Origin of the sequence: Cupriavidus pauculus (genome assembly GCF_022179805.1) — a bacterium.
Taxonomy (GTDB): Bacteria; Pseudomonadota; Gammaproteobacteria; order Burkholderiales; family Burkholderiaceae; genus Cupriavidus; species Cupriavidus pauculus_E.
In genome coordinates, this window is the sequence record NZ_BPUO01000006.1 from 287341 (window position 1) to 489536 (window position 202196).

Annotated in this window: 161 protein-coding genes, 10 tRNA genes, 1 other RNA gene and 1 pseudogene (1 of these 173 running past the window's edge); 61 read left to right on the top strand and 112 right to left on the bottom strand. The window is 64.2% G+C overall.

Features of this window, described 5'->3' with window-relative positions; all coding sequences use genetic code 11:
- From MFF62_RS14415 to ugpB, 10 genes are all read right to left on the bottom strand, one after another.
- A protein-coding gene (locus MFF62_RS14415) for a heavy metal translocating P-type ATPase (RefSeq protein ID WP_238263811.1) crosses the window boundary here: on the bottom strand, positions 1–522 show its start. 2067 nt of this gene lie to the left of the window's left edge; only the first 522 of its 2589 coding nucleotides appear in the window; it begins with the start codon at positions 520–522; the stop codon falls past the left edge of the window.
- Positions 523–672: 150 nt separating this feature from the next.
- The gene (gene zapE, locus MFF62_RS14420) at positions 673–1770 is read right to left on the bottom strand and encodes a cell division protein ZapE (protein ID WP_238263812.1); all 1098 of its coding nucleotides are present in this window, start codon (positions 1768–1770) and stop codon (positions 673–675) included.
- A gap of 99 nt (positions 1771–1869) precedes the next feature.
- Positions 1870–3294, bottom strand: a complete 1425-nt coding sequence (lpdA, locus tag MFF62_RS14425; protein ID WP_238263813.1) for a dihydrolipoyl dehydrogenase — start codon at positions 3292–3294, stop codon at positions 1870–1872.
- A 147-nt stretch (positions 3295–3441) separates the two neighbouring features.
- On the bottom strand, positions 3442–4695 hold the full coding sequence (odhB, locus tag MFF62_RS14430; RefSeq protein WP_238263814.1) for a 2-oxoglutarate dehydrogenase complex dihydrolipoyllysine-residue succinyltransferase: 1254 nt from the start codon (positions 4693–4695) through the stop codon (positions 3442–3444).
- Between the two features lie 93 nt (positions 4696–4788).
- Entirely contained in the window at positions 4789–7641 is a 2853-nt protein-coding gene (locus MFF62_RS14435) for a 2-oxoglutarate dehydrogenase E1 component (RefSeq protein WP_238263815.1), read from the bottom strand.
- A gap of 293 nt (positions 7642–7934) precedes the next feature.
- On the bottom strand, positions 7935–8678 hold the full coding sequence (gene ugpQ, locus MFF62_RS14440; protein WP_238263816.1) for a glycerophosphodiester phosphodiesterase: 744 nt from the start codon (positions 8676–8678) through the stop codon (positions 7935–7937).
- Positions 8675–9790: a sn-glycerol-3-phosphate import ATP-binding protein UgpC gene (locus tag MFF62_RS14445; RefSeq protein WP_238263817.1), complete on the bottom strand. Its 1116-nt coding sequence runs from the start codon at positions 9788–9790 to the stop codon at positions 8675–8677. The genes ugpQ and MFF62_RS14445 overlap by 4 nt, the downstream gene beginning before the upstream one ends.
- Positions 9791–9794: 4 nt before the next feature.
- Positions 9795–10643, bottom strand: a complete 849-nt coding sequence (gene ugpE, locus MFF62_RS14450) for a sn-glycerol-3-phosphate ABC transporter permease UgpE (protein WP_238263818.1) — start codon at positions 10641–10643, stop codon at positions 9795–9797.
- 13 nt (positions 10644–10656) lie between these two features.
- The gene (gene ugpA, locus MFF62_RS14455; protein ID WP_238263819.1) at positions 10657–11538 is read right to left on the bottom strand and encodes a sn-glycerol-3-phosphate ABC transporter permease UgpA; all 882 of its coding nucleotides are present in this window, start codon (positions 11536–11538) and stop codon (positions 10657–10659) included.
- Positions 11539–11632: 94 nt separating this feature from the next.
- Positions 11633–12943, bottom strand: coding sequence for a sn-glycerol-3-phosphate ABC transporter substrate-binding protein UgpB (gene ugpB, locus MFF62_RS14460; protein WP_238263820.1), 1311 nt, complete (start codon positions 12941–12943; stop codon positions 11633–11635).
- Between the two features lie 205 nt (positions 12944–13148).
- Here ugpB and MFF62_RS14465 point away from each other — a divergent pair, with 205 nt between their 5' ends.
- Positions 13149–13952, top strand: coding sequence for an HAD-IIB family hydrolase (locus tag MFF62_RS14465; protein WP_238263821.1), 804 nt, complete (start codon positions 13149–13151; stop codon positions 13950–13952).
- 72 nt (positions 13953–14024) lie between these two features.
- Here the strand turns inward: MFF62_RS14465 and MFF62_RS14470 are convergent, their stop codons facing one another.
- Positions 14025–14252 carry a hypothetical protein gene (locus tag MFF62_RS14470; RefSeq protein ID WP_238263977.1) on the bottom strand — a complete coding sequence of 76 codons (228 nt, stop codon included), beginning with the start codon at positions 14250–14252 and terminating at the stop codon, positions 14025–14027.
- A gap of 72 nt (positions 14253–14324) precedes the next feature.
- Between MFF62_RS14470 and MFF62_RS14475 the strand changes: the two genes are divergently transcribed.
- Positions 14325–14651: a hypothetical protein gene (locus MFF62_RS14475; protein ID WP_238263978.1), complete on the top strand. Its 327-nt coding sequence runs from the start codon at positions 14325–14327 to the stop codon at positions 14649–14651.
- Here the strand turns inward: MFF62_RS14475 and MFF62_RS14480 are convergent.
- The 5 genes and pseudogenes from MFF62_RS14480 to MFF62_RS14500 form a co-directional block, all read right to left on the bottom strand.
- Positions 14627–15075: pseudogene (locus MFF62_RS14480) on the bottom strand (IS3 family transposase); the annotation flags it as partial. The gene MFF62_RS14475 and the pseudogene MFF62_RS14480 sit on opposite strands and share 25 nt — an antisense overlap.
- 116 nt (positions 15076–15191) lie before the next feature.
- The gene (ntrC, locus tag MFF62_RS14485; RefSeq protein WP_238263969.1) at positions 15192–16754 is read right to left on the bottom strand and encodes a nitrogen regulation protein NR(I); all 1563 of its coding nucleotides are present in this window, start codon (positions 16752–16754) and stop codon (positions 15192–15194) included.
- Between the two features lie 87 nt (positions 16755–16841).
- Positions 16842–17996, bottom strand: a complete 1155-nt coding sequence (glnL, locus tag MFF62_RS14490; RefSeq protein WP_238263822.1) for a nitrogen regulation protein NR(II) — start codon at positions 17994–17996, stop codon at positions 16842–16844.
- A 5-nt stretch (positions 17997–18001) separates the two neighbouring features.
- Entirely contained in the window at positions 18002–18517 is a 516-nt protein-coding gene (locus MFF62_RS14495; protein WP_238263970.1) for a DUF4124 domain-containing protein, read from the bottom strand.
- A gap of 193 nt (positions 18518–18710) precedes the next feature.
- A complete protein-coding gene (locus MFF62_RS14500) occupies positions 18711–20126 on the bottom strand; it encodes a 3-hydroxylaminophenol mutase (protein WP_137927179.1) in 1416 nt (471 codons plus the stop codon).
- 510 nt (positions 20127–20636) lie between these two features.
- Between MFF62_RS14500 and MFF62_RS14505 the strand changes: the two genes are divergently transcribed.
- Positions 20637–21101, top strand: a complete 465-nt coding sequence (locus MFF62_RS14505) for a rhodanese-like domain-containing protein (RefSeq protein WP_238263823.1) — start codon at positions 20637–20639, stop codon at positions 21099–21101.
- 116 nt (positions 21102–21217) lie between these two features.
- Here the strand turns inward: MFF62_RS14505 and MFF62_RS14510 are convergent, their stop codons facing one another.
- From MFF62_RS14510 to hrpA, 6 genes are all read right to left on the bottom strand, one after another.
- Complete coding sequence (locus MFF62_RS14510; protein WP_238263824.1) at positions 21218–22018, bottom strand: competence/damage-inducible protein A; 801 nt, start codon at positions 22016–22018, stop codon at positions 21218–21220.
- 22 nt (positions 22019–22040) lie between these two features.
- Positions 22041–22904: an EI24 domain-containing protein gene (locus MFF62_RS14515; RefSeq protein WP_238263825.1), complete on the bottom strand. Its 864-nt coding sequence runs from the start codon at positions 22902–22904 to the stop codon at positions 22041–22043.
- A 69-nt stretch (positions 22905–22973) separates the two neighbouring features.
- The gene (locus MFF62_RS14520) at positions 22974–23969 is read right to left on the bottom strand and encodes a sterol desaturase family protein (protein ID WP_238263826.1); all 996 of its coding nucleotides are present in this window, start codon (positions 23967–23969) and stop codon (positions 22974–22976) included.
- Positions 23969–24817, bottom strand: a complete 849-nt coding sequence (locus tag MFF62_RS14525; RefSeq protein ID WP_404990761.1) for a polysaccharide deacetylase family protein — start codon at positions 24815–24817, stop codon at positions 23969–23971. The genes MFF62_RS14520 and MFF62_RS14525 overlap by 1 nt, the downstream gene beginning before the upstream one ends.
- 23 nt (positions 24818–24840) lie before the next feature.
- Entirely contained in the window at positions 24841–25827 is a 987-nt protein-coding gene (locus tag MFF62_RS14530) for a YVTN family beta-propeller repeat protein (protein WP_404990752.1), read from the bottom strand.
- 152 nt (positions 25828–25979) lie between these two features.
- Positions 25980–30119, bottom strand: a complete 4140-nt coding sequence (gene hrpA / locus MFF62_RS14535) for an ATP-dependent RNA helicase HrpA (RefSeq protein WP_238263829.1) — start codon at positions 30117–30119, stop codon at positions 25980–25982.
- Positions 30120–30143: 24 nt separating this feature from the next.
- Between hrpA and argA the strand changes: the two genes are divergently transcribed.
- From argA to MFF62_RS14600, 13 genes are all read left to right on the top strand, one after another.
- The gene (gene argA / locus MFF62_RS14540; RefSeq protein WP_238263830.1) at positions 30144–31616 is read left to right on the top strand and encodes an amino-acid N-acetyltransferase; all 1473 of its coding nucleotides are present in this window, start codon (positions 30144–30146) and stop codon (positions 31614–31616) included.
- A 102-nt stretch (positions 31617–31718) separates the two neighbouring features.
- Positions 31719–31994, top strand: a complete 276-nt coding sequence (locus MFF62_RS14545; protein WP_238263831.1) for an oxidative damage protection protein — start codon at positions 31719–31721, stop codon at positions 31992–31994.
- A gap of 190 nt (positions 31995–32184) precedes the next feature.
- A complete protein-coding gene (locus MFF62_RS14550) occupies positions 32185–33927 on the top strand; it encodes a hypothetical protein (RefSeq protein ID WP_238263832.1) in 1743 nt (580 codons plus the stop codon).
- Positions 33879–34814 (top strand): hypothetical protein, encoded by a 936-nt coding sequence (locus tag MFF62_RS14555; RefSeq protein ID WP_238263833.1) that lies wholly within the window; start codon positions 33879–33881, stop codon positions 34812–34814. Before MFF62_RS14550 ends, MFF62_RS14555 begins: the two co-directional genes overlap by 49 nt.
- A 202-nt stretch (positions 34815–35016) precedes the next feature.
- Complete coding sequence (locus MFF62_RS14560) at positions 35017–36324, top strand: MFS transporter (RefSeq protein WP_238263834.1); 1308 nt, start codon at positions 35017–35019, stop codon at positions 36322–36324.
- A gap of 36 nt (positions 36325–36360) precedes the next feature.
- Complete coding sequence (locus MFF62_RS14565; protein ID WP_238263835.1) at positions 36361–37746, top strand: NarK family nitrate/nitrite MFS transporter; 1386 nt, start codon at positions 36361–36363, stop codon at positions 37744–37746.
- A 41-nt stretch (positions 37747–37787) separates the two neighbouring features.
- A complete protein-coding gene (locus tag MFF62_RS14570; protein ID WP_238263836.1) occupies positions 37788–41546 on the top strand; it encodes a nitrate reductase subunit alpha in 3759 nt (1252 codons plus the stop codon).
- Positions 41543–43096, top strand: a complete 1554-nt coding sequence (gene narH / locus MFF62_RS14575; protein ID WP_238263971.1) for a nitrate reductase subunit beta — start codon at positions 41543–41545, stop codon at positions 43094–43096. Before MFF62_RS14570 ends, narH begins: the two co-directional genes overlap by 4 nt.
- 17 nt (positions 43097–43113) lie before the next feature.
- Positions 43114–43806, top strand: a complete 693-nt coding sequence (gene narJ / locus MFF62_RS14580; protein WP_238263837.1) for a nitrate reductase molybdenum cofactor assembly chaperone — start codon at positions 43114–43116, stop codon at positions 43804–43806.
- Between the two features lie 34 nt (positions 43807–43840).
- Positions 43841–44524 carry a respiratory nitrate reductase subunit gamma gene (gene narI, locus MFF62_RS14585; protein ID WP_238263838.1) on the top strand — a complete coding sequence of 228 codons (684 nt, stop codon included), beginning with the start codon at positions 43841–43843 and terminating at the stop codon, positions 44522–44524.
- Between the two features lie 9 nt (positions 44525–44533).
- Positions 44534–45265: a carbonic anhydrase gene (locus tag MFF62_RS14590; RefSeq protein WP_238263839.1), complete on the top strand. Its 732-nt coding sequence runs from the start codon at positions 44534–44536 to the stop codon at positions 45263–45265.
- Between the two features lie 18 nt (positions 45266–45283).
- Positions 45284–45661 (top strand): putative zinc-binding protein, encoded by a 378-nt coding sequence (locus MFF62_RS14595; RefSeq protein ID WP_238263840.1) that lies wholly within the window; start codon positions 45284–45286, stop codon positions 45659–45661.
- Entirely contained in the window at positions 45658–46836 is a 1179-nt protein-coding gene (locus MFF62_RS14600) for an NAD(P)H-dependent flavin oxidoreductase (protein WP_238263841.1), read from the top strand. The genes MFF62_RS14595 and MFF62_RS14600 overlap by 4 nt, the downstream gene beginning before the upstream one ends.
- A gap of 5 nt (positions 46837–46841) precedes the next feature.
- On the opposite strand, the gene MFF62_RS14605 is transcribed toward MFF62_RS14600, so the two are convergent.
- Complete coding sequence (locus MFF62_RS14605) at positions 46842–48143, bottom strand: hypothetical protein (protein ID WP_238263842.1); 1302 nt, start codon at positions 48141–48143, stop codon at positions 46842–46844.
- A gap of 196 nt (positions 48144–48339) precedes the next feature.
- Here MFF62_RS14605 and MFF62_RS14610 point away from each other — a divergent pair, with 196 nt between their 5' ends.
- Together MFF62_RS14610 and MFF62_RS14615 are read left to right on the top strand one after the other, a co-directional pair.
- Positions 48340–50391, top strand: coding sequence for a type IV pili methyl-accepting chemotaxis transducer N-terminal domain-containing protein (locus MFF62_RS14610; RefSeq protein ID WP_238263843.1), 2052 nt, complete (start codon positions 48340–48342; stop codon positions 50389–50391).
- Entirely contained in the window at positions 50388–51044 is a 657-nt protein-coding gene (locus MFF62_RS14615) for a response regulator (protein WP_238263844.1), read from the top strand. The genes MFF62_RS14610 and MFF62_RS14615 overlap by 4 nt, the downstream gene beginning before the upstream one ends.
- A 19-nt stretch (positions 51045–51063) precedes the next feature.
- Here MFF62_RS14615 and rpiA read toward each other — a convergent pair whose 3' ends face one another.
- Positions 51064–51750, bottom strand: a complete 687-nt coding sequence (gene rpiA / locus MFF62_RS14620; protein WP_238263845.1) for a ribose-5-phosphate isomerase RpiA — start codon at positions 51748–51750, stop codon at positions 51064–51066.
- Positions 51751–51865: 115 nt separating this feature from the next.
- Positions 51866–53566, bottom strand: a complete 1701-nt coding sequence (gene ltrA / locus MFF62_RS14625) for a group II intron reverse transcriptase/maturase (RefSeq protein WP_238263846.1) — start codon at positions 53564–53566, stop codon at positions 51866–51868.
- Between the two features lie 1250 nt (positions 53567–54816).
- Here ltrA and tal point away from each other — a divergent pair.
- Complete coding sequence (gene tal / locus MFF62_RS14630; RefSeq protein WP_238263847.1) at positions 54817–55773, top strand: transaldolase; 957 nt, start codon at positions 54817–54819, stop codon at positions 55771–55773.
- Positions 55774–55831: 58 nt separating this feature from the next.
- Here tal and MFF62_RS14635 read toward each other — a convergent pair whose 3' ends face one another.
- From MFF62_RS14635 to rnr, 3 genes are read right to left on the bottom strand one after another with little or no spacing between them, the layout of a single operon-like run.
- The gene (locus MFF62_RS14635; protein WP_238263848.1) at positions 55832–56575 is read right to left on the bottom strand and encodes an SIR2 family NAD-dependent protein deacylase; all 744 of its coding nucleotides are present in this window, start codon (positions 56573–56575) and stop codon (positions 55832–55834) included.
- A 2-nt stretch (positions 56576–56577) separates the two neighbouring features.
- On the bottom strand, positions 56578–57315 hold the full coding sequence (rlmB, locus tag MFF62_RS14640; protein ID WP_238263849.1) for a 23S rRNA (guanosine(2251)-2'-O)-methyltransferase RlmB: 738 nt from the start codon (positions 57313–57315) through the stop codon (positions 56578–56580).
- Between the two features lie 45 nt (positions 57316–57360).
- Positions 57361–59973, bottom strand: a complete 2613-nt coding sequence (gene rnr / locus MFF62_RS14645; protein ID WP_238263850.1) for a ribonuclease R — start codon at positions 59971–59973, stop codon at positions 57361–57363.
- 69 nt (positions 59974–60042) lie between these two features.
- Between rnr and MFF62_RS14650 the strand changes: the two genes are divergently transcribed.
- The 3 genes from MFF62_RS14650 (at position 60043) to MFF62_RS14660 (ending at position 61506) form a co-directional block, all read left to right on the top strand.
- Positions 60043–60129: transfer RNA gene (locus MFF62_RS14650), tRNA-Leu, on the top strand.
- Positions 60130–60398: 269 nt separating this feature from the next.
- Positions 60399–60833 (top strand): Rrf2 family transcriptional regulator, encoded by a 435-nt coding sequence (locus MFF62_RS14655; RefSeq protein WP_238263851.1) that lies wholly within the window; start codon positions 60399–60401, stop codon positions 60831–60833.
- A gap of 61 nt (positions 60834–60894) precedes the next feature.
- Positions 60895–61506: an NAD(P)-dependent oxidoreductase gene (locus MFF62_RS14660; RefSeq protein WP_238263852.1), complete on the top strand. Its 612-nt coding sequence runs from the start codon at positions 60895–60897 to the stop codon at positions 61504–61506.
- A gap of 166 nt (positions 61507–61672) precedes the next feature.
- Here MFF62_RS14660 and MFF62_RS14665 read toward each other — a convergent pair whose 3' ends face one another.
- The 16 genes from MFF62_RS14665 to ndk all read right to left on the bottom strand — a co-directional run bounded on the left by MFF62_RS14665 (position 61673) and on the right by ndk (position 79345).
- On the bottom strand, positions 61673–62242 hold the full coding sequence (locus MFF62_RS14665) for a phosphoribosyltransferase (protein ID WP_238263853.1): 570 nt from the start codon (positions 62240–62242) through the stop codon (positions 61673–61675).
- 135 nt (positions 62243–62377) lie between these two features.
- On the bottom strand, positions 62378–63721 hold the full coding sequence (locus MFF62_RS14670) for an adenylosuccinate synthase (protein WP_238263854.1): 1344 nt from the start codon (positions 63719–63721) through the stop codon (positions 62378–62380).
- A 189-nt stretch (positions 63722–63910) separates the two neighbouring features.
- Positions 63911–65062, bottom strand: coding sequence for an ATP phosphoribosyltransferase regulatory subunit (locus tag MFF62_RS14675; RefSeq protein WP_238263855.1), 1152 nt, complete (start codon positions 65060–65062; stop codon positions 63911–63913).
- A 141-nt stretch (positions 65063–65203) separates the two neighbouring features.
- Positions 65204–66106: a protease modulator HflC gene (hflC, locus tag MFF62_RS14680; RefSeq protein ID WP_238263856.1), complete on the bottom strand. Its 903-nt coding sequence runs from the start codon at positions 66104–66106 to the stop codon at positions 65204–65206.
- Between the two features lie 11 nt (positions 66107–66117).
- On the bottom strand, positions 66118–67458 hold the full coding sequence (hflK, locus tag MFF62_RS14685) for an FtsH protease activity modulator HflK (RefSeq protein ID WP_238263857.1): 1341 nt from the start codon (positions 67456–67458) through the stop codon (positions 66118–66120).
- A gap of 105 nt (positions 67459–67563) precedes the next feature.
- The gene (hflX, locus tag MFF62_RS14690; protein ID WP_238263858.1) at positions 67564–68853 is read right to left on the bottom strand and encodes a GTPase HflX; all 1290 of its coding nucleotides are present in this window, start codon (positions 68851–68853) and stop codon (positions 67564–67566) included.
- A gap of 278 nt (positions 68854–69131) precedes the next feature.
- Positions 69132–69371 (bottom strand): RNA chaperone Hfq, encoded by a 240-nt coding sequence (gene hfq, locus MFF62_RS14695; RefSeq protein ID WP_238263859.1) that lies wholly within the window; start codon positions 69369–69371, stop codon positions 69132–69134.
- A gap of 209 nt (positions 69372–69580) precedes the next feature.
- Positions 69581–70924 carry a ribosome biogenesis GTPase Der gene (gene der / locus MFF62_RS14700; protein ID WP_238263860.1) on the bottom strand — a complete coding sequence of 448 codons (1344 nt, stop codon included), beginning with the start codon at positions 70922–70924 and terminating at the stop codon, positions 69581–69583.
- 265 nt (positions 70925–71189) lie between these two features.
- Positions 71190–72341 (bottom strand): outer membrane protein assembly factor BamB, encoded by a 1152-nt coding sequence (bamB, locus tag MFF62_RS14705; RefSeq protein ID WP_238263861.1) that lies wholly within the window; start codon positions 72339–72341, stop codon positions 71190–71192.
- A gap of 40 nt (positions 72342–72381) precedes the next feature.
- A complete protein-coding gene (locus tag MFF62_RS14710; protein WP_238263862.1) occupies positions 72382–73011 on the bottom strand; it encodes a YfgM family protein in 630 nt (209 codons plus the stop codon).
- A gap of 87 nt (positions 73012–73098) precedes the next feature.
- Positions 73099–74457 carry a histidine--tRNA ligase gene (hisS, locus tag MFF62_RS14715; RefSeq protein WP_238263863.1) on the bottom strand — a complete coding sequence of 453 codons (1359 nt, stop codon included), beginning with the start codon at positions 74455–74457 and terminating at the stop codon, positions 73099–73101.
- Between the two features lie 49 nt (positions 74458–74506).
- Positions 74507–75799: a flavodoxin-dependent (E)-4-hydroxy-3-methylbut-2-enyl-diphosphate synthase gene (gene ispG, locus MFF62_RS14720; protein ID WP_238263864.1), complete on the bottom strand. Its 1293-nt coding sequence runs from the start codon at positions 75797–75799 to the stop codon at positions 74507–74509.
- Between the two features lie 45 nt (positions 75800–75844).
- Positions 75845–76948 (bottom strand): RodZ domain-containing protein, encoded by a 1104-nt coding sequence (locus tag MFF62_RS14725; RefSeq protein ID WP_238263865.1) that lies wholly within the window; start codon positions 76946–76948, stop codon positions 75845–75847.
- On the bottom strand, positions 76941–77720 hold the full coding sequence (pilW, locus tag MFF62_RS14730; protein ID WP_238263866.1) for a type IV pilus biogenesis/stability protein PilW: 780 nt from the start codon (positions 77718–77720) through the stop codon (positions 76941–76943). The genes MFF62_RS14725 and pilW overlap by 8 nt, the downstream gene beginning before the upstream one ends.
- Positions 77717–78868 (bottom strand): dual-specificity RNA methyltransferase RlmN, encoded by a 1152-nt coding sequence (gene rlmN, locus MFF62_RS14735; RefSeq protein ID WP_238263867.1) that lies wholly within the window; start codon positions 78866–78868, stop codon positions 77717–77719. The genes pilW and rlmN overlap by 4 nt, the downstream gene beginning before the upstream one ends.
- 51 nt (positions 78869–78919) lie before the next feature.
- Positions 78920–79345, bottom strand: a complete 426-nt coding sequence (ndk, locus tag MFF62_RS14740) for a nucleoside-diphosphate kinase (protein ID WP_238263868.1) — start codon at positions 79343–79345, stop codon at positions 78920–78922.
- A 339-nt stretch (positions 79346–79684) separates the two neighbouring features.
- Here ndk and MFF62_RS14745 point away from each other — a divergent pair, with 339 nt between their 5' ends.
- On the top strand, positions 79685–80389 hold the full coding sequence (locus MFF62_RS14745) for a Bax inhibitor-1/YccA family protein (protein WP_238263972.1): 705 nt from the start codon (positions 79685–79687) through the stop codon (positions 80387–80389).
- Positions 80390–80461: 72 nt separating this feature from the next.
- Here the strand turns inward: MFF62_RS14745 and rlmD are convergent, their stop codons facing one another.
- Entirely contained in the window at positions 80462–81919 is a 1458-nt protein-coding gene (gene rlmD / locus MFF62_RS14750) for a 23S rRNA (uracil(1939)-C(5))-methyltransferase RlmD (RefSeq protein WP_238263869.1), read from the bottom strand.
- A 39-nt stretch (positions 81920–81958) separates the two neighbouring features.
- Between rlmD and MFF62_RS14755 the strand changes: the two genes are divergently transcribed.
- Complete coding sequence (locus tag MFF62_RS14755; protein WP_238263870.1) at positions 81959–82813, top strand: endonuclease/exonuclease/phosphatase family protein; 855 nt, start codon at positions 81959–81961, stop codon at positions 82811–82813.
- Between the two features lie 7 nt (positions 82814–82820).
- Here the strand turns inward: MFF62_RS14755 and MFF62_RS14760 are convergent, their stop codons facing one another.
- The 5 genes from MFF62_RS14760 to surE all read right to left on the bottom strand — a co-directional run bounded on the left by MFF62_RS14760 (position 82821) and on the right by surE (position 87478).
- A complete protein-coding gene (locus tag MFF62_RS14760; protein ID WP_238263871.1) occupies positions 82821–83660 on the bottom strand; it encodes a 3'-5' exonuclease in 840 nt (279 codons plus the stop codon).
- The gene (rpoS, locus tag MFF62_RS14765) at positions 83657–84823 is read right to left on the bottom strand and encodes an RNA polymerase sigma factor RpoS (protein WP_238263872.1); all 1167 of its coding nucleotides are present in this window, start codon (positions 84821–84823) and stop codon (positions 83657–83659) included. Before rpoS ends, MFF62_RS14760 begins: the two co-directional genes overlap by 4 nt.
- 6 nt (positions 84824–84829) lie before the next feature.
- On the bottom strand, positions 84830–85708 hold the full coding sequence (locus tag MFF62_RS14770) for a peptidoglycan DD-metalloendopeptidase family protein (RefSeq protein WP_238263873.1): 879 nt from the start codon (positions 85706–85708) through the stop codon (positions 84830–84832).
- An 8-nt stretch (positions 85709–85716) separates the two neighbouring features.
- Positions 85717–86619: a protein-L-isoaspartate(D-aspartate) O-methyltransferase gene (locus MFF62_RS14775; protein ID WP_238263874.1), complete on the bottom strand. Its 903-nt coding sequence runs from the start codon at positions 86617–86619 to the stop codon at positions 85717–85719.
- A gap of 106 nt (positions 86620–86725) precedes the next feature.
- Entirely contained in the window at positions 86726–87478 is a 753-nt protein-coding gene (gene surE, locus MFF62_RS14780; RefSeq protein WP_238263875.1) for a 5'/3'-nucleotidase SurE, read from the bottom strand.
- Between the two features lie 227 nt (positions 87479–87705).
- Here surE and MFF62_RS14785 point away from each other — a divergent pair, with 227 nt between their 5' ends.
- Positions 87706–88680 (top strand): NADPH:quinone oxidoreductase family protein, encoded by a 975-nt coding sequence (locus MFF62_RS14785; RefSeq protein WP_238263876.1) that lies wholly within the window; start codon positions 87706–87708, stop codon positions 88678–88680.
- Positions 88681–88866: 186 nt separating this feature from the next.
- Here the strand turns inward: MFF62_RS14785 and MFF62_RS14790 are convergent, their stop codons facing one another.
- The 6 genes from MFF62_RS14790 to MFF62_RS14815 all read right to left on the bottom strand — a co-directional run bounded on the left by MFF62_RS14790 (position 88867) and on the right by MFF62_RS14815 (position 95191).
- Complete coding sequence (locus MFF62_RS14790; RefSeq protein ID WP_238263877.1) at positions 88867–89658, bottom strand: ABC transporter permease; 792 nt, start codon at positions 89656–89658, stop codon at positions 88867–88869.
- A gap of 27 nt (positions 89659–89685) precedes the next feature.
- Positions 89686–90498: an ABC transporter ATP-binding protein gene (locus MFF62_RS14795; protein ID WP_238263878.1), complete on the bottom strand. Its 813-nt coding sequence runs from the start codon at positions 90496–90498 to the stop codon at positions 89686–89688.
- 84 nt (positions 90499–90582) lie between these two features.
- Positions 90583–91626 carry an ABC transporter substrate-binding protein gene (locus tag MFF62_RS14800; RefSeq protein WP_238263879.1) on the bottom strand — a complete coding sequence of 348 codons (1044 nt, stop codon included), beginning with the start codon at positions 91624–91626 and terminating at the stop codon, positions 90583–90585.
- Positions 91627–91829: 203 nt separating this feature from the next.
- The gene (locus MFF62_RS14805) at positions 91830–92810 is read right to left on the bottom strand and encodes a Bug family tripartite tricarboxylate transporter substrate binding protein (protein WP_404990754.1); all 981 of its coding nucleotides are present in this window, start codon (positions 92808–92810) and stop codon (positions 91830–91832) included.
- 219 nt (positions 92811–93029) lie between these two features.
- Entirely contained in the window at positions 93030–93998 is a 969-nt protein-coding gene (locus tag MFF62_RS14810; protein ID WP_238263880.1) for a hydroxymethylglutaryl-CoA lyase, read from the bottom strand.
- Positions 93995–95191, bottom strand: coding sequence for a CaiB/BaiF CoA transferase family protein (locus MFF62_RS14815; RefSeq protein ID WP_238263881.1), 1197 nt, complete (start codon positions 95189–95191; stop codon positions 93995–93997). The genes MFF62_RS14810 and MFF62_RS14815 overlap by 4 nt, the downstream gene beginning before the upstream one ends.
- 246 nt (positions 95192–95437) lie before the next feature.
- On the opposite strand from MFF62_RS14815, the gene MFF62_RS14820 reads away from it, so the two are divergent.
- Both MFF62_RS14820 and MFF62_RS14825 read left to right on the top strand, forming a co-directional pair.
- Entirely contained in the window at positions 95438–96196 is a 759-nt protein-coding gene (locus MFF62_RS14820; protein WP_238263882.1) for a substrate-binding periplasmic protein, read from the top strand.
- Between the two features lie 35 nt (positions 96197–96231).
- Positions 96232–97566 carry a GGDEF domain-containing protein gene (locus MFF62_RS14825; protein WP_238263883.1) on the top strand — a complete coding sequence of 445 codons (1335 nt, stop codon included), beginning with the start codon at positions 96232–96234 and terminating at the stop codon, positions 97564–97566.
- 71 nt (positions 97567–97637) lie between these two features.
- Here the strand turns inward: MFF62_RS14825 and MFF62_RS14830 are convergent, their stop codons facing one another.
- From MFF62_RS14830 to MFF62_RS14855, 6 genes are all read right to left on the bottom strand, one after another.
- Positions 97638–98543, bottom strand: coding sequence for a LysR family transcriptional regulator (locus MFF62_RS14830; protein ID WP_238263884.1), 906 nt, complete (start codon positions 98541–98543; stop codon positions 97638–97640).
- 2 nt (positions 98544–98545) lie between these two features.
- A complete protein-coding gene (gene recR, locus MFF62_RS14835; RefSeq protein WP_238263885.1) occupies positions 98546–99160 on the bottom strand; it encodes a recombination mediator RecR in 615 nt (204 codons plus the stop codon).
- Positions 99161–99200: 40 nt separating this feature from the next.
- Positions 99201–99527 carry a YbaB/EbfC family nucleoid-associated protein gene (locus MFF62_RS14840; protein WP_238263886.1) on the bottom strand — a complete coding sequence of 109 codons (327 nt, stop codon included), beginning with the start codon at positions 99525–99527 and terminating at the stop codon, positions 99201–99203.
- 79 nt (positions 99528–99606) lie between these two features.
- Positions 99607–102048 carry a DNA polymerase III subunit gamma/tau gene (locus MFF62_RS14845; protein WP_238263887.1) on the bottom strand — a complete coding sequence of 814 codons (2442 nt, stop codon included), beginning with the start codon at positions 102046–102048 and terminating at the stop codon, positions 99607–99609.
- Positions 102049–102269: 221 nt separating this feature from the next.
- On the bottom strand, positions 102270–103946 hold the full coding sequence (locus MFF62_RS14850; protein ID WP_238263888.1) for an L-lactate permease: 1677 nt from the start codon (positions 103944–103946) through the stop codon (positions 102270–102272).
- Between the two features lie 347 nt (positions 103947–104293).
- On the bottom strand, positions 104294–106786 hold the full coding sequence (locus tag MFF62_RS14855) for an adenosylcobalamin-dependent ribonucleoside-diphosphate reductase (protein ID WP_238263889.1): 2493 nt from the start codon (positions 106784–106786) through the stop codon (positions 104294–104296).
- 180 nt (positions 106787–106966) lie between these two features.
- Between MFF62_RS14855 and ffs the strand changes: the two genes are divergently transcribed.
- Positions 106967–107065: signal recognition particle sRNA small type (ffs, locus tag MFF62_RS14860), an RNA gene on the top strand.
- A gap of 129 nt (positions 107066–107194) precedes the next feature.
- Here ffs and MFF62_RS14865 read toward each other — a convergent pair.
- From MFF62_RS14865 to MFF62_RS14875, 3 genes are all read right to left on the bottom strand, one after another.
- Positions 107195–110773: a UvrD-helicase domain-containing protein gene (locus MFF62_RS14865; protein WP_238263890.1), complete on the bottom strand. Its 3579-nt coding sequence runs from the start codon at positions 110771–110773 to the stop codon at positions 107195–107197.
- Positions 110770–113730: a PD-(D/E)XK nuclease family protein gene (locus MFF62_RS14870; RefSeq protein WP_238263891.1), complete on the bottom strand. Its 2961-nt coding sequence runs from the start codon at positions 113728–113730 to the stop codon at positions 110770–110772. Before MFF62_RS14870 ends, MFF62_RS14865 begins: the two co-directional genes overlap by 4 nt.
- A 69-nt stretch (positions 113731–113799) precedes the next feature.
- On the bottom strand, positions 113800–114102 hold the full coding sequence (locus MFF62_RS14875) for a hypothetical protein (protein ID WP_238263892.1): 303 nt from the start codon (positions 114100–114102) through the stop codon (positions 113800–113802).
- Between the two features lie 463 nt (positions 114103–114565).
- On the opposite strand from MFF62_RS14875, the gene trxA reads away from it, so the two are divergent.
- The 6 genes from trxA to MFF62_RS14905 all read left to right on the top strand — a co-directional run bounded on the left by trxA (position 114566) and on the right by MFF62_RS14905 (position 121070).
- Positions 114566–114892 carry a thioredoxin TrxA gene (gene trxA, locus MFF62_RS14880; RefSeq protein WP_124683940.1) on the top strand — a complete coding sequence of 109 codons (327 nt, stop codon included), beginning with the start codon at positions 114566–114568 and terminating at the stop codon, positions 114890–114892.
- Positions 114893–115074: 182 nt separating this feature from the next.
- Positions 115075–116337 carry a transcription termination factor Rho gene (rho, locus tag MFF62_RS14885; RefSeq protein WP_061959700.1) on the top strand — a complete coding sequence of 421 codons (1263 nt, stop codon included), beginning with the start codon at positions 115075–115077 and terminating at the stop codon, positions 116335–116337.
- Between the two features lie 79 nt (positions 116338–116416).
- Positions 116417–117262 (top strand): M90 family metallopeptidase, encoded by an 846-nt coding sequence (locus MFF62_RS14890; protein ID WP_238263893.1) that lies wholly within the window; start codon positions 116417–116419, stop codon positions 117260–117262.
- 171 nt (positions 117263–117433) lie between these two features.
- Complete coding sequence (locus tag MFF62_RS14895; protein WP_061959698.1) at positions 117434–117691, top strand: type B 50S ribosomal protein L31; 258 nt, start codon at positions 117434–117436, stop codon at positions 117689–117691.
- Between the two features lie 156 nt (positions 117692–117847).
- A complete protein-coding gene (locus MFF62_RS14900) occupies positions 117848–119632 on the top strand; it encodes an ArnT family glycosyltransferase (protein ID WP_238263894.1) in 1785 nt (594 codons plus the stop codon).
- A gap of 85 nt (positions 119633–119717) precedes the next feature.
- Complete coding sequence (locus tag MFF62_RS14905) at positions 119718–121070, top strand: MATE family efflux transporter (protein ID WP_238263895.1); 1353 nt, start codon at positions 119718–119720, stop codon at positions 121068–121070.
- 210 nt (positions 121071–121280) lie between these two features.
- Here MFF62_RS14905 and MFF62_RS14910 read toward each other — a convergent pair.
- The 7 genes from MFF62_RS14910 to gltX all read right to left on the bottom strand — a co-directional run bounded on the left by MFF62_RS14910 (position 121281) and on the right by gltX (position 123758).
- Positions 121281–121357, bottom strand: a tRNA-Asp gene (locus tag MFF62_RS14910).
- A 63-nt stretch (positions 121358–121420) separates the two neighbouring features.
- Positions 121421–121496 (bottom strand) — tRNA-Glu (locus MFF62_RS14915).
- 113 nt (positions 121497–121609) lie between these two features.
- Positions 121610–121685, bottom strand: a tRNA-Ala gene (locus tag MFF62_RS14920).
- A 166-nt stretch (positions 121686–121851) separates the two neighbouring features.
- Positions 121852–121928: transfer RNA gene (locus tag MFF62_RS14925), tRNA-Asp, on the bottom strand.
- A 66-nt stretch (positions 121929–121994) separates the two neighbouring features.
- Positions 121995–122070 (bottom strand) — tRNA-Glu (locus MFF62_RS14930).
- 8 nt (positions 122071–122078) lie between these two features.
- Positions 122079–122154: transfer RNA gene (locus MFF62_RS14935), tRNA-Ala, on the bottom strand.
- 206 nt (positions 122155–122360) lie between these two features.
- Entirely contained in the window at positions 122361–123758 is a 1398-nt protein-coding gene (gene gltX / locus MFF62_RS14940; protein ID WP_238263896.1) for a glutamate--tRNA ligase, read from the bottom strand.
- A 209-nt stretch (positions 123759–123967) separates the two neighbouring features.
- Between gltX and MFF62_RS14945 the strand changes: the two genes are divergently transcribed.
- Positions 123968–124915, top strand: coding sequence for a patatin-like phospholipase family protein (locus MFF62_RS14945; RefSeq protein ID WP_238263897.1), 948 nt, complete (start codon positions 123968–123970; stop codon positions 124913–124915).
- A gap of 184 nt (positions 124916–125099) precedes the next feature.
- Here the strand turns inward: MFF62_RS14945 and MFF62_RS14950 are convergent, their stop codons facing one another.
- The 5 genes from MFF62_RS14950 to MFF62_RS14970 form a co-directional block, all read right to left on the bottom strand.
- On the bottom strand, positions 125100–125774 hold the full coding sequence (locus MFF62_RS14950) for a C40 family peptidase (RefSeq protein ID WP_238263898.1): 675 nt from the start codon (positions 125772–125774) through the stop codon (positions 125100–125102).
- 346 nt (positions 125775–126120) lie between these two features.
- Complete coding sequence (locus MFF62_RS14955) at positions 126121–127710, bottom strand: ABC transporter ATP-binding protein (protein ID WP_238263974.1); 1590 nt, start codon at positions 127708–127710, stop codon at positions 126121–126123.
- Between the two features lie 95 nt (positions 127711–127805).
- Complete coding sequence (locus MFF62_RS14960) at positions 127806–128939, bottom strand: ABC transporter permease (protein ID WP_238263899.1); 1134 nt, start codon at positions 128937–128939, stop codon at positions 127806–127808.
- Positions 128936–129985 (bottom strand): microcin C ABC transporter permease YejB, encoded by a 1050-nt coding sequence (locus MFF62_RS14965; protein WP_238263900.1) that lies wholly within the window; start codon positions 129983–129985, stop codon positions 128936–128938. Before MFF62_RS14965 ends, MFF62_RS14960 begins: the two co-directional genes overlap by 4 nt.
- A gap of 27 nt (positions 129986–130012) precedes the next feature.
- Positions 130013–131899: an extracellular solute-binding protein gene (locus MFF62_RS14970; RefSeq protein WP_238263901.1), complete on the bottom strand. Its 1887-nt coding sequence runs from the start codon at positions 131897–131899 to the stop codon at positions 130013–130015.
- A gap of 214 nt (positions 131900–132113) precedes the next feature.
- Here MFF62_RS14970 and fabI point away from each other — a divergent pair, with 214 nt between their 5' ends.
- Entirely contained in the window at positions 132114–132896 is a 783-nt protein-coding gene (gene fabI / locus MFF62_RS14975) for an enoyl-ACP reductase FabI (protein ID WP_238263902.1), read from the top strand.
- A gap of 61 nt (positions 132897–132957) precedes the next feature.
- Here the strand turns inward: fabI and MFF62_RS14980 are convergent, their stop codons facing one another.
- A complete protein-coding gene (locus MFF62_RS14980) occupies positions 132958–133854 on the bottom strand; it encodes a LysR family transcriptional regulator (protein WP_238263903.1) in 897 nt (298 codons plus the stop codon).
- Positions 133855–133954: 100 nt separating this feature from the next.
- Between MFF62_RS14980 and MFF62_RS14985 the strand changes: the two genes are divergently transcribed.
- Positions 133955–135928, top strand: a complete 1974-nt coding sequence (locus tag MFF62_RS14985; protein ID WP_238263904.1) for an alkyl/aryl-sulfatase — start codon at positions 133955–133957, stop codon at positions 135926–135928.
- Positions 135929–135952: 24 nt separating this feature from the next.
- A complete protein-coding gene (locus MFF62_RS14990) occupies positions 135953–137602 on the top strand; it encodes a GMC family oxidoreductase (RefSeq protein ID WP_238263905.1) in 1650 nt (549 codons plus the stop codon).
- Positions 137603–137614: 12 nt separating this feature from the next.
- On the opposite strand, the gene MFF62_RS14995 is transcribed toward MFF62_RS14990, so the two are convergent.
- Both MFF62_RS14995 and MFF62_RS15000 read right to left on the bottom strand, forming a co-directional pair.
- Positions 137615–138586 (bottom strand): LysR family transcriptional regulator, encoded by a 972-nt coding sequence (locus tag MFF62_RS14995; protein WP_238263906.1) that lies wholly within the window; start codon positions 138584–138586, stop codon positions 137615–137617.
- 162 nt (positions 138587–138748) lie between these two features.
- A complete protein-coding gene (locus MFF62_RS15000) occupies positions 138749–139720 on the bottom strand; it encodes a helix-turn-helix transcriptional regulator (protein ID WP_238263907.1) in 972 nt (323 codons plus the stop codon).
- A 235-nt stretch (positions 139721–139955) separates the two neighbouring features.
- On the opposite strand from MFF62_RS15000, the gene MFF62_RS15005 reads away from it, so the two are divergent.
- Positions 139956–140582, top strand: coding sequence for a hypothetical protein (locus tag MFF62_RS15005; protein ID WP_238263908.1), 627 nt, complete (start codon positions 139956–139958; stop codon positions 140580–140582).
- Positions 140583–140590: 8 nt separating this feature from the next.
- Here the strand turns inward: MFF62_RS15005 and MFF62_RS15010 are convergent.
- The 3 genes from MFF62_RS15010 to MFF62_RS15020 form a co-directional block, all read right to left on the bottom strand.
- Positions 140591–140667, bottom strand: a tRNA-Arg gene (locus MFF62_RS15010).
- Positions 140668–140784: 117 nt separating this feature from the next.
- Entirely contained in the window at positions 140785–141438 is a 654-nt protein-coding gene (locus tag MFF62_RS15015) for a class I SAM-dependent methyltransferase (protein WP_238263909.1), read from the bottom strand.
- A gap of 106 nt (positions 141439–141544) precedes the next feature.
- Positions 141545–142819: a GGDEF domain-containing protein gene (locus tag MFF62_RS15020; protein WP_238263975.1), complete on the bottom strand. Its 1275-nt coding sequence runs from the start codon at positions 142817–142819 to the stop codon at positions 141545–141547.
- Between the two features lie 426 nt (positions 142820–143245).
- Between MFF62_RS15020 and MFF62_RS15025 the strand changes: the two genes are divergently transcribed.
- From MFF62_RS15025 to MFF62_RS15040, 4 genes are all read left to right on the top strand, one after another.
- Positions 143246–143322 (top strand) — tRNA-Pro (locus MFF62_RS15025).
- 615 nt (positions 143323–143937) lie between these two features.
- Positions 143938–144159 carry a translation initiation factor IF-1 gene (gene infA / locus MFF62_RS15030; protein WP_008641674.1) on the top strand — a complete coding sequence of 74 codons (222 nt, stop codon included), beginning with the start codon at positions 143938–143940 and terminating at the stop codon, positions 144157–144159.
- A gap of 185 nt (positions 144160–144344) precedes the next feature.
- Complete coding sequence (locus tag MFF62_RS15035; protein ID WP_238263910.1) at positions 144345–144821, top strand: SixA phosphatase family protein; 477 nt, start codon at positions 144345–144347, stop codon at positions 144819–144821.
- Between the two features lie 235 nt (positions 144822–145056).
- The gene (locus tag MFF62_RS15040; protein ID WP_238263911.1) at positions 145057–145908 is read left to right on the top strand and encodes a GNAT family N-acetyltransferase; all 852 of its coding nucleotides are present in this window, start codon (positions 145057–145059) and stop codon (positions 145906–145908) included.
- 125 nt (positions 145909–146033) lie between these two features.
- Here the strand turns inward: MFF62_RS15040 and ppx are convergent, their stop codons facing one another.
- Positions 146034–147569, bottom strand: coding sequence for an exopolyphosphatase (gene ppx / locus MFF62_RS15045; RefSeq protein ID WP_238263912.1), 1536 nt, complete (start codon positions 147567–147569; stop codon positions 146034–146036).
- A gap of 112 nt (positions 147570–147681) precedes the next feature.
- Between ppx and ppk1 the strand changes: the two genes are divergently transcribed.
- Complete coding sequence (ppk1, locus tag MFF62_RS15050; RefSeq protein WP_283205346.1) at positions 147682–149802, top strand: polyphosphate kinase 1; 2121 nt, start codon at positions 147682–147684, stop codon at positions 149800–149802.
- A gap of 88 nt (positions 149803–149890) precedes the next feature.
- Here ppk1 and phoR read toward each other — a convergent pair whose 3' ends face one another.
- The 11 genes from phoR to MFF62_RS15105 all read right to left on the bottom strand — a co-directional run bounded on the left by phoR (position 149891) and on the right by MFF62_RS15105 (position 162137).
- Positions 149891–151213: a phosphate regulon sensor histidine kinase PhoR gene (gene phoR, locus MFF62_RS15055; RefSeq protein WP_238263914.1), complete on the bottom strand. Its 1323-nt coding sequence runs from the start codon at positions 151211–151213 to the stop codon at positions 149891–149893.
- 135 nt (positions 151214–151348) lie between these two features.
- Entirely contained in the window at positions 151349–152056 is a 708-nt protein-coding gene (gene phoB / locus MFF62_RS15060) for a phosphate regulon transcriptional regulator PhoB (protein ID WP_238263915.1), read from the bottom strand.
- A 38-nt stretch (positions 152057–152094) separates the two neighbouring features.
- Entirely contained in the window at positions 152095–152799 is a 705-nt protein-coding gene (phoU, locus tag MFF62_RS15065; protein ID WP_238263916.1) for a phosphate signaling complex protein PhoU, read from the bottom strand.
- Between the two features lie 56 nt (positions 152800–152855).
- Positions 152856–153644, bottom strand: a complete 789-nt coding sequence (gene pstB, locus MFF62_RS15070) for a phosphate ABC transporter ATP-binding protein PstB (RefSeq protein ID WP_101683007.1) — start codon at positions 153642–153644, stop codon at positions 152856–152858.
- Between the two features lie 54 nt (positions 153645–153698).
- Positions 153699–154601 (bottom strand): phosphate ABC transporter permease PstA, encoded by a 903-nt coding sequence (gene pstA / locus MFF62_RS15075; RefSeq protein ID WP_238263917.1) that lies wholly within the window; start codon positions 154599–154601, stop codon positions 153699–153701.
- Positions 154598–155563, bottom strand: a complete 966-nt coding sequence (gene pstC / locus MFF62_RS15080; protein WP_238263918.1) for a phosphate ABC transporter permease PstC — start codon at positions 155561–155563, stop codon at positions 154598–154600. The genes pstA and pstC overlap by 4 nt, the downstream gene beginning before the upstream one ends.
- A gap of 114 nt (positions 155564–155677) precedes the next feature.
- Positions 155678–156709 (bottom strand): phosphate ABC transporter substrate-binding protein PstS, encoded by a 1032-nt coding sequence (gene pstS / locus MFF62_RS15085; protein ID WP_238263919.1) that lies wholly within the window; start codon positions 156707–156709, stop codon positions 155678–155680.
- A gap of 317 nt (positions 156710–157026) precedes the next feature.
- Positions 157027–158370, bottom strand: a complete 1344-nt coding sequence (gene glmM / locus MFF62_RS15090) for a phosphoglucosamine mutase (protein ID WP_238263920.1) — start codon at positions 158368–158370, stop codon at positions 157027–157029.
- A gap of 4 nt (positions 158371–158374) precedes the next feature.
- Positions 158375–159244, bottom strand: coding sequence for a dihydropteroate synthase (gene folP / locus MFF62_RS15095; protein ID WP_238263921.1), 870 nt, complete (start codon positions 159242–159244; stop codon positions 158375–158377).
- A 117-nt stretch (positions 159245–159361) separates the two neighbouring features.
- Complete coding sequence (gene ftsH / locus MFF62_RS15100) at positions 159362–161266, bottom strand: ATP-dependent zinc metalloprotease FtsH (protein ID WP_238263922.1); 1905 nt, start codon at positions 161264–161266, stop codon at positions 159362–159364.
- 199 nt (positions 161267–161465) lie between these two features.
- Positions 161466–162137: an RlmE family RNA methyltransferase gene (locus MFF62_RS15105; protein ID WP_238263923.1), complete on the bottom strand. Its 672-nt coding sequence runs from the start codon at positions 162135–162137 to the stop codon at positions 161466–161468.
- Positions 162138–162262: 125 nt separating this feature from the next.
- On the opposite strand from MFF62_RS15105, the gene MFF62_RS15110 reads away from it, so the two are divergent.
- Positions 162263–162769, top strand: a complete 507-nt coding sequence (locus tag MFF62_RS15110) for a YhbY family RNA-binding protein (protein WP_238263924.1) — start codon at positions 162263–162265, stop codon at positions 162767–162769.
- A 75-nt stretch (positions 162770–162844) separates the two neighbouring features.
- Here the strand turns inward: MFF62_RS15110 and MFF62_RS15115 are convergent, their stop codons facing one another.
- From MFF62_RS15115 to gloB, 16 genes are all read right to left on the bottom strand, one after another.
- Positions 162845–163348 (bottom strand): DUF4149 domain-containing protein, encoded by a 504-nt coding sequence (locus MFF62_RS15115; protein ID WP_238263925.1) that lies wholly within the window; start codon positions 163346–163348, stop codon positions 162845–162847.
- A gap of 15 nt (positions 163349–163363) precedes the next feature.
- Positions 163364–163840 (bottom strand): transcription elongation factor GreA, encoded by a 477-nt coding sequence (gene greA / locus MFF62_RS15120; RefSeq protein ID WP_238263926.1) that lies wholly within the window; start codon positions 163838–163840, stop codon positions 163364–163366.
- Positions 163841–164065: 225 nt separating this feature from the next.
- Positions 164066–167314 (bottom strand): carbamoyl-phosphate synthase large subunit, encoded by a 3249-nt coding sequence (gene carB, locus MFF62_RS15125; RefSeq protein ID WP_238263927.1) that lies wholly within the window; start codon positions 167312–167314, stop codon positions 164066–164068.
- 67 nt (positions 167315–167381) lie between these two features.
- Positions 167382–168062, bottom strand: coding sequence for a leucine efflux protein LeuE (gene leuE / locus MFF62_RS15130; RefSeq protein ID WP_238263928.1), 681 nt, complete (start codon positions 168060–168062; stop codon positions 167382–167384).
- A gap of 41 nt (positions 168063–168103) precedes the next feature.
- The gene (gene carA, locus MFF62_RS15135) at positions 168104–169252 is read right to left on the bottom strand and encodes a glutamine-hydrolyzing carbamoyl-phosphate synthase small subunit (RefSeq protein WP_238263929.1); all 1149 of its coding nucleotides are present in this window, start codon (positions 169250–169252) and stop codon (positions 168104–168106) included.
- 340 nt (positions 169253–169592) lie between these two features.
- On the bottom strand, positions 169593–170006 hold the full coding sequence (locus MFF62_RS15140; RefSeq protein WP_238263930.1) for a RidA family protein: 414 nt from the start codon (positions 170004–170006) through the stop codon (positions 169593–169595).
- A 60-nt stretch (positions 170007–170066) separates the two neighbouring features.
- On the bottom strand, positions 170067–170492 hold the full coding sequence (locus MFF62_RS15145; RefSeq protein ID WP_238263931.1) for an acyl-CoA thioesterase: 426 nt from the start codon (positions 170490–170492) through the stop codon (positions 170067–170069).
- Positions 170489–172198 carry an AMP-binding protein gene (locus MFF62_RS15150; RefSeq protein ID WP_238263932.1) on the bottom strand — a complete coding sequence of 570 codons (1710 nt, stop codon included), beginning with the start codon at positions 172196–172198 and terminating at the stop codon, positions 170489–170491. The genes MFF62_RS15145 and MFF62_RS15150 overlap by 4 nt, the downstream gene beginning before the upstream one ends.
- A 28-nt stretch (positions 172199–172226) precedes the next feature.
- Positions 172227–173399, bottom strand: a complete 1173-nt coding sequence (locus tag MFF62_RS15155; RefSeq protein ID WP_238263933.1) for an acyl-CoA dehydrogenase family protein — start codon at positions 173397–173399, stop codon at positions 172227–172229.
- Between the two features lie 9 nt (positions 173400–173408).
- Positions 173409–174260 (bottom strand): enoyl-CoA hydratase family protein, encoded by an 852-nt coding sequence (locus MFF62_RS15160; protein WP_238263934.1) that lies wholly within the window; start codon positions 174258–174260, stop codon positions 173409–173411.
- A 283-nt stretch (positions 174261–174543) separates the two neighbouring features.
- The gene (locus MFF62_RS15165; RefSeq protein ID WP_238263935.1) at positions 174544–175338 is read right to left on the bottom strand and encodes an SDR family NAD(P)-dependent oxidoreductase; all 795 of its coding nucleotides are present in this window, start codon (positions 175336–175338) and stop codon (positions 174544–174546) included.
- 2 nt (positions 175339–175340) lie between these two features.
- Positions 175341–177716: a bifunctional salicylyl-CoA 5-hydroxylase/oxidoreductase gene (locus MFF62_RS15170; protein WP_238263936.1), complete on the bottom strand. Its 2376-nt coding sequence runs from the start codon at positions 177714–177716 to the stop codon at positions 175341–175343.
- A 189-nt stretch (positions 177717–177905) separates the two neighbouring features.
- On the bottom strand, positions 177906–179825 hold the full coding sequence (locus tag MFF62_RS15175; RefSeq protein WP_283205347.1) for a propionate--CoA ligase: 1920 nt from the start codon (positions 179823–179825) through the stop codon (positions 177906–177908).
- Positions 179826–179908: 83 nt separating this feature from the next.
- The gene (locus MFF62_RS15180) at positions 179909–180880 is read right to left on the bottom strand and encodes a glycerophosphodiester phosphodiesterase family protein (RefSeq protein ID WP_238263938.1); all 972 of its coding nucleotides are present in this window, start codon (positions 180878–180880) and stop codon (positions 179909–179911) included.
- 151 nt (positions 180881–181031) lie between these two features.
- Positions 181032–182726: a transglycosylase SLT domain-containing protein gene (locus MFF62_RS15185; protein WP_238263939.1), complete on the bottom strand. Its 1695-nt coding sequence runs from the start codon at positions 182724–182726 to the stop codon at positions 181032–181034.
- A gap of 155 nt (positions 182727–182881) precedes the next feature.
- Positions 182882–183682, bottom strand: a complete 801-nt coding sequence (gene gloB, locus MFF62_RS15190) for a hydroxyacylglutathione hydrolase (RefSeq protein WP_238263940.1) — start codon at positions 183680–183682, stop codon at positions 182882–182884.
- Positions 183683–183693: 11 nt separating this feature from the next.
- Here gloB and MFF62_RS15195 point away from each other — a divergent pair, with 11 nt between their 5' ends.
- The 16 genes from MFF62_RS15195 to MFF62_RS15270 all read left to right on the top strand — a co-directional run bounded on the left by MFF62_RS15195 (position 183694) and on the right by MFF62_RS15270 (position 200534).
- Positions 183694–184506: a class I SAM-dependent methyltransferase gene (locus MFF62_RS15195; RefSeq protein ID WP_238263941.1), complete on the top strand. Its 813-nt coding sequence runs from the start codon at positions 183694–183696 to the stop codon at positions 184504–184506.
- 48 nt (positions 184507–184554) lie between these two features.
- Positions 184555–184992 carry a ribonuclease HI gene (rnhA, locus tag MFF62_RS15200; protein WP_238263942.1) on the top strand — a complete coding sequence of 146 codons (438 nt, stop codon included), beginning with the start codon at positions 184555–184557 and terminating at the stop codon, positions 184990–184992.
- A 39-nt stretch (positions 184993–185031) separates the two neighbouring features.
- Positions 185032–185769, top strand: a complete 738-nt coding sequence (gene dnaQ / locus MFF62_RS15205; protein WP_238263943.1) for a DNA polymerase III subunit epsilon — start codon at positions 185032–185034, stop codon at positions 185767–185769.
- A gap of 139 nt (positions 185770–185908) precedes the next feature.
- Positions 185909–185983: transfer RNA gene (locus MFF62_RS15210), tRNA-Val, on the top strand.
- A 169-nt stretch (positions 185984–186152) separates the two neighbouring features.
- Positions 186153–187406 carry a tyrosine-type recombinase/integrase gene (locus MFF62_RS15215; protein WP_238263944.1) on the top strand — a complete coding sequence of 418 codons (1254 nt, stop codon included), beginning with the start codon at positions 186153–186155 and terminating at the stop codon, positions 187404–187406.
- Positions 187406–188128: a hypothetical protein gene (locus MFF62_RS15220; RefSeq protein ID WP_238263945.1), complete on the top strand. Its 723-nt coding sequence runs from the start codon at positions 187406–187408 to the stop codon at positions 188126–188128. The genes MFF62_RS15215 and MFF62_RS15220 overlap by 1 nt, the downstream gene beginning before the upstream one ends.
- 40 nt (positions 188129–188168) lie before the next feature.
- Positions 188169–189143, top strand: coding sequence for a hypothetical protein (locus MFF62_RS15225; RefSeq protein ID WP_238263946.1), 975 nt, complete (start codon positions 188169–188171; stop codon positions 189141–189143).
- Between the two features lie 364 nt (positions 189144–189507).
- Entirely contained in the window at positions 189508–189630 is a 123-nt protein-coding gene (locus tag MFF62_RS15230) for a helix-turn-helix transcriptional regulator (protein WP_238263947.1), read from the top strand.
- Between the two features lie 1013 nt (positions 189631–190643).
- Entirely contained in the window at positions 190644–190817 is a 174-nt protein-coding gene (locus MFF62_RS15235; protein ID WP_238263976.1) for a helix-turn-helix transcriptional regulator, read from the top strand.
- 11 nt (positions 190818–190828) lie between these two features.
- Positions 190829–191563, top strand: a complete 735-nt coding sequence (locus MFF62_RS15240; RefSeq protein WP_238263948.1) for a hypothetical protein — start codon at positions 190829–190831, stop codon at positions 191561–191563.
- Between the two features lie 281 nt (positions 191564–191844).
- Positions 191845–192114, top strand: a complete 270-nt coding sequence (locus MFF62_RS15245) for an Ogr/Delta-like zinc finger protein (protein WP_283205348.1) — start codon at positions 191845–191847, stop codon at positions 192112–192114.
- A 282-nt stretch (positions 192115–192396) separates the two neighbouring features.
- On the top strand, positions 192397–192576 hold the full coding sequence (locus tag MFF62_RS15250) for a hypothetical protein (protein ID WP_238263950.1): 180 nt from the start codon (positions 192397–192399) through the stop codon (positions 192574–192576).
- Entirely contained in the window at positions 192569–192910 is a 342-nt protein-coding gene (locus MFF62_RS15255) for a DUF1484 family protein (RefSeq protein WP_238263951.1), read from the top strand. Before MFF62_RS15250 ends, MFF62_RS15255 begins: the two co-directional genes overlap by 8 nt.
- 8 nt (positions 192911–192918) lie before the next feature.
- Positions 192919–195720 carry a toprim domain-containing protein gene (locus MFF62_RS15260; RefSeq protein WP_238263952.1) on the top strand — a complete coding sequence of 934 codons (2802 nt, stop codon included), beginning with the start codon at positions 192919–192921 and terminating at the stop codon, positions 195718–195720.
- Between the two features lie 873 nt (positions 195721–196593).
- Entirely contained in the window at positions 196594–198735 is a 2142-nt protein-coding gene (locus MFF62_RS15265; protein WP_238263953.1) for an ATP-dependent nuclease, read from the top strand.
- Entirely contained in the window at positions 198732–200534 is a 1803-nt protein-coding gene (locus MFF62_RS15270; RefSeq protein WP_238263954.1) for a UvrD-helicase domain-containing protein, read from the top strand. Before MFF62_RS15265 ends, MFF62_RS15270 begins: the two co-directional genes overlap by 4 nt.
- Positions 200535–200950: 416 nt before the next feature.
- Here MFF62_RS15270 and MFF62_RS15275 read toward each other — a convergent pair whose 3' ends face one another.
- Positions 200951–201877: a hypothetical protein gene (locus MFF62_RS15275; protein WP_238263955.1), complete on the bottom strand. Its 927-nt coding sequence runs from the start codon at positions 201875–201877 to the stop codon at positions 200951–200953.
- Positions 201878–202196 lie beyond the last annotated feature (319 nt).

Here is a 202196-nt window from a genome sequence, read left to right on the forward strand (position 1 = left end):
GCGCACGACCACGCGGCGCGTGGCCACATTGGCCACCACCGACTCCACGCCTTCCAGCCGGGCCAGATGCTGCTCGATCAGCCAGGCACACGCCGCGCAGCGGATATTCTCGGGCGCCAGCGTCACCTCGGCGCGGCGATCGTCCAGCACGCGCACGAACTGGCTGCGCAATTCAGGGGTGTCGTAGGCCGTCCAGACTGGGGCGGCTTCGCGCCGTGCCTCGGCATCGATCGGGCGCGCAAAGCGCGTGACATCGCCATACAGATGACCGAAGCCTGCGGCGTGGAGGGTCTGCGCCAGGGTCTGGCAACCGCCGCAGCAGAATGCGCGCGATTGCCCGTCGATCCGCGCGACGAACGGCGCGGCGCCCTTGAATGGCTGACCGCAATGAAAACAATCGGTGGAAGAATCTGATGGAGACGCCGGCGGCTGCCCGACAGACGGGGCGGCGGATGCAGCGGAGGCGGCGGGTCTGGCTGGTGCCAGGGGCGGCGCTAGGGGGGCGGAAGTCAGAGACGGCATGGCGCGCTTTTTTTACCCAGTGGATACTAGGTAACTCAGGCGCGCGCCGCCTTGACTCAGGTCAAACTTGAAGGAAGGACGTCAGAATCGTCCCGCCAGGTATCCGGCACGCAACAGAAGATTGCCGGATACGACTGACATCCGGGCCAATCAGGTCAGCGAGGTGTCCATCACCCGGCGTTCCGATTCCAGATACTCGCGCGACTGCATCTCGATGATGCGCGACACGGTCCGGTGGAACTCGTTGGCCATTTGCCCTTCGTTATAGAGCTCGTCGGCCGGCACTTCGGCCGAAATCAGCAGCTTGACCTTGTGGTCGTAGAACACGTCGATCAGCCACGTGAAGCGGCGGGCCTCCGACGACATCCGGGGCGTCATCTTCGGGACGTCGGAGAGAATCACCGTATGGAACTGCGAGGCAATCTCAAGGTAGTCGTTCTGCGAGCGCGGGCCGCCACACAGCGTGGCGAAATCGAACCAGACCACCCCGTTGGCCTTGCGCAGCGCCTTGATCTCGCGATGCTCGATATGGAGGATCGGCGATTCGTCAGCGGTGCCCGCAATCCCCACGAACGCGTCGCGCAGTGCGGCGCTGGCCTCGCGGCCCAACGGGGTATGGTAAGCCTGCACCTGCTCCAGGGCGCGCTTGCGGTAGTCGATGCCGGCGTCCACGTTCAGTACGTCGAGCTTGGTCTGCAGCAGCTCGATGGCCGGCAGCACGCGGTCACGGTGCAGGCCGTCCGGATACAGCAGGTCCGGGCGATAGTTCGACGTCATCACGAACTGCACGCCGTTGTCGAACAACTGCTGCAGCAGCCGGTGCAGGATCATGGCATCCGCCACGTCGCTGACGTGGAACTCGTCGAAGCAGATCAGGCGGAAACGGCGCGCGATGCGTTTGGCCAGCTCGTCGAGCGGATCGGGGCGGCCCCGCAGCTCTTCGAGTTCGCGGTGCACCTCGCGCATGAATTCATGGAAATGGAGCCGTGTCTTGCGTACCACGGGCACGCAGGAATAGAAGCTGTCCATCAGGAACGACTTGCCGCGCCCCACCCCACCCCACATGTAGACGCCCTTGGGCACGTCGGGATGCACCAGAAACTTCTTCAGCGCGTTGTTGCGGCGGCTCTTGTACGCCACCCACTCGTCATAGCATTGCTGCAGCCGCGCCACGGCGCGCAGTTGCGCCTCGTCGGACTGATAGCCGCGCTGCTTGAGCTCGTGGTCGTAAAACTCGGTGACGTTCATGTCGGGGGCCTGGCGGAAATACGGGGTGCTGCAAGCGAAAACGGCGCGCCGCGAAAATCACGCGGCGCGCCGGTGTTCACCAAGCGGTGAACTGGGGTATTACATGTTCAGCTGACGCTTGTCGACGGCCAGCGCGGCTTCGCGCATGACTTCCGACATCGACGGGTGCGGGTGGCAAACGCGAGCGACGTCTTCGCTTGCCGCCTTGAACTCCATCGCCACCACGGCTTCGGCGATCAGGTCCGAAGCATTGGCCGCCACGATGTGCACGCCCAGGATCTCGTCGGTCTTGGCATCGGCCAGCATCTTCACGAAGCCGTCCGACGCGCCCATGCCCAGTGCACGGCCGTTGGCCATGAACGGGAACTGGCCCGACTTGTACTCGCGGCCTTCGGCCTTGAGCTGCTGCTCGGTCTTGCCCACCCAGGCGATTTCCGGGAACGTGTAGATGACCCACGGTACCGTGTTGAAATCGATGTGCGGCTTCTGGCCAACGATACGCTCGGCCACGGCCACGCCTTCGTCCTCGGCCTTGTGCGCCAGCATCGGGCCACGCACCACGTCGCCAATTGCCCAGATGCCCGGCACCTTGGTCTGGCAGTGGTCATCCACCTCGATGAAGCCGCGCTGGTCCACGCCCAGGCCAACTGCTTCCAGGCCCAGGTTGTCGGTGTTCGGCACGCGGCCCACCGACACGATCAGGCGATCGACTTCCAGCGTCTGGTCCTTGCCGTCCTTGTCGGTGTAGGCAACGGTGACGTTGTCCTTGCCGGTCTTGACTTCGTTGACCTTCACGCCCAGGTTGAACTTCAGGCCCTGCTTGGTCAGCAGCTTCTGCGCTTCCTTGGCCACGCCATCATCGGCGGCGCCCAGGAATGCGGGCAGCGCTTCCAGCACGGTCACGTCGGCACCCAGACGGCGCCACACCGAACCCAGCTCCAGGCCGATCACGCCGGCGCCGATCACGCCCAGCTTCTTGGGCACCGAGTCGTACTTCAGGGCGCCTTCGTTGTCGCTGATCAGCTTGTTGTCGACGGCGATACCCGGCAGATGGCGAGCCTTCGAACCGGTGGCGATGATGACCTGCTTGGCGGTCAGCGTTTCGCCGTTCACTTCGACCTGGAAGCCTTCGGCTGCCTTGCCGGCGAACTTGCCGTAGCCCTTGAACAGGGTCACCTTGTTCTTGCGGAACAGGAATTCGATACCCTTCGTCATCTTGCCGACGATATCGTCCTTGCGCTTGAGCATCTTGGCCACGTCGACCTTGACGTCGCCCACGGTGATGCCGTGGTCAGCCAGGTGGTGCGAGGCGTTCTCGAATTCTTCCGAGGAAGCCAGCAGTGCCTTGGACGGGATGCAGCCCACGTTCAGGCAGGTACCACCCAGGCGTGCCTCGCCCTTCGGGTCGTCATAGGCGTTGCCTTCCAGGCAGGCCACGTTCAGGCCCAGCTGGGCAGCACGAATGGCGGCGATGTAGCCGCCGGGGCCGGCGCCGATCACCAGCACGTCGAATTGTTTGCTCATGGGAAATTTCTCTTTGGCACGTCATGCCCGCGCACTGGCGGACATCCGGCGGCATCGTGCGTACGATGCGCTCGCCGGGTCCCCGCGCCGGAGCGCGGGGACGACGACAAACGGAAGACGGATTGTCTGTCTGGGGACAGGACCGTATTACAGGTCCAGCAGCAGGCGGGCCGGATCTTCCAGCGCTTCCTTCATGGCCACCAGGCCCAGGACGGCTTCGCGGCCGTCGATGATACGGTGGTCATAGGACATGGCCAGGTAGTTCATCGGACGGATCACGATCTGACCGTCTTCCACCACGGCGCGGTCCTTCGTGGCGTGCACGCCCAGGATGGCCGATTGCGGCGGGTTGATGATCGGGGTCGACAGCATCGAACCGAACGTACCGCCGTTCGAGATCGAGAACGTACCGCCGGTCAGCTCTTCCAGCGACAGCTTGCCGTCGCGGGCCTTGGCGCCGAATTCAGCGATCTTCTTCTCGATGTCGGCCAGGCTCATCTGGTCGGCGTTGCGCAGGATCGGCACCACCAGGCCACGCGGCGAGCCAACGGCGATACCGATGTCGAAGTAGCCGTGGTACAGGATGTCGTTGCCGTCGACCGAAGCGTTGATGATCGGGTACTTCTTCAGCGCGTGCACGGCGGCCTTCACGAAGAACGACATGAAGCCCAGCTTCACGCCATGTTCCTTCTCGAAGCGATCCTTGTACTTGTTACGCAGATCCATGACCGGCTTCATGTTCACTTCGTTGAACGTGGTCAGGATGGCGTTGGTCGATTGCGACTGGATCAGGCGCTCGGCGATACGGGCACGCAGGCGGCTCATCGGCACGCGCTCTTCCGGGCGGTCGCCCAGCGCGGCAAAGTCAACCTGGGCCGACACTTGCTGCAGAGCCGGCTTGGCGGCGGCGGGAGCCGGCGCAGCCTTGGCGGCCGGTGCCGGAGCCGAACCAGCGGCCAGCACGTCGCCCTTGGTGATGCGGCCATCCTTGCCGGTGCCAGCCACTTGCGAGGCCGACAGACCACCTTCGGCCATCAGCTTGGCAGCCGACGGCATGGCCACGGCGCCAGCAGCGGCGGGAGCGGCAGCCGGGGCAGCGGCCGGTGCGGCGGCTGCAGGAGCCGGTGCGGCTGCGGCCGGAGCGGCGGCGCCAGCGGTGGCTTCGGTGTCGATCTTGGCGATGATTTCATCGGCCACTACGGTGTCACCGTCGTTCTTGATGATCTGCGACAGCACGCCAGCCGACGGGGCCGGCACTTCCAGCACAACCTTGTCCGTTTCGATTTCGATCAGGATTTCGTCCTGAGCAACGGCTTCGCCCGGCTTCTTCTTCCAGTTCAGCATGGTCGCTTCGGCGACCGATTCAGACAGTTGCGGAACCTTGACGTCAACAATAGCCATGGTTTGGTAATTCCTCGATGTATGCGTGTTTCGTTTTCAGGCAGGTAGCCCCACGACGCGCATCCCTGTGCGCTGCCGTGGGGTACCAACGAATTACTTGGTCAGAACAAAGCCCTTGAGCTTGGAGAACGCGGCTTCCAGCAGCGCCTTCTGTTGCTCGTTGTGCTTTGCGTAGTAGCCCACCGCCGGCGAAGCCGAGGCGGGGCGACCGGCATAACCGAGCTTCTGGCCTTCCGTCATGTTTTCCATGATGTAGTGCTGCACGAAGAACCAGGCACCCTGGTTCTGCGGTTCGTCCTGGCACCACACGATTTCGGTCGCGCCGGGGTACTTCTTGAGTTCCGCGGCAACAGCCTTGTGCGGGAACGGGTACAGCTGTTCCAGACGGATGATCGCGGTATCGCCCGCCTCGCGTTCCTTGCGCGTGTTGACCAGGTCATAGTAGACCTTGCCCGAGCACATGATCACGCGCTTGACCTTGCTGGCGTTCAGTTCCTCGTGATCGGGGATCACGGTCTCGAAATGGCCCTTGGCCAGATCGGACAGCGGCGACACGGCGTCCTTGTTACGCAGCAGCGACTTCGGCGTCATGATCACCAGCGGCTTGCGGAACAGACGGATCATCTGGCGACGCAGCAGGTGGAAGATCTGTGCCGGCGTGGTCGGCTGAACCACTTGCATGTTGTGGTCGGCGCAAAGCTGCAGGAAACGCTCGATACGGGCCGAGCTGTGTTCCGGACCCTGGCCTTCGTAGCCGTGCGGCAGCATCATCGTCAGGCCCGAGGCGCGGCCCCACTTCACTTCACCCGACGAGATGAACTGGTCGATCACCACCTGGGCGCCGTTGACGAAGTCGCCGAACTGGGCTTCCCAGATCACCAGCGCGTTCGGTTCGGCGGTCGAGTAGCCGTATTCGAAGCCGAGCACGGCTTCTTCGGACAGCACCGAGTCGATCACCATGAACGGCGCCTGGTTGTCAGACACGTTCTGCAGCGGCACGTACGAGCCGGCATCCCAGCGCTCGCGCGCCTGGTCATGCAGCACCGAGTGACGGTGGGTGAAGGTACCGCGGCCAGCATCCTGGCCGGTGATACGCACCGGGTAGCCCGAAGCAACCAGCGAGGCGAAGGCCAGGTGTTCACCCATGCCCCAATCCAGCATCTGCTCGCCACGGCCCATGTTGGCGCGGTCCTTGATGACCTTTTCCACCAGCGGGTGCAGCTTGACGTGCTCGGGGATCGTGGTGATCCGCTCGGCCAGGCGCTTCAGTTCCGTGACGGGAACGGCCGTGTCGGCGGCGTCGGTCCACTTGCGGTTCAGGAACGGCATCCAGTCGACGGCGAACTTGTTCTTGAAGTTCGACAGGACCGGGTCGGCCGTGTGCTTGCCGGCGTCCATGGCTGCACGGTATTCCTTGACCTTCTCGTCGCCGAATTCCGCGCCAACCAGGTTTTGCGCCGCCAGCTTGTCGGCGTACAGCTTGCGCGTACCCGGGTGCTGGCCAATCTTCTTGTACATCAGCGGCTGCGTCACAGCCGGGGTGTCCTGCTCGTTGTGGCCCAGCTTGCGGAAGCAGATGATGTCGACCACGACGTCCTTGTTGAATTCCATGCGGAAGTCAACGGCCAGCTGCATGGCGTACACCACGGCTTCGGGATCGTCGCCGTTCACGTGCAGGACCGGCGCTTCGATCATCTTGACCACGTCGGTGCAATACAGCGTCGAACGGGCGTCGCGCGGGTCCGAGGTGGTGAAGCCGATCTGGTTGTTGATGACGATGTGCATCGTGCCGCCCGTGCCGTAGCCACGGGTCTGCGCGAGGTTCAGCGTTTCCATCACAACGCCCTGGCCGGCAAATGCCGCGTCGCCGTGCACTTGCACCGGCAGCACTTCCTTGTGGCCAGCGTCGCCGCGGCGTTCCTGGCGCGCCTTCGACGAGCCTTCCACCACCGGGTTGACGATTTCCAGGTGCGACGGGTTGAACGCGAGCGACAGGTGAACCGGGCCGCCTTCGGTCGAGACATCGCTCGAGAAGCCCTTGTGGTACTTCACGTCACCGGCCGGCAGGTCGTCAACGTGCTTGCCTTCGAATTCGGCGAACAGGTCAGCCGGCATCTTGCCCAGCGTGTTGACCAGCACGTTCAGACGGCCGCGGTGGGCCATGCCGATCACGATTTCCTGCACGCCCTTGGCGCCGCTGTGCTGGATCAGTTCGTCCATCGCGGCGATGAAGCTTTCGCCGCCTTCCAGCGAGAAGCGCTTCTGGCCAACGTACTTCGTATGGAGGAAGCGCTCCAGGCCTTCGGCCGCGGTCAGGCGGTCGAGGATGTGCTTCTTCTTCTCCAGCGTGAACACGGGCTTGGAACGCGTGGTTTCCAGGCGTTCCTGCCACCAGCGCTTCTGCGCCTGGTCGCTCACGTACATGAACTCGGCGCCGATGGTGCCGCAGTAGGTCTCGCGCAGGTTATTGAGCAGCTCGCGCAGGCTCATCGACTCCTTGCCGAAATACGTGTTGCTGGCATTGAAGACGATGTCGAGATCGGCCTCGGAGAAACCGTAGAACGCCGGATCCAGGTCAGGCAGGGGCGGACGCTCCTGGCGCTTCAGCGGATCGAGGTCAGCCCAGTGCGTGCCAATGTTGCGGTAAGCGGCGATCAGCTGCGTGGCAGCGACGCGCTTGCGGCCCATATCGGAATCGGCCGAGGCAACAATGGTCTTGATGGGGCCCTGCTTGGCGCGCTCGGCAAACGAGGCGACGATCGGTGCGTGGGGGATATCGCGGGCGTTGGAACCATCCACAGCCGGGACATTCTGCATCGCGTCGAAATACGCGCGCCAGTTGTCGGGAACCGAGCTGGGATTCTGGAGATAGGCCTCGTACAGCTCTTCCACATAGGGGGCGTTGCCGCCGAAGAGGTACGAATTGCTTTGATACTGCTGCATCATGGGGCGCTCACTATTCTCCGGGTATGCCGGAGTTAAGCGGGTTCATCAACCTTCCGCGACACGGCCTGACCGGTTAGCGGATTGCAAACAACTCTTGGGGGTCCTGCGGTTACCACCTTGAACGAACGGCACCCGGGGGTGCCGTTTGTCTTCGGTCTCGCCGCCAGACCCAAAAGGGCAAGTTGTGCGGGAAGGACCTAAGTCTTCACTCGCGGAGCATAGCACGTAATCCCTAAAACAGTGGGGACTTTTCGTGATGCAAAATCGAGACAGTTTGTCCAGGATCGATTACGTTATTTTCCCGGGGGAATCAGGTCGACCGCATCGGTGATCAGCCCGTCGAGGCCCCATGCCAGCAGCTCACTTGCCCGGGCCGGATCGTTGACCGTGTAGCACAGCACCTTGAACCCGGCCGCGTGCGCGTCGGCGATAACCTTGGCGTCGAGCTCCCGGTGGTTGGCATCGAGCGCCACGCAGTCCAGGCGCCGGAGCCGGTCCAGCCAGTCTGCCGGCAGCTTGTCCAGCAGCAGCGCGCGCGGCAGGTCCGGCGCGGCCAGCCGGGCGGCTTCGAGCGCCACTTCCGAGAACGACGACAGCAGCGGCGGCACTGCCGCGCCCCTCCAGAGGACAAGTGCATCAAGCGCCACAGCGGCACCGGTACGGTATTCGGCACCCGGCACCGGCTTGATCTCGATGTTGACGTGGAAATCGTTCGCCTGCGTGTAGCGGGCGATGGTCGCCAGGGTGGGAATGGGTTCGCCCGCGAACGCCGGGCCGTGCCAGCTCCCAGCATCCAGGGCCGCCAGTTCGCCCAGCGTCAGCGCATCGACGCGTCCGTGGCCCGACGTCGTGCGGTCCAGCGTGGCGTCGTGCATCAGCACCGACTTGCCGTCGCCGGACAGCTTCACGTCGAACTCGAACATCCGGTAGCCGAACGACGCCCCGTGCCGGAACGCCGCCAGGGTGTTCTCGGGCGCCAGCTTGCCGGCGCCACGGTGCGCGATATGGCGCGGATACCGCCAGTCGGTCGGCTTCATGCCAGCGCCTCGATCCGCTTGCCGTGCTGCATGTCGAAGAAATGCAGGTGTTCGGCCGATGTCGTGATCGGCAGACGGTCGCCGGCGCGCACCGGCATGTGGCTGTCCAGGCGAACCACGATCGGCTGGCCGCCCAGCGTGCCGTACGCGAACGAGTCGGCGCCCAGCGCTTCCACCACGCGCACATCGATCTCTGCAATGGCCTCGTGCGCGGCGCACGGTTCGATATGCTCGGGTCGCAGGCCCATCAGCGCCTGTTCCGGCAGATGCAGCCCCATCGGCAGATGGCCCAGCGTAGCAGTGGCCTGCCCGTCCTTGGCCACCACGCGCATCTGCGCGTCTCCGCCGTTGGCGCCCTGCCCCGCGCCGTTGCGCGTCACCGGCACTAGGTTCATCGGCGGCGAGCCGATGAAGCCGGCCACGAACGTGCTGGCCGGGCGCGAATAGACTTCCAGCGGCGTGCCGATCTGTTCGACGCGTCCGCCGTTGAGCACCATCATGCGGTCTGCCAGCGTCATCGCCTCCACCTGGTCGTGGGTCACGTACAGGCTCGTGGTGTTCAGCCGGCGATGCAGGTCCTTCAGTTCCAGGCGCATCTGCACGCGCAGCTTGGCGTCGAGGTTCGACAGTGGTTCGTCGAACAGGAATACGGCAGGCTCGCGCACGATGGCGCGGCCCATGGCCACGCGCTGGCGCTGGCCTCCGGACAACGCGCGCGGCTTGCGCTCCAGCAGCGGCGCCAGCTCCAGGATGCCGGCCGCGTGCTTCACGCGCTGGTCGATCTCGGCCTTGGACATGCCGCGGATCTTGAGCCCGTACGCCATGTTGTCGTAGACGCTCATGTGCGGATACAGCGCGTAGTTCTGGAACACCATCGCGATGTCGCGCTCGGCCGGCTCCAGGTCGTTGACGACCTTCTCGCCGATGTGCACCTCACCGCCGGTAATGGTTTCCAGCCCCGCCACCATGCGCAGCAGTGTGGACTTGCCGCAGCCGGACGGGCCGACGATCACGATGAACTCGCCGTCGGTGATTTCCATGTCGATGCCGTGCACCACCTGGGTGCCGCCAGCATAGGTCTTCTGTACGTTGCGAAGGGATAGCTTTGCCATGGTCTTATTTTTCCGTTTCCACCAGGCCCTTGACGAACCAGCGTTGCATGAGCACGACCACCACGGCCGGCGGAATCATCGCCAGCATGACCGTGGCCATTACCAGGTTCCAGTCGGTGGCGGCGTCGCCAGACCGGGAGATCATTTGCGTCACGCCCACCACCACGGGCGTCATCGACTTCTGCGTGGTGATCAGCAGCGGCCACAGGTACTGGTTCCAGCCGTAGATGAACTGGATCACGAACAGCGCGGCGATGCTGGTGCGCGACAGCGGCAGCACCACGTCCCAGAAGAACCGCAGCGGGCCGGCCCCGTCGATGCGCGCCGCCTCGGCCAGTTCGTCCGGAATGGTCAGGAAGAACTGCCGGAACAGGAACGTGGCGGTGGCCGACGCGATGATCGGGATGGTCAGGCCGAAGTAGCTGTCCAGCAGGCCCAGGTCCGACACCACCTTGTAGGTGGGCAGAATGCGCACTTCCACCGGCAGCATCAGCGTGATGAAGATCATCCAGAAGAAGAACTTGCGCAGCGGAAAGCGGAAATAGACGATCGCGAAGGCCGATATGATCGAGATCGCGATCTTGCCCAGCGCGATGCCCAGCGCCATGATCAGGCTGTTCTTCATCATGGTGGAAACCGGCGATGCAGCCTCCCCCACGCCGTGGAACAGCACCGTGCGATAGTTCTCGATCAGGTGTCCGCCCGGGATCAGTGTCATCGGCGCGTCCAGGACCTGCTCGGCCGTCAGCGTCGACGCCACGAAGGTCAGATACACCGGAAATGCCACGATTGCGATGCCGACGATCAGCACCAGATGGGTAATGAAGTCCAATACGGGACGACGTTCTACCATTGCCTGTCTCCTCTCAATACTGGACCTTGCGTTCCACGAAGCGGAACTGCACCACGGTCAGCGCGATCACAATCACCATCAGCACCACCGACTGTGCCGCCGAGCCGCCGATATCCATGCCACGGAAGCCGTCATGGAACACCTTGTACACGAGCGTATTGGTCGAATTGAACGGGCCGCCGTGCGTCACCGCGTCGATGATCGCGAAGGTATCGAAGAATGCGTACACCACGTTGATCACCAGCAGGAAGAACGTGGTGGGCGACAGCAGCGGGAATACGATGGACCAGAACCGCTTCCACGGGCCGGCGCCGTCGATGGCGGCGGCTTCGATCAGCGATTTCGGAATGCTCTGCAGGCCGGCCAGGAAGAACAGGAAGTTGTAGCTCACCTGCTTCCACGCCGCGGCCAGCACCACCAGCGCCAGCGCCTGGTTGCCGTTGAGCAGGAAGTTCCAGTCCACGCCCATCTTGCGCAGCGCGTACGACACCACGCCCAGCGTCGGGTTGAACATGAACATCCACAGCACGCCGGCCACGGCGGGCGCCACGGCATACGGCCAGATCAGCAATGTCTTGTAGCCGGTGGCCGCACGGACCACACGATCGGCAAAGTACGCCAGCAGCAACGCCACCGACAAGCCAACCACGGTCACGCCGACAGCGAAGATCGCGGTGACCTGGAACGATTCGATATAGCTGGCATCTTTCCACAGGGCCACGAAGTTATCGAGGCCCACGAAATCAAGGTTGATGCCGAAGGCATCCTGCTGCAGCAACGACTGCCACAACGCCTGCCCGGCGGGCAGGAAGAAAAAGATCAACGTAATGACAATCTGCGGAAACACCAGCAGATATGGCAACCACGGTGACCGGAATACGACGCGCTTTTCCATGGTCGGGATCCCGCTCCATCACTGGACAATTCTGACTAACGCAAACGGGCGACGGTTGTGCCGCCGCCCGCTGCAGTCCTGCAATGCAGGAAACTTATTCCTTCACGGTCTTCTGGAAGCGCTCGAGCTGTTCGTTGCCGCGCGCGATGGCCGCGTCCAGCGCTGCCTTCGGTTCCTTCTTGCCGGCCCACACCGATTCGAGTTCCTCGTCGATGATGGTACGGATCTGCACCAGGTTGCCCAGGCGCACACCGCGCGACTTGTCGGTGGTCTTCACGACCATCTGCTCGACCGACACCTCGGCGCCGGGGTTCTTGTCGTAGTAGCCCGACTTCTTGGTCAGCTCATACGCGGCCATGGTGACCGGCAGGTAGCCGGTGGCCTGGTGCCAGTCCGACTGGATCTCGGGCTGCGACAGGAACGTGAAGAACTTGGCCACGCCCTTGTACTCCTCGGCCTTCTTGCCGCTCATCACCCACAGCGATGCGCCGCCGATGATGGTGTTCTGCGGCGCGCCCTGCACGTCCGGGTAGTACGGCAGTTGCGAAACACCAAACTGGAACTTGGCGTTCTTGCGAACGTTGGCCAGCGACGCCGACGAACCCGTGAACATCGCGCATTCGCCGTTATAGAACTTGGCCTGCGACTCTGCCTTGCGGCCGCCGTAGCTGAAATAGCCCTTCTTGACCATGTCCTGCAGGTTCGTGATGTGCTTCACGTGCAGCGGGCTGTTGAACACCAGGCGCGCATCGGTGCCGCCAAAGCCGTTGTTCTTGCTGGCGAACAGCGTGTTGTGCCAGGCCGAGAAGCTTTCCAGGTGCACCCAGCTCTGCCAGTCGGTGGTGTAGGCGCAGCTCATGCCCGACGCCTTGAGCTTGGCCGAGTACTGCATCACCTCGGGCCACGTCTTCGGCGGCGCCGACAGGCCGGCCTTCTTGAAGGCGTCCTTGTTGTAGTACATGACCGTCGTCGAGCTGTTGAACGGGAACGACAGCATCTCGCCCTTCGACGACGTGTAGTAACCCGCCACGGCCGGGATGTAGGCCTTCTGGTCGAACTTCTCGCCGGCTTCCTTCATCACGACCGATACCGGCTTGATGGCGCCCTTGGCGCTCATCATCGTGGCGGTGCCCACTTCGAACACCTGCAGGATGGCCGGGGCGCCGCCCGCGCGGAAGGCCGCGATGCCGGCGGCCATGGTCTCGTCGTAGTTACCCTTGTTCACCGGCACGATCTTGTATTCGGACTGGCTGGCGTTGAACTTGTTGGCGATCTCGTTGACCTTGTCGTTCAGCGCGCCCGCCATGGCGTGCCACCACTGGATCTCGACGGCCGCATGGGCCGTGCCGGCAAAGGCCAGGCTGGCCGCTGCGGCCAGTTTCAAAGCAAAACGCGGGAAGGACATGGGCAATTCTCCTTAGGCTGTTCGGTCAGACCATTTTTTTGAAAAAGCGACCGACTGTATGCATTTTTTGTGACAGGCATGTTACGCCGCTCTTTTGTCACCGAACAGCGGGCAAACCCGGCCTTGCGCATGAGAATGTTGCAGCATATTGACGACAGGCAATTGGCTCCCCCGGTAGCAAGGCCCGGGACTACAATGCCCCGCCATGACAGTACCGACTTCCTTCTCCGCCCTGCCCGACAGCGCGCTGCGCCGGGTGCGCGGCATCCTGACCGATATCGACGGCACCCTGACCACCGACGGCCAGCTGCCCGCCGCCACCTACATGGCGCTGGATCGCCTGAAACGCGCCGGCTTGCACGTGATTCCCGTGACCGGCCGCTGCATCGCCTGGGCTGAAATCCTTACCCGGCTGTGGCCCGTGGACGCGATCATCGGGGAAAACGGCGCGTTCTACTCACATCTGGTTGACAACAAGCTGGTCACCCGCTTTCTGGACGACGCCGCCACGCGCGAAGCAAATCTGTTCCGCATTCACGCGCTGGGCCAGGAAATCCTGCGTGAAGTGCCCGGCTGCGCGCTGGCCTCGGACCAGGCGTGGCATGCGGCGGACCTGGCGATCGACCATGCCGAGGACGTGGCGCCGCTGCGGCAGGCCGCCGTGGACCGCATCGTGGCACTGATGCGTGGCGCGGGCATGACGGCCACCGTCAGTTCGATCCATGTCAACGGCTGGTTCGGCCATCACGACAAGCTGTCGATGAGCCGGCTTTGTGTAGAGGAATTGCTCGGGGCCGACATCGACGCCCAGCGCGACGAATGGCTGTTCATTGGCGATTCGGCCAATGACGTGGCGATGTTCGGCCACTTCCCACTGTCGGTGGGCGTGGCCAACGTGCGCGACATCCTCGACAAGCTGCCGATGAAGCCGGCGTACATCACCGAGGCCGCGGGCGGAGAAGGTTTCGCCGAGATGGCCGAGCGGCTGCTGGCTATCCGGCAGCCATGAAAAAGCCCGCCTTGCCGCGTTGCTGCGGAAAGGCGGGCTCTCAAGACGGTTGGCACCGGGGTGCCGCCGCGATCAGGCTACCGGCTGGATCGGATCGACGTCCATGTCGGCCGCCGGGGCTTCCGGTTCTGCAGCCGGCGCCAAGGCACGGGCCGCATGCAGGTTGCCTTGCGAGCTGACGCGATAGCCTTCGCCGGCCTTGACGCCGCTTTCGGTATAGACGAACTCGCGCGTCTGCGTGTCGATGTCCAGTTGGGCTTCCGTGCCAGTCTCCGGATCGGTGAACGCGAAGTGCGCCACGCGTCGGTCGTGCCCCGGTGTTCGAGTACGCGACCCTGCGCTTCCAGATCCGATGTCAGTTGCACATCGGCAGTGTTGCTCAACATATCGACCGAGACCCCCGCCAACACCGCGTGGTCCCAGTTTTCGGCATTGCCTGCCTCGACGGTCAACGGTGCGGGCTCGCTCGATTCCAGGGCGACGACCGGTGCCGTTTCCGGTGCCATGTCCGGCGTCAGTTGCCACGCTTCCTCATCATCGCTGATCGCGCTTGCCTCGCCAGAGGCCCAGGCCGCCATCGCACCACGCCCGTCGAACAGCCCGCTGGGGCTACGATCCTCGATCACCATTTGCCCGTCGCCGGTCACCCTCACGCCGTCGGATACCGCCTTGTTCGCCTGCCGGCTGATGCCAATGTAACGGCAAGCCCTGCTAACGCTTAGCCCTTGGACGAGCTCTTGCGCGAGGACTTGCCCGATGGCTTTTTTACCATGCGAACCCCGTGCTCCTTCTGGATCACGTCGATCACCGCTTCGAACAACCGCGCTTTCTCCTGCGCCTCGCGCAACTGGACCTCCAGTTCCTTGATACGCTGCTCCGGCGTGCCCGGTTTGGTCTTGTCTTGATTTTTCATCGTGGCGTACCGGGCGCCCTGTGGCAACGAGCCGCTCCAGTCCTGTAATCCGTGCTTGCGCAACCATACCAGCACTGTGGACCGCCCCTGGATTCCGTACTTGTGTTGCGCCTGCTTGTACGTCAGTTCGCCTTTTTCTACTGCCTCCACCACCGCCAGCTTAAAAGCCAGCGTGTAGTCACGTTGGGTTCGCTTCCGATCCGCCTCCAAGGCACTCTCCTCATCACTGCGAGAAAAGTGTCAACCTTATTCAGGACGAGTCACGCCAAAAACAAAAGCCCGGAAAATCCGGGCTTTTGTTTTCAGACGATCAAACGTTCGGCAGGTCAGTCGAAGCCCAGTTCCTGCAACTTGCGCGTGATGGTGTTGCGACCGATGCCGAGACGCGTGGCGGCTTCCACGCGACGGCCGCGTGTCACGCCCAGCGCGGCTTCGAGAACCGCCTTTTCGAAGCGGCGCGTCAACGCATCCATGACTTCCGGCTGCCCGGCCTCCAGCATCGATTTCGCTTCGCCGGCCAACAGGCTTTCCCAGCTCTGCGTGACGGCCGCTGCTGCATAGGCCGATGCCACGGTCGCCGAAGTTGCCACCATCGGCGGACGCGTGGCGACCATTGTGTCGCCATCGCCGCCGGGCGTGCCCATGCCGTAGTCCGATGACTCCATCGCGTCGTAATCGCCGCTGGTGGCACGCGTCTCGGTCAGCGGGCGTCCCACCGACTGCGATTCGCCGTGCCCCGTGTCGATCATCTCGCGCGGCAGGTCCTTGACCTCGATGGTCTGGGCCGGCGCCATCACGGTCAGCCAGTTGCAGAGGTTCTCGAGCTGGCGCACGTTGCCCGGGAACGGCAGCGTGCTGACGTAGGTCAGCGCATCGTCCGACATGCGCTTGGGTTCCACGCCCAGTTCCTTGGCGCTCTTCTGCAGGAAATGGCGAGCCAGCAGCGTGATGTCCTCGGGCCGCTCGCGCAGCGGCGGCAGTCGCAGCCGGATCACGTTCAGGCGGTGGAACAAGTCCTCGCGGAACAGCCCCTCCTTGACGCGCGTTTCCAGGTTCTGGTGGGTTGCGGCGATGACGCGGACGTTGGCGCGCAACGGGTTATGTCCGCCCACGCGATAGAAGTTGCCATCCGACAGCACGCGCAGCAGGCGCGTCTGCAGGTCAAACGGCATGTCGCCGATTTCGTCGAGGAACAGCGTGCCGCCCTCGGCCTGTTCGAAGCGGCCCCGGCGCATGGTCTGCGCGCCGGTGAACGCGCCGCGCTCGTGGCCGAACAGTTCGGACTCCAGCAGGTCCTTCGGAATTGCCGCCGTATTCAACGCGATGAACGGGCCGTTGGCGCGCGGGCTGTGCTTGTGCAGCGCACGCGCCACCAGCTCCTTACCGGTACCGGACTCGCCGGTAATCATCACGGTCACATTCGATTGCGACAGACGTCCGATTGCGCGGAATACGTCCTGCATGGCGGGTGCCTGGCCCAGGATCTCGGGCGCATCCACCAGGCGGTCGTCCATTTCCTCCTCGCGCAGGCTTTCTTCCAGCGCGCGGCGGATCAGTTCAACGGCCTTGTCGACATCGAACGGCTTGGCCAGGTATTCGAACGCGCCGCCCTGGAAGGCCGCCACGGCGCTGTCCAGGTCCGAGTAGGCGGTCATCACGATGACCGGCAGCCCCGGATGGCGTGCCTTGATGGCCTGCAGCAGGTCCAGCCCCGACCCGCCAGGCATGCGGATATCGGAAATCAGGACTTGCGGCTCGTCCTCTTCCAATGCGGCGAGCACGTCGCGCACGTTGGTAAAACTGCGGGAGAGCAGGCTTTCACGGGCAAGGGCCTTTTCCAGGACCCAGCGGATTGATTGATCGTCGTCGACTATCCAGATCGGCTTCATGTGCGTCGCTTGTCTGCTCGGTGTCATGTGGTCTCCCGTGTGACCCGCCGGTCCGCGTTGGCCGATCGTCAATGCATCGATCGACGGTCAGTGCAGCGGCAGCAGGATACGGAAGTCGGTACAGCCCGGCCGGCTCTCGCATTCGATCAAGCCCTCGTGCTGCTGCACGAAGGTTTGAGCGAGTGTGAGACCGAGACCGCTACCGCCATCCCTCCCCGACACCAGCGGATAGAAGATGCGTTCGCGAATGTCCTCGGGGATGCCCGGGCCGTTATCTATCACATGCAAGTCCAATGCCAGCTTGTACAAACGCTTGGCAATCGTGACCTGGCGGGCCACGCGCGTACGCAGCACGATCTGCGCGTCGCCCTGCGCGATGCGCTCATGCAGCGCCTGCGCGGCGTTGTGGACGATGTTCAGCACCGCCTGGATCAGTTGCTCCATGTCGCCCCGCAGCTCGGGCAGGCTGGCGTCGTAGTCACGCACGATATCCAGCCCGTTCGGGAATTCGGCCAGTACCACCGAGCGCACGCGCTCCAGCACCTCGTGGATATTGAGTTCCGAGACGATATGCGGGTGCCGGTGCGGCTCCAGCAGCCGGTCCACCAGCGTCTGCAGGCGGTCGGATTCCTTGATGATCACCTGCGTGTACTCGCGCAGCGCACGTTCGGGCAGCTCGAACTCCAGCAGCTGCGCCGCCCCCCGGATACCGCCCAGCGGGTTCTTGATCTCGTGCGCCAGATTGCGGATCAGTTCCTTGTTGGCCGAGGTCAGGTCGATCAGGCGTTCCTCGCGGTCGCTGCGCACCTTTTGCTCGTTGAGCAGGATCTCGACCAGCACGGTGCTCGAAAACCCCTCGATGCCGCCCACCACCACGTGCGCATGGATCGGCTCCTGCAGCGGCGGGCGCAGCACCAGGTCCTGCCGGCGCACGTCCACCTGGCGGGCGATGACCGTCTCGATCATCGTGTCCAGCTCTTCGGACGCGCCAAAGAGGTCCGGCAGCGTCAGCTCCACCATGACCTTGCGCGACATGGCAAAGCTGGCCTCGGCGGCGGGATTGGCATAGACCACCTGCAGCCCGGGCTGGCGCACCAGCAATACCGGGTTAGCCACGACATCCAGGCCCGGATGGAATGCCACGTCGCCCAGAGGCAGGATGTCGGCGTCCAGTTCGGGCGTGTCCGGCTTGCGGTCTGCCCCGGTAACCTTGCGCGAAACTCCGCGAATCAGGCGACGCATCGGTTTCAGTCCTTCAAATTCGACAGTTCGCGCCGAAGCGATGCCACATTGGCTTCACTGCGAGCAACGTCATCGCGCAGCCGGGCCGTGCGATCCAGATACTTTTGATAGTTGCGCTCGTTGCCCTGGCGCTCGGGTTCGCCGTTGTTGTACTCGGCGCGCAGGCCGGCCAGCTTGGCTTCCTCGGACTGCAATTCCTGCTCCAGCACCGACCGGCGCTCGCCGTCGCGGTTCTTTTGCGTGGCGCTGTCCACGCGCGGGAACGCCGTCGGCGATGCCGCCACCGGCTTGCCGCCCGAAGATGCCGCCCCGCCCGTGCGCGTGCCCGGCACAGTCACCACGTCGGGCAGGCTCAGCTTCTTGCAGTCCTTGCTGTTGCCGGGATTGCCGTTGCGGTACTCGGGCACGCCGTTGGCGCCCTTGCACATGTACACGTCCGACGATTGCGCGGCGGCGGGCAGGCCCCAAGCCCCCACGACCACCGCCGCCATCGTCACCAGAATGGGGAAACCCACACGCATTTGGTGCGGCAGAGCGCCGGCGGCCATGCGGAAAACCTTGTTCGAAATGGCGTTCATGAACATCGACATGAAGGTTGGGAAAGGAGCCCCATTCTAGCGAGCAACGTCGTCTTAAAACAAAAAGGGACAGCCGAAGCCGCCCCTTCCTGGTGCAACTGTTGCCCGGTCGCAACCTGGCAACACACGAATCGCTTTACAGCGAGTAGTACATGTCGAACTCGATCGGGTGAGTGGTCATGCGGAAACGCGTGACTTCTTCCATCTTCAGTTCGATGTAGGCGTCGAGCATCGAGTTCGAGAACACACCACCGCGCGTCAGGAACTCACGGTCGTTGTCCAGGTACTCCAGCGACTGGTCGAGGCTCGAGCAGACGGTCGGGATCTTTGCGTCTTCTTCCGGCGGCAGGTCGTACAGGTTCTTGTCTGCAGCTTCGCCCGGGTGGATCTTGTTCATCACGCCGTCAAGGCCGGCCATCAGCAGCGCCGAGAAGCCCAGGTACGGGTTCATCAGCGGATCCGGGAAGCGCGTTTCGATACGGCGGCCCTTCGGGTTCGCGACGTACGGAATACGGATCGATGCCGAACGGTTGCGGGCCGAGTAGGCCAGCTTCACCGGCGCTTCGAAGCCCGGCACCAGACGCTTGTACGAGTTCGTGCCCGGGTTGGTGATGGCGTTCAGCGCGCGAGCGTGCTTGATGATGCCGCCGATGTAGTACAGCGCGAATTCCGACAGGCCGGCGTAGCCGTTGCCTGCGAACAGGTTCTGGCCGTCCTTCCACACCGACTGGTGAACGTGCATGCCCGAACCGTTGTCGCCAACGATCGGCTTCGGCATGAACGTGGCGGTCTTGCCGTAGGTGTGCGCAACGTTCTGGATCACGTACTTCTGCAGTTGCGTCCAGTCGGCGCGCTGCACCAGCGTGCTGAAACGCGTGCCGATTTCGTTCTGGCCCTGGCCAGCCACTTCGTGGTGGTGCACTTCAACCGGAATGCCCAGCGATTCCAGAATCAGGCACATTTCCGAACGCATGTCCTGGAACGTGTCGATCGGGGCAACCGGGAAGTAGCCGCCCTTCTTGCCCGGGCGGTGACCGCTGTTGCCGTGCTCGAATTCCTTGGCCGACGACCACGGTGCTTCTTCCGACTGGATCTTCACCGAGCAGCCCTGCATGTCGATGTTCCAGGTCACGCCGTCGAAAATGAAGAACTCGGGTTCCGGACCGAAGAAGGCGGTGTCGCCCAGGCCGGTGCTCTTCAGGTAGGCTTCGGCGCGCTTGGCGATCGAGCGCGGGTCGCGGTCATAGCCCTTGCCGTCCGACGGTTCGATCACGTCGCAGGTCAGGACCAGGGTCGGTTCTTCATAGAACGGGTCGATGTAGGCGGTACCCGAGTCCGGCATCAGCAGCATGTCCGATGCTTCGATACCCTTCCAGCCGGCGATGGACGAACCGTCAAAGGCGTGACCGCTTTCGAACTTGTCTTCGTCGAAGTGCGACGTCGGAACCGATACGTGCTGTTCCTTGCCCTTGGTATCCGTGAAACGGAAGTCGACGAACTTGACGTCGTTTTCCTTCACGAGCTTCATCACATCTGCAACGCTCTGCGCCATGCCTATCTCCTGGAAATTCGAGGCTGTGTCTGAGAAAGCCATTGTTGGGATGCGGCCTCCGGACCTGCCGATCTGGCCACCCCAAAAGGGACGATGGATGTTAGCAGAAAGCATGCCAACGCCAGCCCCACAGGGTGCGCCAATCGCACAGACTCCCGAAAAACGTGCATCTGCCCGTAATACCGCACCGTGACGGGGGATATGGATTGCATGCAATCCGGCGTCCCGCCCTGATGCTACCGCGATGGAATGCCTGCCCCGTCTTGCCCATCGTCCATGAAACACCAATATGGTGCGCGATTCAAGCAAAGGCACCATTCAGGTGCCGACGGAGCGAATTGGCACCAAAACGATGCATCGGGTTCGCAGCCATTTTTCGGGCCGCTCGCAACGGCCGGGCGCTAGAATAGCGCCGAATCCGGCCACTTCCCAGCGAAGATTCAGCTTTGTTGCCCTCGCGTCAGGCACGTGCCGATTTGTCCGCTTATCTCATTGACTCCACCCACCAGAATGACTACCCGAGACACGCTCCTTCAGACCGCCCACGCCCGCCAGCAGCAAGGACAGTTCGCCTACTACGGCGCGCTGAGCCCCGAGGAAGCCTACGCGTTGCTGCAGGCCGATCCGAAGGCGGTGCTGGTCGACGTGCGTACCCAGGCCGAACTCGACTGGGTGGGCGGCGTGGCCCTGCCCGACGAGCAGTTCCTGCACGTGGAATGGTCGACCTACCCGGGTGGCACGCAGAATCCCAATTTCGTGACCGAGCTCAAGGCCCGCGTGCCGCAGGACGCCCCGGTGCTGTTCCTGTGCCGCAGCGCTGCCCGCTCCAAGCACGCGGCGCGCGTGGCCACTGAAGCCGGCTACACGCTGGCGATGGATGTACTGGAAGGATTCGAGGGCGCCCGCGATGACGACCATCACCGCAAGAACGTGGAAGGCTGGTGCTTCCGTGGCTTGCCGTGGCATGGGGCTTGATGGTTGGTTGACTTGAGGGGACTGGGCGCGGATTGAAGCGCTGCCCCTCTCCCCCGGCCCCTCTCCCGCTCGCGGGAGAGGGGAGAAAACCGAGGGCGGGAATATCGTTACTGTCTTTACTGCTCGACGATTTCGAAGCCCATCTGCCGGACACCTTCCAGCAGCATGGCGTAGGCCGGCGGCACCAGGTCGGCGGCACCCTTCACGCCCAGGTCGATATGGCGGCGGCCCAGGCGGTCTCCCCGGCTGACATCGCCCACCGACGGCAGGCTGAACACCCGGATGCCCGGGAACGTGGCTTCCACCTGCTCCATCAGCGGGGTCAGCGTCGACTCCGGCGCCTCGAACACGTAGAACGCGCGTGACTGCTCCGCATCCAGGTGGAACAGATCCGTGTAGTAGTGGTCCAGCACCCACTCCATCATCGGCCACGCCATCACCGGGAAGCCCGGCATGAAATGGTGATCGGCCAGCGAGAACCCCGGAATGCGGTTGTAGCTGTTTGGAATGATGCGCGCGCCCACCGGGAATTCGCCCATCTTGAACCGGTGACGGTTCTCGGGGGTCTCCAGGTCGGCCTTGACCGGGTCGCCGTTGGCGGTCTCCGCGATGCGCAGCGCGATCTGCTCGCGTGCCTCGGGGTGCAGCGCCAGTTCCACGCCCAGCGCGGCCGCAGCGCACTGACGCGTATGGTCGTCCGGCGTGGCACCGATGCCTCCCGTGCAGAACACGATATCCGGACCCGCCAGCGTGCGGCGCAGCGTGGCGGTGATGCGCTCGCGTTCGTCGCCGACGTACTCGGCCCAGTCCAGCGCCAGCCCGCGCGCGCCCAGCAGCTCGATGGCGCGGCGCATGTGTTTGTCTTCGCGCCGTCCGGACAGGATCTCGTCGCCGATGACAATCAAACCGAAACCCATGATGCCCCTCTTTGTTGAAGACTCAGGATGGCCCGATCTGGCGCACATCCGACGGCGCCAGTTCGATCACGTCGACGGGCGGCGCGGCCGCGGCGCGCTCGGCCCGCAGGTCCGCCAGCGCACGCAGGCAGAAGTGGCCGAACCACAGCGCCGAGAAGATGAAGATCAGCACGTATAGCCACAGCGTGCCGGCCAGCACGACCGGAAACAGGAAGATGATGACAGCCGACCAAACCCACAGCAAGGTCGGCGCCGAACCCAGCAGCCCCACCACCACGCCAATCACCAGCAACGGCACGCGATGCCGCTTCATCAGCGTCTTGCGTTCCTCGGCCGTGGCATGCTCGGACAGCGCGTCGTACGTCATCACGCGGTAGGTCAGCCAGCCCCACAGCACCGGCGGAATCAGCGCGAAGAACGGCGGAATCAGCCACAGCGGCAACGTGATCAGCACCAGCAGCAGGAACACCACCGTATTGCCCAGCGCCTGGAACACGCTGCCGGCGATGCTGCCACCGTGGTCCTTGCGCAGGTTCGGGTAGCTGCGTTCCAGGTGCTTGACCACCGCCGGCACCGAGAACAGGCTGATGAAGATCAGCATCGATGCGATCACCAGCGGAATGGCCAGCGTCAGCACGAACAGCGGCGCCACCACGGTGCGCAGCGCCTGCAGGCCCAGCCAGTCGAGCATCGAATAGATCCAGCTCGTGAACACCGACCCTTCCAGCAGCGTGCGGGCGCCGCCCATGATGGGGTCCCAGCCCCACCAGATCAGGCCGCCCCACAGCACGGTGGCCAGGACGAACGGGACGACGGTCAGCATCAGCATGCGCGGGTGCATCTGGCTGGCCACGGCGCGCCCAAACGAGCGAAGGATATCGTTCATGCAGCGATAGATTGCGAAAAGGAGATTCAGGAAACGACTAGAGCCTAGCACAGCCCTGGGGCGCTTCCGTCACCCCAGGCGCAACAGCCGCTTGATGCCCAGCCACTGTTGGGACAGGAAGCCGCCCCCATAGTTGCGGCCCCGACCCGTGGGCGGCGGCATCTGGTCGCGGATGCCAGTGGGATAGTAGACGTCGGTAAAGACGGCCGTGCGGAACAGCATGTCCCACCACGGGAAGATCACCCCGTAGTTGCAGCCGCCCAGCCGCACCGGCTTGCCTTCCTTGCCGCCCTGCTCGTGCCCCAGCCCCACCGCGTGGTGCGTGCGATGAAAGCGCGGCGAGACCAGCAGCCGTTCGCCGATCCGGCCGAAGTGCAGCTTCAGGTTGGCGTGCTGCAGGCTCTGCAGCAATTGCGACAGCGCCACCAGCAGCACGTACTGCGACGGCTCCACGCCCACGGCCAGCGCCACGGCGGCAAAGACCGCGTCGCGCAGCATGTCGTCCAGCAGGTGGTTGCGATTATCGCTCCACAGCGTCATCTGGCGCTGGCTGTGGTGCACGGCATGCAGGCTCCACCACCAGCGGTAGGTGTGCGACAGCCGGTGATACCAGTAGTCGAGCAGGTCGAACAGCAGCAGGTAGACGAAAAAGCTGACCAGCGGCACCGAGGTCACGCCCGGCCACCAGTCCTCGACGTTGATCCGCTGCCAGCCCAGCAAGCGCAGGTGCCCTTCGATGCCGTCCATCAGCGGCGTCAGCATGAAGAACATCGCCAGCCGGAACAGGCCAAGCCGGTGGATCACCGTGTAGAGCATGTCGGTGCGGATGCCGCGCCGGTCGGTCACGGCCTCCACGGGACGCAGCTTTTCCAGCGGCCCCAGGATCAGGATCATCACCGCGATCTGCACCACGCCCGCCAGCAGCCATTCCGTGCCGGTGAACGCGTCTTCAGCGTACCCGCCGAAACCCAGGTTGTAGACGACCGGCAGGATCGCGTCCTGGAAGATCGTGGCTTCGATCTGCCCGACCCACAGGTTGACCCAGTTGGCGAATGCGTCCCACATCACGGCCTCGCACCATGTTGCGCGCCGGTTTGTACCGGCCCGTGCTGGGTGATCCAGCCCTTGTATTGTGGATGGTCGCGCAGCGTGGCGAAACAAAAACCCTTCTGTTCCAGGCCGGCCAGCAGCGGTTCCAGCACGCCCGGCGCCCAGGGGTCCTTGCGCGACCAGATGCCCAGGTGGGCCATCGTGATATCGCCATCGCGCAGGTCGCGCAGCGCGCGGTCCAGCAGCGCCTGGTTCGGGAATTTCTCGGACGACAGCTCATCGCCCAGGAAGCCCGCCGGCGCCCAGCCCACGTGCCGGAAGCCGCATTGCTCGGCCCACGCCAGCGTCTGCGGCGCGGTACGGCCACCCGGCGCGCGCCACAGCGGCACCATCGGCTGGCCCGTCATCTGCTGGAACGCCTCGGCGCTGCGGCGCAGCTCCGTGCAGAACGACGCCTCGTCCATCACCACGTCACGTCCCCCTTGCGCGCCAAACTGCGGGCGCATGGTGACCTTGCCACCCTTCACGGAGCGCAGGTAGACGTGGTCGAAGGTATGCGTGCCGAACGCGTGCCCGTCGGCGGCCAGCGCCTTCCAGTACGGCGACCAGGTGGGGTCCAGCGAGTTGTCCTTGTTGATGGTCGGCTCGCTGGCCAGGAAGAACGTGGCGCGGATGTGGTGGCGGCGCAGCGTGCGGGCGATCAGCTCAGCCTGGCTCATGCTGCCCGTATCGAAGGTCAGATACAGCGTGCCGGCGCGGCAGGCGCCCGGCTTGGGCGGCGCATCGGCGGCCAGCGCCGCGCCGGTTACGGCCGCCAGCGACGCCAGCGACACCACCAACCGGGCCGCGAGGCGCGAAATCATCGGACGCATGTCGTCTCAGGAAATCAGTAGAGCGGTGCGCGGGTCTTGAAGTAGATGCCGTGCGGCGACTTGCCCACGCGAATCGTCTTCACCATCTTGCGGCTGGCCACGTCGATCAGGCCCACCGAACGTGCCCAGCGGAACGTCACCCACAGCGTCTTGCCGTCGGCGGTCAGCTCCATGTCGTCCGGGCCGGGCAGCAGGCCGGTGATATCGCCCACCTTCGACAGCGTCTGCTGGTCGATGATACTGATCGATCCCGACACGCGGTTGGTCAGGAACAGGTGGCGCTTGTCGCCCACGGCGCGGAAGTTGTGCGCGCCCTTGCCGGTCTGGATCTGCTTGACCACGGTGCGCGTGCGCCAGTCGATCACGGCCACGTAATCGGCACCGGTCATGCCCACCAGCAGGTACTTCTGGTCCGGCGTGACCCAGACGCCGGCCGGCGCCGAGCCGGCTTCCATCACCCACATCACGGTCAGCGTGGTGAGGTCGATGGCGGCAATCTGGTTGGAATCCTGCAGCGTGATGAACGCGATCTTGCTGTCGGCCGTGAACGCGATATGGCTCGGTGTCTTGGCCAGCGGGAACTGCTTGGCGATCTTGAGCTGATGGCCGTCCCAGCGGTAGACGTCCACGCGGTCAAGCCGGTTGCCGGTGGCGATAAACCATTTCTGGTCCGGCGAGAAACCCACCTGGTACGGGTCGTCGATGTTCGGAACGCGCTGCTGCACCTTGCCGGTCACCGGGTCCAGGAAGACCAGGTCGTTGCCCACGGCGTTGGCCACGATCAGCGACTTTTCGTCGGGCGTGGCGATCAGGTGGTGCGGCTCCTTGCCGATCGGAAAGGTCTCCAGAACTTTCTGGGTGTCCTTGTCGATCAAAGTGACGCTTGCGTCACCAGAATTAAGGATGGTGACGACTTCCGCCCGAACCGGGACCGAAGCCATTGCCAAAGCCAGGGCGCCGGCCGAAACCACCCCAGCCACTACACGACGCAATGCAAGCATAAGACCGCCATTTCTTTACGAATCGCGCATTCTAACGTTTCGCCTGACGGTTGCGCTGACGAGGAAGGCGGAAACTAAAGCGCAACTTACAATTGGAAACATGTGAGCGGCAGTTTCCTTTCAGTCTGCCTTTCAGCCCGCCCTGCCCGGCGTCAGCGCTGCATCGATTCCCACACTTTCTGCAGCCGCTTGACCGACACCGGTTGTGGCGTACGAAGCTCCTGGGCAAACAACGCCACGCGCAGTTCTTCCAGCATCCAGCGGAACTCGTCCAGCCGGGCATCGGCGGCACCTCGGCCCTGGCTGCGCAACTGCTTTTCCGCGCGCTGCCACTGCTGCACCAGCGGCGACATTTCCAGGATCCGCTGGCTGTCTCGGCCCGGATCGCCCTTGAGCTTGTCCACGCGCAGCGCCATGCCCTTCAGGTAGCGCGGAAAGTGCACCAGCTGGGCGTACGGCGTGTCCGCCACGAACGACTTGGTCATCAGCCGGCCCAACTGCCCTTCCAGGTCCTGGTAGGCCGATCCGAACGGCTTGGCCTGCAGCAGCTTGCGCGGCAGCGGCGCGAATTCCGCCAGCACGGTACCCACCAGCCGTGCGATTTCCTGGGCCAGCAGCGACAACCGTGCCCGCCCCTCGTCCTTGCGCACGTTGAACTCGGCCTCGTTGCGCGGCAGCGGCGCCTGCAGGCACGCCCGCTCCAGCGCCATCAGCACGATCTGGTTGCGCAGTTCCTCCTGCGTGCCCAGAGCCATGAACTGCATGGCCATCTGCTGCAGGTTCGGGATGTTCTTCTCGATGAACTTGACCTGCTCGCGCAACTGCAGCGCGAACAGCCGGCGCAGCCCCGCGTGGTGGATGCGAGCGGCCTCCTGCGGGTCGTCGAACACCTCCACGTCGCAGTGGTCGGCGCGGTCCACCAGCGCCGGGTAGCCAAACAGCGTCTGGTTGCCCTTGCGGATCTCCAGCAGCTCGGGCAGCTCGCCGAACGACCACGACGTCAGGTTCTCGTACTGGCCCGCTTCGGCGGCCGGTACGTCGCGCGCGGCAATGTTCTGGAACGACTGCTGGGCCTGCCCGCCCAGTTCGGCGCGTAGCTGGGCCAGGTTGCGGCCCATGTCCAGCTGGCGCCCGTGCTCGTCGATCACCTTGAAATTCATGGTGTGGTGCGCGGGCAGCGTTTCCAGCTTGAAGTCGGCGCGCCGGATCATGGTGCCGGTCTCGACCCGCACGTCAGCAATCAGCACATCGAGCAGGTCGCCTTCGCCAAACGGCTGGCGCTCGACAAACCCGGCCGCGAAGTCGGGCAGCGGCACGCAGTGGCGGCGCAGCTTCTGCGGCAGCGACTTCAGCAGCAGATGCACCTTTTCCTTGATCATGCCCGGCACCAGCCATTCGGCGCGCTCGGGCCTGACCTGGTTCAGCGCGTACAGCGGCACGGTCAGCGTCACGCCGTCGCGGTGGCTGCCGGGCTCGAAGTGGTACGACAGCCCCATGTCGATGCCGGCAATCGGCAGGATCTTCGGAAACAGGTCGGTCGTGATGCCGGCCGCCTCGTGCCGCATCAGTTCGTCGCGGTTCAGGTACAGCAGCTTGCGGTCCCTGGCCGATTCCGCCTGGTACCACTGCTCGAACGCCACCTGGTTGTGGATGTCGGCCGGCACGATCTGGTCGTAGAACGCAAAGATCAGCACGTCGTCCACCAGCACGTCCTGCCGGCGCGACTTGTGCTCCAGGTTCTCGATCTCGCGCACCAGCCGCTGGTTATGGGCAAAGAACGGCAGCCGGGTGTCGAATTCGCCTTCCACCAGCGCGTTGCGAATGAAGATCTCGCGCGCTTCCTTGGGGTTCATCGGCCCGAAGTTGACGCGCCGATGCTGGTACACGGGCAGCCCGTACAGCGTGCCGCGCTCCAGCGCCACCACATGCCCGGCCTTCTTTTCCCAGTGCGGCTCGCTCCAGCTCACGTTCAGCAGGTGGCGCCCCACCTGTTCCACCCATTCGGGTTCCACACGGGCCAGCGTGCGCGCGTAGAGCCGGCTGGTTTCCACCAGTTCGGCGGCGATGATCCATCGCCCCACCTTGCGGGCGATCAGCGAGCCCGGCCACAGGTGGAACTTGATGCCACGCGCGCCCAGGTACTCGCGCCCCTTGCCGTCGGCATCTTCCAGCTTCAGGCCCACGTTGCCCAGCAGGCCGGTCAGCAGCGCCTTGTGAAGCTGCTCGAAGGTCGGCTCGGTCTCGTTCAGGCGCCAGCCCTGCTCGCTGACCGTGGTGTGAAGCTGCGAATGCACGTCGCGCCATTCGCGCAACCGCACATGGGACAGGAAGTTGGCCCGGCACTGGTCCTGCAACTGGCGGTTGGTCTTCTTGTGCGCGATGGCTTCCTCGAACCACTTCCACAGCTTCACCCAGCCCAGGAACTCGGACTTCTCGTCCATGAACTTGCGATGGGCCTGGTCGGCGGCCTCCTGGGCCTCCTGTGGACGCTCGCGCGGGTCCTGCACCGACAGCGCGCTGGCGATGATCAGCACCTCGCGCAGGCAGTCCTGGTCGCGCGCGGCCAGGATCATGCGGGCCACGCGCGGGTCCAGCGGCAGCTTGGCCAGTTGGCGGCCGGTGCCGGTCAGCTGGTTGTCCTCGTTCAGCGCTCCCAGTTCCTGCAGCAACTGGTAGCCATCGGCCACGGCCCGGCCCAGCGGCGGCTCGATGAACGGGAACGCCTCGATATCGGTCAGGCGCAGCGCCTTCATGCGCAGGATGACCGCGGCCAGCGACGAACGCAGGATTTCCGGGTCAGTAAAGCGCGGGCGGCCCAGGAAATCGCTTTCCTCGAACAGCCGGATGCAGACGCCGTCGGCCACCCGGCCGCAGCGGCCGGCGCGCTGGTTGGCGGCCGCCTGCGAGATCGACTCGATCTGAAGCTGCTCCACCTTGTTGCGGTACGAATAGCGCTTCACGCGCGCCAGGCCGGTATCCACCACGTAGCGGATGCCGGGCACCGTCAGCGACGTCTCCGCCACGTTGGTGGCCAGCACGATGCGCCGGGCGTTCGACGGCCGGAACACGCGCTCCTGCTCCTGCACGGACAGCCGGGCAAACAGCGGCAGGATCTCGGTGTGCGGCGGATGATGCTTGCGCAGCGCCTCGGCGGCCTCGCGGATCTCGCGCTCGCCGGGCAGGAACACCAGCACATCGCCAGGACCCAGGCGGCACAGTTCGTCCACGGCCTCGACGATGCCGTCGTACAGGTCGCGTTCGCGGGCCTTCTCGGGACGCGGCGCGGCGCCCTGCCCCGGGGCCGGCTGGTCCTGCTGGATCGGCCGGTAGCGGATTTCCACCGGATACAGCCGGCCGCTCACCTCGATCACCGGCGCGGGCTTGCCGTCGCGTGCGAAATGCTCGGCAAAGCGCTTGGCGTCGATGGTGGCCGACGTGATGATGACCTTCAGGTCCGGCCGTTTCGGCAGGATCTCGCGCAGGTAGCCGATCAGGAAGTCGATGTTGAGGCTGCGTTCGTGCGCCTCGTCGATGATGATCGTGTCATAGGCGCGCAGCAGCGGATCGTTCTGCGTCTCGGCCAGCAGGATACCGTCGGTCATCAGCTTGACCGAGGCACCAGCCGACATCGCGTCGTTGAACCGCACCTGGTAGCCCACGTGCTCGCCCACCGGGGTGCCCAGTTCCTGCGCGATGCGCTTGGCCGTGGACGTGGCGGCAATCCGGCGCGGCTGCGTATGGCCGATCAGGCCGCCGCCGGGCTTGCCCTCGCGGGCCGGACCGCGCCCGATCGACAGCGCGATCTTGGGCAGCTGCGTGGTCTTGCCCGAGCCGGTCTCGCCGGAGACGATCACCACCTGGTTGGCCAGCAGCGCCTGCGCGATCTCGTCGCGGCGCGCGGAAACCGGCAAGGCTTCGGGGAACGTGATCTCCGGCAGCGGATTGGCCAGCCGCGCGGGCTGCGGCGGACGCGGCGGGCGCTGGCCACCCTCCGGGCGCGGCGGACGCTGGCCGCCTTCAGGCCGGGGCTGGCGCGGGGCGCCTTCTGGGCGGGCCTGGCGCTGCTCGCCCTCCGGACGCGGGGCGCGCGACGGACGGGGCGGACGCGCACCGCCTTCGGGCTGGGCCGGGCGCGGGGCGCCTTCCTGACGCGGCGGACGTGGCGGACGGGCTGGTTTCTGCGGCCGTGCGCCGTCGCCCGCCTGGCGCGGGGCGGCATGCTGGCTGGCCTTGGAACTGGTCGCCTCGGCAGGCTGGGCCGGGGCGGATTTGGCGGGGCGTTGTGCTGACATTGGCCGGGATTATAATCCGCCGCTATGAACGCCAGAACCGACTCCCCGCCGCAGGACCCCGATCCTGCCGCCCTGCCCCCTGCGCCCGACCAGGCGCCTGCCCAGACCCCTGCCGCCATGCCCGCTGCCGCCCCCGCCACGCCGATCCCTTCGTCCGTGGCCGACACCGAATCGGTCGAGAGCGGCGGCCCGGACCAGCAGCAGTTTGTCGACTGGCTGCGTGCCGTCGCCCCGTACATCCACACGTTCCGCGGCAAGACCTTCGTGATCGCCTTCAGCGGCGAGCTGGTCAAGGCCGGCGTGCTGAACGCGCTGGTCAACGACGTGGCGCTGCTGCATGCCATGGGCATGCACGTGGTGCTGGTGTTCGGGTCGCGCCCCCAGGTGGAGGAGCAACTCGGGCTGCGCAATGTGCAGTCGCAGTTTGCCGATGGCATCCGCATCACCGACAACGCCGCGCTGGAATGCGCCAAGGAGGCCGCCGGCGAACTGCGGCTCGATATCGAGGCCGCGTTCAGCCAGGGGCTGCCCAACACGCCGATGGCCGGTGCGCAATTGTCGGTGGTGTCGGGCAACTTCATCACCGCGCGGCCGGTGGGCATCGTGAACGGCGTGGATTACCAACACACGGGGCTGGTGCGCAAGATCGACGACGAATCGATGCGCATGTCGCTGTCGCACGGCAAGATCGTGCTGCTGTCGCCGCTGGGCTTCTCGCCCACGGGGCAGGCGTTCAACCTGTCGATGGAAGACGTGGCCAGCGCCACGGCCAGCGCGTTGAAGGCCGACAAGCTGATCTTCATCACCGAGGTGCCGGGCGTGCCTGACGCCGTTGGCAAGCTGATGAAGGAAATGTCGCTGCGCACCGCCGTCGAGCGGCTGCAGAACAACCATCTGCCGCCCGACGTGGCCGACTACCTGTTCCATCTGGTCAAGGCGCTCAAGGGCGGCGTGCCGCGTGTGCACCTGATTCCGTTCGACATGGACGGCTCGGTGCTGCTGGAACTGTTCCTGCACGACGGCGTGGGCACCATGGTGTCCGACACCGACCTGGAAAGCCTGCGCGAGGCCACGCTCGACGACGTGGGCGGCATCCTGCAGCTGATCGCGCCGCTGGAGGCCGATGGCACGCTGGTGCCGCGTGGCCGTCACCTGATCGAGCGCGATATCGACAAGTTCTCGGTGATCGAGCACGACAACGTGCTGTTCGGCTGCGCCGCGCTGTACGAATTCCCGCGCGACAACATGGGCGAGATGGCCTGCCTGACCGTGTCCGCCGAGGCCCAGGGCACCGGCGACGGCGAGCGCCTGCTCAAGCGCATCGAGCGCCGCGCCCGCGCGCTGGGCCTGGAGCGCCTGTTCGTGCTCACCACGCGCACCGAACACTGGTTCCTGAAGCGCGGTTTCGTGCACGCCACCGTGGATGACCTGCCCGAAGACAAGCGCAAGCTGTACAACTGGCAGCGCAAGTCGATGGTGCTGATGAAGAAGCTGTAACCGCCCGCAAAGACAACAGGCGCCGCAGGGGCATGGGCGGGCAGTGCCGCCCGGCCCGGCCAGCTTGGCTACAATAGCGCCCACACGAAAAAGGAGTCCCTCATGGCCCGCATGGTCCATTGCGTCAAACTGAACAAGGAAGCCGAAGGCCTCGACTTCCCGCCGCTGCCGGGCGACCTCGGCAAGAAGATCTGGCAAAGCGTGTCGAAGGAAGCCTGGGCCGGCTGGCTCAAGCACCAGACCATGCTGATCAACGAGAACCGCCTGAACATGGCCGACGTCCGCGCGCGCCAGTACCTGCTCAAGCAGACCGAGAAGTACTTCTTCGGCGAAGGCGCCGACCAGGCCGTCGGCTACGTGCCGCCGCCGTCCGCCTGACGCCTGCCCGCATCGCCCCCGGCCGCACTCGCCTGGCCGGGGGATACCGTCCCGTCCGCGGCCGGTAATCCATGTCGCGCCCGGTCTGGCCCGCGACAATCCATTCTCAGCTACCCTCCCCGCCCCCTACTCTGCGCTGACGCCGGCGCACCGTGCGCCGCGTTCACGACCAGCGGAGGCAGGGAAAAACATGTCAATCGTCTTTGATATCAATGTGGAAAGCGGGGCATCGCAGTGGTACGGCGTGGTGTCGATCACCAACATCCGTCACAGCAACGGCACCCCAGTCAAGATCAGTTCGTTCCTGGGCCTGAAGTTCCATTCGCCGGCAGCCGTCCAGCCCACCGACTTCAACGTCCAGCTCCAGCGCCGGGTAGCCACCACGGCCGAGACCGAGAACAGCCAGATCGATGCCCAGATCTGGGACGTCGAGGCCAAGATCCATTTCGAGTCGGCCGTTACCTTCGTCGCGCAGGACCGCATCACCATCGGCATCAACGGCGACCTGACCGGTGCCGGCGCCAGCGCCTACCTGTCGTCGTTCGCACTGGCCGCCGACGCGCTGCCCGACACCGATGGCACCGTGCGCGTGCAGACGGCATCCGCGCCCGACCCCGCGCTGTACTCGGTGGCCCAGACCATCACGTTCACGCAGGGCGCCCAGACCCATGTGGATACGGTGTCCCCGGGCACCACCACGCCCCTGAAGCTGCCGGCCGGCACCTATGCGGTGTCGGTGTCGCAGTTGTCGAATCACGCCGGCACGATCGTGGCCAATGCGCAGGTGTATCCCACCACCATCGTCGTCGGCCCCGGCAGCACCAGCGCGGTCATCGTGAGCTACTCGGCCGCGCAGTACTACGCGTCGCTCGACGTGACGCTGGCCGCCATGCCGATGCTGGCCAGCGAGGCGCTCGATGTCAGCGTCACGGCCCGCAACACCGGCGAACTGCTGGCCGCGTTCAGCTCGCCGCCCGGACACACCACGCGGCTGCGCGGCCTGCCGCTGGCCGGCGTGGTGGACGTCAGCATCGCGTCAATAGCGCTGAACAACATGCGCTACACGTTTGCCTCGAAGTCCGTCACGCTGACCACGACGCTCCAGGACGTGCCGTTCACGTTCGCCGACGTGCAATACGCGCCCGTGGACACCTCCGGCTTTGTCCCGCTGCCGATTGCCATCACGTCCGACGTGGCCACCACGCTCGACCTGCGCCTGATCGGCCCGGACATGAGCTATCACCAGACGCTGCACGCCGAGAAAGGTAGCTTCACGCACCGGCTGTACGTGCCGGTGGAGCCGCAGACCTACACGGTGGACGCCCCGGACTTCATCCTCAGCGGCGTGGTCTACAACGTGAACGCACCTGACCAACTGACCGTGGCACCAAGCGGCGCCACCAAGCTGAGCATCGAGATCGCGCAGGGTGCCAACCTGAATGTGCGCGGCTTCCCTGACTTCCTGAGCTTTGGCGGCTGCGCCGACCTGACGCCGGGCAACGCGGCCGACTTCGTGGCGGCGCGCGCGTCGTCGGTGTTCAAGTACGCGGGCTTTGACGGCGCGGGCGATGCCAACACCTACCTGACCTCGGACAACCAGACCACGGCAACCATCCTGCTGGCGCGCGACGTCGAGCAGCAGATTGGCGGCGGCCACCAGGTACTGCCGGTGATGGTGTCGTACACCTGCAACCTGTCGCTGGGCGACACCCCGACCCAGCTTGCCAACAAGCAGGGGCTGGCGCACAGCATCGCCAACCTGATCCTGTCGCTGAACCTGGCCAACCAGCATATCGACGCCCAACACCCGGTGCCGGCCGGCTTCGTGGTCAACCCCGACTTCCTGGGCGCCTGCCAGCAGGGTGGTTTCGCCCCACCTATGCGATGCCGGTACGCGAGCCGCTGCGCATGGCGCTGGACCACTGGGGCGTGACCGCCACCATCCCCGACCATATCGAGGAAAACATTCGCGGGTACGTGGCAGCCGTGAACTGGCTGATCCGCACCGTGGCGCCGACCGGCACGTTCGGCTGGCAGGTCAACCTGTGGGGCGTGGGAGCGTCGGAGTGGATCTACGCCTCGGGCGACGAACCCACGCGCAACGCGCGGGAAACCGCCGCCTACATCCGGGCCATGCGCGTCCACGAAGGTCCCGACGTGCCTGATTTCCTGGCCGTGGACCGCTACGAGGCCGACGACTTCACGATCCGCAGCTATGCCAACGGCTACTGCTACTGGACGCACGAGTGGGAGCGCTTCTACGATTTCTGCGCCGAACTGAGCCGCGACCTGAAATTCCCGATCATGCCGTGGCAGATCCCGGCCAGCCACGCGCCGCTGGCGTCGGACCCGGTCAACGCCAACTTCGACACCCAGAACTGGGGTACCGGCGGCACGTACATCTTTGGCGATCCGGCCATCGGCACGAACTATCACAACATCCACCCGAACATCATCGCGCTGCGCTTTCCCACGGCCTTCCACTGGGCCATGGGCGAGACGGCCGAGGGCATGTTCAAGCGGTCGGAGCCATTCGACGTCAACGTGCCGGCCTACGGCGACTTCCCGTTCCGTGGCATTTTTACGATGCTGCTGGGTGGCGGCGCCACGACCGGCATCATCTCCACCGTGGGCGACGACACATCGTTCGTGCGCGACAAGCTCAACGCCTACATGGATCACCCGCTGTCGTTCGGCGACGACGCGGTCACGGCATGCGAGCCGCAAGCGCTGCGCCGGCCACGCCGCCAGCGTCCGGCCCAGGAACCGTGCGCCGATCAACGCCGCGCCCGGCACGTGCGGAAGTGCCAATGCAAGTAGCCGCAATTTGATGTAGATCATTTCCGCAGGCAAGGCGCCTGGATCCGTTGCCCCACGACGCCCGCCACCCGGGCCTATGCCGATCGAACTAGTTCGGTCGGCATAGGTCAGCCCCACCCGGCTTCTCCCGCCGGCGAATAGTCGGCGCGACGCCACAGGCCTACTCTGGCATCACTCTCCAAAGTGACTCCGGAACCCGGCCATGGCCACTGCAACCCACCCCTCCCACACCCCGGACGCGGTACCTCCCGGGGCCTGGACCACCCTCTGGTCCAGCACGTTCGCCTTCACCATCTGCTTTGCCGTCTGGATGATGTTTGCCGTGCTCGGCATTCCGCTCAAGAACGAGCTTGGCCTCAATGACACCGAATTCGGCCTGCTGGCCGCCACGCCGGTGCTCAGCGGGTCGCTGATCCGCGTGCCGCTGGGCATCTGGACCGACCGCTACGGCGGCCGCGTGGTGTTCTTCGTGCTGATGCTGCTGACGGTCATCCCCATCTGGCTGATTTCCTACGTGCACACGTTCTGGCAACTGCTGGTGCTGGGGCTGTTCGTCGGCCTGGCGGGTGGGTCGTTCTCGGTGGGCACGCCCTACGTGGCACGCTGGTTCCCGAAGTCGCGCCAGGGGTTGGCGATGGGCATCTTCGGCGCCGGCAACTCGGGCGCGGCGCTGACCAAGTTCGTGGCGCCGGTGCTGATCCTGGCCTTCGGCACCTGGGAAATCGTGCCCAAGGTGTATTCGGTGGCGATGCTGGTCACCGCCGTCGTGTTCTGGGTGTTCTCGCGCAGCAATCCGGCGCACCGCGTCGGTTCGGGCACGAGCTTCCGCGCCCAGCTTGCCGTGATGCGCGACCCGCGCGTGTGGCGCTACTCGCAGTACTACTCGGTGGTGTTTGGCGGCTACGTGGCGCTGGCGCTGTGGATGACCAAGTACTACATCGGCGAGTACGGCTTCGACATCAAGATCGCCGCGTTCCTGGCCGCCTGCTTCTCATTGCCCGGCGGCGTGCTGCGCGCCATCGGCGGCTGGATCTCGGACCGCTACGGCGCCCATCGCACCACGTGGTGGGTGATGTGGATCAGCTGGGTGGCTTTCTTCCTGCTCAGCTACCCGAAGACCGACTTCGTGATCCACACCGTCAACGGCCCGCAGAGCTTTCATATCGCACTGACCCCGACGCTGTTCACGATCCTGATGTTCGTGGTGGGCATTGCCTTCGCCATCGGCAAGGCATCGGTCTTCAAGTTCATCTCGAACGATTTCTCGCACAACATCGGCGCGGTGTCCGGCGTGGTGGGCCTGGCCGGCGGCCTGGGCGGCTTTGTGCTGCCGATCATGTTCGGCGCGCTGGCCGACCTGACCGGCATCCGCAGCAGCTGCTTCATGTTGATGTACGGCACCGTCTGCGTGAGCCTGGTCTGGATGCACTACAGCCACCGCGCGGAGCAACGGCGCACACACGCCGCGCCGGAGGCCATCGCCAGACCCGAGGCCGCGCAGCCCGCCTGACGTCGCATTCCCACTGATTTCCATCTCTCGCACATCATGACCAGTACCGTACTGACCCGCTGGGAGCCCGAGAACGCGGCTTTCTGGCGTTCTCACGGCGAACGTATCGCCTACCGCAACCTCTGGATTTCGATTCCCGCGCTGATGCTGGCATTCGTGATCTGGATGCTCTGGAGCGTGGTGGCCGTCAACCTGGACCGCGCCGGCTTCCAGTTCACCAAGAACCAGCTCTTCTGGCTGACCGCCCTGCCGGCACTGTCCGGCGCCACGCTGCGCATCTTCTATTCGTTCCTGGTGCCGGTGTTCGGCGGCCGGCGCTTCACGGCCATTTCCACGGCGTTGCTGCTGATTCCGGCGATCGGCATGGGCGTGGCGCTGCGCGACCCGTCCACGAGCTACCCGACGCTGCTGGTGCTGGCCCTGCTCTGCGGGCTGGGCGGTGCCAACTTCAGCTCGTCGATGGCCAATATCAGCTTCTTCTTCCCGAAGGCCAAGAAGGGCCTGGCCACGGGCCTGAACGCCGGCATCGGCAATCTTGGCGTTTCGGTGGTGCAGTTCGTCACCCCGCTGGTGGTATCGCTGGCCGTGTTCGGCACGCTCGCCGGCGAGTCGCAGACCTACCAGGCCGCCGGCGCCACGCAGAACCTGTGGCTGCAGAACGCCGGATTCGTCTGGGTGCCGTTCATCGTGGTGTCGGCGCTGGCCGCCTGGTTCGGCATGAACGATATCGCCGATGCGCGCGCGTCGTTTGCCGAGCAGGCCGTGATCTTCCAGCGCAAGCACAACTGGCTGATGTGCTTGCTCTACATCGGCACGTTCGGCTCGTTCATCGGATTCTCGGCCGGCCTGGCGCTGCTGACCAAGGGCCAGTTCCCCGGCATCAACCCCACCGCCTACGCGTTCCTGGGGCCGCTGGTGGGCGCCCTGACCCGCCCGGTCGGCGGCTGGATCTCAGACAAGGTCGGCGGTGCGCGCGTCACGCTGTGGACCTTCATCGGCATGATCGCCGCCGTCTGCGCCGTGCTGGCCGCCCTGCCCCATGACGGACAGCCGGGCAACTTCCAGGCATTCCTGGGCGCGTTCATCGTGCTGTTCGCGCTGACCGGCATCGGCAATGGATCGACGTTCCGGATGATCCCCGTGATCTTCCTGACCGAGCGCCAGCGCGCCGCCGCCGGCCGTGGCGATGCCGCGCAGAAGCAGGCGCTGCAGGACGCCGGCAAGGAATCGGCCGCCGTGCTGGGCTTCTCGGGTGCCATCGGTGCCTACGGCGGCTTCTTCATTCCCAAGAGCTTTGGCACGTCGCTGGAGATGACCGGCTCGCCCGACGCCGCGCTCTACTGCTTCATCGCCTTCTATCTCAGTTGTGTACTCGTGACCTGGTGGTACTACGCGCGCCGTAACGCCCCCATGCCGTGCTGACTTTGGCGGCACCCCACAAAAGCAAGCGGAGAACATAAGAAATGTCTCATTTTCTGGATCGACTGAAGTTCCTTTCGCGCGTGAAGTCCACGTATGCGGATGGCCACGGTGCGGTAGTCAACGAAGACCGCCAGTGGGAAAACAGCTACCGCGCCCGCTGGCAGCACGACAAGATCGTGCGCTCCACGCACGGCGTGAACTGCACGGGCTCGTGCTCCTGGAAGGTGTACGTCAAGAACGGCCTGATCACCTGGGAAACCCAGCAGACCGACTACCCGCGCACCCGCCCCGACCTGCCCAACCACGAACCGCGCGGCTGCCCGCGTGGCGCTTCCTATAGCTGGTACGTCTATTCGGCCCAGCGCGTGAAGTACCCGATGATCCGGGGCCGGCTGATGGAGATGTGGCGCGAGGCGCGCCAGACCATGGACCCCATCGCCGCGTGGAAATCGATCAGCGAAGACCCTGAAAAGGCCCAGCGCTACAAGAGCGTGCGCGGCCAGGGCGGCTTCGTGCGCGCCGACTGGAACACCGCCACCGAGATCATTGCCGCCGCCAACGCCTACACGGTCAAGCAATATGGCCCCGACCGCGTGATCGGATTTTCGCCAATTCCGGCCATGTCGATGGTGTCGTACGCGGCTGGCGCGCGCTATCTGAGCCTGATCGGCGGCGCCTGCCTGTCGTTCTATGACTGGTACTGCGACCTGCCGCCCGCCAGCCCGCAGATCTGGGGCGAACAGACCGACGTGCCAGAGTCGGCCGACTGGTACAACAGCACCTACCTGATGGTCTGGGGCTCGAACGTGCCGCAGACGCGTACGCCTGACGCGCACTTCTACACCGAGGTGCGCTACAAGGGCACCAAGACCGTGGCCGTGTCGTCGGACTTCGGCGAAATGGTCAAGTTCGGTGATATCTGGCTGGCACCGAAGCAAGGCACCGATGCCGCGCTGGCCATGGCCATGGGCCACGTGGTGCTCAAGGAATTCCACACCACGGCGCGCTCGTCCTACTTCCGCGACTACATCAAGCAGTACACCGACATGCCGATGCTGGTGCTGCTGCGCGACCAGGACGGCACGCTGGTGCCCGACCACTTCCTGCGCGCCTCGCACCTGGACGGCAACCTGGACCAGGCCAACCATCCGGAATGGAAGACGCTGGTCATCGACCACGCCACTGGCGAGATCGTGGCGCCCAACGGCTCCATCGGCTTCCGCTGGGGCGAGGCCGCGCACGATAACGGCGCCAAGGTTGGCCGCTGGAACCTGGAGATGAAGGACGGCGGCAGCGGACGCGCCATCGATCCGCGCCTGTCGCTGATCGGCGATGAGGCGGAAGTAGCCGAGGTGGGCTTCCCGTACTTCGGCGGCGAACACGACGCGCTGCTCAAGCGCCGCGTGCCGGTGCGCAGCCTGACGCTGGCCGACGGCACCGTGGTACAAGTGGCCACGGTCTACGACCTGCAGATGGCCAACTACGGCGTGGACCAGGGCCTGGGCGGCCCGAACGTGGCCACATCGCTCGACGACGACGTGCCCTACACCCCCGCCTGGCAGGAAAAGCACACATCGGTGCCGCGTCATCTGGTGATCCAGGTGGCTCGCGAGTTTGCTGACAACGCCGACCGTACGCAGGGCAAGAGCATGGTCATCGTGGGCGCGGCGCTGAACCACTGGTACCACAACGACATGATCTACCGCGGCATCATCAACCTGCTGATGATGTGCGGCTGCGTGGGCAAGAGCGGCGGCGGCTGGGCCCATTACGTGGGCCAGGAAAAGCTGCGTCCGCAGTTCGGCTGGGCACCGCTGGCGTTTGCGTCCGACTGGTCGCGCCCGCCGCGCCATATGAACGGCACGTCGTTCTTCTACAGCCACACGAGCCAGTGGCGCCACGAGAAGCTGGGCGTCGACGAGATCCTCTCGCCTACCGCCGACATGCGGCGCTACGACAAGATGTCGCTGCTCGACCTGAATGCCAAGTCCGAGCGCATGGGCTGGCTGCCATCGGCACCGCAACTGGGCCGCAACCCGCTGGACGTGGTGGCCGACGCCCGCGCGGCCGGCAAGGACCCGGTGGCCCACACCGTCGAGCAACTGAAGTCCGGCGCGCTGCAGTTTGCCTGCGATGACCCCGACAACCCGGCCAACTTCCCGCGCAACATGTTCGTCTGGCGCTCGAACATCCTGGGCAGCTCGGGCAAGGGCCACGAGTACTTCCTCAAGTACCTGCTGGGCACGCAGAACGCCGTTTTCGGCGACGAGAACGATGCGATCAAGCCCACCGAGGTGACCGTGCGCCCCGCCGCCGAGGGCAAGCTCGACCTGCTGACCGTGCTGGACTTCCGCATGAGCACCACCTGCCTGTACGGCGACATCGTGCTGCCCACGGCCACCTGGTACGAAAAGGACGACCTGAACACGTCCGACATGCACCCGTTCATCCACCCGCTGTCCGAAGCCGTGCAGCCGCTGTGGGAAAGCAAGACCGACTGGGAAATCTACAAGGTCATCGCGAAGAAGTTCACCGAGCTGGCCGGCCCGTACCTGGGCACCCGTGAAGACCTGGTCTGCACGCCGCTGCTGCACGACACCCCGGGCGAGCTGGGCCAACCGTTCGAGCCGAAGGACTGGAAGCACGGCGAGTGCGACCTGATCCCAGGCAAGACCGCGCCGTCGATGGTCGTGGTGGAGCGCAACTACGCCGACATCTACAAGAAGTTCACGTCGATCGGACCCCTGCTGGACAAGATGGGCAACGGCGGCAAGGGCATCAACTGGGATACGAAGCACGAGGTGCACGAGATCGGTCACCTGAGCAAGACCGTGACCGAGCCGGGCGTCAGCTACGGCCGGCCACGCCTGGAAACGGCCATCGACGCCGCCGAGATGATCCTGACGTTCGCGCCGGAAACCAACGGCCACGTCGCGGTGAAGGCATGGGAGTCGCTCTCGAAGATCACGGGCCGCGACCACACCCACCTGGCCGTGGGCCGCGAGCACGACAAGATCCGCTTCCGCGACGTGCAGGCGCAACCGCGCAAGATCATCTCCGCGCCGACGTGGTCGGGCCTCGAATCGGAGGAAGTCAGCTACAACGCCGGCTACACCAACGTGCACGAGCTGATTCCATGGCGCACGCTGACTGGCCGCCAGCAGTTCTACCAGGACCACCGCTGGATGCTGGACTTTGGCGAAGGTGCGTGCGTCTACAAGCCGGCCATCGACACCAAGACGGTCAGCCCGATGCTGGGCCGCAAGCCCAACGGCAACCCGGAACTGGTGCTGAACTGGATCACGCCGCACCAGAAGTGGGGCATCCACTCCACGTACTCGGACAACCTGCGCATGCTCACGCTGTCGCGCGGCGGCCCGCACGTCTGGATCTCGGAGACCGAAGCCAAGGCCAATGGCATCCGCGACAACGACTGGGTGGAGGTGTTCAACGTCAACGGCACCCTCACGGCCCGGGTAGTGGTATCGCAGCGCGTGCCGCAAGGCATGTGCCTGATGTATCACGCACAGGAAAAAATCGTCAATGTGCCAGGTGCGGAAACCAGCGGCATGCGCGGCGGTATCCACAACTCGGTCACGCGCGCCGTGACCAAGCCCACGCACATGATCGGCGGCTATGCGCAGCTGGCCTACGGCTTCAACTACTACGGCACGGTTGGCAGCAATCGCGACGAATTCGTGATTCTTCGCAAGATGAACAAGGTGGACTGGCTGGAAGGTCCGCGAAAAGAAGAACCCTCCCCGCAAAACAAGGCAAAGACTGAAGGAGCATGGCAATGAAGATCCGCGCGCAAGTGGCCATGGTGCTCAACCTCGACAAATGCATCGGCTGCCATACCTGCTCCGTCACCTGCAAGAACGTCTGGACCAGCCGCGAGGGCGTCGAGTACGCCTGGTTCAACAACGTCGAGACCAAGCCCGGCGTGGGCTTTCCGAAGGAATGGGAAAACCAGGACAAGTGGAATGGCGGCTGGAAGCGCAATGCCGACGGCAGCCTGACCCCGCGCCAGGGCGGCAAGGCCAAGATCCTGTCGAACATGTTCGCCAACCCGAACCTGCCGCAGATCGACGAGTACTACGAGCCGTTCACCTACGACTACGAACATCTGCAAAAGGCCCCACTGGTGGAAACGCCGCCGACGGCGCGTCCGGTTTCGGCCATCACTGGCAAGAAGATGGAGAAGATCGAATGGGGCCCGAACTGGGAAGACGACCTGGGCGGGGAATTCGATTCGCGCAGCCGTGACAAGCTGTTCGACGAGATCCAGAAGGACATGTACTCGACGTTCGAGAACACGTTCATGATGTACCTGCCCCGCCTGTGCGAGCACTGCCTGAACCCGACCTGCGTGGCGTCGTGCCCGTCGGGGTCGGTCTACAAGCGCGAGGAAGACGGCATCGTGCTGGTGGACCAGGACAAGTGCCGCGGCTGGCGCATGTGCATCTCGGGCTGCCCGTACAAGAAGATCTACTTCAACTGGCAAAGCGGCAAGGCCGAGAAGTGCGTGTTCTGCTATCCGCGCATCGAGGCCGGCCAGCCGACCGTGTGCTCGGAAACCTGCGTCGGGCGCATCCGCTACCTCGGCGTCATGCTCTACGACGCCGACCGCATCGACCAGGCCGCCTCGGTGGCCGACGAGCGCGACCTGTACCAGTCGCAACTCGACATCTTCCTGGACCCCAACGATCCGGCCGTGCAGGCCGAGGCGCTGCGCCAGGGCATCGCCCAGAGCTGGATCGATGCCGCGCGCAAGTCGCCGGTCTACAAGATGGCCGTCGAGTGGAAGGTGGCCTTCCCGCTGCATCCGGAATACCGCACGCTGCCGATGGTGTGGTACATCCCGCCGCTCTCGCCGATCCAGTCCGCCGCCGAGGCCGGCTTCATGGGCATGAACGGCGTGATTCCGGACGTCAAGAGCCTGCGCATCCCTGTGAAGTACCTGGCCAACCTGCTCACCGCCGGCGATGTCATGCCCGTGCTGGGCGCGCTGGAACGGATGCTGGCCATGCGCGCGTACAAGCGCGGGCAGTCGGTGGACGGCATCGAGGACCTGGCCGTACTGGAACAGGTGGGGCTGACGCCCGCGCAGGTCGAGGACATGTACCAGACCATGGCCATCGCCAACTACGAGGATCGCTTCGTGGTGCCGTCCTCGCACAAGGAAATGTCCGAGGACAGCTTCGACGAGAAAGGCAGTTGCGGCTTCAGCTTCGGCAACGGCTGCTCGGGCGGCACATCGGACGGCACGCTGTTTGGCCGCAAGAAGCCGCAGAACGAGATCGCCTATGCCGACCTGCCCCGCTCGCGGCGCAAGGCGCTGGCCACCTGACCGCACAGGAGAACGCAATGACTATCCATAGAGTGCTGAGCGCCGTGCTCAGCTATCCGGAACCCCCGCTGCTGGAAGCCCTGGCCGACATCGACTGGACGCTGGCCGAATGGCCGCAGGCGCGCGACATGCTGGCCCCGCTGACCGACATGCTGCGCAGTGAACCGCTGATCCGGCTGCAGGAAAACTACGTGGCCACGTTCGACCGCAATCCGGCCCATTCGCTGCACCTGTTCGAACACGTGCACGGCGAAAGCCGCGACCGCGGCCAGGCCATGGTCGACCTGCTGGACGAATACCGGCGCGACGGCTTCGACATGGTCACCGCCGAGCTGCCGGACTACGTGCCGTTGTTCCTGGAATACCTGGGCGCACTGGTGATGGACGGCAAGGAAGAGCGCGCCGAGCAGCTGCTGGGCGACGCCATCCACGTGCTGACCGCCATCGGCAACCGCCTGGCCCGCAGCGAAAGCCCGTACGCAGCGGCGTTCCAGGTGCTGCGCACGCTGACCGACGTCCAGCCGCTGCCCCAGGAAGACCCGCCGGTGCGCGACATGGACGAGGCGCTGGAACTGTTCGGCCCGGGCGCCGACGGCGTGGAGCCGCTGATCGGCGCCGGTAGCGCCTCCTGCGGCAACGCAGGCGGCGTGGCACCTGTCAGGTTCGTCCCGAAAGCCAAAGAGGCGGCAGCCGCGAACGCGGCGCTGTGAACCCCGCCGTGAACCCAATCAACCAGAAGACATCATGAACCTGGTCCATCAATTCCTGTTCGGGATCTACCCATACATCGCCGCCGCCATCTTCCTGTTCGGCAGCCTGGCGCGGTTCGAGCGCGAGCAGTACACGTGGAAATCGGACAGCTCGCAGGTGCTGTACCGCGGCAACCTGCGCATGGGCAACATCCTGTTCCACGTGGGTATCCTCGGCCTGTTCTTCGGCCACATGGTTGGCCTGTTGACGCCGGTGGCGGTCTGGGACGCGCTGGGCGTGTCGCACAGCTTCAAGCAAGGCGTGGCGATGGCCGCCGGCGGCGTGATGGGCACGATGTGCCTGGCCGGCCTGCTGATCCTGCTGCATCGCCGCCTGACCAACGCCCGCGTGTCGGCGGTGACCCGTACCGGCGACAAGATCCTGCTGCTGTGGCTGCTGGTTACGCTGCTGCTTGGCCTTTCTACTATCTTCGCCTCAGCCAGCCATATGGACGGCCACATGATGGTGCAGCTGATGACCTGGGCCCAGCACATCGTCACGTTGCGCGCCGACGCCGCAAGCTACGTTGCCGACGCCCCGCTGATCTTCAAGGCGCATCTGTTCATGGGCATCTCGCTGTTCGCGATCTTCCCGTTCACGCGCCTCGTGCACGTCTGGAGCGGCTTCGCCTCGGTCACCTACCTGGGACGCGCCTGGCAACTGGTGCGCAGCCGGTAAGGTGGCGCCATGCATGTGATCGAGCGCCTGCTGAAAGGGTTCGAGCGCTTCCAGCAGCACTATTTCGAGGATGCGCCGGCGTTGTTCGATGCACTGCGCGTCGGCCAGCATCCGCAAACCCTGCTGATTGGATGCAGCGACTCCCGCGTGGACCCCGGGCTGCTGCTGGGCAGCGATCCGGGCGATCTCTTCACTGTCAGAAACGTCGCAAACCTTGTGCCGCCGTGCACCGAGATGGAGACCGGAAGGCTACATGGCGTGTCGGCGGCCATCCAATTTGCGGTAGAACAACTCCGCGTGGCCAGAATTATTGTCATGGGTCATAGCGGGTGCGGAGGAATTCGAGCATTGTTGGCGCGGCCCGAGGTCGACGACGACACGGCGCAGGGGCATCCGCCCCGCCAGCCCCGCCAGGATTTCATTGGTCCATGGGTGCGCATCGCCGCCCCCGCGCGGCGTCTGGTGGAGCAGACCATGCCCGGCGCCAGCGCCGAGCAGCGTCAATATGCCTGCGAGCAGGCATCCATCCTGGTGTCGCTGCGCAACCTCGAGTCATTCCCGTTCGTGCGAGAGGCGTGCGAGCGTGGCGAACTGACATTGCATGGCTGGTATTTCGATATCGCCGCTGGCGCGCTCCTGGCTTACTCGGAGCGCGCCGACGGCTTTCTGCCACTGGTTTGCCCGCTCCCCGACGCCGGCGCACGTACGGTACGTGCAACCGCCTCGCCCTTTGATGCCTGAAGCCTGACGCCTGAAGCCATGACACCGCCGCCCCCATCTGCCCTGCCACTCGTCTACGCCTGCTCCGGGTGTTCCAGTGTCGCTCAGCTAGCCAACCAGTTCGCCGTGCGGCTCGACCGCGGCGGCCGGGCGGAAATGTCGTGCATCAGCGGGGTTGGCGGCGGCGTGCCCGCGCTGACGCGCGTGGCACGGTCCGGCCGGCCGATCCTTGCGCTGGACGGCTGTCCGCTGGCATGCGTCAAGGCATGCCTGGCATCGGCGGGCGTCACACCGACGGCCCACCTGGTCCTGAACCGCCTCGGTGCGACCAAGCGCCAGCACGGCGCCTGCACCGACGATGAAGAGGCGGCAACCTGGGCCGTCGTAGAGCAAACACTATCCGGAATGTACTCATGAACAAGCACTGGCTGAAACTCGCCGGACGGCACCTGTTACCGGTCGTCCAGGGCGGCATGGGCGTTGGCATCTCCGCCCACCGCCTGGCCGGCACCGTGGCCGCCAACAATGGCGTTGGCACGATTGCCAGCATCGACCTGCGCCACCACCACCCCGACCTGATGGAACAAGTGCGCGGCAAGCGGGACAAGGAAGCCATCGAGGCCGCCAACCGCGTGGCACTCGATCGCGAGATCGTTGCCGCCCGCCAATTGTCCGGGGGACGCGGCATGATCGCCGTGAACGTCATGAAGGCCATCGGCTCCCATGCCCAGATGGTGCGCCAGGCCTGCGAGAGCGGCGCCGATGCCATCGTCATGGGTGCCGGGCTGCCGCTGGACCTGCCAGAGATGGCGGCCGATCACCCCAAGGTGGCGCTGATCCCGATCCTGTCGGAAACGCGCGGCATCGGGCTGGTGCTGCGCCGCTGGATGAAGAAGGGCCGGCTGCCGGATGCCATCGTGATCGAGCATCCCGCGCACGCCGGCGGACACCTGGGTGCCGCCACCATCGAAGATCTGGGCAACGACCGCTTTTCGTTCGCCCGCGTACTAAGCGAATGCCGCGAGCTGTTCCAGACCCTGGGCCTGGCATGGGAGAGCATCCCGCTGATCCTGGCCGGCGGCATCAATACCCACGAGAAAGTCCGGCACTGGCTGGGCGAAGGCGCATCGGCCGTGCAACTGGGCACCGCATTCGCCGTCACCGAGGAATGCGACGCCCATCCGGCCTTCAAGCAGGTGCTGGCGACGGCCACGCCAGACACCCTGCGCGAGTTCACCAGCGTGGCGGGCTTGCCGGCGCGTGCTGTACTGACGCCCTGGCTGTCGCGCTACCTGTCCAGCGAAAGCCGCCTGCAGCAGCGGGCCAGGCCGCGCGATTGCCTGGAAGGCTTTGATTGCCTGCAGGCCTGCGGGCTACGCGATGGCGTGGCCAAGATCGGCCAGTTCTGTATCGACCTCAAGCTTGCCCAGGCTGTACGCGGTGACGTGGAACGCGGCCTGTTCTTCCGTGGCAAGGGCAAGCTGCCATTCGGCGAGGCGATCCGGCCGGTGGCCGAACTGATGCACTACCTGCTGACCGGCGAGAAGCCGGCCGCACTGACGCCGGCGCTCGCAACGACCGCCAGCGCCTGACGAGGCTAATCCCCGTCGCGCGGTTCACGGGGCGGCAGACCGCCCTGCCGGCGCATGCGGGCCATGCAGCGCAGCGCCGTCAGCAGTTGGAATCCGAGCCACGCATTGGCCGCGGCAAACAGCAGGCCACCAATGCGCGCGCACCACGCGGGCGCCCATGGCAACGCCAGCAGCGCGGCAAAGGCCGCCAGCAACAGCAAACCTTGCTGCCGCTGTCGAGCCGGTGAGATGATGGCCTGCATGACTGGCACCCGCGCGCGTGGCGGCAGCATGCGGCGCAGGTGCAGCCACACCAGGAATGGCACGATCTTTCCCAGCATGGCCGTGACAGGCAGCACGCCACTTCCCACCAGCACCAGTACCCCTATCCACCACGGCAACACTGTCGACCCCGGCAGCCACAGATTGGCGGTGGTCAGGAACGTGGCCATCGTCATGCTGGCCGAGGCCACGGCCCAGAGCGGCCAGTGCGGATCGTGACGACGGCGCGCCCGCAGCACGGCGATCAGCATCGAGCCGCCGAGCAGTCCGGCAAAGGCCAGCCAGGGCAACAAGGCCCACCGCCCGATGTCCCCGTCCGGGGCGATGACAATGACCACACTGAAGATCAGCAGGAGCAGCCAGTGCGCAACGGGCAGGCATCGCTGCAAGCGCCCGGGCAACTGCGGAACCTGCCAGAACATCGGCAGCACCGTCATCGCCACGCCGGTGACCAGCGCGCCAAGCCAGCCCCCGAGACCCCACGCGACGTGCAACGACAGCAGCGTTGGCAGCGGCAATGCCCACCAGCCGCCCAGTACACCCGCCAACGCAATCCCTGCCGCAACAGTCAGCAACAACGGCGCGCCAATCGAGGCCAGCGTACGCGTGGTGGCATCGACACGCACCACGCGCCGGCCAGTCACGAATAACACACCCGCCACGAGCAAGGGAAACAGGCCGATACCGGCCGCCCAGCGAAAAGCCTCACCCTCGCCGCCGATAAAGCCCACGCCGAGCGCGGTCGCCATGGCCGCGCCAGACAGCGCGACGAATGGCGCCAGCCATCGCACTCCGGGCACTGGCACCCGGGCCACCACCGGCATCATCTGGAACAGGGCACCCAGCATCACGGGCAGCAGCATGGCAAGGGCCAGCGCATGGACCGATGCCAGGGCCAGCGGCGCGAAACGATGCGGCAAGCCATCGGCGGGGCCGCAAGCCAATAGCAGCCCGGCAGCGACACCGAGCCACGGCGCCGGCATCAGGCAGCCGAACACCACGGCGGGCCTTGGCGCCTGGGCATAGTCGAGATTTGCCGCTTTCACTTGCGGTTGGCACCTTGGCTGGATGGAAAACGCCACATTGTCCACCTGGACGTGCGGACGGCTCAAGCACAGCGGCGCGGTCACAACGGTAGACCACGGATTGCACAAAGATTGATCTGGCGCAGAAGTCACAAGCCCCAACAGGTCGAAAATCAGCGCCGAGGTTGTGCCCGCCCCCTTGCGCCAACTCGATTCCATGCCAGACCCCACATATCGCCCGACCGCCGAAGCCTTTACCGCAGCTACCCGGCCGCCGCATTCGCTGCCCGACACCGACCACGTCCCCGACACCGTTCGACTGACGCCGCCGCGCTACCGGCTATCCACGCGCATCATCCTGCTGTCCCTGGCGTCGCTGACGGCGGTGCTGGCCATGATCACGGGCACACTCTTTCTTTCCTGGAAGCTCGAAGGCGCCGGGGCCGCCATCAATGACGCCGGCAGCCTGCGGATGCGCGCCAACCGCGTGGCCATCGAGCTTTCGCTGTCGGCATCGGGCAATCCCAGCACGCTTGCCGAACAGATCACGACCCTGGACAACACGCTGGCGCAACTGCGCAAGGGCAACCCGGCCCGGCCGCTGGTCCTGCCTGACGACCCGACCATCCATGCCCAGCTGGACGCAGTGCTGGCCGATTGGTCGCAGCATCTCAAGCCGATGGCCCTGGCTGGCAACGCCGGCGAGTATGTGCGGGCGCTGCCTGGCTTCGTCGATCAGGCCGACCGGCTCGTCCGCCTGATCGAGCGCAACAGCGCGCGCAAGACCGACATGCTGCGCCTGTCCCAGGTTGGCCTGGCGGCGATGGCTTGCGTGGGTACCGTGGCGGTCATCTACCTGCTCTATCTCTGGATCATCCTGCCCGTGCTGCGCCTGCAGGATGGCTTGCGGCGCATGGCCGCCCGCGAGTTCTCGCTGCGCCTGCCCGTGGAAACACGCGACGAATTCGGCACGCTGAATGCCGGCTTCAATCGCATGGCCGCCGAACTGCAGGAGCTCTATCACGACCTGGCCGCCCGCGTGACCCGCAAGACCGCCGAGCTGGCGAACCAGAATCGCGATCTGGAAGCGCTCTACGACATGGCCGCCTTCCTGAACCAGGCTGCCGATGCCGAAAGCCTGGCGCGCGGCTTTCTGGAGCGCGTCATGCAGCAGTTCGGCGCCGACGGCGGATCGGTGCGGATGTTCGACGTCCGCCAGGGCCGGCTCAACAGGTTGGCATCGGTGGGATTGTCGATGGACCTGGCCGACGACGATCACTGTGCCGATATCGGCGCGTGCCACTGCGGACAAGCCACGCAGGCCGGCATCGTGACCGTGGCCGACCTGCGCCGCGCGATCCTGCCGATGGCCGCCCCGGTCATGCCATCATCACCGTCCTCTCCTTCGCCGTGCCGGCGCGAAGGCTTTTTGTCGATGGCCGCCTTCCGGCTCGACACGCTGCGCGGCCCCGTCGGCACCCTGACGCTGCATTTCCGTGCGGCACACGACTTGCCGCCATCGCACCGGCAGTTGCTGGAAACGATGGCCCAGCACCTGGCCACCGCGCTGGAGCACGTGCGCCTGTCGGCCAGCGCCCGCCAGCTTGCCGTGGTGGAGGAACGCAACCTCGTGGCGCAGGGCCTGCACGACAGCATCGCGCAGGGCCTGAACTTCCTGAATCTGCAGGTCCAGCTACTGGAAGATGCCGCGGAGCGCCGTGCGGACGACGAAGTGCAGGAGATCATTCCGCTACTGCGCCACGGCGTGGAAGAAAGCTATCAGGATGTGCGCGAGCTGCTGAACAACTTCCGCTCACGGCTGACCACTGGCGACCTGCGCCCGGCCGTGGAGGAAACCGTGGCGCGCTTCCGGCGCCAATGCCGTACCGAGGCCACGCTGTCGATCGACGACAAGGGCTTGCCGCTACAGCCCGAACATCAGCTGCAGGTGCTGTTCATCCTGCAGGAAGCCCTGTCGAATGTCCGCAAGCACGCCATGGCCGAGCACGTGACGATCTCGATCCGGCACGACCGCGTGTTCCGGCTGGTGGTGCAAGACGACGGCGACGGCTTTGACGCCAGCCGGCTCGACGAGCACGACACCGGCCACATCGGCCTGCACATCATGCGCGAGCGCGCCGCGCGCCTGGGTGCACACCTGGCTATCGAACCACGCGCCGGCCTTGGCGTACGCATCGAACTGACCCTGCCGCGCGGCGAGCGCACGGCCGCATCGCCGACCGCAACGGCCGAGGAACCCGCATCATGACCATCCGCATCCTGTTGATCGACGACCATACGCTGTTCCGGTCAGGCATTCGCGCCCTGCTGCAACGGCAGCCCGATTTCGAGATCGTCGACGAAGCCGCCGACGGCGTGGAGGGCATCAAGCGCGCCAAGCAGCACCGGCCTGACGTGATCCTGCTGGACCTGAACATGCCCGGCCTGTCCGGCCTGGAGGCACTGCAATTACTGGTGGAGGATTTGCCTGACAGCGCCGTGATCGTGCTGACGGTGTCGGAGGAAGCCGAGGAACTGGCCACTGCATTGCGCAGCGGCGCGCGCGGCTACCTGCTCAAGAATATCGAGACCGAAGCACTGACCAGCGCCATCCGGCGCGCGGCGGCCGGCGAGCCGGTGATCTCGGAGGGCATGACCGCGAAGCTGGTGCAGCAGTTTCGTGCGCCCAGTGTGCCGGCCACCGCGGCAACTCGCGGCCAGGACGGCGCGCCGCTGACCACGCGTGAGCGCGACATCGTGCAGGGACTGGTACGGGGGGAAAGCAACAAGGAAATCGCGCGCGAGCTGGGCGTGGCGGAGTGCACCGTGAAGATTCACGTGCAGAACATCCTCAAGAAGCTCCACCTGGCCAGCCGCGTGCAGGTGGCGGTCTACGCCGTCGAGCACGGGCTGGCCGGATAACCGCGCCAGCCCCGTTGGCTTAGTAGTCGGTGCGCTGGACGCCGTTCTCGGTGCCCAGCAGCAGCACATTGGCGCCGCGCAGCGCGAACAGGCCCACCGTCACCACGCCCGGCAACTGGTTGACGCGCTGCTCCAGGCCCTTGGGATCGTCGATCTTCAGGCCGGTCACGTCGAGAATCACGTTGCCGTTGTCGGTCTTGTAGATACCGCCTTCCTTGGTCATGCGCAGGCGCGGCTGGCCGCCCAGCGCGGCGAGCTGGCGAGCCACGGCAGCACGTGCCATGGGAATCACCTCGACCGGCAGCGGGAACGTGCCCATGACCGGCACCAGCTTGCTGCCATCGGCGATACAGACGAAGCGTTCGGCCACGGCAGCCACGATCTTCTCGCGCGTCAGCGCACCGCCGCCACCCTTGATCATCGCGCCCGAGGCATCGATCTCGTCGGCACCGTCGACATAGACCGGAATGGTGTCCACCTCGTTGAGGTCCAGCACCTTGAAGCCGTGCTGCTGCAGGCGGCGCGTGGATGCCTCGGAACTGGACACGGCGCCACTGAACCGCTCCTTGAACGCCGCGACGGCGTCGATGAAGAGATTGGCGGTGGAGCCCGTGCCGACACCAAGAACGGCACCTTCGGGCACTTCCTGCTTCACATAGTCCGCGGCGGCTTGCGCGACCAGCGCCTTGAGTTCATCCTGAGTCATGACAACGGGGTGAATTGCGTTGGGGGAGGGTAGGAGGAGACCATTACTGGTCTCCTCCCCCCTAAGAACCGTACGTGCGAGTTTCCCCGCATACGGCTCAAGCCTTTACTAAATGTCAATCAAACATCGGCTTCACAACAGCTCGACCGTGATGGTGTACTTGGACATGACAATCGGGATGCAACAGCACGCGATTTCCTAGAGCATCCGACCCCTTGTAGGTACGGAGAATAATATGGTGGTCATGCCACCCCGTCTCTTTGGTTATCTTGCACTGACACACCGCACATAAGCCTCGCTGGTCGACATACAACTTGATCCACTGCTTCCGGTACGCCATGTTTTCCAACAGGCGATCCTGCCGCAGTTTCTCGCCGTACATCTCCTGCGCTGGATCGAAGGGATTGAAGTCCCCGCGAATCTTCTTATGCCGCTGAATCGGTGTCCCCGCAAGGGAATACAACTCGATCCATTGGCGATTGCCATCCTTATCTACTGCTGTGGTTCCAAACACCCAGTTCCGTTCACCAACGGATGCAAAATACTTTTTGCGCACCCATTCGGTGTTCTTTCCTCGATGCCGCCGCTTCGCCCACCGCCATAGCGCCCGGAAGATCCGGTGCTCCATTTTGGTGTACGTCACCTTCGCTACCACTGGGCGGTGATACTGCGCCCAGCCCCTTAGCATCGGGTTCAGCAGTCGAATCAAATCCTCCTGCTTCACCGTCTTGTGGGTACTGATGACCTCCTTCACCTTGCGATAGAACGTTTGCACGTTCTTCTTGCTCGGCTTAATAAGCAGCGTTCCCGAGTACTTCCGGAAATTCCACCCAAGAAAGTCAAAGCCGTCAGCGATGTTGACGATCTGCGTTTTCTCCGTGGACAGCGTCAGTCCCCGTACTGCTAAGAACTGTTCCACCCACGGTTTCACTTCGTTCTCTAACACCTCCGGCGTACTGCCGGTGATCACGAAGTCGTCCGCGTACCGCACCACGTTCACCTTCAGCCTCTTCGTGCCGGCGACACCTAGCTTGATCTCTAGAGACTTCGCCAGTTGTCGTTCCAGCCCGTTCAGCGCCACGTTTGCCAGGGTCGGGGAGATGATGCCTCCCTGTGGTGTTCCGGCTTCGGTCGCCTGAAACTGGCCCTGAAATACCACGCCAGCTTTCAACCACTTCCGAAGGATTGCCTTGTCCATCAGGACATTGCGCTCCAGCCAGTCGTGACTGATATGGTCAAAGCAGCCTTTGATGTCAGCTTCCAGCACCCATTGAGCCGAGGCCTTTTGGGATAGGGAGATAAATAACTGCGACATCGCATCCGCCGTGCAACGATTGGCCCGAAACCCGTAGGAGTTCGGATCGCTCGTCCCTTCGGACACCGGTTCCAGCGCCAGCAAATACAGCGCTTGCATGGCGCGGTCCCGCATGGTCGGGATACCCAGCGGGCGTTCCTTTCCATTGGCTTTAGGAATAAAGACCCTCCGTAATGGCATGGGCCGATACCCCCGACGCTTCAACCGCCCAATGGCTTCCCACCGGGTTTCAGGCGAGTCCCACTTCACGCGATCTACACCTGCCGTTCGCGCACCTTGGTTCGCCGTCACTCGTCGTACCGCCGATGCCTTGGCGGAGAACGAGCGGGTCAGTGACCGTTGCAAGGCTTTCACCCTGCGCCAATCTCTGTCCTGTGTTGCCTTCGCAATTCGAATCTGCATTGCTCGAACATTCCGTTCGACGCGGCGCCAATTGATGTCGCCCCATCGCTGCGGAATGCCGGAGGGCGCAGATTCATCCTTGCGGATCAATGATTCCATGCTGCTCTCCTATCTTGAGGACTTCCCCAAACAGCAGAGACAACATGCCCCTTGAGGGGACATATTGCCCCTCAAGGGAAGAAAAATTAAACAAGCGAGTTCAGTCAGCCGTCTTGCGACGAAAGACCAGTTGGAAGTCTGCCCGCTTTCGCGTGGGATGATGTTTCAACCCCTATCCGGACCATTACAGTCCGACGTTCGCTTTCTCCAACCTCCCATACCCGCACAACCAACAGCGTCCCTTACGGTTCGCCTGCCAAAGCCAAACTGCGCTCGGGCGGCTATACGGGCTTACCACGTTCCCCACGCGTTACACGACTGGGTTAGGGTCTGCCTCTTCACCGGTGGTCAGCTGACGACGTGTCCCGAGTTTCCAGCGGGACATCCGACCACGTACCTTTTGGTTAGTGCCTAACAGCAGCTTTGGCACCGCACTACTCACGGCGTTTAACAGCAGTTTACTTACATTACCCATACCAGCCAGCCTAGCTCCTTGACCCCATCGCTGCTTGGGATCTCTGCGGCAGGACCTCACGGACCCAACGCACCCTTACGGGGGCTACATTGTCGGGAGAGCTTCACACCCCACCGTTACCAGTGACGCATGTCTCCCTAGGCTACTACTAGTCGTATAGCAGGTTTGCTATCAGGGCGTCCTCGCGGACGAGCCCGATCCAAACAATAACGCGCGGAGCTTCCGCTCCGGTCCTCGCTTCCTTGCTTCATGGCCCCGTACTGCGGGCACCCGATGGCGGCAGTGCCTAGACTGCATACACCATCCCACAAGATTACGGCGGCCCCACTTCTGGGCCGGCACATTACTATTGCGTTGCGCCAACGATAGGCTGTTGGCACAACGAACCCCTTCCTTGCGAAAGGGGAATGAACGAACAGTCGCCCAAAGGCGAGCGTCCCCGCCTTTTGGGCAATGGCTGGTAGTGAGCCAGCAAAAGCAAGCTACTGGCCGATGTCCTGGCCTGAAAAGCAAACTCCATGAGACGCCCCACGGCTTTACCGGCCGGGTTGGTCTTAGCAAGAAAATGGTTGGGGCTCATCCCCAACAAAGGTCGATGCGACGTGTCGCACGAAAACGCGTAGTGTAGCGGATCACGGGCAATCGCCAAGTATCGTCGGCGATTACCGCCCGGCGTCACGGTATCGGTTGCCGCCTCACGCCACGCCGTTACAATGATCCATCCCCGGCTGCCTCACGCACCGCCTTCTTCCCTCTTCCAGACGGAACACAGATCATGAACGCGCTCGAACAACTGAAGCAGTTCACCACGGTGGTTGCCGATACCGGCGACTTCCAGCTGATGAAGCAGTACACGCCGCAGGACGCGACCACCAATCCGTCGCTGATCCTCAAGGCCGTGCAGAAGCCCGAATACCGGCCGCTGCTGGAACAGGCCACGCGCGACCATCACGGGTCCGCCGGCATGGACGCCGTGATGGATCAGTTGCTGATCGCCTTCGGCTGCGAGATCCTGGCCATCGTGCCGGGCCGCGTGTCGACCGAAGTCGACGCGCGCCTGTCGTTCGACACGCAGGCGACGGTGGACAAGGCCCGTCACCTGATCGGCCTGTACGAACAGCGCGGCGTGGCGCGTGAACGCGTGCTGATCAAGATCGCTTCGACGTGGGAAGGCATCAAGGCCGCCGAGATCCTGCAGCGTGACGGCATTCGCTGCAACATGACGCTGCTGTTCTCGCTGGCCCAGGCCGTAGCCTGTGCGGAAGCCGGTGCGCAACTGATCTCGCCGTTCGTCGGCCGTATTCTCGACTGGTACAAGAAGCAGGCCGGCGACAAGTGGGACGCCGACGCCAACGCCGGCGACAACGATCCCGGCGTGCGCTCGGTGCGCCAGATCTACGACTACTACAAGAAGTTCGGCTATGCCACCGAGGTCATGGGCGCCAGCTTCCGTGGCACCGGACAGGTCCTGTCGCTCGCGGGCTCCGACCTGCTGACCATCAGCCCCGAGCTGCTGGAACAACTGGCGGCCAGCACGGCCACGGTGGAACGCAAGCTGTCGGTGGAGCAGGCGCAGGCCGCCAACATCGCGCGCATCGCCGCCGATGAAGCGGCGTTCCGCTGGCAGTTGAACGAGGATGCAATGGCCACCGAGAAGCTGTCGGAAGGGATTCGCCTGTTCGCGGCGGACGCGGTCAAGCTGGAAAAGCTGGTGGCGGAACTGGCTGGCTGATTGCAGGCAACGCACCCCTCTCCGTCCTGGAGGGGGGAAACCAACCGGTAAGGTAACCTCAGGTCGCGTCCTGCGGCCACAGCATCGGCAGGCATTCTCCTGCCGCGGCTGGCACCATCAGATCCGCTGTTGCGTCGAGCGCCGAAGGCTGCGGATTGACCACGATGACGCGGGCGCCATGCTCCTTGGCCAAGCCCGGCAAGGCCGCCGCCGGATACACCAGCCCCGACGTTCCCACGACCAGGCACAGGTCGCACGATTGCGCCGCGTGATCGGCACGAAATCGCGCCACGCGGGGCAAATCCTCGCCGAACCACACCACGCCGGGACGCATCATCGCGCCGCACAGCGAGCAATGCGGAGGCTCGCCGGGCACCGCGGGCGCGGTGTCGCAACGGCCGCAGCCGTCGAGCCATTTGTTGGCAAACAGATTGCCGTGCAGTTCCACCACGTGTTCACTGCCGGCCTGCTGATGCAGGCCGTCAATGTTCTGGGTGACCAGCGTCAGCGATTTCTGTCTGGCCAGTGCCGTCAGCGCGTAGTGCGCGGGATTCGGCTTCGCGGCCGCCACCAGTTCGCGCCGATGCTCGTACCACTGCCACACCAGCGTCGGGTGGCGGCGGTACGCTTCCTCGGTTGCCAGTTCCTCCGGATCGAAACGCGCCCAGAGGCCGGTCAACGCATCGCGGAACGTCGGCACGCCAGACTCCGCCGAGATCCCCGCGCCAGTCAGCACGAAGATGTTCTGTGCGGCGTCGATCCAGTTGCGTGCCTGTTCCAGCGCGGCGGCGTCCACGACCATGGTTACTTCCGGCGCTGTCGCACCGCCTCGTACAGGCACACGCCGCTGGCCACGGAAACATTGAGGCTTTCCACGCCACCAGCCATCGGCAGCGCTACCAGTTCGTCGCAGGTTTCGCGCGTCAGGCGGCGCATGCCCTCGCCTTCCGCGCCCATCACGATTGCGGTCGGGCCCTTCAGGTCGATGTCGTAGAGCGATTTTTCGGTGCCGTCGGCGGTACCCACCACCCAGATGCCGCGTTCCTGCAGTTCGCGCAGCGTGCGGGCCAGGTTGGTCACGGTGATGTAGGGCACGGTTTCGGCCGCACCGCTGGCAACCTTCGCCACGGTCGTGTTCAGGCCGACGCTGCGGTCCTTCGGCGCGATCACGGCGTGGGCGCCGGCACCATCGGCCACGCGCAGGCAGGCGCCGAGGTTATGCGGGTCGGTGACACCGTCCAGCACCAGCAGCAGCGGCGTGCCTTCGATGCCGTCGAGCAGTTCGTCGAGGTTCAGCGCAAGCGACACGTCTTCGGCACGCGCCACCACGCCCTGGTGACGGTCGGTGCCGGCCATGCCGCGCAGGCGGTCGGCATCCACGGGATGCAGCGTCACGCCATGACTTTCCGCCAGGCGGACGAAGTCAATCATGCGCCGATCCTTGCGGTTCGCTTCGATGTAGATATCGGACACGCTCTGCGCGTTCTGGCGCAGGCGTGCATTGACGGCGTGAAAGCCGATCAGGAGTTTGTGTTTGGCCATGGCGCGCATTGTACCCGCCATGGCCTCACGACAACGCCGATTTGCTTACCGCTTGCGCGCCGTCCGGCTCGATTTGCCGGCCGGCTTGGCAGCGGGCTTCTTGGCCGTCTTCAGATGCGACGGCTTCGGCTTGGCCGCGCGCTTGGCCGGCTTGCCGGCCGGCGGCGTTTTACGCGACGGATGCGCCGCATGCCCCACATTCGCCTGGCGCGGCTTGACCGGCGTGATCACGGCTTCAAACACCGGTTGCTCTTCGATCACACGATCAAGCGTTTCGTCGAACGACTCCTCGGGCTTCGACGTACCGCCAAGCAGTGCGGCAAGCTGCCGCCCCTTCTTGCGCGCCGGCACCGCGTGGGCGGCCGGAACACGCGGTTGCTCGGGGGCGCCAGCGCGACCGCGCAGCGTCTTGGCGGACGGCTCCTGCACCAGGCGGAAGTCGATCTTGCGCGCATCGAGGTCGACGCGCGACACCTGCACGCGCACGCGATCGGTCAGCCGGTAGCGAATGCCCGTACGCTCGCCACGCAGTTCGTTGCGTGCCTCGTCGTACTGGAAGTAGTCGCTGCCCAGTTCGGTCACGTGGACCAGACCTTCGACATAGAGCTCGTCGAGCTGGACAAAGATGCCGAACGACGTGACCGCGCTGATCGTGCCCGCGAAATCGCTGCCGAGCTTGTCGCGCATGAAGTAGCACTTTAGCCAGGCTTCGACATCGCGCGATGCCTCGTCGGCCCGGCGCTCGTTGGCCGAGCAGTGCAGGCCAAGCTCGTCCCAGATGCCTTCGTCGCGCTTGGCGCGTGCAGCGGCGTTCTGGGCACGCTTCTCGGCATCGGCGGCCTGCATGCGGCGCGCCTTCGGCGAGATCTGCGTGTTGAGTTCCGTCCCCGTGATAAAGGCTGGCCGGTACTTGGTGTGCGCCAGGATCGCCTTGATCGAACGGTGCACCAGCAAGTCGGGGTAGCGGCGAATCGGGCTCGTGAAGTGCGCGTAAGCCTCGTACGCCAGACCGAAGTGGCCGATGTTGTCGGGGCTGTAGACGGCCTGCTGCATCGAGCGCAGCAGCATCGTCTGCAGCATCGGCGCATCGGGACGCGACTTGATCTTGTCCATCACCTCGGCGTAGTCCGACGCCTGGGGCTTGTCCCCGCCGCCCAGCGACAGGCCGGACGTGCGCAAGAACTCGCGCAGGTTCTTCAGCTTTTCCTCGCTCGGACCCGCGTGGATGCGGTACAGCGCCGGATGCTTGAAGCGCTCCAGGAAGTCGGCCGCGCAGACGTTGGCCGTCAGCATGCACTCTTCGATCAGCCGGTGCGCGTCGTTGCGGGTGCGCGGCAGGATCTGCTCGATCTTGCCCTGCGCATTGCAGACGATGTAGGTCTCGGTGGTGTCGAAGTCGATCGCACCGCGAGCGCGGCGTGCCTTGAGCAGGACCTGAAACAGCTCGTACAGGTTCTGCAGGTGCGGCACCAGATCGGCGCGCTTGTGCGCCTCCGGACCCTTGGTGTTCGACAGGACGGCCCAGACCTCGTTATAGGTCAGGCGCGCCTTCGAGTGCATCACGGCCGGATAGAACTGGTAGCCCTTGAGCTCGCCCTTGGCGGTGATCACGGCGTCGCAGACCATGCACAGGCGATCGACCTGCGGGTTCAGCGAGCACAGGCCGTTCGACAGCTTTTCCGGCAGCATCGGAATCACGCGGCGCGGGAAATAGACCGACGTGGCACGGTCCAGCGCATCGCCGTCCAGCGGCGTACCGGGCCGCACGTAGTGCGACACGTCGGCAATGGCCACGATCAGGCGCCAGCCCTTGGCACGGCCGATCTTGACCGGCTCGCAGTACACGGCATCGTCGAAGTCGCGCGCGTCTTCGCCATCGATCGTCACCAGCGAGATGTCGCGCAGGTCGATCCGGTGATCGAGGTCGGCCTCGCGAACTTCGTCGGGCAGCGCCTGTGCTTCCTTGGCGGCTGCCGCCGAGAACTCGTGTGGCACGCCGTACTTGCGCACGGCGATCTCGATTTCCATGCCGGGGTCGTCGATGTCGCCCAGCACTTCCACCACGCGGCCCACCGGCTGCACGTAGCGATCCGGCCATTCCACGAGTTCGACGCTGACCACCTGGCCCACGCGTGCCTTGCCCTGCGACTTTGGCGGAATCAGGATGTCCTGGCCAATGCGCTTGTCTTCGGGCGCCACCACCAGCACGCCGTTCTCGGACAGCAGGCGGCCGATGACGTAGCGGTTGGCGCGCTCCACGATCTCGACGATCTGCCCTTCCGGACGGCCGCGACGGTCGTAGCCCACCACGCGCACCTGGGCGCGGTCGTTATGCATCGCCTTCTGGAGTTCGCGCTCGGGCAGGAAGATATCGTCCTCGCCATCGTCGCGAATCAGGAAGCCAAAGCCGTCGCGGTGGCCCTGTACACGGCCCACGACGAAATTCGGTTGATGGGCCAGCTCGTAGCGGCCCTTGCGGTTCAGTTCGATCTGGCCGTCGCGTTCCATCGCGGCGAGCCGTTTCTGAAAACCGTCATGCTCCTTGCGCGTGACAGCCAGGGACTTGGCGATATCGCCAGCCGACAGGGGCGACCCCGAGGTTCTCAGTACGCCAAGGATTTCTTCCCGGCTTGGGATCGGATAGTTGTTCTGATTCAATTTTTCTCGAAACTATTTGACAAACGTTTGACGGTCGCTATAATGGCCGCTTCGGTTGTTTCGACACCTGCCCAGGTGGCGGAATTGGTAGACGCACTAGGTTCAGGTCCTAGCGGTGGCAACACTGTGGAGGTTCGAGTCCTCTCCTGGGCACCAAGATTTAGCGAGAAACCCGCAACGCACGTTGCGGGTTTTTTGTTTTTGCATCGCTGAATCGTTCAAACCCTCTCCTCTCTTGCCTTGTCCAATGGCTCTTTTCTGACATTGAGCCGTGAACGAGTGTATCAGTTTCAGTGTCGATTCCGGCATTATCTCGCTATCTTCGCCACATCAATTACAAAAAATGCAGCGTCATGGCTGCTCAAACCCGACCATTGACTTATGGTTGATCTGTAACTACCATAGTTTCACATTGAGATTTCCGCATGAGCACCAGCAGCCGGTTTGCCGTCGCCGTCCATATTCTCACCCTGCTTGCGCAGACTGAAGGTCCGGTACCGTCGTCGATGATCGCCGGAAGCGTGGGGACCAACCCCGCGCTGATCCGCCGCATGATCGGTGCGCTGACCGAGGCCGGGTTCGTGGCCACGACGATGGGCAGCACCGGCGGCGCAACGCTGGCGCGGCCGGCATCGGACATCACGCTGCTTGAGGTGTTCCGTGCCACCGAGACCACGGCACTGATCACGCTGCACCAGAGCGCGCCAAATCCGGCCTGCATGGTCGGCCGTGAGATCACGGGCGCACTGCAGGTCGTGGCCGACCGTGCGCAGGCAGCCATGGACGCATCGCTCGCGGAAATCACGATTGCCAGCATGCTCGGCGAAGTCGAGCATGCCGCCCGGCGCCGCAAGCGCTGATTTTTTACCCCAATGTGTAACCACCTTGGTTTCACATAAAAACTTGCCGGAAGGAATCACCATGAAAATCGCGATTATTGGCGCCACAGGTAATGTTGGCAGCCGCCTGACCGACGAAGCCCTGCGCCGTGGCCATACCGTGGCCGCACTGGCCCGCCACGCGTCGGCACTGCCTGCACGCGACGGCGTGACGGCCCACGACGTCGACGTCGCCGATAACCAGGCCCTGGCTGCAGCCTTGCGCGGCAACGACGTCGCCATCAGCACCGTGCGCTTCCTGCAGACCACCGCCGGACAGATCGTCGCGGCCGTCAAGGCAGCCGGCATCCGCCGCCTGCTGGTGGTGGGTGGCGCGGGCAGCCTCTACGTGGCGCCAGGCTTGCAGTTGGTGGATACGCCGACCTTCCCCGATGCCTACAAGGCGGAAGCCTCGGCTGGCCGGGATTTTCTCGATGCATTGCGCGGCGAAACGCAACTGGACTGGACGTTCCTCTCGCCGTCCGCGCTGTTCACGCCTGGCGAGCGTACGGGCAAATTCCGTCTTGGGCGCGATGAGCTGCTCACTGCCGCCGACGGCAAGAGCTGGATCTCGATGGAAGACTATGCGATTGCGATGCTCGACGAAATCGAGCAGGCGAAGCATGTGCGGGAGAGGTTCACGGTGGGGTATTGATGGCCTGAACGACCACCAGACAGGCTCCCCTCTCCCGCACGGCGGGAGAGGGGTTGGGGGTGAGGGTTCAGTGGTTCAAATTGCCAATTGTCGGCAAGCAGAACCGCTCTGCCCTCACCCCCAGTCCCTCTCCCATGGGGAGAGGGGAGAAAACCAGCGGCAATGCTTAAGCAGCGCTGTCGTCGTCCAGCAGGCTGGCGCGCTTGCCGCGCTTGAGCCAGGCGGCCAGGTTATGCGGGCGGAGCGTGTCGTACTCCTCGAACGGCTGGTGAATCCACGGATTCGACGGCAGGAACGTCACGTGATAGTCGGGCTCCACCTTCGAGCAGGCCTTGTACCAGAGCACGGCCGAACGGACTTCGGTCACGGCCGGATAGCGCTCTTGCAGGTGACGGCCCACGCGTTCCAGCGTGATACCGGAGTCGACCAGGTCATCGACCAGCAGGATCTTGCCCGACAGGTCGCCGCGCGTCATCGTGATGTACTGGGCGATGTCGAGATCGCCCTGCTGCGTGCCGGCGGCTTCACGGTACGAGCTGGTGGCCAGGATGGCCAGCGGCACATCAAAAATGCGCGACATCTGGTCACCCACGCGCAGGCCACCACGGGCCAGGCACAGGATCTTGTCGAACTTCCAGCCCGACTCGTGCACGTTCAGCGCCAGGCGTGCGACCAGGCGGTGGTAGTCATCCCAGGAGACCCACAGGTTCTCCTCGTCATTGGTAGGCAGGTTCATGGCGTCTTTTCTTCAAATGGCCACATCATTGGCCAGTGGATAAAGCATCGGCCCGCAGATCGCGGGCCGAATGGCTTTTGTGAGGCCGCGGCACTCATGGCGCCACGGTCATGCTCACGGGATATTTCCGTCGCTTCAGGCGACCTGGTACGGGTGGCGCAGCAGGATCGTCTCGTCGCGGTCCGGACCGGTCGAGATCATGTCGATCGGAATACCAACCACTTCCTCGATCCGCTTCAGGTACACACGTGCCTGCTCCGGCAGCGCGTCCCAGCTCTTCACGCCGAACGTCGATTCGTTCCAGCCCGGGTACTCTTCGTAGATCGGCTTGCAGTTCGCCACGGCATCGGAGCCGCGCGGCAGGATGTCTACCTGCTTGCCGTCGAGCTCGTAGCCCACGCACAGGTTGATCGTTTCCAGGCCGTCAAGCACGTCGAGCTTGGTCATGCACAGGCCCGACACGCCGTTGATCTGCACCGAACGCTTCAGCGCGGCGGCATCGAGCCAGCCCGTGCGACGCGGACGACCGGTCACCGAACCGAATTCCTTGCCAACGTTGGCCAGGCGCACGCCCACGGCGTCCTGACGGGCAGGATTGTCGTTGTCGTAGAGTTCGCTCGGGAACGGACCCGAACCCACGCGCGTGCAGTAGGCCTTGGTGATACCGAGGATGTAGTTCAGACGGCCCGGACCCACGCCAGCACCAGCAGCGGCCGCACCGGCCACGCAGTTGCTCGACGTCACGTACGGGTACGTGCCGTGGTCCACGTCCAGCAGCGTGCCTTGCGCACCTTCGAACATCAGGTTGCCGCCGTTGGCGTTCACCGCGTACAGCTCGGCCGACACGTCAGCGACCATCGGCTTCAGGCGCGGCGCGTAGGCCAGCATCTCGTCCAGGATCTGCTGATAGTCCACGGCTTCGGCGCCCAGGTACTGGGTCAGCATGAAGTTGTGGAATTCCACGTTCTCGCGCAGGCGCTCGGCGAAGTGCTGGGGATCGAACAGATCCTGCACGCGCAGCGCGCGGCGAGCCACCTTGTCTTCGTAGGCCGGGCCGATGCCGCGACCGGTGGTGCCGATCTTGGCGGCGCCACGGCGTGCCTCGCGTGCCTTGTCGATAGCGACGTGGTACGGCAGGATCAGCGTGGCGGCTTCCGAGATGCGCAGGCGGTTCTGCACCTGCAGGCCGGCGGTCTCCAGTTCCTCGATCTCGCGGAACAGTGCCTCGGGAGAGAGCACCACACCGTTGCCGATATAGCAGACGGTGCTTTCGCGCATGATCCCCGACGGGATCAGTCGAAGAATGGTTTTCTTGCCGCCGATGATGAGCGTATGGCCAGCGTTGTGGCCGCCCTGGAACCGCACCACGCCTTTTGCATGGTCGGTAAGCCAATCGACGATTTTCCCTTTGCCTTCGTCACCCCACTGGGTTCCGATCACGACGACATTGCGTCCCTGGCTTACTGCGGATCCGGACATGTTGAATTGGTCAGAAGGTTAAAAACGTATTCTACTCTCGTTGTTCGACGGATCCGGGTTTTCACGAGTCCATGTCACAGACGATTGCAATCCATTCCGGGCGATCATAGGCCACCACGGGCAGCAAGCGTCATTCGAGAGCAAGCGGAATACGCCGGCACGGAACGGCCGGCGCGGGAAATCAGGGGTTCAGCGCGGCAGTACCACCCACGCATCGCCCTGGCGCTGCAACTGCCGGTCGCACTTGAACTCGTCCAGTTCATGCGTATGGCCCGGCAGCGACTGGATCACGATCTCGCCACCGGCACGCAGCGAAGCAATCGTCGTACGCAAGGCGGGATCAGCGTCCCACGGGGCGAAGATCGCCTGGGCACGCACTTCCACGGGCGACAGTGCCGCCACCTCGCGCAGGTCCAGCGAGAACCCCGTGGCCGGACGCGCGCGGCCGAATGCCTCGCCCACCTTGTCATAGCGGCCGCCACGTGCCACGTAGTTCGGCAAACCCGAAACGTAGGCAGTGAACATCACGCCACTGTGATAGTGGTAACCGCGCAAGTCGGACAGATCGATATTCACGCTGGCGCCACGCACCTGACCCGCCAGTGCAGCCAGCTCGTCGAGCGCACGGCCAATCGCAGGGCTTGCTGGCAACGTCGCACGCGCACGATCAATCACTTCGATGCCGCCATACAGCGTCGGCAGCGCCAGCAGCGCATTGCGTTCGGTATCGGGCAGTCCGTGCGTCAGTTCGCGCAGCGCCGGCACATCCTTGGTTTCCAGCGCGGCGAACATGGCGTCCTCAATCTGGCGCACCGACGGCAAGGCCGACAGCAGCGCTTCGAGAATGCCTGCATGGCACAGGTCCAGCCGGATCTCCGACAAACCAGCGGCCTGCAGCGCGGCCAGCATCAGCTCCTGGATCTCGACATCCGCCTCCAGGCCGGCATGGCCGTAGATCTCGGCGCCGATCTGGATGGGTTCACGCGTGGCGTGGAAGCCAGCCGGCCGCGCGTGCAGCACGTTGCCGGCATAGCACAGGCGCGTCACGCCAGGACGATTCAGCAAGTGCGCATCGATACGCGCCACTTGCGGCGTGATATCGGCGCGCAGGCCCATCGTGCGGCCGGAAAGCTGGTCCACCAGCTTCAGCGTGCGCAGGTCCAGGTCATGGCCAGTACCGGTCAGCAACGACTCCAGGTACTCGAGCATCGGGGGCATGACCAGCTCGTAGCCATAGGTGCGGAACAGGTCCAGCATGCGGCGGCGCAGTTCTTCGATCTTGCGCGCTTCCGACGGCAGGACGTCGGCAATGTTTTCGGGCAGGAGCCAGCGGTTGGACATGGGGTCTCTTCTATCAATTTCCTGGCTGGACGGATGCGTTCCCCCCCCAGCCGGACAAAACCCCGGCGGACCGGGGTTCTGTCGAATGTTGCGTTTCGGGGGCCCCGGCCTGGCTGGGGCGCCCGGTGCGCGCCGTGGGCGCTACTTCTTGCCGCTCGCCGCAGCCGGCGCGGTATTGCCGCCAGCCGACCGCATGTAGCGGAAGAAGTCGGAGTTCGGCTCCAGCACCATCACGTTGCCCTTGTCGCGGAACGTATTCCGGTAGGCTTCCATGCTGCGCCAGAACTGGGCGAAGTTCGGATCCTTGCCAAACGCGTCGGCATAGAGCTGCGACGCCTTGGCATCGCCCTCACCCTTCACGATCTGCGCGTCACGGTAGGCTTCGGCCAGCACCACTTCGCGCTGACGATCGGCATCGGCACGGATTTTCTCACCTTCGGCGGCGCCCGTCGAACGCAGTTCGTTGGCCACGCGCTTGCGCTCGGCCTCCATGCGGCGATAGACCGACTCGCTGATCGCGGGCAGCAGGTCCACGCGCTTCAGGCGCACATCCAGGATTTCGACGCCCACGGATTGCGCGTACTCGGTCATGCCGACGCGAATGTTCTGCATGACCTTGTCGCGCTCGCCAGCCACAACGTCGGCCACCGTGCGCTTGCCGAATTCCTCGCGCGCCACGGCGTCGATACGCTGCGTCATGCGGTCCTGCGCGCCTCGCACGTTGCCGGCGAATGCCACGAAGAACTTGCGCGGATCGGTAATGCGCCATTTGACGAACCAGTCCACCACCATCGACTTCTTCTCGGCGGTCAGGAATCGCTCGCTGGCGGCCACGTCGATCGTCTGCAGGCGACGATCCATGAACACCACGTTCTGCAGCGGCGGCGGCAGCTTGAAATGCAGGCCCGGTTCGCGAACCACCTGCTTGATCTCGCCGAACGCGAAGACCACCGCGTACTGGCGCTGGTCCACCACGAACAGCATCGACGACACAACGGCCAGCAGGATAAACAGGCCAATGGCAAAGGAAATCAGTCGGTTCATGACGGGTCTCCTTAGCGAACGTCGCGGTCGCGGTTACGCATCGACTCACGCGAACGGATGTCTTGCGTGGGCGTGTCCGGTGTGGCCGGCACGTTCGCGCCAGCGGCTGCCGGCGGCGCGGACGGCGACTGGACCTGGGTCATCAGCTTGTCCAGCGGCAGGTACAGCAGGTTATTGCCCGCCTTGGCATCGACCAGGATCTTGTTCGTGTTGCTGTAAATCTGCTGCATGGTCTCCAGATAGATACGATCGCGCGTGACCTGCGGCGCCTTGGCATATTCGGTCTGCACCGAGCGGAAGCGTGCCGAATCACCCTCGGCTTGCGCCACCACCTTCGCGCGGTAGGCTTCGGATTCTTCCTTCAGGCGCGCGGCGGTACCCCGGGCGCGCGGCAGGATGTCGTTGGCATAGGCCTGACCTTCGCTGATCGCACGCTCGCGATCCTGGCTGGCCTTGTTCACGTCGTCGAACGCGGCCTGCACCTGCTCGGGCGGCTGCACGCTCTGGACGTTGACCGAGATCACGCGGATACCGGTCTTGTATGCCGTCAGGATCGACTGGATCGACTTGGCCAGTCCCTGCGCGATCTGCTCGCGGTTCTCGTAGAGCACGGCGTCCATCTTGTTGCGGCCGACGATCTCACGCACGGACGTCTCGGCGGCCTGCGTCACGAGTTCTTCGTCGCCGCCACGATCGGTCTTGTTGTAGAACAGGAATTCGCTGGCGTCCTGGATGTCGTACTGGACCGTGAACCGGACGTCGATGATGTTCTCGTCCTGCGTGAGCATCGACGAGTCCTTCAGGTTGCTGTCCTTGATCGACGTGGAACGCCCGACTTCCACCGAACGCACGGCCGACAGGTTCACCACCTCGGCCGACTGGATCGGCCACGGCGCGCGCCAGTTGATGCCGGGGCCCGTCGAGTACTTGAACTTGCCGAACTGCAGGATCACGGCGGTCTGCCCTTCCTGCACCATGAAGAAGCCACTGGCCAGCCAGATGCCGACCACGGCCGCCACGATCACGCCGATGCCGACGTTCGAGCCCTTGCCCGACGGGCGCGAGCCAAAGCCATTGCCCTGGCCGCCACCGCCATTGTCCTTGCGACCCAGCAGGCCGCTCAACCGGCGGTTGAAATCGCGCCAGAGCTCGTCCAGGTCGGGCGGACCGTCCTGCTGCGGCCGCTGGTTCTGCTGGCGGCTCTTGTCCTTGTCTTCATCGTCCTGTCCGTTACGACCCCAACGCGGGTCGTTCAACGAGAAGATGGCGCGCAGGCGCGGCCAGCGTGCAAGCCGCGCAGCGCGGCTGCCTGGCACGAAGTGCGAGTCAGGATTCCGAGGGAACAGGGGCATGTAGGGCACGGGTCCGGGAAAGTTGGAACAGGGGGATTCTAGCAGCCATCTTGATCACTTTTGCTCAAAATCCCCAATCGGGGCGCCATTCACAGCGAACGACGATCAGTTCGGGCCGTTTGCGGGCCGATCCGGGTCGCTTTCGCCGCCTTCGACGCCCTCCTCGCCTGCATCGAGGCCGGCGGCGGCGAGGTCGTCGCCATCGAGGTCGTCATCGGTCGCCGACGGCGGAATTCCGTCCAGCCGCGGATCGTACGGATCCGGCTCGGCGGGCCGCGATGCCAGCCACTGGGCGACTTCGACCAGGGCCTCTCGCAGGCCGTCGAGGCCCAGGCCGTCGCGCGCCGACAGGAAAACCTTCGTGGGCACGCCGTCCTCGTTGCGCTCGATGCGCGGCCCCTGCTCCAGCAGTTCGGGTGCCGCGTCGATCTTGTTCATGACCACGATCTGCGGAATGTCCGACGCGTTGATTTCGGCCAGCACGCGGTTCACCTGCTCGATCTGCTCGTGACGCACGGTGCTCGACGCATCCACCACGTGCAGCAGCAGATCGGCGTGCACGGTTTCGTCCAGCGTGGCACGGAACGCCGCCACCAGTTGCGTCGGCAGGTCACGGATGAAGCCGACCGTGTCGGACAGTACCACGTTGCCCAGACCGTCCAGGAACAGGCGGCGCGAGGTGGTATCGAGCGTGGCGAACAACTGGTCCGCCGCGTACGCACGTGCCTTGGTCAGCGCGTTGAACAGCGTCGATTTGCCGGCGTTGGTATAGCCGACCAGCGAAATGCTCAGTGTGTCATTGCGCGCGCGGGCGCGGCGCTGGGTGTGGTGCTGGCGCTGCAACCGCGCCAGATCGGACTTGAGCCGCTTGGCACGATCATCGAGCATCCGGCGGTCCAGTTCGAGTTGGCGCTCGCCGGGGCCGCCGCGCATGCCGATACCGCCCTTCTGGCGCTCCAGGTGGCTCCACGCCCGCACCAGGCGCGACGCCTGGTATTGCACCTGCGCCAGCTCCACCTGAACCTTGCCCACGTGGCTTTGCGCCCGCTGGCCGAAGATATCGAGGATCAGGCCGGTACGGTCGATCACGTGGCGGCTCAAAAAGCGTTCGAGATTACGTTGCTGGGCCGGGCTCAACGCATGGTTGAACACGACCACGTCGGCATCCAGCGCGTCCGCCGCTTCCTTGAGCTCCTCCGCCTTGCCCGAACCGATGAACAGCGCCGGATCGGGCCGCGAGCGCTTGCCCGTCAGCGTGTGCACGGGCACAGAGCCGGCCGTGCTGGTCAGCAGCGCCAGTTCGGAAAGGCTTTCCTGGAAATCATGCTTGCCGAAATCCACGCCGACGAGAATCGCGCGTGAAGGATCGGTCTGGGAGGTAGCTCTGGATTGCAAGCGAGGTGGACGCGATGCGCCGGAAAATGGGTTGATGGGGTGGAAACGCGACGGCCTAATGTCGAGACAATGGCGGGCCGGACTGCGGCAACCTGTCGCACACCACCGGAAAACTCGTGGGCGGACGCAGGCTCGATCGGCAACCGGGTGCGGAGGGTGTGGCCCGTTCAGCGCGGCGCTGGCGGGTCAGGCCGAAAAACAGCTGGGATTGAATCTGGGACGGGAACGTGCAGCGTGACGGCCGCATGCGGATGCGGCCGTCCATCAACGAGGAAAAATCAGCCCTCGGTAGAATCATCCACACGGAAGTTGACGGCACGCGCCGGCACAACGGTGGAAATCGCATGCTTGTACACCATTTGCGTCACGGTGTTGCGCAGCAGAACGACGTACTGGTCAAACGACTCGATATTGCCTTGCAGCTTGATGCCATTGACGAGGTAGATGGAAACCGGCACGTGCTCTTTGCGCAGCGCGTTCAGGAACGGGTCTTGTAGCAATTGCCCTTTGTTGCTCATGGCACACTCCAAAATTATAGATTTAGTGATGGATCATGGGGACGACAGCCCCCGGTTCAAGTCAGTTGGCGCAAAAACGCGCCAGAAAAAAGATCAAAACGGTACCAAGCTGGCATCAACGCGCAGGGCTCCCCCTGCTACCGTGAATTTAGCCGCAGTTCCAAACGAACGCAAACGAAACTTCGGACGAGGAACGGCACCTTTTGGGCTCAATCCTTCGATTCGGCGTACGGGTTTTTGTTCGTACGGAATTCGATGCGCAATGGCGTGCCCTTCAACTTGAAGGCGGTGCGGAACCGGTTTTCCAGGTAGCGCTTGTACGCGTCGGTCACGTTCTGCAGGCCGTTGCCATGGATAACAACGATCGGCGGATTGGAACCACCCTGGTGCGCGTAGCGCATCTTGGGGCGCGACACGCCGGCACGCTTCGGCTGCTGGAACTCCACGGCTTCCTGGAGCACCCGCGTCAGCTGCGGCGTCGGCAGCTTGACCATCGCGGCGGCGTACGCATCGTCCACCGAGCGCAGCAGCGCGCCGATACCGCTACGTTCCCGGGCCGACACGTAGTGGACGTTCGCAAAGCTCAGAAACTGCAGCTTGCGCTCCAGGTCGTGTTTCACGCGGTCGCGCTGATGGCCATCGAGGCCATCCCACTTGTTCACGCCCACCACCAGCGCACGGCCCGACTCCACGATGAAGCCGGCAATGTGCGCGTCCTGCTCGGAGATGTCCTGCTGGGCGTCGAGCAGCAGCACCACGACGTTGGCGTCGGCAATCGACTGCAGCGTCTTGACCACCGAGAATTTCTCGATGGCCTCGAACACCTTGCCGCGTTTGCGCAGGCCTGCGGTGTCGATCAGCGTATAAGGCTTGCCGCCACGCTCGAACTCCACGTAGATCGCATCGCGCGTGGTACCCGGCATGTCGAAAGCGATCACGCGCTCTTCGCCGATCAGTGTATTGACCAGCGTGGACTTGCCCACGTTCGGGCGCCCCACGATGGCAATCTTGGTGCCGCGCTGGCCACCGGCCACTTCCTCGGCCAGTTCCGGACGCTCCTGTACTGCCAGCTCCAGCGCCTCGTCGACGAGTTCGGCGACACCGTCGCCGTGCGAGGACGAAATCGCGTACGGATCGCCCATGCCCAGCTCGTAGAAGTCGGCGGCCACGGACGTGTACTTCATGCCCTCGGCCTTGTTGACCGCCAGCATGATGCGGCGGCCGGTCTTGCGCAGGTAGTCGGCGATCACGCGGTCCTGCGGCGCCAGCCCCAGGCGGCCATCCACCAGGAAGATCACGACGTCTGCCTCGACCACGGCCTGGCGCGTCTGCTTGGCCATCTCGGCAACGATGCCGTCCTTGGCCACCGGCTCGAAGCCGCCCGTGTCGATCGCGATAAACGGGCGTTCGCCGATACGGCCCTCACCATAGTGGCGGTCCCGTGTCAGGCCCGGCAGGTCGGCGACAAGAGCGTCGCGCGAGCGGGTCATGCGATTGAATAGCGTCGACTTGCCCACATTGGGGCGGCCGACGATTGCGATAACTGGTTTCATGCAATAAATGGAAACAGCGGGCGGACTATGAAGTCCCCCCGCAATTCCGGAGTCATGTTGATCCGACAACCACCGTGTTCATCCACGGCTGGCCGCTTTTCCTGTCGGGCGGAAACGGAACCGATTTCCCGTTTCCCATTCCCTGTTGTTGGCACGACCAGGGATCATGCTACCGGATTGGCGACGCCCATGCGACAGGGGCATGGGCGCGCTGCGTGCGCTTGCACGCTCTCGGTCGGCGCCGCATCGGGCGCCTTCCCGGCGATCAGTTCGGCACGAAACCGTAGACGTCGCCGTCGCGGGTCTGAACCACCAGCGTCTGGCCGGCGATGACCGGTGCCGCGCTGATGGCACTGCCGTCGGTCTTCATGCGCGCCAGAATGGTGCCATCCTCGCGCGACAGGAAGTGTACGAAACCTTCAAAGTCACCCACGACCACCGAGCGGCCGATGGATGCCGGGGCACCCAGGGCGCGGTAGCGCAGGTCCGTATTCTTCCAGCGCTCGTTGCCGTTCTGGCGATCGAACGAAAATACCGTCGAGGTTTCGTCGCCGGCGAACAGCGAGCTGTCGTCCTGCGCGAGCCCCATCGGCGACGAGAAATCCTTGCCCCACTGCGGCTGGCCGTTGGCCAGCTCCAGGCAGGCAACACGGCCCTGGAACGTGGTTGCGCAAACCTGGCGGCCCAGCACCACGGGAACGCCTGTGACGTCGTTCAGGCGCTCGATTTCCGACACACCCTTCGGATACGACACGGTGCTTTCCCAGCGCAGCACGCCGTTGCCCGGTGCCAGCACGCCCAGCTTGCCACCCGGGAAACCGGTGACGATGCCGTCGCCGGCATAGACCATGCCCATCGCGGCACGCAGGTTCAGTGCGGCCTGCGAGCGCTGGTAGATCCAGCGGCGGTCGCCGGTGCCGGCGTCCAGGCCGATGATACGCGTGTCGGTGGTACGCACCACCACCAGGCCGTTGCCGACCAGCGGTGCCGACAGGACCTCGCCATTGACCTGCTTCTTCCAGAGCTGCTTGCCGCTCTTGTCGAACGCGTAAATCGCGCCCTTCTCGCCAGCCACGGCCGTCGTCTCGCCGTCCGAGCCCGGACCGGAGGTCAGGTCCAGATCGGTCTTGGCCTTCCACAGCGTCTGGCCGTTGGTGGCGTTGATGGCCATCACGGCACCGCTCTTGCCCGACACGAACACCGCATCGCCAGCCGCCACGGGCGCCATGACATACGGGCCACTCTTGCCCACGTCAGCCTTCCAGGCCTGCTTGACCGACAGCGTGGCCGAAATCGGCTTCAGTTCGGTGGGCGGGTGCTTGTTTTCCTTGCTGAACAGCGAGCAGCCCGCCAGAAGGCCCAGGCAGGTACCGGCCACGAGCGTGCGGGTTGCGGCTGTGCGAAGCAATGACGTCATACGATGCGATCCTGTATTTTTGAAAGGGTCGGCCGTCCGCTCAAGCGGTGCCCAGCGCGTCCAGCTTGAACTGGATGATCTGGCGCATGCCGGCTTCGCCCGCGCCCAGCTTGTCCAGCGCACGGCGGTAGGCGGTGCGCGCATCGTCGCGCTTGTCCTGAGCCGCCAGCAGGTCACCGCGTCGATCGGCGAACAGTGCCTCGTACTGCGCAGGGGCATCCTTCAGCAGCGCCAGGCCCTGGTCATAGGCCTTTTCATCCAGCAGCACGCCAGCCAGGCGCACGCGCGCCAGCGGTGCGTAGTCGTCGCCGCCATGGTCGATGGCCCATTGCAGTTGCGTCTTGGCACCGGCCAGGTCGCCCGCGTCGTACAGCACCTTGGCGGCCGTCAGCGCGCTCATCGGGCCATAGGCGGTGCGGCCAAACTTGTCTTCCAGGTCGGTGGCGGCGCGCTTGACGCGCTCGGCGTCGCGCGCCTCGGCGGCCTTGGTCACCTGCTCGTACAGCACTGCGGCATCGCCAGCCTGCTTGCGCTGCCAGTAGTTCCAGCCGGACCAGCCAGCGAACGCCAGCAAGGCGACAATCAGCGCCCAGGTCACGGCATTGCCGTACTGCTGCCACCACGCCTTGAGCGTCTCAAGCTGTTCCTGTTCTTCTAGATCGTAAGCCATGTCTGGGACGTACCCGCGTTGGTTGAAATTGACACGGCCGCTTCCTGCCCGGACAGCGGCCGTGCGGCACGAATTCTGACGGTCCGCTTATTGCTCGCCGTCTTCCTCTTCGTCGTCCGATTCGATTTCGTCGACCATCCGGTCGATGATGAAGTCGACGACGTTTTCGGCCGGCACGCTGGTCTGGGGACCGCCTTCGGCCGCATTGCCGCTGCGCAGTTGCTTGACCTGCACCGTGCCAGCGGCAATTTCATCGTCGCCAATGATAACGGCAAAGGAAGCGCCACTCGCGTCGGCCCGCTTCATCTGTGACTTGAAGCTACCACTCTTGCCGTCGGGCGTGGCATGCAGGACCACGTCCAAGCCCGCGTCGCGCAGGCGCTCGGCGGCAATCATCGCCTGCTCGCTGGCCATCTGGCCCTGGTGAACCATGTACACGTCGCAACCTTGCGCGTCCGGCACGAGCTTTTCCTCGCGCAGCAACTCGATGATGCGCTCGATACCCATGGCCCAGCCGCAAGCCGGCGCCGGCTTGCCGCCCATCTGCTGGATCAGAGGATCGTAGCGGCCACCGCCGGCGATCGTGCCCTGGGCACCGAGCTTGTCGGTGATCCACTCGAACACGGTCAGGTTGTAGTAGTCCAGCCCGCGCACCAGGCGCGGGTTGATCTTGAACGGGATGTTGTTCGCCTTCAGGATGCGCTGCACGCCTTCGAAGTGCGCCAACGATTCTTCGCCCAGGAAGTCGATCAGCTTGGGCGCGTTGGACGCCATCTCCTGCAGCGCAGGGTTCTTGGTGTCCAGCACGCGCAGCGGATTGGTGTAGAGCCGGCGCTTGCTGTCCTCGTCGAGGATGTCCCGGAAGCCTTCCAGGTACTTGATCAGTTCTTCGCGGTGCGCGGCGCGCTCGTGCGCCTGGCCCAGCGAATTCAGCTCCAGGCGTACGCCCACCAGGCCCAGGTCGTCCCACAGGCGCTGGCACATCAGGATGATCTCGGCGTCCACGTCAGGGCCGGCAAAACCCAGCGCCTCGGCACCCAGTTGGTGGAACTGGCGGTAGCGGCCGCGCTGCGGGCGCTCGTGACGGAACATCGGGCCCGTGTACCACAGGCGCTTCGGGCCGTCGTACAGCAGGTTGTGCTCGATCGTCGAGCGCACGGCCGCTGCCGTGCCTTCCGGACGCAGCGTCAGGTTTTCGCCATTCAGGGCGTCGGTGAAGGAATACATCTCCTTCTCGACGATGTCGGTCACCTCGCCGATGCCGCGCACGAACAGTTGCGTATGCTCGACGATCGGCGTGCGGATCTGCTGGTAGCCATAGGCACGCAGCATGCTGCGCGCGGCGTTTTCAAACAGTTCCCACAGCGGGGCGTCGGCGGGCAGCATGTCATTCATGCCCTTCACGCCCTGCAGTGCCTTGTCAGCCTTCGTCTTGTTTTCGCTCATGTTCTCTTCGTGATACCGATGCCGCGGATTCTCGCCTGGCGCCCTGCGCTCAGGCCACCGCTTCCTGTTTTGCCTGCTGTGCGCCCGGGCCGTAGTGCGAACGGACGTACTCGTCCACGATCGACTGGAATTCCTGGGCAATGTTCTCGCCGCGCAGCGTCTTCACCTTGACGCCATCGACAAACACCGGCGCCGCCGGCGATTCGCCCGAGCCCGGCAGCGAGATGCCGATGTTGGCATGCTTGCTTTCGCCGGGACCGTTGACGATGCAGCCCATCACGGCCACGTCCATCTCTTCCACGCCCGGGAACTCGTTCTTCCAGACCGGCATCTGCTCGCGCAGGTACGACTGGATGCTGGCAGCCAGTTCCTGGAACGTCGTGCTCGTGGTGCGGCCGCAACCCGGGCACGCGATCACCATCGGCGTGAAGTTGCGCAGGCCCATCGTCTGCAGGATTTCCTGGCCGACGTAGACTTCTTTCTCACGCGCCGCGCCGGGTTCCGGCGTCAGCGAGATGCGGATCGTGTCGCCGATACCTTCCTGCAGCAGCACCGACAGCGCGGCCGTCGAGGCGACGATGCCCTTGCTGCCCATGCCGGCTTCGGTCAGGCCCAAGTGCAGCGCATATTCGCAGCGCTGCGACAGCTCGCGGTACACCGCGACCAGTTCCTGCACCTGCGACACCTTGCACGACAGAATGATCTGGTTGCCCGGCAGGCCGATTTCCTCGGCCTTCTGCGCCGATTCGATCGCCGACGTGATCAGCGCTTCCACCATCACGCTCTGCGCGGGCCACGGCTCGGCACGGCGGGCGTTCTCGTCCATGATGCGCGCCAGCAGGTCCTGGTCCAGGCTGCCCCAATTCACGCCGATACGCACCGGCTTGTTGTAGCGGCACGCCATCTCGATCATCTCGGCGAACTGCTTGTCGCGCTTGGCGCCCTTGCCCACGTTGCCCGGATTGATACGGTACTTGGACAGTGCCTGCGCGCACTCGGGATAATCGTGCAGCAGCGTGTGGCCGTTGTAGTGGAAATCGCCCACCAGCGGCACGTTCACGCCCATGCGGTCGAGCTGTTCGCGGATCGCCGGTACGGCGGCCGCAGCCTCGGGCGTGTTCACGGTAATGCGGACGATCTCGGAGCCGGCGCGCGCCAGTTCCTTGATCTGGATGGCCGTGCCGATCGCGTCGACGGTATCCGTGTTGGTCATCGACTGCACGCGCACCGGTGCGCCGCCGCCGATCGTTACGATGTTGTCACCCCACACGACGCTGGCCTGGCGCGACACACGACGCGGCAGCGGACCCGGCATCACCGGTTGGGAAGCTTTCTGGTGCATTGCTTTACCACCTTGATATGGCATTGATTGCGCTGCCCGGCCGCATTACTGCAGGGTCAGGCGCGCCACATTGTTCCGGTCGGCAGACTTGAAGTTCACCGGCGCGCCATTGTGCGCTACCGACTCAACACCCTTCACGTTGCCGAGAATTACCTTGTAGGGTCCGCCCGAGCCACTGCCAGCCACCACGTCGCCAGCCTTGCCCGTGCCACCCAGGATGGCCTTGCCGCTTCGGTCGCGTACTTCGTACCACGTGTCGGAGGCAAAGCGGATTTGCACCGCGCCTTCACCGGGTGCTGCAGGCGCAGCGGCCGTCGGGGTCGCGGTTACCGTCGGAGTTGGAGCCGGAGCAGGAGCCGCCTGCTTCGCCGGCGCCTCGGGTGCCAGATTCACCGCACCACCCGTCGCCAACGGCAGGCCTGCCGCCGTCGGTGCCGGTGCTGCCTTGCCCGCGGCCTCGACCGGTGCCGCCTTGCCAGCGGCTTCGGCCGGCGTTGCTTCGGACGGCGCAGGCGAATCGTTGCCCGCCATCACCATCGGCAAAGCCGCCGTCACGGTGCCATCGCCGTTGCTCTGCGCGATGCCCACCTCAGCAACCTTCTCGGCCGGCTTTTCCTCTGCCGGGGCTTCCGCCGCGGCCTTGCTGTGCGCATCGAACCACGCCTTGGCGTGGTCGTAGCCGAAATACACGCCGGCAGCTACCAACGCCACCACGCAGACCAGCCAGAGCCAGCGTCCGCCGCCACCGGTACCCTTGGAACCGAAACGCTTGCGGTCGTCGAACGTCTGGTTGAGCGCGCCTTCGTGACGGCGCGTGATGCCCGTGACCGGCGTGGCTTGTGCCCGCGCGTGGTACTGGCCCAGCAGCCCGTCGATATCGATCTGCAGCGTGCGTGCATAGGCGCGCATCACGCCCTTGGCAAACGTCACGTCCATCAGACTGGACACATCGCCCGCCTCGATCGCCACGAGCTTGTTCGGTGCCACCTTCAATCGTGCACCGACATCCTCGAGCGACAGGCGCTGCGCCTCGCGACCCTCTTTCAGTTGTGCCCCGATTTCGCGCGCCACTGCCTCGCGGTCGGAGTCTGTCGCGCCGCCGGCAACGTGCGTTGCTGCCTGGCTACCGGCGCGCTCTTCTTCATTCATCCCAAGCTCCTCTCTCGTATGCGGTCAGCTCGCGCGAATCGGGGAAACGGTTACGCAGTTCCGCGATCATCGCGCCCTGCGTCTGGGTGTCGCCCTGGCGGTGGGCAATGCGCGCACCCAGCCAGAGGGATTGCGCGTTGGCAAAACGGGTGCCATTGACGCGGCCCGCGAACTGGCGGGCTTGTCCCATGTCCCCGCGCTGGAAATACACTTGCGCGAGATTCATGAGCACTGACGGATCGTTACGGTCATATCCGTAGGCCGTCTGCAGATTTTTTTCCGCCTCGGCCAGATTGCCGTTGCGCATCTCGCAGACGCCGAGATTGATCAGCGGCTTGATCGGCCCGCTGGCCGACGGCGATTGCACGGCGCGCTGCAGCGTGGCCTTGCCATCGGCATAACGGCCGGTCTGGCACAGGAACCAGCCATAGTTACTCAGCACATCGGGGTCGCCCGGACGCATGTTAAGCGTCGTGCGGAAGCTGTCGTCCGCCAGCGCGTTCTCGTTCATGCCCATATAAATCAGGGCGCGTACGTGATAGGCGTCGACGTTCGATGGATCGGCGGCAATGGCCCGCTTGACCTCGTCAAGCGCGGTCGTATATTGCCGCGCCTCCAGGTACTGCGTGGCAAGGCGCAGCCGCAGTCCGGCGCGCTTGTCCGTGGCAGTCTGGTCGGAAGCCGTCTTGATGTCCTGCGTGGGCCCCGGGGGCAGCGTGCAGGCAGACAGCATCAACAGCCCTGACAGGGCAGCGACAAGCAGACGGATCATGCAGGACGGGCCTCCCGAGCGGTGCCGGCAACCACCGGAACCAGTGGCGTGATCTTGCCGAACTTGCCGCGCTCGGCCAGACGGGTGCGATCCATGACCTCGCCGGCCAGCTGGCCGCAGGCGGCGTCGATGTCGTCGCCCCGGGTCTTGCGAATCGTCGTGACAAGGCCCGCATCCATCAGCACCTGGGCGAAGCGGCGAATCTGCTCGTTGTTCGAGCGCTTCAGCCCCGATTCCGGGAACGGGTTAAACGGGATCAGGTTGAACTTGCAGGGCACGTCGGCCACAAGCTTCAACAGTTCCCGCGCGTGTTCGACGGTGTCGTTGACGCCGTCGAGCATGCAATATTCGAAGGTAATGAAATCGCGCGGCGCGAATTCCAGGTAGCGGCGGCATGCCGCCATCAGATCGGCCAGCGGATACTTGCGGTTCAGCGGCACGAGCACGTCGCGCAGCGCGTCGTTCGACGCATGCAGCGACACGGCCAGCGCCACGGGCAAATCTTTCGACAGACGGTCCATCATCGGCACCACGCCGGACGTGGACAGCGTCACGCGGCGGCGCGACAGGCCATACGCGTTGTCGTCGAGCATCAGCCGCATGGCCGGCACGACGGCATCGTAGTTCAGCAGCGGCTCGCCCATGCCCATCATCACCACGTTGGAGATGACGCGATCATCCTTGGGACCGCGGCCCAGCTGGGCGCGCATCGCGAATTCGGCCATCCACAACTGGCCGATGATCTCGCCAGTCGACAGATTGCGCGAAAAGCCCTGCTTGCCGGTGGAACAGAACCGGCAATTGACGGCGCATCCGGCCTGCGACGACACACACAGCGTACCGCGCGTGTCCTCGGGGATGTACACCGTCTCCACCGCGTTGCCGGCGCCAACGTCGATCAGCCATTTGCGCGTGCCATCGGTCGACAGGTTGTCGGTGATGACGGCAGGCGACCGGATCTCGGCCCGCGTCGCCAGCTTTTCGCGCAGCGACTTGGCGAGATCCGACATGCTGTCGAATTGGCTGGCACCGAACTGGTGGATCCAGCGTTGCAACTGCCGCGCACGGAACGGCTTCTCGCCGAGCTCTCCGCAATAGGCGGTGAGCGCGTCCGCGTCGAGATCGAGCAGGTTGACGAGATTGTTCATGACGGCAGTTTCCAGCTTGCTTGCAGTTTCAGTCGTGATGTCAGAAGACAATCAACGGCTGTAAACGTTCATGCCCGGGAAGAAGAAAGCCACTTCGACAGCGGCCGTTTCCGCGGCGTCCGAACCGTGCACGGCGTTAGCGTCGATGCTGTCGGCGAAATCGGCGCGGATCGTGCCCTTTTCGGCCTTCTTCGGGTCCGTGGCGCCCATCAGGTCGCGGTTCTTGGCAATGGCGTTCTCGCCTTCCAGCGCCTGGATCATGACCGGGCCCGAAACCATGAAGTCAACCAGGTCCTTGAAGAACGGGCGGGCAGCGTGCACAGCGTAGAACTGCTCGGCTTCGCCGCGCGACAGCTGAACCAGCTTGGCAGCAACGATCTTCAGGCCAGCGGCCTCGAAACGGGCATAGATCTGGCCGATAACGTTCTTGGCCACAGCATCCGGCTTGATAATCGACAGGGTGCGTTCGATCGCCATGAAAAACTCCGAAAAATGAAGGGGTTACAAATGGATTAAACGTGCAATTCTAGCACGACCGCATGGCGGATTCGAACTTCCCCAGGCATGACGTGCAAGACGCATGCCGCAACCAGGTGCAACCCACTTTAAATGCCTCTTTAATCACATTACAATCGTGAAATGCGGGAACAGTTACCTTGAACTTGCGTCAAAATGTTTGCGTTTTAGAAAAACAACTAGCGACAAGGGTAATTGTCAAGACAAGCCCCCTTGCAAATCCGCTGGGGCGATGCCACATTGGCGCTGTGCCGCCGGGTTAGCCCGGCGCCTCACGTATCTCTGATGACAGGAGTCATGATGAACAACAAGCTGAATACCTACGGATTCGGCAATAGCGCGGGCGTCACCGATGTTGCCGTCCGCAACCGGGTCCTACGCAATACCTACTGGCTGCTCGCCATCTCGATGATCCCGACCGTGCTGGGCGCATGGGTCGGCGTGGCGGCGGGATTCGCCGGCTTGGTCGCCGGTAGCCCCGGCCTGTCCGTGATCCTGTTCCTGGCGGTGGCGTTCGGCTTCATGTTCGCGATCGAGAAGACCAAGAACAGCAGCATGGGCGTGGTCCTGCTGCTGGCCTTCACGTTCTTCATGGGCCTGATGCTGTCGCGCATCCTGAGCCTGACGCTGTCGTACTCGAACGGCCCGGCGCTGATCATGTACGCGTTTGGCGGCACCGCGGCGGTATTTGGCGCGATGGCCACCATCGCCACGGTCAGCAAGCGCGATTTCTCGGGCCTGGCCAAGTTCCTGTTCGTCGGCGTGATCCTGCTGATCCTGGCCAGCGTCGCCAATATCTGGCTGCAGATGCCGGCACTGATGATCACGCTGTCGGTCATCGCCATCGCGATCTTCTCGATCTTCATCCTGATTGACGTGCAGCGCGTGGTGAATGGCGGCGAGACCAACTACGTAACCGCCACGCTGGCGATCTACCTGGACGTCTACAACGTCTTCGTGAACCTGCTGGCACTGCTGGGCATCTTCGGCGGCAGCCGCGACTAAGCGCCTTTCGCCCATGAAAATAGCCGCCCTCGGACGGCTATTTTTTTATGCGTGGATCGCTTGATCGGTCGCTCAGTCCCGCTCAAATACGGCGATCGACTCCACGTGCGACGTATGCGGGAACATGTTCACCACGCCCGCGCCCGCCAGCCGATAGCCTGCCTCGTGCACCAGCAGGCCCGCGTCACGCGCCAGCGTGGCCGGGCTGCACGACACATAGACGATCCGCTTCGGCAGCACATCGCTGCCCGCCTGGTTCAGCTCGCCCAGCGCCTTGCATACGGCCAGCGCGCCCTCGCGCGGCGGGTCCACCAGCCAGCGGTCGAATCGGCCCAGCGCGGCGATGTCCTCGGCCGTCACCTCAAACAGGTTGCGGCAACCAAACGATGTCTTGCCGGCCAGCCCGTTATATTCGGCATTGGCCAGCGCGCGCGTCGTCAGCGCCTCGCTACCTTCGATGCCCATCACGGACGCACCCTGCGTCGCCAGCGGCAGCGTGAAGTTGCCGATGCCGCAGAACAGGTCCAGCAGACGATCGGTCGGCTGGGCATCGAGCAGACGCAGCGCACGGCCAATCAGCACGCGATTGATCTGGTGATTGACCTGCGTGAAGTCGGTGGGCTTGAACGGCATGCGAATGCCGAATTCGGGCAGCGTGTAGGCCAGTTCCTGCTCGGCCGGATAGAACGCGTACACCGTATCCGGGCCCTTCGGCTGCAGCCAGAATTGCACCTTGTGCTCGTCGGCGAAGGCGCGCAGCAGATCCTTGTCGGCGTCGTTCAACGGTTCGAGAATGCGCAGCACCAGCGCCGTGACTTCGGCACCGACGGCCAGCTCGATCTGCGGCATGCGGTCGCGGATCGACAGTCCCGTAACCAGTTCGCGCAGCGGCACGAGCATCGCCGACACGTTCGGCGGCAGGATCTCGCAACGCGTCATGTCGGCGACATAGCTGCTCTTGCGCTCATGGAACCCCACCAGCACGCCACCCTTCTTGGCGACGTACCGTACCGTCAGGCGCGCCCGGTAGCGATAGCCCCAGTCCGGCCCGGCGATCGGGCGGAAGACCACGTCGGGCTTCACTTTCGACAGATGCCAGAGATTGTCTTCGAGCACACGCTGCTTGATGGCCAACTGCGCCCGCGCGTCCAGGTGCTGCATCGAGCAGCCGCCGCATACGCCAAAGTGCTGGCAGCCCGGCTTCACGCGCATCACGGACGGCTGCTTCACCTCGACGAGATGGGCCTGCTCGTAGCTCTGCTTGCGCCGGTAGCTCTTGTACGACACGATTTCGCCGGGCAACGCGCCCTCGACGAAAATGACCTTGCCGGGGGTGCCGTCCTCGTTGTCCAGACGGCCGACGCCACGCGCCTCCATGTCGAGGCTGTGGATGGTGACCACGGGATCGGCGGGTGCGACGGGTGCGGCACCCGGCTTGCCCGTCTGTTCGGGCTTGGGAGAATCGACGGCTTGAGACACCGGAGGGACCTGACGTATTGTTTTGCGAAAGCGCGATTGTAGTCCAGTCATCGCGCCGTCACGAGAATCGAAGTCACGAAAGAGAGCGTAATGGAACTGGTTTCGTGGAACATCCAGTGGGGACGCGGTGCCGACGGCAAGGTCGACCTGGCCCGCATCGTCGACACCATCTGCGGCATGACGGATCCCGATGTCATCTGCCTGCAGGAGGTAACGCGCGGGTTCTCCGACATGGCCGGACAACCGCAGCGCGACCAGGTGGCGGAGCTGACTGCGCTTCTGCCCGGCTATCGCGTGATCTTCGCCCCGGGCGTGGATCGCACCCATGGCGACGGTACGCCGCGCCAGTTCGGCAACGCCGTGGCCACGCGGCTACCCGTGCGCGAGATCTTTCGCCACGCCCTGCCCTGGCCCGCTGATCCCGACGTCGCATCGATGCCGCGCGTCGCGCTGGAGGTTACGGTGGAAGCCGGCGGAAAGCCGCTGCGCGTCATCTGCACGCATCTTGAGTATTACTCGGCATTGCAGCGCGCCGCCCAGGCCGATGCGCTCCGCCAATGGCATGCGCAGGCGTGCGAGCATGCACGGCGACCCGGCAAGTCAGAAAAACGGACGGGCCCGTTCACGCCCGAGCCGCGCCCGAGCCAAGCCATTCTGTGCGGCGATTTCAACAGCAAACCCGATGACGTTGCCTACAAGCGCGTCGTCGAGCCCTATGCCGATAGCACCGTGAACTGGAAGGATGCCTGGTGCCACACGCACCCAGGCCAGGCGCACGCACCCACCTGCGCGCTCTATGACAAGGAACAGTGGTCTGAGCCACCGTTCGCCTGCGATTTCATCTTTGTCACGGAAGACCTGCTGGCCGACGTGACGCGCTGCGACGTCAACGGCAAGACCGACGCGTCAGACCACCAGCCGATTCGCCTGACCGTGCAGCGGTAGACGGCCATCAGTCTTCTTCGAACTCGGCCTCGGGTGCCATGGGCTGCAGCTTGAAGGCGCGCAGATACTCCATCCATTGCGCGCCGGGCAGCTCGGCCAGCGTTTCCTGCACGAGCGACACTTCCATGTCGAACTCGCGCGGCGACAGCCCGCCGCGCATCAGTTGGAACCGGCAGTACATCAGGTACGTATTGACGACGTCGGTCTCGCAGTAGTCGCGGATCTCGTTCAGCTTGCCGTCCTGGAACGCCTGCCAGACCATGCTTCCGTCCATGCCCATCTTGCCCGGGAATCCGCACAGCTTGGCCAGGTCATCGAGCGGCGCGCTGGCGCGCGGCTGATACATGGCCAGCAGGTCCATCAGGTCCAGATGCCGCATGTGGTAGCGGCTGATGTAGTTGTTCCACTTGAAGTCGCGGCTGTCATCGTCGCGGCCCTCGCCCATTTCCCAGTAGCGCGGCGCGGCCACGCCGTGGACCAGGCCACGGTAGTGCAGCACGGGCAAGTCGAAACCGCCACCGTTCCACGACACCAGTTGCGGGCTGTAGCGCGCAATCAGCTCGTAGAACTTCTGGATCAGCGTGGCTTCACCATCCTCGGGCGTACCCAGCGATCCGACGTGGAAGACCGCCGAACCGTCGCGCTGCGTACGGCGCAGCACGCACGAAATGGCGGCCACGCGCTGCAGGTAGTGCGGCAGGAAGTCAGAACCATTCTTTTCGCGGCGGGCCGCAAACGCATGCTCGGCGACTTCGGCGTCGCTCATCGATGCGGGATGGTCATGCAAACGGCGCAGGCCGTCGACATCGGGAATCGTCTCGATGTCGAATACCAGCACAGGTGTCATAAAACGGCGTCCTTGCGTACACCTTGCGAAGCGAAATGCCGTTTGAGCTTGACCAGCGCTTCCTGCTGGATCTGGCGCACGCGTTCGCGCGTCAGGCCCATTTCCTCGGCCAGCTCTTCAAGCGTGGCCGGCTCGATGTGGTTGAGCCCGAAGCGGCGCTCCACCACATAGCGATGCTTCTCCGACAGGCGTGCCAGCCAGAGCTTCATCAGGTTTTCCAGTTCGCGATGTGCCACTTCCTGGTCGGGGGCGGCGTTGTGTTCGTCGGACAGGAAGTCGAGCAGGCTCGAACCCGGGTCCAGGTCGAACGGCGTATCGAGCGAGGTGGTGTGTTCATTGAGTGCCAGCACGTCCTGCACCTCGTCGGCGGTCTTGCCGAGGAGATGAGCGATGTCCTCGAGGCTGGCGTCGCGGCCATCGGTGCCACCTTTTTCGAGATGACGCTTGGCGCGCAGGACCTGGTTGAGTTCGCGAATCACGTGGACCGGCAAGCGCACGGTGCGCGCCTGGTTCATGATCGCGCGCTCGATGCTCTGGCGGATCCACCATGTGGCGTACGTCGAGAAACGGAAGCCGCGCGTCGGATCGAATTTTTCGATCGCATGCATCAGGCCGAGGTTACCTTCCTCGATCAGATCCAGCAGCGGCACGCCACGGTTCAGGTAGCCCTTGGCGATGCTGACCACGAGACGCAGATTGCGCTCGATCATGACCTGCCGTGCCGGGAAGTCGCCGCCCTTGGCCAGCGTGGAGAAATGCAGTTCCTCCGGCGCCGACAGCAGCGGCTTGATGCTGATGCGGTTCAGGTAATGCTGAACCGTGTCGGCAGCCAGTTCCGTGTGCAGCACAGTACGAAAGTCATCGGGCTCCGGAGCGGCTTCACTGGCAGCCTCTTCCTCTTCGTCCTCGGAATCTTCGTCTTCGTCGTCGTGATCGGCGTCGTCGGCGGCCGCCTCGGTATTGGTGCTGCGGCGGCCGGCACGCGACACGGGTGCGATCGGTTCGTCAGCCACCGGCACCATGTCGGCAGCGGGGTCGACATCCACAAGCGCGGTGTCGGCGCCGTCATCGGTTTGCGATGCCACTCCAGCCTTTATTTCCGGCTGCTTGGGACGGCGGGTCCTGCTGACATTTCCGGATGAGACAGTTTTCTGGCGTGGCATGAAACCTCACTGTGGCGGTAGATACCGCATCGGATCGACCGGTTTTCCGTTCTTTCGAACCTCGAAGTGCAGCTTGACCCTGTCAGTATCACTGTTACCCATTTCGGCAATCTTCTGGCCCTTGCGAACCGTTGACTGCTCTGCCACCAGCACCTTGTCGTTATGACCGTAGGCGGTGAGATACGTGTCGTTGTGTTTGATGATGACAAGATTCCCGTAGCCGCGCAAGGGGCCTACGTGAATCACCCTACCCTCGTCCGCGGCCAGCACGGGGTCGCCTTTCTTGCCGGCGATATCGATGCCCTTGTTGGCCTTGTCGTCAAATTTACCGATCAGTTGTCCACTTGCCGGCCAGGCCAGGCGAATGTCGCCCGCCGGGGCCGACGCACCGGCCGACGGGGCTGCCGCCGCGGGGGTCGTGGCAACCGGTGCAGAGGCCGCCGCAGGGGGCGAGGATGCGCTCATCGGCGTACCCACGGGGCGCGCCGCATCGATCGGCTGCGACTGCACGGTACCCGGCGCCACCGGCACGGTGGCCACGCCCGGCGCGGCATTCACGTCGGCGCTGGGGGGCACCACGCGCAGCAGCTGGCCAACCTCGATCTGGTTCGCGTTGGCCATGTTGTTCCAGGTGGCCACGTCACGATACGACTGGCCATTTTCCAGTGCGATACGGTAAAGGGTATCGCCGCGCTTGACCCGATAGTATCCGGGAGGTGCCGGCTCGACAGATGCCGGCGCCTGGGCCGTGCCGCCGGAAGTGCGGTCCACCACGGGGGCGGGCATCGGCGAATTGGCGCAGGCGGCCAGGACGGCCGCGCAGGCCAGGATACTCAGGTGTTGTCCGACTCGTGTGAAATTCTTCTGATTCACGATGTTGTGCATAGTTCGACTCAGATGGTGCCCGATTTTAAGGGCACAAAGAAAACGGCTTCAAGCGCGGTTCGGTGAAATCGATGCCGATTGAGGCGCTCGATCAGCAGCAGTTGCTGTGTAACCGTCTGACCAGGGGCTCCGTTGCCAGGTGTCACCACCGGCGCAATCAGACGGCCGCCAATCGCCAGTTGCTCCAGCAGGGCTTGCGGCACTTCCATGCCCGCCGCCGCGAGGATGATCGACGAGAAAGGCGCCGCCTGCGGCAGGCCAAGCATGCCATCGCCGTAATGCAGGCGGATATTCGGCACGCGCAGCGGGCGCAGGTTGGCCTTGGCTTGTTCGTGTAGCGGACGGATCCGCTCGATAGAGAACACTTCCTGCGCGCACAGGCTCAGCACGGCGGCCTGGTATCCGCAGCCGGTGCCGATTTCCAGCACGCGCTCCAGCGGCTGGTCGGGCGTCAGGCCCACGCGCAGCAATTCGATCATGCGCGACACCACCGACGGCTTGGAAATGGTCTGCTGATGCCCGATCGGCAGCGCGGCATCCTCATAGGCCTGCGACGCGAGCCCGGGCTCCATGAACAGGTGCCGGGGCACCGTGGCGATGGCGCCCAGCACCCGCTCGTCGCGAATGCCGCCGGCCCGCAGGCGCGCGGCCAGTGCCGTGCGCGCCCGGTCCGATGCCATGCCGCCACCGCCCGCCGTGGCCGCGAATGCACGCGCCTCGACTGCGCTGCCCGGCGCCGGGGGCGCGGCGGGCGGCGTGGCGGGCTTGCGGGGCTTCACGGTGGCAGGTGCCGGCGCGGCCGCGCGCTTGCCCACCGCGGCCATGCCGGCGGTGCGGGCGGGCGCGGGCTTGCGCTCGACTACCGCATCGAGCGGTAGCGGAAAGCGGGGGCGGCGCGGCGTGGAACTCATTGCAAAAACAATGCAGGAACGAAAGGCAGGACGATCGCGTGGCCGCGCACGGCACTGGCGGGGCAACCGCGATGAAACGATTGAGGCGCGCGCTGCGATGACACGCTTACCCCAGCCACTGTTCGATCTGTTCGAGCTGGCCGCGATGGGTCAGGTCCAGCTGCAGCGGGGTCAGCGAGACGTAGCCATTGGCCGTGGCGTGGAAATCGGTGCCTTCGCTGGCATCGCGCGCATCGCCGGCCGGACCGATCCAGTAAATCGGATCGCCGCGCGGATTCGACTGCTGGATCACGGGCTGCGACGGATGACGCTTGCCCAGCCGCGTGGCGCGGTGTCCGCGGATGTGTTCGTACGGCAGGTTCGGGATATTCACGTTCAGCAGGAACGGCTCGCGCGGCGGTTGCGCGATCACGCGCTCGACGACTTCACGCGCCACGCGCGCGGCCGCGTCCAGGTGTTCCCAGCCGTGGTGTACCTGCGAGAACGCAATCGACGGAATCCCGAACAGGTAGCCTTCGATGGCGGCGGCGACCGTGCCGGAATACAGCACGTCCTCGCCCATGTTCTGGCCCTGGTTGATGCCCGACACCACCAGGTCCGGACGATCCTCAAGCAGGCCGGTCAGCGCCACGTGCACGCAGTCGGTCGGCGTGCCATTGATGTAGCGGAAACCCTTCTGCACCCCTTCCCTTGCCTCGTAGACCGACAGCGGACGCTGCAGCGTCAGCGAATTCGAGGCGCCGCTGTGGTTCTGTTCCGGGGCGATCACGGTCACGCGCGCCAAAGGCGCGAGCGCGGCGTGCAGGACGGCGAGCCCCGGCGCAAGATAGCCGTCATCGTTGGCGAGAAGGATATGCATGGCCGCGATTGTACCTGAGCGAGGGGCCGTCGGAGCCACCGCGCATGCACCGGAAACGGGACGAATCCGCACGGACATGCGTCGCCCGAATAGGTGACATGCAACGATTTGCTCCCGCAGAACGATCGTGCTTTTCTTGCGCTACACTTGCCCGGCAATGTCCGCGGCCGCCCTGCCAATCCGCCGCGCATGACATCCGAAACACCACATTACATATGGGAGACAAGATGAAAGCCGTACTGTGCAAAGCCTGGGGCCCGCCCGATTCCCTGTCGCTGGAAACGCTGCCCGACCTGGTGCCGGGCGAAGGCGAAGTCGTCATCGACGTCAAGGCCGCCGGCGTGAACTTTCCCGACGTGCTCATCATCCAGAACAAATACCAGGCCAAGCCCGAGCTGCCGTTTTCGCCGGGTTCCGAACTGGCCGGCGTGGTCAATGCCGTGGGCGCCGGTGTTACACACGTGAAACCGGGTGACAAGGTCATCGCCTATCTGGGCAACGGCGCGTTCGCCACGCAGGCCAAGGCACCGGCCAAGTCGGTGGTGCCGATGCCGCCGGACATCGACTTCGACGTGGCCGCCGCATTCACGCTGACGTATGGCACCTCGCACCACGCCGTGGTGGACCGGGGCGAGCTCAAGGCCGGCCAGACCATGCTGGTGCTGGGCGCCGCCGGTGGCGTGGGCCTGGCGGCCATCGAGATCGGCAAGGCGATTGGCGCGCGCGTGATCGCCGCCGCTTCGACCGACGAAAAGCTCGCGGTGTGCAAGGAACACGGCGCCGACGCGGTCATCAACTACACCACCGAAGACCTGCGCGAGCGCATCAAGGCGCTGACCGACGGCAAGGGCCCGGACGTCATCTATGACCCCGTGGGCGGCGTCTATGCCGAACCGGCTTTCCGCTCGATCGCCTGGCGCGGCCGTTATCTGGTGGTGGGTTTCGCCAATGGCGAAATTCCGAAGATCCCGCTGAATCTGGCGCTGCTCAAGGGTGCGTCGCTGGTGGGCGTGTTCTGGGGCGATTTCGCACGCCGCGAGCCCAAGGCCAATCAGGCCAACATGGCGCAGATGCTCGGCTGGATGAAGGAAGGCAAGATCCGCCCGCATATCTCGGAACGCTACCCGCTGGAGCAGGCAGCGCAGGCGCTCAAGGATATGGAAGCCCGCAAGGTCACGGGGAAGATCGTGATCACGCCGTAAGGCGGGGGGTTTTTTTGGTTTTTGTTTTTGGTTTTCTCCCCTCTCCCGCACGGCGGGAGAGGGGCGGGGGTGAGGGTCAGCGGTTCAAATCTAGACTGATCGTAGTTTGAACCGCCAGGCCCTCACCCCCAACCCCTCTCCCACTGCGTGGGAGAGGGGAGCAAAAACAGCGTGGAGGCGGGAGGCTTACAGCTTCTCCGTTTCCCCCAGCTTCGGCTGCCACTTCATCAGCCGCTTTTCTCCCACCGTCACCATCCAGTCGAGCACCAGCGCAAAGGCCGTCAGCACGACGATGCCGGCGAACACGGTGTTGATGTCGAACGTGCCCTCGGCCTGCAGGATCAGGTAGCCGACACCGCGCGCCGAGCCCAGGTATTCACCCACCACCGCGCCCACGAACGCCAGGCCCACCGACGTATGCAACGACGAGAACACCCAGCTCGTGGCGCTGGGCAGGTACACGTGGCGCAGCAACTGCTGACGGTTGGCGCCCAGCATGCGCGCGTTGGCCAGCACCACCGGGCTCACTTCCTTCACGCCCTGGTAGACGTTGAAGAACACGATGAAGAACACCAGCGTCACGGCCAGCGCCACCTTCGACCAGATACCCAGGCCGAACCAGACCGCGAAGATCGGGGCCAGGATCACGCGCGGCATCGAGTTGGCGGCCTTGACGTAGGGGTCGAGCACGGCCGACGTGAACGGGCTCAGGGCCAGCCACAGCCCCACGCCCAGCCCGGCCACGGTACCGATGCCGAAGGCCAGCACGGTTTCCAGCAGGGTCACGCCCAGGTGGATGTAGATGTCGCGCTCGACGACGAACCAGTTCCAGATGCGCTGGGCCACCATCAGCGGCTCACCGAAGAAGAACGCCACCTGCTCGGAGCGCGTGGCCAGGTGCCACGTCACCAGAATCACCACCAGGAGCAGCAGCTGCCAGACGCGCAGCATGCCGCGGGAATCAGCACGAAAAGCCATGATCTTGTTGTTGTCCGTTCCAGTAACTCAGGCGACCTTGCGCTGCTGCGCATAGCCCTTCAGCACTTCCTCGCGCAGCACGTCCCAGATGGCCGCGTGCAGCTCGACAAAGCGGGGATGGTTGCGGATTTCGGCCACGTCGCGCGGGCGCGGCAGGTCGATCGCAAATTCGCCGATGGGATGGGTGCCCGGGCCGGCCGACAGCACCATCACCCGGTCGCTCATGGCAATCGCCTCGTCCAGGTCGTGCGTGATGAACAGCACGGCCTTGCGCTTGGCGGCCCACAGGTCCAGCACCTCGTTTTCCATCAGCTGGCGCGTCTGGATGTCCAGCGCCGAGAACGGCTCGTCCATCAGGATGATGTCCGGGTCCATCACCAGCGTCTGCGCCAGGCTCACGCGCTTGCGCATGCCGCCCGACAACTGGTGCGGATAGCGGTCGCCAAACCCGCCCAGGCCCACGCGGCGCAGCCATTCCTCGCCCTGCGCCACGGCATCGGCGCGCGGCACGCCACGGAATTCCAGGCCGGCGATCACGTTGTCCAGCGCGCTGCGCCACGGCATCAGCGCCTCGGCCTGGAACATGTAGCCGGCGCGCGCGTTGATGCCCTTGAGCGGTTCGCCAAAGACGCGCACATCGCCGGTGGACGGTTCGAGCAGGCCGGCCGCTACGTTCAGCAGCGTCGACTTGCCGCAACCGGTAGGACCCACCACCGACAGGAATTCGCCGGGCTGGATGGACATCGTGACATCGCGCACGGCGGTGTATCGCTGCGCGCGGTCTTCGCGCGAGACGAAGGTGCAGGTCACGTTTTCAAGGGATAGTGCAGGCGTGCTCATGACGGCATGACTCTGAGAAACGTTTCGCCCGCCGGGCAGTCAAGCGCGGCGGGCGACGGGAAAACGTCCCGGGGGACGCAACACTTACTTGTACTTGGCGTTAGCCTTCTGCACGAACGTGTTCGTGAAGGTGTTCTCCAGCTTGATCGTCTTGCCCTTCAGGTCCGGATCGAACTGCTGCAGCGTGTTCAGCGCCGTCTTCGGGCCGTCGGCCGGCATCGTGCCGTCCGGCGAGATGGCTTCCTTCACCTTGTCCCACGCCGACAGGTACAGCGCGCGGTCACCCAGCAGGTAGCTTTCCGGCACGGTCTTGACGATGTCCGACGGGCCGGCCTTCTGCAGCCACTTCAGCGCGCGCACCATGGCGTTGGTCAGCGCCTGCGTGGTGTTGGGGTTCTGCTCGATGAACTTGGTCGACGCGTACAGGCAGCCCGACGGCATGTTGCCGCCGAACACCGACTGAGTTTCCTTGATCGTGCGGGTGTCCGACGCGATCTTGACCTCGTTCTTCTGCGTCAGCATCGAGATCACCGGATCCAGGTTGGCCATGGCATCGATCTGGCCCGAACGCATGGCCGCCACGGCGCCGGCGCTGGCGCCCACGCCGATGAACGACACGTCCGACGGCTTCAGGCCGGCCTTGGCCAGCACGAAGTTGGCCATCATGTTGGTGGAAGAACCCGGCGCGGTCACGCCAATCTTCTTGCCCTTCAGGTCGGTAATCGACTGGAAGTTGGGCATGGTCTTGTTCGACGTCACCAGCACGATCTGCGGCGCCCGGCCCTGCAGCACGAATTCCTGGTAGTGCTGGCCCTTGGACTGCAGGTTGATCGTGTGTTCGTAGGCGCCGGACACCACGTCGGCGCTACCGCCCACCACAGCCTGCAGCGCCTTGGCGCCACCGGCGAAGTCGACGATCTCCACATCGAGACCTTCTTCCTTGAAGTAGCCCAGGCGCTCGGCAATCGTCAGCGGCAGGTAATAGAACAGGTTCTTGCCGCCCACGGCGATGGTCACCTTGGTCTTCTCGGGCTTGCCCTGCGCGAATGCGCTGCCGAACGTGAACCAGCCGGCCAGGAACAGCGCCAGAGCGATCAGCAACTGCTTCCAGAAAGGTTTGTTGTACATAGAGGTCTCCTGCCTTCTACTTCCGTTTGAACATGGGACGCGACGTGCCGACGCAAGAAAGCCGGGACGCCGCAAAGCGGCTCCCGGCGATGCTACCCGACGCCGTTGGCGTGCGCATCGGGATCAACACCTAATGTCGGCACAATAAGATAAGGTCCGCGTGGCCGCCATGCTAGCGGCCCGCCCTTTCAATCGGCTTGCCCTTATTCGGCGTGGATGTTCGCAGACTTGATCACCTTGGCCCAGCGCTGCAGTTCGGCCTTCTGGTACTGGTCAAGCTGCTGCGGGTTCATGTACTTGGCTTCGGCGCCCAGTTCCTCTGCCTTCTTGCGGAAGGCGTCGGTCTTCATGATCTTCTCGATCTCGGTGGTGAGCTTGTCCACCACGGCCTTGGGCGTGCCGGCCGGTGCGTACATGGCGAACCACGACGAGACGTCCAGGTCGGGGTAGCCAGCCTCCGGCGCCGACGGCACGTCCTTGAGGCTTTCCAGGCGCGACTTGCTGGTTACCACCAGCGGACGCAGCTTGCCGGCGGCGATATGGCCCATCAGCGGCGGCGGCGTGGTGATCGTCATGTCGACGTTGCCACCCAGCAGGTCGGTCATGGCCGGGCCGGTGCCCTTGTACGGCACGTGGGTGATCTGGATGCCGGCCATCTGGTTCAGCAGTTCGGTGGACACGTGCTGCAGCGACCCATTGCCCGACGACGCATAGTTCAGCTTGTTCGGATTGGCCTTGGCATAGGCCACCAGTTCCTTGAGCGACTTCACCGGCAGGGTCGGACGCACCACCAGCACCTGCGGCGCCGACAGCAGGTTGGCCACGGGCATGAAGTCCTTGACCGGATCCCACGACGTCTTGGTCAGCAGCGGCGTGATCACGTGATAGCCCGAGTACTGCACCAGCAGCGTGTAGCCGTCAGGCTTGGCGCGCTGCACGGCCTGCGCGGCGATGGTGCCGTTACCGCCGGGCTTGTTGTCCACCACCACCGACTGGCCCAGCGCCTTCGACAGCGGCTCCGAGATCAGGCGTGCGGCCAGGTCGGTCGTGCCGCCCGCCGCGGCCGACACCACGAGCATCACCGGACGATTGGGATAGCTGCCATCCTGGGCTTGCGCCACGGTGGTCATCGACAGGCCGGCAACGGCCAGCAGCGCCGCGGCGCCGTACAGATTGCGTTTCATGTTTTGTCTCCGTATGTCTTATTGGGGGACTCGAAAATCCGTTTGATCCTGCAAATCCTGTTGACCAGCTCCCCTCTCCCACAAAGTGGGAGAGGGGTTGGGGGTGAGGGCCGGCGGATCTGCTTGCCGACTTGTCGCGATGTGCAGCGCTGGGCCCGCACCCCCCGGCCCCCACCCGCCACGCGGGAGAGGGGAGCAAACCAAAACTGAAGAACCTAGTTACGCCGCCGCGAAAAACTCCGCCATCCACGCCGGCGGCTGATGGGTACGCAAACGCGGGCCGGCGCGCAGCAGCTGGCTGGGCACATCGCGCTGCACCAGTTCGGCAACGCCGCCCACCACATTCAGCAGCGCATCCAGGTCCACGCCCGTATCCACGCCCATCGCCGCGAACATGTGCACCAGTTCCTCGGTGCTGACATTGCCGCTGGCGCCCGGTGCGTACGGGCAGCCGCCCAGGCCGCCGGCCGCCGCGTCAAAGCGCGTGACGCCGGTCTGCCAGGCCGCGATGGCATTGGCCAGGCCCATGCCACGCGTGTTGTGCAGGTGAATGGTCAAACCGGTGTCCGGCAGCGCGCGCTGGAACGTCTCGCACAGCGCCGCCACCTGGTTCGGATACGCCATGCCCGTCGTGTCGCACAGCGTGATACCCGCCGCGCCGGCATCGGCGAACGTGCGCGCCAGCGCCATCACGTCGGCTTCGCTGACCTCGCCCTCGAACGGGCAGCCGAACACGGTCGACAGCGAAATATTCACCGGCACGCCCGCCTTGCCTGCCTCGGCGATCATCGCCAGAAGCTGGGCCTTCGACTGGTCGCGCGTCATGCGCAGGTTGGCGCGGTTGTGCGTCTCGCTGGACGACATCACCAGGTTCACCTCGTCCGGATGGCACGACAGCGCACGCTCCAGCCCGCGCAGGTTCGGCACCAGCACCGTGTAGCGCACGCCGGGCACACGCTCGACCTGGTGCATCACGGCCTCGGCATCGGCCAGCGCGGGAATGGCCCGGGCCGACGTGAACGACGTAGCTTCGATCCGCGCAAACCCGCAATGGGCCAGCGCATTCACAAACGCGACCTTGCCCTCGGTAGGCACCACGTGCGCTTCGATCTGCAACCCGTCGCGCGGCGCCACTTCATTGATCTCGATGCTTGCCGGGCCGGCAAGGCGGTAGTTTTGGGCACTCATGCAATCACTCCACGGGCACGCAGGTCGGCGATGGCCGCCCCGTCGAAGCCGGCCTGCGCCAGCACGTTGTCGGTATGCTCGCCCAGCGTGGGCGCGCGGTCATGGATGGCACCAGGGTTGCCGGACAGCTTCGGGATGATGCCGGGAATGTCCACGGAGAGACCCTTGGCGGACGTCACCGTCTCGATGACTTCGCGAGCCCTGTAGTGCGGATCCTCGGCAATGTCCTTGACCGTATAGATACGGCCCGACGGCACATCGGCGCCGCGCAGTACTTCCAGCGCCGATTCCACGGTCTGCGTGCGCGTCCACGCCGCGATGGCCGCATCGATCTCGTCCACGCGCTTCACGCGGCCGTCGTTGCGGGCCAGATCCGGGTCTTCGCCCAGGTCCTCGCGGCCCATGGCCGCCATCAGCCGCTTGAAGATCGCATCGCCATTGGCGGCGATCAGCACGTATTCGCCGCATCCGCACGGATACGCGTTGGACGGCGCGATACCCGGCAACGCGCCGCCCGCCGGCTGGCGCACCGCGCCGAACACCGAATACTCGGGCAGCAGGCTTTCGCTGAGGTTGAACAGCGATTCATAGAGCGCCACGTCGATGACCTGGCCCTTGCCGCCGCGCGCATCGCGCTCGTACAGCGCCAGCAGCACGCCCAGTGCACCGTGCAGGCCGGCGATGGTGTCGCCCAGCGACAGGCCGGCGCGTACCGGCGGACGGCCCGGCTCGCCGGTCAGGTAGCGCAGGCCGCTCATGGCCTCGGCCACCGCGGCAAAGCCCGGTTCGTCGCGCTTGGGGCCGGTCTGGCCGTAGCCCGACACGCGCAGCATGATCAGCTTCGGGTTGGCCGCATGCAGGACATCCCAGCCCATGCCCCACTTTTCCATGGTGCCGGGACGGAAGTTCTCGATCAGCACATCGGCCTCGGCGGCCAGCTGGCGCACCAGCTCCTGCCCGGCGGGCTGGCGCAGGTCGATGGCGATCGACTGCTTGTTGCGCGACTGGGCTTCCCACCAGACCGAAGTATCTTCGTGCATCATGCGCCACTTGCGCAGCGGGTCGCCCTGGCCGGGCGGCTCCACCTTGACCACGTGCGCGCCAAAGTCGGCAAGGGTCTTGGCGGCAAAGGGGCCGGCAATCAGTTGCCCCAGTTCCAGGACCTTGATGCCGTTGAGAATCTGTTGCGCCATGTTGGAATGTCTCCGTGAAACTGACCCAAATCGGGGAATTGGCTTTGTTTCGACGGAGTGTGCCGCAGCGTCGGGTGACGCGGAATCGGCATTCCGGAAAGCGGGCTATCTCGGAATGCGAAAGATTGGGGCTAACCCTGACGCGGGGACGGGTCAACTTCTGGCGCCGCGTTGCCGTTATCCCGGGGACATTCCTCTTTCCGGGCAGGCTTCGCGCCCCACCCCGCCTCAGCGGCAACCGACGATATGCGATTCCTCCGCCTTTGCCGGATCCTCTGCGCCGCCTTTGCCTGCGTGACGTCGACCGTCGCGCTGGCCCAGACCAGCACCATCGTGCTGTACTCCGAGGCCGGCCAGCGGCCACAGTCGTACGAGGAAAACGGCGTGCCGAAGGGCGCGTACATCGACAGCCTGCAGCGCGTGCTCAGGCGCATGCCGCCCGAATTCAAGGTCGAGATCCGCTTCGCGTCATGGGCGCGTACCGTCGAGGAAGCGCGCAATGGTCACAGTGCCGGCATCCTGGGCGTCTACTATCGGCCCAAGGAACGGCCGTACCTGTCCCATTCCAAGGCGTTCTACACCGAGGAGGTAGCGGTGCACTGCAACCGCGACGCCATTGCGGGGCGCACCTTCCAGAACTATCCCGACGATTTCGTCGGCCTGAAGTTCGGCAACCAGCGCAGCTACCTGGCGCCAGGGCCGCGTTTCTTCCAGTTTGCGCAGGAGGGCAAGATCGAGATCGTCGAGGGCCACGAGTTTCACGACCTGGTCAAGAAGATGCTGGTCGGCGAGATCGACTGCGTGGTCAACCCGAGCGCCGTCATCAACGAGGCGCTGGTCGCGCTGGAAGCGCGCGGCCTGCCCGAGCGCATGCGCTACAAGTCCAGGCGCGTGCTGAATATCCGGACCGAGACGGTCCATATCGGGTTCAGCAAGAAGTACGAGGAATCGCATCCCGAGGTCGCCCGGTTCCGCGCGCTGTTCAACAAGGCGGCGGATGAATAGAATCCCCTCCTGAATCCTTCAGGTTCGAGCCCTTCATGCCACTGCCCCCGCCGGCTCAGTCGATCCGGAACCGGATGATCGTGCTGTTCATCGTTGTCACCACGACAACGCTTGGGGCCTTTGCCGCGCATCGCCAATGGCAGTTGCAACAGGAACTCGAACATCGCTTCGAGCGGACGCGCCTGGAGATCATGGAAAACCTGGGCGCCAGCCTGGCCGAACCGGCCTGGGCGCTCAACGTCGGCATCCTGCGATCCCGGCTCGAAGCCTCGCTGGTACATCCCGAGGTCTCGGAAGCCTGCGTGTTTTCCCCCGACGGCAACGAGGCGTACGCCACGGCTGGCCATCCCGCCTCGACGGGCGGCGCCGCCTGCACGGCCGCCGGCCCGCACGATGTACTGAGCGAAGTGCAGATCTACCCGCCGGCAAATATCGAAGCCGCGCGCCGCGAGCAGTCGATCGGCACGGCCGTGATCCGGTTTTCGCACGACCCCATGCGGCGCGCGTTGCGCCGCGCGATGATCCAGGGGATCACCGAGGTGGCCGCCATCGACGTGGTGCTGGTGCTGCTGCTGACGTTTGGCCTGCGCATGGTGTTCCGCCCGCTGCAACACCTGCAGCGCGCGCTGTTCCAGCTCGCGTCCAGCCACGGCGACGAGCTCGATGAACTGTCGCGGCTGGGCCGCACCGAGTTCGACAGCGTGATCGATGGCTTCAACCAGGTGCTACGCAAGCTCAAGCTGATCATCGCCGAGCGGACCGAGGCCGAACTGACCGTGCGGGCCGCCATCCAGCGCAGCCACGAAGCCTTCGCGCAGATCCAGGCCACGCAGGCGGAACTGGTCGAAAAGAACCTGCAGCTCGAAGCGCTTTCCAAGACCGACCAGCTGACCGGCGTCTTCAACCGCCGCCACCTCGACGCCGTGCTGATCAGCGAACTGGAGCGCCACCGCACCGATGGCAGCCCGTTCTCGATCATCCTGATCGACGTGGACCGCTTCAAGGCCATCAACGACAACCATGGTCATCAGGTTGGAGACCGGGTGCTGGTGGAACTGGCCGATCGCATCCTGGAAGCCACGCGCGACGCCGACACCGTGGGCCGCTGGGGCGGCGAGGAATTCCTGATCATCTGCCCCGATACGGGGCCCGAGGCCGCCGTGCAGCTAGCCGAACGGCTGCGCCGCACAGTATCGGAACGGCATTTCCCGGTCACGGGCGCCATGACGGCCAGCCTGGGCGTGGCAAGCGTGCAGCCGGGCGACACCATCCACGGCATGATCTCGCGCGCCGACCAGGCGCTGTATCGCGGGAAGAACAGTGGCAGGGATCGGGTGGAGTATGCGGATGAGGGGGTGACGGCGTCGTGATGTCTTGAACCCGCTGATGGTTTACTCCCCTCTCCCACTGCGTGGGAGAGGGGAGCCAAAACCGGGGGTTCTTAAAACGGCGCCCGATCCCCACAAAGATGGGTAATCAGCAACCGCGCCGACACCGTCAGCCCCGCCGGATCCCGCATGCCGATCAGCAGCGAGCGGCGTGCCCACGCGTCGCGCAGGCCGACCAGAGACAAGCCCATCGACTTGACGTGCGGCTCCGCCGCGATGCGCGGCAGCACCCCGACGCCTAGCCCTGCCATGACCATGCGGCACATGGCGTCGAAGCTGCGTACCTGGATGCGCAGCCGGAACTGCCGCTCCAGCCGGCTGCTTTCCTCCAGCAACCGCGCCGCCAGCGACGTCACCTGCGGCAGGCTGACAAAGTCGTATTCAAGCGCATCGGCATAGTGCACCGGCCCGTCCTGCGCCAGCGGGTGACCGGGCGGCGTGATGATGACCAGCTCGTCCTGCCGGTACTCCACGGTCACCAGGCCCGCGCACGGCGTACGGTCGGCGAAGATGCCGACGTCGGTGCGGTTTTCCATCAACGCGGCAACGATGTCGCTACTGTTGTGTTCTTCCAGCTCGATGCGGATGGTCGGATGCTGGCGCATGAATTGCGCCAGATCGTCGGGCAGGAACTGGGTGATGGCCGAGGTATTGGCGCAAACACGCACCTGGCCGCGCACGCCCGACGCATAGTCGGACATCACGCCCGCCATGCGCTCCACGTCCTGCAGGATCGTCAGCGCATGGTGAAAGCACGCCTGCCCCGCCTCGGTCAGCTGTACGCCCGCGGCATGGCGGAAGAACAGCGGCGCGCCCACGGCGGTTTCCAGGTCGGAAATGCGCTTGCTGGCGGCCGCCACGGCCAGGTGCGACTGGCGCGCCCCGGCCGAGATACTGCCCTGGCGGGCCACGGCCACGAACAGGCCAAGCGTGACGAGGTCGAAGCGCGCCAGGTTCATGGTCAGATCGTGCGCCGGTCCATCACGGCGCGGGCGATGGTGCCCGCGTCCACGTATTCGAGTTCGCCACCAACCGGCACCCCGCGCGCCAGGCGCGACACCTTGAGTCCGCGCGCCTTCAGCATTTCGCCGATGTAGTGCGCGGTGGCCTCGCCTTCGCTGGTGAAGTTGGTGGCAACGATCACCTCCGTGGCCGGGCCGCCGTACTCGGGGTCGGTGGCACGCGCCAGCAGGCGATCGAGGTGAATTTCCTTCGGGCCGATGCCATCGAGCGGCGACAACCGCCCCATCAGCACGAAATACTGGCCCCGATAGGTCAGCGTCTGCTCGATCATGACCTGGTCGGCCGGCGTTTCCACCACGCAAAGCAGCGCGGCGTCGCGCTCGGGGTCGCGGCACGTCTCGCAGATTTCCTGCTCGGTGAACGTATTGCAGCGCACGCAATGGCGGATGCCATCGGCGGCGCCGCGCAGCGCGTCGCCCAGCTTGCGGGCGCCGTCGCGGTCGTGCTGCAGCAGGTGATACGCCATGCGCTGGGCCGATTTCGGCCCCACGCCGGGCAGCACCTTGAGCGCGTCAATCAGCGCCTGCAGCGAGGTGGGCGGCGCCGCCCTCATGGCAGCACCGCCACGGTCTGTCGATGCATCGTGGCGACGATCAGAACGGCAGCTTGAAGCCCGGGGGCAGCGGCAGGCCCGAGGTCATCGAACCCATCTTCTCCTGCGACGTGGCCTCGGCCTTGCGCACGGCGTCGTTGAACGCTGCAGCCACCAGGTCTTCGAGCAGGTCCTTGTCGTCGGCCAGCAGGCTCGGATCGATCGTCACGCGCTTCACGTCGTTCTTGCAGGTCATGAGGACCTTCACGAGACCGGCGCCGGACTGGCCCTCGACCTCGATCAGGGCCAGTTGCTCCTGCATCTTCTTCATGTTTTCCTGCATCTGCTGGGCTTGCTTCATCAGCCCGGCCAGTTGACCTTTCATCATGGGATCACTCCTTCAATATGTGTGTGTTGGGTCGGACGGCGCTGCGCGGGCTCCATGCCGCGCGGCCGCCTCTCGAATGTCACGCGGCGCGCGGCTGCACCGAACCGGGCACGATCTGCCCGCCGAATTCACGCAGCAGGCCCTGTACGAACGGGTCGCGGTCGATCTCGGCTTCGGCCTCGCGCTGACGTTCGGCACGGGCCGCGGCATCGACCGCCGCCGCGGTATGGGTCACGGCACCGATCTCGCATTGCACGCGAACGTCGACGCCAAAGTGTTCATTGAGCGCGGCTTGCAGGCGCTCGGCCACATTGGCTTCGCCAATGGCCGCCACCGGCACGCGCAGTTGCAACGTGCGGCCTACCACGCGATGCAGCTCGCTCTGATGTGCCAGTTGCTGCGCCAGGCCCTTCAGCGGCAGGCTGGCTGCCAGCGCGGGCCAGTCGCCGGTGAACACCGGCGGCGTGCCGTCGTCGGACGCGCTTGGGGCCACCGGCGGCACGGCGGGTGCCAGCGGCACTGCCGGCTCGGGTTCGGGCTCTGGCTTGCGGGCCTGCACCGGGGCATTCGCCGGTGCGGCGCGGCCGGCGCCACGCGGCGCACGCTCGAATTCCTGCGACTCGAAGCCGTTGTCGTAGCCACCAAACCCGGGGTCGAAGCCCGGATCGTTGTCATACGGGCCGATGACCGGCAGGTCGGCGGGCATCGCCTCCCAGGGCGGCACATCGCTGCCGCCCGCGGCTTCCCACGGCGGCACTTCGGCCGGCTTGGCCTGTGCGGGCTTGGCAGCCGGCGCCGGACGCTCGCGCACCGGTTCCGGCGCGGTCGAGGCCTTCTGGACGACGGGGGCTGGCTGCACCGCCGGCGCGGGCGCGGCAGCGGTGGCCGGACGCGAAGCGGAAGGCGGACGCAGCGGCTGTGCCGCCGGGCGCTGGCTGGCCGCGGCAGCCGCGGCGGCACCGGCCATCGGCGGCGCACCGGCACCAGCCGGACGTCCGCCACTCTTGCCGGCCGACGCCTGGCGCGCGGCTTCCAGCGCGGCACGGGCCGGCGACATCGCCGCGCGGCCGCTTGCGGCCGGCGCAGGCGCTACTGGCGCGGCGGGTTCGACCGGTTCTGCGGATTCGGCAGGTGCCATCGATGCGGCGGGCGCCTCCACTTCAGCCTGCATGGCCGAGGCGGGCGGCGACACCGGCGCCGGCACAGGCGGGCTGACCGGCCTGGCAACTGCAGCAGGCGGAGCGGCCGGAGCAGCCGGGGCCGTCTCGACCTTCGGCACGGCTGCCGTTACCGGCGGCGTAGCCTGCGCGGCGGGGGCGGCCGACATGGCACGCGGAGCGGCTGCCGGCGGGCTGACCGGGCGCGGACGTGCCGTCGACTGGCCGCCACCGCCCTGCCCGCCCGAAGGCGCGGCAGGCGTGGCGGACGGCCGGAACGCCAGCATGCGCAGCAGCGTCATCGTGAAACCGGCATATTCGTCCGGTGCCAGCGCAAGCTCGCTACGCCCAAGATTGGCGATCTGATAGAACAACTGGATTTCCTGCGCATCGAACTGGTCTGCCAGTCGGCGCACATCCCCGGCCTCGGGCCATTCGTCCTGCACCGACGCGGGCACGGCTTGCGCCAGCGCCACCTTGTGCAGCAGCGAACCCAGGTCCTGCAGCGCGCCGGCAAACGACAGGCTGCGGTCGGCCATCGAATCGGCAATGCCCAGCATGGCGGCGCCATCTTCGGCGGCCAGCGCGTCCAGCAACTGCACGAGGTAGCTCTGGTCGATCGCGCCCAGCATGCCGCGCACGGCTTCCTCGGACACCTGGCCGGCGCTATAGGCAATGGCCTGGTCGGTCAGCGACAGCGCGTCGCGCATCGACCCATGGGCAGCCTGCGCCAGCAGACGCAGCGCGCTGCCGTCGTGGCTGATGCCTTCCTGGCCCAGAATATTGTCAAGATGCGAGACGATATGCCCCGGCGGCATCTGCTTCAGGTTGAACTGCAGGCAGCGTGACAGGACAGTGACAGGAATCTTCTGCGGATCGGTCGTGGCCAGGATGAACTTGACGTGGCCAGGCGGCTCTTCCAGCGTCTTCAGCATCGCGTTGAAGGCGTGGTTGGTCAGCATGTGCACTTCGTCGATCATGTAGACCTTGAAGCGGCCGACCGTCGGCGCATACACCGCCTTGTCCAGCAGTTGCGCCATCTCGTCGACGCCACGGTTGGACGCGGCGTCCATCTCGATGTAGTCGACAAAGCGCCCGCTGTCGATTTCCGTGCACGCCTTGCACTGGCCGCAGGGCTGGGCGGTGATGCCGCCGTTGCCGTCAGTGCCGGTGCAATTGAGGGCCTTGGCCAGAATCCGGGACAGCGTGGTCTTGCCGACGCCGCGCGTTCCGGTGAACAGATAGGCGTGATGCAGCCGTTGCTGTTCCAGCGCATGCGTGAGCGCGCGCACCACGTGCTCCTGGCCGACCAGCGTGGTGAAATCCCGTGGGCGCCATTTGCGCGCTAGAACTTGATAACTCATGGCGGCGATTGTAGCAAAAGGCGGCCATGGGCAAGCGGAACCTGAGGCGTGCTCACCACGAGCCTGCTCCCCTCTCCCGCCCAGCGGGAGAGGGGTTGGGGGAGAGGGCATTGCGGTTCAATTTGCGACTTGTCCCAGCTTGAACCGCCGCCCCTCTCTCCCGCCCCTCTCCCGCACGCGGGAGAGGGGCGACAACCGTCAGGAGACAACCGTCGCGTGGCTTAGTGAATCACCATCAGCGTGAACGGATGCACATACGCCTGCAACGTCACGAACAGGCCAACGAGAATCGCCAGCACGATCGAGTGGAAAAACACGTAGCGCAGGATCTCGCCCTCATGCCCGTACCACTTGGTGGCGGTGGACGCCACCACGATCGACTGGGCGTCGATCATCTTGCCCATCACGCCGCCCGAGCTGTTGGCGGCGGCCATCAGCGTTGGCGACAGGCCCAACTGCTCGGCCGTGGTCTTCTGCAGGCCGCCGAACAGCACGTTCGATGCCGTGTCGGACCCGGTCAGCGCTACCCCGAGCCAGCCCAGCATGGTGCCGAACAGCGGGTAGAACACGCCGGTCTGGGCGAACGCCAGGCCCAGCGTGGCGTCCAGGCCCGAGTAGCGGGTCAGGTAGCCGATGCCGAACATCGCGCAGATCGTCAGCAGTGAGAAGCGCACCAGCTTGATGGTTTCCCAGTATTCCTTGAACAGCCGCGAGATCGAGTAGCCCATCAGCATGCCACCCACGATGGCCGAGACCAGGATGCCGGTGCCAGCCATCGACAGCACGTTGAAGTTGAACACGGCACCTTCGGCGATTTCCTTCGGCACCACGGGCGGGCCCTTGATGATGGCCTTGTCCAGGCCCGGAATCGGATATTTCCAGGCCCAGATGCCGTCCATGAGCTTCTTGAACTCGGGAATGCCCCAGACGAACACGAACACGGTCAGGATCACCCACGGCATCCACGCCTTGGCCACCGAGATACCGACCGACGCGGCCGATGCCTTGGCGTCGGCTTCCAGCGCCTCGGGGTGGTCCACCTTCGAGTCGTCCTTGCGGCCCAGGATGCGCGTCGACGTCCAGATCTCCTTCGGATGCCAGACCTTCAGGAACAGGGTCAGGCAGCCCATCGAGATCAGGGCCGAGATCACGTCCACCAGCCACGGGCCGTGGAAGTTCGACACCAGGAACTGCGGCACCGCGAACGTGACGCCCGCCACCAGGATGGCCGGCCAGATCGCCAGCATGCCGCGGAAGCCCGCGAACGCCCAGATCAGCCAGAACGGCACCAGCACCGAGAAGAACGGCAGCTGGCGGCCGATCATCGCCGACAGTTGCACCTGGTCGATGCCGGTCACCGACGACAGGCCGATGATCGGGGCGCCCAGCGCGCCGAAGGCCACCGGCGCGGTGTTGGCGATCAGCGCCAGGCCCGAAGCAGCCAGCGGCGAGAAGCCCAGACCGATCAGGATGGCACCCGTCACGGCTACCGGCGTACCGAAGCCAGCCGCGCCTTCGAAGAACGCGCCGAAGCTGAAGGCCACCAGCAGCAGTTGCAGGCGGCGATCCTCGGTCACGCCCGAGATCGAGTTCTGCAGCACCTTGAATGACCCGTTCAATGTGGTCAGCCGGTGCAGGAAGATGATATTGAGGACGATCCAGCCAATCGGGAACAGGCCGGACACGATGCCGAGCCCCGCCGCCTTGCCGGCCATGGCCGCCGGCATGCCGAACACGAACGACGCGACCACGACGCCCACCACCAGCGCCAGACCGGCCGCCAGGTGGGCCTGCATATGAAAGAACGCCAGCGCGGCTAGCAGCACGGCGACCGGAACCCCGGCAGCGATGGTCGAAAGCGCCATGCTGCCTAGCGGGTCATAGACTTGACTCCACACGATTGAATCCTCCTCTGGTGTATTTACGGTGCCTGCCTCTGACGGGCCTGGACATCCGGACGGCATGCCACGAACAAGCGGCGCAAAGGCCGCTCGCGCGACAGAAAGGGGATTGTAAGGACGGGTTCCCGGCCTCCGCCCAAAATTCGGTCACCGTCGTGATGAACCGGATTCAGGGATCAGGGTTTGTGCGGGGGCAGGCTGGCGCACGTCACATCCACGCGCAGCGTACTCCTTAAAACGATCGTTCGAAAGGAGCGATGTGGGGTTTTCCTCTCCCGCCAGGGCGGCGGGAGAGTCACTTGGGAAGTGTTCTACAGACAGCGCGGCACAGGCAGCGGCGGCCGTCAGCCGCATTCCCCCACGTAGCCGCAGTTCGCGCACTTGGCGCAGCCGTCGACCTTGTGCAGCGCATGTGCGCCACATTCGGGACACGGTTTGCCGGTGCCGATGCCGCTCACCGACGTGGCCGCCACGGCGGATTGCGTGGGCCGGGCCAGCGTCACCGCCGTCTCGCCGCCATCGCGCCGCGCCAGCCGGGCCGCCAGCGCCGCCACGGGCACCTGACCGCCTTCGTCGTCGAGGAACCCGCGCTTGATCAGGATGCGCTGCAACGCGTAGCTGAGCGCCGCCACCTCGGAATCATGGAAGCGCGGCACCTCGGTACCGTCCTGCCGCACCAGCGATCCGTACCGGACCGTGCCCTTGTCCCACACCACGTTGCGCATGTCGCTCAGCGCCTTGGCAATCGGGCCACCCGAACGCGCCACCAGTGACAGCAGGCGCATGGTCGAGGTAATCCACTGTTGACCCTCGGTGCGCTGGCCAGCCGGCATGAAGAACTCCAGCGGCCGCTCGATGGTGACCGCCTGCCCGTCGACCGTACCCGCTACCCGCATGAAGTTCACGGTCAGGTAGACGGTCTTGTGCCCTTCGTACGTCAGGTACTCCACCTTCGACGTCACGCCTTCGAGATCGCCCAGCGGACGGCTGCCAAACGGCCGCGTCAGCGGATCGTCGCCCGCCGGCGCGGCTGGCGTGGCCGCTGCTTCCGGCGCCGGCGTGACCGACAGCACCGCACCCAGCACCTGGTTCGGCCGATACGTGGCCAGCCCCTTCAACCCGGCCTTCCACGCTTCCAGGTACAGGTTGCGGAATGCCTCGTACGGATAGTCCTCGGGCACGTTCACGGTCTTGCTGATGCTGGTGTCGATATACGGCTGCACCGCTTCGAGCATGCGCATATGGTCCAGCGCCGACATCTGCAGCGCCGTGACAAAGCCGTCGGGCAGGCGCTCCATATCGCCACCCATATGCCGGTAGAGCCGCCAGGCGTGGTCTGCCACCTCGAACGTGCGATAGCCGTTGTCCGGCATGCGCTTGCGACGGTTGTACGTCCACGAGAACGCCGGCTCGATGCCATTCGACGCGTTGTCGGCAAATGCCAGCGTGATGGTGCCCGTCGGCGCGATCGACAACAGGTGCGAATTGCGCAGGCCGTGGGCGCCAATCTCGTTGCGCACCGCCTCGGGCAGGCGGCTGACGAAGCCGCCGCGCAGGTAGGCGTCTCGGTCGAACAGCGGGAACGCGCCCTTCTCTTGTGCCAGTTCCACCGATGCCAGGTAGGCATGGTCGCGCATCGCCTCGGAAATCCGGCCGGCCAGCGCCCGTGCCGCGTCGGAGTCGTAGCGCAGGCCCAGCATCACCAGCGCGCTACCCAGGCCCAGGAAGCCCAGCCCGATGCGGCGCTTGGCCTGGGCTTCGGCCTGCTGCTCGGGCAGCGGCCAGAACGTGACGTCGAGCACGTTGTCGAGCATGCGCGTGGACACCCGCACCACTTCGGCAAACGCATCGAAGTCGAAGGCTGCCTGCTCCGTAAACGGCCGGCGCACGAAATGCGTCAGGTTGATCGACCCCAGGCAGCAGCAGCCATACGACGGCAACGGCTGCTCCGCGCACGGGTTGGTGGCCTCGATGGTCTCGCAGTAGTAGAGGTTGTTGTCGGCATTGATGCGCGACAGGAACAGGATGCCGGGCTCCGCGTGATCGTAGGTGGCCTGCATGACCTGATCCCACAGGCGGCGTGCCGGCATGCGGCGATACACCCATTGGCCATCGTCGCGGCGATACGCGCCCGCTTCGATGGCATCCATGCCCGGCTCGGCCTCGTGTACCAGCTCCACTTCCTCATCGGCCTCCACCGCGCGCATGAATGCGTCGGTCACGCCAATCGAGATATTGAAGTTGGTCAGCTCGCCGCGATCCTTGGCGTGGATAAAGCTCTCGATATCGGGATGGTCGCAGCGCAGCACGCCCATCTGCGCGCCCCGCCTGGCCCCGGCCGATTCCACCGTGGCGCACGACGCATCGAACACCTTCATGAACGATACCGGCCCCGACGCCCGCGAATGCGTAGCCCGCACCAGCGCGCCGCCCGGACGGATCGACGAAAAGTCGTAGCCCACGCCACCGCCCCGCCGCATGGTCTCGGCCGCCTGCGCCACCGCTGCGTAGATGCTGGGCTTGCCGTCCTTGGCCTCGGACACCGAGTCGCCCACGGGCTGCACGAAGCAGTTGATCAGCGTGGCCTGGATGCCCGTGCCCGCTGCCGAATTGATGCGCCCGGCCGGCACGAAGCCATTCTCCAGCGCCCAGAGGAAGCGCGCGGCCCAGCTATCGCGATGCTCGGCCGGCTCGACCTCGGCCAGTGCGCGCGCCACACGGCGCCGCACATCGTCGGGCGTGCGCTCTTCGCCCTTGGCGTATTTTTCCTGCAGTACTTCGATGGAAATGTCTTGCGGTACGAGTGCGCCGCGGAGAATCTGGTCGTTTGCGTTCATGCCCAACCTGTTGTCTGGATAGATACCGTATCAGCTGAAAAAGCGGCCGAAAAATGCCGTCCGCCATGCTGCCAGCATGGCCGTGCCGCACCCCGGTGTCAGATCAAATCCCCGTCGAACAACCTTCGTAAAACTACGATATAGAGACTGCCGCGTCAGGTTGGGTTACAATGCCGGTCGGACGGGCCTCCTCGCATGGCGGCGCGGTCAACCTGGTCAGGTCGGGAACGAAGCAGCCACAGCCGTTTTCCGCCAGTGCCGAGGGTCAGGCTCGTCCCCCTTCTTCTTTCATCCGCGTAGTTCTACGCGGTATGACCCCCAGAATTTCCGAGATATCGACGTATTTCCAACGGCTTCCTGCCGCTGCTCTCGTCGCGTGTCTGCCCTATTCTGCGCCCGTTTTGCCGATCAGAACAACGACCCTTGTTGCGCCGTGGAAATCGGCGCCGGGCGCGGTGGCGTGGTGCGCATGACCGAGGCATCGATCCACTCGCCGGCGGCCGTGGCCACGCCGGCTTCCACGCGCTTGTCCGGAAAGATCGGCTGCACGGCGGCCACGTAGCGCGCGAGCTGCGCACCGTAGGCCGCGTGCTCCTGCGGCAGCAGCCGCTGCTTGTAGTCGATGATCACCACGCGGTCTTCAAACTCCACCAGCCGGTCGATCCGCAACAAGCGGCCGCGGCCATCGTAGAGCTCCACTTCGTTTCGGGCCGATACGGCATCGCGTGGAAACAGCAACGGCCGCAGCGCCGGGGCCGCCAGCATCGCGTCCAGGTCCGCCACGGCAGCCTCCGCGCCGGCGTCGGTCGACGGGAACCAGCGCATCACCGTGGCCGCGTCGGGCACGCCGGCGAATGCCTCGGGATAGCGCGTCAGGCGCTCCAGCAACGCGTGCACAAGTTCGCCATGGGCGGCGGCCTCGGCGTCGAAGACCGTGGATTCCGGCTCATCCTCGAATCCATTCTCGAAAACATCGTCGATGACGCCAGGCACCGCCAGCTCCCCGGCGTCGCGGTAGCGCAGCCGGAAATCGGTATAGCGCACCCGCTCGCTGGCCGCCGCAAAGCGGTCGCCGACGGCAAGATCAGCTTCGGGATAGGCAGTCACCTCGTCGCCCACGCCCGCCGCAGCCAGCCGCACATACCAGCTACCGGCAATCTCGGCGGCATTGTCATCTTCCTTCGCCGCTTTTCTGGCGCGGCCCTTCACGCCACTGACCAGCAGCCCCTGCTGCGCGCGCGTCATGGCGACGTAGAGCAGGTTCCAGTTCTCGCGGTCGGCCAGTGCCGCCTCGGCCTCGAACATCGGCGCACGCGCCAGGCCGCGCTCACTGCGCTTGCCATAGGCGGAAAAATGCCGGGGTTCGATGGACGCCGGCGGCCAGTCGACCAGGATGCCGCCACGGTCGCCCGCCGGCTCGCTGTGGTTGGCATCGAGCAGCACCACGAACGGCGCCTCCAGCCCCTTGGCCGCATGCACGGTCAGGATGTGCACCGCGTCGAGCTGGCTGTCGCCGGCATCGTCGGGTTCGCCTTCGCTGTCTTCCACGCCCTCGCCCATGCCGCCTTCGTCAGGACTTTCGTCCTCGTTACCGCGCCGAATCTCCTGCAACTCGTCGATGAACTTTGGCAAGCTCGGATAGCGGCCGCCGTCGAGATCGAGCGACAGCTTCAGGAAGGCGTCCAGGTTGGCCAGCACCTGCTCGCGGATGGCGGACGGTGCCGCCTCGGCGTAGCGGCGGCGCACTTCGCCCTGGTGATAGATCTGGTCGATCAGGTCGTGCACCGGCTTGTGCGGGGCCAGCGCCAGCCATGCCTGCAGCCGCGCCACGCCATCGCGCAGCGCGTCGCCAACGTGTGCCGGCAGGCCTTGGGCCGCGATGCGCGCCCACCAGCCGCCCTCGCCTTCCATCGACGCGAGCAGGATCAGGTCGTCGTCAGTAGCGCCCACGATGGGGCTCTTGAGTACGTGGGCCAGATCGAGGTCCGATTCCGGCGTCATCAGAAACGCCAGCAACGCCGAGATGTCCAGCGCTTCGAGCGTGGTCAGCAGCCCGCCCCGGCGTGGGCTCAGGCACGGAATCCCGGCCTCGCGCAGAGCGCGTTCGTAGTCGGGCAGATAGGTCTTGCGACGGACCAGCAGATGCATGTCGCGCCAGGTGGCCGGGCGCGAGGCATCGCCTTCGCGCACGGGCACCTGCGCACGCACGTAGTGCAGCCATGCCGCCACCCGACGGCCTTCCTCGAAGCGCAGCGAGTCGCCCTGCTGCGTGCGTGGCTGCGTCAGCGTGTCGCGATGGCCATCACCCGCTGCCGCCTCTTCTCCGCCTTCGTCAACAGCGTCGTCAGCGTCATCGGCCTCCACCAGCGGCAGCAGCCAGACCGGTCCACCAGGCTCGCCGAGCGCCGTGGTCTGCGTTTCATAGAGCGGATAGCGGCCCTCCGAGCGGGCGTGGTCGAACACGGCGTTGACCCAGTCCAGCACCTCGGGCCGGTTGCGGCGCGTGCGGTTGGTACGCAGCACGGTGGCGCGGAATTCGGCCTGCAGCATGTCGCGCGCGGCTTCGAACAGGCGCGCGTCGGCACGGCGGAAGCGGTAGATCGACTGCTTGGGATCGCCCACCAGGAACACGGTCGGCCTGTCGCCGAGCCCCTGGTAGCCGGCCAGCCAGCCCTGCAAGATGCGCCATTGCAGCGGGTTGGTGTCCTGGAATTCGTCGAGCAGCAGGTGGCGATAGCGCGCGTCGAGCCGCACCTGCAGGTAGGTGGCGGTTTCCTCATCGGCCATCAGCCGGGCAGCCAGCCATTCGAGGTCGGCGAAGTCCATCGCGCGCTGCTCGCCCTTGTAGCGCTGGTAGCGCTCCAGCAGCGCATCGCCCAGCCGGTACAGCGCCAGGTTGATGGCCAGCACGGCGGCCTCGCAGCGACGCGCGGCAATCTGGTCGAGGCGCTCGCAATGATCGGCCATGTGTGCGATCAGGTCTGCCGCAGCCCCTTCGCCGCCGCAAACCTTGACCAGTGCCGTGGTGGCTTTCATCGAGCGCGGCTTGCCGGCCTCGGTGAAGAACGCCGTGCGCAATGCGTGGAATGCCTGCGTGGCGGCATCGCCCGCCTCGGCCCCGGCATCGCGCCAGGCGCGAATCGCGCGCAGGCCGTCCATCAGGCGCGACGCGTGCGTCTGCTCGGTCTTGCCGCCGCGGCCCAGCACCAGCGCATGCTGCGCGCACGCTTCGAGCCAGTCGTCGTCGGCCAGCGCTTCCACCAGCACATCGGCGGTGGCGTCCTCGCCAAGGTCGTCGGTCAGCCGCTGTGCCGGATCGCCGCCCTCGCGGAACGCCCACCACTCGTTGCGTGCGTGGAACATGCGGTCGAGCAGGCTGCGTGCCTGGAAATCACCGATCGCATCGACCAGTTGCTCGTAGGTCTGGCGCAGTTCCGCGTGCTGTGGATGGGCCAGCGCGCGCCAGAACGGCGCCCACGCCTCGCGCTTCATGCGCAGTGCATCCTCGCGCAACGATGCGCCGGGCACGATGCCCGACGACAGCGGTGCGCCGCGCAGCAGCGTGCCAAACCAGCCATGGAACGTGTCGATGGCCATGCGGCCCGGCGACGCCAGCACCTGGGCGTGCAGCCCGCGCGCACGCGGCAGCGCGGCCCGCGCATCGGCCGGGGCCAGGCCGCGCATTTCGAGTTGGGCCAACACCGATTCGTCAGACCCGCTGGCCAGTTGCGACAGCACTTCCAGCAGGCGCTCGCGCATTTCCTCGGCCGCCTTGCGGGTGAAGGTGATCGCCAGGATCTCGTGCGGCGCGGCGCCGGCCAGCAGCAGGCGCACCAGGCGCGCCACCAGCAGCCAGGTCTTGCCGCTGCCAGCGCAAGCCTCCACCACCACGGAACGGACCGGATCACAGGCGGCGCGCGTGAAATCGGCCTCGCCAACGGGGTGGCCATCGCGCAGATAGGCGTGGATGTCGTGGCTGGCGCTCATGATTGCAGGTCGGGCAAGGCGGTGGATTCCCAGAAGCCCTTGCGGCACAAGCCGCGCGCTTCGCAATAGGTACAGGCGGCGGCATCGCCAAACGCGGGCAGCTTCGCGCCCTGCCGCAGGCGGCCGACGTCCTGCCGCAACTGGCGCTCCAGCCACGTCACGGCGGCCTGGAATTCGGGCAGGTCGACTTCACGCTGCGCGCCGGGCGTGCTGTCGCGGCCGCCCTGCTTCACGCCTTCGAGCGCCACCCAGCTTCCGGCCACGGCGTCGGCACGCAGCAGACCGTAGAACGCAAGCTGGCAATCTTCCTCGGCATCGCCAACCTTGCGCCGCAGGCGGCTGGCCGGCTGCGTCTTGTAGTCGAGCACCGCATGCGCCCCATCCGGGCCCTTGTCGAGTCGGTCGATTCTGCCGGAAAGCCGCAGCGGCACGCCATCGGGCATCGCTACGTCGACGCCGGCATCCATCTCGCCGCCGCGCCAGTACCAGCCCATTTCCTCGCGCGCGGCCTGCCACGCCACGTAGGACGGCAGCACCTCGCACCAGCGGCGGTAGTAGCTGATCGCGTTGCCGTCCTCGGCCATCTGCTTGCCGAACACGGTGTCGGAGATCTGCTGCAGGCGCGCCAGCCGGCGCGCGTCGTCGCGCTCGCCGGCGTCGTGCACTTCCTGGTGGTATTGCAGCAGCACGCGGTGCAGCAGGTTGCCGATGTCGCGCTTTTCCAGGTCGTCGCTGAGCGCTTCAAGCCCCGCCAGCCCCAGCATGCGGCCTGCGAAGAACTGGTACGGGCAGCGGCGCAGCATGTTGTAGGCGGCCGCGCTCCAGCGCGCGGGCACGCGCTCCGGCGCCACTGGCGCGGGCATGTAGCCGGGCTGCGCGAAGGTGTCGAGCCACTGCGGCGCGGCGCCGGCCTCGATGGGTGCCCCAGCGCGCGCACAGCATGCCGACAGCCGTTCGATCCAGCCCGAGACATGGTGCGGCTCGCCACGGCTGCCAAAACGCTGCCAGGTCAGCACCACATCGTCGTTGTTGAGCAGTACCTCGGCCAGATCGCGCGCCTGCTGCGCAAAGCGCGCCTCGCGATCTTCCAGACCGAGTTCGCGCCGCATCTGGTTCGAGAAGAACATCAGCTCGGCCGCGCTCGACGGCAACTGCGCATCGTCGCAGCCCACCACGACCACGCCATCGAAACGGCGCATCCGCGCTCCATTGAGCGGCAGGATCGTGATGCGCGACTGCCCGGACGCCGACGGCTCCTTGTAGGCCACGGTTTCCAGCAGCGCCGCCAGCATCGCGCGGAATTCCTGCTGGTTCAGCGTGGCATGGCTGCCGGCGGCCTCCTCTCCGTCGCCCTTCAGGTCATCGGGCAGCTCGGCCAGCCGCGCCAGCGCATCGAGCAATTGCTGGCCGGCGTCGTCGGTAGCCAGCGCGGCGCGCATGCCCAGCGTGTCGAGCGTGGCATCGAGCCGCGCCAGCCAGACCGCCAGCGGCTGCTGGGTGTGGCCACGCGGCCATAGGCCGGCCTCGTCGGCCAGCCTGGCGATCAGTTCGCGGGCGGCGGCGCGCATCTGCAGCGCCGAGTCGGTGGCTTCCATGGTCTCGGCATCGACCACCGTGTTGCCCTCGCGTTCGACAAAAAGGCGGCGCAGGCGGGCCCAGCCGCCGGTAATCGCCTCGCGCCGGATCTGACGCTCCAGCAGCGCGATGGCCGCGCCACGGTGTTCGGCATCGGGCAGGCAGAACGGCGACTTGAGCAGGTCGAGCAAGGCGGCGGTGTCGCCATCGCGCACGAGCACGTCGAACCAGCGCATCAGCGCGGCCGCCGCACGCGTGGTCGACAGCTTCCAGCCCGTCTCGTCGCGCACCGGCGCGCCAGCCCGCGTCAGCAACGCGCGCGTGCGGCGTGCCACCACGCGGTCGTGGGCGACCAACGCTACGTGCCGGCGCCCTTCGTTGAGCCATTGCACAAGCTGGCTGGCCGCGGCCGCGGCTTCGTCCTCGAACCGGGCGCTGCCGACCACGCGTACGCGCGGGCGTTCGGTGGGCAGATCTTGTGGCAAATGGGAGAACGGCGCGGCATTGGTGTGCTTGCCGGAGTCGGCTTCTTCGTCAGCTTCTCCGTCGGCTTCGTCGGCTGGCTTTTCGATCCTCCGCGCTTCGGGCCACAGCGCCAGCAGCGTGCCATACCAGTCCGCGCTGTCCTGCACCTGCCCGCCGCTCCAGTCGTAGCCGACTTCCATGGTCGGCACCAGTTCGCCGGCCTGTTGCAGGAAGCTGGCCTCGATTGGCTCGGGCGAGGTCGGACCAATCCAGACCACCGGGCCCGCCACCTGCTGCGCCAGCCGTTGCAACGCACGTCGGCGCACCGGCAACGGATCGTCAGGGCCAGACAGCATCTGCCAGAACGCCAGCACGATCTGCGCCTCCTGCCCGAGGAAGCGGTCGGACAGGTGGGCATAGGTACGCTGCAGCGCACCCTGCAGCAGCGCGGCGCGGTCGTCGCCGTCGATGTCGTCGTCTTCGCGGATGGCGGCGTCTTCGAGCCAGCGCGCGCTCAGCTCGTCGCTGATGGACAGCAGCGTTTGTGCCAGGCCCCATGCCGCGCCTTCGGTCTGGGCGCCGAACGCGCGGCGCAGCCAGTCCTGCGCGCGGATGGCCTGCTGCACGGCCAGCAGCCGCGCGGCATGGCCGCGCGCGGGCACCGGTTCGGCATCGAGATCGGGCGGCAGATCCAGCAGCCAATGGCCCAGCGTCAGCACGCGCGGCAGCAGGCGCGGCCGGCCCGTGGCGCGTGCAGCGGCGTCCAGCGCCTGGCGCACGCCGGGAATCTGGGCAGCCGTCGGCACGACCACGTGCGCGGCCGATGCGACGGGGCCGCAATGGTCAAGGAAATACCACGTCGCCGTGGCGGCCTGTTCGAGAAACGACGGGCCGGGAGGAAACGAAAGCCGGGTCATCAATGGTAGGAACCGATAGGTATCCGGTATCCGGGGGCTACCCGGGCGCCCCCGATACGTGTGGTGGCGTCAGTCGCCGGCGCCGCCGCCCCGCTCCAGGCGGGCACGCAGCTCGCGCGCGGTTTCCAGCAATCCTTCGTAGCCGGAGCGCGCGTGCTCGGGCAGGTCGGGATCGCCAATCAGCGTGCCGAGCGTTTCCATCACGCTGTACACAAGCCCCTTGGCAGCGCCAATGGCGATGCTGTCGGACTCCACCGCGCTGTTCAGGTGCGCCAGCGCGTCGCTCAGCTGGTCCGCATCGGGTGCCTGCTGCACACCGGTATCCGGGGCATCGGGCGTTTCGGTATCGGGCTTGCGAGGATCGGGCGTCATGATCGATGGCCTATATCGGAAGATGCAAGGTGGACGCATCCGGCCTGCCATTCTACGCGGTCACGGCAGCGATCCATCCAAGTGCATTCTAGATCATGCTTCGCGCCGATTCCTACGGGAAATCCCCACCCGGAGGCCGCCAGCCGCCCACAATTACCTCCAATGAGGGATGCCGATTGAGCCAACCTCTTGCCCCGATTGAAACTATCATCGGCAACAGAAGCAAGGGCGCGGCACAATGATGACCGTGACCGCCGCGTCTGCTCTGTGGAGCGCGGCGCGGTACGGGCACCGGAGGGCTTGAAATCCGGCAAGCTGGTAACATATCGGCGTCAATGGCGGCGCGTGTCGCCACGCATTGCCGGCCCGGCGACCCTGCACGATCTCGTGTAAGGTAGCGATTCAGCCCCACGGCAGTTGCCCGCCTTCAACATAAACTGAGCGAAACCAGAGGTTCCCCGCCATGAGCGACCAAATCAAGTATGTGAGCGACGCATCGTTCGACACCGACGTGCTCAAGTCCGACAAGCCCGTCCTGCTGGACTTCTGGGCTGAATGGTGCGGCCCCTGCAAGATGATTGCCCCGATCCTGGACGAAGTTGCCAAGGACTACGGCGACCGCGTGCAGATCGCCAAGATCAACGTCGACGAGAACCAGCAGGTTCCGGCCAAGTTCGGCATCCGCGGCATCCCGACGCTGATCCTGTTCAAGAACGGCGAAGTCGTGGCCCAGAAGGTTGGCGCGCTGTCGAAGTCGCAGCTGACCTCGTTCCTGGACGGTCAGGTCTAAGCCTGCCTGCCCTGCCGGAGCCGTTGCGCTCCGGCCTGGCACGATCCGGCCTCGCGTGCGCCAGTTCTGGCGCGCCGGCCGGATTGTGCTAAGATGCGTCCCAACAACTTCCCCGAGCGTTCGCTCATTCTTCCCCCTTCTCCTAGGTCTTGCCCGTCCGGGCCCTTCTGTACCCCTTGTCTATGCACCTGACAGAACTCAAATCGCTTCACGTGTCTGCGCTTCTCGAAATGGCGGCTACGCTCGAGATCGACAACGCACAACGGATGCGCAAACAGGAACTGATGTTTGCGATCCTCAAGAAGCGCGCCAAGATGGGCGAAACCATCTACGGAGACGGCACGCTGGAAGTTCTGCCCGATGGCTTTGGTTTCCTGCGCTCGCCGGAAACGTCGTACCTGGCCAGCACGGACGACATCTACATCAGCCCGTCGCAGATCCGCCGTTTCAACCTCCACACCGGTGATTCGATCGAAGGTGAAGTCCGCACGCCGAAGGACGGCGAGCGCTACTTTGCACTGGTGAAGGTGGACAAGGTCAACGGGCAGCCGCCCGAAGCGGTGAAGAACCGCATCATGTTCGAGAACCTGACGCCGCTGCATCCGAACCGGCCGCTCACGCTCGAACGCGACATCCGCGCCGAGGAAAACATCACCGGCCGTATCGTCGACATGATTGCCCCGATCGGCCGCGGTCAGCGCGCGCTGCTGGTGGCATCGCCGAAGTCCGGCAAGACCGTGATGCTGCAGCACATCGCCCACGCGATCGCGAACAACCATCCGGAAGCGGACCTGTTCGTGCTGCTGATCGACGAACGCCCGGAAGAAGTGACCGAAATGCAGCGCTCGGTGCGCGGCGAGGTGGTGGCGTCGACGTTCGACGAACCGGCCATCCGCCACGTACAGGTGGCCGAAATGGTCATCGAGAAGGCCAAGCGCCTGGTGGAACTGAAGCGCGACGTGGTGATCCTGCTTGACTCGATCACGCGTCTGGCCCGCGCCTACAACACGGTGGTGCCGGCCTCGGGCAAGGTGCTGACCGGTGGTGTCGACGCCAACGCGCTGCAGCGTCCGAAGCGTTTCTTCGGTGCCGCGCGTAACCTGGAAGAAGGCGGTTCGCTGACCATCATCGCCACGGCGCTGATCGAAACGGGCAGCCGCATGGATGACGTGATCTACGAAGAGTTCAAGGGCACCGGCAACATGGAAGTGCACCTGGAACGCCGCCTCGCAGAAAAGCGCGTCTACCCGGCCATCAACCTGAACAAGTCCGGCACGCGCCGCGAAGAACTGCTGATCAAGCCGGAAATCCTCCAGAAAATCTGGATCCTGCGCAAGTTCATCTCGGACATGGACGAAGTGCAGGCCATGGAATTCATTCTGGACAAGATGAAGCCGACGAAGAACAACGCAGAGTTCTTCGACATGATGCGCCGCGGCGGCTGACCGCCCGCAGTTGTCAGGCACGTGAAAAGGCGTACCCTTCGGGTGCGCCTTTTTTCTTTTGCGAGCCCCTTCCGAAACCATGTTCGGCAAACTGTCCAGCTACCTGCGCGCCCGTTCCCGCGAACGCAAGCTCGTGCACTACGCGATTCCCGACGAACTGTGGACGCGCATCGTGGCCACCCTGCCCTTCGTGCAGCGCTACGACGCCGCAGACCAGGCGACGCTGCGCGAACTGGCCACGCTATTTATCGCCAGCAAGGAATACTCGACCGCGCACGAACTGGAGCTGACCGACGAGATGGTGGTGGGCGTGGCCGTGCAGGCGTGCGTGCCCATCCTGAAGCTGGGCATCGAGTGGTACCGGGGCTGGCACGGCATCGTGCTCTATCCCGGCGAGTTCCTGATCCGCAAGACCGTGGAAGACGATATCGGGCTGGTGCACGGTGTGGAAGAGGAAGCCAGCGGCGAGGCCTGGGAACATGGCCCGGTCATCCTGTCCTGGCAGGACGTGAACATGTCGGGGTCCGGCCTCGACAACGGATCGGATTCATACAACGTGGTCATCCACGAGTTTGCCCACAAGCTCGACATGCTCGACGGCGAGCCCGATGGCGTGCCGCCGTTCTCGCGCGTGCTGCACCCGGGCATCGACGCCGAACAATGGGCCGAGACGCTGCTCACCGAGTACGATGCGTTCGCCGATGCCTACGAGGCGCTGCCGGATTCGGCATGGGACCACCCCGAACGCCTGCCACCCCGGCTGCGCATCATCGATCCCTACGGATGCGAAGCGCCGAGCGAGTTCTTTGCCGTGGCGTCCGAGTCATTTTTCGTCGATCCTGGCGGCCTGCGCCAGCATTGGCCCACGCTTTATGCGGTGCTTGGCCAGTTCTACCGTCAGGACCCCGCTAAAAGTGGCGATTAATACGGTTTTCACACCCTTCGCGCCTTCCGGGAAAACTGCCACCGGATATTGCCCAAGCTCTTGTTTTTCTGCCATAATCCCAGTTTGCCCGTTACCGGCAAGTGGTTCGCTCGTCGCAAGCAAGCGGCTGACAGTAGAGCGGACTGGCTACCCAACCTGAAAGGAAGCACCATGAAAGAAGGCATTCACCCGAATTATCGCGAAGTCCTGTTCCACGACGTGTCGAACGACTTCAAGTTCGTGACCCGCTCGACGATCCAGACCAAGGACACGATCGAACACGAAGGCAAGACCTACCCGCTGGCCAAGATCGAAGTGTCGTCGGAGTCGCATCCGTTCTACACCGGCCAACAAAAGATCATGGACACGGCTGGCCGCGTCGAGAAGTTCCGCCAGAAGTTCGGCAGCAAGCTGGCCGCCAAGAAGTAATTGGCCAGCGCTACCAAGCGACTGCGGCGCGAAACAGGACAGATGCTCCTGTCACGCGCAACCTGACAAAGAGGCAGCATCGGCTGCCTCTTTGCATTTGTGGCCCACAATGGCGTTTGTGCACGCTTATCCAAGGGCTACCCGGATTCACTGCCGATGTCCCAAGCCACCAAGACCTCCCCTGTTCACCTGACGGCCGCCGCCACTGGCGCGCTGCCGCGCTATCTGCTGCTGGCCATCTGCATCATCTACGGACTGACCGGCCTGTTCGGCCGCGATCCGTGGAAGAACGAGGATGCCGCGGGGTTCGGCGTGATGTGGCAGCTTGGCATCGGCAACGCGCAGGACTGGTTGATGCCAAACATCGTGGGCCGCCCGTTCAGCGCGGATGGCCCGCTGGTGTTCTGGGTGGGCGGCCTGATGATCCGCCTGTTCGGCGGCTGGCTGGGCGCCCCCGATGCGTCGCGCCTGGCCACGGCCCTGTTCTACTTCGCCACCTGTGCCTTCATCTGGTACTCGACTTACCTGCTGGGCCGCCGTGACGAGGTACAGCCGTTTGCCTTCGCCTTCGGCGGACAGCCGGACGCGCGATCCTACGGCCGCGCGCTGGCCGACGGCGCCCTGCTGATCTTCCTGGCCTGCGTGGGCCTGGCCATGCGCGGGCACGAAACCACGGCACAGGTGGGCCAGGTCTGCTTCATCGCGTTCATGCTGTACGGCATGGTGCGCAGCCTGGACAAGCCCGTGCAGGGCAGCCTGTGGTTTGGCGTGGGGCTGGCCGCGCTGTGCCTGGCCAGCGGCCCGATCCTGGCTGCGGCATTGCTGGGCGCAGCACTGATTGCCGGGGCGGTGTCGGGGCCGGTGCCATTGAAGCGGCTGTTGATGGTGGGGGTGCCCGTTGCGCTGGCCATCGTTGCGGCCTGGATGCTCGCGGTCTATTTCGGTGCGACGTCGACCGAGGATGGCGTGACGTACATCCGCGAATGGGCCCGCTACGACCGTCGCATGTACGGCGGCCCGAGCCTGCCCACGGCCGGCTTCATCGGCCGCAACTTCCTGCTGTTCTCGTGGCCGGTCTGGCCAATTGCCGCCTTTGCATGGCTGTCGTGGCGCGGCATGCGTCGCGCGCCCCATGTGACGCTACCGCTGGCCATCCTGGCCATGCTGTTCCTGCTGCTGTTGCTGCAGCGCAATCCCGGCGACGTGCAATTCATCCTGCTGCTGCCGCCGATGGCCATCCTGGCAGCTTTCGCGTTGCCTACGCTGCCACGCGCCGCCATCAACGCGGTGGACTGGTTCGCCCTGCTCTTCTTCACCATCTTCGGCGGCACGGTCTGGTTCATGTGGATCGCCAAGACCACGGGCTGGCCGCCCAAGGTGGCGAACAACGTCTTCCGGCAGATTCCCGGCTTCGAACACACGTTCACGATCAGCGCCGTGATCATCGCGCTGGCCGCGACGGTGGCATGGGTGCTGGTGGTGCGCTGGCGTCTGTCCCGCGCGCCCAAGCAGATCTGGCGCCCCGTGGTGATCTCGGCCGCAGGCACCACACTGATGTGGGTGATGGCCATGACGCTGTGGCTGCCGTCGATCAACTACGGCAAGACCTATCGCGACGTGGCCCAGGCTGCCGCCATGGCGCTGCCGTCGACGTATCAGTGCGTGCAGCCGATTCGCATGGGCGATGCCCAGCTCGCGTCGTTTGCGTACTTCGGCCATATCCGCTTTGGCGGGCCGGAGGACGGTTGCGACGTGCTGCTGCGGCACGACGCCGTGGACTACGGTGCGCCGGGCAACATCTCGCACTTCGAATGGCGCCTGATCTGGGAAGGCCGTCGTCCGGCCGACCGCGACGAGCGGTTCCGCATGTATCGCCTGGTCGACACCTCGCAACTCAAGCCCGCGCAGCCTTCCATGCGGCGCCGCCTGCCGCAGCAGTAATCCCCTTCCAACGCGCGGACGCCTCAGCCGTCCGCGCGAGCTTCTCCGGCCTTGGCGGCCGGCGCAATCCCAACACAAAACCAAGATGAGCAGCGCGCTGCAGGACATCCGTCGCATCGTTCACCTCGCCGCCCCCGTTCTGGTGGGGCAACTGGCCGTTATCGCCTTCGGCGTGATCGACACCATCATGGCCGGCCGCGCCTCGGCCACCGATCTCGCAGCCGTAGGGCTGGGTGGATCGATCTATGTGACGGTCTACATCAGCCTGATGGGCGTGCTGCAAGCGCTGGCTCCGACCGCCGGCCAACTCTACGGCGCAGGACGCACCGCGGAAATCGGCGTGGAAGTGCGACAGGCAGCCTGGCTGGGCGTGGCGCTGGCCATCCCCGGCATGTTGCTGCTGCTGTTCCCTGGCCCCGTGCTGGCATTTGCCAAGGCGCCGCCCGAACTGGTGGAAAAGGCCTCGCGCTACCTCCATATCGTGGCGCTCGGCCTGCCGGCGGCACTCGCTTTCCGCATCTACATGGCGCTCAACAACGCGCTGTCGCGCCCGATCATGGTCACGGTGCTGCAGATCGCGGGACTGGCGCTCAAGGTACCGCTCAATGCGTGGTTCATTCACGGCGGCTTCGGCGTGGCCGCGATGGGGGGCCCGGGCTGCGCGCTGGCGTCGACCATCATCAGCTGGGTCTGGTGCGTATCGGGCCTGACCATCCTGCGTTACGGCTCCGCCTACCAGCCGCTGGGTATCTTTGCCCGCTGGGAGTGGCCGCGCTGGGATCGCATCCGGCCGCTGGTGCGGCTTGGGGTGCCGATGGGCCTGACCTATCTGATCGAAATCACGTCATTCACGCTGATGTCGATCTTCATCACCCGACTCGGCACTGAAACGCTGGCGGGCCATCAGATCATCGCCAACCTGAGCGCGGTCGCGTACATGGTGCCGCTGTCGTTGTCGATCGCCACCTCCACACTGGTAGCCCAGGCAATCGGCGCCCGGGACATGGCTGCCGCCCGCCGCATTGGCTGGCGCGGCATCCGCTTTGGTGCCGGCCTGGCCGTGCTGATCGGCGCCACGCTATGGACCCTGCGCGAACCGCTGCTGCAGGCCTACGCGAAAGACCCTGGCGTGGTCGCCAAAGCCCTGCCGCTGATGTTGTTCGTAGCGTTCTACCAGGCCTTCGACGCCGTCCAGGTCATGAGCGCCTTCATTCTCCGTGCGTACAAGATCGCGTTGATACCGACGCTGATCTACGCCGGGTCGCTATGGGGCGTGGGGCTTGGTGGCGGCTATGTACTGGGATTCGGGCTGATCGACGCCATGCCAGCGTTCACGCGCGGTGCTGCGGGATTCTGGATGGCTAACAGCGTCAGCCTGGCGATTGCCGGGACGCTGCTGGTGCGGTACTTCATGCACGTGAGCCGGGCGAAGATCTGAGCGGCTGTTTCGCCTTGTCTTTACTCCCCTCTCCCGTCTTGCGGGAGAGGGGTTGGGGGTGAGGGCATTGCGGGTCTGCTTGCTGACATGTCGCAATTGGAACCGCTAGCCCTCACCCCCAGCCCCTCTCCCAGAGGGAGAGGGGAGGAAAAACGGGAGTGTGCAAAGTACAGACGAAAAAAAGCCTGCTTGCGCAGGCTTTTTAAAGGTTGGCGGAGCGGACGGGGCTCGAACCCGCGACCCCCGGCGTGACAGGCCGGTATTCTAACCAACTGAACTACCGCTCCGTTTTCGGCTGTTACCCGGAAATTCCGGATAACTGCTGGGCGTTTGATTACGCCCGGCTGTTTTGGCGTCCCCTAGGGGATTCGAACCCCTGTACTCACCGTGAAAGGGTGATGTCCTAGGCCTCTAGACGAAGGGGACAGAAATCTGTTGCAAGCAACGCTTTCCGTCGATTGCTGCGAAGTCCGGCATTCTACCAGAACTTTCGCAACTTGAAGCAACTTTTTTTACTGCTGAAGTTGCTTCCAAAACCTTGGTGGAGCTAAGCGGGATCGAACCGCTGACCTCTTGCATGCCATGCAAGCGCTCTCCCAGCTGAGCTATAGCCCCTTGCACTTCTACCACCTGATAATCGCATCTTCCCGCGAAGCGACGATTATCTTTTGATTTTTCGAAGCCTGAAAAACTGGCCTCGGGTAAATCGAAAGATGATTATCAGATAATCACCTCTCACCCAAATAAAAACCCGCTTGGTTTCACCCAAGCGGGCTCAGTCTGGCGGAGCGGACGGGGCTCGAACCCGCGACCCCCGGCGTGACAGGCCGGTATTCTAACCAACTGAACTACCGCTCCATTGTTGGTTGCCACCCGAAGCTTCGCTTCGGACAGCCAACTGGACGTTTGGTTACGTCCAACATCTGGCGTCCCCTAGGGGATTCGAACCCCTGTACTCACCGTGAAAGGGTGATGTCCTAGGCCTCTAGACGAAGGGGACAGAAACTTTGGTGGAGCTAAGCGGGATCGAACCGCTGACCTCTTGCATGCCATGCAAGCGCTCTCCCAGCTGAGCTATAGCCCCATAGTTACTGCCATTTACTACTAACTCGCCACCAGATTTACTGCTTTCCGGCGAAGCGGCGATTATAAATCAATCACTGCGTTTTGCAAGTCCCTTTTGGTTTTTTCAACCGTTCTGCTTGACTCGCGTCGTGCAGCAGGGAGAACGAGATTATGCTGAAGTCTCGACCAGAGCGCAAGCCCCAGCCGAGACATTTCTGCACATTTTTATGCAGCAGCCAGGCGGCGCAGCACCGTGTCGCGGCCAATCAGTTCCAGCACCGCGTCGATGGCCGGCGTCTGCAGTTGCCCCACCACCAGCAGGCGCACCGGCATGGCCAGCTTGGGCATCTTCAGGCCGAATTCGGCCAGCACCGCCTTGAACGTGGCGCCAATCGCCTCGCGCTTCCACTCCGGCAGCGCGGCCAGTTGCGTCGCCAGCGCCTGCAGCGCCGGGCGGATCTCGTCGGTCAGGTGTTCGGCGCGCAAGGCGGCATCGGCCTGCGGCTCGCCACGGTAGAACAGCAGCGCGGCCTGGGCCACTTCCTTGAGCGTGTTCGCCCGATCCTTGACCAGCGCCACCACGCCCGCCAGATCAGCGCCCTCCACCTTGCCATCCAGCGCCTCGATGAACGGGCGGGTCAGCTCGGCCAGGCGTGCGTTGTCACCGGTCTTGATGTAGTGGTTGTTCAGCCAGGCGAGCTTTTCCGGGTTGTACTGCGCCGGCGACTTGCCCAGGTGATCCAGGTCGAACCATTCAACAAACTGCTCGCGAGTGAAGATCTCGGCGTCGCCGTGCGACCAGCCCAGGCGCGCCAGATAGTTGAGCACCGCTTCGGGCAGATAGCCCTCGTCACGGTAGCCGGTCACCGGCATGGCGCCATGGCGCTTGCTCATCTTCTCGCCCTGCTCGTTCAGCACGGTCGGCAGGTGGGCGTAGACGGGTACCTCACCGCCCAGCGCGCGAATGATGTTGATCTGGCGCGGCGTGTTGTTGACGTGGTCGTCGCCACGGATCACGTGGGTGATCTTCATGTCGAGATCGTCGATCACCACGCAGAAGTTGTACGTCGGCGTACCGTCCGGGCGAGCGATCACCAGGTCATCAAGCTCGTCGTTCGAGATCTCGATGCGGCCCTTCACGGCGTCGTCCCACACCACGCTGCCGCCGATCGGGTTCTTGAAGCGCACCACGGGCTGCACGCCGGCGGGCGGCTCGGGCAGGACCTTGCCCGGCTCCGGGCGCCAGAAGCCGTTGTAGCGCGGCTTTTCGCCGGCCGCGCGCTGCGCTTCGCGCAGGGCATCCAGTTCCTCGGTGCTCATGTAGCAGTGGTAAGCCAGGCCGCTTTCCATCATCTGCTGCACCACGGCGCGATACCGGTCCATGCGCTGCATCTGGTAGAACGGACCTTCGTCGATATCAAGATCGAGCCAGGCCATGCCTTCCAGGATCACGTCGACCGCTTCCTCGGAAGAACGCTCGACATCGGTGTCCTCGATGCGCAGGATGAAGTCGCCCTTCATGCGGCGGGCAAAGGCCCACGGATAAAGTGCGGAGCGAATGTTGCCAAGGTGGATGAAGCCGGTCGGGCTCGGCGCGAAGCGGGTGCGGACGCGTTGTGTCATGGTCGGGGAGAAACAAAAAAGCCCACGCACGGGTGCGCGCAGGCCGGATTTCGTTGAACGTTGCATTATACGCCCTGCCCGATTCCAGTCCGGCCACGGAATCATTTATGCTTGGCACCGGTCTGAATCCGGGCCAGTCACCCCGCGTCATGCGATGTCCGGCCTTTCGATGCCCGACACATCACTTTCGCGATAGCTTTCCTTCCTCGATGCAACGTAGACATTTTCTTGGCGCCTCGGCCGCCATGCTGCTGACGGCCTGCTCGTTCGGGCCCAAGCCGGCGCCAACCGTTCCGCCCACGGTCGCGACCGTGCCGCCCGTCGCCCCTACCCCACGACCGATCCGTATCGGGCTCGCCCTGGGTGGCGGCGCCGCGCGTGGTTTTGCCCATATCGGCGTGATTAAGGCACTCGAGGCGCAGGGCATCCATCCGGACATCGTGACCGGCACTAGCGCGGGCTCCGTGGTGGCCGCGCTCTATGCCACCGGCCTGGACGGCTTCCAGCTCAACAAGCTGGCGCTGACGATGGACGAAGCCGCCATCGCCGACTGGGCGTTGCCGTTTGGCACCAAGTTCGGCGGCTGGGTCAAGGGCGAGGCGCTGCAGAACTACGTGAACCGGCTGGTCAAGAACCGGCCGATCGAGGCCATGAAGCTGCCGCTCGGCATTGTCGCCACGGATCTCAAGACCGGCGAACGTATCGTGTTCCGGCGCGGCAACACGGGCCAGGCCGTGCGCGCATCGAGCAGCGTGCCCGGTGTTTTCCAACCCGTGTCTATTGCGGGCCATGACTATGTAGATGGTGGCCTGGTGGAGCCGGTACCGGTGGATGCGGCGCGCGAGATGGGCGCGGAGTTCGTGATTGCCGTCAATATCTCGGCCGACCCATCGAGCCAGAAGAACGGCGGGCAAAGCGGCGTGCTGCTGCAGACCACGGCGATCATGGGCCAGTCGATCAACCGGATGGCCCTGGCCCGCGCCGACGTGGTGATTCGCCCTGACCTGCCCGACATGGGCGGCAGCGACTTTGCCTCGCGCAACCGCGCCATTCTGGCCGGTGAGCAGGCCACCTCCGCCGCGCTGAGCACGCTGCGCGAGAAACTGGCAGCGGCACGGCTGCGTCCGGCACCGGCCGGGACGGTTGCCACGCAATAAGCCGACCGCCTGGCAGGCAACCGCTGTCACATGTCTTGTCACATCGACCGCATCGACTGACAGGAATCGTCACCACGATGACAGAGGATGTCACCCTTTAGTGGGGTAATTGTCTTAAGACAAGACATCTGTGGACAATAAAAAAGGACTGCCGAGGCAGTCCTTTTTTCGACCTGACGATGCGTCAACCACCAAACATCGTACGGCCCTGGGCATTCGGGTCGAAGCGCTTGAGCGTCTCGATCATGCTGCCCGTGTTCTCTACCGAACCGCGTGCGGAATCGTCGATGCGGCGCGCGCCGTTATAGCGCGTGACCCAGTACGACGCACGCATATCGTCCACGCGGATCTTGCTGCCGGTGGACGGCGCGTGCACGAACTTGTTGTCGCCAATATAGATACCGACGTGCGAGAACGTGTGGCGCATCGTGTTGAAGAACACGAGGTCGCCCGGACGCAGCTCGTTGGCAGCCACGGTGGTGCCCACCTGGCTCATTTCGACGGAACGGCGCGGCAACATGAAGCCGAAGGTGTCGTTGAACACGTAGCGGACGAAACCGCTGCAGTCCAGACCCGATTCGGGGCTGTTACCGCCGAAGCGATAACGCACGCCAATCAGGCCCAGCGCGTTCATGACCAGGTCGCCAGCCTTGCTGGCAACGTTGCTGGTGGAGTTCATCACCGACGACAGCAAGCCGCGCTTGCCTTCCGGATGGGCGTCCGCATCAACGCGGGCTTCAATCCGGGCGTCCGGGTCCTTGAACACCGTATCCGCCAGCACTCCATTCGACACAGTCGCACCGCAGGCAATGGCAATTCCGATAGCGGCGCGCGCCAGGGAATGAAGTACCGTTTGCATTGGCTCTCCTGATGATCGGACAAATCTGACCGCCAAATCAGACATTGACGGACAGCGTGAAAACATCAGGGCGGTACGTACGCAAGAAGTACGCCAGACCGACTGCACCAGCCGCGTGCAACTTCGACCTTCCCCAAGGTCTGCATGCGGCGGACGAACCACCCCCGATAAAACTCGTTGCGGGATAGTAAAGGACCACCCTTGACGTGTCAAAGATGGTTACAACTTTCCCGCAAAGAGCTAGCAAATCAACGAGCTAGCGTTAAAAACGCATTCTGTTTCTCGGAAACTTTATAAAGAAACCGTGTTACCGCGACGTGTCAAAGCGCGTTGCAATGCACATCATTCAAGCCGCGCCCAACTGGGCAGCCGCCATAAGCTTTTTTGTATACGGATGCTGCGGTGCGCCAAGTACGGTTTCTGTCTCGCCCGATTCCACCACTTCACCGTTTTTCATCACGATGACTCGGTGCGCCATCGCACGAATCACTGCAAGATCGTGGCTGATGAACAGGTAGCTGAGGTTGTACTTGTGCTGGAGTTGCGAAAGCAGCGCAAGCACCTGCTGCTGGATCGATACGTCAAGCGCCGAAGTCGGCTCATCCAGCACCAGCACCTGCGGTTTCAGGATCAGCACCCGCGCAATGGCAATACGCTGGCGCTGGCCACCCGAGAACTCGTGCGGATAGCGGCCCAGCGCCGTGCGATCCAGGCCCACCTCGCGCAGCGCCTCGATCACACGCTCGCGCATGGCCTCCGCCGACAGGCCCGGCTGATGCAGCGCCAGCCCTTCCCCGACGATCTGCTCGATCGTCATGCGCGGCGACAGCGAGCCGAACGGGTCCTGGAACACCACCTGCATGCGCTTGCGCAGCGAGCTGCGTTCCTTTTGCGTGCAGGCGTCAAAGCTGCGGCCCAGGAACTGGATCGCCCCGCTGCTCTTGCGTTGCAGCGCCAGCACGGCATGCGCCAGCGTGGTCTTGCCGGAGCCAGACTCGCCGACGATGCCGACCGTCTCGCCCTCGCGCAACTGCAGCGTGACGTCCTTGACGGCGGCAAACGCTTCCTTGCCGAACCAGCCGGCAATGCCGGGCCGCTTCTTCTGGTAGTTCACGCACAGCGCGTCGGTTTCCAGCAGCACCGGCGCCAGCGGCACCAGCGGCAACACCTCGCGCCGGGGCCGGCTGTCGATCAGCTTTTTCGTATAGGGATGGCGCGGATTGGCAAAGACTTCGGCCGTCTCGCCGGTTTCCACCAGCACGCCCTTTTCCATCACGCCCACCCGCTGCGCGAATGCTCGCACCATGTTCAGGTCGTGCGTGATCAGCATCACGGCCATGCCGAATTCCACTTGCAGGCTGCGCAGCAAGTCCAGGATCTGCGCGCGGATGGTGACGTCCAGCGCCGTGGTGGGTTCGTCGGCCAACAGCAGTTTCGGCCGGCAGGCCAGCGCCATGGCGATCATCGCGCGCTGGCGCTGGCCGCCCGACAACTGATGCGGAAAGCTGTTGAAGCGGTTGGCCGCGTCGCTGATGCCCGTGCGCTCCAGCAGCGCGATGGCCCGGTCGCGCGCCGCGCGCCGGTCCAGGCCCTCGTGCAGCGCCAGCGTCTCCACGATCTGGTTGCCGATCGTGTAGAGCGGGTTCAGCGCGGTCATCGGCTCCTGGAAGATCATGGCGATCTCCGATCCGCGAATGCCGCGCATCTCGCGATCGGAGACCTCCAGCAGATCCTTGCCCTCGAAGCGGATGGCCCCGTGATAGTGCGCGTCTTCCACCAGCCGCAGCATGGCCAGCGCGGTCACGGTCTTGCCCGATCCCGATTCGCCGACCAGCGCATAGCGCTCGCCCGCGCGCAGATCGAAGCTGACATCGCGCACGGCACGCGTGGCGTGCTCACCATCGCCAAACGTTACCGACAGGCGTTCCACGCACATCAGCTTGGTGCCAGGCTCGGGCAGGTCCACCGGGTCCGGGAATACGTCGCTCAACGCGGTTGCAGCGGTAGCAGCGGTTGCAGGCGTCACCGAATTCATGGCGCGGCCTCCGCTGCCGTGCCGCCAGCCGGCACCTTGGGCTCCACGCGGCCGCGCAGCTGGGCCAGGCCCAGGCGCGTGTCGAAGGCGTCGCGCAGCGCATCGCCCATGAACGTGAGCAGCAGCAGTGTCACCACCAGCACCGCGAACGTCGACAGCGAGATCCACCATGCGTCGAGGTTGCCCTTGCCCTGCGCCAGCAGTTCGCCCAGGCTGGGCGTGGTGGGCGGAACGCCCAGGCCCAGGAAGTCCAGGCTGGTCAGCGCCAGGATGGCCGCGCTCATGCGGAACGGCAGGAACGTGATCACCGGCGTCAGGCTGTTGGGCAGGATATGCCGCCACATGATCTGCACGTTCGACAGCCCCAGCGCGCGCGCCGCCTTCACGTAGTCGAGCGAACGGTTGCGGTAGAACTCGGCACGCACGTAGTCGGACAGCCCCATCCAGCCGAACAGCGACAGCAGGATGATCAGCAGCGCCAGGCTCGGCTCGAAGATCGACGCGAAGATGATCAGCAGGTACAGCTCGGGCATCGAACTCCAGATCTCGATGGCCCGCTGCGAAAACAGGTCGAAACGCCCGCCGAAAAAGCCCATCAGGGCGCCCGTCAGCGTACCGATCAGCACCCCGATGACGGTCAGCGCCAGCCCGAACAGCACCGACACGCGAAAGCCGTACAACAGCCGCGCCAGCACGTCGCGCCCCCGGTCGTCAGTGCCCAGCCAGTTGTCGGCCGACGGCGGCGCAGGGTTCGGCTCCTTGGCGAAGTAGTTGATCGAATCGTAGGAATAGGGATTCGGCGGATAAATGGCGAAATTACCATTCGACGTGATCCGGTCACGGATGAACGGGTCCAGATAGTCGGCTCGCGTCGGAAAGTCGCCGTCGAACGCGGTTTCCGGGTAGGTCTTGACGATCGGGAAGTAGTACTCGCCCTTGTATCGCACCACCAGCGGCCGATCGCTCGACAACAGTTCGGCGCCCATGCTCAGCACGAACAGGATCACGAACAGGATCAGGCTCCAGTGGCCAAGCCGGTTGCGGCGAAAGCGCTGCCAGGCGCGCTGGCGCGGCGACAGCGAATGCGGCAAGCCGTTGCCGGCCACCGCCCGTTTGGGGCCGAATCTCATCGGTGCATCCCCTCGAAATGAATGCGCGGATCCACCATGACGTAGCAGACGTCCGAAATCAGGCGCGTCACGAGCCCGATCAGCGTGAACAGGTAAAGCGTGCCCAGCACCACCGGATAGTCGCGGCGCAGCACGGCTTCATAGGAAAGCAGGCCCAGGCCGTCGAGCGAGAACAGCGTCTCGATCAGCAGCGAACCGGTGAAGAACGCGCCGATGAACGCAGCCGGAAAGCCCGTGACCAGCGGAATCAGTGCATTGCGGAACACATGCTTCCACAGCACGCGTCGCTCCGACAAACCCTTGGCGCGGGCGGTCAGCACATACTGCTTGCGGATTTCCTCGAGGAACGCGTTCTTGGTCAGCATCGTCACCACGGCGAAACTGCCCACCACCGACGCGGTGATCGGCAGCACCAGGTGCCACAGGTAATCCATGACCTTGCCCATCATCGACATCTGGGCCCAGTCGTCGGAAGTCAGACCGCGCAGCGGAAACCACTGCACGAACGTACCGCCGCCGAACAGCACCAGCAGCAGCACGCCCAGCACGAATCCGGGAATGGCATAGCCCACCAGCACGATCATGCTGCTGATCACGTCGAAACGACTGCCCGCCCGGATCGCCTTGGAGATGCCGAGCGGCACCGATATCAGGTAGGTCAGGAAGAATGTCCATAGCCCCAGGCTGATCGACACCGGCAGCTTGGACTTCACCAGCTCCCACACGCTGCGGTGCTGGAAGTAGCTCTGCCCCAAGTCGAATTGGGCAAACCGCTTGAGCATCATGAAATAGCGCTCCAGCGGCGGTTTGTCGAAACCGTAGAGCGCCTGGATTTCCTTGATCTTGTCCGGGTCCACGCCACGCCGGCCGCGGTATTCCGCGCCGCCGCCGCTGGCTTCGCCGCCAGCGCCACGGCCCTTCATTTCGAGCATCATCTGCTCGACCGGGCCGCCCGGCACGAACTGGATCACAACAAAGGTCAGCGTCACCACCCCGACCAGCGTCGGGATCATCAGCAGGATGCGCTTCAGCAGATAGGCAAGCATTGGCCGTCCGTTTGAGGGGTGACTGGATTACTGGGTCTTCGGCGCCAGGTCGCGGCGCCACCAGCTAGACAGGATCCAGCCCTCCGCGGTGTAGAAGTACGGCAGGCGCGTCGGGTACGACAGCTCCTTGCGGTACGACACACGATGAAAGGCACTGTACCAGTTTGGCACGATGTAGTAGCCGTGCATCAGCACGCGGTCCAGCGCACGGCCGGCGGTGACCAGCTCGTCGCGCGTCTCGGCGTGCAGCACGGCGTCCACCAGCTTGTCCACGGCTTGCGATTTCAGGCCGAACAGGTTGTCCGATCCCGGCATCGCGGCCGCCTCGCTGGAAAATCGGTCGCGCAGCTCGTTGCCCGGGCTCTGCGAATCCGGGAAGCGTATCGACACCATGTCGAAGTCGAAATCTTCCAGACGCTTCTGGTACAGGGCAAAGTCGGTGGTGCGCTGGTGCACCTCGATGCCGAGCTTCTCGAGGTTGCGCACGTAGGCCGTGATGACGCGGCTCATCGCCCCGCCATCGTCCAGGAACTCGAAGACCATCGGCTCGCCCTTGGCGTTGCGCAGCGCGCCGTCGTCATAGGTCCAGCCGGCCTGTGCCAGCAGGCGACGCGCATCGCGCAGGTTGTCGCGCAGGGATCGCGGTGCATTCGTGCTCGGCTGCACCACGTCGGCGCCGAACACCTCCGCCGGCAACTGCGCGCGCAACGGGTCCAGCAGCTTCATCTCGCCCGCGCCGGGCTTGCCGTCGAACGTGGCGCTGGCGGCCAGTTCGCTGTTCGAGAACCAGCTATCGAGCCGCTTGTAGGCGCCATAGAACAACTGGCGATTCAGCCATTCGAAGTCCAGCGCCAGAATCAGCGCGCGGCGTACGCGCACGTCCTGGAACATCGGCTTGCGCATGTTCATGACAAAGCCCTGCATGCCGGCGCCGTTGCGGTGCGGGAATTCGGTCTTGATCAGGTCGCCGTCGCGGAACTTGGTGCCGACATAGCTTTTTGCCCAGTTCTTCGACCGGTATTCCACGATCGCGTCGAACTCGCCCGCCTTGAAGGCCTCCAGCTTGGCGGTCTCGTCCTTGTACAGCCGGTAGACCACGCGTCCGAAGTTGAACGTACCGCGCCGCACGTTCAGGTTCTTGCCCCAGTAGTTCGGATCGCGCTGAAACACGATGCCGCGCCCGGCGTCGTAGCGCTCGATCTTGTACGGCCCGCTGGTGATCGGTTCCTCGAATGTCAGCTTCTCGAATGGCACCTTGGTGGTCCACTTTTTCGAGAACACGGGCAACTGGCCAACGATCAGCGGCAATTCGGCGTTGCGTTGCTTGAAGTCAAACCGAATTGACCGTTCGCCGGTCACCACCACCGCTTTCACGTCGGTGCACATGCTGCGATAGCCCGGGCTGGCGGCCTTGCTCATCAGCATGTCGTAGGAATACTTCACGTCCGCGGCCAGTACCGGATCGCCATTGACGAAGCGCGCCTCGGGGCGGATATGGAAGGTCACGGACAACTGGTCCGGCGCCACCGTCACGTCGTCGGCCAGCAAGCCATAGGCGCTGGCGGTCTCGTCGGCGCTGCTGATCAGCAGCGTTTCGAACATCAGCGACGTCAGGCCCGGCGCCGAGGTGCCCTTGAGCGTGAACGGGTTGAACTTGTCGAAACTGGTGCGGCGGTCAGGATTGGCCAGCGTCAGCGTGCCTCCTTGCGGGGCATTGGCGTTGACGTACTCGAATTGCGGGAAGTTGGGCGGGTACTTGAGATCGCCATGAAGCGCGAAACCGTGCGCGGCATGTCCCGCTACGGGAAAACCCGAAGCCAGCACGCTCAACAGTGCCAGCGCCCAATGCACCACCGCGCGGCGACGGAAGCACTGCCCTGCCGCCAGAAGCGGCCAACGTGCATGAATCAGCATCCGGTTGCAGACCTCCACAATGCCCGAGACAGCCCGGCGGCTTGTGGCCGGGCGAAGTTGTGCGACAATTTTACATGCGTTCGGGTGGCGCCCAGCCATCCGGACATTCCCTCTACGCGGCGCAACAAAGAGCGGGGATTATCTCCCCGCCGTGCAGCGGACACGGGCCAGTGCACGAAGCATGCCCGTCCCCACAAACATCTTGGAGAAATTAATGGGATTTCTGGCAGGTAAGCGGATCCTGATTACGGGCTTGCTCTCGAATCGTTCCATCGCCTATGGCATTGCCTCGGCTTGCAAGCGCGAAGGCGCCGAACTGGCGTTCACATATGTGGGCGAACGTTTCAAGGACCGCATCACGGACTTCGCCAAGGAATTCGGCTCCGACATGATCTACGAATGCGACGTGAGCAGCGACGAGCAGATCGCCGCGACATTCGCCGCATTGGGGCAGCGCTGGGAAAAATTCGACGGTCTGGTGCATTCGATCGGTTTTGCACCGCGCGAAGCCATCGCCGGCGATTTCCTGGACGGCCTGTCGCGCGAGGGCTTCCGTATTGCCCACGACATCTCGGCCTACAGCTTCCCGGCCCTGGCCAAGGCTGCCATGCCGCTGCTCAATGACAAGGCATCGCTGCTGACGCTGACGTACCTGGGCGCCGAACGCGTGGTACCGAACTACAACACGATGGGCCTGGCCAAGGCGTCGCTGGAAGCCAGCGTGCGCTACCTGGCATCGGCCGTGGGCCCCAAGGGCATGCGCGCCAACGGCATTTCGGCTGGCCCGATCAAGACCCTGGCCGCCTCGGGCATCAAGGACTTCGGCCGCCTGCTCAAGCATTTCGAGGACGTGGCACCGATGCGCCGCAACGTGACGATCGAGGAAGTCGGCAATGTGGCCGCGTTCCTGCTGTCGGACCTGGCCAGCGGCGTGACCGGTGAGATCACCTACGTCGATGGCGGCTACAACATCGTCGGCACCGCCGTCGACGAGTAAGCCTGCCCCGGCATATCGAGCGCCCCGCCGGGGCGCTTTTTTTTCGCCCCTTTTCCACCCGTCACATCCGCGCCACCGCCTCGATCACGGCCACCGCCCGCTCCGCCGCCGGCGACAGCGTCCGCTGCGCCAGTCGCACAACCGCAAACTGCATCGGCACCGCAGGTAGTTCTGGCACATCCAAGCTGACCAGCTGCCCGCTCTCGACCTCGTCGCGCACGGCCCGTGCCGGCGCCAGCAGCAGCGCGTCAGCCTGCCGCACCAGGTGGGTCAGCGCCCGGAAGTCGTTGCTTTCCACCTGAAACGGCAGCTCCTCGCCCGGCTTGCAACGCAGCAGCTTGCGCAGCCGCTCATGCGTTTCTGGCGGAAATACCACCGACACCAGCGCCGCCTCGCGCAGCGTCCCCAGGCTCACCGGCCCCGCCAGCATCGGGTGCCCTGCCCTAACGAATACGCCGCCCGGGCCGGCGGGCAGGCGCACGACTTCCAGCTCGGCGGCCGTCGGCACGGTACTTTGCTCGATCACCACGAAGTCCACCTGCTCGGCGCGCAAGGCATCCAGCAATGCGCCGGGGTGGCTGACCTCGGTGGCGATCCGCAGCTTCGGCCACTGCTGGTGCAGTTGGCACAGCAGTTCGGGCAACAGGATGGCGGCCGGAAAGGCCCCCAGCCCAATCTGTACGCTGCCAATCTCGTGCTGCCGCACCAGCGCCAGGTCGCGCGCCAGGCAGCCCGATTCGAACAAAATGCGCCGCGCGCGCTCGGTCACCATGCGCCCCACCGTGGTCAGCGTGACTCCGCGCGCGCCCCGGTCGAACAGCACCGCGCCGGCTTCGTACTCCAGCGCCTGAATGCTGCGGGTCAGCGCCGGCTGGCTCAAATGCACGCGCCGCGCCGCTGCCGCCAGCGAGCCCTCTTCCGCCACCGCCACCAGATGTTCGAGCCGTTTCAGGTTCATGTATGCGTCCTACGCATTGCTGCGATATAAACTTTGCAATTGAATTATAGGTCGCAGCCGTTTTCAATAGACGCCTTGTCCAATCGAGGAGTCGATTTCCATGCGCCTTGTCCGCACTGCCATGCTGGCTGCTGCCGTGTTCACAATGCCCGCCGCAATGGCTGGCACTAATGCCGCCACGCCGCAGACCGAACAATCGAATGCCGAATGGCTGCGCCGCCTGCCGTTTTCCGACCGCGCCGACTTCGAGGATGCAAAGCGAGGGCTGGTCGCGCGCTTTCCGGCATCGACCATCCAGTCAGCGGACGGCAAGGTCGCCTGGGATTTCAACGCCTATGCGTTCGAAGCGGCGGCTGACGCGCCGAAGACCGTCAACCCCAGTCTCTGGCGCCTGGCGCAGTTGAACAACGAAGCGGGCCTGTTCAAGGTGACCGACCGCGTGTACCAGGTGCGTGGCGCGGACCTGGCCAACATGAACATCATCGAGGGCGACACCGGCCTGATCATCATCGACACGCTGCTGACCGCCGAAACGGCAAAGGCATCGCTCGATCTCTACTACGCGCACCGCCCGCGCAAGCCCGTAGTGGCGGTGATCTACACCCACAGCCACGTCGACCACTTTGGCGGCGTGCGCGGCATCGTCGACGAGGCCGATGTGCGTAGCGGCAAGATCGACATCATCGCCCCGCACGGGTTCATGGACGAGGCCGTCAGCGAGAACGTGCTGGCCGGCAGCGCAATGAGCCGCCGCGCGCAGTACATGTACGGCACCCAGTTGCCCAAGAGCGCCACCGGCCAGGTCGACACCGGCCTGGGCAAGGCCACCGCACGCGGCACCATGACGATGCTGGCGCCCACGTCGTCGATCACGAAACCGATCGAGACGCGCCGCATCGACGGCGTCGACTTCGAATTCCAGCTCACGCCCGGCACCGAAGCGCCGGCGGAGATGAACGTCTACCTGCCGCAGTTCCGTACGCTGTGCATCGCCGAGAACGCCGTGCGCACCCAGCACAACCTGCTGACGCTGCGCGGCGCGCAGGTGCGCGATGCCAAGGGCTGGTCGTACTTCCTGGCGCAGTCGCTGCTGCGCTACGGCGACCGTACCGACGTGCTGATCGGCCAGCACCACTGGCCCACCTGGGGCCGCGCGAAGATCGTCGAGATGCTGTCTGACCAGCGCGACATGTACGCGTACCTGAACGACCAGACGCTGCGCCTGATGAACCACGGCTACTCGCCGCTGGAGATTGCCGACCAGCTCAAGACGCTGCCGCAACCGCTGGCCAGCAAGTGGTATGCGCGTGACTACTACGGATCGGTGAGCCATAACGTGCGGGCCGTGTACCAGCGCTACCTTGGCTTCTACGACGGCAATCCCGCGCACCTGAATCCGCTGCCGCCTGAGCAGACGTCCAAGAAGACCATCGAATGGATGGGCGGCGCCGACGCCGTGCTGGCAAAGCTGCGCGAAGCCTACGCGCGCGGCGAGTACCGCTGGGTGAGCCAGATCGGCAATGAACTCGTATTCGCCGACCCGTCGAACGCGGCCGCGCGGGCGCTGCAGGCCGATGCACTGGAACAGCTTGGCTACCAGAGCGAAAACGCCACCTGGCGCAACATCTACCTGACCGGTGCGCAGGAATTGCGCGACGGCGTGGCCAAGCCCGATGGCGGCGGCACCAACTCGTCCGACCTGGTGCGCGCACTAACCGTGCCCAACTTTTTCGACTACCTGGCCGTACGCCTGAACGCCGACAAGGCCGCCGGCAAGACCCTGACGCTGAACTGGCAGTTCACGGACCTGAAGCAGCGCTATGCGATGACGCTGCGCAACAGCGCGCTGACGTATGTGTCCGAAGCCCAGCACGCCCAGCCCACCGCCACGGTCACGCTGACCAAGGCCACGCTGGACCAGATCAGCCTGAAACAGCTGACGCTGCCGCAGGCCATGCAGTCGGGAGCCATCCGGATAGACGGCAACCCGCAGGCCGTGGCAGGCTTGTTCGGCATGCTCGACACGTTTGATCCGAACTTCAACCTCGTGACACCACACGGCTACCAGAAATAAGAACCGTCGGGGGAGACAGCATTGATGGGCGATACCAGCTTCGACTACATCATCGTGGGCGCCGGCTCGGCCGGTTGCGCGCTGGCCGGACGGCTGGCGGACGAGCCGGGCGTGACGCTGGCCCTGCTTGAAACAGGGCCCGATGACCACCATCCCAGCGTCTGGACGCCGCTGGCCATTGCGCAGACCGTGCCCAAGGCCGGCCCGCGCAACTACGGGTTCCTGACCCTGCCGCAGCCTGGCCTCAATGGCCGGCAGTCGTACCAGCCACGCGGCCGGGGCCTGGGTGGCAGCTCGTCGATCAACGCCATGCTCTACGTGCGCGGCCATCGTAGCGACTACGACCGCTGGGCAGAACTGGGGTGCGAAGGCTGGGGCTACGACGCGGTACTGCCCTACTTCCGCCGCAGCGAATGCAACGAGCGCAACGCCGGGCGCGACGATGCGTGGCACGGCGGCAGCGGCCCGCTGCATGTCAGCAACCTGCGCACGCCGAATCCGTTCTCGCGGCGCTTCGTGCAGGCGGCCGCGCAGGCCGGCGTGCCGACCAACGACGACTTCAACGGCGCCGAACAGGAAGGCGTGGGGCTGTACCAGGCCACCCAGTTCAACGGCGAGCGCTGGAACGCCGCGCGCGCCTACCTGCATCGCGGCAACCGCACCGATGCCGGCTTCAATGGCGGCCGCCAGAACCTCAGCGTGATGACTGGCACGCAGGCGCTGCGCATCGTCTTCGAGGGCAAGCGCGCCGTGGGCGTGGAAATCCTGCGCGACGGCAACCGGCAGACCCTGCGCGCGCGGCGCGAAGTGATCGTCAGCGGTGGCGCGTTCCACTCGCCGCAATTGCTGATGGCGTCGGGCATCGGCCCCGCCAGCCACCTGCGTGACGTGGGTGTCGATGTCGTGCACGATCTGCCTGGTGTCGGCCAGAACCTGCAGGACCACCTGGACGTCATCATCGGCAAGGCCGTGCCGTCGTGGGATCTTTATGGCTATTCGCTGCGCGGCGTGGCGCGCATGGCCGGTGAAGTGATGCGCTACCGCTGGCACCGCACGGGCATGCTGGCCTCGCCGGTGGCCGAGGCCGGCGCGTTCGTCAAGACCCGTCCCGGACTGGCCGCGCCCGACCTGCAACTGCATTTCGCGCCCGCGCTGCTGGGCAACTCCAACGTGCTGCGCAACGGCAAACCCGGCCACGGCTATTCCTGCCACGCCTGCGTGCTGCGGCCTGAGAGCCGCGGCACGGTGCAACTGAAGTCGGCGGACATGCGCGAGGCCCCGCTGATCGACCCGCGATTCCTGTCAGCACCGTCCGACCTGGACGGCATGGTGGCCGGCGTGAAGCTGATGCGCAGGATCTTCGCCCAGTCGGCATTGGCCGATGCGGGCGGCATCGACAAGCTCACGGCCGTGCTCGGCTCCGGCGAAGGCGACGACGCCGCGATCCGCGACTTCGTACGCGCCCATGCGGACACCATCTATCACCCGGTGGGCACCTGCAAGATGGGCGTCGACGCCATGGCGGTGGTCGACCCGCAGTTGCGCGTGCATGGCGTGGAAGGCTTGCGTGTGGTGGACGCCTCGGTCATGCCCACCCTGATCGGCGGCAACACCAATGCGCCAACGATCATGATTGCCGAGCGGGCCGCCGACCTGCTGAGGGCGCCGCACTGACACCACGCAGCGTCAAGCGTGGTCGAGGCTGAAGTCGGGAAACTCGTCGAGCATGAAGTCGATGAAAGCACGCGTGCGCACCGGCAGGTGCCGTCGGCTCTGGTAGCAGATGTAGTGACCCAGGTCGTTCGGTAACTGATCGACCAGGGTCACCACCAGTTCGCCGGCCGCAAGATGGTCGGCGATCTGGAAATCGGTCATTTGCGCGACGCCCCACCCCTGCAGCACCGCGTGCAGCACCAGATCCGAGTTGTTGACCGTGAAGCGCGACTTCGGCTGGTGCTTGAGCACGCGGCCTTCGAGATGGAATTCCCATTCGGGCGGCCGGCCGTTCGTGGCACGATGGTTGATGCATTCATGCCGGCTCAGCGCATCCAGCGTGCGGGGCAGCCCGTGCCGGGCGACGTAGTCCGGCGCCGCGCAAATGGCCCTGCGCATGGGCCCGAGCCGGCGGGCGATGATGCTGGAATCCTGGATGCGCCCGCTGCGCAGCGCCACGTCGACCTCCTCCATCGCGAAATCGATCGGCCCATCGTCCAGCAAAAGGTCGATGGACACGTCGGGATGGATCGTCGCGAAGCGTTCGAGCAGCGACGCCAGTGCCTTGCGGCCAAAGCTGACCGGCGCACCGATCCTGAGCAGGCCGCTCGGCGGCCCCTGGCGTAGATCGAGCATCTCGTTCATTGCCTCCGCCATTTGCGCAATGCCCTGATGGCAGTTGTCGAAGAAACGACGCCCTTCGTGCGTCAGATGGGTGTTGCGCGTGGTGCGCACCAGCAACCGCGTGCTGAGCTGCATTTCCAGCTTTTGCACGCTGCGGCTGATGGCCGACCGGCTGATGCCCAGCCGCTCTCCGGCCCGGACGAAGCTGCCTTCGGTTGCCACGGCCATGAACGCCATGATGCCGGAGTAGCTGGCGCCAAAGCTCGCCGATAGCGCGTCGGGGCGATGCAACTGGTGCGCAAGATTGTCTTGCACCAACATGACCGATTGTTCCATCGCCGCTCCCATCGTCTTTCCATCGAATCCCAGCACGCGTCAGATTCTTTCACGATGGAGCTTTGGCGGATTTGCCATCCTTGCGCATCCGTATGCCGATCTTGCTGCGATGGGAATTCGGCAGCCCGGGGATGAGCCGCGGCCGCCTTACTTGCGTTCGCCGCGGCCGGCGAATTGACCAGGGGTGTAGCCCGTGGCCTTGCGGAAGGCGCGCGTAAATGTCGCCTGCGAGGAGAAATTCAGTTCGATCGCGATTTCTAGCAACGAAAGCTGGCCCAGCCGCAGCAGCGTCTTGGCGCGCTCGATGCGCAAATCGGTGACATACCGGTACGGAGATTTTCCGGTGGCCGTCTTGAAGGCGCGGACAAAATGAAAACGGCTCAGACACGCAATGCCTGCCAATTCATCGAGCCGGATATCGCCCTCCAGATTCGTATGAATATAGTCGACGACGCGCCGCATGCGATGCTGATCCATATCGGCACAGCCGTTCAACGCCTTCATGCGCAGCGTAGCAACATTGGCGCGACGATGCAGCATGCGCACCGCCAGGCTGCCGGCCAGGCTTTCGATCAGCAGATTGCCGGTGGGCGTCTGCTCGCGCAACTCGGCAAGGATCGTGAGGCCGATCTGGGCGATCAGCGGGTCCTCGAAGCCACGGTCGAAATAGAACGAGCCTGCCTCGTTGCCCGCAAAGCTCTCGCCCAGCGCCTCCGGCTGGAACAGCGCGGGATCAAGGTAGAGATGCAGCATCCCCGGCAGCCATGCCGAAATCGAGACCTCGTCTTCCTGTATCCCTTCAGGGCAAAGCCATACCGTGCCACGCCTGGCCACCGTGCGGTCGACCAACCCATAACCGGTCCGCGTCACGACGGCCGACGTACCGCCAAGCGGATCGATCACCAGCTCGTTGATCGGCAACCCTGCATTGCGCGTGATGATGCCGCCACTGTGGTCACGGACTTCCGCCAGCAAACCGCCCCAGCCGCGCTCGGCTGACGACATCACCAGCGTGGACAGGTTGTACTTTTCACGAAACTGGAACGGCGACGGCTTGCGCATGATTCCACCAGAAAATCGGTAACGGACGGCATTCCGCAGCCCGGCGTCGATTAACAAAGCAATTTTTCATACAGACATACGCAGACATTCCCGTCAATATAATTCGCGCTGCGGCATTTATACGACAGTAAATGTCACGGAATCCTGTTTGCCCGGGATTTTACCATTGATAACCCTTGAATACTGACAGGAAACATTTTTGGCATTGAAATCACCTTGCCATATCGTCGACCCTATTCAAATAATCCGACCCGATAAAACGCGCAGGTTTATCCGGACCCGGGAAACACTGATGGCACTGAACATCCATTGCGCTGCTGCCGGGCTGCCGCTCGGTGCGGCGTTCGAAGCGCTGGAATCGGTGGAGAGACACGCGGTGGCCGTTCGGCTATACGCACGCTTGCTCACCCAGTTGGCCGATGCCAACAGGGATGCGGACGCCTATGAGAGACAACTGCTGTATCAGGGCATCCAATGCATCCGGGTCGGGCGCTTCCGGCGCGCCCTCTTGCTTGCCAGGCAGGCTTGTGCGCCGGAATCCGAGCGTCGGCCCATCCCATCCCCCAAAAAGCATGTGCAAATCCGGCACGACGACCGCCCGCTCGCGGTATTGCTAGGCGAGGTGGAGCCCGGACGATGCTTCGACTGGAATTTCCCGGCGGATGACATCACATATGGCGTGGTCGTGAAGGCGTCGACACCGGACCATCGCATCCGGGATATGGGTACCGCGCTGCGCAACGCCGCGGCCCATCGCGTGGTCCTGGCGTCGGTGCTTCCGCACGACGTCCGTCAGCGACAGGGCTGGCCCGCGCTATGGCAATCGTTACAGGGATTTCCGCGCGATCTCGAAGTCCGGCTGGTTCGAGAAGCGGATTTGCAGCATGTCTGCGACTGGATTGTGCTGGTCACGCCGTGACAGCAAGCTGGCCCGCCCTAGAGGATTCGAACCTCTGACCGCTCGCTTAGAAGGCGAGTGCTCTATCCAACTGAGCTAAGGGCGGATCGCCATGCCCGCGGGGGGGCTGGAAGGCCTTGCCGTGCGGCAAGGCGTGCATTCTACCCCACCGGTTGCCCCAGCGGAATGCGCTGCTTGCGGGTTGTATGCGGGTGCTGGAAGCTTATTTTGGCAGCTTCTGCAGGATGAATTCGATCGCGCATTCCGCCGTCGGCGTGCGCGTCTGATCGAACTGGCGATACAGCAGACTGGGACGCACGCCAATATCCACACGGAACATGGAGAGCGGCGATACCTGGTCGCAAACCGCCTTGACGAAATCGACGACATTGATCGATACCGGCGACCACGACTGCGTCTTGTACATCGTGAACGTGTGCTTGTGGTCGTCGTTGAACCGCGACGGCCAGTGCCCCTGCTCGTACAGGTCTTCGTCGGGTACCTGGATTACGAGATGACCACCCGGCTTGACCACCCGGATCCAGTTCCGCATGGCCACGGCGGGGTCCACCATGTGTTCGAGGCAGTGGGACGAATAGACGAAGTCGAATGTTTCGTCCTCGATCCGTTCAAGATATTGCGCATCGCCGTGTGGCCGGTCGAACACGAAGACGTTCCGCATGGCTGGGAACATGTCGCCAAACAGCGCGATCGAGTCGATGCCGCCGCCTACGTCGAGGCCGTCGCCAACGAAATAGCGCGTGGCATAGCGGGAGTCATGCACGCGCAGCAAGATCGAGATCGACGTTGCGCCGGGAATGCTCTGGTGAACCTGCCTTTCCTGCTGCGCGGCGTGTTCTGGTTTGATGAAGTCCATAGCGTTGTCTGAGTCCGTGGTTTCCCGTGACAACAGACATCTATAGTAGCGCGGCGCCGCTCCTTGAATCGTAATTCAGCGAAATTAGCGCGCAGAGTCGGACGTTTCAGGAAGATTCGCGTTCCCGCACGCGCGCACGACGTGGCATGCCAACGCCTTCGGCAGTGTCGTGCGACGACACGCAATTGCGGCCCATCTGCTTGGCATCGTAAAGCGCGCGATCCGCGCGGCGCATCACCGAGTCGGTCAGTTCGCCCGGCTGACGTTCGGCCATGCCGATACTGACCGTGTAGGCAATTGCGTCGGGTTCGGACGGACATGGGGTGGATCGCACCATCGCACTCAGGCGCAGGCTGATGGCCCGGCCGGTTTCCAGCGTGGTGTCGGGCATCACGATCGCGAATTCCTCGCCGCCCAGCCGGCCCAGCACCGCGCGCGCCGGCGCGGCCTTGCGCAGCAGCCCCGCAAAATGGCGCAGCACGCTGTCGCCAGCCAGATGGCCGTAAAGGTCGTTGATCGCCTTGAAGTGATCCAGGTCAATGAAGGCCACGGTGAACGGCGAGCGCTGCCGCTCCGCCAGCTTGCACGCGATCTCAAGCTCTTCCCAGAACGCGCCGCGCGACAGCACGTCAGTCAGGTCGTCGTGCCGTGCCCGGCGTTCGACGATGCCGCGCAACCGGTCGTGCGCCACCAGCGCGAAACTGACGGACAAACCCACCACGCCGAACACGAAGCAAACGGTGATGCTGTCGCCAACCTCCCCGCTCACCAGCGAGTGACCATCGACCAGAGTAGAGAGGGAGATCCAGGCCTGCGCACCGGCGAACACCGTGCAGGCCAGCGCCACGAGCGTCAAAGACAGCAGCGCCAAGCGCCCGGTACCGCGCTTGCCGGGCAGACGCGGCAGGGCAACCCGGATCATTTCCATCAGCAACAGCATCTGGACCACGGAAGCGCCAAACAGCAGCCCCGGCACCGCCGACGGCGACACCAGCAAGGCAGCAGCCGGCGATAGCGCGGCGGGCATCGACCCGGTCAGTCCGACGATGGCATGCAAGATCAGCGCAACCAGCCCCGGCAGGTTCAGCACCACCAGCACCGCCGCCCGTCCCGGCTTGCCAACGAAGTGGCGCGTGCCATGGACCATCATCGACAAGCCGGCCGTCAGCGCCAGTTCCGGCGCGGCGGCCAGGGGCCATTCGGGACGATATCCCTGAGCAGCCAGCATCACCGCCGCCAACGTCACCACCATATCGCCGAGTGCCCATGAGGTGAGCCCGCTACGCTCCATGCCAGCAGAGCGGCGCAACACGGCACAGACGATTGCCATCTGCAGCGCAAACAAGGCCGCGATCAGCACTACCACCTGCGACTGAAACATCTTCATTCCCGTTCACAAAGGCATTGCCGGTGCTCCGCATGGCACCGGCCCGCCTTCTGTTTGCGGCCTGCGAACAGCCGTCGTGTATTGTTTCCGTGGGTCCGGCAGCCCCGCGGCACATCGAAGCTCGGGCTTCGCGGGCGGGGCATGGCTCTCAGGCATTGTCCAGGCAGCCCGCGTCGCTAGCGGGGCTGGCATGCCATAGTTGTGATATTCGGGACCAGGTCCGGGTGGGCACAGCAAAGCCAGGCGTGAAGCGCCGGGTCGGACCGATACGGTGTGCGGATTATGTCAGCGCGCCGCCCCAAGTCAAGCCAAATGCGATCCCACCTGAAGCGGGGTACGCGTCCGCCACATGGCGCCAGAACAACCACTTGCTCGCCGCATTTGACCTCGCGGCACCGCTCAGGATAGAATCGCCGGCTTCGGAGCGTAGCGCAGCCTGGTAGCGCATCTGATTTGGGATCAGAGGGTCGTAGGTTCGAATCCTATCGCTCCGACCATATTTGCAAGTTGTAAAAGGTAGTCAGATGAAGGGCTTACGTTGAAAGACGTGAGCCCTTTTTCTTTGCAATCTGCTTGGCCGTCTCCACCGCGATCTGGCCGCACTTTTTGTGGCATCGCACAACGGCGACAGCCCCATGCAGATGGCGATTGCGCAACTGGTTGAATGCCGATGCTGCGACTGCGAACACATAGTGATCGTGCTACAATCGCGCGTCAGTTCGGGGTGTCTGAGCATGCCCTGTTAACCGGGAAAGCGCCGCCTGGCGCACTGGATTATCCGCCGGCCCGCCCCACATGATCCTGTATGTGGCATGGCGGCAGCGTTGCCGGCCCCGGAAACACCTTGCCCGCTGTCCCCGTGATGTACATGGCTGCGCCAGACGCCCGCGCAACCGCAATGTGGCAAGGCAATCGTCAGGGTCATCCGCGCCCCTACTCGATTCTCTGACCCGCCTGGCTTGCCGTTCCGCCAAGCCCGTCAGCTTGCTTCCGGAAATGCGTATCGCGCGGTTGCCGCATGGGCGGCAAAGCGTGGATGCGCGCGACCGGGCGTTCACAGGATACTCAGTAACTCAACGCAGCCTTTGCAGGCTGCCAAAAAGGAAAACAGATTGGCTAAGGAAGAACTCATTGAATTTGGCGGCGTGGTGTCGGAAGCCCTGCCCGACAACCGTTATCGCGTGACGCTGGAAAACGGCGTGGAAATCTGGGCATACGCTTCGGGCAAGATGCAGAAGCACCGCATCCGCATTTTGGCCGGCGACCGCGTCACCCTGGAAATGTCGCCGTACGACCTGACCAAGGGCCGTATCAACTTCCGCCACAAGTCCTGAGTTCGCCGCACGTGGCCGATGCCCCGCTGTCACGCGGGTGACATTGGCACTGCCGACACTGACGGGCTATCCGTGGGCCTTGCCCACTGGATAGCCCGTTTTGTTTTTTGGCGCCCGGCGGCGGCTCGCTTGCGGCTTGCGCCGTGCGTCACCATACTCAAGGCTCGACGAAGCCCCTGCCAATCATGAATCTGATCCTGTGGCGCCACGCCGAAGCAGAAGACCTGCCAGCGGCGCTGAGCATCTCGCGCAGCGCGGATCTGCAGCGCCCATTGACGCGACGCGGCCGCAAGCAAGCCGAAACATCCGCTGCCTGGCTGCGCGCCCACCTGCCGGCCGACTATCGCGTGGTCTGCAGCCCTGCCCTGCGCACCCGGGAAACTGCGTCCGCCTTGTCTGGAAACGCCGAAATCCTCGATGACCTCGCGCCTGGTGCCGACGTTGGCGCCGTGCTTGCCGCCATCGACTGGCCGCAGGGTCACGACCACACCGTGGTGGTTGGCCATCAGCCCTGGATAGGACAACTGGTCAGCCTTCTGATGGCGGGCCAGGAAATGCCCTGGAGCGTGAAGAAAAGCGGCATCTGGTGGCTGGCCGGCCGCACCCGCGAGAACGAAGCGCAAGTCGTATTGCGCGCAGTCATCCAGTCCGATTTTCTCTGAGACGTTTTTGCGGCGGATGGCGTGGCAACCGCGCTGCGCTTGTCACAAATACGCCATTGATTCGTCACTTTTCGGCGATCAGCGATGTGCTCCAACGTAAGCCTGCCCTAAGGTTAAGGCTTGCGCCCGCGACGATGTTGTGTCAGTCACCGAACCGTCATCATCGGTTCACGGCGCTGTCACCCGGCCTCTCTACATTGTTTCGAAGCCGTTTCGTCACCGAAAGGACACACTGATGCGAGATCTACCGACGCCTACACAGCCGCTTTTCGACTCCTTGCCCACTGGCCTGACTGGCCAGTCGGCGCGGAGGCGTCTTCCTCGTCAGCCAGCACAACACCAAACCCAAGTTCAAGCTCCGGCACCTGCTTTCAGCGTGGCGTGGGCACGTCACCAGGACGAAGTAGCCGAGGCGCAGCGTCTGCGCTACAAGGTCTTCGCCGAGGAAATGGGCGCACGACTGCAATCGTCGGCCACGGAGACCGACGTCGACATGTTCGATGCCTATTGCGACCACCTGATCGTGCGCGATCAGGAAACCCTCAAGGTCGTGGGCACCTACCGGGTTCTGCCCCCGCACCAGGCCAAGCGCATTGGCTGCCTGTACGCCGAATCCGAATTCGACCTCGTTCGCCTGGCTCACCTGCGCCCGAAGATGCTGGAACTGGGCCGCTCGTGCGTGCACCGCGACTACCGCTCGGGCAGCGTGATCATGGCCCTGTGGGGTGGCCTGGGTGAATACCTGCAGCGCTACAACCTGGAGTCGATGCTGGGCTGCGCCAGCGTGCCGATGAGCGACGGTGGCCACTATGCGGCCAGCCTCTACCGCCAGTTCGCGGAAAAGTCGCTGGCTCCGATCGAATACCACGCCTTCCCGCGCGTGCCGCTGCCCGTCGACGACCTGAACCAGACGCTCGACGTGGAACCGCCCGCGCTGATCAAGGGTTACCTGCGACTGGGCGCCAAGATTTGCGGCCTGCCCGCCTGGGACCCCGACTTCAACGTTGCCGACTTCCTGACGCTGCTGCGCGTGCGTGACATGAACCCGCGCTACGCCCGGCACTTCCTCGGCCTGCAATCGGCCTGAAGGACCCAGCGACAGCTCCCTGACACCGGACGAAACGGCCCTTTGATCCGGTAACTGCAAACGAAAAAAAGGCGACTCCACAGAGTCGCCTTTTTCATTGGCCGGCCGTCATTGGCCAGCCGATATCAGACGTACACCACCTTGTAACGCTTGCCCACCCGCTCCCATTCGTCGGCTTCCTGCGCGAGGCTGTATTCCACGAGCGGATTCTCGTCGATCCATGCCTTGGGCACGCGTACCTCGAAACCTTCGTCGAGTTCATCCGAACGCTGCCGGATCCGAATCTCGGGCAGCTTCATGTCGCCGCGCCGGCGGCATAGTACAAAGGCCAGCCGCAGGCTGAACAGCATGCGCCAGTCCACGAACTTGCCGCTGCCGGACAGCTTGCCGAGCTTGCCCGCATGCCCCAGCAACAGCGTGGCCAGCCGCGCCTGGTCGGTCTTCGAGAACCCCGGCATGTCGGCGTGCGTGGCGATATAGGCGGAGTGCTTGTGATAGCCGCTGTGCGAAATCGTCATGCCGATTTCATGCAGGCTGGCAGCCCAACCCAGCAGCGCGAGATTGTCGTCGCGACGCTCGTTGCGCGGCGGTTCGGGGAACTGCGCCAGTAGATTGCGCGCGGCCTGCCCCACCCGCGTCGCCTGCGCGCGGTCCACGCTGTAGCGGCGCATGAACTGGTCGACGGTGACGGTACGCATGTCCTCGTGGTGGCTGCGTCCGAGCAGGTCATACAAGACCCCCAGCCGCAACGCGCCATCGGTAACGTCCATCCGGTCGATATCGAGTTCGGCAAACACGCCCAGCATGATCGACAGGCCGCCGGGCAGCACGGGAATCCGGTCGGCCTTGAGGCCGGTCAGCTTCACCCGGTTCGTGTTCTCGGCCTTGACCAGCGCCCGCTTCAGGCGCTCCAGCCCTTCCCGCGTAATGCCGTGCTCGGACGTACTGTCGTTCATGCCGTTGAGTTCGATCAACTCGGCCAGCGCGCGCGCCGTGCCCGACGAACCCACGGCCTGCTGCCAGCCAGCGGCCTTGTACTGGCGCACCAGCACCTGGATTTCCCGACGCGCCGCCAGCTCGGCCTGCTTCATCGCATATTCGTCGACATTGCCGCTCGGAAAGAACTGGCGGCTATGCGATACGCAACCGATGTAAAGGCTTTCCATCAGCTTCGACTGATAGCCGCTGCCAATGATGAACTCGGTAGAGCCGCCACCGATATCGACGACCAGTCGGTTGCCCTGGCAGGCCGGCGCGTCATGCGAGGCCCCCAGATAGATCAGGCGCGCTTCTTCGCGGCCGGCGATCACTTCGATCGGGAACCCGAGCGCGGCTTCGGCCTCGATCAGGAAGTCCGAAGCATTCTTGGCCACGCGCAGCGTGTTGGTGGCTACCGCGCGCACCTGTTCTGGCGCGAAGTCGCGCAGGCGGTCGCCAAAGCGGCGCAGTGCATCGACGCCGCGACGGCGCGCGGGCTGGTCCAGGTATTTGTCCGGCGTCAGGCCGGCGGCCAGCCTGACCGGTTCGCGCAAGGCGTCGACCTGGAAGATCTGGCTGGCGGGGCCGGAGGCCGTGGGCGTTTCATCCACCCGCCCGATCATCAGGCGGAAGCTGTTGGAGCCCATGTCGACGGCGGCCAGCAAGCGGGGATTTTGTGTCATTGCGTCAGTGTTACGCGGGATCGGCCCCGGGACGGGCCAAACCCGAAAGATTATGTCCCAGTCATGTCGGCATCATGACAAAATCAAAGTGTCATCAAAATGACACGGATCTATGAAAAAGTCGCATCATCGCCAAAATAAGGTCATAGACATGTCGACGACGCCGCCTGGCTCGCTCTGGAACCGTGAGCTGGGCATTCTGGAATTCAACGCGCGCGTTCTTGCGCAGGCCGCCGACCCCAATGTCCCGTTGCTGGAACGGCTGAAGTTCATCTGCATCGTTTCCAGCAACCTGGACGAGTTCTTCGAAATCCGGATGGCTGGCCTGAAGGAGCAGATGCGAGACAACGCATCGGGCTTGACGCCCGACGGTCTCTCGTTCCAGCAGACCTACCAGCTTGTCACCGAGCGCACGCAGCGGCTCGTGGCATCGCAGTATGACATGCTGCAGAACGTGATTTTCCCCGCCCTCGAAAAAGAAGGCGTGTTTTTTCACCTGACCAGCACCTGGACCGATGCGCAGCGCGACTGGGCGCGCGATTTCTTCGTGCGTGAACTGGGCCCGGTACTGACGCCGATCGCGCTGGATCCCGCACACCCGTTCCCGCGCGTGCTCAACAAGAGCCTGAACTTCGTGATCGAGCTGTCGGGCAAGGACGCCTTTGGCCGCGACGCCGACCTGGCTATCGTGCAGGCCCCGCGCGCGCTACCGCGCGTGGTGCGCATGCCCGAAAAGCTGTCGGGGTATCCGTTCGGGTTCGTGATGCTGTCGTCGTTCATGCAGGCGTTTGTGCATGAACTGTTCCCCGCCATCGAGGTGCAGGGCTGCTACCAGTTCCGCGTCACACGCAACTCCGACCTGTTCGTTTCCGAGGACGAAATCACCGACCTGCGCGAAGCGCTGCAGGGCGAATTGCCTACACGTCACTTTGGCGACATGGTGCGCCTGGAAATCTCGTCGGATACGCCGCCGGCGCTATCGCGCCGCCTGCTGCTGGAATCGGGCCTGACTGAACAGGACCTGTACCGCGTCAGCGGCCCGGTGAACCTGGTGCGACTGATGCAGATTCCCGACCTGGTGGACCGCCCTGCCCTCAAGTACCCGCCGCACGTGCCCGCGCCGGTCAAGGCGCTGGCGTCCGGCGCGAACATGTTCGACGTGATCCGTCAGCGCGACGTGCTGCTGCACCATCCGTACGAGAGCTTTGCCTCGGTGCTGGACCTGCTGCAGGCCGCCGCGACTGATCCGAACGTCGTGGCAGTCAAGCAGACCGTCTATCGCACCGGCAACGAATCTGCCGTGATGGAAGCGCTGATGACGGCCGCCCGCAACGGCAAGGAAGTGACCGTGGTGGTGGAGCTGCTGGCGCGCTTCGACGAGGAAACCAACATCAACTGGGCCGAGCGGCTGGAGTCCGCCGGCGCCCATGTGGTCTACGGCGTGGTGGGTCACAAGTGCCACGCCAAGATGCTGCTGATCGTGCGGCGCGAGCCCGCCAGCCTCAAGGTCAAGAACGCGGTCCTGCGCCGCTACGTCCATCTGGGCACCGGCAACTATCATCCGCGCACGGCACGGCTGTACACGGACTTTGGCCTGCTCACCGCCAACGAGCAGGTCTGCGAGGACGTACACCACGTGTTCCAGCTGCTGACGGGCACGGCCGGCACGATCCGGCTGAACCACCTGTGGCAGTCACCGTTCACGATGCACAGCAACCTGGTGGAGCATATCCGCGCCGAAGCCCGCAACGCGCGCAACGGCAAGCGGGCACGCATCATCGCCAAGATGAACGCGCTGCTGGAGCCGACCATCATCGACGAGCTGTACAAGGCATCGCGTGCGGGGGTGAAGATCGACCTGATCGTGCGCGGCGTCTGTGCCTTGCGGGCCGGCGTGCCGGGACTGTCGGACAACATCTCGGTGCGCTCCATCGTCGGCCGGTTCCTGGAACACCATCGCGTGTACTACTTTCACGCGGCGGGCGAGGACGTGCTCTACCTGTCCAGTGCCGACTGGATGGACCGCAACCTGTTCCGTCGGGTGGAGGTCGCCTTCCCGATACTGGACCGCTCGCTGAAGGCCCGCGTGATCAAGGAAGGTTTGCAGGTGCACCTGCACGACAACGCATCGGCATGGATCATGGAGCCGGACGGCAGCTACACGCGCAAACCCTCGCGCGCCAAGCTGCAGCGCGTCAGCCAGCAGGAACTGCTGCTGAAATTCGGGACGTGAAAGCGCGGTGAATGCATCCCCCTCTCCCGTGTTCACGGGAATGGGGATGCGTTACGCGTTATATGGAGTTATGCCGAGTTATGCCGGGTTACGCCGCGTGGCGCGACGCATCGGCATCGTAGCCGCTGCGGTCCACCGGGAATACGATGCGGAACGTGCTGCCACGGCCCACCTCGCTGGTCACGCGCAGGTCGGCGTGATGGCGCGACAGCACGTGCTTGACGATGGCCAAGCCCAGGCCGGTGCCGCCGGTATCGCGTGAACGGCTGCGGTCCACGCGGTAGAAACGCTCGGTCAGGCGCGGAATGTGTTCAGGGGCAACCCCCAGGCCGGTATCGCTGACCGAGAACACCGAATGGCCGTCGGTGAAGGTCATGCGAATGGCGATGCGTCCGCCGTCCGGCGTGTAGCGCACCGCGTTCGACACTAGGTTGCCCAGCGCCGACAGCAACTCGCCCTCCGCCCCGCGCAGCACCACCGCGGTATCGATCTCGGTCTCGATGTCGTGCCGGCCCTGCGACAGCGCCTCGGCATCGTGCACCAGATGCGCCGCCAGACCCGCCACATCGACGTGATCGTGCGAAGGCGGCTGCGCGTCGGATTCCAGCTTGGCCAGCGCCAGCAGGTCCTCGACGATATGCTGCATGCGCATCGATTGCACCAGCATCAGGTCGACGTAGCGCTTACGGTCTTCCTCGGACACGGGCAGGTCCCGCACCGTCTCCAGGAAGCCGGTCAGCACCGTCAGCGGCGTCTTCAGCTCGTGCGAGACGTTAGCCACGAAATCGCGCCGCATCGACTCGGTGTTCTCCACCTTGGTGATGTCCTGCGTCAGCACCAGCTTGCGGCTTTCGCCGTACGGCAGGATCTGCACCGACGTGATGCTGCGCTTGTGCTCGCCCATGTCCCGCATCACCAGCGGCTCGTCATAGCGCTCGCGCGTCAGGTAGTGGATGAACTCCGGCCGGCGGATCAGATGGGTAATGCGCTGGCGCACATCGCGCCGCGCGTTCAGCCCGAAATGCTGCTCGGCCACCCCATTGCACCACTCGATCTGGTCGGCATCGTCGAGCATCAGCACCCCGTACGGCGACGCCTGGATGGCCTGGATGAAGCGCGTGTGCTGCTGCTCGACCTGCAGCACCTGGGTGCGCCAGCGCTTGACCAGCCGGTGCAGCCGGTAATAGACCTCGCCCCACAGACCAAGTGCGCTTGGGATCTCACCATACGCCGGCGCGTCGAGCACCCGCCAGAGACGGTTGATCTGGAACAGGTAGTAGCCCAGCAGCAGGAGCAGCGAGATGGAAAGGAACAGCAGGCCGGGAACGGCGCCGGCCACGGCGTACAGGCCCGAGGCGACGATCGCAAGACCAGCGAGGATGGCCGCGGAGCGGGCCCAGATGACATTCATGCGAGGTGTAGAAGAAATTCAGACTGGGGCGCCTTGTTGCGACAGAGTCTGCCACAACGCGCGCCGCAGCGCGCATCCAGCATTATCCGTCATTGGCCGGCACGGCCCCGCTGCTCCGCCGCCGGCCCGGTGCCGTCAATGGTTGGGCGATCGCGCCAGGCGATAGCCGCTGCCACGCACGGTTTCGATCATGTTGCTATATCCGCCAGGGGTCAGCGCGGCACGCAGACGCTTGATGTGCACGTCCACGGTACGCTCTTCCACGAACACGTGATCGCCCCAGACCTGGTCCAGCAACTGGGACCGGCTGTGCACGCGCTCCGGATGCGTCATCAGGAAGTGCAGCAAGCGGAACTCAGTCGGTCCCAGGTCCAGCTTGATCGGACCGCTGTCGTCCTGGCCCGTTACGCGATGCGTGGCGGGATCCAGCCGCAGGCCGTTGATGGCCACCACGTCGTCGGTCAGCTGCGGCGCACGACGGCGCAGCACGGCCTTGATGCGGGCCAGCAGTTCCTTGGGCGAGAACGGCTTGGTCACGTAGTCGTCCGCACCGGCTTCCAGACCCATGACCTTGTCCTGCTCTTCGCTGCGCGCGGTGAGCATGATGATCGGGATCTGCTTGGTGCGGTCGTTGGTACGCAGTTCCTTGGCGAAGGTGGCACCCGACTTGCCCGGGAGCATCCAGTCCAGCAGAACGAGGTCTGGCAGGACGTCGCTCATCAGCGACAACGCCTGCTCGGCGTTGTACGCGCGAATTGGATAGTGCCCCGCGTGCTGGAGATTGACGGCGATCAGCTCAGCGATCGCCGGTTCGTCCTCGACAACGAGAATACTGCTCGGCATGTAGTTTTTTCTCCGCTATATCAGTGCTGGCGCGTTGTTCAGCTTAACGCTTCGCGCTCCATGTCTTCGCGTGAGGCATGGCGTACATCCGTGCCCTTCACGATGTAGATGATGAATTCGGCAATGTTCTTCGCGTGGTCGCCGATGCGCTCGACGGCCTTGGCGATGAACAGGAAGTCCAGCGCCACCGAGATCGTGCGCGGGTCTTCCATCATGTACGTGATCAGCTTGCGCACGAAGGCACGGAATTCCTCGTCGATGGCCTTGTCGTCCTTGACGATGCGGGCTGCCGCCACCGTGTCCAGGCGCGCGAACGCGTCCAGGGCCTGGCGCAGCAGGTTGATCGCCATCTCGCCGGACAGCTTCACCTCGGCGTAGTTGATGTTGTGCGCGGCCGCATCTTCCATGATGTGCTTGGTCCGCTTGGCGATCTTCTCGGCCTCGTCACCGGCACGCTCGAGGTTGGTGATCGTCTTCGAGATCGCCATCACCAGGCGCAGGTCGCGGGCGGTGGGCTGGCGGCGCGCGATGATGTTGCCGCAGTCGGCATCGATCTCCACTTCGAGCGCGTTCAGTTGCTGCTCGCGGACCATGACCTGGTCGGCCATGTCGCCATCGAAGTCGGCCAGCGCGCGCATGGCCAGTTCGATCTGCGATTCCACCAGGCCGCCCATCTGCAGCAGCTTGGTGTTGATCGCGTTGAGGTCGGCGTCGAACTGGGTCGACAGGTGCTTGTCAGTCATGATGTTCTCCTGGCCGCTTTCCGAATGCTGGATATGTCCTGCAGTGCCACCGCGGCTTAGCCGAAGCGGCCGGTAATGTAGTCTTCGGTTTCCTTGCGGTGCGGCTTGATGAAGATCTTCTCGGTCTCGCCGAATTCGATCAGCTCGCCAAGGTACATGTAGGCCGTGTAGTCCGAGCAGCGGGCAGCCTGCTGCATGTTGTGCGTGACGATCACGACCGTGTATTCATCCTTGAGCTCGGCGATCAGCTCCTCGATGCGGCCCGTGGAAATCGGGTCCAGCGCCGAGCACGGTTCGTCCAGCAGCAGCACTTCAGGGCGGATGGCAATGCCACGCGCGATGCACAGGCGCTGTTGCTGGCCGCCCGACAGGCCGTAGCCCGACTGGTGCAGCTTGTCCTTGGCCTCGTTCCAGAGCGCGGCCTTCGACAGGGCCCACTCCACGCGGTCGTCCATTTCCGAGCGCGACAGCTTTTCGAACAGACGCACGCCGAACGCGATATTGTCATAGATCGACATCGGGAACGGGGTCGGCTTCTGGAACACCATGCCCACCTTGGCGCGCAGCAGGGAAATGTCCTGCTTGCTGGCGAGCAGGTTCTCGCCGTCCATGTTGATCTCGCCCTCGGCGCGTTGCTCCGGGTACAGCGCGAACATCTTGTTGAACGTGCGCAGCAGCGTGGACTTGCCACAGCCGGACGGGCCGATGAACGCCGTGACCTTGCGGTCCGGGATCGACATGTTGATGTTCTTCAGCGCGTGGAACTGATTGTAGTAAAAGTTCAGGTTCCGGACGTCGATCTTGGCGCGCACGGTATCGGGAATATCGATGACGGTAGAGGTCATGCTGATGTCTCGCTTGAATTCGGTAGTCAGGTCAGGCGTGATGCGTGGCGCCGCTTATTTCTTGAACAGCATGCGTGCGACGATATTCAGCGCAAGCACACCGACGGTAATCAGGAACACACCGGCCCAGGCCAGTTGCTGCCATTCCGTGAACGGGCTCATGGCGAACCGGAAAATCGTCACGGGCAGGTTGGCCATCGGCTTGTTCAGGTCAGCGCTCCAGAACTGGTTGGACAGCGCGGTGAACAGCAGCGGCGCGGTTTCGCCGGCGATACGGGCCACGGCCAGCAGCACGCCGGTCACGATGCCCGCGTACGACGACTTGACCGTGATCGACATCACCATCTTCCACTTCGGCGTGCCCAGTGCAACCGCTGCCTCACGCAGTGCGTTGGGCACCAGGTTCAGCATGTTCTCGGTGGTACGCACGACGATCGGAATCTGCAGAAGCGCCAGCGCGCACACGCCCGCCCAGCCCGAGAAATGGCCCATGCGGGTCACCACCAGCGCGTAGACGAACAGGCCGATCACGATGGACGGTGCCGACAGCAGGATGTCGTTGATGAAGCGGATGAGGCTGGCCAGCGGCGACTTCTGCCCGTACTCGGCCAGGTAGATGCCGGCCAGGATGCCCAGCGGCGTACCCAGCAGCGTGGCCATGCCCACCAGCACGAAGCTGCCGAAGATCGCGTTGGCCAGACCGCCACCGGCGGTGTTCGGCGCCGGGGTCATCTGCGTGAACAGGTCGATCGACAGGCCACCCACGCCCAGCGAGATGGTGGTCCAGAGAATCCACGCGAGCCAGAACAGGCCAAACACCATGGCGCCCAGCGAGGCAGTCAGGGCAAACGCGTTGGTGCGTCGGCGCGAGCCCTGGAGCCGGGTGCGGACGGCCTCGGAGTCGGGGCGGACGGCGGGAATGGACGAAGTTGACACGGCTTGACTGGCTTGGTTCATTTGCCACCCTCATTCTTTGCAAGGCGCAGCAGCAGGATCTTGGACAGGGCCAGCACCACGAACGTGATGAAGAACAGGATCAGGCCCAGTTCCATCAGCGCGGCGGTGTGCAGGCCGGCACCAGCTTCGGCGAACTCGTTGGCGAGCGCCGAGGTGATGCTGTTGCCCGGCGAGAACAGCGACACGTTGTCCAGCAGGTTGGTGTTGCCGATCACGAACGTGACGGCCATGGTTTCGCCCAGTGCGCGGCCCAGGCCGAGCATGACGCCGCCGATCACACCGGCACGCGTATAGGGCAGCACCACGCGCCACATCACTTCCCAGGTCGTGCAGCCGATGCCGTAGGCCGATTCCTTGAGCAGCACGGGCGTGACTTCGAACACGTCGCGCATGACCGAAGCGATGTACGGGATGATCATGATCGCCAGGATCACACCCGCGCACAGCAGGCCGATGCCCAGCGGCGCGCCCTGGAACAGCTTGCCGATCACGGGCAGTTGGCCCACGGTGTTCGACAGCGGCTTCTGGAAATACTCGCCGAAGATCGGCGCGAACACGAGCAGGCCCCACATGCCGTAGACGATGGACGGCACGGCGGCAAGCAGTTCGATGGCGGTGCCGAGCGGACGGCGCAGCCAGGCGGGCGACAGCTCGGTCAGGAACAGTGCGATGCCGAAGCTGACCGGCACGGCGATGATGAGGGCGATCAGCGAGGTGACCAGCGTGCCGTAGATCGGCACGAGCGCGCCGTACACGTCGGCGGGCGGATCCCACTCGGCGGTCCACAGGAAGGACAGGCCGAATTGCTTGATCGAGGGCCACGCGCTGATGGCGAGCGACACGATGATGCCGCCCAGCAGCATCAGCGTAATGATGGCGGCGCCGCGGGTCAGGCCGCCGAACAGGATGTCGCCAAGGCGGCTGGGGGGCCGGACGGCGGGAAGATCGGACGTAGTCGCCATGATGGAATCCGTAGGTGGAACATGTGCTGCGGTGGCGCAAGGGCCACCGCAGCCCCGTCACGCGGGCCCCCTAGGGGCGGGCGCGACAGGCCGTACTTCGGTACTGCTTTCAGCTTAGAACAGGGACTTGCCCGAACCATCCTTGACGCTTTGCTTCCACGTGGCGCGGATCTGGTTCACGACCGGTTCCGGCAGCGGCACGTAGTCGAGGTCCGTGGCCATTGCGCCACCGCTCTTGTACGCCCAGTCGAAGAACTTCAGCACTTCCTGGCCCTGTGCAGCCTTCTCTTGCGTCTTGTGCAGCAGGATGAAGGTTGCGCCAGCGATCGGCCATGCGCCCTTGCCAGCCTGGTTCGTCAGGATCTGGTAGAACGACTTGGTCCAGTCGGCGCCGGCGGCGGCGGCCTTGAAGGCGTCGTCGCTAGGCTGCACCACTTCGCCCGCCGAGTTCTTCATCGTCAGGTACGTCATCTTGTTCTGCTTGGCGTAGGCGTACTCGACGTAGCCGATAGCGCCATTCAGGCGTTGCACGAAAGCGGCCACGCCTTCGTTGCCCTTGCCGCCCGTGCCGCCACCCGGCCAGTTCACGGTCGTGCCTTCGCCAACCGAGCCCTTCCAGTCAGCCGACACCTTCGACAGGTAGTTCGTGAAGATGAACGTCGTGCCCGAGCCGTCGGCGCGGCGCACCGGCAGGATGTCCTGGCTCGGCAGATGGGCCTTCGGGTTCAGGGCCTTGATCGCGGGATCGTCCCACTTCTTGATCTTGCCCAGGTAGATGTTGGCCAGCACGTCGCCCGTGATGGTCAGCTCGCCCGGCTTCACGCCTTGCAGGTTGATCACCGGCACCACGCCGCCGATCACCGTCGGGAACTGGATCAGGTTGCCCTTGGCCAGTTCGTCGTCCTTCAGGGGAGCATCCGAAGCGCCGAAATCGACCGTCTTGGCGTTGATCTGCTTGATGCCGCCCGACGAACCGATGGATTGATAGTTGACCTTGTTACCCGTTGCTTTTTGGTAGGCGTCCGCCCATTTGGAATACACGGGCGCCGGGAAAGAAGCGCCTGCACCGGTAATTTCCGCCGCGAACGCAGTGCCCGCTACCACCATCGACACGATGCCTGCTACGGCAGTCTTGACCAGCTTCATATGTCCTCCAGAGAACATTGGTTGGGAATGACAAATTTTTGACAAGGCGAACTTTATGCCGCTTGTATGACAGTTCCATGACATCGCGAAATCTTCTTCAAACAACCAGCCAAATGGCCGATATTCCCCCTCGCGTCACAAAATCGTCTTATCGCCGTGCTTTAATCGCCACTCCTGTGCCAGCCATGCTTTCGTCACGCGGACGCGTCGTGCATGTCAGTTAATTGCAATTTATGAATGAAAAAACGCCGTGGCGGTTGACCACGGCGTTTCGGGCGGGTACCCAAGAGCGCCTGACGGCGCCCTCAAGCCATCGATCAGGCGCGCAGCGCGTTGGCCAGCGTCTGGGCCGAGCGTTCGGCGGTTTCCACCTGCTCGGCTTCCACCATCACGCGCACCACCGGCTCGGTGCCCGAGGCACGGATCAGCACGCGGCCGCGGCCTTCGAGTTCCGGCTCCACCTTCTCCAGCGCAGCCTTCAGACCGGCATGGCCCTGCCAGTCGAAGCCCTTTTCCACGCGCACGTTGATCAGCGTCTGCGGGAACAGACTCACGCCTTCCAGCAGTTGCGCCAGCGTCTTGCCGCTGCGGCGCAGCGCCGCCAGCACCTGCAGCGCCGACACGATGCCGTCGCCGGTGGTATGGCGGTCCAGGCAAAGCAAGTGGCCGGAGCCCTCGCCGCCCAGCTGCCAGCCACGCTTGTTCAGCTCTTCCAGCACGTAGCGGTCGCCCACCTTGGCCCGCACGAATTCCACGCCCAGGCGCTGCAGGGCCAGTTCCACGGCCATGTTCGTCATCAGCGTGCCGACGGCACCCTCCACCTGCTGGCCCGACGCCTGGCGGTCGCGCACGATCAGGTACAGCAGTTCGTCACCGTTGTAGAGCCGGCCTTGCGCGTCAACCACCTGCAGGCGGTCGGCGTCGCCGTCGAACGCCAGACCCAGGTCAGCGCGATGCGCACGCACGGCTTCCACCAGCTTTTCCGGCGCGGTGGCACCGTAGCCGGCGTTGATATTGCGGCCATCGGGCTGGTTGCCAATCGGAATCACTTCCGCGCCGAGTTCATGGAACACGTGCGGCGCGATGTGGTAAGCCGCGCCGTGCGCGCAGTCCACCACCACGCGCAGCCCGTGCAGGTCCTGCTCATACGGGAACGTACTCTTGCAGAACTCGATGTAGCGGCCCGCGGCATCGTCGATGCGCTTGGCGCGGCCCAGGTCTTCCGAGCGCACGCAGGTCATCGGCTCGTCCAGCAGCGACTCGATCTTTGCCTCGACTTCGTCGGGCAGCTTGTCGCCCGAGGCCGAGAAGAACTTGATGCCGTTGTCGTAGTACGGGTTATGGCTGGCGGAAATCACCACACCGGCCGCCAGGCGCAGTGCGCGTGTCAGGTAGGCGATGGCCGGGGTCGGCAGCGGACCGGTCAGCTGCACGTTCACGCCCGCCGCCGTGAAGCCAGCTTCGAGCGCGGCTTCCAGCATATAGCCGGAAACCCGCGTGTCCTTGCCGATCAGCACGGTCGGCCGTCCCTGCGACGTCTTCTGCCCCAGCGCCAGCACCTTGCCTGCGGCATAGCCCAGCCGCATCACGAAATCGGGCGTGATCGGCGTTTCGCCAACCCTGCCCCGTACACCATCCGTCCCGAAATACTTGCGTGTCATCTGATCATTCTCCTTGCTGCCCCTGCGGGGCAACTGACTCATGGCGGATCGCCCACCAGACCTTGAGGGCGTCCACGGTTTGTTCTACGTCGTGCACCCGCACGATGAATGCGCCCTTTTCGGCGGCGCAAACCGCTGCAGCGATACTGGCCGCCACGCGGGCCTGCGGCGGTTTGCCGCCAACAATGGCCCCGAGCGTGGATTTGCGCGACAGTCCCGCCAGGATGGGCAGGCCATCCACGGCCAGGCGCGGCATCTGGCCAAGCAAGCGCAGATTATGATCCGGCGTCTTGCCAAATCCAAACCCCGGATCGAGCGAGATGCGCGTATCGACCACGCCCGCCGCACGCAGGGTTGACACCCTTTCGCGCAGGAACGTCTCGACCTCCGCCACCACGTCGGCGTACTGCGGGTCTTCCTGCATGGTCTGGGGGTCGCGCTGCATGTGCATGACGCACAGGCCGGCTTGCCCCTCCACCACCGCCTCGACGGCGCCGGGCATGCGAAAACCCCAGATATCGTTGATCAAATCGGCTCCGCCCGCCAGCGCTGCGCGCATCACCTCAGGCTTGTAGGTGTCGATTGACAACGGTTTGCCGCAATCGCGCAGCGCCTCGACGATGGGCAGCACCCGGTCCAGTTCCTGGTCCAGCGGCAGCGCCGCCGATCCCGGCCGGCTCGATTCCCCGCCGATGTCGATGATGTCGACGCCCTCGGCGATCATCTGCTCGGCATGGCGCAGGGCCGCATCGCGCGAGGCGTGCTGACCGCCGTCCGAGAACGAATCGGGTGTCACGTTGAGGATGCCCATGACCAGTGGGCGACGTTGGCGGGCGAAACGATAGCGCCCGCACTGGAAGTACTCGATCGGCAAGATGTGCATCCTGAAAAACAAAAAGCCGGTGCACTGGGCACCGGCTTTGGAGGCTATCAGAACCGGCCGCGTTTGAAACCGTTTAGAACGGTCTGTTACGCGGCCGTCTGGCCTGAATTACACCGTGTCGTCGACGCGCGCCGTGGCGGGTGCGTTGGTCGGGGCTACCGGCGAACCGCCCTGGGGAGGCGTGTTACCGCCACCGTTCGGGCCCTGCAGGCCACGCGGCGGGCGCGGCGGCTTGCCGGCCATGATGTCGTTGACCTGATCGGCGTCGATCGTTTCCCACTCCATCAGCGCATTGGTCATGGCTTCGACCTTGTCCCGATTCTCTTCGAGCAGGCGCTTGGCCAGCGCATATTGCTCGTCGATGATCTGGCGGATTTCGCCGTCAACCTTCTGCTGCGTGGCTTCGGACACGGTCTTCGACGACAGCTTGCCGAACATGCCGTCCTGCTCGGTATCCACGTAGACCATGGCACCCAGCGAATCGCTCATGCCGAAACGGGTCACCATGTCGCGGGCGATCTTGGTGGCACGTTCGAAGTCGTTCGAGGCACCGGTACTCATGGCATTGAGGAAGACCTCTTCCGCGGCACGGCCGCCGAACAGGATCGCGATTTCCTCAAGCATGTTGTCCTTGTACTTCGAGTACTTGTCATGCTCCGGCAACTGCCAGGTCACGCCCAGTGCCCAGCCACGCGGCATGATCGTAACCTTGTGGACCGGGTCGGCCTTCGGCAGCAGCTTGGCCACCACCGCGTGACCGGACTCGTGGTAAGCCGTGGCCTTGCGCTCTTCTTCGCGCATGACCGTCGACTTGCGCTCCGGACCCATGTAGATCTTGTCCTTGGCGTCCTCGAAGTCCTGCATGTCCACCACACGCTTGTTGCGGCGGGCGGCAAACAGCGCGGCCTCGTTGACCAGGTTGGCCAGGTCGGCACCCGAGAAGCCCGGCGTACCACGTGCGATCACCGATGCATCCACGTCGTTGCCGATCGGCACCTTGCGCATATGCACCTTCAGGATCTGCTCGCGGCCACGGATGTCCGGCAGGCCCACGTAGACCTGGCGGTCGAAACGACCCGGACGCAGCAGCGCCTTGTCGAGTACGTCGGACCGGTTGGTCGCGGCAATCACGATCACGCCCGAGTTGGCCTCGAAACCGTCCATCTCGACCAGCATCTGGTTCAGGGTCTGCTCGCGCTCGTCGTTACCGCCGCCCATGCCGGCGCCACGATGGCGGCCAACCGCGTCGATTTCGTCGATGAACACGATGCAGGGAGCCTGCTTCTTGGCGTTCTCGAACATGTCGCGGACACGGGCAGCACCCACGCCGACAAACATTTCAACGAAGTCCGAGCCCGAGATGCTGAAGAACGGCACCTTGGCTTCGCCGGCGATGGCACGCGCCAGCAGCGTCTTACCGGTACCCGGAGGGCCAACCAGCAGCACGCCGCGCGGAATACGGCCGCCCAGCTTCTGAAATTTCTGAGGATCCTTGAGGAAGTCGACCAGTTCGACCACTTCTTCCTTGGCCTCGTCGCAACCCGCCACATCGGTGAAGGTCACGGCGTTCTGGTTTTCATCGATAAGACGTGCACGGGACTTGCCGAAGGAGAAGGCACCGCCTTTCCCACCGCCCTGCATCTGCCGCATCATGTAGAACCAGAAGACGATGATCAGCAGCGTCGGTCCCAGGTAATACAGCGCCTGGACCAGGACGTTAGGTTCGTCGTCGGCCTTGCCGGTCACCTGGACGCCGTACTTCATCAGGTCGCCGACCATCCAGATGTCGCCCGGCGAGATGATGGTGTACTTCGACCCTTCCTTGGGCGACACCACAAGATTGCGGCCCTGCACGTCGACGCGCGACACCTTGCCGTTCTTGGCGTCATCCATGAACTGCGAATAGGTGACCCCGTCCTGGGCACGCGGTTTGTCGAACTGCTTGAAGACGGTGAACAATACCAGCGCGATCACGAGCCAGATTGCCGCCTTTTGAAACAGGTTGTTATTCAAGGCCGAACTCCTTTGCAATTGCCTTGCCAACGGATAGCTGCATTGCATTGTAATGCAGCGTCCGTTCCCACAGGGAAATCTGATTCTATGAGCCTGATAGTGCCCGAGCCGCCCATTCCGGGCAAGCCGGGCAGTGCCCGGCACAAACCCGGATATTGCCGCCTGCCGTGGGGGTTGCCGTGCACCTTCATGCTTCCCTTCAGTCCACCGATTTCAGGTAACGCCCAAGAATAAAGGTTTCTGAAGACTTGTCGCGCGACGCCTTGGGCTTGCGTTTGGCGACAACCTTGAAGTGGCGTTTGAATTTTTCCACGATCTGGCTGTACCCGGAACCGTGGAAGCACTTGACCAGCAACGACCCTTCAGGCTTCAAATGGGCCTGGGCAAATTCCAGCGCCAGATCGCACAAATACTCGATCCGCGCCGAATCGGCCGACGCCACACCCGACAAATTGGGGGCCATGTCCGAGATAACAAGGTCGATCCTGGAGCCACCCGAGGCCTCCAGCACCACCCTTTCCAGCTCCCGGAACACCTCTTCCTCCCGAAAATCGCCCTGGATGAAGGTGACATCCGCCACCGGCTCCATGGGCAGCAGGTCAATGGCCACCACCGCGCCGTCGATCTTGCCGTCCACGGCACGCGGCGAGGCCGCCAGCTTGTTGCGGGCGTACTGGCTCCAGCTTCCCGGCGCGGCGCCCAGGTCGACAATGACCTGGCCAGGCTGGATCAGCTTGTCCTGGTCGTCGATTTCCTTGAGTTTGTAGGCCGCACGTGCGCGATAACCCTCGCGCTGGGCCATCTTCACGTAGGGATCGTTGATGTGGTCGTGCAGCCACGACTGGTTGAACTTGTTCTTGCCCTTGGCCATTCCTGAGACTTGCCTGATTGCGGGAGCGCTTTTTTCTCCCGATTTGATGATGTTTACCGACTTGCGGCGACATTCTGGCGTATTTTTGGCGGATAATACGCACCAATCCGAAATTTGCTGCCCTGATGCCCGCTCTACAACTGATCCCCGCACAACGTTCCGAACTGCGCTCGCGCGCCCATGGCCTGAATCCCGTGGTCATGATCGGCGCCGAAGGCCTGACCCGCTCGGTCCTGGCCGAAATCGACCGCAGCCTCGCGGCACACGATCTGATCAAGATCCGGGTGTTCGGGGACGAGCGCGAAACGCGCATCGCCATTTACGAATCCATTTGTGACGAACTCAATGCCGCGCCGATCCAGCATATCGGCAAGCTGCTCGTCATCTGGCGTCCGGGTGAAGCCCGCCTGAAGGAAAACCTGCCCGAGGACCTGGGCGCTGCCGCGCGCCGTCGTCTGGGCACTGGCGCCGCCCCGCGTACCGTCATGGTCCGCAAGGTCACCGGTGCCGGCAAGCCCCGCGCGCCGCGCACGGCCGTCAAGGTGCTGGGCAACGAACGCCTCACGCAGGCCGGCAACGTCAAGCGCGCTCGCGTACGTCCGACCAGCCAGAAGAAGAAATCGCTGGGCTGACCGGGAAGATCAGATCGGTCTGATGCCGGTCGGTTCCCCGAAACCCGAAAGAAAGGCGGCCATGGCCGCCTTTTTTCATTCCCCGGCCGCGCGAGGGGCGCTGGCGCGCCACACCAGCACCAGGGCCAGCAGGCTTTGCACCAGGTAGAACACGCTCGACACGCCGTGCAGCATGCCGAACTGGCTACGGTATGGCGACTCGGACACGCCCAGGTTCAGCGCCTGCGCCTTGACCTTGAGCCCTTCCATGAAGGGTTGCACGCCAAAATATCCGGCCAGCACGCACACCAGCATGGCCAGCACGATCCAGCGCAGCGCCCGGTAGCGGGCGGCACCCCTGCGGATCAGCACATTGCACAGCACCAGTTGCAGCACCCCGACGGTTACGCCAAGGATGGCCTGGTAGCGGAACAGATGCCCCGCGATCATGCCCGCCGTCTCGCGGCTGGGCAGCACCGAGAACAGCGTCGGCGCCACCATGTAGCCGACCGTCCACAGGCTGCCGGCCCAGACTACGGTCAGCAGCAGGAAGACGCGGTGCGGCAGCGGCGGCAGATTCGAGTAGGAAGACGAGAACACGCCTGTCTCGCCGCGTCAGATGTATCGGACGGTGATGACTTCGTATTCGCGTTCGCCGCCCGGGGCCAGCACGGTGGCGACATCGCCCTCGAACTTGCCGATCAGGGCACGCGCGATCGGCGAGCTGACGGAAATCTTGCCGGTATCCAGGTCGGCCTCGTCGTCGCCAACGATCTGGTAGCTCACGGGCTTGCCGGACTCTAGGTCTTCCAGGTCCACGGTGGCGCCAAAAACGATGCGTCCGTCAGTGTCCAGCTGGGTCGGATCGATAACCTGGGCGGCCGACAGCTTGGATTCCACTTCCAGGATTCGGCCTTCGATGAAGGCCTGCTTTTCCTTGGCGGCATCATATTCGGCGTTTTCCGACAGGTCGCCCTGGGCACGCGCCTCGGAGATGGCGTTGATCACGGCAGGACGCTCGACGGCCTTCAGGCGCTGCAGCTCTTCCTTCAGCAGTTCGGCGCCACGCTTTGTAATCGGAATGGTGCTCATATCTTGTTCAACAAAAAAATGAGCCGCAGCGGAGCTGGAACCATGTCCCGGCAATCCTGCCAGGACACTTCCGCTCGACCGCGGCTTTCAGTTGGGATCGTCCGGCAAGGCGCCAGAACAATCGGTGAATTCGACGTAGTGTAGGCCAGAACCGCCGCCGGTTTCAACCCGGTGGGCGGGCTGCGCCCCGGAAGCATCTTCCGCGGCGCAGCATCGGCCGGTCGATCAGGCCAGTTGCTTGTGCAGGCCCTGCAGGTCGTAGACCTCCAGGCTTTGCATGTGCTTCAGGCCCTCCACCGCGGCATTGGCGCCGGCGATGGTGGTGTAGTACGGCACACGGCCGGCCAGCGCGGCGATACGGATCGAGCGCGAATCGGCAATCGCCGTACGCGTCTCATCCACGGTCGTGAAGACCAGGGCCAGTTCGCCGTTCTTGATCATGTCCACGATGTGCGGACGGCCGTCCTTGACCTTGTTGACCACGCGCACCGGGATACCGGCTGCCTCGATGGCCGACGCCGTGCCGCGCGTGGCGACGATCGGGTAGCCCAGGTCGTGCAGCATGCGGGCCACTGTCACGGCGCGCGGCTTGTCGCTATCCTTGACCGTGATCAGCACGGTGCCCTTTTCGGGCAGACGCGAACCGGCAGCCAGCTGGCTCTTGAACAGCGCTTCGCCGAACACCTTGCCCACGCCCATCACTTCACCGGTGGAGCGCATTTCAGGTCCGAGGACCGGATCCACGCCCGGGAACTTGTTGAACGGGAACACGGCTTCCTTGACGCTGAAGTACGGCGGCACGACTTCCGCGCCGATACCCTGCGAATCCAGCGACTGGCCGGCCATGCAGCGCGCGGCGATCTTGGCCAGCGACAGGCCGGTAGCCTTCGACACGTACGGCACGGTACGCGACGCACGCGGGTTCACTTCCAGCACGTAGACGACGTCTTCGCCGCCCTTCTGCTGGATCGCGAACTGCACGTTCATCAGGCCGATCACGTTCAGCGCCTTGGCCATCGCGGCGGTTTGGCGCTTCAGTTCGTCAACGGTGGCTTGCGACAGCGAGTACGGCGGCAGCGAGCAGGCCGAATCGCCCGAGTGCACGCCAGCCTGCTCGATGTGCTCCATCACGCCGCCGATGAACACGCGCTGGCCATCGCACAGCGCATCCACGTCGCACTCGATCGCGTCGTTCAGGAAGCGGTCCAGCAGCACCGGCGAATCGTTCGACACCTTCACGGCCTCGCGCATGTAGCGCTCCAGGTCGCGCGGCTCGTGCACGATTTCCATCGCGCGGCCACCCAGCACGTACGACGGACGCACTACCAGCGGATAGCCGATTTCCTCGGCCAGGCGCAGTGCTTCGTCTTCGGCACGGGCCGTGCGGTTCGGCGGCTGGCGCAGACCCAGTTCCTGCAGCAGCTTCTGGAAGCGCTCGCGGTCTTCCGCGGCGTCGATCATGTCGGGGCTGGTGCCGATGATGGGCACGCCGTTGGCTTCCAGGTCCAGCGCCAGCTTCAGCGGGGTCTGGCCGCCGTACTGGACGATCACGCCAACCGGCTTTTCCTTGTCGACGATTTCCAGCACGTCTTCCAGCGTCAGCGGCTCGAAGTACAGGCGGTCCGACGTGTCATAGTCGGTCGACACGGTTTCCGGGTTGCAGTTGACCATGATGGTCTCGTACCCGTCTTCGCGCAGTGCCAGCGCGGCGTGCACGCAGCAGTAGTCGAACTCGATGCCCTGGCCAATCCGGTTCGGGCCACCGCCCAGCACCATGATCTTCTTGTTGCCGGTCGGTTCGGCTTCGCACTCGCCGTGTTCGGCTTCATACGTGCCGTACATGTATGCGGTGTTCGTGGCGAACTCGGCGGCGCAGGTGTCCACGCGCTTGTAGACCGGGCGCACGTTCTGCGCCTTGCGCGCTTCGCGCACGGCCTTGGCGTCGGTCTTCAGCAGGCGCGCCAGGCGGCGGTCCGAGAAGCCCTTCTGCTTCAGGAAGCGCAGTTCGGCGGCCGACAGGCTTTCCAGCGTGCGGTTGCGCGCCAGGCCTTCGGTCTTGACGATGTCTTCGATCTGGGCCAGGAACCACGGATCGATGGCGGTTTCGGCATGCACTTCTTCCAGCGACATGCCCAGGCGGAATGCATCGCCCACGTACCAGATGCGGTCCGGGCCGGCTTCGCCGATTTCCTCGATCACTTCGTCGCGGTCGGTCGACTTCTCGTCCAGGCCGTCCACGCCCACTTCCAGGCCGCGCAGCGCCTTCTGGAACGATTCCTGGAACGTACGGCCCATGGCCATCACCTCGCCCACCGACTTCATCTGGGTGGTCAGGTGGCTGTCGGCCTGCGGGAACTTCTCGAACGCGAAACGCGGCACCTTGGTGACCACGTAGTCGATCGACGGCTCGAACGACGCCGGGGTCTGGCCGCCGGTGATTTCGTTCTTGAGCTCGTCCAGCGTGTAGCCCACGGCCAGCTTGGCCGCGACCTTGGCGATCGGGAAACCCGTGGCCTTCGAGGCCAGCGCCGACGAACGCGACACACGCGGGTTCATTTCGATCACGATCATCCGGCCATCGACAGGATTGATCGAGAACTGCACGTTCGAGCCGCCGGTGTCCACGCCGATCTCGCGCAGCACCGCCAGCGAGGCGTTACGCAGGATCTGGTATTCCTTGTCGGTCAGCGTTTGGGCCGGGGCCACCGTGATCGAGTCGCCGGTGTGGATACCCATCGGGTCCAGGTTTTCGATCGAGCAGATGATGATGCAGTTGTCCGCGCGGTCGCGAACCACTTCCATCTCGTATTCCTTCCAGCCGAGCAGCGATTCTTCGATCAGCAGCTCGCGCGTGGGCGACAGGTCCAGGCCGCGCTTGCAGATCTCTTCGAACTCTTCGCGGTTGTACGCGATGCCGCCGCCGGTGCCGCCGAGCGTGAACGACGGGCGGATCACGATCGGGTAGCCGGCGGAGCCGGTTTCCTGGGCGATGCGCGATTGCACGGCCACGGCTTCGTCCATCGAGTGGGCGATGCCGGACTTGGCCGAACCGAGACCGATCTTGGTCATCGCGTCCTTGAACTTCTGGCGGTCCTCGGCCTTGTCGATCGCCTCGGGCGACGCGCCAATCAGTTCCACCTTGTACTTGTCCAGCACGCCATGGCGATGCAGGTCCAGCGCGCAGTTCAGCGCGGTCTGGCCGCCCATGGTCGGCAGGATGGCATCGGGGCGCTCCTTCTCGATGATGCGCTCGACCACTTCCCAGGTGATGGGCTCGATGTAGGTCACGTCGGCCGTGTTCGGGTCCGTCATGATGGTCGCCGGGTTCGAGTTGACCAGGATGACCTTGAAGCCTTCCTCGCGCAGCGCCTTGCAGGCCTGTGCGCCGGAGTAGTCGAATTCACACGCCTGGCCGATGATGATCGGGCCGGCGCCGATGATAAGGATGCTCTTGATGTCTGTGCGCTTTGGCATTGCACGCTCTCTTTATTGGCCGGCCGCGCAGGTTCCGCGCGGCCGTACCGGAATCAGGTTTTGACCGTCAGCCCAGGGTGGCCGTGGCCAGCTTGGCGCCGAAGCCGATGAACATGGCCCCGACCCCGCTCGACATGCCTGCGGACAGGCGACGGCGGCGGCGGAACGCATCGGCCAGCTTCGCGCCCACGAAAATGATCGTGGTCAGGTACGCGAAGCTGCAGATCTGGCAGACCAGGCCCAGCGCCACGAACGACAGCGCCGGATACGCGAACTGCGGGTCGACGAACTGGATGAAGAACGAGATGAAGAACAGGATGGCCTTCGGGTTCAGCAGGCTGATGACCAGTGCCTTGGTGAACGGGTTCGCGGACCGGTCCACCGCCACTGGCGCATCCGCCTGGCTGGCCGCAGCCACGGCGGGCTTCGACCAGTTGCGCACGGCACCGCGCAGCATCTGAAAGCCGATCCACGCCAGGTAGGCAGCACCCACGTACTTGACCACGTGGAACAGCGCCGGGCTGGCCTTGAGCAGCGAAGCCACGCCCGCGGCCGACAGCACCATCAGGATCGCATCGCCCACGAACACGCCGCAGGCGCCCTTGTACCCGGCACGCACGCCGCGCTGGGCCGCCACCGACAGCACATACATCGAGTTCGGCCCCGGCAGCAGCACGATGAAGATCGTGCCGAGCACATAGGTCCAGAAATCGGTGATACCGAAGCTGGCATGCATGAATTCGGTCATGGACGGATCCCGTTCAATGTTTCTCGTTCTCGCCGGCCGCTTCAGGCAGCCTGCTTGGCGCGGGCGTCCTGCATCAGCTTCGTGAAGCGGTCGAACAGGTACGCGATGTCATGCGGACCCGGCGATGCCTCGGGGTGACCCTGGAAGCAGAAGGCAGGTTTGTCGGTCAGCGCGAAGCCTTGCAGCGTGCCGTCGAACAGCGACGTATGCGTCACACGCGCGTTGGCCGGCAGCGTCGAGGCGTCCACGGCGAAACCGTGGTTCTGCGACGTGATCACCACGCGGCCATCGTCATGATCCTTGACCGGATGGTTGGCGCCATGGTGGCCCGTGCTCATCTTGAGCGTCTTCGCGCCAACAGCCAGCGCCATGATCTGGTGACCTAGGCAGATGCCGAACGTGGGGATGCCGCGGGCGATGAACTCGCGCGTGGCCGCAATCGCGTAGTCGCAAGGCTCGGGGTCGCCGGGGCCGTTCGACAGGAAGATGCCGTCCGGATTCAGCGCCAGGGCGTCGGCCGCGCTGGCTTGCGCCGGCAGCACGGTCACCTTGCAGCCGCGCTCGGCCAGCATGCGCAGGATGTTGAACTTGACGCCGTAGTCAAAAGCCACCACGTGGAACTGGGGCTTGTCCTGACGGCCGTAGCCCTCGCCGAGCTTCCACTCGGTCTGGGTCCACTCGTACGGTTCCTTGACGGACACGACCTTGGCCAGGTCCATGCCGGCCAGGCCCGGGAACGAGCGTGCCAGGTCGATGGCCTTCTGGACGTTGTCCTCGCCGGCGAGAATGCAGCCGTTCTGGGCGCCCTTCTCGCGGAGGATACGGGTCAGCTTGCGGGTATCGATGCCCGCGATCGCCACGACCTTTTCCTGCTTCAGGTAGTGGGCTAGCGTGTGTTCCTTGCGGAAATTCGATGCCAGAAGCGGCAGATCCTTGATGATCAGGCCGGCGGCATGGACTTTCGTGGCTTCTACATCCTCAGGATTGACGCCGTAATTGCCGATATGCGGATACGTCAGCGTGACGATCTGCCGGGAATAGCTGGGGTCGGTGAGGATTTCCTGATAACCGGTGATAGCGGTGTTGAACACCACTTCGCCGATCGTATGGCCGGAAGCGCCGATGGAATAGCCACGAAAGACCGTGCCGTCTGCAAGCGCGAGGATGGCGGACGGAAAAGACGGTAACACGGGTAGGCTCCTGCTGGACTCACCCCGTGACCGACCTGCTCAACGCCTCGTGCCCGTGCGCGGCCCATTGAAGGACCGGCTCAACGCGTGGCTGTTTCATCACTTTTGTGCAGTGCATGAAAAACCCGCGCAAACAGGGCGGCGGAAGGTGGAATACGGTAGGCGCTAGGGTGAAGGGTTCTGAAAGCGAAACTTTCGAATTATATCCCGCCGCACCCAATTTCTCAAGTATTCAAGAACTTACGATGGACAGGAGGCCGGGAGACTTATTTGTCATGCCGCCCGGCGCCCGGCCCTCTGCCTTCCATCACCTTCCGTCCATTTACATTCGCACAACAATTCAGGTGGCGGCCGGCACCACCGCCGTGACCTCGATCTCCACCTTGGCGCGCGGCTCCACGAGGTCGGCCACCTCCACGGCGGTCATGGCCGGGAAATGCCGGCCAACGATGTCGCGATAGTGCTGGCCGATGGCCTTGTAGGCGCCCACGTATTCGGCCTTGTCCTTCACATACCAGGTCATGCGCGCGATGTGCTCCGGACCCGCCCCGCCCTGCGCCAGCACGGCCACGATATTGCGCAGCGTCTGCGCCACCTGCAGCGCGAAGTCGTCGGTCTCGAATTCGCATTGGCCGTTCCAGCCGATCTGGCCACCCACGAAGATCAGGCGGCTGCCCACCTGCATCTCGGCCATGATGCCGTTGGCGTAGCCCTTGGGCGGCGCCCAGTCGGGCGGTTGCAGTGTCTTCAGCATGATGTCGGTTCCTTAGTCTGTTCTGCGTGTTCTGTCTGTTCTGTCTTGTCGGTGTGCGGTTCAGGCGGCCGGTGCCAGGTAGCGCCCCATCGCGGTGCGCACGGCGTCCGGCAGCGGCTGCGAGGTCATCGAGCGCGTATCCACGCACACCAGCCGCTGGGTGATCGCCATGCGGATGTCGCCGTCCGGGCCCGCAAAGCGGATCGCCACGGCAAAGCTGCTGCGGCCCACATGCGTGACGCGCAGTTCGCGCGTCAGTTGCTCGCCCAGCCGGCTCGGCGCCTCGAAGAGGCATTGCAGCTCGGCCGTGGGAATGCCCGCGTGCCCCGTGCCGTGCATCGCGTCGAACGGCCAGTCGAGTCCCTCAGCAAACCAGTCCTCGATGAAGTCGTTCAGCATTTCGAAGTAGCGCGGATAAAAGACGATGCCGGCGGCGTCGCAATGCTTGAAACGGATGCGCACGTGATTGCGGAATACCTCGCTCATCGCCGCACGGCCTCCGCCTCGCCCGGAGCTTCGGCGCCAACCTCGTTGGCCATCTGGCGCAGCCGGAAGCGCTGCAGCTTGCCCGTCTCGGTACGCGGCAGCACGGTCACGAACTCGATGCGGCGCGGGTACTTGTACGGCGCGATTTCGCGCTTGCAGTAGTCCTGCAGCGCGGTGCGCGTGGCCTCGTCGGCCACCACGCCGGGGCGCAGCACCACGTAGGCCGTGACCACCTGGCCGCGCTCGACGTCGGCAGCGCCCACCACACCGCACTCGGCCACGGACGGGTGCTTCATCAGCGTGCCCTCCACCTCGGGGCCGGCGATGTTGTAGCCGGCCGAGATGATCATGTCGTCGGAGCGCGCCTGGTAGAAGTAATAGCCGTCCTCATCGGCCATGAACGTGTCTCCGGGCAGGTTCCAGCCGTCCCGCACGTACGACGCCTGGCGCGGGTCGTCGAGGTAGCGGCAGCCAGTGGGGCCGCGCACCGCGAGCTTGCCCACCGTGCCCGGCGGCACCGGCTGCATGTTGTCGTCGACGATGCGTGCCTCGTAGCCCGGCACCACGCGGCCCACGGCACCCGGGCGTACCTCGGCGCCGGCGCTGGACACGAAGATGTGCATCATCTCGGTGCCGCCCAGCCCGTCGGTCATCTCGATGCCGGTGGCGGCCTTCCATGCCTGCCGCGTGGCATCCGGCAGCGCCTCGCCAGCGGACACGCTCTTCTTCAGGCTGCCGATATCGAAATTGCCGGCCAGCGTGGCCATCTGCCGGTAGAACGTCGGCGCCGTGAACACCACGGTGGCGCGGTGATCCTGGATCAGCTTGAGTAGCGTTTCCGGCGTGAGCTTTTCGGCCAGCGCCGTGCTGGCGCCGATGCGCAGCGGAAAGCAGAGCATGCCGCCCAGCCCGAACGTGAACGCGATCGGCGGCGTGCCGCAAAAAACGTCGTCCGGCGTGGGCTTCAACACGTGGCGCGGGAACAGGTCGCACATCGCCAGCACATCGCGGTGAAAATGCACAGTGCCCTTGGGCTGGCCCGTGGTGCCGCTGGTGAACGCGATCAGGCAGATATCGTCGGCGGCGGTGTCGCAGGCCGTGAAGGTATCGGGCTTGCCTACCATCGCCGTCTCCAGCGCATCGGCGCCGGTGCCGTTGAAGTACCGCACCGTGGACAGCGTCGGGCAGTGGTGCTCGCTGCCGGCGTTCATGTTCGCCTCAAGCTCCTGGCGCAGCCGCGTATCGCACAGCGCCGCCGTGACCTGCGCCTTGTCGATGATCTGGCGCAGCTCCTTGGCGCGCAGCAGCGGCATCGTTGGCACGGCGATCAGCCCCGCCTTGACCGTCGCCAGCCAGCTTGCCGCCATCATCAGGTTGTTCGGCCCGCGCAGCAGCACACGGTTGCCCGGCACCAGCTTCATGTCCTCCACCAGCACATGGGCGATACGATTGACCAGCGCGGCCAGCGCCGCGTAGGTCACCGTGGCAATGCGGCCATCGCGTTCGTGCCGCACGGCTACGCGCTCGCCCTTGCCTTCGCGCACGTGCCGGTCCACCAGTTCGACGGCCGCATTCAGCCGCGCGGGGTAGCGCGTGTCGTCGTTGAACTGGAATCGCGGCCACGCCTCGGGCGGCGGCAGCCTGTCCTGCGCGAAGGTGTCGACGTGCGCGGTGGCGACACTAGGGGCGACATTCGGGGCGACCATGTTTGTCTCCTGTTTGGAATCGGGTCCGTCAGACCTGGCGACCGGCTAGCGTCTCGCGCGCGATGATCAGCTTCTGTACCTCGGTGGCGCCTTCGTAGATACGCAGCGACCGGATCTCGCGGTACAGGCATTCCACACGCGTGCCCACCTTGACGCCCAGGCCGCCAAAGATCTGCACGGCACGGTCGATCACCTGCTGCGCGTTCTCGGTGGCCACCATCTTGGCCATTGCCGCCTCGCGCGTGGTGCGCTGCTGCCGCACGTCGCGCAGCCAGGCGGCGCGGTAGGTCAGCAACGCGGCCGCGTCGATGGCCGTCGCCATGTCGCCGATGGCCGCCTGGGTCAGTTGCAGGTCGGCCAGTACGCCGCCGAACATCGGGCGCGACGTGGCGCGGGCCAGCGCGTCGTCCAGCGCAGCACGGCCAAAGCCCAACGCTGCCGCAGCTACCGAGGCGCGGAAGATGTCCAGCGTCATCATCGCCACCTTGAAGCCCTGCCCTGCGTCGCCGAGCCGGTTGCCCACCGGCACGCGGCAGCCGTCGAACCGCAGCGTGGCCAGCGGATGGGGCGCGATCACGTCGATGCGTTCGGCGATGGTCAGTCCGGGCGTATCGGCGTCCACCACGAACGCGGTGATGCCGCGTGCGCCGGGCGCCTCGCCGGTGCGTGCGAACACGCAGTAGAAATCTGCGATGCCGCCGTTCGAGATCCAGGTCTTGGCGCCGTCCAGCACGTAGTGGCTGCCGTCGTCAGAGAGCCGCGCGCTGCACTGCATCGCCGCCACGTCCGAACCAGCCTCGGGCTCGGACAATGCGAATGCGGCGATGGCCTCGCCCCGGGCCACGCGCGGCAGGTAGCGCTCGCGTACGGCGTCGCTGCCGGCCAGCGTGATGGCGCCCGAACCCAGCCCCTGCATCGCGAATGCAAAGTCGGCCAGGCCATCGTGGCGGGCCAGCGTTTCGCGCAACACGCACAGCGCACGTGAATCCAGTGCAGGCAGCGCGCCGCCGTAGGCCGCCGGCACGCAGTAGCGCAGCCAGCCGACCTGGCCTAATTGGCGTACCAACGCGCGGCATGCGGCGTCGGCATCGTGGTGATCGATATCGCGCAGCGCTTCACCGCACCAGGCGTCGAGTTTCGATTCCAGCTCACGGTGGGTGTCGTCGAAGAACGGCAGGTCGAGATAGGTCTTGTCGCTCATGCGGGCTCCTCAGTCGCCTTCGAACACGGGTTTCTGTTTGGCGACGAACGCGTCGTAGGCGCGCCGGAAATCGCGGGTCTGCATGCAGATGGCCTGCGCCTCGGCTTCGGCCTCGATGGCTTCGTCCACGCCCATGTTCCATTCCTGATGCAGCAGCTTCTTGGTCACGCCATGCGCGAATGTCGGGCCGGCCGCGATCTGCGCCGCCAGCGCCTGCGCTTCGGCCAGCACCGCGTCGGACGGGTGCAGTGCGTTGAAGAAGCCCCATTGCAGCCCTTCTTCCCCGCTCATCGAGCGGCCCGTGTAGAGCAGTTCGCTGGCACGGCCCTGCCCGATCATGCGCGGCAGCAGCGTGCAGGCGCCCATATCGGCACCGGCCAGGCCCACGCGCACGAACAGGAAGGCGGTCTTGGCCTGGGCCGTACCCAACCGCATGTCGGAAGCCAGCGCCATCATCGCGCCCGCGCCGGCGCAGATACCGCCCACTGCGCTGATCACTGGCTGCGGGCATGCACGCATCGCCTTGACCAGATCGCCTGTCATGCGCGTGAAGTCGAGCAGTTCGGGCATGGACATGCGCGTCAGCGGCCCGATGATCTCGTGCACGTCGCCACCCGAGCAGTAGTTGCCGCCCGCTCCGGTAATCACCACGGTCTTGATGTCCGTGGCGTAGCACAGCGCGCGGAACAGGTCGCGCAGTTCGGCATAGGAATCGAACGTCAGCGGATTCTTGCGCTCGGGCCGGTTCAGCGTAATCGTGGCCACTTTGCCGTCGGCCGACACGGACCACAGGAAGTGCTTCGGCTGGTAGTCGGCAAACGCGCGCTTGTGGTGGCGCATGTCCAGGGCGATGTCGGTCATTGATTGTCTCGTTGGTGCTTGTCTTTGTTGGTGACTCCCCTCTCCCGCATGGCGGGAGAGGGGAGCAAAAACTGGGTGGTGGAATCACCGCTGCGTCTACTTCCACTTCTGTCTCTACTCCCCTCTCCCGCATGGCGGGAGAGGGGTTGGGGGTGAGGGCTTGAGGTTCTGCTTGCCGAACACGTCGCAGGTTGCACCGCTGGCCCTCTCCCCCAGCCCCTCTCCCGCAACGCGGGAGAGGGGAGCAAACCGGCGCGGGGAGCTAACCGAACTGGATAACGACTTACCCCGCCATTACCTCGCCCCCCGCCACCGGAATTGCCTGCCCGGTAATCGCCGATGACGACGGCCGGCACAGCCACGCCACGGCATCAGCCACTTCTTCCGGCTGCACCAGCCGCTTCTGCGGGTTGCGTGCCGCCAGTTCCGCGCGTGCCTGATCCTCGGTGCGGCCGGTCTTGCCGACGATATTGGCCACCGCGTCGCGCACGATGTCGGTTTCGGTGTAGCCGGGGCATACCGCGTTGACCGTGATGCCCTTGGCGGCCACCTCCAGTGCCAGCGCGCGGGTCAGGCCGATCACGCCGTGCTTGGCCGCGCAGTAGGCGCTGACGTAGCCATAGCCGATCAGCCCGGCCGTGCTCGCCACGTTGACGATGCGGCCCCAGCCCTGCTCCAGCATCGCCGGCAACACCGCCTGCGTGCACAGGAACGTGCCGGTCAGGTTCACGTCGAGCATGCGCTGCCACAGCGCCAGGTCGGTCTTGCCGAACGGTGCGCTGTGCGCCTGCCCGGCGTTGTTCACCAGCAGCGTGACCGGCCCGCGCTCGCCGTTGGCACGCGCCACGGCCGCCGACACCTGGTCGGCATCGGTGATGTCGGCGGTCACCGCGCCCAGCGCCGCGCCGTCTGCGGCCAGCGGCTCCAGCGCCTGCATCGCGGCGTCGAGCACCGTGCAGTCGCGGCCCAGCAGCGTCACGCTGGCGCCCTCCTCCAGCAACCGGCGCGCCACGGCGGCGCCGATGCCACGTCCACCGCCGGTGACCAGCGCATGGCGTCCCTGCAGCGTCATCGCCATGGCTACTTCCCCGGTTGCTGCGCGTACGATGTCGCACGCGCAAGATTGGTTTCGAGCTGCCGCTTGCCGGCCACGTACTGCTTCGGCCACGTGACGTCGCGGAAGCCGAGTCTCGCCGCCTCGTGCAGCGTCCATGCCGGATCGGCCAGATGCGGCCGGGCAATCGCGCACAGGTCGGCCCGGCCCGCCGCGACGATGCTGTCGACGTGATCGGCCTCGAAAATGGCGCCCACCGCGATGGTCGGGATGCCAGCCTCGTTGCGGATGCGGTCGGCGAACGGCGTCTGGTACATCCGGCCATAGACCGGCGCCTGGTCGGGGCTCACCTGGCCCGACGAGCAGTCGATCATGTCCGCGCCGGCGGCCTTGAACGCGCGAGCAATCTCCACGGCGTCGTCAGCCGTGATGCCGCCCTCCACCCAGTCGTGGGCCGAGATCCGCACCGACATCGGCTTGTCCTGCGGCCACACGGCACGCACTGCTGCAAAGACTTCCAGCGGGAACCGCAGCCGGTTGGCCAGCGTGCCACCGTAGTCGTCGGTGCGCTGGTTGGTCAGCGGCGAGATAAAGCTGGAGAGCAGGTAGCCGTGCGCGCAGTGCAGTTCCAGCCAGTCAAAGTCGGCCTGCGCCGCGCGCTGCGCGTTGGCCACGAAGTCGTCGCGCACGCGGTCCATGTCGGCGCGGGTCATTTCACGCGGCACCTGCGAGATGCCGGGCATGTACGGCAGCGCCGACGCCGATTCGAGCGGCCAGTTGCCGTCTTCCAGCGGATGGTCCATCTTCTGCCAGCCAAGCTGCGTGGAGCCCTTGCGCCCGGCGTGGCCAAGCTGCATGGCGATCTTTGCGTCGCCGTTGGCGTGCACGAAGTCGACAATGTGCTTCCAGGCGTCGCGCTGGGTGTCGTTCCAGAGCCCCGGGCATCCCGGCGTGATGCGCGCATCGGGCGACACGCAGGTCATCTCGGCCACCACCATGCCGGCGCCGCCCATGGCCCGCGAGCCCAGGTGCACCAGGTGGAAGTCGCCGGGCACGCCGTCGACCGCCGAATACATCGCCATCGGGCTCACGATCACGCGGTTCTTCAGCGTCACGCCGCGTACGGTGTAGGGCGTGAACATGGGAGGGAGCGCCGCGTCGCCGGATGTCGCACGCAGCTTCAGCGTCTCCGGCGGCACGCCGGCCTGCGTGGCCAGCCATTGCTCGAAGCCATCGACGTAGCCAGCGTCGCGCACCCGCAGGTTCTCGTGCGAGATGCGCTGCGAGCGCGTCAGCAGCGAATAGGCGAACTGCTCGGGCGCCATGCCGGTGTAGCGCTCGACGTTCTCGAACCATTCCGTGGAATTGCGCGCGGCGTTCTGGATCTTCAGCACCTCCACGCTGCGCGTGGCCTCGTAGCGCGTCAGCGCATCGGGCAGGCCGTCCACGCCAGCCGCGCGCTGCGCGCCGATCTCGTTGGCCAGGTCGATCGCGTCCTCCAGCGCCAGCTTGGTGCCGGAACCGATCGAGAAGTGCGCGGTGTGGGCGGCGTCGCCCATCAGCACCACGGGCACCCGGCGACCGTCCGCCAGCGTGTTCCAGTGCACCCAGCAATGGCAGATCACGCGCGGAAAGCGGATCCAGCTTGCCGAACCGCGCAGGTGCGTGGCGTTGGTGATGAGCTTGTGGCCATCCAGATGCCGCGCGAACAGCTTTTCGCAGAACGCGATGCCGTCTTCCTGGCTCATCTGCTCGATGCCGGCGGCGCGCCAGACCGGCTCGGGGGCTTCGACGATGAACGTCGACGTGCTGTCGTCAAATCGGTAGGCATGCGCCTGGAACCAACCGTGCTCGGTCTTTTCGAACGCGAACGTGAACGCGTCAAACAGCTTGTGCGTGCCCAGCCAGACAAAGCGGCACTGGCGGGTGTCGATATCGGGCGCGAAGGTCTCGGCGTAGCGCGTGCGGACGCGGCTGTTGATGCCGTCGGACGCAATGACCAGGTCGGCGTTGTACTGCTGCGCCAGCGCCTGATCGTCGGACACGTCGGTCTCGAACACCAGCCGTACGCCCAGCGCCTCGCAGCGAGCCTGCAGGATGTTGAGCAGCCTCTTGCGGCCGATGCCGATAAACCCGTGGCCACCCGAGCGGATCGTGCGTCCGCCAATATGGATGTCGATATCGTCCCAGTGATTGAACGCGGCGTTGATCTCGGCCGCGCTGACCGGGTCGGCCTGCTTCAGGTTTTCAAGCGTGGCGTCCGAGAACACCACGCCCCAGCCAAATGTGTCGTAGGGACGGTTACGCTCCACCACCACCACATCGTTGGACGGGTCCTGCAGCTTCATCAGCAGGCCAAAGTACAGCCCGGACGGGCCGCCACCAATACAGAGCACGCGCATCTGACAGTCTCCTGCACGACACCGGCACGCAGCCCATGTCGCTCTACATCAGGGTTAAATATTTTATGCTTAAAATATTAGAGCGCTGGACGGGCGCTGGCAAGAGGAATTTTAGGTCCGGGCCGATGCGCTTCCCTCCCCGGCAATACTCGAAAATTAGCCGAGAAGGGAAGATATCGTCACATGAGGTCATCCCAGCGCGGTTTTGACCTGATCCAGCGCCGTCGGATCCTCGATGGTCGTCAGGTCGCCTGGATCACGTCCTTCGGCCACGGCCTGGATGGCGCGTCGCAGCAACTTGCCCGAGCGGGTCTTGGGCAGCGCATTGACAAAGAACACGCGGGCCGGCCGCGCCACCGCGCCCAGTTGCTGCTCCACGGTCTTCATCAGCTCGCCCTCGAAGGCCATGCGGTCGGCGTCGGTGCCGGTACGGCTGGCGTCGCGGGCGATGCAGAAGCCCAGCGCCACCTGCCCTTTCAGCGCGTCCTGCACGCCCACCACGGCCACTTCGGCCACGCCCGGATGCGACGACAGGCTTTCCTCGATCTCGCGCGTGCCCAGCCGGTGGCCCGCCACGTTGATCACGTCGTCGGTGCGCCCAAGGATAAAGATATAGCCATCGGCATCGCGTACGCCCCAGTCGAACGTCGAATAGCACTGGCGATTCGGCACCGCCGACCAGTACGTGCGTACAAAGCGGTCGTCGTCGCCCCAGACCGTGGTCATGCAGCCGGGCGGCAGCGGATAGTCGATGGCCACCACGCCCTTCTGGTTCGGCTGGCACTCTTCGCCAGTCACCTCGTCGACGATGCGCAGGTCGTAGCCATAGGCCGGCACGCCGGGCGATCCCAGCTTGGCGGGCAGCGCTTCCACGCCGCGCTGGATGGCGATGATCGGCCAGCCCGATTCGGTCTGCCAGTAGTTGTCGACCACGGGCTTGCCGATGCCGTCCTGGATCCAGCGCGCGGTCGGCTCGTCCAGCGGCTCGCCGGCCAGGAACAGCAGCCGCAGGCTGGACAGGTCGTGGCGCCGCAGCAGCGCCGGGTCCTGCTTCTTGAGCACGCGGATGGCCGTAGGCGCGCTGAACATGATGTTCACGCCATGCCGCTCCACGATGCGCCAGAGAATGCCGCCGTCCGGGCGGATCGGCGTGCCCTCGTACATCACCGTCGTCATGCCGGCCAGCAAGGGCGCGTAGACGATATAGCTGTGCCCCACCACCCAGCCCACATCCGATGCCGTGAACATGGTGTCGCCAGGCTTGCCGCAGAAGATGTACTCCATCGACGTGGCCAGCGCCACCGCATAGCCGCCGGTATCGCGCTGCACGCCCTTGGGCTTGCCGGTGGTACCCGAGGTGTAGAGCACATACGACGGCTCACTCGATTCCAGCCAGACGCACGGCACCTGCTGCCCGGCCACCTTGTCGCGCCAGGCGGCGTAGTCTTCGTCGCGGCCCGCCGTGCGCGGCATGTCGGCCAGTTGACGGTCCACCAGCAGCACCTTGTCGGGATGATGGCCGGCAAGCCGGATCGCTTCGTCCAGCAGCGGCTTGTAGGGCACCACCTTGCCCGCACGCGATCCCGCGTCGGCGCTGACGATCACCTTCGGCCGGGCATCGTCGATGCGCGCGGCCAGGCTGACCGATGCAAACCCGCCAAACACCACCGAATGCACGGCCCCGATGCGGGTGCACGCCAGCATCGCGAACATCGCCTCGGGAATCATCGGCATGTAGACCAGCACGCGGTCGCCGCGCTGCACGCCCAGCGCCTGCAGCGTGGCCGCCATGCGGCTCACTTCGTCATGCAATTCACGGTACGTGTAGATGCGCTCGCTATCGGTTTCGGTCGACACGTAGACCAGCGCGCGCTGGTCGGCCCGTTCGGGCAAGTGCCGGTCGATGGCGTTGTGGCAGATATTGGTGTGCCCGCCGACGAACCAGCGGGCAAACGGTGGATGGCTGTCGTCGAGCACGCGCTCGAACGGGGTTTCCCAGTGGATCCGCGCGGCCTGTTCGGCCCAGAATCCGGCCTTGTCAGACAGGGAACGCGCGTGCAGGGCACGGCTTGCCGTCATGATGTGTCTCCTCCGCTTTGTCGTTTGAATCGTGAATGCGGTGCGGATGGCGACGGCCTGCCGGTGGCGATGTACTGCGTCCCGCGTCGGGCGATTGCAACTAGCTATTGGGACTAGTTATTGCATCGCGCGGGGTCCTGCATCACCTGGGCACGAATGCCGGCCATCTCTTTTGGAGAATCTACCATGACCGCATCGAGACCCAGCCGTTTGGCCTCGCAATAGGCGGCAATGTCGTTGACGCCAAACGCCACAAGGTTGGCGCGCGTCTTTTCGCGATAGCAGCGCACGGAATCCTTGGTCCAGAACACCGCGCGCACCGCCGAGCGCCCCTCCCCCAGGGTGAACTGCTCCACCACCTCCACGTTGCGTCGCAATTCGAATCCGGCCCACGCGCCCGAGGCGGGCAGTGCGCCGCAGGTCTGGCCCAGCGTGGCGCCCACCAGCCGGTTGCGCGTGGCATCGCGCGACTCGAACAGGCGCGCCCGGGGCCACGCCGCGAACGTGCGCTGGAATTCCGCGTCGGTCGAATAGATCAGTACGCGCCCCCAGGCGTTCTCGGCGGTCAGCAACTGGGCCACGGCCACGGTCAGCGGCTCCGCCGGCGTCGACTTCATGTCGAGCACGACGGGTATATCAACCGGAATCGCCCGCAAGGCATCGCGCAGCGTGGGAATCCCGACTGGCCGGCTTCGATAGGGATAGTGCTTGATGCCGCCCGGACCGGTCTCGGCGAAATTCCATCCGGCATTGAGCTGGGCCAGCGCAGCGGCTGACCAGTCGGCCACCCTGCCGCTGCCGTTGGTCAGCGCGCCCAGCGACGCGGGCCGGTACAGCACCGGCTCGCCGTCAGCACTGAGCTGGACCGACAGCCACATCATGTCCACCTGCCGCGCCAGCGCGGCTTCGATGGCGACCAGTGTGTTTTCTGGACGATCGGCGGTGCCGCCGCGATGGGCGATCAGTTTCGGGACGGGGAATGAGGCATTGGCGGCGGCATCGGCGTCGCTGCGCACGGTATCGCACGCGGCGCCCATGCATGCCGCGACGAGCGGCAATCCGCAGAGCGTTCTGAGAAGGGACATCGGCAAAGGAGGCACCAGACGGGAAGGTGCCACTTTGACCGGGCCATGCCACTGCAGTCGTTGACGGCTGTCAACGCAAACGGAAAGGCAAAAGAGGAGGCGGGAGATCAGTCGCCGCCCCGGCGCCAGGCGCGGGGCGGAACATCGTAGATCAGCGAGACTGGCTCTTGCCAGCCTTGGCGGAAGTGGTCGACTTGGCTGGCGCCGGCTTGCCGGAGGGCTTGGCGGCGCCCTTGTGCGGCGCGGCTTCCACCACCACACGCTTGCGCGGCTCGGCCTTGTCGGCTTTCGACGCCTTGGAGACCGGCGCCTTGTCAGACTTGGCGGCAACGGTCTTGCCGCGCGACTTGCCATGGGCGGCGCCACGCACGGGTGTATCGTCGCCGTCGTCGCCACGCTCGGCGCGCGCTGCGGCAGCCGAATTGGGCCGCAGCATCAGCACCAGGCTTTGCCCGGCCACGAGCTTGCTGCCCGACAGCTTGTTCCACGACTGCACCTGGTGCGTCGACACCCCATAACGGCGCGCCACCGACGACACGGTGTCCTTGCGGCCCGCCTTGACCACCACGCGCCGGGCGTCGGGTACATCGGGCTCGACGGCCAGCATCGCGGTGTCCACCAGCGACGCGCTGATGTCCTGGTCGTGGCGTTCCGTGCGCGGAATCATCACCGTCGATCCGGCCTTCAGCCGCATGCCCTTGGGAATGCGATTGATCTCGCGCAGCGTGTCGGCATCGACATTGAGCCGTGCGGCCAGTGCTTCCACGCGCTCGCGGCTGTCCACGGTCATGGCCGTCCACGTGGAAAGCCCGCCCCGGTACGTATTGAGGTTGTACTGGAAGCGCTCGGCGTTATCGAACGGCAGCAGGATCTGCGGATTCGCCGCACCCAGGATCACGGGCCGGTTGAACGACGGGTTCAGCGCCTTGAATTCGTCCAGCGGCATGTTGGCCAGCTTGGCCGCCAGCGCCACATCGATATCGCGCGACGTGGTGACCGTCACGAAATACGGGTGGTCCGGAATCTCGGGCAGCCGTACGCCATACGCGGCCGGGTTGGCGATGATGTTCTTCACCGCCTGCAGCTTCGGCACGTAATAGCGCGTCTCGTTCGGCATGGTCAGGCTGGCGTAGTCCGTGGGCAGCCCGCGCGCCTGGTTGCGCGCGATGGCGCGCGACACGGCGCCCTCGCCCCAGTTGTACGCGGCCAGCGCCAGGTGCCAGTCGCCAAACATGTCATAGAGCCGCGACAGGTAGTCGAGCGCGGCGTCGGTGGACGCCAGCACATCGCGCCGCTCGTCGCGGAACATGTTCTGCTTGAGGTTGTAGGACTTGCCCGTGCTGGGGATGAACTGCCACATCCCGGCCGCCTTGGCCGTGGACTCCGCCTGGGGGTTGAACGCGCTCTCCACGAACGGCAGCAGGGCCAGCTCGGTCGGCATGTTGCGGCGCTCCAGCTCCTCCACGATGTGGTAGAGGTAGCGGCTCGACCGCCCCACCATCCGCTCCATATAGTCAGGCCGCGCCGCGTACCACTGCGTGCGGTCATCGACCAGCGTGCCCTCCAGGTCCGGCATCGCAAAACCCTTGCGGATGCGTCCCCAGATATCGCTGGACGGGCCGCGCAGCCAGTCCACGCTGGTCTGGTCGACGTTGACGACGGTGCTGCTGGAGCGCATGCCGGGCTTGCCGGTGCTGTTCAGGGTGTTGAGCGGGTCCTTGGGAGAACCGGCTTCCAGGGCGGTCGGCGTGCCGGACATCTCGCCGGCGGGCGGTGTGGGTGTGCTGGCGCAGGCTGCAAGCAGCGCGGCACACGCAACTACCGCCAGAAATCGACCAAATCTCATTAATTTCTCTGAAAGTGACGCCAAAAATTTCGCCTGATCCTATGGAAAAGGTGGGTTGGCGTCAATGAGATTTTCCCCAAGATGCAATTTGGACATCATGCGCTACCTGGCGGGCGCTCCACGGCTCCCGCCTGGCTCGAAACGTCTGAAATGTATCAGCGGAAGTTGTCCTTCCAGCCGCGCAAGGCGCCGAAAGCCGCGGCATCGCTGCTGACGTCGCCACCCTGGGCCTGCACCGCGTGGCGCACCGCCGGCTCGCGCGAGCGCAGGAACGGATTGACTGCGCGCTCATGGGCCACGGTGGTGGGCACGGTCGGGGTATCGGCCTGGCGCAGCGCATCTACCCGATCGGACCAGGCCGACAGGTCGGCATTGCCGGGCTCCACGGCCTGGGCAAAGCGGACATTGCTGCGCGTATATTCATGGGCGCAGTAGACCCGGGTGTCGCCCGGCAGGGCTGCCAGCTTGTCCAGCGACGCCAGCATCTGGGCGGGCGAGCCCTCGAACAGGCGCCCGCAGCCGCTGGCAAACAGGGTATCGCCGCAGAACACCACGTGGCCGGCCCCGGGCAGGTCGCCGGCATAGGCGACGTGCCCGGCGGTGTGGCCCGGCACATCGATTACCCGGAAGCTGGTGGCCGGGTGCGCCAGCGTCACGATGTCGCCCTCGCGCACGGCCTGGGTGCGGTGCCCGATGCGCTCGCCGGCGGGGCCGATGACCGGCATCGGGGTGCCGTCGGGGCCGGCCGGATGCGCCTCCAGCAGATCGGATACGCCACCCTGGTGATCGCCATGGTGATGGGTGATTACAATAGCGCCCAGTGCCAGCCCGCGTTGCGCCAGAAAGCGCTCCACGGGCTCGGCCTCGCCTGGATCCACCACGGCGGCGCATTGGCCGTCGTGGATGGCCCAGATATAGTTGTCCTGAAAGGCGGGGATCGGCTCCACTTTCAACATGTGTGCTCCTTATGTCCAACCGACCGATTATAGATTGGGAAGAATGGCTGGCATCGCCACCCGGGCAGTACATGCTCGAATGGGAGGCCCAGCAATATGACCGGACGGTAGCGGACATCTTCGGCTATCACGCGGTGCAGCTCGGGCTGCCCCATATCGACACGCTGCGCGAGAACCGCATGCCGTTCTCGGCGCTGGCGCTCGATGGCCGCGCCGGCCCGCACGGGCCCCGCGAGACCCATCCCGACGCCCGCCAGCTGCTGTGCCGCTTCGACGAACTGCCCTTCGACACGCAGAGCATCGACCTGCTCACCCTGCCCCACATCCTGGAATTCTCGGAAGACCCGCACGAAGTGCTGCGCGAGGTATCGCGCGTGCTGATGCCCGAAGGGCGCGTGGTGGTGACATGTTTCAACCCGATGAGCCTGTGGGGCGCGCGCCAGGGCCTGAACCGGCTGGGCGCCACGCCGTTCCTGCCCAGCGACGCCCAGACCATCGGCTTCGTGCGCATCAAGGACTGGCTCAAACTGCTGGGCTTCGATATCATCCGCGGCCGGTTTGGCTGCTATTGCCCGCCGTACCGCACCGACCGCTGGCTGCAGCGCGCCGCCTTCATGGAAAAGGCCGGCGACCGCTGGTGGCCGATCTTCGGCTCGGTCTACATGATCTCGGCCATCCGCCGCGTGAAGAACATCCGCCTGGTGGGCCCGTCCTGGAAGAATGCCAAGCCCACGCTGACGCCCGTGTCGGCCCCGGTGGCCACGCCCACCGGCACGCACGGCAAGCACGGCAAGCACCACAAGATCACCACACCCGGCGACTAACCAGCCCGGGGCACCCCCGAATCCAGATTCAAGATGCCAGATCCATCCATGCAAGAAGTCACGATTTACTCCGATGGGGCCTGCAAGGGCAATCCCGGCCCTGGCGGCTGGGGCGCCGTGCTGGTATCCGCCGGCCACGAGAAAGAGCTGTTCGGTGGCGAAAACCCCACCACCAACAACCGCATGGAGCTGATGGCCGTGATCGAGGCGCTGCGTGCGCTCAAGCGGCCCTGCGTCATCAATATTTATACCGATTCGCAGTATGTGCAGAAAGGCATCAGCGAATGGATCCACGGCTGGAAGAAGCGCGGCTGGCAGACAGCCGACAAGAAGCCGGTCAAGAACGCCGACCTCTGGCAGATTCTTGACGAATTGCGCCAGCCCCACACGGTGGAATGGCACTGGGTGCGCGGCCATAACGGCCACCCGGGCAACGAACGCGCCGACCGCCTGGCCAATCGCGGCGTGGAATCGATCAACACCTGACCGGCGTCCCGCCCGCCCCAGCGATTACAATCCTGCCCCATGCGACAGATCGTTCTCGACACCGAAACCACCGGCCTGAACCACGCCACCGGCGATCGCCTGATCGAAATTGGCTGCGTGGAACTGGTGAACCGCCGCCTGACCGGCCGCAACCTGCACTTCTACATCAACCCGGAACGCGACGTCCCCGAGGACGCCGTGGCCATCCACGGGCTTACTGCCGACTTTCTGGCCGACAAGCCGAAGTTTGCCGAGGTCATGCACGACATCCAGGATTTCGTGCGCGACGCCGAACTCATCATCCACAACGCTGCGTTCGACATGGGCTTTCTGGAGATGGAGTTCAAGCGCCATGACCTGCCCCCGTTCCGCGGCCACGTGGCCAACGTGATCGACACCCTGCGCGAAGCACGCCAGATGTTCCCCGGCAAGCGCAATTCGCTCGACGCGCTGTGCGACCGCCTGGGCGTGAGCAACGCCCACCGCACGCTGCACGGCGCATTGCTCGATGCCGAACTGCTGGCCGAGGTCTACCTGGCCATGACGCGCGGCCAGAACTCGCTGGTCATCGACATGCTGGACACCGGCACCACCGGCGGCGAAGCCCGCGCCACCGCCGACCTGTCCGCCCTGACCCTGCCCGTGCTGCTGGCCACCGAGACCGAAGTCTCGGCCCACGAGGGCGTGCTCAAGGAACTGGACAAGGCCAGCGGCGGCAAGACCGTCTGGAAGATCGAAGTCCCGACCGAAGTCCCCGCCGACGCCACGGTCCAGTAACCTCCAGTATCCCTGTGCCGAAGCCCTCACAACTTTTTCGCAAAAACCCGAAAAAATGGCTTTACAAGATACTGACCCATCGGCATAATCTCGTTTCTCCGCTGCACGACACCAGCAACAACGGTGACGAAGCAGTAAGGGGTGGTTAGCTCAGCGGTAGAGCACTGCCTTCACACGGCAGGGGTCACAGGTTCAATCCCTGTACCACCCACCAGTACAATGGTTAGCAACACCTTACGTTGCCTGAAAACCCCGGCGCCAAGCGGCTTCCGGGGTTTTTTGTTGCCTGTCGTTGCCCATGGTTGACCAGTACCAACCATCACTTTTTGGGGTACGTATGCGGGTATGGGGGTATAGTTTTCAGGGTACGGAGTTTTCACACCATGCCCAAGCGAATCCTTCCCCTCTCTGACATCCAGTGCCGCCAGGCCAAGTACAGTCCTGACGGAGGCAACCGCCTCCGCGACGGCGGTGGCCTCTATCTGGAATTGCTCCCGAGCGGCGCCAAGAAATGGCGCATGAAGTATCAGAAGCCCGGGTCGAAATCCGAGAACCTGCTCACATTCGGCGACTATCCAGCGGTTGGCCTCAGCGCGGCTCGCGAGCGGCGCGAAGCGGCACGCGCACAGCTGACCGATGGCACCGACCCAGCTCTTGCCCGCGACGTGGCCCGAGCCACAGTCTCCGAAGCCGCACGCAACACCTTCCGTGCCGTTGCAGAAGAGTGGCTGAAGCACAGGAACGATACGTGGAGCGCCGGCTACGCTCAGAAGACCAAACAGCTGCTGGAGCGCGATCTCTACCCCGACCTCGGCCAGCATCCCATTGCATCGATCACACCGGCATTCCTGCTCACAGTTGCACGCAAGATCGAAAAGCGCGGCGCCTATGAAATGCCGCGCCGCGCCCTGGTCACCGCCGGCCAAATTTTCCAGTACGCCATAGGTACCGGGCGCGCCACGGTCGACGCTTCTGCCGGCATGGTCGCTCAATTGAAGCCCCGGCCACCGGTTCAGCACTATCCGCACGTGACGGACGTGCAGCTGCCCGACCTCCTCCAGCGCATTGATCGATACACCGGAAGGCCTGAGACCGTCGCCGCCGTGAAGCTGGCCGTCTTGACCTTTATTCGCGGTGGAGAGCTGCGGTACGCAGAATGGTCGGAGTTCGATTTCGAGAATGCGGAGTGGCGTGTGCCATCCGGCCGCATGAAAGGTCGCCTGTGGCACAAGCTTTCCGGAACGCCGCACGTCGTCCCGCTGTCGCGCCAAGCTATCGCCCTCCTCGAAGACCTGAAGCAATACACGGGACACTTCGCCCTATTGTTCCCCGGTGCCGTCAGCGTGCTTAAGCCTGTCACTGGCGAGGCGATGAACAAGGTGTTTCATTCGATAGGCTTCAAGGGCCAACAGACGGTCCACGGGCTCCGTGGCCTTGCGTCGACGCTCCTGAATGAGTCCGGTCTTTTCGACCCCCGGGTTATAGAAGCGCAGCTTTCCCACAAAGAGTCCAACCAAACGATCGCGGCATACAACCACGCCAAATACATGCCCGAGCGGCGTCGCGTAATGCAGTGGTGGGCCGACTTCATCGATGAACATGCCGCGTCCAATCCTGCGGAAGCAAAGGCGGCGTAATGCACAACGACACCATGACTGCAGATTCAATGGACGCAGTATCGCTACTGCAAGACCAGCTCAACAAGACGAACCAACAACTGGAGGAAATGTTTGCAGAAGCCTTCGGCGTTTCGATAGGCGACGGATTTCCCGAAGTGGAAGACGACTATGAGAAGCGATTCGGCGTTCGTCCAAATGGAAATCTGATGGTGTTGTTTGGAGTTCAAGACCGCGAGATGCTCGCGGACAACTCGGACGACCCACCGAACATTTCCCCAGAAGCACGTGTCATGGCGGAGGCATGTGCAGCTGCAACGGCGGCGTTTCTACGAAAGCTTACGCCTAGCAGCGTCTATAACGAAGCGATCCTCGAAGACATCGCCGCGGCCGTCTTCAACCTCAGTGCAGCGCAAGGACAGATTGAGTGCAATCAGCTGCCGGAGGCATTGCACTTCGTTATGGAAGCAAAGTTCTATCTAGGCGCTAGCCACGGCCTACTCCAACGCCGGGAAGCGGGACGACAGATCGCATCGAAAGGTGGAAGGAAGCGGGACGACAATTTCCGCCCTCATCGTGAGGCAGCCTTCAAGTACATCGCCGAGTACATCCCGCCTTCCATGTCGGCCCAAGAAGGGGCATCACGCATGCTAAAAGCTGACGTTTTCCCCTTTTCCCACGGCAAGCTTGCAGAGCTCATACGAGAGTACCGCGCGGCGGCGCAGCAGCCTGAGCAACCATAGCGCGTGATGTTCCTTCGGACTACTACCGAGAGCAACAACTATGGCAATCCCCGAGTACGAGTATTCAGTCGAGCAATGCGACGTTCCTGAAGTCCGGCGAAAGGTCCTGGGCGAATATCGGGTTTTCCGCCGGAAATGTCTCGACTACCTACGCGGCCCTGCGGACACTGCGGTAACGACACAGATTCACGACCTCGCCTGGCACACAGTGGTATTCCGCACGCTCAATGAAGCTCGCAGGATTGAGCCCGAACGAGCCATTAACGGCGCGATGTGGGAACTGATTACTGCTGGATATGCCACGATCATGACAATGGGCATACGCAGGCTGGTCGACAAAAACCCGCAGACTGACTCCGTTTGGAACCTAATTGCACAGGTGGAAAAACGCCCCGAACTTCTGACGCGCGAGAACTTCGTCTGCCATGACGGGATTCGCTTTGATTACCAAGAAGCGTATCAGCAATACGTCCAGTCACTGAACAACAGCACGGGGGCCAGTTCGAGCTGGCTTCCCACCTCCGGCCCTCAGGCTTGGGGCACATCACAAATGCTCCACAAGGCGTTCGACGAATTGTCAGGACCGTCGAAAAAGCGTAGGCGTACGGATACTATCCAGCCCGCCGTAATTGCGAATCTGAAAGAGCAACTGGGCCATCCATCGATCAGAAAGGTCTGCACCATGGCAGACAAAGTGGTCGCGCACGCCGAGCGCTTCGCAGAGAACGGGAAAAGTGCCCCGACAACGACCTATCTCGAAATTGATGATGCGCTACGCATCATTGTGCAGGTCACGAACTTTCTGTCGTCGAGATTCTTCTACGACGCGGCATTCGGCTCGGTCGTTCCCACCCCTCAATTCGACGTATTGGAAGCCTTAGACCAGCCATGGGTCACCGCCGAAAATCTGCCCAAGCTACAAGAGCATTGGCACGAGCTCAGCGAAGCCATGGACCGTTGGGCGTACGACCCAGGCGCGGAAATCCTACCCAATTCCTTAAACGACCAGAGCTGAAGGCAACCCCATTCAGCGAATCTCGAAATCATCTAAATCGGAGAGCCACTTAGTTCGACATTCGTCGTGCTAAGCAAAACCCCGAGGGACGTAGCACTTCGCCCCTCAGCCTAGCTCCAGCTATTAGCAAACACCAGCCTCCTGAGTAACCTCATGCCATCGCAACGCATCTGCAACAAATGGCTAGATGAGGCTACCGATGGCAACCAAAGCCCAACGATCCGTGAGAGCCAGCAAGGCTCGGCCCACCAAAGATCGGACTCCCCCTCCACCTCGCCTTGAACACCTTCCGCACCTCGGTCGGGGTCGCTGGCAAGACATTGCCCCGTTCGTCGGCATCAGCCGCGAAAAGTGGCGCCAGCTCGTGAACGAAGGCAAGGCGCCCCCTCCCCTTCGGCTCACCACCCGCTGCACCCTCTACGACTTCTCGGCGGTCCATGCCTGGATTGCCGACCCCGCAAATTTCAATGCCAAGGAAGCCCAATGACAGCCACTCCTAGCACTCGCGCGCACCTCGCCGGCACTCAGACCGCTGCGCGGTATCTGACCCGCCTGGAGACTTGCGCAACCCATGGCGCCTGCATGCCCTATTCGGAGCTTCACAGACAGCTCGTGGCCTTGGGCGGCCTTCATCGCGAGGAATCCATTGGCTTCCTGCAACACCTGCAGGACCAACTGCAGTTGATGCACTGCGGCCCCGCCCGAAATGCAGGAGTGGCGCTGCCCGGGACCATTGGCAGCATCGTGCGAAGGCACATCGATGAGTGGTACTCCGGAACGTCCAACCGCTCCCTTGTCGATGCTCTTAGCGACGCCGTTATCGACGTCCTCACGAGTCATCCACGTGAGGCGCCACATCTCGCGAACTCAGGCCTTTGGCTACAGGCGACACATGACGTCATTGTCGACGGCACCCCATTTCGTCCGACATACATGCCGCCGTGGGACCCCACCCCAGCGCCCTCCACTCCGACAAACAGTGCTGGAGGTGCGTAATTCTGCGTAATTTCTTGCAGGGTGCAGTCTGCCTTGCAAGGTAACTCCGGCGCGGCGCCATGCCTCTAAAACGGGTGCATAAAAACCACTCGATGAAGCGCGCGGGTGAGGCGGGGTCTCAACCGCGCGCTGAGGGTACACAGCCCCTCCCTATCCCGTCGTGACGATGCACGCGTCCTGAGCGCGTCCTAAACGTTCGTAGCACATCCACATCGATGCTCTCGCAAATGCAGCAGCATGCTGCGCGCCCCACTACGCCCGCCACCTTGTTGTTAACGACAACGGCACAACACGATGCCGTTGCGATGACCGGCGCGCTATCGGGACACTGTGTTCGCTCTGTGCAGCATTGAGTAACGCCGAGCAATACGGAACCGTGTTGCTCGTACCTTTGAACCTAGATGAGGAAGACAGATGATGAGTCCGCAAGCCGGCATCTCCACGGCATGCACCGTTCCCGGTCTCGTCCTGCGCGACACGGGGACTGCGGAAGCAGAACGCTTCATGCGACTGCCTGAAGTCGTGGCTGTTTGTGGCCTGCCTGCATCGTCCATCTACGACAGGATGCGGCGCGGCGACTTTCCGAAGCCCGTGCCATTGGCTGGCAAAAGCGTGGCCTGGCTCTCCAGCGAGATCAGGCAATGGATGCAGTCACGCATTGCGTCACGTCGGACGTAACCTAAATCACCATGACCGAAACACTACTTATTGAGAACTTGCAGGTCGCCCTGACCCGATACAACGACGTGGCGGCCGCTTTCACTTCCGCGCGCGATAACGTGAGCCGAATCAAAGCGGATCTGGAGAAGAACACGAAGGCCGCTGATGCCGCCGACGCTGAAGCACTTGCTGCACGCAATGAAGCGGCGGCACTGATGCGAGACGCCGGCGCGTCGATGAAGCATCTCCGGGATCTCAAGGGCAAGGAGCGGGCCGCATACACGCTTGCAGAGGACTACCGCTCCATCATTGCCGAGATCCAGCTCGCTCTTGATGAGGCGATTCTCGACGCGCGTATCGCACACCGCGAAGAAGCCGATTCCTACAGCGCCGTTCTGAATCAACGCGCCAAAGAGCTGCTCAGTTCGTCGGGCCAAATGCTCCTACCTTTCATCCATGCAATTCATGTGCTCGCAGATGCGTATGCATGCCAGGCACGACGGCCCGGAGGCGCGCAGTGGGAGCAGTTGGGCTACAAGACGGCAATTGACGCCGCCCTGGCTGACGCTTATGCGGTCGTCCATCATGGTGTCAGCGAATATCAAGCGGAGACAGAGCAAGACGATGTTCTTGCCACCATTGAGCGGCCATCCGGACGCAGCAACTTTGAACCCGCCTACCACGCGGCAGCACAAAAGCTGCGTGCCGAACTCTCTCAACGCAAAGCACGGCTCCGCGAGGCAGCCGTCAGCACTTCCAATTGAGGTCAAACATGCAAGCAAAAAAATGTCCGAAGTGCCGATCCCTTACCCCCGCCGAAGGCTACGTCGAATGCGGCAGTGGAAATCGTGAGGCGCTGTATCGCTGCAAGAACTTGCGCTGCGAACACATGTTCTCCCGCTCCGACAGTACCCGCCTCAGCGAAAACACCGAGCGGTACTCGTCGCAACCTGACGACACCATCACAACCGACTGCTGACATCACTGCACACGGGCGGCGGCGTGGCTCGCCGCCCTTGCGAAGGAGCATTTGCTTTCTATGAGAATGGACTGCCCTCACTGCGGCTCGAAATCGAATATTCGCTCCAGCCGCCCGGCTTCCCGCATGACGCGGGAGCTTTACTGCCAGTGCACAAACCTCGACTGCGGGCACACGTTTGTCAGCCTGGTCGAAGTGGTCCGGACCCTGTCTCCAAGCAGCATCCCAGACCCGGATATCGCCCGACAGCTCGCAGGGCGCTCGTCCAACGCAGTGCCGGCGCCCGAACAAGCCGCGATCCAACCACTTTCCGCCCAGGTGAGGCCGGGGAGATAGCAACCTTGACAGCCTGAACCAGATGATCAAGAATTCGAACGTCACCGAAACAACGGTGACCGGGCGTGGAAACCCGGAACAACCCAAGGCGGATAGCCGCCCATGCGGCATTTTTTTCGTCCGTAGCGTACGCGCGCGCCTAGACTTCTATGGCGGGCCGGGCGGGGCAGCCTTCGGGCTGGCCGGTCACCTTGGGTACCGGTTTTCCACCCCCGCTGTCGGGCCCGCCACCCCTCACGTGGAAATGAGCGGCGGGCCTCCAACATACCCAAGGAGGCCGCAATGCGTGCTAATGCCCTCGCTCGCCCTGAGCAGACTGTATTCCCCGAAATCATTGCCATTGTTCGTGTCGCCCTGCGCGATGCAGTTGACGCCCCCACAGAGCGCGCATCACTCGACATCGTTGGCGACGCCCTGGTCGCCGTCGCTACCATCGCACAAGCGGAGGTGCGCCATGCATAAGGCTCAGCGTCTGACGGGCAACGAGCTCGCCTTCTTCCGCCAACGCGATATGCTGTCGCAGCTCGTGTCGCAGATCCGGCCTACAAACCGTCGATCCAAAGCGGAGCTGTCCAGTGCCGTTGCCCAAATCAATGCATTGAGCGAGAGCATTCGGGAAACCGCACAAGACAGCTGCTATGAGTTGTTGAGGGTAAGCGCCGGCCTTGAAGGCATCCTGCGCTTTCTCGACCTTGAGAGCGATCGATCCCCCGCTCATCACAGCCTGCATTGCTTGCTGAGCCCTCTCAAACACCGCCTGGACGAAGCACTGAGCCATGTCCATGACATGCTGTGAGGCCGCCCATGCATACACAGCACAATCCCGCCCTCCGCGCTTGGTTTGATGAACTCAAGCGCAGCATCGATTTGCACGACGTAGCCGAGCGATTAGACCTGAGGCGCAGCGGCGCCAAGGGCAACTATCACAGCCCTCACCACACCGACAAGAGCCCCTCCCTGTCGATCTATGACAATGGACGTTCTTGGAAAGACTGGTCTACCGAGACGGGCGGATCCTGCATCGATCTTGTAATCCATTGCCTACCCGACATCGGCGGTCCGATGGACGCTGCCAAGTTGCTGGGGGACTGGTACGGGAAGCCCATGCCAAGCACCGAACCGCGCGGGCTTCCAGCGAAGAAAAGCACTGAGGAATACATCGCGGATAAGGCTCGCGCTGATGCAAGCCCTGCGATTTCATATCTGTCGAGCCGGGGCATCGATGAAACGGTCGCGCGCCGCGCCATTAAGGCAGGCACCCTTGGATGGAACACATGGCAAAGCCACAAGGTTCCAGCCGGCGAAGTTGGCCACGGCGGGCCCGCAGCCGCGTTCGTCGTGTGCGAGCCGGGTACAGGTCGCGTTGTGGCCGTGGACCTTCGGTACGCAGATCCAACGTTGAATGGCAACGTCAAGACGCAATGCCAAGGTGAAAAGCTCGGACACGGATGGACGAGCGACGCCATGCGACTGCGGCGTGCACACACGGTGTTTATTGTCGAAAGCGCCATCAATGCACTGTCCGTCGAGTCGTGTCATCTTGCCGATGGCACCGCTGCGTTTGCCATCCGTGGCACCACCAACGTGGACAAGATCGATTGGACTTTTCTGCGCGGCAAGCGCGTCTTGATTGCGCTCGATCACACTGATGCCGTCAATGAGCGAACCGGACAGCGTGCCGGCCTATCCGCCGCGTGGAAGTTGTCAGAAGCCCTAACAGCTGCGGACATCGGTGCGATGTTCGTTGACATGCAAGATTGGGAGGAAGGACAGGACATCAACGATGTCCTGCAGCAACATGGAGCCGATGAGCTGACCAAGCGGCTAAAGCGTCTTGAGCCGTGGCTGATACCAGGCATGCCGGGAGGTGGTGAGCGCCTCGAAGGGACACGCCGTGTTTTTCTCCCAAGCCATGACTTCGCGGTCTACTGGCGTTTTCGCGTCAAGGAAGACTTCACGCAATACGTGCAGAAGTATAAAGAAGGGGACGGTGACGATGACCCGCCACGCCGATCCGAAGAAGTGGGCGATCTTTGTTCGTTTCGCGTCGCCGGATTCTCCCGGCTGCGCATTCAAAGCCATCTTGCGACTATCAACGGCACACCAGACAACCAGCCAGAGACGGTCTTCGGCATCAGCGCGCAGGTGCCGCGTCATGGTGCAGTCCTACAGCGCGAGGTTGTCGGCGATGACAAGCTCTACAATCTCGAATGGTGGCGCGGGAAGTTTGGGCATATCTGGATGCCCGCCAACTTCGCGCGGATGGTCAACATCTTGGAGCGGGCTGCCGAGCTCGGCGCGCGTGACGTAGTCAACTTTGTCGGTCTCGCGTGGCGCGGCGGCGAGCTCGCTGCGCTAGAGGGCAGCGACTGCTATTTCATTGAGCCGCAGAAGCAATGCCTGTACTACAACATGACGTTTCCGCGCGGAACGCGCCAAAACGCGCGCGCAGTCATCAAGGCGTACCAGGCTACCTTCCGGAACAATGCCGCCGCCATAGGGCTTGTGTGGGCGCTTGGGACGCATCTGAAGACGGTTCTCGGCTTCTACCCACATCTGCAGATGCAAGCCGAAAAGGGCTCGGGAAAATCCAAGCTGCTGGAAAGCCTACAAAGCACACTCGCCTTTCAGGTTCTGTCTGGCCAGATGCTGAAGACGGACCACCGCCGCCGCGCCTCCGTCTCATGGACTACGCAGCCCGTGGGATGGGATGAGTTTTCCAAGCTGCCCAAAGCCGTTCTATCGGACATCGACGGACTGCTGCAGTCCACGTATCGCTTCGAGTTCACGCGTGTGGGGTCGTCTCTCACGCCATACCTGATGTGCGCCCCCGTCTTGTTGGCCGGTGAAGAAGTGGACGTGGCCAGCCTGCAGTCGAAAATCTGCCGCACGTCGCTATCGGTGGCCAAGCAGGGTGCAATCGTCCCGCACAGCACGCCGCAGTTTCCGGTATGGGAATGGCTTCAGTTTCTTGCCGCCATTGAGCCGGCACGCATTAGAGACCTTCACGAAGCCTTCATCGCTGAGTGTGTGAAACGCAGCGGTGTCGCATCGCCTGACGCCACCGCGCGGCGCATGATGGAGAACTACGCGGCGGTCATGACAGCGTGGGCGTTGTTGGCCGAGTTCGCCGACATCGATGTCGACCAGGGCGGATTTGTGGAAGATGTCCTGGCGGAAATGACCGCACACATCGCAGAAACCGATGGTGCACGCCTGCCGTGGTTCTGGGTAATGGATGTCTTGCTTTCCGAGCTTGCGGCACGCCGCTTTGAGTTCCCCCGCTGCTGGGACACTGTGCAGACCGATGAAGGCAAGGTCATGGCTCTTTTCGTGCGGCCGAGCCACGTCATGGACCATATCTCGACGGCACCGCACTTGCGGCAGAAGTTTGATTCGCTGCCCATCAAGACGGCACGGATCTTCAAACAGCAGTTGCTGCAATCCGGCGTCGTCCCAAAGCATGCCGGCAAGCTGCTGGACGATGTTGAAAAGCGCATCCACGGGCGGCGCCATGCCCATATGACGGCCATCAGCGTGCCGAATCTGGAACGGCTCGGCCTGGAGGCCATACCTGAAATCGAAGACGCTCGAAGTCCGCCGTAGTGCCCGCAGCGCCCTCTTCCAAGCCCGCCATGCGCGGGCTTTTGTTTTTTGGCTGCGCCAGCGCTCTCGGACAGATGTCGGCCTCGCTGGCTAGGCCAACATCGAGTTCCCTCTAATCCGTTGGAAGCCGCACAATGTGAAAAAACTCGTGGCGGCGTGTAACTCGCTCCGTAACCCTTTGATTTCCAAGGAAACAAGCCCCACAGCTTCGCCCGCTTTTGCCACGTTTTTGCCGCCATTTGCCACACCGAATGTTCAAGCTACCCTCCCCCATTTTCTTTTCTTTCTCTTTTAAAATCAAAGAGAAAGAGAAAGAATCGTTGAAAACGGACGGACAGCGACGTGCCACAGTTTCGAGGCACTGCCTATTTTTTAAGCCACGGATTCGGAAGGAAGCCACACAGAATTTCGTGGCATTCCGTGGCGGGTTAGTCCGTTGATTTATATGGCTTCGCGGGCGATGCGAGCGCGTTGCCACGGTGCCACTGCATTTTTCGCCAGTCACTTCTCAGCCGGTGTCCTCAGTCTCGCCATGGGGCCAACAACTTCCCCGGCGCCCGCCAATCTGCGCCATAAGCCCCTGCCAAAGCAATTCAAGGATCGGCGGTTGCAGCTCCTCGGCGGCTGGGCTGGGTGGGCCTCTTCAGTAGGCGCTGCTGATTCTTGACAGCCCGGCGTCACTCGACACGGGATCTCCATGCCTTCATAAATCGAGAGTCGGACGCATACTCTACGTCCGCCCGCCCGTGCGCCAGCGCCGACGGCTGTTGTCATATTCAGCGACAGTTACCACAGCAGTCTGTGACAGTTACCACAGCAGTCTGTGATAATTTGTGCTCTCGTGTGACACAACATAAGAATGCGGAGGCACGCTTGCACATTTCCAAACTAACGCTCGTCAATTATCGAAATTTTGGTAACGCCTCCCTGCGATTCACCAAAGGCGTCAATACGATCATCGGCGAGAACGGCGCAGGGAAGACAAACGTCCTAAGAGCGATCAGGCTCATGCTTGATGACAGCATGGTCCGAGCTTCCTACAGGCTCAATGAATCTGACTTCTACCGAGGACTTGGATCCTGGCGAGGCCATTGGATCATAATCAGCGTCGAGTTCGAGGAGATCAGCGCGGATGAAGCCATTCAAGCTCTCTTTTTACATGGCACGGGAGTCGGTCAGCCTGGCGGCGTGGTTGAGCGAGCAACTTACAATTTGATATTTCGCCCGAATAAGCAGATCAGAATGAATCTTGCCGCTCTGGCGGATTTTGACGTTCCCGGCATGAACGCGATCCTTGATCGGGTTACAGTCGACGACTACGAAACGCTATTTACGGGAAAGAGCGTTGCCGATTTCTCGGATCCCGCTGTCTACCGACGCATTGTGGGAGACTTTGGCAGCGCTGTGTTCAGCCGCGAGATCGAGTTTCCGGAGCTAGGGACACGCATTCCGGGCACGCTGTCGGTCACCAAGGAAGTGTCATTCACTTTCATTCAGGCTCTACGCGATGTGGTATCCGAGTTCCACAACAACCGGACGAATCCGCTCCTTACACTGCTGAAAAGCAAAAGTGGACAACTCGATCCCGTGCAATTTCAGCCAGTCGTAGACCGCGCACGACAGCTAAACGCAGAGATTGAAAATCTGAGGGATGTGCTGACCGTCCGCTCCGACATCATGGAGACGATCCATGGCGCTTCTGGCCAGACGTATTCACCCTCCTTGCTAGCGATCAAGTCTGACCTACCGGATGAAGCGGACTTGCTATTTCAGTCGCTAAAACTCTTCGTCGGTGAGTTCGATGCGAGTCATGAGGGAAGCATTAACGAGCTCAGCCTTGGCGGAGCCAATCTCATTTTCCTCACGCTGAAGCTTCTCGAGTTCAAATACCAGCACGAGCGCCAAGCGCTTGCGAACTTCCTGCTCATCGAGGAGCCAGAGGCGCATCTGCACACTCATGTGCAAAAGACGCTGTTCGATCGCATTGGATATGCCGGTGCGCAGATCATCTACTCGACGCATTCAACGCACATCTCCGAGGTGAGCAACATCCAAAGCGTCAACATCCTAGGGCGCACCGGAACTGCTTGCGAAGCGTTCCAGCCGGCCGCAGGGCTCGCTGCCGATCAGGTGGGCAATGTTCAACGTTACCTCGATGCTGTTCGCAGCAACCTGCTCTTTGCAAAGAGCGTCCTTCTAGTAGAGGGAGACGCCGAAGAAATCCTTATCCCGTTGATGGTGAAGAAGGTTCTTGGAGTCAGCCTAGACGAGCTTGGAGTGAGTCTAGTCAACATCGGCAGTACCGGATTTTCAAACGTATCCGCGCTGTTCCATCAGACTAGAATACGTCGACGTTGTTCGATCATCACTGACCTCGACGCGGCATTTATGAACCCGCATCCATCGCCAGGCGACGATCCCGAGACATTAAAGTTCAAAAGCAAACTCTTAGGAGCCCAGACCTCCGGTGCAGCTCGCAAGGTCGCACTCGACGCGCATACCGCCGACAATGCATGGCTTAAGGCGTTTTATGCTGCCAATACGTTCGAGGTTGATTTCGTGGCATGCGGAAATACGGGACAAGTGGTTGCAACGGTCAATGATGTCTATACGCAGGCAGCAACTCGCGCGCAATCCATAGCCGAGCTGAGCTCAGGAGATCCAGCCCAATTTGGAAGGCGCGTGCTCACCATGGCTAACTATGAAGGTAAGGGGTGGTTCGCGATTCTTCTCGGCAAGCGAGTAGATCACAAAACCGTGATCCCGCCCTACATCCGGCAAGCGATCATCTTCGCGCATGGCACGTTCTCCACCGAACTTATCTTCAGCATACTCAAGCACAGAGTGACACTGAACAACCCTGGCGGAGCCGCCACACCTCCAGAGCTGCAGCGCTATTGGGAACGTCTGCTTGAGTATCGTGCAGGCCGCGTTGACTTCAACACCATCAGAGCGGAGGCTGCGATAGGGCTCCCGGGCGATCAGATCCTAGCATTTTTGGGCGATCTGCCATGACCTTCGTATGGACTCAGACCGAGCTGAACGATGAGCAGTCGCAGGCTGTACGCGAGGAGAACAGCGTGTTCCTGATCGCATGCCCGGGCAGCGGAAAGACCAGAACACTTACCTATAAGATTGCCTATGAGCTCTCACGCCTGCAAAGCAAGCGGCAGTTTATCGTGGCCCTCACTTATACGCACCGAGCGGCCGACGAGATTCATGAACGGATCGAAGGGCTTGGCGTGGACACATCGCAGCTATGGATTGGGACAATCCACTCCTTCTGCTTGGAATGGATTCTGAAGCCCTACGGTATTTACGAGCCAGCCTTAGCACGTGGCTTCCGGATCATTGACGGCCATGAGCAAGAGCGGCTACTGGAAGATCTATGCCGCACGCAGCGAGGAATTACTTATTGGGACTGTGATTACTATTTCACCGATGAAGGGTATGTCTTAGGGTGCAGAGACCAAAGCAAACACGAACGTCTTCATGCGATTTTCTCTCTGTACTTCCGCCACCTGTCAGATAACAGGCAGATTGACTTTGAACAGATCCTCTTCTATGCGTCGCGCCTGATTCAAAGCCAACCACAGATTTCTAAGGTTTTGGCAAACATCTTCCCGTGGATACTGATCGACGAGTATCAGGACACGAAAAGGATTCAATACTCCATCGTTGCCGCCATCGCGAGGGCTGGAGCTGAGCGATCAAAGCTGTTTGTTGTGGGCGACCCTAATCAAGCAATCTTTGGCTCGTTAGGTGGTTTCGCGATGCCAGTTGCCGAGTTACGGCAGCTGTGCGGTGTCCGAATGGACGAGCGTGTGCTGTCTGAAAACTATCGATCTACGGACCGGCTAATCCGATATTTCTCGAATTTCACTGTGTATCCAACCGGAATTCGAGGGGCCTCATTCGACCGAGCGTTCCCAAGCCGTATCAGCTACAACACCAATTTGGAGAGGGACCAGCTCGAAGCTGAGCTTGTGAGACTGATCAGGCTAAGCACCGCTCAGGGCTTTGCTGCGGAACAGATCTGTGTTCTTGCGCCATGGTGGATTTTGCTGGCCGGAGTGACACGCCGACTGGCAGGTGCTTTACCTGAGTATCAATTCGACGGCCCAGGCATGATCCCATTCAGCCGCGATCAGGAGAACTTCTGGTATCGGTTGTCGCGGATCGCACTCACGGATGCAACTCCCTCGCAACATGTGCGGCGCATGCGGTGGGCGACAGAGGTAATTAAAGACCTTGGCAATGAAGGGATCGACACTCGTATGCTAACTGCCAAGCTGCTTCTTCGGGAAAGCAACTCCATCCATCTGAATCAGCTTGACGGCCTGCAATATCTTAGAGAGTACTTCACCTCATTGATGGATCGTCTCGGGGTCGATTGGCAGTCTCACAGGTTGCTCTCAGAGCATCACCAGGCATTCTTCGACAGTTCTGCCGCGAAGATCGCGCGACTACGGAGGGAGGGTGCCGCGTACATCGGAGGCATCGACTTCTTCCGCAAAGTCTTCCAGCACCGGAGTGGTATCACTGTCAACACAATCCATGGTGTCAAGGGTGCCGAGTTCGACGTGGTAATAGCCTTCGGGCTGCTGCAGGGAATGGTCCCCCATTTCAGCGAAGAAGCGGACGCAGACGAAGGGATCAGCAGCGCCCGAAAGTTGCTCTACGTCGTGGGCTCTCGCGCGCGCAAACATCTACATCTGATATCGGAGCGTCAGCGCTTGAGGGGTGGGGGGCGGGGCCCGTACGCAGCAACGGATGTGCTTGCCGCATGCGTGTTCGATTACGACGTCGTGTAGCTTGGCGCAACGATAGGCCCTCACATGTGAAACGCGCATTGTGTTGGTGCGGTCGACAACGTGCGGCGACGGCACACAGAGAGCACGCACAACGCCGAGACCTGACTGCTGCGCCGCCGCCCCGACAAACCGTGACGCTCCGCGGCTTACCAAGCGCCCTTCTGCCTTTTTAGGGTATGCAATGGGGTATGCACGATCTAATAAACTTCCAAGTCATTGATTTATATAGATCATTATGCGTCGATTCGGTCGCTGTACCACCACCAGTTTCATCAAAAAGCCCAGCAGCGATGCTGGGCTTTTTGTTTTGGGGCAATCGGACGACAGAAGGCCCTGAGGGGGACCTCCACTTGCACATCCCCAGAAAATAAAAAAAGTCCGCCGAAGCGGACCAGTGCCGATTGAACTTGCTTCGCTCAGCCTGATGATGGCGGTGACTCCGTGCGCACGGCAGTCAGAAGAACATAGCGCGGCCGTCCGCCGCCGACCTGCGCTCTTGCAAAGGTCGCCACATAGATTGCCCCAAGATTAGCAGCCAGTTCAGCGGGCTCCTCAAGCCTCGGCGCAATCTTGCCGTAGATGACACCCGCCACCCCCTCCTGCTCAAACTCAAAGCTTCTATGGTGAGGGAGCACACCAACAAATCGTCCGGACAAGCTCACTTCTTCTTCCCGAACGTTCTCATTGCTCAACCGCTCAACGCTACGCGCAACCTGTTCGAAGTCCTGAAAGCGGAAGGTCTCGCCGCCTGTCTCGATTGCGCATGCCGCCTGGCCATCCGCAAGGACGACCAGAAACGCCTTCACCTTTTCAAAAGCCCGGTGGTCGATTTCTGACAGAGAGTCAGCCAGCTCATCATCGGTACGCGTTGTACTCTCGATCAGCCGCACTGTTTGCTTCATCGCTTTGCTGAGAGGCGTTTCGCTATCGAGCAGCGAGTCTTGACTCCTCGCTTCCTCAAGTTCAAAGCCAAAAGACCCTACAGCCGTACCAGTAATAAGCAACTGATTCTGGTCGCGATTGGGGATCGGCCCCATTGGCGCGAGCGGGCCCGAAAATGATGCCGCAACAGCCGTGACCGCGTCCGTAAATGCCTTGGTCGCCGCCACGCCAAACTCTGCCGCAATTCCGTGCGTACCTCGCACAGGGCGCCCGCGAAAAGTCAGTCGAGATTTAGCAGGTGGGTTCACTTCCAAGGGCTGACTAGCCAAAGCTGCTCGCACACTCTTCAGGCGAGTCTCAAGGCTAAGCCTGGTGATGCCAGCTCCGGCAGGAAGTCGATTGAGCTGGTTCGCGAGGAAGCGTTCCTCTGCCCGAAGATTTGTCTGTTCCTGTTGATTCATGGTTGCACTCGCTGTGCAGCGCCGGCCGGCGGAGCGGGTAGTACGAAGCCGGCTTCGATCTGCGCAAGCTCTGCCAGTGCGACAGCATCTTCCGCCGGGTTCAGATCGATCTGAAGAAATCCCTTCCACGGGCTGTTTCGCCGGTGTGCCCACATACTGTACCAGTAGGCCGAAACGGTTACCAGTTCACGCGGGCCTGTCAGCGTTTTTGTGTTCAGGGCAGTTAAAGGCTCACCGTCAACTTAGCCGGTGAGCCAGCATTATCTCAGCGAAGCGGGGTGGGTGAAGCGTTCCTCATAGAGAATAGCAAACTGGTTCA

Coding starts and splice junctions, on each gene's coding strand:
- zapE (WP_238263812.1), bottom strand. CDS start 1,770: ATGAACGTCACCGAGTTTTACGACCACGAGCTCAAGCAGCGCGGCTAT.
- lpdA (WP_238263813.1), bottom strand. CDS start 3,294: ATGAGCAAACAATTCGACGTGCTGGTGATCGGCGCCGGCCCCGGCGGC.
- odhB (WP_238263814.1), bottom strand. CDS start 4,695: ATGGCTATTGTTGACGTCAAGGTTCCGCAACTGTCTGAATCGGTCGCC.
- MFF62_RS14435 (WP_238263815.1), bottom strand. CDS start 7,641: ATGATGCAGCAGTATCAAAGCAATTCGTACCTCTTCGGCGGCAACGCC.
- ugpQ (WP_238263816.1), bottom strand. CDS start 8,678: ATGAAGCCGACCGACTGGCGGTATCCGCGCCATATCGCGCACCGTGGC.
- MFF62_RS14445 (WP_238263817.1), bottom strand. CDS start 9,790: ATGGCAAAGCTATCCCTTCGCAACGTACAGAAGACCTATGCTGGCGGC.
- ugpE (WP_238263818.1), bottom strand. CDS start 10,643: ATGGTAGAACGTCGTCCCGTATTGGACTTCATTACCCATCTGGTGCTG.
- ugpA (WP_238263819.1), bottom strand. CDS start 11,538: ATGGAAAAGCGCGTCGTATTCCGGTCACCGTGGTTGCCATATCTGCTG.
- ugpB (WP_238263820.1), bottom strand. CDS start 12,943: ATGTCCTTCCCGCGTTTTGCTTTGAAACTGGCCGCAGCGGCCAGCCTG.
- MFF62_RS14465 (WP_238263821.1), top strand. CDS start 13,149: ATGACAGTACCGACTTCCTTCTCCGCCCTGCCCGACAGCGCGCTGCGC.
- ntrC (WP_238263969.1), bottom strand. CDS start 16,754: ATGAAGCCGATCTGGATAGTCGACGACGATCAATCAATCCGCTGGGTC.
- glnL (WP_238263822.1), bottom strand. CDS start 17,996: ATGCGTCGCCTGATTCGCGGAGTTTCGCGCAAGGTTACCGGGGCAGAC.
- MFF62_RS14495 (WP_238263970.1), bottom strand. CDS start 18,517: ATGCGTGTGGGTTTCCCCATTCTGGTGACGATGGCGGCGGTGGTCGTG.
- MFF62_RS14500 (WP_137927179.1), bottom strand. CDS start 20,126: ATGGCGCAGAGCGTTGCAGATGTGATGAAGCTCGTGAAGGAAAACGAC.
- MFF62_RS14505 (WP_238263823.1), top strand. CDS start 20,637: ATGACTACCCGAGACACGCTCCTTCAGACCGCCCACGCCCGCCAGCAG.
- MFF62_RS14510 (WP_238263824.1), bottom strand. CDS start 22,018: ATGGGTTTCGGTTTGATTGTCATCGGCGACGAGATCCTGTCCGGACGG.
- MFF62_RS14515 (WP_238263825.1), bottom strand. CDS start 22,904: ATGAACGATATCCTTCGCTCGTTTGGGCGCGCCGTGGCCAGCCAGATG.
- MFF62_RS14520 (WP_238263826.1), bottom strand. CDS start 23,969: ATGTGGGACGCATTCGCCAACTGGGTCAACCTGTGGGTCGGGCAGATC.
- MFF62_RS14525 (WP_404990761.1), bottom strand. CDS start 24,817: ATGATTTCGCGCCTCGCGGCCCGGTTGGTGGTGTCGCTGGCGTCGCTG.
- MFF62_RS14530 (WP_404990752.1), bottom strand. CDS start 25,827: ATGCTTGCATTGCGTCGTGTAGTGGCTGGGGTGGTTTCGGCCGGCGCC.
- hrpA (WP_238263829.1), bottom strand. CDS start 30,119: ATGTCAGCACAACGCCCCGCCAAATCCGCCCCGGCCCAGCCTGCCGAG.
- argA (WP_238263830.1), top strand. CDS start 30,144: ATGAACGCCAGAACCGACTCCCCGCCGCAGGACCCCGATCCTGCCGCC.
- MFF62_RS14545 (WP_238263831.1), top strand. CDS start 31,719: ATGGCCCGCATGGTCCATTGCGTCAAACTGAACAAGGAAGCCGAAGGC.
- MFF62_RS14550 (WP_238263832.1), top strand. CDS start 32,185: ATGTCAATCGTCTTTGATATCAATGTGGAAAGCGGGGCATCGCAGTGG.
- MFF62_RS14555 (WP_238263833.1), top strand. CDS start 33,879: ATGCCGGTACGCGAGCCGCTGCGCATGGCGCTGGACCACTGGGGCGTG.
- MFF62_RS14560 (WP_238263834.1), top strand. CDS start 35,017: ATGGCCACTGCAACCCACCCCTCCCACACCCCGGACGCGGTACCTCCC.
- MFF62_RS14565 (WP_238263835.1), top strand. CDS start 36,361: ATGACCAGTACCGTACTGACCCGCTGGGAGCCCGAGAACGCGGCTTTC.
- MFF62_RS14570 (WP_238263836.1), top strand. CDS start 37,788: ATGTCTCATTTTCTGGATCGACTGAAGTTCCTTTCGCGCGTGAAGTCC.
- narH (WP_238263971.1), top strand. CDS start 41,543: ATGAAGATCCGCGCGCAAGTGGCCATGGTGCTCAACCTCGACAAATGC.
- narJ (WP_238263837.1), top strand. CDS start 43,114: ATGACTATCCATAGAGTGCTGAGCGCCGTGCTCAGCTATCCGGAACCC.
- narI (WP_238263838.1), top strand. CDS start 43,841: ATGAACCTGGTCCATCAATTCCTGTTCGGGATCTACCCATACATCGCC.
- MFF62_RS14590 (WP_238263839.1), top strand. CDS start 44,534: ATGCATGTGATCGAGCGCCTGCTGAAAGGGTTCGAGCGCTTCCAGCAG.
- MFF62_RS14595 (WP_238263840.1), top strand. CDS start 45,284: ATGACACCGCCGCCCCCATCTGCCCTGCCACTCGTCTACGCCTGCTCC.
- MFF62_RS14600 (WP_238263841.1), top strand. CDS start 45,658: ATGAACAAGCACTGGCTGAAACTCGCCGGACGGCACCTGTTACCGGTC.
- MFF62_RS14610 (WP_238263843.1), top strand. CDS start 48,340: ATGCCAGACCCCACATATCGCCCGACCGCCGAAGCCTTTACCGCAGCT.
- MFF62_RS14615 (WP_238263844.1), top strand. CDS start 50,388: ATGACCATCCGCATCCTGTTGATCGACGACCATACGCTGTTCCGGTCA.
- rpiA (WP_238263845.1), bottom strand. CDS start 51,750: ATGACTCAGGATGAACTCAAGGCGCTGGTCGCGCAAGCCGCCGCGGAC.
- ltrA (WP_238263846.1), bottom strand. CDS start 53,566: ATGGAATCATTGATCCGCAAGGATGAATCTGCGCCCTCCGGCATTCCG.
- tal (WP_238263847.1), top strand. CDS start 54,817: ATGAACGCGCTCGAACAACTGAAGCAGTTCACCACGGTGGTTGCCGAT.
- MFF62_RS14635 (WP_238263848.1), bottom strand. CDS start 56,575: ATGGTCGTGGACGCCGCCGCGCTGGAACAGGCACGCAACTGGATCGAC.
- rlmB (WP_238263849.1), bottom strand. CDS start 57,315: ATGGCCAAACACAAACTCCTGATCGGCTTTCACGCCGTCAATGCACGC.
- MFF62_RS14655 (WP_238263851.1), top strand. CDS start 60,399: ATGAGCACCAGCAGCCGGTTTGCCGTCGCCGTCCATATTCTCACCCTG.
- MFF62_RS14660 (WP_238263852.1), top strand. CDS start 60,895: ATGAAAATCGCGATTATTGGCGCCACAGGTAATGTTGGCAGCCGCCTG.
- MFF62_RS14665 (WP_238263853.1), bottom strand. CDS start 62,242: ATGAACCTGCCTACCAATGACGAGGAGAACCTGTGGGTCTCCTGGGAT.
- MFF62_RS14670 (WP_238263854.1), bottom strand. CDS start 63,721: ATGTCCGGATCCGCAGTAAGCCAGGGACGCAATGTCGTCGTGATCGGA.
- MFF62_RS14675 (WP_238263855.1), bottom strand. CDS start 65,062: ATGTCCAACCGCTGGCTCCTGCCCGAAAACATTGCCGACGTCCTGCCG.
- hflC (WP_238263856.1), bottom strand. CDS start 66,106: ATGAACCGACTGATTTCCTTTGCCATTGGCCTGTTTATCCTGCTGGCC.
- hflK (WP_238263857.1), bottom strand. CDS start 67,458: ATGCCCCTGTTCCCTCGGAATCCTGACTCGCACTTCGTGCCAGGCAGC.
- hfq (WP_238263859.1), bottom strand. CDS start 69,371: ATGAGCAACAAAGGGCAATTGCTACAAGACCCGTTCCTGAACGCGCTG.
- der (WP_238263860.1), bottom strand. CDS start 70,924: ATGAAACCAGTTATCGCAATCGTCGGCCGCCCCAATGTGGGCAAGTCG.
- bamB (WP_238263861.1), bottom strand. CDS start 72,341: ATGACGTCATTGCTTCGCACAGCCGCAACCCGCACGCTCGTGGCCGGT.
- MFF62_RS14710 (WP_238263862.1), bottom strand. CDS start 73,011: ATGGCTTACGATCTAGAAGAACAGGAACAGCTTGAGACGCTCAAGGCG.
- hisS (WP_238263863.1), bottom strand. CDS start 74,457: ATGAGCGAAAACAAGACGAAGGCTGACAAGGCACTGCAGGGCGTGAAG.
- ispG (WP_238263864.1), bottom strand. CDS start 75,799: ATGCACCAGAAAGCTTCCCAACCGGTGATGCCGGGTCCGCTGCCGCGT.
- MFF62_RS14725 (WP_238263865.1), bottom strand. CDS start 76,948: ATGAATGAAGAAGAGCGCGCCGGTAGCCAGGCAGCAACGCACGTTGCC.
- pilW (WP_238263866.1), bottom strand. CDS start 77,720: ATGATCCGTCTGCTTGTCGCTGCCCTGTCAGGGCTGTTGATGCTGTCT.
- rlmN (WP_238263867.1), bottom strand. CDS start 78,868: ATGAACAATCTCGTCAACCTGCTCGATCTCGACGCGGACGCGCTCACC.
- ndk (WP_238263868.1), bottom strand. CDS start 79,345: ATGGCGATCGAACGCACCCTGTCGATTATCAAGCCGGATGCTGTGGCC.
- MFF62_RS14745 (WP_238263972.1), top strand. CDS start 79,685: ATGAACAACAAGCTGAATACCTACGGATTCGGCAATAGCGCGGGCGTC.
- rlmD (WP_238263869.1), bottom strand. CDS start 81,919: ATGACTGGACTACAATCGCGCTTTCGCAAAACAATACGTCAGGTCCCT.
- MFF62_RS14755 (WP_238263870.1), top strand. CDS start 81,959: ATGGAACTGGTTTCGTGGAACATCCAGTGGGGACGCGGTGCCGACGGC.
- MFF62_RS14760 (WP_238263871.1), bottom strand. CDS start 83,660: ATGACACCTGTGCTGGTATTCGACATCGAGACGATTCCCGATGTCGAC.
- rpoS (WP_238263872.1), bottom strand. CDS start 84,823: ATGCCACGCCAGAAAACTGTCTCATCCGGAAATGTCAGCAGGACCCGC.
- MFF62_RS14770 (WP_238263873.1), bottom strand. CDS start 85,708: ATGCACAACATCGTGAATCAGAAGAATTTCACACGAGTCGGACAACAC.
- MFF62_RS14775 (WP_238263874.1), bottom strand. CDS start 86,619: ATGAGTTCCACGCCGCGCCGCCCCCGCTTTCCGCTACCGCTCGATGCG.
- surE (WP_238263875.1), bottom strand. CDS start 87,478: ATGCATATCCTTCTCGCCAACGATGACGGCTATCTTGCGCCGGGGCTC.
- MFF62_RS14785 (WP_238263876.1), top strand. CDS start 87,706: ATGAAAGCCGTACTGTGCAAAGCCTGGGGCCCGCCCGATTCCCTGTCG.
- MFF62_RS14790 (WP_238263877.1), bottom strand. CDS start 89,658: ATGGCTTTTCGTGCTGATTCCCGCGGCATGCTGCGCGTCTGGCAGCTG.
- MFF62_RS14795 (WP_238263878.1), bottom strand. CDS start 90,498: ATGAGCACGCCTGCACTATCCCTTGAAAACGTGACCTGCACCTTCGTC.
- MFF62_RS14800 (WP_238263879.1), bottom strand. CDS start 91,626: ATGTACAACAAACCTTTCTGGAAGCAGTTGCTGATCGCTCTGGCGCTG.
- MFF62_RS14805 (WP_404990754.1), bottom strand. CDS start 92,810: ATGAAACGCAATCTGTACGGCGCCGCGGCGCTGCTGGCCGTTGCCGGC.
- MFF62_RS14810 (WP_238263880.1), bottom strand. CDS start 93,998: ATGAGTGCCCAAAACTACCGCCTTGCCGGCCCGGCAAGCATCGAGATC.
- MFF62_RS14815 (WP_238263881.1), bottom strand. CDS start 95,191: ATGGCGCAACAGATTCTCAACGGCATCAAGGTCCTGGAACTGGGGCAA.
- MFF62_RS14820 (WP_238263882.1), top strand. CDS start 95,438: ATGCGATTCCTCCGCCTTTGCCGGATCCTCTGCGCCGCCTTTGCCTGC.
- MFF62_RS14825 (WP_238263883.1), top strand. CDS start 96,232: ATGCCACTGCCCCCGCCGGCTCAGTCGATCCGGAACCGGATGATCGTG.
- MFF62_RS14830 (WP_238263884.1), bottom strand. CDS start 98,543: ATGAACCTGGCGCGCTTCGACCTCGTCACGCTTGGCCTGTTCGTGGCC.
- recR (WP_238263885.1), bottom strand. CDS start 99,160: ATGAGGGCGGCGCCGCCCACCTCGCTGCAGGCGCTGATTGACGCGCTC.
- MFF62_RS14840 (WP_238263886.1), bottom strand. CDS start 99,527: ATGATGAAAGGTCAACTGGCCGGGCTGATGAAGCAAGCCCAGCAGATG.
- MFF62_RS14845 (WP_238263887.1), bottom strand. CDS start 102,048: ATGAGTTATCAAGTTCTAGCGCGCAAATGGCGCCCACGGGATTTCACC.
- MFF62_RS14855 (WP_238263889.1), bottom strand. CDS start 106,786: ATGAACGCAAACGACCAGATTCTCCGCGGCGCACTCGTACCGCAAGAC.
- MFF62_RS14865 (WP_238263890.1), bottom strand. CDS start 110,773: ATGAGCGCCAGCCACGACATCCACGCCTATCTGCGCGATGGCCACCCC.
- MFF62_RS14870 (WP_238263891.1), bottom strand. CDS start 113,730: ATGACCCGGCTTTCGTTTCCTCCCGGCCCGTCGTTTCTCGAACAGGCC.
- MFF62_RS14875 (WP_238263892.1), bottom strand. CDS start 114,102: ATGACGCCCGATCCTCGCAAGCCCGATACCGAAACGCCCGATGCCCCG.
- trxA (WP_124683940.1), top strand. CDS start 114,566: ATGAGCGACCAAATCAAGTATGTGAGCGACGCATCGTTCGACACCGAC.
- rho (WP_061959700.1), top strand. CDS start 115,075: ATGCACCTGACAGAACTCAAATCGCTTCACGTGTCTGCGCTTCTCGAA.
- MFF62_RS14890 (WP_238263893.1), top strand. CDS start 116,417: ATGTTCGGCAAACTGTCCAGCTACCTGCGCGCCCGTTCCCGCGAACGC.
- MFF62_RS14895 (WP_061959698.1), top strand. CDS start 117,434: ATGAAAGAAGGCATTCACCCGAATTATCGCGAAGTCCTGTTCCACGAC.
- MFF62_RS14900 (WP_238263894.1), top strand. CDS start 117,848: ATGTCCCAAGCCACCAAGACCTCCCCTGTTCACCTGACGGCCGCCGCC.
- MFF62_RS14905 (WP_238263895.1), top strand. CDS start 119,718: ATGAGCAGCGCGCTGCAGGACATCCGTCGCATCGTTCACCTCGCCGCC.
- gltX (WP_238263896.1), bottom strand. CDS start 123,758: ATGACACAACGCGTCCGCACCCGCTTCGCGCCGAGCCCGACCGGCTTC.
- MFF62_RS14945 (WP_238263897.1), top strand. CDS start 123,968: ATGCAACGTAGACATTTTCTTGGCGCCTCGGCCGCCATGCTGCTGACG.
- MFF62_RS14950 (WP_238263898.1), bottom strand. CDS start 125,774: ATGCAAACGGTACTTCATTCCCTGGCGCGCGCCGCTATCGGAATTGCC.
- MFF62_RS14955 (WP_238263974.1), bottom strand. CDS start 127,710: ATGTGCGTGGAACGCCTGTCGGTAACGTTTGGCGATGGTGAGCACGCC.
- MFF62_RS14960 (WP_238263899.1), bottom strand. CDS start 128,939: ATGAGATTCGGCCCCAAACGGGCGGTGGCCGGCAACGGCTTGCCGCAT.
- MFF62_RS14965 (WP_238263900.1), bottom strand. CDS start 129,985: ATGCTTGCCTATCTGCTGAAGCGCATCCTGCTGATGATCCCGACGCTG.
- MFF62_RS14970 (WP_238263901.1), bottom strand. CDS start 131,899: ATGCTGATTCATGCACGTTGGCCGCTTCTGGCGGCAGGGCAGTGCTTC.
- fabI (WP_238263902.1), top strand. CDS start 132,114: ATGGGATTTCTGGCAGGTAAGCGGATCCTGATTACGGGCTTGCTCTCG.
- MFF62_RS14980 (WP_238263903.1), bottom strand. CDS start 133,854: ATGAACCTGAAACGGCTCGAACATCTGGTGGCGGTGGCGGAAGAGGGC.
- MFF62_RS14985 (WP_238263904.1), top strand. CDS start 133,955: ATGCGCCTTGTCCGCACTGCCATGCTGGCTGCTGCCGTGTTCACAATG.
- MFF62_RS14990 (WP_238263905.1), top strand. CDS start 135,953: ATGGGCGATACCAGCTTCGACTACATCATCGTGGGCGCCGGCTCGGCC.
- MFF62_RS14995 (WP_238263906.1), bottom strand. CDS start 138,586: ATGTTGGTGCAAGACAATCTTGCGCACCAGTTGCATCGCCCCGACGCG.
- MFF62_RS15005 (WP_238263908.1), top strand. CDS start 139,956: ATGGCACTGAACATCCATTGCGCTGCTGCCGGGCTGCCGCTCGGTGCG.
- MFF62_RS15015 (WP_238263909.1), bottom strand. CDS start 141,438: ATGGACTTCATCAAACCAGAACACGCCGCGCAGCAGGAAAGGCAGGTT.
- MFF62_RS15020 (WP_238263975.1), bottom strand. CDS start 142,819: ATGTTTCAGTCGCAGGTGGTAGTGCTGATCGCGGCCTTGTTTGCGCTG.
- MFF62_RS15035 (WP_238263910.1), top strand. CDS start 144,345: ATGAATCTGATCCTGTGGCGCCACGCCGAAGCAGAAGACCTGCCAGCG.
- MFF62_RS15040 (WP_238263911.1), top strand. CDS start 145,057: ATGCGAGATCTACCGACGCCTACACAGCCGCTTTTCGACTCCTTGCCC.
- ppx (WP_238263912.1), bottom strand. CDS start 147,569: ATGACACAAAATCCCCGCTTGCTGGCCGCCGTCGACATGGGCTCCAAC.
- ppk1 (WP_283205346.1), top strand. CDS start 147,682: ATGAAAAAGTCGCATCATCGCCAAAATAAGGTCATAGACATGTCGACG.
- phoR (WP_238263914.1), bottom strand. CDS start 151,213: ATGAATGTCATCTGGGCCCGCTCCGCGGCCATCCTCGCTGGTCTTGCG.
- phoB (WP_238263915.1), bottom strand. CDS start 152,056: ATGCCGAGCAGTATTCTCGTTGTCGAGGACGAACCGGCGATCGCTGAG.
- phoU (WP_238263916.1), bottom strand. CDS start 152,799: ATGACTGACAAGCACCTGTCGACCCAGTTCGACGCCGACCTCAACGCG.
- pstB (WP_101683007.1), bottom strand. CDS start 153,644: ATGACCTCTACCGTCATCGATATTCCCGATACCGTGCGCGCCAAGATC.
- pstA (WP_238263917.1), bottom strand. CDS start 154,601: ATGAACCAAGCCAGTCAAGCCGTGTCAACTTCGTCCATTCCCGCCGTC.
- pstC (WP_238263918.1), bottom strand. CDS start 155,563: ATGGCGACTACGTCCGATCTTCCCGCCGTCCGGCCCCCCAGCCGCCTT.
- pstS (WP_238263919.1), bottom strand. CDS start 156,709: ATGAAGCTGGTCAAGACTGCCGTAGCAGGCATCGTGTCGATGGTGGTA.
- glmM (WP_238263920.1), bottom strand. CDS start 158,370: ATGACACGCAAGTATTTCGGGACGGATGGTGTACGGGGCAGGGTTGGC.
- MFF62_RS15105 (WP_238263923.1), bottom strand. CDS start 162,137: ATGGCCAAGGGCAAGAACAAGTTCAACCAGTCGTGGCTGCACGACCAC.
- MFF62_RS15110 (WP_238263924.1), top strand. CDS start 162,263: ATGCCCGCTCTACAACTGATCCCCGCACAACGTTCCGAACTGCGCTCG.
- greA (WP_238263926.1), bottom strand. CDS start 163,840: ATGAGCACCATTCCGATTACAAAGCGTGGCGCCGAACTGCTGAAGGAA.
- carB (WP_238263927.1), bottom strand. CDS start 167,314: ATGCCAAAGCGCACAGACATCAAGAGCATCCTTATCATCGGCGCCGGC.
- leuE (WP_238263928.1), bottom strand. CDS start 168,062: ATGACCGAATTCATGCATGCCAGCTTCGGTATCACCGATTTCTGGACC.
- MFF62_RS15140 (WP_238263930.1), bottom strand. CDS start 170,006: ATGCTGAAGACACTGCAACCGCCCGACTGGGCGCCGCCCAAGGGCTAC.
- MFF62_RS15145 (WP_238263931.1), bottom strand. CDS start 170,492: ATGAGCGAGGTATTCCGCAATCACGTGCGCATCCGTTTCAAGCATTGC.
- MFF62_RS15150 (WP_238263932.1), bottom strand. CDS start 172,198: ATGGTCGCCCCGAATGTCGCCCCTAGTGTCGCCACCGCGCACGTCGAC.
- MFF62_RS15155 (WP_238263933.1), bottom strand. CDS start 173,399: ATGAGCGACAAGACCTATCTCGACCTGCCGTTCTTCGACGACACCCAC.
- MFF62_RS15160 (WP_238263934.1), bottom strand. CDS start 174,260: ATGACCGACATCGCCCTGGACATGCGCCACCACAAGCGCGCGTTTGCC.
- MFF62_RS15165 (WP_238263935.1), bottom strand. CDS start 175,338: ATGGCGATGACGCTGCAGGGACGCCATGCGCTGGTCACCGGCGGTGGA.
- MFF62_RS15170 (WP_238263936.1), bottom strand. CDS start 177,716: ATGCGCGTGCTCTGTATTGGTGGCGGCCCGTCCGGGCTGTACTTTGGC.
- MFF62_RS15180 (WP_238263938.1), bottom strand. CDS start 180,880: ATGTCCCTTCTCAGAACGCTCTGCGGATTGCCGCTCGTCGCGGCATGC.
- MFF62_RS15185 (WP_238263939.1), bottom strand. CDS start 182,726: ATGAGATTTGGTCGATTTCTGGCGGTAGTTGCGTGTGCCGCGCTGCTT.
- gloB (WP_238263940.1), bottom strand. CDS start 183,682: ATGTTGAAAGTGGAGCCGATCCCCGCCTTTCAGGACAACTATATCTGG.
- MFF62_RS15195 (WP_238263941.1), top strand. CDS start 183,694: ATGTCCAACCGACCGATTATAGATTGGGAAGAATGGCTGGCATCGCCA.
- rnhA (WP_238263942.1), top strand. CDS start 184,555: ATGCAAGAAGTCACGATTTACTCCGATGGGGCCTGCAAGGGCAATCCC.
- dnaQ (WP_238263943.1), top strand. CDS start 185,032: ATGCGACAGATCGTTCTCGACACCGAAACCACCGGCCTGAACCACGCC.
- MFF62_RS15215 (WP_238263944.1), top strand. CDS start 186,153: ATGCCCAAGCGAATCCTTCCCCTCTCTGACATCCAGTGCCGCCAGGCC.
- MFF62_RS15220 (WP_238263945.1), top strand. CDS start 187,406: ATGCACAACGACACCATGACTGCAGATTCAATGGACGCAGTATCGCTA.
- MFF62_RS15225 (WP_238263946.1), top strand. CDS start 188,169: ATGGCAATCCCCGAGTACGAGTATTCAGTCGAGCAATGCGACGTTCCT.
- MFF62_RS15235 (WP_238263976.1), top strand. CDS start 190,644: ATGCGACTGCCTGAAGTCGTGGCTGTTTGTGGCCTGCCTGCATCGTCC.
- MFF62_RS15240 (WP_238263948.1), top strand. CDS start 190,829: ATGACCGAAACACTACTTATTGAGAACTTGCAGGTCGCCCTGACCCGA.
- MFF62_RS15245 (WP_283205348.1), top strand. CDS start 191,845: ATGGACTGCCCTCACTGCGGCTCGAAATCGAATATTCGCTCCAGCCGC.
- MFF62_RS15250 (WP_238263950.1), top strand. CDS start 192,397: ATGCGTGCTAATGCCCTCGCTCGCCCTGAGCAGACTGTATTCCCCGAA.
- MFF62_RS15255 (WP_238263951.1), top strand. CDS start 192,569: ATGCATAAGGCTCAGCGTCTGACGGGCAACGAGCTCGCCTTCTTCCGC.
- MFF62_RS15260 (WP_238263952.1), top strand. CDS start 192,919: ATGCATACACAGCACAATCCCGCCCTCCGCGCTTGGTTTGATGAACTC.
- MFF62_RS15270 (WP_238263954.1), top strand. CDS start 198,732: ATGACCTTCGTATGGACTCAGACCGAGCTGAACGATGAGCAGTCGCAG.
- MFF62_RS15275 (WP_238263955.1), bottom strand. CDS start 201,877: ATGAATCAACAGGAACAGACAAATCTTCGGGCAGAGGAACGCTTCCTC.